Here is a 230,686-nt window from a genome sequence, read left to right as displayed (position 1 = left end):
ACTGGCCGACGATCTCTGCGGCGGTATTTGCAGCGCAGGCCCGGAAAGGCTCACTGCCGCCGCAGAGATGGGTATTCCACAAGTGGTAGTTCCAGGCTGTATGGATATGGTGAATTTCGCGCACCCCGACACCATCCCGCACGCATTCGCGGGCAGGCACCTGTACAGCTGGGCGCCCGACGTAACGCTCATGCGTACGGACGAGCGTGAGAATGCGATCCTGGGCGAACGCCTCGCGCGCAAGGTAAGCCGTTCTCCGGTTCCCGCGGCAGTGGTGTTACCGTTGAAGGGAATTTCGCAGGTCGCTTCGGAAGGCGGCATATTCCATAACCCGGCGGCCGACGAGGCATTGTTTGCGGCAATCCGCGCCCATGTATCCGGCAACGTATCTGTAACCGAGGCCGATACGCATATCAACGATCCGGCATTCGCACATTTGCTGGTGAAAACATTGCTCGGGTTAATGCAGAAGAAACAGCAGTAAAAAAATAATCAATCCAATCACTTAACAACCGAAACAAGAACATGCCTAATCCATGGACAGGTAAGGGAAATCCTTATACGAAACAGGAAGTAAGAGACCGCCTGCAAGCGACGATAGATCAGGGCAAAGCCATTATCGCAGCCGGTGCCGGCACCGGTATCAGTGCCAAATTCATCGAAAAAGGCGGCGCCGACCTGATTATCATCTACAACTCGGGGCGCTTCCGGATGGCCGGGCACGGCTCTACGGCCGGTTTGATGGCCTATGGCGATGCCAACGCAGTGGCAATGGAAATCGGTGAGTTCGAGGTGTTGCCCGTGGTGGAAGAAATACCGGTGATCTGCGGCGTACACGGCTCCGATCCCCGCCGCAGAATGTGGCACCATTTGCTGAAAGTGAAGGAAATGGGCTTTTCCGGCGTCAATAATTTCCCTACCCACAGCATTGTGGACGGGCATTTCAGGCAGGTGCTGGAAGAAACCGGGATGGGTTTTGCCAAAGAAGTGGAAATGGTCAGACTGGCGACAATGATGGATCTGTTCTCGATCGTGTACGTGGCTACGCCGGAAGAGGCGCGTCAGATGGCCGAGGTAGGTGCGGATGCCATTATTGCACATGTTGGCACCACCGTGGGAGGTTCTATCGGCGTGGTAGATGCCACTTGCAGCATGGACGAAGCCATTGAACGCACGCAGCGCATCGGTGACGCCGCACGGGAAGTGAATCCCAATGTATTTGTACTCGCACACGGCGGCCCCGTGAATACCCCCGCCGACGTCCGCGAAGTACTCTCGAAAAGCGACATTCACGGCTTCGTAGGCGCCTCATCGCTCGAACGCATGGGCGTAGAGCAGTCGCTTACCGAGCTCACGCGGGACTTTAAACGGTTGACGTTGGGATAGCGGCTGGCGGTATTGAACGGTATTGCAATAGACCATAGACGATAGACCATGGACCATGGTTTGTTACTTGATTGTAACACACCTTCATGGTCTATGGCCCATGGTCTATGGTCTATGGTCTATCGTCAATGGCCCATTGTCTACGTCCCCAGATCATCTGAACGATGACCCTTCTGACGCGATCAATACAACATAACCTTCTTCACCACCGTGCCGCCGCTGGTGCTCACCCGGACAAGCACTATCCCACTCGCTGCCTCAGAGAGATTTAGGATTGATGCTTTTGAAGTCTTCATAATACGCCCCGAAAGATCATAAACCGTCACCCGTTCAACCGCTTCACTCGATCGGATGTGCAGCTGATGGGAGGCGTCGGCCCAAACGGTGACCGAATGCTCCGGACCGCCAAAGCGTATTGCTGCCACGCGCGAGCGTTCGTTGGTACCATCGAAATCGGTTTGTCGCAGGCGGTAGTAGCTCCGGCCGGCGAGCGGCTTTTCGTCGCGGAATGTGTAGTCCTTCACGACCGAAGTGGTAGCATTGCCATCCACGAAACCAATATCGCTCCAATGGAATGCATCCGCGCTACGCTCGACGTAGAAACCGGCGTTGTCGGTCTCCGAGGTGGTGCGCCATTCGAGTTTTACGATCGTGTTTTCAATGCGGGCATTGAAAGACACAAGTGTTACGGGCATCGGATCGTCGAAATGCAGCTTCACTACATTCGATTCGTAAAGGACCTTCCAGCCGGGCCCCAGCCCCGTCACCGAGCTGAATGTACCCAATACGGACGTGGCACCGACGATCGTGATTTCATCCCCGATGACCGGCGTGTAGTTAATTGTTACCGCCAGCGTGCCACCCAGTGTAGCCACACCCGTCACGGCAACCTGATCATAATCGGTACCTGCCGCGCTCACGCCATTCACTTCGATAGCCATAATACTGTTGGTGAAATTGTGGCTGTTACTGAATGTGAGCTTGCCGGGCGAATATCCTGGCGATAATGTACCACCATTACTGGTGAGTGATGACGGATTAATGGTGCCGGTCCCCCTGAAAACGCCGCCGGTGTTGTTGTTGAACGAGCCGCCCTGGCGCGTCAGCAGAAGCGTTATTTTGCCTGGTCCTCCGATCTTCACGGTACCCCCATTTTCAAAAACGCCCTCGGAGCGGATGCCGTCGTGCGACCATTCGAGATTGACGGTACCACCTGTATTATTCAGGAACGTCGCCTGGTTGCGGATACCGAAGTCGCCGGTATAACTGATAGCTCCCGTAGTGATATTTCCGGCATTGGTGAATGTGTTCTGAAAATTCCTGATGGCCGCGATCGTCGATCCGTCAATGCGGATATCGCCGTTGTCTTCATTGTTAAAGGCCGCTTCGTTGAAAATACCATTGATCCCGGGTGAAGTATTGGCTCCGATCGTCAGTTTCGCGTCGTTAATGAACGTGCCTGCCGAATGATAAAGCCCGGTATCTTTCGAACGATCGATACGGATGTGGCCGGCGCCGTGGTTAGTAAAGGTGGAGCGGTTTACCATGCCGTAAGTCGCCAAAATTTCAGGGCCGACGAGTGTAACAGCACCGCCGATTGTGATTTCCGCCTCGTTCGTAAATATACCGGATGGCGTTTTCAACAAGATACCGGTAGCGCGGTCGATCGTGATTTTCCCGGTGTTTGTAAATGAACCCTGATTTTCGAGGCCATCGACACCCACCCCGGAAAGCGATCCTATTTTCAAATTTCCGGCATTGGTGAAATTCGCACCGGGCGCTGGTGCATCCGCATTCGTTTGTAACAAGCCTGCGACAGAGGATTTATCGATATAAATATTCGCCCCGGCATTGTTTTTAAATTCTCCGGTATTTCTCAAACCATATTGCCCGATGTCGTTGCTGTTGCCAAGGAGAATGTTGCTGTTGTTGGTGAAAGTACCGGCAATGTGGTACAAACCCACGTCGGTTGTGCGGGCGATCTCGATCTGGCCTCCCGGATTGTTGGTGAATGCCGCCCGGCTTTCGATACCGGTCGCTCCCCCGGAAAAACTGATGCCGATCCAGAGCTGCGAAGCATTATTAAACGTTCCGGCAGCATGGTATAATGAAGAGCCCGTAGCCCGGTCGATCCACAGACTCGCTCCTCCTTCCTGTTCGAACACGCCCTCGTTGACGACACCGTGCGTCCCGGGGCTGGTTTTTCCGCCGACTACGATGGCACCCGCATTGGTAAATATGCCCGCTGCGTTGTATAATCCGATATCGGTCGTCCGGTCGATCTTCACGCTCCCGCCCGCATTGTTATAAAAGGTAGCCAGGTTACGGATTCCCACGGTACCCGCATCAGCCGCAGCCCCTATATTGATGGCCGCGGCATTATTGAAGGTTGCGTGTATAGATTTGGATTCATCGGCATTGTTGACCAACGCCCTCAATGTGCTGTTACCGATCGCGATTTCGGCACCTGCATTGTTATTAAAAATAGCATCATTCCAAATGCCGTGCAGGCCTACGGATGCATTCTGTCCGATGATCAGCTTGTTCGCATTCGTCCATGTGCCGGCTGCATTGTACAATGCAGTATTGGCCGAACCGTCGATCCGCACGATGCCGGTCGCATTATTGTTGAATGTTTTTTGATTGATAATCCCGAAATCTCCCGCATTGGTAGTACCAGCAACGAGCGTACCATTATTATCAATTTTCCCATCATTATTAACACCTGCCGTAAAAGCGAATGGCGTGGTGTAGGCCGCATTTGCGCTGATTGTCAGCACGGCTTCCGAACTGATCGTCAGCCAGGCATCGGACTCTACCTGCACCGAGCGAGCGGCCGCATTCACTCCGCTCCCAATAATAGGGCTTATCCCGCCAGCCGGAATCCGCACATCGTCATTCGCATCCGGTACCCCGGCCGACCAATTCGCCGGATTAGTCCAATCGGAGTCCGTGCTGCCGTTCCATTGCGTTTGCGCGAATGCATTCGCCGCATGCAGGATCAGTAATAGGTTTAGTATAGTTGATTTCATTCTTGTTGATTTAAATAAATGACGGCCGACAGCTGACCACCGACAGCCGATTGGCAAGAAGCATTGGCGGTCGGCCGTCGGTCGTCGGCGGTCCAAAAACTCACTTCCCAGGCTGCGCTACGTACCTCAAATATGGCTTCACAGTCTTCCAGCCGTCGGGGTATTTCTCTTTTGCCTCGGCGTCGGACACCGTGGGAACGATAATCACCTCGTCGCCGTCCTGCCAGTTCACCGGCGTGGCCACTTTATGCCGGGCGGTAAGTTGCATGGAGTCGAGGACGCGGAGGATTTCGTCGAAATTGCGCCCGGTTGTCATCGGGTACGTAAGGTTCAGCTTGATCTTCTTATCGGGACCGACAATGAACACCGAGCGAACGGTCTGGTTTGTTGCAGCGGTGCGGCCTTCGGAAGTACCCGATTCTTCGGCCGGAAGCATATCGTATAGCTTCGCGATAGCCAGATTCGGGTCGCCGATCATCGGATAGTTCACAGGATACCCTTGCGTTTCTTCAATATCCTTTTCCCATTTCAAATGGCTATCTACCGGGTCTACACTCAGGCCGATCACCTTACAGTTGCGCTGCGCGAATTCGGGCGCGAGCCTGGCCATGTACCCGAGCTCGGTCGTACACACGGGCGTAAAGTCTTTCGGGTGTGAAAAAAGGATAGCCCAGCCGTCGCCTATCCAATCGTGAAACTGGATGGAACCCTGGGTAGTGTCGGCCTGGAAATCCGGAGCGATGTCGTTGATTCTCAAACTCATGGTATGGAGCGATTAAAAGGTTAATAGATGATTGCGGTTGTTCAGGAGAATGCGGGCGGCCCGTCAGAAAAGCGTGTAGCGTTTACGACAGGTCTCGCATTCGTAGCATTCGGGTTTGAGCCTTCCGAGCGACACGATCTTCGCCAGGCGACCGGCCAGGCTCAGTTTCGGAGAAACGACCAGATTCCCGCCGCAAATCAGGCAGCGGATTCCCAGCACGGTTCGTTTAATAATAATTTTGTCGAGATCGAGCAAGCCCATAACACCGCCAAAAATGCCCCTCAGCAGGCATAGAGGCAAAAAAAAGGGACGAACGTCCATGTGGTGGGATGAATGTGGGGAGGTTTGGGAAGAGGGGCCGGTGATTTTGGCCGTTGACAACCGACCGCTGAGGATATTCTATTCGTTCACTGGCGGAATGCGTTAATTGCCTCCACCTTTCACTTAAAAGAAACTACATTTCAATCCACGATTTTACCCTGTTATATAGCCGTTCGGAGGAATTATTCGCAAAAATGAACAAGTTCCGCTCCAAACTGGGAACAGTCTAAGAAACGGCCGTCAGTGGTCGGTCGGCGGCGGTCCATCGTCGGCGGTCAAACAACCTCTACCCCTCCCCCACAATTCCCAACGCCCTCAAAACCTCCCCCCGGTACGACTTCCCGATCGGGAGCTTTTCGCCTTGGAGGGAGAGTTCGTTCGGAAAAACGTCCTCGATAAAATGCGAATTCACGACAAAGCGCCGGTGGATACGGATGAACCGCCCTGGTTCGAGCTGGTCCATGAAGTCGCTGATGGTGGAGCGGACCATTATTTTCTTTTGGGATGAAAGGTGGAGGAGGACGTAGTTGGCTTCGCTTTCCAGGTAATGGAGTTCGTCGAAGAATACCTTTCGGAATACGTAGCCATCCTTTACAAAAAGGAAGTTTCTCGGGACGGAAGCGATTCGCTTTTCGGCTTTGGCAGCGGTTTGTGTCCCTGTGAAATTATGAAATGCGATTTCGATCGCGGCGTAGAGCTCTTCTTTGGTAAACGGTTTTACAATATACGCATGGGGTTTCACCTTCTTGGCGCGATCGATGGTTTCAAAATCACTATTGGCGGTCAGGAAAATAAACGGCAGCTTGTAGGTTTCATTCAGCCGCTCGGCCACATCGAACCCATCCTTCCGGCCGGCAAGTTGGATGTCGAGTAAAAGTAGGTCCGGCTTCTCGGTTTCGAGCATTTCGAGGGCCTCGGTGTAGCTTAGCGCCGGACCACAATGGTTGTAGCCCAGCTCTTCGAGCGTGCCTACGATCGTACGCGCGATCACCAGCTCGTCTTCCACAATACCTATTTTCAGTTCTGCCATCAGGGTTTAGTCTTGATTTTTACGCACTTCGCGATTGGTGAAATCGACGGTAAACACGGCTCCATGGAGTGTCTGATAATGCACGCGCCCTCCTATTTGCCTGCCGAGATCGCTGACGAGCTGTAAACCGAGCGTCGTGGCACGTTTCAGATCGAAGCTTGCCGGGAGGCCGGGGCCGTTGTCGGAATACACCAGGCGGAACCGCCCTTCCGAAACAACACGCACCGTAACCCTTATTTCACCTTCGGATACATCTTTGAATGCATATTTAAACGAATTTGACAGCAATTCGTTCAAAATTAACCCCAACGGCACCGCAGAATCGATATCCAGGTGCACATCCGGCACATCCACGGCCAGCGAAACCTTTTTTTCCCTTTGAAATACACTCTGCACCTGCCTGCACAAATCCTCTATGAAGCGTTTCAGGTCAATGCTGCTGAGGTTTTCGAACTGGTATAGGTTCTGATGGATCAATGCAATGCTCCGTACCCGGTTCCGGCCTTCCTGCAATGCTTCGCGCGCCGCATCGTCGGTAAGGCTCTTGCCCTGCAATTCCAGCAGCCCCGAAATCACCTGCAAGTTGTTCTTCACGCGGTGATGGATTTCCTTCATCAACACATCCTTTTCCAAAAGCAATGCCGTTTGCTCCGACAGCGATTGTTTCAATTGAATAGTCCGCTCATTCACAGTCGCTTCCAACCTATCCTTCTCCCGCGCGAGTTGCCTGATCCTGAGCCGAACAAACAGGTAAATCAACAGCACTACCAACAGCGCGACGATCAACACAAAATACCATTGGAGGTAGACGGGCTTTAAAACTTCCAACGGAATGCTCAGCTCCGCCTTGTTCCAGGCCCCTTCGCGGTTCTGCGCCTTGATCCGCAGCACAAAATCACCGTAGGGTAGCCCGCTGATCCGTACTGAATTTTCATTAATGAAAACCCAGTTGCGGTCAAACCCCTCGATCTGATACGCATATCGATGGCCGGTGTACCGATGGCCCTCGTCTTTGGTAAAATCCAGCAACTGGAAATCCAGGGTAAAGAATTTATCGTCGGGTTCGAGTACGATCCGGGCGTTACGAAGCAAATCGGCGGTTTTGTTGACCAGCCCGTTAGCTGAACCCACAAACTGGTTGAATGCGATAATCCGCAACGGCACACTCAGCTGTGAAGTATCGGTTCTAAACTCGCGCGGGTCAAAACCGACTACCCCGTTGAGTCCGCCGAAATACAACTTGCCATCGGCCGCTTTGAATGACGACGTCCGGTTGAACTCGTTGTGCGAAATGCCGTCGGTGGTGGTGTACGTATTAATGGCGAAATCCTTGCGATTGAAACGAAGTAACCCGTAATCGGAACTGATCCAGAGGTTACCGAACCCATCCGGCTCGATGCGGTAGAGCACATCCGACGGAAACCCCGCCGTAATATTGAACTGCCTCGAACGGTTAGTCGCGGGATCCCAGCGGTAAAGTCCCTCCCCGTTCGTCGCAAGCCACCACGCGCCATCGGCATCCTGCCAGGCGTCGAGCAGGCTCAATGCATTCAGGAACGGCGATTTCAGCCTGACCATTTGCCATGCCCGGCCCCGCGCGGGATCGCCCGTGAGCTGGTACAACCCGTTTTCGGCCACAGCCCACACTCTACCGTGGCGACCTTTCAAAAACCGGTACACAAACCTCGCCTCCGGGTCGCCTGTCGACGGCAGAGACTCCAACCGGTTCGCCGCGGCATTGAAAATCGAAAACCCATTGATACACCCCAGCAGCAGAAGGCTGTCGTTCAGCGAGTAGAGCGACCATATCTCCGAAGGCGGCGGCATTGGGAAACCGACGAACCTTTTTAGTGTTTCGTTGAATCGCGACAATGCGAAGCCGCCGGTATAGAGCGCGCCGCCATGCCAGGCGAGGCCGTAGTTGATAAAATTATGACTGAACCCCTGCACGCGCTGGCCCTCCTGTATGAATGTATGACCCCACACGTTCGCGATCACACCGCCGCGCCCGTCCGCGAGGATGCCGCGCGCCTGACCATTCCGTTCCATTGTCTGCTGGCTGGTCGAGAAATAGGGTGTGAAACGGTTCTTTTTAATGGTCAGCTGCATCACTCCGGATGATGTGCAAAGCCATAGATTACCGAGTTTGTCGGGAAAAAGCTGGTAGATGAACAGGTTTTCAAACCCCTTCAACTCCGATTTACCGGTAATTTTCAGAAATGCGTGCTTATTCCAGAGATACAGCGCGTCGGTGGCAATGTAAAATGCCGTAGCCTGCCCGTCGGTAGCCGGCCGCACCTGGTACCAATACCGGCCCTTTACTCCATCCAGACCATATTGTTCCAGATTTTGAGCCGGCACAAGTTGCCCCTCGCTAGTGAGTTTATCCACGAAGAAGTGATTGACGTCCGTCGCGGTATTGTAGGTGATCAGCAGCTCGTCCTGGCTCGTCAAGGCGATGGGCAGTGAACGCAGGACATCATGCTGCATGAATGAGCTCACCTTATTGGCTTTCACCACATATTGCAACTGCTGGTTGTTCAGCTTCAAATGCGCGGTTCCTTTCATGAAAGTATTCACCGGCCCGGTGGTGCGGTAGTCGAGCAAGGAGTCCTGCCTCACCCACCCTTTCATTTCCAGCATCAGCCTGAAACCTCTTTTGGAAGAATACCGCCAGTACCGGAACGGCGAGGCGGTCAGGAAGCTGATTTCGCCAGTACCGTCATTCGCGATCCAGTAGACGTCCTTTTCCTTAAAAGGCAGATTGGGAAATGCGGCGGTGAGTGTCTTTACCTTCTGCGTCGTGGCATCCATCACGTCTATTTTCCCGACGGTGGTCAGCTGAAACCCGGCGCTGCCGTATTGGATAAAAAGGCGGTCGGCATCATCGACGGCCAGCTGCACCACTTTGTTTTCCTGAAGTCCATTCCGCTGCCGGTTAAAAAGCAGGCACTTACTTCCGTCGAAACGGTTGAGCCCATTGCGGGTCCCGAACCACAGGAAGCCCGACGAATCCTGCACCCCGCAGAACACCTCATGTGAGGCAAACCCGTTTTCAACGGAAAGCAATCGTTTGGTAATGGTGTATTCCAAACTGGTACGAATGGAATCGGTTTTCCCGAATACTGTCAGCGCATTCGGGAAAAGCAACAAAAACCATATGATGCGGAAACGGCACGGAGCAGGTTTCCATACCCGACGATCTGCCAATGACAACTACTTTGACGTGAATGCGGCAAGATAGCCGATTTTTCACAAATTACCGGTTCGGGGCAGCTGCACTCTTTGTTGACGTCGGTGGCAGCTATTCTCTGGATATCGAGCGGGCGGCGATGTAAACCGGCTAATGCGCATTCAGTTTCGGCAGCGATTGCCACCAGGCAACCAGCTTCCCGCTCAGTTCTTTCGTGATCTTCGCTTCCGTTGCTTCAAGATTGATCGTTTCGGCAGGATCCTTCACAATGTTGTATAGTTCGGTCTTGCTACCGTCGGCATCCATCAGCAGCTTCCATTCGCCCGAGCGCACGGCGAGACGCGGACTCCGGTCGTTGCCTTTCGGGTAGTTGTAGGCAATATCGTTTCGTCCGTATTCCCAAAACATTTCCCTTTTCCTGAGCGACGGCTTGCCCAGCAGGATCCCCGACCGGTCGACGCCGTCACCGTGATAGTTTTCAGGAATTTTCACCCCTGCGAGTTTGGATAATGTAGGCAAAAGGTCGGTAGCGTGCAGTTCCGAGCGGTCGTCGGTTTTATTGGCCGGAATATGTCCGGGCCAGCTAACGATGAAAGGCATCCGAATGCCGCCTTCGTACAGCGAAAGCTTCGATCCCCGGAGGCCTCCGCTTCGGGTGCCTCCGAAAGTAGGCAGCGCACCGTTGTCGCTGGTGAAAATAATGATCGTATTCTCAGCCAGGCCCAGCGCTTTCAGGCCGTCGAGCAGGCGGCCGATTTGTACGTCATATTCTTGGAGTACCCTTTTAAACGCCGCTTCTTCCTGCGGGTTCATCGGGAATTTGCCGGTATATTCGGTTTCCACTTTCGGTACCCAGGGCGTATGCACATCGTCGGGCCAGAGGTTTATGAAGCACGGCTGGCCTTTGTGCCGTTTCATGAAATCCAGTGTTTTGTCGACAAAGTATTTTGTACGGTCCCATCTTTTAATGCTGTCCTTTTCCGACCAGATCCAGTTCGTGGCGGTAATGGCCGGGTCCGGCTCGGGGCTTTCGTAGGTACTCGCATGCTCATCGAAGCCATATTGCGCAAATCCGGGCGCATTGGTCACGTCTCTCCCGCCGCCCATATGCCACTTGCCGAAATGCCCGGTGGCATAGCCCGCGTTCTTGAAAAAACGTGCCATCGAAGGCGCTTCGGGTGTCAGGTAGTCGATCTGCTCCGCATCTTTATTATGCTTTTGGGTATCCAGAAACGTGGTAAAGTTCCATTTCCCGGGTTGCATACCCGTGAGAATGCTTGCCCGCGAAGGCGAACAGATGGGCGCACCGCTATAATACTGCGTGAGTTTAAGACCACCGGCCGCGAGCCGGTCGATTTGCGGCGTAGGAACAAAGCGTCCGCCGTATGCGCCGATATCGCCGTAACCCATGTCGTCGGTCAGGATCACGATAATGTTCGGCTGGGATGGTGCCGCCTTCCGCTGTGCAATCGCCGGCAGCAAGCTGAATAGCAGTGTAATACAAACTAATGAACTGACTAATCCTATTTGTCTCATGAGATGGCATATGGCTGTAAACACCCCGGAGACAGCCGGTAAACGCGTTCCGGAGTGCTGATCAAAGTTTGCTAATACACCAAATCCATAGAATAGAACGGATTAATTAAAGATATTACTCGCTTTTCAAACTCCTGACCGGGTTCATCAGCGCGGCACGAATGCTCTGGAAGCTGACAGTGAACAATGCAATGGCGATGGACAATGCGCCCGCCAGCAGGAATACCCACCACCGGATGTCGGTATGATAGGCGAAATCCTGCAACCAGTTTTTCATGCCATACCAGGCAATGGGCGAGGCAATGAGAATGGCCACCAGCACGGGTTTGAGAAAATCCTTCGAAAGCAGCCCCACAATGCTCGGTACCGAGGCGCCCAGCACCTTTCTGACACCGATTTCCTTCGTCCGAAGCTCGGCCATGAACATCGAAAGCCCGAGCAAGCCCATGCAGGAAATGAGTATCGCAATGCCCGCGAAAACGCCGAACAGCAACTGCTGGGTTTGTTCACGCGCATATAGCTTGCCGAAGCGCTGGTCGAGGAATTCATATTGAAACGGCACATCCGGAAAACGGTTGCTCCATACCGAGCCGAGGTGCGCAAGCGCGCCCTGGATATCCTTGCCCGCTACCTGCACGGATACGCGCCCGAGGTGGCCCGGCTGGTAGAACATCACGATAGGCGCTACTTTCTGATGCAATGATTCGAAATGGTAATCGGTTGTGACGCCGATGATCTGCCCCCGCATTTCGCCATAGCCAAATCGGTTACCAATGGCATCCTCCGGGTTTTTCCAGCCCAGCAAGCGGGCGGCGGTGGCATTGAGGATAAACCCGTTGGTCCGGTCGGTCGGATACTGACGGGAGAAATTCCTCCCTGCCGCCATTTGGATCTGGTAAGCCGGAATGAAGTCCTCATCCACGGAAAGCGACTTGATACTGATTTGCGTAGGTGCCATCGAGTCGCCTTTCATCACATACGCATCCCACGAATCGAGCAGCCGGCCCGATGGAATGCGCGACGAACGCCCCACCTCCCGCACGCCCGCATGCTCCTTGAACCGCTGGCGGATCGCCTCGACATCAATCGTCGAATCATCGGGCATGCTGAATGTGACCACCTGGTCTTTGGCATATCCCAGCTTGTAATTCTGTATAAAATGCATCTGGTTGTAAACGACCGTCGTACTGATGATCAGTGTGACGGCGATCGCAAATTGGGCCACCACGAGGGTCTGCCTCAGTTTTCCATTTTTCAGGGCCGACGCAATCTTACCTTTCAATACCGCGATAGGCTGGAAACCCGTCATGAAAAATGCCGGATAACTACCCGCTACCAACCCCGTAAAAATCGTAATACCCAGCAGGATCGCCAGGAAAGCCGGGTCGAGCAACGCCGAAACGGAAAGCTGTTTCTGTGTAAAATTATTAAACAATGGCAGGCATAATACCGTGGCCACAAGGGCTATCACCACCGAAATCACGACGAGTACCACCGATTCGCTCAGGAACTGGTTCACCAGCTGCGTCCGTACCGCGCCTATGACCTTACGCATACCCACTTCCTTCGCGCGTGTGGCCGATTTGGCCGTAGCGAGGTTCATATAATTGATACAGGCGATCAGCAAAATGAAAATCGCAATCGCCGAAAACAGGTACACATACTGAATATCCCCATTCGCCTCGATTTCGGAATCCAGGTGAGAGCGCAGGTGAATGTCGGTGAGCTTCGTAAGGGTGAGCACAGAATACTTCGAAGCCTTGGGGTCGATGTGCTTGTTCTGGAATGCGGGAAATGCCGCCGCCAGTTTCCGGGCATCGTAATGCTTCGGCAAAAGCAGGAATGTCGAGAAAGAATTGTTGGCCCAGTTGGTACGAAGCCCCTCAGCGCCGTACACACGATTGTCGTTCAGGGTCGAGAATGAAACCAGGAAATTGGGATGAAAATGCGATTGCGAAGGTAGCGGCTCGAAAACGCCGGTAACCGTGTAGTCGAACTGGTTGTCCAGTCGCACCACCTTCCCGACGGGATCTTCATTCCCAAAATACTTCTCGGCCATTGGCTTGGAAAACATGATCGAAAAAGGGTTTTCGAGTGCTTTATCGGGGTTGCCCTGGTTTATTTTAAATGTAAAAACCTTGAAAATATTCGCCTCGGCGGCAAACATCTGGTCTTCCGAAAACCGCTTCTCGCCATATTTCACCAATGCCCCTGTTTCCAGCAGGCGAACGACCTCTTCTACCTGCGGAAAATCCTGCTTCACAAGCGGACCGAAAGGCGGTGCCGCGTGCCCGAGCCGCAGCGATTCCGTGCCGTCGTTGGCGAGGAAAGTGCGGTTCAGCCGGTAAATGCGATCGGCATGTTCATGAAAACGGTCGTATGCCAGCTCATCTTTCACATACAAGGCGAGCAGCAAAAAACAGGTCAGCCCCAGTGAAACGCCGGAAATGTTAATGAAACTGAAAGCCTTGTGCTTCGTCAGGTTCCGGAAGGCGATTTTCAGATAATTCTTGAACATGTTGTCGGTATTTAGGCCCGGCTAGGGCAGCGGAATGAATATCAGTTTGGTTAAATAGCAATAAATGCATGCCATTTCAATAGCACACTGAATATCAAAACTTTAACCAAAAACCCCTGTCCGAAAACGGACGCAGCCGTTCGTGGCTGCACGGCATTTGCGCCTTGAAAACGGACAATCCCGTTCGGTTCCGAACATTGCATTTCCTACAAAATATACTGTATTCCAAAAGGTTACAAACTGGCATGATACTTGAATCAGCGCTTTCATCTAATCAGCCATTATTTTATGAAAAACAAATTCCTCACGTTCATCCTGTTCTCCAACTTACTCACCCCCAGCTTATTCGCTCAGACCGACCCGCTTTCCCGGCGCATCGACTCCCTGGTGCAGGCCGCGCACCGCATTGGCGTTTTCAATGGAAATGTGATGGTGATCAGCAAAGGCCAAACCATTTACAAAGCCGCGGTAGGCTTCGCCGATGGCAGCCGGCAATACCCGCTGACGATGCAAAAACGGTTCGATATCGGCTCCATTGCCAAGGAGTTCAATGGTGTATCGATCATGCTTCTCGCCGAAAAAAAGAAACTGTCGGTAACCGACCCCTTACGCAAATACTTTCCCGAGCTCCCTGCCTGGGCCGACAGCATTCACATCTCGCATTTGCTCAGTTACACCAGCGGACTGCCCTCTACTGCCGCAAATACCGATCAGGGCGTCCTGAATGAGCTTCTTGCACTGAAAAACCTCGCGAACGCGCCTGGCAAGGCATACATATACAGTTACGCCAACGTGTACCTGCAACAGCGGATCGTCGAGAAGGTTTCCGGTTTGAAATACCAGGTATTTGTAGAGAAAAATATCCTGAAACCGCTCGATATGAAGCGTACGGTGATGGACCTGCCCCTAAACGACACCACGATGGCAATCGCTTTTAACAACAAGTTCATCAACGAAAAGCCCCGCGAAACTACCTCCGGCTGGCCCCGGCTGACGGCCGAAGACCTTTATCGGTTCGTTTCGGCGGTTGATAGTTACAAACTCGTCGGAAAAGCGTCGGTGCAACAGCTTTCCGAGCATTTCGGAGAAGGTGAAAGCAGCCTGGGTGAGGCAAAGTTCGAAAATGGCGAGTTGGTCTGGCACCAGCACCACGGCTCCAATTATAACTACGAAGCGTTGGTCACACACGATCTGAAAAACGACCGGTTCGTGATACTGACGACCAGCAACCAGAATTTCAAAGTGCGGCAGCTCACTACGGCCATCCTCTCGATCCTCGACCATAAGCCCTACACCGTTCCCAAACGCTCGCTGTACCTCGAACTCCGCGATGAAATGCTCGCCGATTTCGACGCCGGCGTGGCTTTTTACCGGACGGCCACCGAACAGAAAAAAGACGTGTACGATCTGGCTTTCCCGATCGGCGACCTCGTCAATACCGGCAAGTTCCTCATGCGCCGCAACCGCATCGACGACGCGATCAGGGTATTCACGCTCGGGCTCCTGCTGGATTTGCAGGATAAAGACTATGGCATCGCCTGCCAGTTCATTGCAGAGGCATATAAACAGCAGGGCAAGAACGACATGGCGGTTTTATATGCACAGCGGGCCATCCGCAAAGATCCCGACAATAAGATTGCCCGCTCTATCCTGGATCAGACAGGTATTGCCGGCAAAAACTAATAACAGAAAGCCGCGGGTTGCTTGTACCCGCGCAAACCTTTGAACCAGATGTAAAGTAACTGGAAGAACTTGGGGGTGGTACGGACTGGCCGGTGCTTCCGGCCTGTGGTTTGCAAACTTGCCGAATTCCCGGCACCGGGGCCTTGTGCGGCCGATGCTGCTACCAGAACGTCCAATGCCCCATTAGTAAGCGTGTAAATGTCCTCGTGAAGTTCGTCGAGCAGGTTGGCCGCCCGGCCGCGGAGATGCTGCCTGTCGGCGATTTGAAGGGTAGTGTTGACGGCGAAGTCGTAAATTTCCTGCGAAAGCTGGTCACAAAGCTCGCACATATCCACGGTGCGTTCGGGAAGAATAATGTTTCTGGCCTTCATTTCCTGGATTTTGCGTTCGGTTTTCGCGACCAGTTCGGCCCGGATTTCATTCAAATTCATGTTATGGGTGCTGTTAGAGGAGTATGTAAGAGCGCATAAACGCTCTCAGAAATATTAGCAATATTTTAATAAAATCAAAGGTTTTAATTTTTTTCTAATCGGTATCGGTCGGCTCTGACCCGGGTATGCCCTACTTTTAGCGCCTCATCATTGGATTAGGAATGTTTATAGGCTACTTGCCATACGGGGCGGAAGATACTTTTTCAGAAAAACTTCAGATGGCGGGATGCCATCAAATCATCAGGGAAATGGAAGCCGGCAACAGGTCCGGCCTGTCGGGAGTAATCAACGGATTGAACGAAGGCGATGTGCTGATCCTGTGCCATAGCAGCCACGCGGGAACGGAAACGGACTTCCTGCGTGTACTCGTGCAGGTCGGCAGCAAATGCGCCCATTTTGTTTCCATCGACGAGGATTTCGATACCCTGCGCGACACGACATTACACTTCGCCGAAGCTTCAAGCTAAGCCCCTACAAGCCGTTTTCCGGCGGCGGTATAGTCAGGCAAAAAAGCATAAAAGTCATTTCATACGCTTCATATGACGGTTCACATGCATGGGCATAGGCGGCCGGGTGGTCCCGCGCTACTTTTGCGACATTCGAACCAAGTAATATTAGCCATGAAATTGAAACGTATACTTTTTGCGACCGTTCCGCTCGACGGACATTTCAGTCCCCTTACCGGCCTGGCCGTTCACCTCAAAACACTCGGGCACGACGTGCGCTGGTACGTGGGAGGGCACTATGGTGCACGCGTCACGAAGCTCGGGCTCGTCCATTATCCGAATGTGAAGGCGCCGGTGATCAACCAGGAGAATATGGACGAGCTGTTCCCCGAGCGTAAAAAGATCAAAAATCCCATTGCCCGCGCCAGGTTCGACGTAAAACATACGTTCCTGAGCCCTATTCCGGGGTATGTCGATGATCTGATGAAAGTCCATGAAGAGTGGCCGTTCGACCTGATCGTCTACGACCTGGCTTGCCTGGGTGCATTGTTTGTGCAGGAACTACTGGCTATCAAAGGGGTGGCCGTAGGCGTGCTGCCTTTGTTTGAAAGCGAGTCAAACCTGCCCTCGGACGATCCCGGGCAGAACGCGCTGACGAGGTCGGTGATCCGCTGGGCCAAGCGTGCCAAAATCCATTTTCAGTTTAACATGATCATGAAACCGTGCAGCGTGCTGTTCAACGAACTCCGTGCGCGGTACGGCCTGCCGCAGGAGCCTGGATTCATGTTTGATGCGGTATTCCGGAATGCCAGCCTGTACCTGCAAAGCGGTGTACCCGGCTTCGACTATCCCCACAGAAAGCTGAGCCCGAATGTGCGGTTTGTCGGGCCGTTGCTGCCCAATAAAGTGAGCGGCAAGGCATCGTTTGCACAAGCCGACACAACTTTAAAATACAAGCGGGTTATCCTGGTCACGCAAGGCACGTTCGAGCGTAATGTCGAAAAAATCATCGTCCCTGCATTGGAAGCTTACAAAAACGATCCGGAAACAATGGTGATCGTGACCACCGGCGGCTCCGGCACGGAGGCATTGCGCCAGCGTTATCCGCAACCGCATTTCCTGATTGAAAACTTCATCGACTACGATGCCGTCATGCCTTATGCAAGCGTGTATGTCACGAACGGAGGTTACGGAGGCGTGATGCTCGCCCTGCAACACCAGCTACCGATTGTGGTAGCCGGTGTTTACGAAGGCAAAGATGATATTGCGGCACGTGTCGGGTTCAACGGCGTCGGCATCGACCTGAAAACTGAAACGCCGAAAGCCGGCCAGATCCGCCGGGCTGTGGCGACAATCCTGTCGGACAACAAATACCGGCGGCAGGTACAACAGCTCAGCGAGGAGTTCCGAAGCTACCCGGCCAACGAAATGGCTACCGGCTACATCGGCGAGTTGGTTTGAGCGTTCTGAATTACCGGGAGGCCGATACTTCCTCCTTTCGGGCTGTGCCCAGGATCAGCTTTTCGATGGAAGCCATTTTGGCATCCATGGCTTCCAGTTTGGCTTTCAGCTCATCATTTTCTTCCTGCAATTGTCGGGTACGTTTTTCAAGTGCCTGGATGGCAGCCATATTCACGCCGTCAATGTCGGAAGAGTTGATCGTCGTATCGTTCCCGATACCGTCCAGACCGAATGCGGCATAGAAATCCTGCGCCATCGGGCCCATGTGCCGGGTGGTTGCAGGCTGACTTTTGTAGTTCCAGCTGGTAAGCGGCAGCCGGGCTACCTTTTGAAGTATGTTTTCAGTATTCAATGTTTCGAAATTCTCCTTCTTCCGACGATCGCTGACGGCGCTCCACGATCCTCCGCCGGCAGAAATCTCGACTCCGCTCGTCATACCCTGATTGGTAAACACACGTGCCCCGCCTGCAAAACGCATTGTCAATTGGTTATTGGCCGTGCTGTAAGCACTGTCGGAGGAAAACCCTGCGCTTGCATCGCTGATCACGACAGCCCCCTGATTTTTCGCTCGCGCGTTTTTACCCAGCGCCATTGCAAAGTTAGCGCTGGCACTGTTCTGCAACCCGATCGCGACCCCGAACGCACCTCTGGCAATAGACGGCCCGATTACAATCGAAGCCAGCCCGCCGGCGATCGACGAAGGTCCCATAGCCAGGGCGTCGTCAGCAGTTGCCTGCGCACCGCTTCCTATCGCGACGGCCCCAACACCGGTTGTTGTACCGTTGAATGCCAGTGACCTGTCTGCCGCAGCCGTACCGTTGTTCCCTAGCGCAACCGACTCGTCGCCGGATGCGGTAGTCGCCAGACCTACGGAGAAAGAATGATCACCGGAAGCACGGGTATTCTGGCCGGCCGCAAACGAGTAATTCCCAATGTTGGTCCTGTTCCAATAGGTACTCCCGAAAGAGCCTACGTGACCTACGCGAAACGCAGCCTTATCAACATACCACATCATCCGGCGCCCTTCGCCCTCAACGGGTGTGGGTTTGGCTCCTGAAACATCGCCGGAAGCGGCGAAAACAACGCTGCTATCGGCCACGTCCAATCCGGCCCGGGGCGTTGTGGTACCAATACCCACCTGGGCATTGGCGTAAAGAGAAGCTGCAATAAAAAGAGAAGTTATAAGAACACGTTTCATATCTGATGGATAATAAGGGAGGAAAAAGTTATTCAACAACCAGTTTATGATTTACAACACCCTGGCTGGTAGTCAGTTTAAGAAGGTACATTCCCGAAGCAACGCCATTCAGGTTAACTTGTACGGAGCCGTCGGACAATGAGGAAGTACGTACAGGCACTTCCCGACCCAGCATATCCCAAAGGCTGACCGCATTCGCCGGAATGCCCGACGAAACGGTCACCAAGCTCGCTTTGCGTGCCGGATTAGGGTATACGCCCGCGTATTGGCCCGCGCCGCGAGGTTGCAGGGCAACTGCTCTCGACAAGCTGAAAGTACCGTCAAGGTCAACCGACCGGAGCCGGTAATAAACAGTTTGCAGCTGGCTGCCGAACGAACGGTCCGTAAAATTGTAACGTTGCAAAGCGTTGCTGTTGCCGACCGCTGCCACTGTCCCGATTTTCTGAAAGCTCCTCGCATCGAGGCTTCGCTCTATTTCAAAATGGGAGGCATTCTCTTCGCTGGTGGTCTGCCATTCAACAAATGCATTCTTTTCAACCACCTTGGCATTAAAGCTGATCAGCGTCACGGGTAACCCGGCTTCCGGTATGGCACCGAGCGTGAACGGGCTCCACGACGAAATCACTTCGCTGGTCACATAGCCGGCCGTAAGGGTACCGGTTACATTATGCCCTTCATTAAGCCAGTTACCGCCCGTGAGGTGGGCTACGCTGAAAACATTCGGGTTTTCGGAAACAGTGATCGAAGGATTTTTATAATCATCATAAGTAACAATCACCTTGCCGGTTGCGGTACCTTTCGGCGCAAGGTCCCAATACTCCTGGTTGTTATACGCTTCCAGCGCGATGGAAGAAGCACCCGTAGTCGTGAATGTACCGGTCCCCGCGTCTCCTTCGAAATAGCGGACGCTCATACCGGCGCTATTGTCGGTCAAGTCCAGGGTAATGGGCTGATACCTCACGCCGTCGCCGACCGGGTATACAAAACTACCCGTCCCGTTCTTGACCACGTAACCTTTCACATGCCTCGCATCGGACACGCCTGCAACGGTCGCGGTGTCCCCGATGATCAAAGCAGCCAGGTCGTTGGTGGCATCCACCAAGCCATTTGTGAAAGTAACCCTCCCGCCTACCTTGATACTGTTATCCAGCACAATACCCGCCGGGTTATCAATGTTCAACAGGCGGGTAAAGTAAGGTTGTGTACCGCTCACGGTTTGCGGAGCGGCGCCATCCAGCGTCAATGCCCCGGTATCTGCTTCCGTCATAGCCTGGTTATTGACCAGGTTGCCGGAAACAAAAACGTTGCCATTGTTGGTGAAAGAGCCTCCACCCAATTCCAGGTTACCCTTCACCTGTAAAATGCCGCCTTTGACCGTTACAGTCCCGCCGGCACTGGACAACCCTTGCGCAGCGGCACTCCCGCCGAGCCCGGCAAGGACCGCCAGAATATATATAGCTTTCATCTAGATGTATTTGATTGAAAAAGAAATAGGACCGAATGTGCAGGACTTAAACAATACGGTTTCCGCCCGCCAACATACGTTGCCGTGCCATTACCAACACCCCTCCCACAGCAAGTGCGAGCAGCCCGATACCGGCAAAGCCCATCCAGGAATTGCCATTGTTATCCTTCATTTGCTGACGAAGCGCCGCATTATCCGCTTTAAGGTTTTCCAGCTCAGCGGCGAGGTTGCGGGTACGCTCTTCCAATGCTTTGATACCGGCCAATGCTACGCCGTCGGCGTCTACGGTACCGATGCTGCGATTGTCATTACCCAGTCCGAAAGCCGCGTAAAAATCCTGCGCCATCGGGCCTATGTGTTTGGTGTTTGCCGCATCTGCTTTGTAGCTCCATCTAGTTATGGGAAGCTTCCGTAGTTTTTCCAAAACGTCGTCGTACGAAATCTCTTCGAAGCGATGTTTTTTGTTTACGTCCGACACATTCGTCCATACGCCGGAGGTTGACAAATAGGCACCCGTCGATGTAGAAATGACTGCGTTGGATTGTCCCCAGTTACTCACCGAAGCTCCGCTTTGGAACGTCATACCTGTGGTGAGGTTGGACGAGGTAAATATCCGGAAGCCGCCACTCACCCGCCAGCTGGCAGAGTGATTCACCCCGGCCCGGATCGTATCTGGTGAAGATCTGTCCCCGAAAACAAAACTCCCCTGCCTTGCATTGGTATGTGCGTGATAACCCATCGCAACAGAAGCAGCTCCGCTCGCAACATTGTTCTCGCCTACCGCAAAAGATGATACTTGTGCGGCTGTCGTTCCGATGCCAAAAGCAGTTGCATTGCTCGCTGACGCCCGTACATTGCTGCCGATTGCGACGGAAAAGTCTCCGATATTGGCGGCATCCCACTGTGTGCCGGACACCGATCCTGCGCGGAAAGCGCCCTTGGCCGGATACCACATCATGCGCGTACCGGCCCCTTCGGCAGGTATTGCAGTGCCCGACGCGTCCCCGTCATAGATACCACCCAACAGAAACGTCCCGTCCTGAAAGACGACCATGTTTTTGTTTTGCGCAGCATCCCGCCCCACCAGGAGTGTGTCCGTCTTTTGCGCATACACGCCCACCGGTGCAAGTACTGAGCAGAGCAATGCATTCAGGAACGGCCGCCGCAAGGACGACCACATCGATGTTTTTTCGAATGACTTTGAGGTAAATTTTGCATTCATAATTAAGAGATGGATTAGGTGTTGTTATAAAAAGTACAACTAATTCCAAAAATACAACTATGAATATGAAATACTTCTCAATAATATCGCAATCTACTTGTAGAATACATCTACAACCCGACAGCATCATCTGACGGCTCGGATCAGCTGTTTGCCGAAGAAATACTTAGAATATGTAACTCATTGATTTTCCGGCCGAAACGACGCCGACAGGATATTAGCTGACCGTTTAATAATTATTTACACAAAAAAGCGCCGCGGAAGATTGTTCCGCGGCGCTTCGGCATAAGCTATCCTGTTGAATCACTGCGCAAACTTGCGCTGCTTCGTTTCTGTCTCGGTCGGAAAATCGGACGGAATGGGGATGTCCACTTTACCGGTTGCCGCCCATTGGCTGCCGCGTTGCAGGCAGGTAATGAAGCCAACGCATTCCACAGAGTAATCGGCGTGGCCTAATGCCATGTGAAAGATTCGGCCCTTGCCGTAACGGAGAGCAATCAGCATCGGTTCGTTGCGGTCGGTACCGTTGTTGGTTTTGGGCGAAAATGCGGTAGCGAGGATCTGCATGTTCTCGGCCGGGCCACGCAGGCGGTCGTATAGCTCGTCGCGGCTGTGCAGCCAGTTTGCAGGCATACCCTTCGTAATGGGGTGGTTGGGCTCGCGGACGGTGATTTTGAATTCCATCTGCGCACCATGCGATCCGGCTTTGCCCGGCTGCATATCACGCACCTCTTTGCCGTTCTGATCATAATACACGTACGGGCCGTCTTTTTCCGTCCGGTCGCCCCAGCCGCCTAGGCCGATCATCTGGTTATAGGCAGGCCATTGGGGGAACGAGTTGTTAGCCGCGTGAATGACTACGAGTCCGCCGCCGTTTTTCATGAATTTTTCAAAATCCTTCTGCGCCTCGGCCGACCAGGGCGCCGCATTCCAACCGAAGTTGCAAATCACTACATCATAATTGGAAAATTTGGGATGAAACGCAGAATCCATCTTAGGCTGCTTCAATGCCTCGGTCTGCGGGCCGTTTTTAACCGGATACTCCTGCACGAGCTTGTCGCCCTGCCAGGTGTAGCGCGTACGCTGGATATCCACCGCGAATTTTTTACTGTCTTCCAGATAATACTTCATCATGGCCGTGATCTTCGGCCATTGCTCGTGGTTGTTCTGCCCATCCACGATGAGCACTTTCAGGGGTGATTTCTGCGCAAATGACGAAACCGATGCGAAGCCGGCGCCTAGTAATGCGAGCACAAAAATCAGGAATTTGTTATTGAATGTCATAAACAGACGGGTTATGGGATAATGCGACCAGCCAAGTTAAATGAATACGCGCTTCAAACCAAGCAGCCTACCGGCCCATTACCGGCAAACCGCTTGGAACGCTTTCGGGAATGGATTTATCGAAAGAATCGTCGTTGAGGGTATTCAAAAACTCGACGATTCGGGAAATGTCTTTGAAATTGACGTCCATATGCGTGGCCAGCGGGTCCACCTGCCCTTCCTTGACGTTCGGATTCAGCAGCTTGCCGCCGGCGATATCTTCATAAAGCATCAATACCTGATCGAGGGTAGCGAACTTCCCGCTGTGCATATAAGGCCCGGTAAAGCGAAGGTTCCGCAGCGTCGGAGTCCTGAAAGCATATTTCTTATCCGCACCGGAGTCGCTTTCCTTCCTGTTTTCGGTATCGGGCACCCCCAGGGTATGTAATTTAAAATCGGAGAACATCGGTCCGGAATGACATTTTGCGCACCCCGTCACCAGAAAAGCATTCATCCCCTCCTTTTCACCGGTGGACAATGCATTGCTATCACCCCGCATGTACTGATCAAAACGGGTGTTCGTGGCCACGAGTGTACGCTCATAGGCGGCGATGGCGCGGGCGAGGTTCAACTGACTGACGGGCGATTGCTCTTTCGGAAATGCCACCGAAAACAGCCTCCGGTATTCAGGAATGCGGGAAAGCCGGGCTACTACTTCGTCGAGGATACCGTTTTCGTGGAAGCCGTTACCACGCATTTCCTCCAACGTTTTGATAGGCTCCAATGCCTGCTGTTCCAGCCCTTTGGCCCGCATATCCCAAAACATCGGCGCGGATGCCGGATCATACGCTTCGTTATTTTTAATGCCGTTGAATGCCGTGTTCAGCACACTTTGGGAGTTTCTTTTGGCGAACGGAATGTCGTTCGGGTCCGCGAACCGGCGGCTCTGTCCGCGGCCGACGCCGTTCACGCCGATAGAGGTTTCGAGAAACTCCGCATAATTGAATTCAGGCTGATGGCAAGTGGCGCAAGCTACATCCTTATTTCCCGAAAGTACCGGATCGAAGAAGAGCAACCTGCCCAGTGCTACCTTTTCGGGCGTCGAGGGATTATCGGCAGGGTCGGCGACCGTCTGCGGCAATGCTCCGAGGTCCGCGATCGTTTCTGCCCGCTCCTCCTCCTCCTTCCCCGATGCTGCATTCCGCTCGTCGCCACACGAAAAAAGCATTGTGGCGGCAACCACGGTCAAAACACAACTCCTTAATACTTCAATTGATATTCCTGCCATTCCAAATCTCAATATTCAATCTCAAACTCCCTTATATAAGACGAGTGGGAGCTGAAATTTACCATTCACCGGGCATGGATAACAATGATAAAGGTCATGGTTGCATCATTTAGTCGGCCCGCAGGTTTTTGACGGGATTCAGCAAAGCCGTTTTGATCGCCTGAAAACTAATCGTGGCGACGGCCAGCAACAATGCAGCCAGCGCGGCCATTACCGGCACTTCCCAGCCAATGGCAATGCGGTAGGCAAATGCATCCAGCCATCGCTCCATCGCCCACCACGCCAGCGGCAATGATACCGCAATGGCCACGAGCACGAGCAGCAGGAAGTCGCGCGACAGCAGGAATGCGACGTTACCCACCGAGGCGCCCAGCACTTTGCGAACGCCGACTTCTTTCACGCGGAGCTTCGCCGAATAGGCCGATAATCCGAAGAGGCCGAGGCAGGAAATGAAAATCGACAAGGCCGCAAAACCGCTGAATACCTTGCTCATGCGGTTCTCGGTCACATAAAGTTTATCCAGGTTTTCGTCCAGGAAAGCGTAGGTAAATTTGCTCGACGGCGCCACGGCGCGTATGCGGCTTTCGAGAAAACCGATCGTCGCAGGCAGCGAACCTCCCCTGACTTTCACCAGCAGATAATTGATGCGATAAGGATTGTACTGGATCACCAGCGGCTCCACGCTTGCATGCAGGGAGGCAAAATTGAAGTCTTTCACCACGCCTACCACCGTACCTGTGTCGCCCTCGGCAACGAATGCTTCCCCCACCGGATTTCCGAGCCGGTATGCTTTAACTGCGGCTTCGTTAAGGATGAATTCGTAGTTTTTAATCTCTGGAAACTGCCTGCGGAAAGTCCTGCCTTCTTTCAGCTGAATGCCGAGCGTGGACAATAGCTTATCGTCCGACCATAGCATCCGTGAATTTTCCGGCAATGATTCCTGCTCTGTGCGGTGCAGCGGGAAGGCCGAATAGTTTCCAAAACGCTCGCCCGGCAGTGTGGAAGTGATCGAAAAACTGGCGATGTTGCTGTTTTTCGACATTTCGTCGGTAAGCACGCTGTATTTTTCGCGCATCTGATCGTACATCGTCACTGCTATCACCTGGTCTTTGTCAAAACCAAGGTCCTGCTGATGAAACAATTGCATTTGCCGGTAGACGATCATCGTACCGAATATCATAAACACGGACACCGTGAACTGGAAGACGATCAGCCCCTTCCGAACCAGATTAGCCGGCGAAGCGGACAACCGTTTGCCTTTCAGCGACACCACCGGGTTGAAACGCGCCACAAACCAGGCCGGATAAAGGCCCGCCAGCAATGCGATCCCAAGCACGAGCAATGCTACGATGGCCAGGTTCGGGACGGTCAGCATGCTATCGAACACGAAACCGCCGGCAGCCACATTGGTATAATAGGGAATAATCAGCCTGAACAACAGCACCGCTACCGCCGTCGAAAGCAGCGTAACCATCAGCGATTCGCCCAGGAACTGTCGCAGCAACTGGCCTCGTGTGCCTCCTACCACTTTCCGCAGGCCGATCTCCTTCATGCGGTTGAACGCGAGCGCGGTAGAAATATTAATGAAGTTGACGGTCGCCACCAGCAATATGAAAATCGCGGCCACGGCAAATATGTAAATGTAGGTAATGTCGCTGTTGGGGTACATTTCCTTTTCGAGTTTCGAATGCAGGTGAATGTCGCGGATAGGCTGTAAATGCAAGTGGCGATTTGCACGGATTTCCTGCTCGGAATCACCGGAAGGCGCATAGAATTTAAGGGCAAATGCCGGAAATGCAGCCTCCACCTGCGCCCGCGAGGCATCTTTTCTTAGCAAAACATAGTTATAAAATCCCGACCAGCCGATATTCTCCATCGATTGCTTGTCGACATAACGCTCGATGGTGGGCATAGAAACCAGGTAATCGAACTGGAAATGGCTGGGAAAACCAAATTCTTTCACGACGCCCGTCACCAGCAGCGGCAGTCTCGCCCGATCGTCGTTGATCGTTTTGCCTATCGGGTCCGCATTTCCGAAGTATTTCTTCGCCATCGCCTCACTGAGGATGATGGTATTCGCACCTTTCAGTGCCGACGCCGGGTCGCCCGCAACAAAGGGCAGCTCGAACGTGCTGATCACTTCTTCGTTGGCAAAAAAGCCACCTTTTTCTTCAAAGCGCTTCACATCGCCCGCGGGATTTGTGTAGCTGAAAAGTTGGTACGGGAATAACCGGTGCAACCTGACGCCTGCCTCGATCTGCGGTAATGCCTGCTGCAATGCCGGAACCAGCGGCGGCGGCGTGGCGGCCCAATGCCGGCTATCTTCCCCGGTGGTTTCATAGGTCACGCGGTAAATGCGGTCGGCCTTTTCAAAACCCTCCTCGTAGCTCAACTCGTGCCGGATATGAAACGTGATGAGCAGCACACCGGCGATACCCACGGCCAGTCCTGTGATGTTGACAATGGAAAAAGTCTTGCTTTTCCAGAGGTTGCGCCAGGCGATTTTGATGTAGTTTCTGAACATGATTGGACGGACGTTTTACCGAAACGACGAATGCACTGAAAACAAGCTGCTAAAAACGAATGCCAAAAATACAAGTGACTCATTTTAAATAGGTTACACAACATAAGATGTTCCTAAATGTCCATTTTCGCACAGATGTGACCGGCAGGGGACGGTTTTAAGACCTGTTCCCGCACGATTCCCGGTGGCACAGCATTGTTTACCGCGGGTCATTCGATTATCTTTGCATTTGATTTGTATAATACTTGAATTCCCATGCATACCGAAACGCTCCAGCAGTTTTACGAACGCACGAAACAGCCTATGCCCGCTGAACTGGCCTCGCAGACGAACGTGAGCCATTTCAATGTAAAACAGCGTACCTGCCTGAACCGGATGACGCCCTATAACCGGCGCGACTACTATAAAATATGCATGATCATCGGGGACGGCATGCACTTGGCAGGCGAGAAGGAAACACCGATCGAAAGTGCCGGTATTATCTTTTCAAATCCGGGCGTACCCTCGTCCTACCACGCGATTTCCGAATCGCAGACCGGGTTTTATTGCCTTTTCAACGACACATTTTTGTTGAACAGCATCCGGCAGGAGATCCGTTACCGGAGCGCACTATTCAATCCCGCTATCCCGGCGGTAATCCAGTTGGATATCGCCGGCCAGGAGCGGTTCCGATACCTTTTCAGCGAGATGGAGAGCTTATTATCAACTACATACGCGTACCGGTTCGACATGATCCGGAGCCTGCTGCAAATGCTCATCCTGGAAGGTATCCGGTTACAGGGCCCGGTAACGAGCGAAAACACCAACGATCGCCTGATCTCCCGCTTCTTCGGATTACTCAACCAGCAATTCCCGGTCGATTCTCCCGAAAACCCGTTGAGACTGCTCACCCCGGCCGCCTACGCCGACCAGTTGAGCATTCATGTCAACTATTTAAATAATGTACTCAAAAAGTCGACCGGGAAAACTACGCGGGAGATTATCCACGAGCGCATTGTGGAAGAGGCTAAAACGCTGCTGCTGAACACCGACTGGGACGCCGCCCAGATCGCCTACACCCTCGGTTTCGAGTACCCCTCCCATTTTAACAAGTATTTCAAACAAAACACGCAAACCACTCCCCTGCTTTTCCGAGAGCAGCTCCGGCAAAGCCACTGACCTTTGATTTGTATAAGCATTGCTTTGATTCATATTACCCGCAGATTTGCTTGCAGCCCTACCTTTGGGACATTAATAGCAAGCATATGAAAACACTTAAAGAATCCAATAAAGCAATCAGCACGATCCTGGCCCTCGCCCTGATCCCGATTACGGGCTTCGCGCTCGACGTGTTTATCCCCTCGCTCCCGGCCATGAGCGCCCGGTTGCACGCTACGCCTGAGGCAGTTCAGTTATGTATCTCCATTTTTCTGGCGACCTATGGTGTCAGTCAACTGCTGGTTGGCGGACTGCTCGACAGCTACGGCCGTTTCTGGCCCAACATTTTCGCGCTGGCGGGTTTCAGCGTCGCCAGTTTTGTCATTGCGAATACTGAAAGTCTGCAAATGATCTATGCGATGCGGGCCGTTCAAGGCGTGATGTCCGCGGTGATCGTGGTGAGCAAGCGGTCCTTTTTCTTCGACCTTTTTGAAGGCGAGAAACTGAAACATTATACCAGCCTTTTTTCGGTGATCTGGTCAGCAGCACCGATTATCGCCCCGTTCCTGGGCGGTTACCTGCAAACTCATTTCGGCTGGCAGTCCAACTTTTACTTTCTGGGCTTCTTCGGGCTGGCGTTCCTCGTGCTGGAACTCGTGTTCAGCGGTGAAACCATCGCCTCCAAAGCGCCATTGCGCCTGACGACCATTGGCAATGCCTACCGCTCTATGCTCGGAACGCGGGATTTCACATCCGGCCTGCTCATTCTGGGCCTATCGTATGCGGTTCTGATGATCTACAATATGTCGAGCCCGTTCCTGATCGAGGAACTAATGCATTATCCCGCGACTGTCACGGGAAACTGCTCCATGATTTCAGGATTGGCCATGCTGGGCGGAAGCCTGCTCTCCAAGGCACTCATTTCCAAGCCATTCTACAAAAGGCTATTCACAGCAGCCGTCGTGCAGCTGACTGTATCGGGCGCACTCATTCTGCTCACATTACAATTCCATAACCTGTACACGCTGATGGTATATGTGATTTTGCTCCATTCGGCTTCGGGCTTCATATTTAATGGCATGCTCGCCTATTGTCTTACCCGCTTTTCGCAATTCGGCGGCTTGGCGAGCGGCCTCACCGGCGGCGGCTACATTCTGTCCACCTCGGCATTCAGTTACATCGTCGTCAAAACCATCCGGATCGACAGCCAGGTTTGGCTCGGCGCGGGTTATGCGATACTCATTTTAGCCGTGCTAACCCTCATCATCCGCACGAAATGGTTTGAACGCGGAGCTAAAAGCGAGGTCTTGGAGGAAAGGGATGTCACATTGATTATGGAGTAATGCCGGGACAGGGAAACTTGCATCGGGAATGCTGTCAGTTGCCAGCTTCCCCGTCCCCATTTTCTTTGAGGAAGTCGATCGCAATACGGCAAAGCATGCCGCCTTTCAGCTCCGGCATTCCGTGGCCCATATTGGGGTAAATACACAACTGCCCCTTTTTAAGCAGCCGATACATTTCAATACTATGTTCTAACCGGATCATATCCCGGTCGCCACGGATCACGAGTACCGGAATTGCGATGCTGGAAAGTTTTTCGTCCGGCACTTTAATTTCTCTCGCCCACATTTTTTGGTTATCCTCCCAAAATTTGATCCACTTATCGGGCTGGGGATTGAGTTTCTGGTAATTGGCCAACCAGTCCTTATCTTCCTTAACCGCTTCCACTGTATACTCTTTCAATAAATCGCGCCCTTCCTGCGTCAATCCGGTTGACTTCGAATTGGAGGCGCCACTTATCGCCTTTTTCACCTTGTCGGGCCTGTTTGCGGCGAGCAAGAGCGCCGTATTACCGCCCATGCTCCAACCCATTACATACACGCTATCCAGTTTCAGCTGATCAATAAGCGCGGAGCCATAATCTGCCAATAATGCACCGCTAAGGCTATCGGCTTGTTCCGAACGTCCGTGCCCGGGCGCGTCGTACGCTATAACCCGAAAATGCCCGGACAACTCCGGAATAATACCACCAAGGCTTTCAATGGCACCCAAACCCTGATGCAGCAGCAACAGTGGAACTCCCTTTCCGTATTCCTCATAATAAATCTTTGTGTTCCTGATCGTCAGATACTTGCCATTATTCGAGCCGTACCTGACCGGAGTCTCTGCGTTTTTCGGCCGTTTGCAACAAGAGAGTGCCATACAAATGATCAGCGGGCAAAAAAGATGTTTCATAGCTACCGGATTTTAAGTAACCTATACGCACACCGATACCAATTTGAGGCAGCCGCCAAACGGGGCAACTCCGGCAGGTTCCATTGGCAGTTGAAGAATATTAGCATCACAGCCGGAGTCGCATGTGGCGCACGCGAGGGCAGCGCGCACGCGCACACGTATACGCATGAAGCGTCATTTCAAGGCGTTAACGGTTATGAACTTGTCGGTAATAAAGCCAAATGGCATCAGAATAAGTTGGCTAAGGCTGCCTTTTCGAAGCCGTTACTATTATACGATTTTTGCAAGTTTTGCCATGACAGAACAATTCCGCTCGGAGCTTGGCAGGGCGGACAATGGAACAGTACGCCCATCAACTTGCACAACTGTCGCCCCTTAGAACACCGGGAAACACTATGTAGAACTAAGGCAAATGCGAATGTTGGAACATACGTCACCAGACGTGTACCTCTCGCACGAAAGCGAGTGCATAAATAGCCCTCTGCACTTCACAATCGCGAGATAAACGCAGCGGAGCGCCATTTGCTCACCCACATATTACCATCGAAAAAGTACTACGTTGCAAGCGAGTCGACCTGCCCGATTGCACCGACCGTTTCCGTATCCGCACCTTACCACCATCGCTGAAAAAGATTAAAAATAAATTAGAAAAATAGCAAAGCACCTTGCTGTAATTCTTATATTTTTTTGATCTTTATGACGTCTCAATAAATGAAGACGGCTCAATCCCTAACAAACGTAAAGCATGTCCCCTATCAACAATTTACTTCCTAGCCTGTTACCGCCATTCCGGCCAAAATACGGGCATTCGTATAGCAACGTAAGTAACTGGCGGTTTCCAGAGTAATCTTCAAACTCCCGGCCAGGACTGCCTATTTTCCCTTTATTGGAATAGCAACTATTTTTTGACCGATAACACGCGATCGGTTACAACCATGGTTAATCCATGTGTGTCTCGTATTTGCTATATCCTGTCGGAAGGGAGAACCATAGTCGGTAAGCAGGCCGTGTACGAAATATCCGACACCAGGTGTATCAGGGAATAATAACTCAGATTATTGATGGATTCCGCTCCGGCAACATCGCTCATTATCGCAACTTATAACTGGGCGGAAGCGCTGCATTGCAGCCTTTTGAGTGTTATCAGGCAAAAAACTTTACCTACGGAGGTGGTCATCGCCGATGACGGCTCCGACGACCGGACGAAAGAGGTGATCCGCAAAATGCAGGATGTGTTTCCTGTGCCGATCATCCACGCATGGCACGAAGACGACGGCTTCCGCAAAAGTCAGATCCTCAACAAGGCGATCGGACAGTGCTCGGGCTCTTACGTGATTCAGGTAGATGGCGATGTGCTGCTGCATTCCTCATTCATTCAAGACCATTTGGCCGCGGCCGAGCACGGGGCTTTCATACGCGGTACCCGCGCACGCCTCACTCCCGCGAAGACCGATGAGTTGCTTCGAAGTGCCGGCACGAACGTCAGCTTTTTTTCAAAAGGCGTATACAACCGGTTCAATGCCCTGCGGTTGCCTGTGCTGCAAGCGTTGGGGCAGCGCAAGGAAATGAGTTGCCGGAGTGTCCGCGGCAGCAACCTTGCCTATTGGAAAGACGATTTCCTGCGCGTGAACGGATACAACAATGAGCTCAGCGGGTGGGGCCACGAAGACGAAGAACTGGCCGCACGCTTCATCAACAACAACATTATCAAGAAAATCGTGAAACTGGGTGCGGTACAGTATCACCTGCATCACGACGAATTGCCCCGGTCGAACGAGCCTTTTCACCGCCAGATCATCCAACATACCCTGCTAACAAAAGTCAAAAGATGTCTTAATGGATATGAAAACCTTCTCTAAAAGCTCGCTGATTATTTCCACCTACAATTGGCCGGAAGCACTGCGGCTTTGTTTGCTCAGTGTATTGGGGCAATCGGTATTGCCCGATGAGGTGATTATCGCCGACGACGGATCCACCGGGCAAACCGCGGACGTAGTCGAAGCCATGAGGCCTTTATTCCCGGTGAAACTCATCCACGTCTGGCAGGAAGACAACGGTTTTCAGCTATCCAAAATCCGGAACAAAGCCATTGCCATGAGTTCGTGCGACTACATTATTCAGATCGACGGCGACCTGATACTGCACAGGCATTTTATCAAAGACCACCTCGCATTAAGCAAACGGGGCTCGTTTGTGGCAGGAAGCAGGGTATTAATGACCAAAGAGCTATCCGAAAAAATGCTGAACCGACGGCAGGCACGGGTAACGCCGTTCCAGTCGGGACTCGGCAATTTTACCAACCGGTTCAGCGTCGCCTGGCTGAGCAGATACATGGCCGATCGCTATAAAACGCACGATATCTTTGCGTTGCGCGGCTGCAATATGGCATTCTGGCGCGAAGACTTGCTCCGAGTGAATGGCTACAACGAAGTTTTTCGGGGCTGGGGCCGTGAAGACAATGAAATTGCCGTAAGGCTGCTCAACTCGGGCATCAAGAAACGGGCCGCCAAATTCGCCGGGGTTGTGTTCCATATTTACCACCCCGAGGTGGACCGTGCCCGCTGCCCCAAAAATGAAGCTTACCTCACCGAAGCATTGTTGAACAAAACCGTGTATTGCTGCCAGGGGATACACCAATACCTTGCCCACGCCGAGCCGGTTGGACTGGCCGAGGGAGAATTTGCGCTTTAATGCATGAGTAACAACCCATTGATCTCCGTCATCCTGGTGACTTACAATGCAGAAAAGTTTTTGCAGCGATGCCTCGACAGCATTTACGACCAGCGTTATCCCCATATAGAGGTCATCGTCATGGACGGCGGCAGTACCGACCGCACACCTGCTGTACTTCACAAAAATGACAGCAAACTTGCGTTCTGGAAAAGTGAAAAAGACGGCGGCATTTACGAAGCCATGAACAAGGCCCTCGACCATGCAAAGGGGCAGTGGATCTATTTCATCGGTGCCGACGACATACTTACCCCCGATTTCTCGCGAATGGCGGAAGAGCTCACCGACGCTCACGCGATCTACTACGGCAGTGTGCTCAAAGCCGGCCGAAAGTACCTCGGCGAAATGCCGCCCTACAAGCAGGCGAAAACGGGCATTAACCACCAGGCAATCATGTACCCCGCAGGCGTGTTCGCTGTGCGCAGGTACGACACGCGTTACCGCATTTCAGCCGACCATGTGTTCAACATGCAATGCCACAGCGACAAGCGATACCACTTCATTTTCAAGGATTTCAACATTGCCATTTTCAATGATACGGGCATATCATCGCTGCAAAAAGACAGCGTCTTTGAAAATGAAAAGGCCGGCCTGATCTTGAAGCATTTCGGCCCGGCTATTTACCTGAGATTTTTATTCAAAAGGCTGAAAGAAAGGCTTTTCGCCCGTTAGAAACTTTCCTGCATTACCATTCCCGCATTCCGGTCGGCTACAATTTTGGGCGGCAAGCCGAGCTGTTTTGCTGCCAACCGGTTGCGCCATTTTCGTTTTGGAATAACCTTAATGATGGTGAGCACGAAACGACAGAACGCCAACTCCCACGCACTACGTTTTTCCTTTGCGAGTAGCTGTTTCATTTCAGTCAGATATTGCCCGCGCTGGTTATAGCTCTTCTGGTTTTCGCTCCGAAAGCGGAAACCGCCAAGCATGAACGATGTCGTGTATAGGCGTTCATACCTGAAAAAACGGAGCCAAAGCTCGAAATCCGCTGCTAATGCATGGTTTTGATCAATAAAACCGCCCGCCTGGTTCCACAGGGTACGTCGCCAGAAAACGGATTCCTGCTGTATAAACCCGCCGTCGGATAATTGCAATCGTAACCGCGACCAGCACTGGCCATACGGGAAGTCGTCATATAGGAAAGGCCGCCCGGCTTCATCGAAAAACGTATTGGTACCCATGAGCCATTTCACATCGGCAAACCGGTTGAATATCTCGGCGACCGTAAAAAGAGATTGGGAATGGTACATATCATCGGCATTGAGCCAGGCCATGATGTCGCCCGATGAGCGTCCGAAACCCTTTTGCAGGGCGTCGTACAAACCTTTGTCGGGTTCGCTCACCCACCAGGCCAGCTGCCCCTCAAACTTCCGGATGATGTCCACCGAGCCGTCCGTGCTGCCGCCGTCGACGATAATGTATTCCAGATTGGGATACCCTTGCCCGAGCACCGAGAGAATGGTACTTTCCAGGTATTTCGCCTGGTTGAACGAAGGAGTCACAATGGTAATCTTCGGCAGCATATTCCATGCAGCGGGCGCGCTAGCAACCCATTAAGTAAGCGAAAATTCATACTGCCGGGGCTCCTGCACGCATTCCTCGTGCTCAAACGGCTCGGAAGCGAGCACCATCAGAATGGACTCATCCGTGATTTCCAGCATTTCGTGCCGGTCTTCGGGCGCCAGCAGCAGGCACTGATCCGCGGTATTGAGGATAAAATGCTGCTCTTCGGTGCCGGTATGGTTCGAGATGAGGCAACTTCCTTTCAAACAAATCACCGCCTGTTTCATATGCTGGCGCTTTCCGCCGGTTTTGAAATGATCGCGGCCATTCACGTAAAAAATACGTTTGATCTCGAACGGGATTACACGCTCGATCACCGTCAGGCTTCCGCGGGTGTCCGTAAAGGTTTTCAGATTAATTAAACGAGCCAAGGGGTGTCTACGATTTAGATTAGGTTAGTGCATTCTTTTTGGTGTAATTCTTATAGCGCCCCCGCAGCCCGAACTGTATCCGTCGCGACAAGCTGACCTTGATCCATTTCAGGACCATCGGTGGCTCATGGACAACAGCCGCTGGATCAACCGACGCGAGCTGGGCTTCGGCGGAAGAGAGTGCTTTGATATAAATACTGTACACAAGCCGGATCATACTTTCCGGGAGCCGGTATTGTTCGGCGGTGAGCCGGAAGCTCTTGTCGGTGCAGTACCGAAAGTCGTGGAAATGGTAGAACACGAGCGGGACTTTTTCCGCATTTGCTTTCCGCACAACCAGCTGTCCATCCGCATTTTCACAGGCGTAATCAACCGCATTCCAGGGCGCTATACCCCCGCCCGGATGTTCAAGCACGTGCACACCCGTGAAGCGCTCCGTCCAGTCATCCAAGTATTTCTGATCCCCGAACTTGCCGTCCTCGAAGCGCGCATAGCACCATTCCAGGCAGGCGTTCATCCACCAGGCCAGCACGGCAAGCCCTTGCTTCCTGTTCATGAAAGTGACAAACTGCACACAATAGATGCCGCTGTCTTCCGACTGGTCATATTGGGCAGCGTACCGGTGCGCGGTAATCAGTACCGATTTTTCGCCCATTTCGTCCGTCAGGACTTTCGGATCCGCAAAAAACAGGAGGTCGGCGTCGAGATAAGTGCAATGATCGAGCGAAAACGTGTGAATGCAGTGCCAGATGGTAAAAGAAGTACAAGTCCAGCAGTACTCCCCGGCGGTACGGCTGCTTTTCACAGCAAGCAGTTCGGGCGTTTCAAGTTCGTGCAGGGAAACAATCGTCGCATTCGTTAAATTGAGCCGGCGCAATAAGGCGTCGCAGGCGTCGTCGAACGCGAAAATGTACAAATGAAAATCCCCCCCTTGCCGGAGCAGCGAATTGTACATCGCCAATCCCCGCGAGAGGTAGCCCGAATTGAAAAGGGTACAAAAATTCTGCATTAAAGTATGTTAGGGGTAGAAGAGGGTAACTTCTTCTACAAATATCAATGATAAATTGCGAATCTAGCTATCCTTCCGGTTGATAAAATAATATACAACTGACCATTTCCCCTAAAACAAGGTTGGAAATTGTGTACAGAATTAATTGACTATCAGTTATATAATTCACAACCATGCTCATTATCATCGAGTTGGCTATGCTAAGATCGTATTATGATGGAGTTAATGATTAAACCCCTAAATTGCGGGCGATCCTAAAAGAATAATATGGGCTTCTTTAAACCGAAGAAAAAAAATCCGTACGGCTGGTTTGGCGACTATAAAAAATGGGAAGCGCTCACCGCGCTGTCGGGAGGCTACGAAGCTGAGCCGATTTTGGACAAAACGAAGAACGCTCTCCTGAAAGTAAAAAATGGCCAGGCAGTTTACGAGCGCGATTCGGTGCTGTTTGATAAAAAGGTTTACCCCTACTCAGTCATTTCAGCCCTTCTCTACACGGCCGTTGAATGCGGTAACCATTTGACAGTCCTCGACTTCGGAGGGTCACTGGGCAGCACCTATTATCAGGTGAGGGACGTGATCCCGCAGGCGGTGCAGCTGCATTGGAGCGTTGTGGAGCAAGAGAATTATGTCCGGTGCGGAAAGGAGTTCTTCGAAGATAACATCCTGAAATTCCATTTTACGATCGAAGAAAGTATGCAGGCCCGGAAAGCCGACGTGCTGCTGCTTTCGAGCGTGGTGCAATACCTCGAAAAGCCGCATGAGTTCCTCGAAGAGATTAAAAAATATCATTTTAAATACATCCTCATCGACCGGACGGCGTTCATCAAAGCCGATCGGCCCGACCGGCTAACGCTGCAAGTGGTGCCGCCGGAGATTTACGAGGCGCATTACCCAGCCTGGTTTTTCAATGAGAAGCGCTTCCTCGAACATTTTGAAGACTACGAAATCAAAATGGAGTTCGAATCGTTCGTCGCGGGCGAGCAGGAAATGGAGATCGACCACGTAAAGGCCGGTTATGACAAAGGATTCTTTCTGATCAGGCGCTAGGCAGCCGTTATTTGTTCTGCCTGCTGACCATTTCATTGATCCAGATCGGTGCAAAGGGCGATGTACAGCCTTTTGAAACCGGATAATCGTGGTAAATGCCCAGCCTTTCGCCAATCGCCAGCGCACGCGCACGAAGCTCCGGAAAATTTATTCCGATCTGCGCCAGGGTGGTATTCATGGTCCATTGTACCGGCGCCGGGGCTGTGGGCATTTCGGCCTCGATGCGGTCGAGCAGGCCCGGGACGTCGATCCCCTCGGGGTTGCGCGTCACACGCCCGGCCGTGAGGCTCCATCCCGCGCGGGCCGCCCACGGATATTCCGATTCCATCCATACCTCGCGAAGCTCTTCCTTTTGCGGATGTTCCTTTACAATATAGGACGAAAACCAGTCGGCCACCCAGCCGTAGTTGACACCATGCACCAGCCTGTCGAGCTCGCCGACAGACAGTAGTTTGGGCTTCATGATCAGCATTGCCAAAAGCTGCGCCTCGATATTGCCGGTATCCCACAAAGCCAGGCCCAGTTCATGGTCGGACTTGATTTTATTTGCGATAGCCCTGATATCGCCCATTTTCACCCCGAACTGATTTTCGTGCGCGCCATTTTTCGTATTCATGGCGCGCACTTTTTCAGATCCGAGCGATTCAAGCTGTGTTAATACTTGTTCGACGGTCATTTACCTTGCATTTTTTCCGGATCATCATAATTGACCATCCAGTTGATCCCAAATTTATCGGTCAGCATTCCAAAATACGCACCCCAAAACGTGTCGGCCAGCGGCATCGTCACCTGCCCGCCCGCCGAAAGTCCTGCAAAAAGGGTGTCGGCTTCACTGCGGTTTTCGGCGTTGACCGAGATCGAAAAGTTATTCCCCGGCTGGTAGCCCGCCGCCCATTCACCGCCTGTATCACTACCCATCAGGATCGTTTCCTTGCTGATCGGCAAGCTGATGTGCATGATCTTGTTCGAATCCTCTTCGCTCATGGTCTTGCCATCTTCCCCCGGCGGCATCTCCCCGAACCGGCCTACATACGGAAACGCTCCGCCAAAAACGGATTTGTAAAAATTAAAGGCCTCTTCGCAGTTGCCGTTAAAAGTGAGGTAAATGTTTACGGTAGCCATGGTGGTGCTTATTTTGGATTAATACACTCAATAATAAGGTTTTTCCAACAAAAAAACACTTACGGCTCTACTTCGACGATCATTTCGATCTCCACGGCAATACCCGAAGGGAGCGACGCCACACCGATCGCTGAACGTGCATGCTTGCCGCTTTCGCCGAAAACTTCCACCATAAAATCAGTAAAGCCATTGATGACCTGCGGTTGCTGGGTCAGCGTCGGCGTGGAGTTCACAAGGCCCAGTACCTTGATCACCCTTTTTACTTTTTTCAGATCACCAATCTCGTATTTCAAGGAAGCCAGTAATGCGATACCACACAGTTTGGCGGCTTCTTTTCCTTGCTCGACGGTGAGGTCATCCCCTACTTTGCCGAGGATCTGGCCGCCGCCCGGTTTGTCGGGGCCGTGGCCCGAAAGATAGATCAGGTTGCCCACGCGTACCGCACGCAGGAGGTTTCCTTTTCCGGGATTCAGCTTCGGCAGGGTAATGCCCAGCTCGGCTAGTTTTTTCTCGGGATCGGGACGGCCGGTTTGCGCCAGGGCCTGGAAAGTAACAGTCAGTAACAGGAGCAGCGCGGCTGCCAGCGAAGTTGATTTCAATTGCATAAGGTTTAGTTTTTAAATTAAATGCGGCTAAAATTAACAATCATTCGTAGAGAACCCGCACTTGCGGACCGCCAATCGTAACCGCTACCTCTCGGCAAGCGCCCTTCCCTATGTTGCTCATCGGCACTCCAACAGCACCTCTCTATTTTATTTTTAATATTTTTTCATCATATAGTTAAACAAATACAGTATTTGTTCAGTCATTCTTGACTTTTTAAGACGTAAATCCCCCCTAACTCGTCTGGATGCCCAGATTATGATATTGTTAAATAGCGACGCACAGCTGCCTTAAATAAGGTGGATTACCCAATTTTGTCGCCTCAAAACCGGAACTAACTCAATTCATTCACCATACCAAAAATCTACACCCATATGTATCGATGTAACGAAAGGTGGCCGCTTGGCGCGGGAACCTTACAAAAATCGATTGCCCATGCGGCGCTGCTTGCGATGATCGGCGGCACGAGCTGGGCAAGCCCGACCCCTAAAACCGGCATTCTGCCCGGTAACGTACACAAGAGCATTGTGAAGGCCGACCGCCAGATTAAAGGGCTCGTAACCGATGGTGATACCCCCGACGGTATCCCTGGTGTGAACGTCGTTATCAAAGGAAGCCAGGCTGGGACGGTCACAGATGCAAGCGGTAACTATACCCTCGAAATCCCCGAAGGTGGCGCCGTGCTGGTATTCTCTTATGTTGGCTACACAAGCCAGGAAGTCGCGACCGGCACACGGTCCACCATCGATGTCGCATTGAAGGCCGACACCAAATCGCTTAACGAGGTAGTGGTTGTCGGATATGGCACCCAAAAGAAGGTAAACCTGACCGGCGCCGTAGATCAGGTAGGACAGGAAGTGCTTCAAAACCGTCCCATCCCTAACCTCGCGCAAGGCCTGGTGGGTACGGTACCCAACCTGAACATCAGGATGTTCGACGGCAAGCCTACGCAATCGCCTTCATTCAACGTCCGCGGTACCACTTCCATCGGCCAGAACGGCAGTGCATTGGTACTGATCGACGGTGTGGAAGGTGACCCGCGCATGCTGAACCCACAGGATATCGAGAGCATTTCGGTATTGAAAGATGCCGCTTCGGCCTCCATTTACGGTGCCCGTGCCGTGTTCGGGGTGGTATTGATTACCACAAAACCAGCGCCCGAAGGCAAAATGCGGGTTTCTTATACTGCCAACTACTCGATCAAAGCACCGACCGAAGTACCCGACAATATCGTGGATTCCTACCCGTGGGCGCAGGGTTTCAGCGATGCCTGGTCGCGCTGGAACGACAACGGCAGCACGCCGACTGCAATCAACAAAACGATCGCATTCTCGCCTGCCTACCTGGCCGAAATCAAGAGGAGATATGAGGACCAGTCGCTCCCACGTGTGGAAGTTGACCCGACAACCGGCGCATATCAATACTATTACAGCACCGATTGGTATAAAGAGTTGTATAAAAAACGCCTCAGCGCCCAGGACCACGCGCTTTCGATCGCCGGAGGTACCGATAAGGCTACCTACCTGCTAAGCGGCCGTTTCAATAACCAGGATGGTCTGTTCCGCTACAACACCGACAAATACAGCATGTACAACTTCCGCGGTAAAGGCGGTGTGCAGCTGACCCCGTGGTTGCGTGTCGACAACAACACCGAGTTCTCCTCGATGAAATACCACCAGCCGCTGAACGTCGGGGAAGGGAGCGGTATTTACCGCAACATCGCCGACGAGGGCCACCCGCTGGCGCCGTTGACCAACCCGGACGGAACGCTTTCATTCTCTGCCGCTTACACCGTGGGCGATTACTATTACGGCCGCAATGCACAGGATCAGACCCGCCGTTTCCTGAAAAACCAGACGGCATTCAAAGCCCAGTTCTTCGAAAAAGCGCTGACTCTCCGGGCGAATATGACGTTCCAGAACACCGACCTCGCTACACACCAGGTGCGCGTTCCCGTACCATACAGCCGCGCCAAAGGGGTGATCGGCTACACCGGTACCAACACCAATGATATTGCGGAAGGCAGAAACACGATCAACTACCTGGCTACCAACTTCTATGCGGATTATGTAAAGTCGTTCAACAACGTGCATAACTTCACATTGCTGGGTGGTTTCAACTACGAGCGGTCACGTGCCGACAGTATTTTTGCCCAACGTAACGGTATCGTTTACAGCAATGCCGACAATATCAACCTTGCGCTCGGACAGAGCATTACTACGGCGGGACGTTACCGCAGATGGGCCATTGCCGGCGGATTCTTCCGTTTGAACTACAACTTCCGCGAGCGCTACCTGCTCGAAGTGAACGGCCGCTACGACGGTTCGTCGAAATTCCCGACAGACCAGCAGTGGGCATTCTTCCCGTCGGTATCAGCCGGATGGCGGGTGTCCGAGGAGTCATTCTGGAAAGTGAGTCCTAAAATCCTTTCCAATGTGAAACTCCGAGCTTCTTATGGTTCATTGGGTAATGGTAATATCGACCCCTATTCATTCTACGAGAAATTCGGGATCTCGCAATCGGGACGCGTGATCAACGGTATTCGTCCGCAAGCGACCAGCATGCCGGGGGTCGTTCCCGACGGATTGACCTGGGAAACATCTACGACCGCCAACTTTGGTCTTGATTTCCATGCATTGAGCAGCCGGCTGCAATTCTCAGGGGACATTTATCAGCGCAAAACGACTGATATGTTCACGGTGGGACCAACCGCTCCCGCAGTTTTCGGAACGACTGTTCCAAAAGGCAACTACGCCGATTTGAAAACCAACGGATGGGAGCTTTCCATCAACTGGGACGATCAGTTCAATGTAGCTTCGAAGCCTTTCCACTACAATGTGCGTTTCACATTGGCCGACTACAAAGCGACTATCACCAAATACAACAACCCCGACAAAAACCTGACCGACTACTACGAAGGCCAGCGTGTGGGTGAAATCTGGGGATACAAGGTGGCGGGGCTGTTCCGGTCGGATGCCGAGATCGCCGAATCGCCTTCACAAGCCAATATCCCGAACACCAACACCCGCAAAAACTACGTAGGTGACCTCAAATTCCAAAACCTGGACGGCGACAACGTGATTTACCAGGGATTGAACCGCGTAGGTAACTCGGGCGACAAGTCCATTATCGGTAACTCCGAGCCACGTTACACTTACGGCGTAAACCTGTCGGGAGACTGGAACGGCCTCTTCCTCGGTGCTTTCTTCCAGGGGGTGATGAAGCAAAACTGGTACCCATCGTCGGAAGCGCGTTTCTGGGGACAATACAACCGTCCTTACAACTCGTACCCACGCTGGCAGCAGGATAATATGTACCGCGAGGAACTGGGCAACTTCGATGCTTACCTGCCGCGCCTGGTAGGTTATATCGCACAAGGCTCGGGCCGTGCGTTGCAGGTGGCCAACGACCGCTATATGCAGAATGTAGGCTACATCCGCCTGAGAAACCTGCAAATAGGTTACACCATTCCGGAGCGCATTACGTCTAAAATCCACGCCCGCGACCTGAAAATCTACGTATCCGGCGAAAACCTCTGGACATGGTCGCCGCTGTACAAATGGACGCGCGACACCGACGTTACGAGCATTTACGGATCCGACCGCGACCTCGGCGGCGGCGGCTCTGGCGATGGATATAATTACCCGATGTTGAAATCCGTATCGGTCGGATTGTCACTCAATTTCTAATGGAATTTATGAAGACGAAAAAAATACTTAGCTATACCCTTGCCGTCATGCTCCTCGCTACGGCAAGTTCCTGCGACCTCAACGAGGTGCCGGTAGATACCGCTACCAACGAAGCAGTTTTCAGTTCGGAAGCTGGCCTGGAATTGTATGCCGCCTCCTTTTACGACCTGCTCCCCAACACAGATGTAGGGGTTTTTCAAATCGACGACAACTCCGACCTCGTGGCGCGCAATGGCGTGGACGATTACCTGGCGGTGAATGCATTGAGCCCGATCACCAGCAGCGGATGGAGCTGGACACAGCTTCGTAACATCAACTATTTTATAGAAAACACCGAAAAAAGTACTGTCGCTACCAAAAACCACTACCTTGGCCTGGCGCGCTTTTTCCGGGCTTTGTTTTATTTCGATAAGGTAAAAAGGTTCGGTGACGTACCGTGGATCGATAAGACGATCGACGTAAAGGACGATGCAACATTGTACGGCCCGCGCATGAGCCGTTACGAAGTCATGGAGAAAGTACTCGCGGACCTCAACTTCGCGATCGAGAACATTACGCTGACTTCCGACCCGTCGGTGACGCGCATTACCAAAAACGTGGCCCGCGCCTACAAAACGCGGATTGCATTGTTCGAAGCATCGTGGCGGAAATACCATACCGAGGACAACAAGCAGGCAACCGCCAATACCTGGTATGAAGAAGTAGTGAAAGAGGCCAACGCAATCACCGGCTTTACGCTGCATGCGACCTCACCGGACAGGTCTTATCGTGAAATGTTCATCGCCAAAAGTGCATTCGCTGACGAAACCATTCTTTCGGTAGCGTTGAGCGCCAGCTTGCAGGTATATAGCTCGGCCAACCGCCGGTTCATCAGTCCAACTTACGGCAACCGTCCCAGCCTGACGCGCCGGTTTGTAAATACCTATCTGAACCTGGACGGAACCCCTTTCACCAGCAAAAAGGATTATGAAACAACGCCTTTCGTGGAAGAGGTTAAGAACCGCGATTTGCGTTTGAAACAAACCATCCGCACCGGCGACTACACCCGCACTGAAAACGGCGTACCTGTGATTGCCCCGCCGAATTTCAGCCAGACCTACACCGGCTATCAGCCGATCAAATGGTGCTATGACGAGCGTTTTCCTTTCGATGACGAAAGCCGCAACGATAATGCGCATATCGTCATGCGCTGGGCGGAAGTACTGCTGAACAAAGCGGAAGCGCTGGCCGAGCTCGACAAAATGACCGATGCGGAATGGACCAGCACCATCGGCGCATTGCGCAAACGCGCGGGTATCACCGGCGCCACATTGACGAGCCTTCCTAACACAGCCGATCCTTACATGGTATCTTTCTTTGGCGGCAAGTTTACCAGTCCGGTGCTCCTCGAAGTATTGCGCGAAAGAGGCACGGAGATGGTATTCGAAGGCCTCCGCCCCGACGACCTGAGAAGATGGAAATTGGGTAATCTGTTCCAGAGCAGCCCGATGAACGGCATGTACGTACCGGCGCTCGGCGAATACGACCTGAATGGCGACGGGAAGAACGACGTGTATTTCTACCAGGGTACCAAACCTACTTCCACCACGCCCGGTATCGCATTTGTGGATGTGAGCCCCTCGACTGCCGTAGGCCGCATTCAGCTATCAAAAGGCACTTCCGGCGAAGTCATATGGAACCCCGGTGCACGCGAATGGGCGGATAAGAAATACCTCTACCCCATTCCGGAGCCCGATCGCATCAGAAACCCTGCATTGGGCCAGAATCCGGGTTGGTAGGGTGCGGTGTTGTTAGGAATGGTCAGGAATGGTCATGAATAGTGACTTTGACAGCGAGGTTGCCGGCAACGGCAACCTCTTTTTTGTCCCCTCGCCAGTCCCATTGCCCCGGTCTTAAGACCGGGGATAAAAATAGAGATTGTTGATTTTAAAAATATTTTACATACAAAACATGATATTATATTTCGATAATACATACATTTAATGACTAAATATACTAACATACTGTCGGCCAGATGAAAGGGACCAACCTTGGGGAATTTGAAGAACTGGTATTGCTCACCATAGCCGCGCTCGCTGCCGAGGCATACAGCGTGGCGATTTGTGACGAACTGGAAAGGTACACAGGCCGCTCGGCCAAGCTGGGCGTGGTGCATGCCGTGCTCAACAGGCTTGAAGAAAAAGGACTGGCCAAAAGCCACCTGGGCGATGCCAGCGCTACACGGGGAGGCAAACGGAAACGCTTTTATGAAGTAACCCACGCAGGCAAGGTAGCGCTCATGCGTGCGAAGGAGCTGCGCGAGGCTATCTGGCGGAATATTCCCGGTTTTAACCTGGAAGGATCCATATGAACAAGAACCCGCAACCTCCGCAATGGGCCACGGCTTTCCTGAGATGGTATTGCCGGCCCCGGCTGCTCGAAGACCTGGAAGGCGATCTCTACGAATATTTTATCCGGAATGTGCGCCGGAAAGGTCTACCTTATGCACGCCTGGTCTACTGGCTCGATGTAATCAAGTTCCTCAGGCCCTATACCATCCGCAAAATAGAACCTCTCACTTTTCTAACCCAATTCATGATGATTGGCAGCTATTTTAAAACTTCGAGACGTAACCTCGTCCGCAACAAACTCTTTTCGTTTATCAACGTTGTCGGGCTGGCCGTGAGCATGTCGGTCGGATTGCTGGTGATTGCCATTGTGAATGACCTGCTTTCCTATGACGATTTTCATGAAAAGAAGGACCGCATTTACCGGGTGATCACACATCATCAAAATGACGGCCAGACGCCGATGGACCTGGCTTCGACATCCGTAAGAACCGCCCAAAGACTGGCTGGCGACGTTCCGGGCGTAGAGAACTTTACCATGCTTCGGAATGGTTTTTCGGGAGATGCCAAGGTGGGGCAAAATACTTTCCCTCTCGAAGCTACCTGGGCCGATCAGTCATTTTTTAAGGTATTTACCTTTCCATTGGTAGCAGGCGATCCGGCAACGGCCCTTCAAGAACCCTATTCCCTGGTTTTGACAGAAAAAACGGCAAGGCGGCTGTTCGGCAGCACGCAGGTTTTGGGCAAGACAGTGCGTTTTGATACGCTCGACTACCAGATTACCGGCGTCGCCAAGGATATCCGGCACCTTTCCCACATCCATTTTGATGCCCTTCTGTCGTTCGCCAGCTGGGACGCAACGATAGGCAAAAAGCAGAATGAATTGTATAACTGGGATAATGTATGGTCCAACTATACCTACATAACCCTCGCCAAAAACGGCAGCACGGCAGGCGTACAGCGGGCGCTTAGTCGAATCAGTGCAGAAGAAAACAAGGCACTGATACACAAAAAAGTGACTTTATCGCTCCAACCGTTGAAGGACATTGCACTGGGACGCAAACTTTCAAACAATATGGGGCCGCGGATGGAGCCAACTACCCTCTGGATAGTAGCCGGGCTGGCCTTTGTGATCATTTTGTCGGCTTGCTTCAACTATACCAACCTGTCGGTCGCGCGGTCGCTCAGGCGCTCGCGTGAGGTGGGCGTGCGTAAGATCATAGGTGCACGCAGGAGCCATGTTTTGGGCCAATTTATGACCGAGGCAGTGCTGATCGCCTTTCTGGCCCTGGTCTTTTCTTTCGGATTGTTCCTGGTCCTGCGGCGTGAATTCCTGGCCCTCGACCCGCATATTCCCGAAATATTCAAACTCAACCTTTCGGTTCGGTCGGTGCTTTCGTTTATCGCGCTGGCAATCATTACCGGCCTGGTCGCAGGATTTCTTCCCGCCGTTTTCTTTTCGAAGATCAATGCATTGTCTGCCATGAAGGATGCTTCCGGGCTACGGATTTTCAGGCACATCGGATTACGCCGGGTGCTGATTGTAGCGCAATATACCTTGTCGCTGGTATTCATCGCCACCACGCTGGCAGGGTACAGCCAGTACAAGGGCTTTCTGAATTTCGACCTCGGCTTCACGACCGAAAACATCCTGAATATCAAGCTTAATGGTGCCGACGCAGCAGCATTAAAAAAAGAGCTCTCGGAAATTCCCGAAGTATCGAAGGTCTCCCAATCCAGCATGGTTACAAGCCTGGGAAGTATGTATGGTTTTGATGTAAAATATCGTCCCAATGCGTCAACGCCCGGAGATTCGGCATTGGTTTGGGTGAATACGGTGGATGAAAACTACCTGCCTATTCACCAACACAAACTGATTAGCGGCAGCAACTTCACACTACGGCCGGAAAAAGGCAAAGAAAGCGAGCTGATCGTCAACCAGCAGGTTTTGAAGCGGTTCAACATCGCAGGACGCGACCCTCAGAAGGCATTAGGACATGTTTTGAAGGTCGACGGGCAAGACCTGACGATTATCGGCGTCATGAAAGACTTTCATTACGGAACCGTCGAAAACAAGATAGAACCGGTGATGTTCCGCTATTCCAAAAGCGAGCCATGGGGCTATCTGAACCTCAAAATAGCTTCCACCGACCTCGCAGGCACGATGACGAAAATTGAATCGGCCTGGAAACGGTTCGACAAGATACACCCGCTGAAAGCGAATTTTTATGACGATCAGATTGAAGACGCATACAGCCGGTTTTCCATGATGATCAAAGTGATAGGCTTTCTGGCTTTCCTGGCTATTTGCATTGCTTCGCTAGGCCTTTTTGGCATGGTCGTATTCACAACCGAAACGAAGTTGAAGGAAATCAGTATCCGCAAAGTACTGGGTGCCAGCGAGCCCGGATTGGTATACCTTCTCTGCCGCGGCTTTATCACCCTGCTGGCCGTTGCAGCACTGATAGCCCTGCCGGCCACTTACCTGCTATTCGATAAAGTATTGCTTACCGGCTTTGCCTATCACCAGCCCATTAGTATCCCCGAAATGCTGGGTGGGGCATTGATTGTGATGCTGCTGGCCTTGATCATGATCGGCTCTCAAACCGCACGTGCCGCCCGAAGCAACCCGGCGAAAGTCCTGAAAAGCGAGTAACGAAACGCCGCCGGATTTACCGGCGGCGTTTTAGCTTATTTAACATTCACAAACACGTTGATCTTCCCGACCCCATCCCCCGAGTAATTCTGCAATGCTTTACCGATTACCTGCCCCGGTTTAACCTGACCGGGATCGGCTTTCATGGCCACACCGGGCCGCGAGGACGTTACCAGCAAGTCGCCCCGGTGAATGGCCCCGCCGTCGGTACACACCTTTGTCGGGATTACGCCTACCACACCCATCGGTACCCTGTCGATCATTTCCACGTTTACCGGCTGATCGGTGAGCAGCACGCCCGGCTTGGTGGCATACACCCCCAGTACCAGCGTAGAATAGGCACCGGCGCTTTTTTCCACGGTCCGGTCCTTTTCGGTGGCAATCGCCAGCACGTCGCCCGGCTCGTACGATGCAATGTTATCGGTCACCTCAAAAGCTTCTGCGAGGTCGGCACCGGAATTTTGGGTACCATCATTGAAATACCCCTTTCCTGCCCTGTCGATGCGGGCGACGCTGGTCCCGGCGGTTTGAAACACCGCAATATTACCGGCCGTTCCTCTGTGGTTGGCAAGGAAAGCGTTTCCCTTGCCTTGCGTGTTGATCTCGACAATGTTATTGGTATTGTTAGTGGCCGTATTCCCGAAGAAAGCAACCTTTCCCGACGCTGCGCCCGAGATGGTAGCATTAATGGCATTGCCCGCATTCGTATGCGCGGCATAAATGGCATGACCTGTTTGCTTCGCCTGAGCTATAACAGCGTCGCCGGTACCTTCAACGATTGAGACAACTCCGTTTCCGTCACCAGCCGGATTACTGGCATGGAACGCCCCCGCCTGCCCAACGCTTCCAGAAGCAATGCCATAAATACCGGCCGCGCCAAAATTAGCAAACTGGGAATTCACCTCGCCTCTCACGGCGGCACTGGTGCTCACCGCCTGGTCCACCTTGAAACTTGCGGCATAGCCATTGGCCTGGTTCGTTATCGTCATTAAGCCCGGGGTGCTGCTTTGCGTGGCTGAATAAGGCAATGTAAATGGCTCATTATCCAGCTTGCCCCAGCCGCTTCCGCCCGCATAGAACCAGAAGTGCTTGCTATCGGTATCGTATACCAGCAAACCATCGGCGGGATTCGCTACGGCTGTCCGTTGAGCGGTGGTCATACGGGGTACGAGGAGCCCCTTCGTGGTGGACACAATGTCGAGTTGCGCGCTGGCGTCAGGCATCTGCGTGCCTATGCCCACCTGTGCGTACGTAGTACTGAAAATCCCTGATCCGAACGCGATTACCAGCGCGGTTTGTAAAAAGATCTTTTGCATATGACGGTTGATTAGAAATATCTGCGACCCGCTAATCTAGATTATTGTAACCGTCGGTGATGTAACTGATAATATTATTTTACTGTCGAAAATTCGCCACAAACCACATGCGCCATGTTATCTTTCTGAAATCAAAAAAGATTTTCAATTTAACTTTGCATTTCAAAGTACTTTTTAAATATTTGAAGAAAAATTCAGACCGCTATGGATCTTCTCAACCGACTGGCTGCTTTTTACCTGGAAGCCAAAGGGAACAAATGGTTCCGTTACTTCGCCATCTTTTGCCGCATTGGCGTGGCTATGGCGTTTATCCCGTCGGGCATGGTGAAGGTCACGGGAGAAAGGTTTACAGCATTGCCCTCAAACCATCCGCTCGGCCATTATTTCGACGCGCTGCATTTGACCGGCTACTACTACACATTTATAGGTGCGGGCCAGCTAATCACTGCAGCCCTGCTGCTCATTCCGCGCACTGCCGTAATGGGCGCGCTCATGGCTTTCCCTATTATGCTCAATATCTCCGTGCTGGTGTATGCCACGCGTTTCGAAGGCACACGCATTGTCACGCTGATATTGCTTGCGAACATTTACCTGCTTTGCTGGTACTTCGACAGGATCCGGTACATTATGCCGTTCAAAACGGCCGACCTGAACCTGCCGGCATACCCAACAGGCCGTGAGAAATTCCCGTTCGCTTTCTTCGGGCTGGTGATCGCCATCATTGCGGCGGTAATCATCGGCAACGCCTACCTGTACGACATTCGTCCCGGCAACTCCGCCGAGGAATGTACCAATGGCTGCCCGGGCAACAGCGATCCCGAGGCTTGCCGGCAGTTTTGTGACTGCATTTACACCCAGGGCAAGCCATTGGCTGTTTGTTTAAAGGAATATGAAAATGCGGCTGGGAAAGGAAAATGAAAATTGCCCCGGCTAATCGAACATCTTGAAATACTTAGCCAATCCAAAGTGGCGGTTTAAAAACCCAATGCAAAAATAGCAAACTTAATTTGTTTTTATATAAAATTAAATTATATATTTGATCAGTAAGGTTAACCACTATTTTCAACCATTAACCAACCTGACCAATGGCAGCGATAGAAGTAGCCGGCAACGCCCACGGCACGGGCTCCGGCAGAATGAGAACCAGAATCTCCACACGTATCGACATGACGCCCATGGTCGACCTCGGCTTTTTGCTGATCACGTTCTTTATGCTCGCAACCACGATGAGCAAGCCGACATCGATGTCGGTGTTCTTCCCGGAGAAAACCAAGATCAACGATACCGACCCTATCCGCGCTTCCGGCGTTTTGACAATTTTTCTCGGCAACCACGATGAAGTCTATTATCTCGACGGCATTGCCGCAAACGATGAGCATGCCGCTTCATCACTCAAAACCGCCCGCCCCGGATTCGAACTGAGGAACGTGATTTTCGCAGCCCAAAAACGTGTAGCAGCCTTACCCCATGAGGGTAGCGCCGACCGCTCGCTGGTGGTGGTGATCAAGCCGACTGCTGTTTCGAGCTATAAAAATATGGTGGACGCGATGGATGAAATGGCTATTACAAAAACAAACAGGTATGCGCTGGTCGACCAGCTTACCGAAGCGGAAACAAAGCTGCTCGGAGACAGGATTCTCGAAAAATAAGACCTGCTAATCAGTCACCTGCGATTTTCGTGCGGTAATGGCATACCATTGCAGGGTCGCAAAAGCGGCGATCAGCAACGGAGCGGCGATCAGATTTACTACATTCCATCCCCAATGGTCGAGCGCTGCGCCCGCCGTGAAAGACGATAATGTGGCAACGGCATACACCATGAAATCGTGAAAAGCTTGACTTTGGGCCCTGTCGCCCGTCGCGTAGGATTTTGTAAGCAATGCGGTGCCGCCGATGAACATGAAGTTCCAGCCTACTCCCAGGAAGATGAGCCCGGTGGTGAAATGGAAGAGTTCCGTGCCCGAAAGCGCCAGGGACAAATGCAGGAGGAATATCAGAATCCCGCAGGAAACGACCCGCACCGCGCCGAAACGCTGAATGAGATTACCTGTAAAAAAGGAAGGTACAAACATGCCCAGCACATGCCACTGAATGACGATCGAGGAGTCGTCCGCATTGTAGCCGCAGAGCTTCATGGTGATCGGCGTGGCGGTCATGACCATCACCATCACCGCTGATCCGACAGCCGAAGAAGTAATGGCGGCAATGAATGCGGGCCGTTTCAGAATCTCCGAAAGCCGGCGACCTCCGTGCGCGGGCTCCTCAACAGCAGCCTGATGCGTGTCGTAACGGATGCGCGAGACCGCCGCAACCGCCAGCAGCGACAGCCCCATGATCGACAAATAGGAATACAGGAAAGGAATTTCACCGATGTCTTTCGTAAGTCGCGCAATGGAAGGCCCGGCAACGGCCGCAAAAACACCTCCCGAAACGACCCACGAAATGGCCTTGCTCCTGTCGGCCTCCGGCACCGACTCCGCGGCTGCGAACCGGTAATACTGTGCAAAACCCTGGTATGCCCCGACAAACATATTACCAACGACGAAAAGCCAGAAGTTGACGAGATAAATCCCGAGCGACGTCAATGCCCCGGCCAGAAATCCCAGCCCGATACCAATGATAAAGCCTCTTTTCCGTCCGTATTTCTTCATCAACATCGAAGCGGGAATCAGCGCCGATGCCGTACCGATGCTGACTACCGCGACGGGCAGCGTCGCCAGGGCTTTATCGGCGGCCAGGTTATACCCGACCAGTCCCGACAATGCCGCGACCAATATTCCCACCGTCTGAAAAAAGGCCTGGCCGGCCACCAGCGGGAAGACATTTGCCAGAAAACGGCCTTTCGGATCATTCATATCGGAATTTTATCATTTAGCTCGGCGAAACTCCGCAATATGATCGGAATGTCGGAAACGTCCGCACCTTTCAGTAGGTTATTTCGCTTCGCCTCTCTCGTTTTGCTATTTTTAGTCCATCAAGGAAAACAATCCGTTATGCATATACCTTCCCCGGACGAAGTGCGGGCCATTGCGGCGATCTCCGACCCGACAATCCGCAATTTGCGCATTACCCAATGCTATTGCGAACTTTCAACGGCATTTATCAACCGTACAGACCCGGTTGCCAACTGGTGTACGTTTGCTACCTGGGCCTCGAAGCAGGCTGGTCAGAGTATCCGACGTGAAGACCTGTTCCGAAGCGTGGAAGCCCGATTGAACCTCGCTCAGCTGGAAGAGTTGAGGCTGCTTTGGCGTGTGGCCGATGAATTAGGGATCGAGAATCGTATGCAAGAAAAACTGCACGGCATTATCCGCAACACCTGGCTCACGGGCATTATCGACGGCATCAGCGAAGCCGTGGCGCGGGGTAACCGCAAGGTTTTTGAAGAGATCGGGTGGGAATTTGCCCGGTTCTTTGCTGCCGGCTTCGGTAAAGAGGCATTTGCCCAATCCCAGTTAGATGCCTTTTGCGCGGCCTTGCGAACAGGTAACCCGCCCGACGGCCAGCAATATCTCAAACAGGCTTTTACGCATTACTTTGAGGCGTTTTCCGAACAGGACGCACAGTTGCGGACGGAATTGCAGCTACTGGCCAATCTCGAAATCGGCTTTCACGAGCAGACGCGCCTGCAACCGGAAATTGCGGCATCGCTGAATGCGGCGTTTGCCCCAGACCAGGAGATTGTCCGTAAGAAAATAACCGACGCGTTTTTCCCTCCGGATAGCTGGCTGGCCCGTGCGCGGCTTGCCTACCTGACAATCACGGGCAGGAAATCGCGGCTGGACGCGGCGATCGGTCAACTGATGGGCCGCTTGCAGGGCATCGTCCGCGAGCAGCTCACAGCACATCTCATGACATTGACCATCCCGCCCGATCTCCGGCTGTCGCTGGGCACGGATTTGAACAAGTCCTACCCGGCCGCATTGCTGCATTTGTCGTGCACAGGCCTCACTGCATTACTTTCCAAAATAGATCCTACGCTCGACAGTCTGGCACAAAGCGGTGCCATCGACTGGGCAGATTTGCCCGACCGGATGCATTTTATCGCGGAGCTTTTCCGCTGTTACCACCTCGACCCGGTACTTTATATAGATGCATTTACACCTCAGCAGATTATATTCATGAAGGAAGGCAAATTACCTGCCGGGAAGCTTTAAGCGGTTATATGGAAATTCATTTCCATATCTAAGGGAATTGCAAAGGAAATTAAATATTAAAAACTCCTCTGAACTATTTTTTAATTGGTATCAAAATCCCCAGGTGTATCGAAATGCCTCTATTATACAATTCGGAACTAGCTGTCATTCCTCTCAATCCATAATGATATCTCCCTTCTGTAAATATCCGGCCAAACTGCAATGGATAAGAGACGCCAACACCGCCTACCAAACCAAAATCAAATGTGCGGTAACCGTTAGGTTGTCTCATATCATATTCAGTATAAGTATCTTCAATTAATACCCCATCCTTGTAAGTACGGGAAGTCGATTTTATTTCCTGTGGCCCCAGACCGAATCGAAATTCAGGCCCCAGAGAAACAATACCTTCGAATTTGCCAAACCGTGGTTTATATTGAAACAGTAAGGGAACCTCCACATAGCCCAGTAAGATTTTTCCAAAAATATGGGTCCTTTGCCGGGTACTATCCAGGTTCCATTGCCAATCAATATCAAATTTTGAGCCGCGTTGTGAAAATCCTGGTTCTATTTGCAGGCTAAACTTTGGGCTGAAAGGAATATTGATTAGCAATGCTGCATTCAACCCGGTTTTCGAATCAAACTTAACCGGACGCGGCGCTTTGAAATTCGAAAGATTAATGCCGCCGCGAAGACCTACACTAATTTGGGAAAATGCATTGTGGGAAATAAATAAAAACAAGGCCGCGGAAAAAATGGAAAAGCGTATCATTTTTTTCATGAGCTAATAGAGATTTGTGAGTTCGTTTATCCCAAAACGGAAAGAAATAGGTATTCGATATTTAGGCAAGTGCAAACTTTACAGTTTTTAGGTTTTCAAAAATATAACTACCTTAAATCGGACTATCTCATCTTTCATCATATGGCATTCAACGAAATATTAAGCGATCGCATCCGCGAGGCATTGTCGGAGCAGGAAAACGTAATTGAGAAGCGGATGTTCGGGGGTATTTGTTACATGGTCAACGACAAAATGTGCGTGGGGGTGATCGGCGAAGATATGATGTGCCGCGTGGGCGAAGAGGCCTTCAAGTCGGCCATCGAACGTCCGGGCTGCCGCGAAATGGATTTTGCCAGCAGACCCATGAAGGGTTACGTGTACGTGAGCGACGAGGGCATGCGCACGCGGGAGGATTTCCAATATTGGATCAATCTTTGTCTGGCCCACAATCCGCAGGCCAATGCCTCGAAAAAGAAAACCGCAAACAAAAAGTAAGAGTATAAGGCCAAATCGCAAAAGCAGGCCCTTTTTGAGCAAATTTTACCATCCAAAAACTTGCTTGAACAGCCAAAACCCCGATATATTCGCCCGATTATTAAATAGTATTTTTTCGGGTATGCGCACAAGGACGGTAATTCCGGTTGTAGTTTTTCTCCTTATTTTCTCATTATCAGCAGCATTTGCACAAAACAAAGCCGACTTCGCCAATGCCATTAATGCAGGCCGGCTGAAAACAGCCAAAGACACGGCCTGGCATAAGATCGAATTCGGGGCAAATCTCAACCAGGGGTCGTTTAGCCCCAACTGGACAGGCGGTGGTGTCAACTCCGTAGCGCTCGGTGTGTTTTTCAATGCTTTGAACGAAAGCAAGAAAGGGAAGAACTCGTGGCGCAACGATTTTCAGTCACAATATGGTATTGTGCGCAACAAAGGCCAGGAAAGCCGCAAGAACGTCGACCGGATTTTCTTCGATACCAAATACAACCGCGAACTCTCCCCGAAATGGAGCTTTTTCGCCAATATCAACTTCCTGTCGCAGTTCGCGGCAGGTTATGAATACAGCGCCGCCACGGATACGGTCGCTTTCAAGAAAAAGGTTTCCGGCCTGTTTTCGCCTGCTTACCTCACCGAAGCAATCGGTATCGAGTACCGCCCTGCCCCCTATTTCTTCGTAGACCTCGCGCCGGGCGCATTGCGGCAGACGATCGTCGTCGACCGCGACCTGTACGTCAACACGCCCGACCAGAAGAACTACGGCGTTCCCATAGGCAAGCGTGTGCGTACGGAGGCCGCGCTCATTCAGCTCGTGGCCAACTTCGATAAAGACGTGGCCAAGGATGTCAACCTGAAATTCCGGTACCTGATGTTTTCGACCTTTCAGGACCCATTGGAGATCGACAACCGCCTGGACGCACAGCTGACAGCGAAAATCAACAAATATGTGAATGTAAACCTGGGCGCTATTGTGGTCTACGATAAAGACCAGAGCACCAAAATCCAGTTTGCACAAGCATTGAGCATCGGCTTTCTTTTCGCGCTCTGATCAGGAAACCGGAGCCTTCCAGAGGGTACCGTTCGGTGTGGCATAGGTTTGCAAAAGGCCATCCTTGGCGAGCGTACGGAGCTGATTCTCCGCGCTGTCGAAATGCTGACCTGCCAGCACGGCAAATTCCTGGGTGGTGAGGGTGGGATATTTGCCGAACAAATCCTGCCCGTTTTTACTGTACCAGGCCTTTGGCGCGCCCGGATGCATCTTAGTAATCGCTGTTTCGAACACCTCATAGGGTTTAAATCCATACACTTTCTCGTGCTGCCCTGCCTGGTTAAAAACCAGAAGCGTAGGAAAACCCCGGACGGCCCATTGAGCGGCCAGTTGCAGGTCCTCCTGGAAGAGCGTGACAGCACGGGTTTCGTAATCCTGCTCAAACAATGCGACGTCCAGTCCGGCATAAGCTGCCGCTTCGGACAAATACTCCCACCGGGTGATATTCTTCTTTTCCAGGAACACCATTTCCCTGATCCTCCGTAAAAAAGCGATAGCCTTGTCTTCATCCTGTATTTGCGCTGCTTTGAAAGCTACGGAAGGCGGATAAGACGAATGCAGTGGGTCTTCGAGCCACACATCGCCAACGATGGGCATCTTATAGTAATGGCTCACCTCGTCCCAATGCGGCGCCACGTCCGACGGTTTGCTGATTCCCCCGCTGTTGTAGGACCAGTCGGGCAACAGGCCACCCATCCGGTATTCGACGTCTACCAGCTGGCCGTATTCCAGTTTCAGTTTCCGTAACTGCGGCTCGATCCCCCAGCATGTGGAGCAGATCGGGTCCGTGAAGTAAATGATTTTGACCGGCTTGATTCCCGGCTCGACGGTGGCTTCGATGTTTTCAACAGGCGCCGAGGGCAGTTCACAAATGCCGCTTTCGGTGTCACAGAGCAATGGATTGTTTTTCATACCCAAAAGTACCGTCCATATAGTTTCCAATTGTTATGCATTTCCCTTTGGAAACCGGTTACCTCTTGGAAACTACCAGGCCGGGCTTTACCTTTATGCACGACCTTATCAGGCAAGAAAGAATGAAGAAACAAGCTTCGTGCAACACCTCGCCGCAATGCAGGAAAAAGATCCTCGCTATCAAGGATGCGATGGAGATCCTTTCGGGAAAATGGAAGTTCCATATTTTGGGCACGCTCCTGCTTAACGACAAAATGCGCTTCATGGACCTGCTGCGCGAAGTGGACGGTATTGCCGCCAAAATGCTTTCGAAGGAATTACACGACATGGAAATGAACCAGCTCATCACCCGCCGGGTGATCGACACGAAACCCGTAACGGTCGAATACGAGCTAACTGAATACGGCCGGTCCGTGGAGCCGATCATCAACGAAATCGCCGGATGGGGGATGCTTTACCGCAAAGGCGTAGTGGCATAATAAACCGGAATAGACCTACGGTTACTTAAAGTTTTTTTGTTAATTGCCGTACATCTATTTTACCAAATTACTTAGCCATGCGATCATTCCGACCAATCTTCAAAGCAGCATTGTCCGCAGCTGCCTGCTATTTGATCAGCCACACGGCCCAGGCCCAGCTAAGCCTGGGATTGAAGGGCGGCGTCAATTTCAGCACTATGAATGCCCAAAACAGCAACATCAGCAATTTCGACGACCGGATCGCGCCCAATTTCGCCGTAGTTTTCAACTACCAGCTGGGGCCGGCATTCAGCATTCAGGCCGAACCGGGATTTTCTTCCCGCGGCGCTACTGTCCGCCCGAACCAACCGGGGACGGGCATTATCATAACGCCTGGCCCGCCGTATCAAAGGACTGTGAAGGGCGTGATCCAGATCAACTATTTCGAATTACCGATTGTAGCACAATACCGGCCTCACCTGACCGAGAAACTGGAAGCCATCATCTCCGCCGGCCCCGAAATTCGCTTCCGAACCGGACCACAGAAGTTGGCAACCACCACAGCGACTTACGTAAGCGGGGAGAAAAAGTCAGAGGTTACAACGACCCAATCCTATTCGGGCAACGATGCGGTGAGCACATTCGATGCGGGCCTGACGGCCGGTGCGGGTGTGGCGTATCCGATTGGCCGTATCAAAGTGTTTCTGGAAGGGCGCTATCACCTGGGCTTATATAATCTCGCATCCAATACCAATGATGGCCGTGATGATGCCGTCAAAATTCATAATCGTGGCGCCTCGGTGTTCGTGGGCGTGACGGTACCAATCCTCAAATAATTCATTATGCTGCCTGAAAACCTGCCATTTGCACCGATAACCGTCGCTGTTCTTCCATTCGCCAACGTGAGCAACGATCCCGAAGAAGAGTATTTCAGCGATGGTGTTACAGAGGAGATCATCAATGTACTGAGCCGCGTACCCGGCTTGCAGGTCGCCGGCCGGACCTCGTCGTTTACATTCAAAGGCAAAATATACGATCCGCAGTGGATCGGTGGGCAACTGCAAGTGGGGCATATCCTGGAAGGCAGCCTGCAAACCTCGGCCAGCCAGCTGCACATTACCGCACGACTGGTGAATACCGGAGACGGGACTGCCGTCTGGTCAGAAAAATACGACCGGGATTTGGAGGACATATTCGATGTGCAGGAAGAGATTGCACAGGCCATTCTGGGTGCGGTGAAAGTCGAACTGCTGGGTGAAAAGCCTGTTTTGGCATTCAAACGCTATACCAACAATAAGGAGGCTTACCAGCTGTACCTCCGGGCACGGTTTTACCACAACAAGTTTGGCGGAAGCGACGATTACCAGAAGGCGATCGGGTATTTCCGCGCGGCACTGGAAATCGATCCCACTTATGCGATTGCCTACTCGGGCATTGCTTCCTGCTATCTGAACATGTGGTTTTACCGGCATATGCCCGCCGCGAAAGCTTTGCCGCTCATGAAGGAAGCCACCGGGCAGGCCCTCGCCCTGGACGACGCCATCGCGGAAAGCTACCTCGCCCTGGCACGCATGCAAATGCTGTACGAGTGGGATTTTGCCGCCGCTTCCGCGTCGTTCAACAAGGCGTTGGAACTCAACTGGAACACGGCCGACCTGCACGGGCAGTATGCATTGTACCTCGCCCTCACCGATCACCCTGCCGAAGCCGAGGAAGAGGCAGCCCTGGCGCTGACACTTGAACCTTTCTCGCTGATCAATAATTTTTACGCCGCATATGTGTACTGGATTTCGGCCCGGTTCGATCTCGCGGTGGAGCAGGGACGTAAACTCGTGGCGCTGGATCCTTCGTTCTGGGGCGGACACATGATTACCGGCCTCAACCTGATCACTCTCAAACAGTATCCGGCAGCCCAGGACGCGCTTGAAGCCGCCTTGGAAATCAATTACAACGGCATTACGCTCAGCGCATGCGGTGTCCTTTTCGGATTGTCGGGCGAAGTTGAAAGTGCGAGGGATATTCTCACGCAAATGAACGCGCTGCATCAAACCGGCGTCGTGGCGCACTACGATATGGGCATTGTCAACGCGTCGATCGGCGAAACGGAGACGGCTCTCGCGCATTTTCAGGCGGCTACCGACAAACACGAGCCGCCGATGCTTTTCTTTAAGTACATTATAAGGGACTGGCTTTCAGGAAATTTATTTGACGAACGCTACCGAAAGCTGGCTGATGTCCGCCGTTAGTCCTACAAATAATATATTTCCGTTACAACGTCGGAATTTTATCCTACCTTTGAAGCTTAACAAAAAAGTAAAAGTATGAACAAGGGAAGGGTTAAGTTTTTTAATGAAACGAAAGGTTTCGGTTTCATTACTCCGGAAGATGGAGGAAATGACATTTTTGTACACACATCAGGCCTGAAAGACAATGTTCGTGAAAACGACCTTGTAACTTACGAAGTAGAGAACGGCCGGAAAGGACTGAATGCTGTCAACGTTACGTTAGCCTGAGCAATCGCTTGATTCGGCACACAAAAAATCCTCCATCCCGGAGGATTTTTTGTTTTTAGGGGGTACACTACACACGAGCGACTACCGCGCATTTCATTCATCGAAATACGTAGAATAATTTCTATATTGTCGATCATTCAGTACGCATTAGCCTTACCAGTGAATAAAAGCACCCGTCCTTTTTATCTTTTGTTGTTTTTACAGTTTTGCAATCCGCTCTGTACCTGGTCTCAACACGCCCGTTTGCCAGTAGCAGAATCGTTTCGTATTGAACATTACACGGACGAAGACGGCCTGCCTCAAAACAGTGTTTATGCCATCGCGCAGGATGAATTGGGTTATATGTGGCTCTCCACCCAACGTGGGCTCGCGCGGTTCGATGGCAAAAATTTCAAGATTTTCGACGATTTTGGCAAAACCTATTCCGCGGCAATCGTCGGCTCTTTTCACATTGACCCGCGTCCGGCGCCAAGCGGTTTTTTCGCACTGAACGACGACTGGGAATTTATTCATGTACATCAGGGCAAGGCCGTACTCGACTCCGGCTTGCATGCCTATATCAAACAGCAGCCATTCCTTTTCCCCCGGAAACACGAAGGACAAATTGTGGAGCGCCACCCGAGGTTGTATTATGGAAACCCATATCCAAACTACTCGGTGATTCCCGTCGGTAACGACCGCTTTTTCGTTTTCAACGGTACTACGCTGTCCTACTACAAGCAGAAAAAACGTGCAGGGAGCATTGGATGGATCGAAGAGGTCCCCTGGCATTTCTTTCGGATCGGGGACAATCTGTATCACCTCAAGAACGGCAGACTCAACCGGTTCCCGATTGAGTCTGCCCCATTCGGGCCGAAACCGGCCGTTGTAAAGGGGGCACTCACCTACGAGGCTTTGTACCGGCAAGGTAAATACGTATTGTATTGGAGCAATGCAACTCAGCAGACGTTTGTACAGGTAGGTACGTCGGTTTACCGGCTGGTGCCTGAACGGAACGGGGATTTGAATTCCGAGTTGATCCTGACAGGCTATGATCTCGGGAAGGAGCAGGTGAATGCCATCTATTACGATGCCAAAACCCAGCGTATTTTTATCGGCAGCCAACTCAGCGGCCTTTTTGTACTTACCCGGAAAAAATTCAGCACACTGGCCTCCCCCTATCCCAACACCGACCAGGTTTATTACGGCCAAACACTGATTGATAAAAACACGGTGCTGTCTAACCAGGGCATTGCTTACACCACCGACGGTTCCGGGAATATCACGAGCAGGCAGCTTCCGTTGGTGACCAGCAGCGTGTTTTGGGATAAATCCAGTATTCTGAAAGACCATAACGGCTTCATCTGGTGCAAGCGCGCAACCAGGCTGATGATGCTCTCACCCGACGGATCGACGATTAAACTCACGTGGACATTACCTTCGGAAATCACCCAACTCTACCAGGGCCCCGACAAAACGATCTGGATCGCGACGCGTACAGAAGGCCTGTTTTCCATCGGCGCGCCTTTTAACCCGGCCAGCCAGCCTTCCCCGTTCCTCAAAGGGCCGCTCACCAATGTATCCTGGGTGGTAGAACAACCGGCCGGGACGCTCTGGGTAGGTACCGGCCAGGGCCTGTTCAGGGTTATACGCAAAACGAAGCAAGTTTCCGAAATCAAGGGATTGGAAGGAATCTATATCCGGAGCCTGTACATTTCTCCAAACAACGCCGAGCTCTGGATAACGACTTACAAAGACGGCTTTTTTCTACTGAGAGACGGGAAACTCACACACTTCCCGCTTGACCGCAAAGGGTATCTGGCCAATGCACATTGCATTGTGGAAGATAGAAATGGCTTTTTCTGGATCCCCACCAACCGGGGATTGTTCCAGGTGCTAAAGAAAGATCTCTGGGACTACGCCGATAAACCGGCGGAACTCTACTATCACCACTATTCGAAAACCGAAGGGTTCAATAGCAATGAATTTAATGGGGGATGCGAACCCTGCGCAGTCCGGCTACCTTCCGGGATCGTGTCTTTGCCATCTATTAATGGCCTGGTGTGGTTTAAACCGGAACAAATACCTACCGAAATGCCCGACAGGAAAATTGTCATCGACCGGATCGAGATCGACCAGAAAACCCTGACTACCCCTCAGAAGCACATCTCTTTCCTGCAAAATCAAAAGCAGCTGAAATTGGAAGTCAATACGCCGTTTTTCGGGAATGATTACAATGTCGAGTTCTCTTACGCCCTCGCGGAACGCGGCAGCACGCCTACCGCCGCCGATTGGCTCACCATCGATGCGCCCGTTGCCAACAAAGCGACGATCAACATTTCTACCCTCGGCAAAGGGCATTACACCTTGCATGTACGGAAAAAGAATGGTTTCGGCATTAGTAATTACGGTTACGAAACCCTCGATATCGATGTGCCCCCATTCTGGTACCAGACCTGGTGGTTTTACCTGTCGATCCTGCTGGCGGCTTTTCTGGCTGCATTCCTCTACCTGAAATACAGGATCCGGTCGGTACAGCGACGGAGCCGGCTGCTGGAACTTCAGATCAGCGAGCGCACCAGTCAGTTGCAGGGCACGTTACGCGATCTGGAAAGTTCACAAAACGAACTCCTCGACCAAATGCACCTGCAATCGCGCCTGATGGCATCCATTGCGCACGACGTCCGCTCCCCGCTCGGGGCGGCGATTATCGTAGCGGGTGAAATGCAGAAGATGATCGAGCGGCAACAGTTCGACATGGTGTCGCTTTTTGGCAAAAACATCGAAGATGCATTGCGCATGGTAAAGGGCTCGTTGGAAGATCTGCTGGCTTATGTGAAAATACAGGTGTACAAGCACGAACCGAAGAGTGAAACCGTATCGCTGCACGAACTGCTCGAAGAGAATATGCAGCTCTACGGCAAGAACACGAAAATCAATTCCAATACATTCCAGAACCTGATACCGGCCGACACGTTCATCGAAACCCACCAGCAGCTGCTCAAAATCGTGATCCATAACATCATCGATAATGCCAACAAGTACACCGACAATGGCGAGATCAGGGCTTACATTGCCCATCGCGACAGCCGGTTGCAGCTGATCATCGAAGATAACGGGCGGGGCATATCGAAAGAACTACTTGCCTGGTTTATGGAAGACAAACCATTGCCGGCTTCATGGCCACAAACCGGGATCGGACTGGCGATGATCAAGGAACTGGCGCCGTCCGTAACCGACCGCATTGAAATGGAACGGCTCGATCCGGGGACGAGGGTCACGCTCACCTTCCGCTCATTTTCACGGGGTGCCTGACTAAGGGTGCCTGACCAAGGGTGCCTGATAAAATGCGCCTGACGATAGACCGTCAGGGCCGCTCGGGAACCTCGGGCTGCCTGATCTTGGTGGCGAGGTCGATGACATTATCGACACCCAGTTTTTCAAATATTCTTGCTTTATAAGTGCTCACGGTGTTGGATTGAATATCGAGATGGGCGGCAATTTCCTTTACCCATTTCCCGGCAATCAGCAATTCCGTGATTTCTCTTTCGCGCCCTGAAAGGCTTTTGATCCCAAAAGGCCGCGTCCGTTTCTGTTTGCCGTAGGTCGCCACGTCGAGCAATCTCTCCTGCACTGCCTGGCTCACATACCGGCTCTTTTTCACCACTGTCATAATGGCTTTGATCGTCTCGCTCTTCTCGGCGGTTTTGGAAAGGAAACCGTTTGCGCCGGCAGCGATGAATGCGAGCGCATTCTGCTGTTCGTCGGCAGCGGAACAGATGAGGATCGGCGTGTCGGGCTGAAATTGGCGGATTCGGCCCACCATCGCAGTGCCTTGCCCGCCAGGGAGCTCGATATCGAGCAGAATAAGGTCGTACGTATTGCCCCGCATGCGAGCGACGGCATGGTCGAAGCTATCAGATTCGTCGATGCTGGCCTGGCTGTAAAGCTCTTGCAGCACAATCTTCATACTCATCCGAACCAGAAAGTGATCTTCAACGACAAGGATGTTCATGAGTTAAGCGCATTGTAGAGGTGTTTCTATAAAATAATATACAATTGTAGTAATAATTCACAAATCATCTTTTCTTTATTTTCCTTAAATCAATATTTAGCCTTTCCGACGGTTTGCAGGGCCGGCCGCAATGTCCGAAAGCAGTATTTGCTGAATATCGAAACTGATGAACCGTAGCCGTTTCGAGGCGCGATGCAATGCTTCCGCGACCTCCACCGCGTCGGACTTCCGGGAAATCAGCGCAGTGATACCCGCCCTGGCAAACGCATAAATATACTCAAATTCGTCACCCAGGTACACAATCACCGCTGTCTGGGGATTAGCCTTTTTAAATGTATCGAGTAAAGCGATATTCTTTCCATCGGCAACACCGGCGTCGAGGACCACGATGTTAACGGGCTGGCCGAAGGTTAATACGAGCGTTTTTTGAAGCGTTTCCGCTTCGAAGATGGTAATATCAGGAAATTCACCGATGATAATGGTGCGCAAACCGATGTTCAGAGTGGGGTTATCCGTAACGATTAAAATCGCCATGTCGTAGAGCGAGGTTATTCTTTTTAATGGGTGCAGGTTATTCTCCCGGGCTCTGTCAGTAAGCCCGGGAGAAGCCGGATTGTGATTGCGCTACCTGGTAACGGCTACTTTGTGTGTGCTGATAGTGCCGTCAAACAGGGTCAGGGTTACGATATAGACGCCAGGCGTTAGTTTGCTGACATCGATGCCGTCGTCAGACACCTTTTGAACCGTCATGAGACTCTGCCCGGCCGTGTTTTTAACCGATACTTGCTTCACTTTCGTGAAACTGCCGATCAATAGCTTGTCCGACACCGGGTTAGGATAAGGCCGGATCGCCTCGCCCTTCACCTGCACGTTACGGATCGCGCTATACGCGTACGTTTCGTCCTTGTCGACCATTTTCAGGCGGTAAAGATTCTCGCCCGACAACGGGGCACCATCCGTAAACTTGTAATTCACAAGTACCTTACTTTCGCCCGTAGACGCCACAGAGCCGATCATGGCCCACTTTTTACCATCGGCGCTACGCTCTATTTCGAAGCGGTCGCTATTGGTTTCTTCGGTCGTTGCCCAGGCCAGCAGCGCCGTTTTTCCTTCTGCGACAGCCGTAAAGCGAGTGAGCGTCACAGGCAATGGCAGCGTCAGCGACCCGAATGTGTAGGCGGTATACGTGTTCGGCGCAAGCGGTGAAACGGTGGTGATAGAACCGGCCGTCAGGTCGCTGGCACCGCCCAATATGGAGGTAACATCCACTTTGGAAGGAATCGCCACCCATTGCGTACCGTCCCATCCCACAATCGAGAGCTTGTTGAGCTGGTTGGTCGTTAATGTGCCGATCGCGCTTCCGGCGTCCCATGTCAATGTCAGTGGTGTGGCATTCGATCCGTCGATATCCCAGTATTCGACGGTGCTCACCACGTCCACATTCGTTCCCATGTTGCTGGTCGGGAAGGGGCCGCCGGTCGGTAGCGGCGCATAATTAGAGCCTGTGAACAAGTTGCTCGTGACGGCTGTGTTGGCATCGGCGTGGAAATACGCACCCATTACCCCATCGGCCGCAGCTGCGAACTGCCCTACAAAACCGTTATCACCGACGGGAAAGATGAATGCGCCTGCCCCGTACTTGCGCACATACCCATCCACATAGCCCGCGTCGGAGGCGCCGGTGGAAGTCAGGTTGTCACCCGAGAAGTTGAGCACGCCGAAGTTGCCGGCAGCTCGCTCGGTCAGGATTACGCCCGGCTGGGCGCCTCCGCCCCCTGTTACGAAGTTGTGGTTACTGAAAAACGTCATCTCGGCCCCGCCGAAAATCGTGGTATTGCCCTGGCTGCCTTCCTGCGCCTGCGCCAGGTGCCCGACTAAAAGCAGTGCGGCCGAAACCGCCATGCTTGCCCATCTCTTTCCAGGTGGATTGGTATATTGTTGTTTCACTGGTCCGTCTGTTTAATGGCATTAGGAGCGCCTAATGACCTGTTGCGTATCAATGGAAATTGCAATAGTTCCTATTGATCAAATTCTAATTTTTATTACAATCGACGCGAGTGCCCGAGAAAAAAATAGAACGCACATCTACCGAATCGGGCTTCACCCCGCTAACATGACCGGAATCAATTTGAAACGTGACGATATCGCCCGCAGTAAAATAATTGGCAGATGTTACTTCCTGCCAAGCGCCAACTCCGTAACTCAATTCCGAAGAAACGCTATAACTTAAAAGTCCCTTGGAAGTTGAAACCAATTGCAGGGTGGTATTTCTGTCACCCGTAGTGCCGGCAGCAACATTATAAGTTCCAGCCGATCCGTGAAAAATGTAGAACCCATTCTCAGGGATGGTGTACTCACCGGTTGCATTGTTGTAAGCACCTGATGCAGAATAAGCAACATTGCCGGCAATCAGCTTGGTAGGCGAAAATACACCAATATTATTGACAGGCGTGGTTGTATTAGCCCCACTCGCATCGAAGCTCGCGCAGCCCACCGAGCTTGTTTGCCAGCTGGCACCACCATTGGCATCGGAAGTAAGAACCTTCCCTGCCCCTTGAGTGCCATCCGTAATGGTTATCTGTCCTGTCGTTTTGTTGATGGCGGTTTTTCTTCCGGGTGTGGAAGCTTCTACTTCCAGGTTGTTATTGGGGTCGATTGTCGTAGGATTGCTTCCAATTTTAACCTGTGCGAAGGAAACAGATGACGCAGTAAGACCCAAAGCGAATATGAACGCTGAAAATAACTTAGTTCTTTTCATAATAGATTTTGTTTTTGATACAAGTAGTTTAACCGGAATGATGGAAGCAGAGGCCTGGGACACAAGCTGTAACCCAGGCAAACTTTACCTTACCTGGTAACGGCTACTTTGTGTGTGCTGATAGTGCCGTCAAACAGGGTCAGGGTTACGATATAGACGCCAGGCGTTAGTTTGCTGACATCGATGCCGTCGTCAGACACCTTTTGAACCGTCATGAGACTCTGCCCGGCCGTGTTTTTAACCGATACTTGCTTCACTTTCGTGAAACTGCCGATCAATAACTTGTCCGACACCGGGTTAGGATAAGGCCGGATCGCCTCGCCCTTCACCTGCACGTTACGGATCGCGCTATACGCGTACGTTTCGTCCTTGTCGACCATTTTCAGGCGGTAAAGATTCTCGCCCCACAACGGGGCGCCATCCGTAAACTTGTAATTCACAAGTACCTTACTTTCACCCGTAGACGCCACAGAGCCGATCATGGCCCACTTTTTACCATCGGCGCTACGCTCTATTTCGAAGCGGTCGCTATTGGTTTCTTCGGTCGTTGCCCAGGCCAGCAGCGCCGTTTTTCCTTCTGCAACAGCCGTAAAGCGGGTGAGCGTCACAGGCAATGGCAGCGTCAGCGACGCGAATGTATAGGCGGTATACGTGTTCGGCGCAAGCGGTGAAACGGTGGTGATAGAACCGGCCGTCAGGTCGCTGGCACCGCCCAATATGGAGGTAACATCCACTTTGGAAGGAATCGCCACCCATTGCGTACCGTCCCATCCCACAATCGAGAGCTTGTTGAGCTGGTTGGTCGTCAATGTGCCGATCGCGCTTCCGGCGTCCCATGTCAATGTCAGCGGTGTGGCATTAGATCCGTCGATATCCCAGTATTCGACGGTGCTCACCACGTCCACATTCGTTCCCATGTTGCTGGTCGGGAAGGGACCGCCGGTCGGCAGCGGCGCATAATTGGAACCGGTGAAAAGGTTGCTCGTGACGGCTGTGTTGGCATCGGCGTGGAAATACGCACCCATTACCCCATCGGCCGCAGCTGCGAACTGCCCTACAAAACCGTTATCACCGACGGGAAAGATAAATGCGCCTGCCCCGTACTTGCGCACATACCCATCCACATAGCCCGCGTCGGACGCACCGGTGGAAGTCAGGTTGTCGCCCGAGAAGTTGAGCACGCCGAAGTTCCCGGCAGCTCGCTCGGTCAGGATAACGCCCGGCTGGGCGCCTCCGCCCCCTGTTACGAAGTTGTGGTTACTGAAAAACGTCATCTCGGCCCCGCCGAAAATCGTGGTATTACCCTGGCTGCCTTCCTGCGCCTGCGCCAGGTGCCCGACTAAAAGCAGTGCGGCCGAAACCGCCATGCTGCGCCACCCGTTACCGGATGAACTGGTATAAAGTTCTTTCATTGTTTCGCGTTGGTTAAATGACAGGCATAATGGCAAAGCGCACAGCGTTGCGATATGCCCGAAAATGAATGATGTGCCTATCTGCTCACGGATTTCGTGCCTTCGGCACCTGCGCTGAGCATTTTTTCCACCTGGGTTACCCGGCTGTCGAGTTCTGAGTAAGCTGCTTCTTTCAGTTTCAACTCCGCGCTCAACTGGGCTTTTTCTTTTCTTAGCAATTCTACTTCGTCGCTGAGCTCCTGCACCGATTTAACCAGCACGGGGATCAACTTGCTGTAATCCACTACCCAGGGTGACACCTTGGCGTCGGCTCCGCCTACGTGCACGGCTTGTGGGTATATCTTATGAAGCTCCTGAGCGAGCACCCCTGTGGAAAGCGTCTTTTGAGTGTCCGCCTTAAAATTATAGTCATATACTTTGACAGATTTCAGGGTCTCCAAGCCGAATTTCGAGATGCGGATATTTTCTTTCAGACGTGCATCGGAAGTAGTATTGTATTGAATTCCCGCTGCGGAGTGCGTGATATTACCCATACCGATACCACCGACAGCAAAATTGATCATCTCTCCCGTAGTAGTGCCGGCCGGCTTCGAAACGTGCAATGGAGAAACCGATCCTGCACGCTGGATTCCCACCCAAACGTCGCCAGCAGGGGTACTGCGCACTTCAAAACCGTTGACATTGGAAGTGCCATTCCAGATGTTACCGGTTTGAGTACCTGGGTTTGCTATAACTTTAATGTCGCCTCTCACATCCAGACGTGATTGCGGCGCCTCGGTATTAAGACCAATGTAACCCGTGCGACTGCCCGAACTTTGCATGAAGAATGCATTCTCCTGAAGAACCAAGCCGTCGTCTATTACCTGCAACCGAAGATCGGTAGCCGAATTGGATCGTAAAAAGGCATACTTGCTCTGCTCCGGGTCGATGTCAAACCCTACCACAGCTCGTCCCGCGTTGATTGCAATAGAGGCTGCGGAATCGATATTCGAACCACCCAGCGGATCAAACCGCGCCACTACGTTGGCTGCCGATGGAAGATCCAGGTTCGAAACTGCCTGAACATGCAATGTGGTCGGCGGGTTCGAATGATTAATGCCCACATGACCCGATTGCAGTACTACTGTGTGCGTGCTGTTTTGGCCTTCCACATCCAGGTTAGCTCCCGGCGTAATGGTGGTTGGATTCGAACCAATTTTTACCTGAGCCATAGCCGTCGTCGTCAAAGCTGTAACGGCAGCAAAAGAAATGGCGGATAGTAGTTGTTTTGTTTTCATAACGTGTTTGTTTTTGAAATGGCAATCACAGGAACGACTGCGCGTAAACAGGGTAAGGTATGCTGTTGTGTAAGCTCTTAATCGATCTTCGTAACGGTCATGTATGCACGCCCGCAGGTACCGGTCCAGATCGGGTTCACCGGCGGGTTACCGTCGGTTTGCATGGTGTAGCCTTCCAGCGAAATACCGTCTCCGGCATTCAATTTTCCGGTGTAAACCACCGACTGCCAGTCACCGGCGGTGAGACCCATTGGGCTCGTGCCTTTGAATATCGGGCCGCCGTTCTCTGAAACGACCCAGATCCTCGTCCAAAGTGTCACGCCGGCACCTGTTGTACTGATACAAGACAAACCGACCTGCACTGAGTAAGTACCGGCCACCGGAACTATAAACCGTTTGGTACCCGCATCCCAATCAGCAGCACCCAAAGTAGGCACCAGCGGAAGACGCTGGTCGATCTGGTCGTGGGTGGTGAAAGTAGGAATCGTAGCCAGGCCGGTAATTGCGCCGCTGAATGCGGTGACCGGAATCGCAAGTTCCGATTGGCTTTGCCAGGTCGCTACGCCGTTCGCATCGGAGGTCAGCACCTTTTTATCGCCTTGTGAGCCGTCGGCGATGGTCAGTTTACCAGTAGTTTTGTGAATACTGATTTTCTTGGCAGGGTCCGCGCTCTCAACTTCGAGGTTGTTGTTCGGATCGATCGTCGTCGGATTGGAGCCGATCTTTACCTGACCAAAAGTGGCAGCACTTGTTGCCAGGGTCATGGTGATCGCCAAGGCTGAAAAGAGTCGAATTGCTTTCATGTAGTGATTTGTTTGTGGAACTTTGGTTGAGTTTGAAACAGAACAAACCTACTACCCCCGGATTTTATCAGCCTGTCGACATAAGAAATAGTTATCGTAGACTAAGCCCTACAAAGTAGAATTTATATTACGTTTCAATAAGAATAATTCGCGCAGCCAAGCATTGGTTATCCACAAAATACCGATTGAATGCAAAGCAAAAAGGTCTGCACCACAGCAGGATGCAGACCTTTCACGATCTTTAAAATATGCTATTTCTCAACCCGCCCCGACATAGCTGCGGATATCCAACACATTAAATCCTAATACCACAGGATTTCCGGGTGCGGATTTGAACTGGATAGTCATGGATCCGGGGCCGGTACTAATGGTGTTGGAAATGGCCGGTGATGTGATGGGGCAATAAACCGGCCAGTCGCCCGCTGCTACGAGGCCTTTGATGAGCGTTTGTTCCGACTGAGTGAAGTCGGCATCCGAGGTGAGGGTAAGGGTAATGCCATCGGCGGCTAACAGGGAACCCACCGCGTGGGTAAGGCTGCCGCTGGCTCCAAAATAGGTCTGCCAGTCGGAACTATCGATCCACGGCGGGGTCGACTGCGACGCCCAGGCCTGGTGCAGCAACGCGGAATTGTACCATTGCCCCGGCGTGACGGATACCGTCGCAAAATGGTCGAATTGCATGGAAACGGTGATCTTGCTCGATGCGAACTTCCGGCTGATGTGAAACACAGCCGAACTGCCCGTCCACATCCCGAAATAGTTAGGATCGTCGCCCGGTACCCAGGAGTTGGAAACGTCCGGGTCGTCGTTGATGGAATCGAACGAAAAGCTCGTTCCGGTTGAAGCGCTTAGGGTATTTTGGAGGTCAGAAAAAGAAGGGGAAAAATCGGCAGGTATGGCATCAGGACCTTCATAGGGTTCCAGCACAGCCTGCGCACCGCTGATCAATAGCTGTGTAGCGAGATCGGAACGGCCGATGTTGGCTACCGAGGGTGCATTCACCACCGCCCATTGGAACCACACGGTAGGCAAGGTATTGGCCGGTGGCGGAGGTGAAATGGATTTCAGGTAAGCCTGCCATTGCACATACGTATCAGCCCCGATGTCCTTTACGAACGCACTTTCCGGGAACGAAAGCCTGTTTACCACCGCAGCATACTGACTGAAAAACGTCGGCTGCTGGTAGTACCAGCGATTGTATTTGAGCGTGGCGGGCGGCACAACGTTGAAACAATCCCAAAGGGCCTGATCGCTTGCAGGTACGCCGGGCGGTTGCAGCAACTGGAAATGTTGGACGGATAAGTTGAGACTGGCGGCCAACCGGTTGTACCATCCGTCGGTAATGGCCGTCATCGTTTCGGTAGGCGTATCGTAGGTAGTTATCATCTTGCTTCCTGAATGATGGTTTCCGGGCACACGGTAAAATCAAAAGAAGAAGGCTGGTGTCACCCAGCCTTCCAAAGCAAACATTATGCAGCAGCCAGGCTGTCGGCAGCAAATGCCTTGGCCGATTCGAAGAGCGAGATGCCCAGGTTCGAAGAGTGGCCCACAAACTCGCCAGCGGACAATACATTCACACCCAGCACCACAGGTACACCCGGAATGCTGCTGGTAGTGATGGTCATATTACCCTCCTGGTTGAACGACACGCGGTTGGTAGACGTGCTGCCGCTATCGCCCGAATAGAACGGCCAGAAACCCGACGAGCCGCTGGAAGTGATCGTCTGCTGATCCACAGAAGAATACTTGGCATTGGATGTAACAGTAATAGACATACCCGACGCAACGATCACGTTCGCGGAGAAGTACTGCATGTTACCGTTCGGTCCGAATGTATTGTTCCAGTTGATCGACGATTTGTCGCTCCATGGGTTACCGGTTTGGTTGGCATATGCCAGGCCCATTGCCGAAGAATAGTACCATGCACCCGGCGTGTTGGAAAACACCAGGATGTGTTCAAAACTGGCATCTACCGTAACCGTGCTGGAAGCGAACTGCTCACTGAGCGTCGAGGTAGAGCTGCTCCCGCCCCAAAGGCCGAAGAAACCCGACGTGGAGCCGCCCGCCCAGGAGGTGCTGACGTTTTTGTTCATTGTACCGCTATTGAAATTGAAAGAGCGGGAAGGCGCACTAGCCAGTTGGTTCACCATATCGGCGTAGTTCAGCTGCCAATCGAAGTTGACAGGCAAGCCCTTTTCATTGGTATACACTAATGTGAGCTCATTCTGGGCCGTTGCGATCGGGTCGAGCAGAATGGCCGCGTAATCGGATGAACCGATATTGGCCACTTCCGGCGCGTTGAACATCGCCCAGTTTCTGAACATGGTCGGGATCTGATTCATGCTCGGCGCAGGCTGTGTTTGCACGTAAGCATGCCACGCGGCAAAGTTTTCCGCGCCGATGTCTGCTTTCACGTCGATCTGCCGCGAAGGAACGAGTGCTGAAAGCAAGCCTCTGTAATTGTTATAAAACTGGTTACCACCGCTGGCAACAAACTGGGCTGTCAAGGTTTTAGGAGGGATATTATTGTAGTAGGCCCAGAAAGTCGGGTTTGCGGCGGTGCCGCTTGCGATCGGAGGTGCTGGCTGAATGATCTGAAAAGAGTCCTGGCTCTGGCCTAATCCCTGGATCAAACCATTGTACCAGCCGTTTTGTAAATCAAGAAAATTGCTCATTGTGACGTATGAATAATCCCCTGTTGTAAGACGGCAGGATCCGTCCCTGTAACCAATCCCCTTACAGGTAGGCCCGTTTTTTCAAGTGGTTGCTGAGCTCCACCGTACAAAAGCTTTTGTTTGACAAAGATTCGTAGAAATAATTCTTCAAAAACGACTACAAACACGTGTTTTAAAAAACACGTGTTTACACCTGTTGGGGGAAGGAAGGAAGGGGGAAAGGGAAAAGGGAGGAAAGGGAAAATGGAGGAAAGGGAAAATGGAGGAAAGGGAGGAAGGGAAAAATGGAGGAAAGGGGCAAAGGAAAACTCCCCTTCCTCCCCTTCTTCCCTTTCCTCCTTCCTCCCCTCCCTAATATTTCACCTCCCGGGACTCCGTCGCGAAGTCAGTAGGTGTTTTCCCGAACTGCTTCTTGAATTCCCGGCTGAAATACTTGCGGTCGTCGTACCCTACGGCGTAGGCGACTTCGTAGATGGTCATTTTCTGCTGCTGCAAAAGTTGCGCAGCCCTTTTCAGGCGGATCGATTTCAGGAAATCATTCACCGAAAGGTCCGTCACGGCTTTGAGCTTCTTGTAAAGCACCGACTGGCTCATCCCGATCTTTTCGGCCAGCATGGCCACGCCGAAATCCGGATTATCCATCAGTTCCTCCGTGATAGCGACGATCCGGGCCAGGAACTGCTCGTCCACGGATTCAATCACCACATTCTGCGGCTGCAGGGTAATCTGGCGGCTGTACTTTTGCTGCATGAGTTTCCTGGAAGCCAGCAGGTTCCTGACATTCAGTTCCAGCAGCTGAATGCTGAACGGCTTCGGAATGTAGGCATCCGCGCCGGTTTCCAGGCCGCTAAGCTGGTGGTTCAGCGAGGCTTTGGCCGTGAGCAGGATCACCGGAATATGGCTCGTCCGCTCATCGGATTTCAATTTCGTACACAACGCAAGCCCGTCCATTTCCGCCATCATGACGTCGCTGATGATCAGTTCGGGAATGCATTCGGTCGCGGTCGCCCAGCCTTGTTCGCCGTTTTCAGCCTGAACAATGCGATAACGCTCACCCAGCGCCCCGGCGACAAACGCCCGCACTTCGGCATTGTCTTCTACCAGCAGTACCATGGGCTTATCGCCGTCGGGTTCCGGCATAGGCAATGCTGCGGTTTCGGCCAGAAAATTCCCGTCGTCGGTGGGTACGGCTACTTGTGTTTCCAGTTGCTCCGGTGCAAAATGTGCATGACCTTTTCGCAGGGCGATCGTAAAGCAGGTCCTCCCCTTCCGGTGTTGCTGCTCCACGGTACTTTCGACGGTCAGCTCGCCTTTGTGCAGCTCCACAATGCTTTTGGACAGCGCCAGCCCGATTCCGTAACCGGTGTTCTGCTTACCGTGGTCGTAAATCTGGAAAAAGTTGGCAAACAGTTTGCCCAGGTATTGCGGCGCAATGCCAATGCCGTCGTCTTCAATCCGGATCTTCACTTCATGGTCGTGCCCGGAAACTTTCAGCGACACCTTCCCGCCGTCGTGCGTAAACTTGTAGGCATTGCTGAGCAGGTTGAAAATCACCTTCTCCATTTGCCCGGCGTCGAAGTACAGCGGAATGTCCTCGGCATCATATTCAAACACGGATTCGATGTTACGATGCTGCGAAATGAAGCTGAAATCGCGGAAAACACCGCGCAGGAACGGTACGAGGTCGTTGCGCGTCACGTGCAATGCCAGATGGTTGGTCTCCGCTTTCCGGAAATCCATCAGCTCACTGACGAGCCTGAGCAGCCGGCTGGCATTTTTCCGCACCAGCGAGAGGTTCGCCTGCACCTCTTCGTCGTGTTGGCGGGCCAGCATAAGCCCTTCCACCGGCCCTTGTATGAGCGTGAGGTGCGTGCGGATCTCGTGTGAGACATTGGTAAAAAAATTCAGTTTGACCTGGTGCAGCTCATGTTCCCGCTTGAAAAGCGCGGTCATGTAAAAGTACCGGGTGATAAAAAGCACAGCCGCAAGCGCCGCAATCACATACAGGCAATATGCCCACCAGGTTTTCCAGACCGGCGGCAGCACGTGAATCGTGATCTTGCTGGGCGTTTTGCTCCATATCCCGTCATTATTCGCCCCTTTTACCCAAAAAGTGTAGGTCCCCGGCGGCAGATTGGTGTAAGTAGCCGACGAGGTCTTCACATAGTTCCAGTCCTTTTCAAAACCGTCGAGCCGGTAGGCATATGCATTCTTCTCGGGCTTGATGTAGTTCAGCAACGCAAAATCGATGGTAAAAATGTTCTGCGCATGCGTGAATGTAATTTCACGCGCCAGGCCGATATCCTTTTGCAGCAGTTCGTCAGGCCCGCCGATGCGCACGGGTGTGTTGAACAGCTTCAAACCCGTGAATACCACCGGCGCGGCAAAATCATTCGTTTCAATGGCACCGGGCATAAAACTCACGAGCCCGTTGAGCCCGCCGAAGAACATTTCACCGGATTCATCCTTATAATGGGTATTGGAAATAAATTCATTGCCGGGAAGTCCGTCGGCGACGGTGTAATTCTTGAAAACGCGCTTACCCGTATCGAACCGCGACAAACCGTTGGAAGTACTGATCCAAAGGTTCCCCCGCTCGTCGTCGAGGATACCGAGTACATTGTCGTTCGGCAGGCCGTCTTTCCGGGCAAAATTGATAAATGTATTGCTCTCGCGATCGTAGCGCGTGAGCCCGCCGTAATAGGAGCCGATCCAGATGATTCCGCGCCGGTCTTCCAGCACGCAGTTGATAATTTTGGGGAACCGCTTTTCGGCGGATTCGCCGCGCGGCCTGATCCATTCGATACCGCCCGAATCGCTCCGGAGCACATTCACGCCCTCGTTCGTACCGATCCAGAGGTTATGCTTCGAATCTTCGTAAAAATTCCGGGTAAAATTTCCGCTCAGCTTAAACGGAGCCTGCGTACCGGTATTGAAATGTTTGAAAGTGCGCGTCTGCTTGTCCAGCAAATCCACGCCCTTCTGATCGGTCCCGACCCAGAGCCGTCCGCGACTGTCTTCAAACACCGCACTCACATTATCCGAGCTAAGCGATCCCGTATCCACCGGATTGTTCCGGAATATCCTGAACACGCCGGCATTGTAATAACTCAAACCGCCCAGGTGCGTACCGACCCACAAACCGCCGTTTTTGTCCTGCACAATCGCCTTCACCAGGTTCGAAGTCATGCCCGGCGCATCCTGGCCACTCCTGAAATTACGGACGGCTCCCGTGCGGAGGTCCACATGGTCGAAACCGCCGCCTTCCGTACCGATCCACAGGTTGCCGGTCCGGTCTTTCACCACCGCGCTCACGACATTGTGGTTAATGCTGTACTTCGATTTTCCGGCCTGATAGACCTTGAATGGCGTTTCGTGCGAATACACAATGTTCACGCCATTGTAATAGGTCCCCAACCACATCGAGCCGTTGGCATCCCTAAAAATATCGTACAGGGAGTTCTGGCTCAGGCTCGTCGAATTTTCGGGCTCGTGCTGGTATGTAGTGAATGCGCGTGTCGCCGGATCCAGAATGCTAAGCCCTTCCAGCGTCGCGATCCAGAGCTTGCCGGATTTGTCGGTGAATATCTTGCGGATATTGTTGTGAACCACCCCATTAGTCCCCTCCCCTTTCTGGTAATGAATAAATGTCTCCGTAGATGGGTCCAGCATATTCAGTCCCCCATGCTTCGTCCCGATCCAGATGTTATGCTGCTTGTCTTCGGCGATCGTCGTTACAAAATTGTCGCTCAGGCCCTTTCCGTCCGCCGACATGGTAAACACTTTAAAGCGGATACCATTCCGGCCAAACTCCATGCACGTCAGCCCCGACGTGGTAGCCACCCAAAGCCGCCGCTGCGAATCTTCGAAAATGGAACGTATATCATTCCCCGACAGGGAGGGTGCAAAATATTGCCTGAATTTCAGATGCTGCCGGTCGATCAGCTCATTCAGCCCGCGACCGGTGCCTACCCACACTATCCCGCGGCTGTCTTCGAAAATACAGTTAACGGTATTGCTGCTGAGCTTGCTATCCTCCCCCGGTTTTCCCGCCAGCACAGACTCGAACGAATCGCTTTCAGGCAAATAACGGTTCAGGCCATGGCTCGTACCGACCCATAGTGTACGTTTCGAATCACTGAGCGCGGAAAGGATATAGTTTCCGCTCAAACTACCTTTTACAGACGGCTCATGCTGGTATATTTTGAAGTTGCGCCCATCGAACCGGTTGAGCCCGTAACTGGTACCGAGCCACATGTATCCCACATGGTCCTGCACGATAGCCAGCACCGAGTTTTGCGACAATCCGTTCTCGGTATTCAGTTTATTAAAAACCAATCGCCGGAACTCCGGCGGACGTTCCGCGTTTGCTCCCGCCCCGGAACTCCGGCTGCCTAAACACAAAGCCATTACCATCAGGAGCAACGTCCCTAACCTCATCATTTGTCGCCTTCCAGGCACAATTCTGCCCACTGTTTTTTTGGTACTAAAATACGATAAAATTATCCCGCCGCTGAAAAACACCCCTATTCGAAATGGATTTTCACCCGGTCGGACGGCCCGGTTAGCAGAATTTTGTTTAAACGTTTTTTTATCAAACAAAATAATCCACCTTCAAACCCCGGGAAATACGATGAAGTATTCTACCAAAACAAAAAATACCCCTCCTGCCCCGCTTCCGCCCGTACGGCACCTCCGCGGTCGCGCGGGTGCGGCGCTCGTCGCGCTATCCCTGCTATCGGCCCCGGGCATTACGTCGATGGCCGTCGGCACTCCTGCCCACATCCGTTCCGCATTCGCTCAGAAAGCGCTCGCCGACCTCACCGGTAAAGTTACAGACGAAAAAGGCGAGGGTCTTCCCGGAGTGAGCGTTATCCTGAAAGGCTCCCAGCAAGGTACCGTTACCGACGCCGAAGGCCGGTTCAAGCTGACGATCAGCGACGTCGCGGGCAAATCGCTCGTATTCAGTTTTGTCGGCTATGAATCCAGAGAACAGGAAATAGGCAGCCAGACGGAGTTCAGCATCAGTCTCGCCCCCTTGGCCAGCAACCTCAACGAGCTCGTGGTAGTGGGTTACGGCGAGCAGAAAAAAGTGAACCTGACCGGCTCCGTGGCGACGATCGACTCCAAGAGCATTGAAAGCCGCCCTGTCACCAACCTTTCCTCCTCGCTTGCGGGCCTTGGGCAGGGCGTGTACGTGCGCCAGAGCTCGGGTAAACCGGGCGACGACGGCGCTACGATCCGCATCCGGGGCACCGGAACCCTCAACGACAATAGCCCGTTGGTACTTATCGACGGCATTATCGGTGTGATGGACGCCGTGAACCCCAACGACGTGGAGAGCATTTCGATCCTGAAAGATGCCGCCTCTTCGGCCATTTACGGTTCCCAGGCTGCGAACGGGGTAATTCTCATTACTACCAAAAAAGGCTCTAAAAACAAGACTACCGTTTCTTACAGCGGGCTGTTTTCGACGGCCAGCCCCAGTAACCTCCCCCAGTTCGTATCCGATTATCCGCGCCATATGCGCCTTTTCAACGAAGGTGCCGCCAACATCGGCCGCGCGGTGCCTATTTACTCCGACCAAACCATTCAAACCTGGGAATATGCCAAACAGCATCCCGACGAGTTGAACGTGAACGGCGTCCCCAACTGGCTCGCCTACCCCAATACCGACTGGGGAAAAGTGATTTTTGAAAACAATGTGGTCCAGAACCACAACGTATCCGTGAACGGCGGAAGCGAAAAGTCGCTTTTCAATATCTCGCTGGGCTATCTGAACAACCCCGGCGTGATGCAGAACACCGGCCTGAAACGCTACCAGCTGCGCGCCAACGTCCAGACCAAGATCGGCAATGCGGTAACAGTGGGTACGCAGACATTTGCCCAGACCCAATCCAAAGACATGGGCAATACCGCCAATGCATTCAACTTCCTCCGCCAGACCGTGCCGGGTATCGTGCCCTATTATGACGGTCGCTATGGCCTCCCTGCCGCGGCCGACGAAATCCAGACCGCCAACGGCATCCTGGCCTACCTGAACACCACCGGCGGGAAAGATTCGGAATCACGGTTCAATTCCACGCTTTTTGCGAATGTCGACATTCTCAAAGGTTTGAAGTTTGAAACCAAAATGAACTACCAGATCCGGTTTGCAGAATACAACTCGCATGCTATTCCGGTATTGCGCTGGAATTTCGCAAACAACGTGGCCGACGACGTGAACCAAACCAATGATCCGACCACAATGAGTACCCGGTATACCTACAATAAGAACTACCAGATCACCTTCGACAACGTGCTTCGGTACAATACCACCATCGGGCGCGACCACGAAATCGGTGCGCTGGCCGGGTACAACCAGTACTACTACAACTACTACGATATCGACGCCACCAAAACCGGCCTGATCGACTGGACCATTACGACCCTCGGCTCGGCCACCGACATGACCAACACCACCGGTACCGAATATGACCGTGCTATGCGCTCCTGGTTCGGAAGGCTCAACTATTCGTTCCGCTCGAAATACCTGTTTGAAGCAAACATCCGCTATGACGGCTCTTCGCGGTTCTCGCCCGATACGCGCTGGGGAACATTCCCGTCGTTCTCGGCCGGCTGGCGTATTTCGGAGGAGGATTTCTTCCGCGGGCTTAGCAACCACATTTCAAACCTGAAACTACGTGCTTCCTGGGGTAAACTGGGCAACAATGCATCCGGCGATTACGACTACCAGGCCAATTACGGCAAGGTCAACTACTCGTTCAACGGCACCATCGCTTCCGGCCTCGCGCAGGGCAAGATCGCCAATCCGTTCCTGAGATGGGAATCGACCACAGTGACCAACATCGGTCTCGACGGAAACGCCTGGAACAACCGCGCCAGCTTCGAACTCGAATGGTACGACAAATACACCGACGGCATCCTAACCACTCCACCCATTCCGCTTACCGCAGGAACCGTTTCCGCACCTACGCAGAACACCGCCGCCGTGCGCAACCGCGGGATCGAATTTTCACTCGGATGGCGCGACAAGGTTGGCGGTGTAAACTACTCGATCAACGGAAACTTCGCCTACAATATCAACCGCGTGACCACCTACAAGGGTAAACTCAGCGAGCAGTGGATCACCAATACGGACGGCACACGGAGCTACACCAGCAACCTGGGCGATGTTTCGACCGGCGGCGATAACCGCATCCTGGAAGGCCGCGCGATCAACGAGTTCTACCTCCGCGAACGCTACCGCGGGAACGGCACCTACAAAGCCGGCGGGGAAGTGGATATCAATGCAGGCCCCAAAGACGGTATGATCCGTACACAGGACGACCTCGCCTGGGTAAATGCGATGAAAGCGGCCGGATACTCCTTCTCACCCGTCAACAGCGTGGGCAAGGCGCAGCTTTATTACGGTGACTTCATCTTCGCCGACCTCAACGGCGACGGCAACTACGGCAATAGCTACGACCGGAAATTTACCGGCACCACCTCGAACCCGAAATATGTATTTGGGTTGAATATGGATGCCAGCTGGAAAGGTTTCGACCTCTCGATGATCTGGGCCGGTTCGGCGGGAATGCAGTATTATTATAATTTCGAAGGGTATAATAACTCCATCGTCCGCGACGGAAACGGCATTGCCTCGCGCGTGGCCGACGACCATTACTACTACAACGACGCCAACCCGAACGACCCGAACAACAACATTACCGGCTCGTTCCCAAGGCTGAAATACAATGGCGACGCCATTAACACGACTTCCAGCACCAACTGGCTGTACGACGCCTCGTACATCAAGCTGAAAAACCTGCAACTAGGCTATTCGATCCCCGATGTTTGGAGCAAAAAGCTGAAAATAAGCCGTGCAAGGCTGTTCCTTTCGGGCGAGAACCTGCTGATTATCACCAAATACCCGGGCCTCGACCCCGAGATCGGTGCCGGCGTAGGTTATCCGACCATGAAGCAGTACTCGCTTGGAGTGAATGTAACCCTTTAATTTTCAACTAGTATCATGAGATTTCCTGTTCATATATTCAAAAGAAAAGTCTGCCAATTCGGCATTCCGGCGCTTTCACTGCTCGCATTGAGCGCCTGCGAGCCCGACCTGCTCGACACCAGCCCCTACGGCTCCATTTCGTCGAACAACATGTGGACTACCGACAACCTTACCGACCTGGGCATGACCGGCGTTTACAACGGCTTGCGGCTCGGTATCAGCACCAGTTCGGCCTCCGGCCGGGAGCTATACCATTTCGACCGCATGGGCATGAGCGGCCAGCAACGGGATGGTGACGCATTCATGAACGGCACCGCCACCGCGGGCAACGGCAATGTAAGCAGCGTATGGTCGGAATTATACGAAGGCGTGCACCGCGCAAACGACGCCATCAGGAACCTCACCGAGAAATCGCCGTCCTCGCCTGAAAAGAAGGCCAGGTACATGGCGGAGGCCAAATTTCTCCGCGCCTATTATTATTTCAGGCTTAACCAGCTTTTCAAAGGCGTACCTATTTACCTCGAACCCGTGCAGCTGGAAGAAATCACCAAAGGCCGAGAAACCGAAGCGAAGGTATGGGAGCAGATCGTGAAGGACCTTACCGACGCTATCAATGAGCCCGCATTGCCCAACAAATATGCCAAAGGCAACGCGGCGTTCGGGCATGTGACCAAAGGCGCGGCCTATGCATTGCGCGGCAAGGCTTATATGTATACCAAACAATGGGACCTCGCCATTGCCGATTTCGAAAAAGTGAAAGCGGCCGGGTACGCCTTGTTCTCCGGCGCCGGTGCCGACAGCTACCGGTTGCTGTTCAAGCAGGCCAACGAGCAGAGCGACGAGATGATTTTCTCGATCCAGCACATGGGCGTGAGCGGCTACGGCTCTACCACGCAGTTCTTCTGCGGAACCCGTTCTTCCACCGGTTCTTGCTGGAACACCTACCTGATATCACCTAATGTCGTCGATTTGTATGAAAACAAAGACGGCAGCAAGTTCAACTGGGACGCGATCATCCCCGGCTATAATGCGATGCCCGTGGCCAAAAGAGAAGTTTACTTTCTGAGAAACAACCTTACCACAACGGAAATCGCGGCCATGACCGCCAAAGGTCTCGATATGAGCCTTTACCTGCCCACCGGAAACGAAGAAAGGATTATGAAGGCATACGAAAATCGCGATCCGCGCTTGCAGGCCAACGTAATCACCCCGTATGCTTCCTACAACGGCACCACGCCGACGGTTTCGCGCTGGCCTTACCGCGTCGCGAACGGGCTGCCCATCGCCGACCTTCGCACCGACACCGGTAACCTCTTCTACTACCTGCACCGCAAATTCGTTTACGAGGGCGCGCCGGGTGTGGAAATCGAGAACCGGACCTACGGCGCCACCGACTTCCCGCTGATCCGCTACGCCGATGTGCTGCTGATGTGGGCCGAAGCATTGAACGAAAAAGGCAATACCGCCGACGCCGTTGCGCTCGTGAATGAAGTGCGGGCGCGTGCCGGCGTAGGATTGCTCAATTCCAATGCGGCTACTACCGTGGCAGGCCAGGCCGACCTCCGCGAGCGCATCCGCAGCGAGCGCCGCGCCGAGTTCGTCAATGAGGGTGTCGATTATTTCGACGAGCTTCGCTGGGGTACTTTAAAAGAAACCGTTTTCTACACCGGAAATGGCGTGAAGCAGATTTGGGGAACGGTGGTCGTACCTTACGTTTGGTCGGGCGACTTCCTGAATACCTGGCCTATCCCGCAATCGGAAATCGAGCGGAATGGCAATTTGCAGCAGAATCCAGGCTGGATGAATTAAAGTATATTTCAAAGCGGAGTGCGGGTTTGTCCGGCTCCGCTTTCCTATTTGTCAAAAACAGGCTTATCCATTTTATTTCAAATCATGATGAAACAAAATAAGTCCTTTCCCCAAATGCTTTTTCTCGCGGCAGTGATCGCTTTCCTGCTCGGTTCCAAAGCGCACGGTCAGAACGATTTCACCACCATTTCCGACCGCATTTTTGACAATTTCCAGGCTACCAGCGCTTCCACCGTGGATACGCAGACGGCCTCCCTCCTCAGCACATTACAAGCCGATTTCTCCTGGCCCGATATCAATTACGCATCCACCGCCCAGACCGACTGGGCACCCGGCAACCATTTGGCCAGAATGGGCACCCTCGCCAAAGCCTATTCCAAACCTACCAGCATTTACTACGGCGACGCCAGCCTGAAAACGAAAATCGAAGGCGTGATGAACTATTGGCTCGCATTGAGCCCGGCACCCACCAGCACCAACTGGTTCTACCTGTCGATCAGCGTACCCAAAGACATTGGCAACACCCTGATTTGCCTTCGAAAATCCCCGGCAGGCATTTCTCAAACACTGGAAAACCAAATGCTGGCCTGGATGAGCAAAGGCGTTTCGATCACGGTTTCGCCTGCGAAAGATGGCTCCAACCTCACCGACGTCGCCCAGCATTACATCATGCGCGCCTGCCTCACCGAAAATCAGACACTGCTTAACCAGGCCATTACGGCAGTGACCGGCTCCATAGTCGTAACAACGGGCGAAGGCATCCAGATCGACAACTCGTACACCGCACATGGCCCGCAGCTGTATGTATACGGGTACGGGCGCGAGTACATTTCGGGGATCAGCAACATTGCGGTTTACGTCGCCGGTACTTCCTATGCATTTTCGAGCGACAAGCTGGCGATATTCTCGGATTTTGTGAGAAAAGGCTTCGTGAAACCTTCCCGCGGCGCTTATGCCGACTATAACCTCTACGGACGCGGTGTGAGCCGCGCCAATGCGGGCAAGGCCGACGTGGCACTGATCGAAAAAGTGAAGGCATTCGACCTCCCCGCCTACGCCACCGAATACGACAATGCGATCCAGCGGATGCGCGGCTTGCAGCTTCCTTCCTACAACGTATCGCCCGAGCACGTGCATTACTGGCGCACCGATTATACCGTGCATCACCGGCCGGGTTATATGTTCGGGCAGCGCAGCATTTCCAACCGGAATGCGAAATCGGAAATGGGTAATGGGGAGAATATCAAAGGCTACTACCTCACCGAAGGTGCGAATTACATTGCCGTGAATGGCGATGAGTACTACAACATTTTCCCGGTTTGGGAATGGAACAAAATCCCTGGCACGACCGTACCCGAAATTACTACCTACCCTGTGCGGGCTTCCTGGGGCGTGAATTTCGGCACCGTGCCATTTGTGGGCGGCGTGTCCGACGGCGTTTACGGAGCCAGCGCATTCGCAATGAGCGATTACAGCACGACGGCTAAAAAAGCATGGTTTTATTTTGATAATGAAATCGTTTGCCTCGGCGCAGGTATCACCTCTTCGGCTGCCCAGGCTATTAACACCACCGTGAACCAATGCCTTCTGCAAACGGACGTGACCGTGTCCGACGCTTCGAATAATGTGAGCACGCTCGCCAACGGCTCCCGCGATTATGCGGGTAACCTGAAATGGGCTTTGCAGGGCAATGTGGGCTATTATTTCCCGCAAGCAGGCCTTGTATCACTCAGCAACCAAACGCAGACCGGAAGCTGGTCGTCCATTAATACCACCGGCTCTACGGCTTCGGTGTCGGCCGATGTTTTCAAATTGTGGTTCAAACACGGCATAGCGCCCAGCAATGCTTCCTATGCCTATTTCGTGCTCCCGGGCAGAACCTCGGCTGCCGAAATGCAGGCTTACAATGCATCGGATATCAGCATATTAACCAATACCCCGGCGGTACAAGCCGTGCGGCACAATGGGCTGGGGATCTGGCAGATCGTATTTTACCAGGCCGGCGAATTCACCGCTGACCAGGTGACTGTGAAAGTGGACAAAGCATGCGCGGTGATGCTGAAAAACGTAACCAGCAGCGACGTGACGGTACACATCGCCGACCCGGCGCAGAGCGCGCAGCAGGTGTATGTGGGCATTAAAAACAACCAGTTCACCACCATGAAAGCGGCGACGATCACCCTGCCCGCAGGCGCCAGTGCGGGCAGCTCGGTGGAAGCCCACGTCACTACCAGCAGCCCGGATTACCAGCAACCGGTTGAGCCACTAGCCACCCTCACCGCTGTGGCCGACGCCTTTGTGCGCAGCGGCGGCAGTGGCAGCACCGCGGCTTACGTAACCACCAACTACGGCACCGACGCCGTCCTGACCGTCAAGAAAGAAAGCGCCGGATATGATCGCGAAACATTCATAAAGTTTGACCTGAGCACCGTTACCGCCACCCCGGACAGCGCTGTACTGCAATTGCGGGTAAATAATGCGAATACCTCCATTTCCAGCACCAAATGGGCATTCTACCTGGTTGAAAACAACAGCTGGACCGAAACCGGCATCACCTGGGCGAACAAACCGGCGCATACCACCCGCCTCGGCGATATGACCGGCACCGTAACCGGCTCTACCATCCGGTTCAATGTATCTTCTGCGGTGATCGGGCGCCTTGCGGCCGACAAAATCCTGTCGTTGCACATCGTTTCGGAACCCGCTACCACCGACGCAGCGGTGATCAGCAAAACTGACGCGAGTTTTAATGCACGGGAAAATACCAATGCGCTCTACCGGCCGCAAGTCCTGATTTACGGCAGCAACACCCCGAGCCCGCAGACATTAAAGGATTCTCTGCTTACCACCGCCGATTCCTACGTGCGCAGCAATGGCAATGCGGCCAACAACTACGGCACACAGGGGTACCTCGTAGCGCGCAACAAATCCGACGATACCCAGGAAGTATACCTGGCTTTCGATCTGCACGGCATGCACCGCAATGTTTCCAATGCCAAAATCCGCCTCTGGGGTATTGAAAGCGGCCTTAGCACCGGCTGGAACCTCTCGGTTGCGTCCAACAACTATTCTACCAGCGCCACACCGTGGACCGAAACCGGCGTGAACTGGAACAACAAACCGCAGGCGGGGAGCACTGTTGCCAGCGCCACGGCACCCGCAACGGCCGGGTATGTCTATTTCGATATTACTTCCGCATTGGGCAGCATCTCCTCCGACAGCATTCTGACCGTCAGGATCGCCGCCACTACCGATGTTTACAGCTCGTTCCGGTCCAGAAATTTTGCTACGGATGCGCTGCGCCCGAAACTCATTTACGAGTACAGCAGCGGCCAGTCGCCGACGCTTCCCGTCGAACTGGTGTATTTCAGGGGCAATGCTGTGAACAATGCCGTGAGGTTGTCGTGGGAAACGGCCGCAGAAGAGAACAACAGCCATTTTGAAGTGGAGCGCAGCGCCGATGCCCGCAGTTTCCGTGCGGTCGCTCGCGTAGCGGGTTCAGGAACGACGCAGCTTGCCAGAAAATACACGTGGGTGGATAACGAGGCTGTGAACGGGCCTGTTTACTACCGCCTACGGCAAGTCGATCGCGACGGAACCGCGACGGTTTCTTCCATTATTTCCGTGTTGCTGCAACCGGCCGAAAAGGTGTTCGCTATTGGCCCTAACCCCGCTTCCGGGCATCTGGACGTGTTCCTGGGCGACGACAATACCGACGCATCGCTGGCCATTATCAGTACCAACGGCCTCACTTTGGCAGCGAAAAAGGTTTCCAAAACGCCGAAAGCCACTTTCGACCTCACCGGATATTTGCCCGGCTCCTACCTGATTCGCATCAGCAAAGGCCAAACCGTGCAGACTTACAGGTTTGTGATTTCAAAATAGGTTAATCGCTCCCGCCGGCTGGTACGCATTCGCGCCGGCTGGCGGGAGTTATTAACTAAGTAGTTTCGATCGTCGCGGCGATCCATGCCTGCACAATGGCCGACAATGCCTCCCGGCCGGCCTCCACAGCCTCTTTATCTTTAAAAGACGCGATCGCCCGGTCGTTTTCCCGCCACACCAGCAAGCCGGAAGTATCCTGCACGAGCCTTTCCTTCGGTTGCTCCTTCACTTTTACCCCGCGGTGAAAAACCAGCTGGATCTGCTTCGGAGGCTGAATTTTCATGGTAATCCTGTCTTCCGCTCCCACCGAATAATTCGGACCGTTCCATTTGATGTTTTCTTCCAGCAATGCACTGGCTTCCAAAATAACCAGGCGCAGCGCCTCGATCTCCTCCCGAAGCGGATGGTGGAGTTCGTCCAGAAATCGGGTAACTTCTTTGTTAAGTGGCATTTGACAAGTAATTATTGATGATAAACCTATTCTATAAGCTTGCAAAACCGAATCGTATTTCCATCCGCATCCGTGACGTAAAACTCCCGTCTGCCCCAGGTCTGATCCACCGGCCCCTGATGCACCGGCGACCCGGCCCTAAGCGAAATGTCAAGCCCTCGCGCCAGGTATTTTGCGAACAATGCATCTACATCTTCCACCCAGAAATAAATAACAGACCCGAACAGCCTCTCGCTTTCCGAGGTGGTTATCTGCATGTTCCAGCCGTCGCGGCCCAGATCCACCACCGGCGAATCGGCATTATCGTTCGGATCCGTCATGACGAAGTCCAGCACCTCCGTATAATATCGGATAGCCTCGGTCATGTTTGTCACTTTGAATAATGGGATGATCATAGTATTCAGGGATTTTTCAGTTCAGCAACATTTAAATTTGGAGTGAGTTATATTTTATTATATATTTAACTAAATTATATAATAATATGAAACACTTTTGCTTCTCTACAACATTCCTCGTGCTAACGGCATGCACCGTCACATGCGCTAGCGCGCAGGTTCGCAAGGCAGCACTGCCGGCCGACACCGGCGTTTTGAGCGCCGGGCAACCAATCGTACCGCATGAGACGCCGCCTAAAACGGACCTGCCGTCATCGGAAAAAGTATTTGGAGGTGTCGAGCAACAGCCCGAATATCCCGGAGGCACCAAAGCAATGTACAAATTTATTAATGCCAACCTTCACATTCCAGCAGAGGCAAAAGAGGCTGGTATCTCGGGAAAGGTTTTTACAAGCTTTTACATAGAGGTGACGGGAGAAATCACCAAGGTAACCGTTTTGAAAGGACTGGGATTTGGATGCGACGAAGAAGCCGTGCGGATGATAGAATCCATGCCAAAATGGAAACCCGGCAAAGTGTATAGTAAGCCCGTCCGGGTGAAGTACAATCTGCCGGTTTCCTTTGATACTAGATAAAGCCTCCTAGTAAGCCACCGTCTTCGTAGAAATCCCGATCCGGTTCAGGAAATTGATATGGCTAATGCAAATCATCATATCACCAATTTCGCTGGTTGTGAAATGCGTTTTGACATTTTCATAGGTAGCATCGGCGACGCCGTCGATGGAGATATGGGTGATTTCCTCTGTCAGTTGAAGGGCCGCTCTTTCACTTTCCGTAAACAGCGGACTTTCCTTCCAGGCCGGGAGCGCGAATATCCGCCGGGTCGATTCGCCGATTTGCAGCGCTTCCGTGGTGTGGTAATCGATACAATAGGCGCATTTGTTGATCTGCGAAGCGCGGATCTTGATCAGTTCGATCAGGCTGCGGGGAATAGAGGACGCATAGATTCTTTTTTCAATGGCCGCCATGTGGGTCCAATAGGCAGGTTCCTCTTTCCAGACATCCAGCCGGTGTTTAACAACTTTTGACATGATTGACATAATTTTGTTTGAATAGGACAAAATTCGCCAGTCGTGCAGAGGATCTTCTTAAACTGGTTTAAGAAACGAATTTCTTACGAATCTCACTCAGGTATTCAGGTGTGAAGCCCAGAAATGAGGCCAGCAGGTACTGTGGCACCCGCTGCATAAAAGCAGGATAATTCCTGCTGAAATCCTGGTACAGATCTTCTTTCGAGAGTTCGTAGGTCTTACGTATCCGCATTTGCGACGCCGCGTAGGCGCGCTGGAACATCACGTGGAAGTACTCATGCAATTCAGGAAATGCCGACAGCATGTCGTGCTGGCGGGCAGCGGAAATGACGAATGCCTCCGTTGCCTCTACGGCGCGGATGGAAAATTGCGCAATGCCGCCCTGCTGAAAGGCCATAAAATCGCTCGTCCACCAATTTTCCAATGCGAAATCGATGGTTTGCTCCACGCCATTCTGCCGCAGGTAAAACAAATGGACACATCCTTTCGCGACGAAAAACTTCTCATGGCACCGCTGGCCTTCTTGCAGCAGCAATTCCCGCTTTTTGAAAGTCCGCACTTCAAAAAAATCACCTATCCGGTCCAGGTTATCAGGCGTTGCCGAACTGTATGCGGTTATATGGGTAATCAGTTGCTGCATGGGATGCGTCGGTTTGGTGGGCATAAAATTACGTCATAACACGCCCCATTCACTCACTTTTAACAAAGCCGGAAACGTTTTATTCCGGCTTTGGCGTTCGTTCTGGAACGAAAATAGTAAATTCGCAACCGTCCGCCCTGACAAATCCCGGGCTTTAAGACTAAACTTCCTTAAAAATGAAATTTGCAATCCACGCGTTCGTCGCCGGCGCATCCCTGGCCCTTGCGCCATCCATTTCGATCGCCCAGCCGGCAGCAGGTGCCCCCGCTGCCGGCAGCCCCGTCGAAACCAAGAAACCCAATTCGGAATACAAGTCTGCATTTGCAGGCCAAACCCGCATCGGTTCGGTCGTGACCAAAACCCCGTATGAAGGCAAGGTACTAACTTCCTCCCTGGAAAGACCGTGGGGAATCGCAGTATTACCCGACGGTAAGTTTCTGGTGACAGAAAAAGGCGGGAACATGCGCATCGTGTCTGCTACCGGAGAAGTCGGAAAGCCTATCGACGGCGTTCCCAAGGTGAACAGCGACGGCCAGGGCGGCTTGCTGGGGGTTACCCTCGACCCTGCGTTCGCACAAAACAGAATGGTGTACTGGGCGTTTTCAGAACCGCTTGCCGACGGCAACCTGACGGCCGTAGCCAAGGGTAAGCTGTCTGCGGATGGTACGAAACTCGAAAATGTAAAAGTTATTTACCAGGCAACACCCGCCTATAAAGGCACGCTGCACTACGGCGGCCGTGTGAAATTCGCGAAAGACGGAAACCTGTTCGTGTCCACCGGCGAGCGTTCCGACCTCGTTACCCGCCCGCAAGCGCAGGATCTCAACTCCGGCCTGGGTAAGGTAATCCGCATTACCACCGACGGAAAACCGGCCAAAGGCAACCCGTTCATCGGCAAGGAAGGTGCACGCCCTGAACTGTATTCGTACGGTCACCGCAACGTCCAGGGATTGGCAATCAACCCGGTCACGGGCGATTTGTGGGAAACGGAGTTCGGCCCGAGAGGTGGTGACGAGATCAACCGCATATTGCCCGGCAAAAACTACGGCTGGCCTACAATCACTTACGGAATCGAATACAGCGGCAAGCAAATCGGCGACGTGATCCAGCAAAAAGAGGGAATGGAACAACCGGTGTATTACTATGACCCTGTCATTTCTCCAAGCGGCATCACTTTCTACGATGGTAAGCAAATCCCGGAATGGAAAAACAACCTGTTCATTTCATCGCTCAGCGGCATGCACGTTTGCCGTATCGTGATCAAAGACAACAAGGTAGTAGGTGAAGAAAGACTTCTTTCCGGCGAAAACCAACGTTTCCGCGACATCACCGAAGGCCATGACGGAGCATTGTACGCCGTGACCGACCAGGGAAGGTTGTATAAAATAGGCAAGAAATAGATTCGCGGAGCATTCATCCGAAAACTACGAACCCCGTAAACTGTCTGAACGATAGTTTACGGGGTTTTCTTTGTTTCTATGGATACGATAGCCTGCCCCTGCGCACCGAGGTAGTACCCGAGCAGATCCGGATAAATTTTAATACCATTGTCCGAATTGGTGAAAATAACCAGGGCTCTTTGGGATTTCGGTAGCATGACAGCGAGGGTATGAACACCGGGATCATGCCCGCCATGCGACAATGCGTACTCGTCCCCTCCTACCGGGTCATACATCACCCAGCCGATTCCCATGTATGAGTCGGCTTTCCGCATGGCCTGGTGGCTAGCCATTTCCCGGAACAACCCTTTGTCTAAACCGGCCCCGTTTAAAACCCAGGTAATGAACTTACAGTAGTCGGCAATAGTGGTTTTAAGCAAATCTGCTGCATTGGGCACTGTGTTTCTTACTACTTCCAGTTGTTTTTCATCCGGATCGAACGGATATGCGAAACGACGCTCATCGGCGGCATTCCAGGTAAACCGCGTGTCGGCCATACCGAGTGGTTCAAAAATGATCGAATCCGCCAGTTGATCCAGCGAACGGTAAAATTTACTTTCCATAGCGTGCCTCAGGTATTCGAAACCTTCGCCGGAATACTGATACCGGGTGCCGGGGTCAAACTGGAATGCAAGCTTCCGATCCGGCAACTCCGACCGCCAATTCGGAAATCCGGTGCGGTGGGTGAGGATATCCCGCGTGGTGAGCCGCCCGCTTCTGGGATCATCTTTTACGTCAGGATCAGTAAAATAGTGCGCCACGGCTTCATCCAATTTCCACTTCCCGGCATTCACCAGGCTGAGCGCCACCATCGCAGTGATCGTTTTCGTGACCGAAGCTACATTGAAAACCGCATCGGCCGGCGCAGGAATGCCTGCCCTTAACTGCCCGAATACACGCATGCGTTTGATTTCTCCATTTTCGAGATAACCGACAGCCAACGCCGGTATTCGCTTTTCTTTCAGCCATTGGAGAACCGCCGGCGAGTCATTCATATCCGGCATGCGATTGGGTTGCTGTGCATTTGCGATAGAAACAGTCAGGATAAACAAGAAAGTCATGCATGTAACAGGCTTCGACACAAAACCTGTTACTGCCGGGAAATGAAGTTTTGTTAAAATCTGCATCAAGGTAATTTTTAGCTCCACCCATAAGAGCATAATTTCACCAATCCGGTTACATTTTTCAAAAAAGAATGGTTTGAAAGCCCCTGTACCATATATTCACAGCGTACAAGCAGAATCTATTCCATGAAAACCGTATCGCGCATTTGCATTGCACTCATCCTTTGCCAAACGGCGGTCGGCCATTTGTGGGCGCAAAAGGGCAACCCCGGCAACGAGGAAGATCCCCGCACTATTCTTTGGAAAATAACCGGTGCCAATTGTCCCAGGCCCTCGTATTTGCTGGGGACATTCCATCTCTCAGACGCCGATTGGCTTTTGAAAACACCTCAGTTCGGCAAGGTCGTTGATAGTACGGAATATATTCTCAACGAGCAATTTACAACCCGGTCCTTACCAGCGACATCGAAAAAGGGCATATTAAAGGCGTTACCACTGCTTGACAAAAAACAGTTCGAGACGCTGGATTCATTCTTTGTCGCACGGGTAGGCGAAGGTATCCGTAACAATCCGGACGCCGCGGCCATGACGGTGGCGGAAATGGAATCAGCAATTATGTTAACGTTGATATCAGGAAATAACAAAGCCAACGCCGTTACGAAATTCATGGATAAGGATTTGTTTGAATTATATGTGAAACTCGGAAGGCAGGGGGATTGCCTGGACCGGGTAAAAGTTACCGATTTTGACTCGTCGGAAATCGGGCATGCAAGGCAATACCTAACCCGCGCGGTCAATTATACAATTGGCAGCGACAAACCGGATTGGAACCTCTACGGCATGCCTGCAGTAGAGGACACACTTGCACGCTACAAGACGATGAGATTTGAATATCGCCTTGATGAATATTCCGCCCAGACCGCCAGTTCCCCCTATTTTGACTTTATTCCTCTCGCGCAGCGAAACAAAGACTGGATGCCAAAAATCACATCCGCCATTTCAAGCCGCCCCACGCTGATCGCCGTCGGCCTCGCTCATTTATATTACAAAACCGGCGTGATCATGCTGTTACGGGCGGAGGGCTACCAAGTCGAACCGGTGCTATTTGACTGAATATTTATAAAATCGAACTTCTGTATCCAGATGCATCAGGGTCATACCGGCATTTCCATTGAGCACCTGACAGAGGCCGGGGCGAGTCCCACGACCAGAGCACAGGATAGCTTCCTCTTCAAAAAGAATTCCAAATTGTTGCATTAAATTGCCCAAATGAAGATCCTGATCATTGAAGACGAACCCGGCCTGGCCGAGAGCATTGGCGCCTACCTCACCGCGCAGGACTACCTGTGCGAGTACGCGGGTACGTGGGCGCAGGCGCGTGAGAAAGTGGAATTGTACCGGTACGACTGCATTTTGCTGGATCTCATGCTGCCCGGCGGCGACGGGATGGACATCCTGGAAACACTCAAAAAGCAGGGCCAGCAAGACGGCGTGATCATTATCTCGGCCAAGGGAGATTACGAGACCAAGATCAGGGGCCTGCATGCGGGTGCCGACGATTACCTCGCCAAACCTTTCCATTTGCCCGAACTGGCCGCCCGCATTTACTCGGTGATCCGCAGGCGGAGCTTTGCCAACCATAACCATGTTGTGCAGAATGAATTGAAGGTCGATTTGCTCAGCAAAACCATTACCGTCCACGGTGAAGTGGTGATACTCACGAAAAAAGAGCTTGACCTTTTGCTGTTTTTTATCGGGAATAAAAACCGGGTGATCGCCAAAAGTGCATTGGCCGAGCATTTGTCGGGCGACATTGCCGATATGTTCGATAACCACGACTTCGTGTACGCGCATGTGAAGAACCTGAAAAAGAAGCTCAGCGAGGCCGGTTACGGTAATTATCTCAAAACGATTTACGGAACCGGCTACAAATGGGAAGGATGAAAAAGCTGCTCGATCAAAGCCTGCGCCCATTGGTGATCTACGCATTCACGGTGCTGGTGATCAGCATTCCGGTCTACTTCCTGATCATCGACGTCATTTGGGAGAATGAGCTGGACAAGCATCATTACGCCATCCGCGAAAAGCTGGAAAAGCGCCTCACCCGCCTCAGCCTGCCCGATACCGCGGTGGACAATATGATCGCCGTCCTCGACAAAGTGCAGCCCGGATTCTCATTCAACGAAACAGCCGCCCCCCGGCCCGACAGCCTTTATACCATCATCCGGTTCGACGACTTCATGCACGACCGCGAGCAGTTCCGGTGCCTGACGACTGACATCCGCGTCAATCATAAACTATATCGTGTGCTGATCGAAACCAACATGGAGGAGGTCGACGAGACCATCCTGGCCATTGGCGGGGTAACGGTCTTTTTCATTATGCTCCTGCTGGCGGGATTTATTTATCTCAACCGCAAAACCGCCCTGCGCATCTGGCAGCCATTTTACGATACGCTGGCCGGCCTGCGCACCTTTCGCCTGGAAACCGGTAAGGCCGTGCCGCTGCCGGTATCGGACGTGACCGAATTTGCCGACCTGAATGTCAGCCTGGATACCCTGATGCAGGGCAGCCTGGCCTCCTACCGCCAGCAAAAGGAATTTACAGAAAACGCCTCGCACGAATTGCAGACGCCGTTGGCGATCGTCAAATCGCGCCTGGATATGCTGTTGCAGAGTCAGTCGCTGGACGCCGGGCAAATGCGAATCGTGGAGCAAGTTTATCAGGCAATCAACCGCGTGTCCCGCATCAACAAGAACCTGCTCCTGCTGGCGCGCATCGAACATGCGCAATTCGAGGAAAAGGAACCGATAGCGCTCGGTAAGACGCTGGCAGGCGTTGCAGAGCAGTTTGCCGACCGTTTTGAAAACAATGCCCTGCATTACACCGAAAATATCGAACCCTTCACCGTAGAAGCCAACCCGGTGCTTACTGAAATCCTGCTTACCAACCTACTTGTGAATGCCGTGCGCTACACACCTGAGGGCGGGCAGGTGCAGGTGCATTTGGGCGGCGGCATTCTCACCATTGCCAATACCGGCACGGGTGCATTGCAAACGGAAAACCTGTTCAGACGGTTCGCGCAAGCATCGGACGCGCATGCGGGCAGCGGGCTCGGGCTCGCGATCACCCGCGAGATATGCGACCGTTACGGCTGGCAGATCGGCTATGATTTCACGCAGGGTATGCATCGCTTTTCGGTCCGCTTCTGAATTCGAAATTTCTTCCAAATCGATGCTCATTTTTGCCATCAGATCATCAAAAACAATGTCTGAATGGCCTTCAAAAGAATTTTCATCTGCCTTTGCCTTGTTCTTACCATCCCGCAACTCAAAGCGCAGGTAAGCAAAGTAACGCTCTCCGGGCAGGTTATTTCCCAGGCAAGCGGGCAAGCACTCCCATTTGTCAATATTGTTCTCAAAACTGAAAAAGACAGCGCATTTGTAACGGGTACCATCACCAACGAGCTCGGGCGGTTCAGCCTGCCCGACGTCAGGAGCGGCAACTACCGCATCGAGTGCGTGTCGCTCGGATACAAGGCACTGCAAAAGCCCATCACCGTGGGTACCCTGAGCCCCTTCCTCGACCTCGGCGAGTTCCGGATGGCCGACGATTCCCAGAATTTGCAGGAAGTGACCATCACCGGCCAGCAGGCCGAGGGTGTCGATGACAAGCTCGACCGGAAGACTTTCAACATCGGCCGTAATGTGAGCCAGAGCGGCGGGTCGGTATTACAGGCGTTGAAAAACCTGCCGGGGGTCACTGCCGGTGAGGACGGGAAGGTACTTTTGCGCGGCAGCGACAAGGTAGCGATCCTGGTGGACGGCCGCCAGACGGCACTCACGGGTTTCGGCAGCCAGACGAGCCTCGATAATATCCCGGCCTCAGCCATCGAGCGGATCGAGATTATCAATAACCCATCGGCCCGCTACGACGCCAATGGCAATGCGGGGATTATCAACATTATTTATAAAAAAGAAAAACAGGAAGGCTTCAACGGGAAAATAGGCATGGCAGCCGGCCTGGGCGCGTTGTGGGTACGGAAGGAAAACTTGCCCGACATCCGCCCGCAATACCGGAACACCCTCAAACTGAACCCCTCGCTGGCCCTGAACTATAAAAAGAAGAAAGTCAATGTGTTTTTCCAGGGTGACTACCTCCACACGCCGACCCTCAACAAGAACGAGTTTGTGGACCGCTACTACGACAGCGGCGATACCATACGGCAGCAAACCAAGCGGAACCGCAGCACCAACGTGGTTACCGCCAAAACCGGGGTAGACTGGACATTTGATGACAGTAATGCGTTGTCGGTTTCGGCATTGTTCAGCAGCGAGAAAATCCTCGACCGCGGCGACGAACCGTTTTTTGATGCAAAGCTGACCCAGCGAAACCGGCTCTGGCAATTCCTCGAAGACGAATTGAAAACCACCGTAACCGCCAGCGCGTCCTACCAGCACAAATACGCGCAACCCGGGCATTTGCTCAATATCGGCCTCAATTACACTTTCCACCGTGAAAACGAGCAGTATTTTTTCACCAACATCATGCCCGATTTCACCGGTAAGGATGCTTTCAAGCTGCTTTCGGATGAAAATGTGTTCGATTTCAATGCTGATTATATCCGGCCGCTGCGGTATGGAAGGCTGGAAGGCGGTTTGAAGCTGCGCAGGCGCTTCATCCCGACGAACATGCAGTTTTTCCCGGGCGTCGCCACGCCCGGCGTAAATTCCCCTATCGACAGCCTGGCCGGCGGCTGGGCCGATTACAAGGAGACAATCCCGGCGGTCTATGGCAACTATGTTTTTGAAAACAGGAATTTCGAGGTGGAAGCGGGCTTACGGGTAGAGTATATCAATCTCCGTTACGACGTTAACCCGACCCACCCTACCTACCACTCCGACGGTTACACGTATGCGAAGCCTTTCCCCAATGTGCGTTTCGCCTACAAAATCGACGACCACAACAAGGTATCGATCTTTTACAACCGCCGTGTCGACAGGCCCAATGAGGTCGATATCCGCATTTTCCCGAAATACGACGATGCGGAGATCATTAAAATCGGTAATCCTGCCCTCAAACCGCAGTTTACCAGCTCTTGGGAGGCCGGCTACAAAACCAGCTGGAATAATGGCTCGCTTTACGCCGCATTGTACCGTAAGCAAATCAACGGCACCATTACCCGTATCGGCACCATCGTACCAGGCAGCACGCTGATCTACAACATTTTCCAGAATGCCGGCAAAAGTTACAACGCGGGCGGCGAGCTGGTTTTACAGCAGGATCTCGCCCCGTGGTTTTCAGTAAATGTAAATGGTAATATTTATAAAAATACGGTGAATGCATTCTCCGTCGAGAACCTGTACCCCGTAAAATCCATTTACAGCGCTGCCAAACAAACGCTCACCTCCGGCAGTGCCAAAGTGAGCGCCGTACTGAAAGGCAAGAAAACCGAGGTACAAGTGGTGACCATCTACCAGGCGCCCGACATCGTACCGCAAGGCCGCACGGGTTACCGCTTCTCGGTAGATGCCGGCGCCAAACGGCAATTGCCCAAAGGCGAGATTTTCGTCAATGCCACCGACCTTTTCGGTACGCTGGTGATCCGTAAAACCGTGTATGGCGACGGCTTCCATTACAACAGCCGTGATTACTATGAGACCCAGCTAGTGCGGGCCGGTTACAGTTTCAAATTCTAAAATTGCTTACCCATGCGCCTCCTCATCATTTTCCTCCTCATTTCGACATCATCCTTTGCACAGCCATTCTCGCCAGCCGACAGCCTGTCTGTCCGCAAGCCGCTGACTTTGCAGCAATTTTACGCACCTGCCTCGCTGATCATCGGCGGCCTCATCGCCAACGGGCATTCGGAAGAATCCATCAAGAACGAGGTCGCCGAAAGCAGGAATCGCCACATTCCGCGTTTCCACACCCATATTGACAATTACATGCAGTTTTCGCCGCTGGTTGTCGCGTATGGCCTCGATGCATTCGGTATCAAATCCAAAACCGATGTGCTTAACCGCACCGTGATCCTCGTCAAAGGCGAAGCAATGGCCCTCACCACGGCGACTATCCTGAAATCGGCCACGCACACCCTACGCCCGGACGGGAGCAGTTACAACTCCTTCCCGTCCGGCCACACCACCCAGGCATTCGCCGCCGCCACGTTCCTGAATGAGGAATACAAAGACCGCTACCCGTGGATGCCTTACGCGTCGTACACCGTGGCGTCGTCCGTGGGCTTGCTGCGCGTGGCCAACAACCGGCATTACATTAGCGACGTCCTGGTGGGCGCGGGAATCGGGTATTTGTCGATGAAAGTGGCCTACTGGACGCACCAGTACAAATGGGGCAAGGCGCACGCAAAATCACAGCCGGTGTATTAACAGGCTGCGGTCACAACGGCAGGAACCATTCGGGCCGGGCCTTTTCTTCCGTCCAGAAAAGCGCGGCCTGGCCCCATAATGTACCGTCGGCATGTCGCAGCTGCCACACCACCCCGTCGTAAATCGTGAACGTCTCGCCGTGTTTATCGACCCGGGGGCCGGAGTAGTTGTAAACAATGCCGTCGCGCGACACGATTTCCAGCATCCTCTGCCGCTCCGGCCTATCCTGCTCCGAAGCGCTCAACCGGGACGGCACCAAAAGTATTTCAGCAGGAGTGTATTTGAATGAGGTCAATGCGTGGTTATTGGCATATATAAAATGCGGGTCGGCGGCTGTATTGTGCGCCAATATGCCGTAAGGAGCTTCCTCGTGAAGCCATTCGTGCACGTCGGTTGCTCCGGGAGCAGCGGCTCCCGGAGCAGCGGCTCGCGGAGCGGCGGCTCCCGGAGCGTATAACGGTTTACCGGCCAACTGGTGGAAACAATCGTTTATCTGGCGGATTAATGTTTTGCTGGATGCTGAGATCATGCTGCTACAAATTTTTCAAACGTGGATTCTTGCCTAGTACCTGGTTAGGGTCAACGGGAACTTCGATAAGCAGCGAACGGCTCAATCCCTGGTCTATTTTACTTAATATATCGTCGAGATTGCCGAGATCCGGCGCAAGGCGTACCGCATTCCAGTTGTTTGCGCGCGCAATCGCACAGTAATCGACGGCACCGAGCCTGGAATGGTAGTAAGCCGGTCCTACATCAGGTAAAACCTTTCTCAGTCCCTGCTCCACGATGCCGAATGTTTCATTATTGAGCAGGAATACCACCAATCCCAGGTTACTCACTTCGCCAAGCGAGCCGGAAAACAACCGGAAACAGCCATCCCCGGTAAACAGAAACACCTGCCTGCCCGGATCGGCCAGTTTCGCGCCGATGGCCACGCCAAATGCCCCGCCCATGGCCGAGCCGCGATAGAGTGAGTAAAAACGGATATTGTTGTTCGGCCGCTGGGTTACGTGCTGTCGGTCCTTGTAAGCAAGGCACGTGTCGTCGATACCGATGGAACGTTCCGGCCACCATCGATCGAGTCGCTGGTAAAGCGCGGCCATGTCGGCAAAGTGAGCCCGCGCATGGTCGAAAGCCAGGTCGTTCAGGTAATGCGGAGCCGGCTCTGCCGGAATATTAGTAAACGGCTGCTCCGTAGCCGCGTCGCTGAATGTTTGCAGCGACGCATCCAATGGGGCATTAATCTGATAATACCTACCCTCCACAACGTGCTGCAAGCTGTTGTTTACCAGCCCGTAAGCCTGCGGAATGTTGCTGAAATGAAAGGTAGCCGCTGCCGAAATCTTCTTGAAATTGACCGTATACTCGTCAGGACATGCACCGAGCACCAGCAGTACATCGTTCTCTCCGAGCGAATTATACAACGACATCGCCCTGTCATTTCCCCCGAAAGAAATGTAGCCATAGCCGTAGGGATTTTCCCGGTCAATGGCATTGGCTCCGTTAATGCTCCACATCGTGGCCGCATGAAGTGTCTTGCTGAGCTGCGTGGTCAGTTCCCTGGCCCCGGGGTAACGCGCCATTTCCTCACCTACGAACATTACGACACGTTTTCCTTCCGTCTCCTTCCGGAATTCGGCCAGAAACGCACCAGGTGCAGGCTCTTCCGGCTCGGAATACTCTGGCACGACCGTGGGGAAGTCCGGCGCTGTTTGAGAAATACTCAGCCCTTCATTGTCCAGAACGAGCACGACGGGTTTCGAACGTTGCAGCTGCCGCCGGGCCAGCGAGAGCTGTTCGTTCAATGTCATAGGGTTATCCAGCAGAAAAACGGAATCGGGCAGCTCGGCGCGCAGCTGGTTCACGATATTACTGCCATACTCGGTCGTATCTTGCAAAGGCGAGAAGCCGATGGTACTGCCGTTAGATACCGGTACTATATATACGACCGGGATATCATGCAGCTTCGCGTCGCTTAACCCGCAGGAGATAAGCTTCGTAGCCGCTCCTGTCGTCGCAACGGACGCCGCTACACCGCCGCCGCCCAGATGATAACCCAACGGAATGAAACCGGCAGTATATTCGCCAATAGTCAGGAACGAAGGCGTTTCGGGCACGTCCTGGCCGAGCGGATCGAGGTATTTAAGCAGGTGGATCACCCCTCCGCCGTTTACACCTGCATACAACCGGATCCCCCAGTTGTTCAATGTGGTAATAATGGTCTGATAGCTGTCCAGGCCGAACGGTTCTTCCAATTCGCTGATAAAGGACACGGATTCGCTCACTTCGAGGCTCATGACGATGTGTTTGTTGCGTAAATGTTGAGACAGTGACTGCCGGGTCCGGATCGACATTTGCAAATGTCGAAATAGTTTGAATATTATTTTGTCAAACTATTCCATATTGTTAAATAGAACAAAATCTACAATGTAATAAAATCACTAAGTAATGGACAAGACCGCTGAACCCGTTAAATAGGATATTCTTACCCGAGGCTCCGGCTTTTGATAATATTGCATTTCCCTTCCTCGCCATATTCTTGCTGGCATCAACAAACCAGTATTCACCAAAGGCCCCGCCGGTCGATACCTGACCAGCGGGGCCTTTCTTTTCTCAACTGTGTATTTATTCAGGCATGGTTTTAATGGGGTGCTATTTGTAGCGATCTCTTTCGAGCGTGTTGCAAAAAAACATTTCACAATAGACTATTTAAGATTTGACAATGAGTTTGGAACCCTCAGAATCAAGAAAAATGCCCAGCAAACTTCCTAAATCGAACACCGGCATCCGCGGTCTCGACGAAATAACCGCGGGCGGGTTACCCTCCGGCCGGCCAACACTGGTTTGCGGCTCCGCCGGATCCGGCAAAACACTGTTCTCAATGGAGTTCCTTGTACACGGGGCTATGCGATATAACGAACCCGGCGTGTTTGTAGCTTTTGAAGAAAAGGCCGAAGAGCTCGCCGTGAATGTGGCTTCGCTCGGGTTTGACCTGAACCAGTTACAACACGACGGGCAGATCCGGGTCGATCACGTGCGTATCGAACGAAGCGAGATCGAAGAAACAGGGGAATACAACCTCGACGGCCTTTTTATACGCCTCGCCTACGCGATCGACAGCATCGGTGCCAAGCGCGTCGTACTGGATACGATCGAAAGCCTTTTCTCCGGGCTTACGAACCAGGCTGTGCTTCGGGCGGAGCTTCGCAGGCTGTTTGAATGGCTCAAAGAAAAGAAAGTGACGACCATTATCACCGGCGAAAAAGGGGAAGCATCGCTGACGCGCCAGGGACTCGAAGAATATGTGTCAGACTGTGTGATCCTGCTCGATCACCGCGTCGAGAACAAAATATCTACCCGCATCCTGCGGATCGTTAAATACCGAGGCTCGGTACACGGCACCAATGAATACCCCTTTCTGATCGACGAGGAGGGTATCTCGGTTTTGCCCGTAACATCGCTTCAACTGAACCATCCCGTCTCGTCCGGAAGAATATCTTCGGGCATTCCGGCGCTCGACAAAATGCTGGGCGGCGATGGCTTCTTCAAGGCCAGCAGCGTATTGGTTTCCGGCACGGCGGGAACGGGGAAAACCTCCATAGCGGGGAGTTTTATCGACAAAACGTGTGCCGATGGTATGCGTGCCATCTATTTTGCCTTTGAGGAATCGCCCCAACAGATCATCCGCAACATGCGGTCGATCAACATCGACCTGCAAGCGCATGTAGACAGTGGTTTGTTGCTGTTCAGTGCCTCCCGGCCCACGCTCAATGGATTGGAAATGCATTTGCTGAACATTGTGAAACTGGTCGAGAAGTTCAAACCCAGCGTAATCGTGCTCGATCCGATCAGCAACCTCGTCACTGTCGGATCGGACAGCGAGGTTAGAAGCCTGCTCACACGCCTGATCGATTTCATGCAAAGCCAACAGATTACGGTCATGTTTACCGCGCTGGCGCTCAACGACAAAAACAGCGAGCAAACCGACGAAGGCGTATCGTCTCTCGTGGATGTGTGGATACTCGTGCGCGACATTGAGTCTAATGGAGAGCGCAACCGCGGGTTGTATGTGATGAAATCGCGCGGGATGAAGCATTCCAACCAGGTGAGGGAGTTTGTGATCACCGACGACGGGCTTAAACTGGTGGAAGTATTCCTCGGCCCCGTGGGCGTGCTCACGGGCTCCGCGCGGGAGACACAGCAGTTATTGGAAAAAACTTCCGAAGCTATCCGCGACCATGCCGTTTCGAGAAAAGATCGCGAAATCGAACGCAAAAGACTGGTCCTCGAATCGAAAATCGCGTCGTTGAAAGAAGAATTCGAATCATTTCAGGAAGAGCTCAACAAAAGCTACATCGAGGACGAGCTTAAAAAGAGCATTATGGAAGAAAACCGCAAGGAGCTCACCCGTAAGCGTGATGACTTACTTTAATACCCCGTTATGGAAGATCTGAAAGAAGATGTATGGGAGCTGAGGCTTTACGTCGCCGGGAAAACTGCCCGGTCGGTAGCTGCGCTGGCCAACTTGAAAAAGTATTGCGAAGAGCACTTGAAGGACAAATATGTGATAGAAGTGATCGACCTGCTCGTTCATCCGCAACTCGCGGAGGGAGATCAGATACTGGCAATTCCCACGCTGGTCAAAAAGGTACCTGAGCCCATTCGCAAGATCATTGGAGACCTGTCCAACGAGGAGAAGGTACTGGTAGGACTCAACATTCGCCCGGCAAAATAAATCAGATGATCGAAGAAACACACGATACGCAGGGTTGGGACGATGGCGGCGAAATGGACCACCACTTCGTCCTGAACCTGTTTATAGCCGGTGCTTCCTCCAATTCGATCCGGGCGGTTGCTAATCTCAGGGAGATCTGTGAAAAATACATTAAGGAAAGATATACCCTTCGGGTGATCGACGTCTACCAGGAAAAGTCGCTCGCTTCGCAGGAACAGCTTGTTGCACTGCCGCTTTTGATCAAGTCACGACCTTATCCCGAGCGGAGGCTGATCGGCGACATGTCGGACACACAAAAGGTTTTGAAAGGTCTTGGTATACCCGGTGAATGATATGAACAATGCGAAAACTTATGAGCAACTTCTCCGGGAAAACGCCGAGCTGAACCTGCGCCTGGAAGAAGCTACCGACACGATCGATGCCATTCGCACCGGCCAGATCGACGCGCTCGTAGTGAATGACGCCGACGCCGGGCATCAGCTTTACACACTTAAAACAGCCGATCATTCCTACCGGGTATTCATCGAAAAAATGAATGAAGGGGCCGTCACCTTAAATGCGGATGGCATTATCCTTTACGCCAATTCCCGGTTTGCATCGATGCTTGGCGCAACGTTGCCGGGCGTTGTCGGGAAGCTTTTCGAATCGTTTGTTTCCGCCGACTGCCAGCCGATGTTCCGGGAGGTATTCGCAATGGCATGGCACAAGGACGTGCAAATTGAAGTGAAGATTTGCAAAAACAAAGGCACGGTGGCCTGCCAGCTCTCCCTGACCGTCCTCCAATTGGACGAAGGCCCATCGCTGAGCGTGATCATCACTGACCTCACTTTTCAAAAAAACATCCAGCGCCTGCTGAAAGAAAACAACCAGCGGCTCACTATCGCCAATACCGAACTGGAAGCGAGCAATCACGATTTGCAGCAGTTCGCCTCGATCGCCTCGCACGATCTTCAGGAGCCTCTGAGGAAGATATTGATTTTCGCGAATATGATCAGGGACAGGCACGCAAAGGACCTTCCTGCGGAAAGCCAGAGGTATCTCGATAAAATCATTTCGTCCTCGCAGCGAATGCGCTCGATGGCGTCGGATATTTTGAATTATTCCGGACTAACGACGAACCCGGAAACTTTCGATGAGGTAGACCTGGAAGCGGTGATCGCCGAAATCCTGGACGACTATGACTTGCTTTTGCAGGAGCGAAATGTGGAAGTGATTGTGAACGAGCTGACGATGGTAGAAGGCAACCGCGGGCAAATCAAACAGGTTTTCCAGAACCTGATCAGCAATTCCATCAAGTTTTCAAGACAAGACAGGCCACCGGTTATCCGGATCTTTTGCAACCCTGCGAACGCGGGGGCCGGGGAAGCGGATGAAGGCGCATTTTGCCACATCGTCGTAGCCGACAATGGCATCGGCTTTGAAAAGGAATATCAGGAAAGGATATTCTCACTTTTCGAACGGCTCAACAATAAGGACCAGTATGAAGGCTCGGGAATCGGGCTCTCTATCACCAGGAAAATCATCGAACGGCATCACGGGACAATTTCCGCAGAAAGCACCCCGGGAGAAGGTGCCCGCTTCACGATCACACTGCCTGTGAAGCAGCCAAAGAATGTGGCCTGACATTGCTCGCCGCGGCAAGTGGCGGAGCATGGTATTATCCTTCCGGAAAACCCTTCACGATCCGTTAATTAATTGAGATCGACCGAATATTTTTAAACGGTTAAATATCCCATAACCTTCTGCAATTGGCTCGAAAAGAATTATAAATTGCAACATTTGGTAGCTAACGACGTCGTCAGGCACCTGGCTACCAGGTTCATAATACTTGCAAACACTATTCCTCACTTTTCAGCATGACAGAAAGAGAACCAGGAGTTCAGCGCCTGTATCCGTCGATTTTCGGAAAACTGGCCACCCGTTACTATTGTCTTCGCCAACTTCGCCAGGCCATTGAAGACGTTATTAAGGAATTTGTAGCGCGCGATTCAAAAAAGTTGACTGTGGCCGACTACGGCTGCGGAGGCCGGCCCTACGAATCACTGATAGCACCGTTCGTTCACAAGTACATCGGCATTGACCTGGCCGGGAACAAGCTCGCCGACATCCTGATTTCTCCTGAAGGGCAAATCGAGCTGCCCGATGAAAGTCTCGACGTGGTAATATCGACCCAGGTGCTGGAACACGTGGTAAATCCGAATGAATATCTGAAAGAAGCCCTGAGAGTGCTGAAACCTGACGGGCAGCTGATCCTGACCACACACGGGTACTGGATGTTCCACCCCGACCCCACCGATTACTGGCGCTGGACCTCGGCCGGATTAAGAAAATTAGTGACTGATACCGGTTTTGAAGTGATCCATTTCAGAGGTATCGTCGGCCGGGCGGCCGCAGGTATGCAGCTCTGCCAGGACGGCTTCACATTTGCGCTTCCGCCATCCCTCCGGCCGGCTCTCGCATTGGTATTCCAGCCCCTCATTTACCTGCTGGACAAAATCCCCTCGCAAGCTGGTAAGGACAAGGATTCCGCTACGTATATTCTTGTAGCGAAGAAACGGGTTCCAACAGTTTAGTTAAATCATCGAGCGGCTCAACCCGGAAATCTCGTAGGTCGGAGAATGGTCTGTGCATTCTCCGATTTCCGCACACCCCTATCTTTCAGCATCTGGCTGATCTGGCGTGCCATGTAAATCGATGCTTCGATTTCCGCTTTGCGGATAGCCACGCTTTCGATGTTGAAGCCAAATGGGATAGAGCGTTCCATACAGAATGTCGTGAGTTCGGAGGCGATATCAAGGCAAATATTGACCGATCGTTCCAGAATATCTTCGGAAGCCCTTAGGTCCTCCTTTAATTCCTCCGGCACATTAATGCCCAGCCAATCCATAAACTGCAGCGTTTTTTCAGAGCCGCAGGCCGTGATCGTGAAAATAATCGTCGGAGGGGTTATCTGCTCGCGATCGCAGCGACGCGCGAGGTCGTCGATCACCTGCCGGGCGTATTCGAGGTTGAATACACATTGTGAAATGAAGTACGATACGCCGCATTCCATCTTGTCGAGGATCCGCGTATCCTCGTCTTGCAGGATCTTATGGCGCTCCGGAATCGTCACGGCACCGATAACGGATGTTTCTTCATTTTTGCGCCAGATTTTGTAAGCTTCGGGCAAGCTCGTCTTCACTGGAAAATCCGGGGCGGGCACGCCCACAAACACGGGATAGAAATGCTGTTTGTTCAATGCTTCCAGCCATTCCGAGAGCTCTTCCGCGGAAAACTTGCCGGCGGGCCGGTAGATGATCTTCGGAACGTCCAAACTACCGAGGTACTCCGAAGCGAAATGCAGCGGATCGAGCGAATTCAGGAACGGAAAAGGCCTTTCCTCTTTCGTACGCGCAGATTCGTCCTGCACGTCATATACTACCAATGCATCAATATCCAGGGTGGCGAGTCGCTCCATGGTCTTTTGGGCGATTTCGGCAACGCGTTCAATAGTGGTGTCGGCTTTGGGTGGCGTGATACCGTAAAGCACCACTCCTGATTCTTGGGATTTGATCTTGTTTAGAAACATGACATTACTTAATGGCTTCCTGCCGCTTCTCTTAAAAGAATATCTGCTATATGGACGTCCTCCTACGGTTACGTATAGCTCTTTCGTCCATTCTTCAAACTAAACATCATTTTCTGGATTTATTACTACCGGATTTTCCTCCCGCGTATTTTTTTTATCAATCAGCATCCCGGTCGCCGCTATCGTGCGCATAGCCACCTGGCCGTTTAATCGGTCACTCCCAGCCGTAAATTACACTTGGGCTACCTTTCAGTATACCGTTTTTTACTCAGGTCCAAGGTAAAAAATTTGCCCGCAACAGAAAGGTATATCCCGGTGCCGCACTGCTTAGTAAATCGAATCAATACATTACAAGTCATGGCTAACAGACGCGAATTTTTAAAAACTACCGCAGCAGGCTCGCTGGGGATCGCCATCGGCGGTACGGCTATGGGTTTCAGCGCAAAAAGCTACAACCGCATTATCGGCGCGAACGACCTCATCCGGGTAGCGACGATCGGGGTCAACAGCCGGGGTAAAAGCATGAGCGGAACCTTTGCAGGCCAGAAAAATACAGAAGTAGGCACTGTTTGCGACGTCGACGAGCGCGCTATCCCGAAAGCCATCGAGGTCGTGATGGAGGCCAAGCAAACCGCCAAACCCAAATCCGAAAAAGATTGCCGTAAGGTACTGGAAGACAAATCCATTGACGCCATATATATCGCCACGCCGGACCACTGGCACGCGCCGCTCACGATCATGGGCTGCCAGGCGGGCAAACATGTGTATGTAGAGAAGCCATTGAGCCACAACCCACGCGAGGGCGAGCTCGCGGTCGAGGCCGCGCGCAAGTACAAGCGGGTAGTGCAAATGGGCGCGCAGCGCAGGTCCGCACCCGTGCTCACGGAAGGCATCAGGCAGCTGCACCAGGGCATTATCGGGCGTGTGTATCTGGCCAAAACATGGTATACCAATAAAAGGAAGGCCACTTACCTGAAACCCGGCACGGTACCCTCCTGGCTCGACTACGAGCTCTGGCAAGGCCCCGCACCACGCACGCCTTACAAGGAAGGCCTGATCCATTACGACTGGCACTGGTTCTGGCATTGGGGTACCGGCGAAGCGCTGAACAACGGTACGCACGAGGTGGATGTGGCACGCTGGGGCCTGGGCGTGGACTTCCCGACCCGCGTCAGCTCGGTAGGCGGGCGGTACGAGTTCAAAGACGACTGGGAAACGCCCGACACGCAGATCGTCGCGATGGATTACCCGGGCCGCGTTTCGCTGGTCTGGGAATCGAGAAGTTCCAATGGGCGCAAAATCGAAGGTCAGGACCGGGGGATCATTTTTTACGGTGAAAACGGCAGCCTCGACACCGGCGGCGACTCCTACAAGGTGTACGATCTCGACGGCAAGCTCATTAAAGAAGTAAACTCCCCTACCGAGGAAGCCGGCATGCAGGGCCGGAACCTGGCCAGCCCGAGCCTGGGCATGGACAACCTCCACGTGGCCGATTTCCTCGACGCGATCCGCAATAACCGTAAGCCGAATTGCGACGTCGAGCTAGGTTACAAGAGCGTTGTAGCGATGCAGCTCGGCAATATCGCCTGGCGGGTAGGCCGCGACCTGAAAATCGATCCGAAGAACGGACACATTATCGGAGATAAGGAAGCCGAGAAACTCTGGTCACGCGAGTACGCCAAGGGCTGGGACCCGATTGTGTAAATGCATAGCCCCTGCAAAAGTTTATTTGCAGGGGCAAATTCCTCACGCCACCACCTATTTACCCCGCAGGCGACAACTGCCTGTCGACCGAAAACCGCCCGCTACCCTGCACGATAACCGCCAGTGCCAGCCCGATTACCAGCAAGTGGTATTCATATCCTTCGCCCTGCTGGTTGCCGAACCAGTTCATAAAGAAGCCGTTCTGCGCGTGTTGGCCTACGAAAATAATCCCGGTAAACAGCCCGATAATCGCCGCTGACCAAAGCCGTGACGCGAACCCGGCGATCAGGGCGATCGCTCCCGCAAACTCGATCAGGATCACCAGGAGGCCGATCAGCCAGGGTATTTGAAGGGTTTCGGTAAAAAACTGCATTTCACCATCGAAACCCGGGCCACCGAACCAGCCCAATACTTTTTGCGCGCCATGCGGGAAGAGGATCAAACCTATGGTAAGCCGGAGAATAAGGCCGGTCCAGTCGTTGTTCGTTTTAAAAATGATTGCTTTCATTACGCTGTCAATTGTTGTTTGAGGCAGCAAAGGACCGGAAAGCGGCGGTCGAAAAAATTAAAGTAGTTGAAGAAATCAGCCCTCCATCAATTTTTTACGGAGCATACTGAGAAACACGGGCGTGATGCCGAGGTACGCGGCGATTTGCTTTTGCGGAATACGCTGCCCGAATGCCGGGTATTTACGGATAAATTCCCCGTACCGCCCCGCGGCATCCAACGAAAGCGACTGGTTGATTCGCTCCATGTGGGCAATGAATGCATTTTGCAGGAGTATTCTAAAAAAACGCTCCATTTTGGGCACCCGCTCGTAAAGCAGGTCGAGGTCCGGCTTTGTGATTTGCAGCAACTCGGTATCCTCCAATGCTTCGATATGATAACGGCTTTCCCGGCCCGTCAGAAAGCTGAGCAAATCGCCTACCCACCAACCTTCAATCCCAAACATTAGGATATGCTCAAATCCATTTTCATCAAGCGAATACACTTTCACACACCCTTTCACAATGAAATTCTCCGACCTGCACACCTCGCCCTGCCGCAAAAGAAACGCTTTCCGCTTCAACACTTTCGGTTGAAAAAGCGAAAGTAAAAACTCCGCCTCGCCCGCATCGAGCTGAACATGGTTTCCGATATTTTGAAGTAACAAGCTGGTATTCATTCCACGGCGTTTGTTGGCTGCCTAAAACTAGTTCTTTTGAAGCGTCCCGTCAAATTCCCAGGTCCTGCAATCAAGCCCACCAATAAGTTAAAGAAGTATAGATCTGACGTTCAGTACTTTTATCGGGTAATTCATCAACTACCATCCCATGAAACCGATCGTCTCCATTTTCATACTCGCAGCGCTGGCCAGTGCGCCGCTGTTCGCGCAAACTTCCGACAATGCGGAAATTGAGCGAATGTACGATGAAGACCAGTCTGCCCGGAAAGTCGCCAATATCAATTGGACCCAACTCAACAAAGCAGACTCGCTGAGACGCCGGAGAGTAGACGAACTCCTGGATTCCAACAAAGTCCGGACCGGACAAGACTTTTACCGAAGTGCGATGATCTTTCAGCATGGCACCGATACCCTGGCTTCGGCCAAGGCCATCAAATTAATGAGGCAAGCCCTCGAATTGGACAGTACTGTAAACAAATGGCTGCTCGCCGCAGCGATCGACAGGCACTTAATGCGAAAAGGAATGCCGCAGATTTATGGTACGCAATATGTTATGATGGGGCAGAATGGAAAGTGGCAGCGCTATCAGATCGACACGACGAAAGTTACCGACCAGGAACGCCGCGACTATCATGTCGAAACGCTGGCAGAGCAGCTCGTAAAGGAGCGCCGGATGAACCTGCGTCCGATTCTCGAATACCACCAGGCCGGCAAATCAGTCGATGAAACGGTAGCATTTATACGAGCGGAAGTCCAAAAAGGTGCAAACTCATTGTACGATGTAAGTGAGGCGGCTGTCAATTCATTCGGATATAAAATAATGAGTAACCCTTCGGAAGCCGTCAAAATATTCAAGCTCAATACGGAGCTTTACCCTACGGGCTTCAACACATTCGACAGTTATGGCGAATGCCTCATGAAATTAAACCGGAAAAAAGAGGCGATCGCGGCTTATCAGAAATCTCTTTCCCTGAACCCCCAAAATACCAACGCCAGTACTGCCCTCGCAACCCTTCAGGCCAAGTAACCTATACTTTTCGGGCCCACACCCTGCTACCCAGCATTTTGCCTTTCCCGCTCCTCTGTCCAGGGTGCATTTTAATCTTAATTTAAGGCCATTTTAACGGCGTTTAAATCTGCACGGGCCTTTTTTGGACTATATTTTTCAAAAATATTAATATCCCCCTCCCCCTGACATCAAAACCGAATTACGCCTGCTGAGCGGCATAAGGCGATGGCATAGCCATGTTCGGAAATTACTAAAACCTGAAATTATTACTAAACCTGTTTGAAAATCATGACACATATCCGCTCCCCGTCACGCCCGTACGGACGCCCCTCCACGTATTTTTTACACAAAACGCTTAATAAACACTAACTAATTTCTACATGAAAAGTTATGTACAACCGCCCGTCCTGCGGTCGGGATGGATTATGAAAATAGTCCTGCTAAACCTATTGCTCCTGATCTCGCTGTGCTCGTATGCCCGCGCAGCTACCGACAAGAAAATCACCGGTAAAGTTGTGGATTCCAAAGATTCCTCCCCGCTTCCCGGCGTGAATGTGCTCATCAAAGGGACCGGCATCGGTACTTCGACGGATGCTTCCGGAAATTACGAAATCAATGTCCCCAACGAATCCAGCGTACTGGTATTCAGCTTTGTAGGATTTACCAGCCAGGAAATCACCGTCGGCAACCAGTCGTTGATTGACGTGAACCTGGCTACCGATGCGAAGGCTTTAACAGAAGTGGTCGTGATCGGGTACGGTACCGTTCGCAAATCGGACCTTACCGGCGCGGTAGCTACCATTAAAGGCGAGCAGTTGGTAGACAAGCCCGTACCGAACGTTTCCCAGGCGCTGCAGGGCAAAATTGCGGGCGTCGAGGTGAGCGTCAACAGCAATGCGCCCGGCGCTGCGGCCAAGGTGCGCGTGCGGGGTATCGGCTCCATCAACTCCAACATCGACCCGCTCTACGTCGTGGACGGGGTAATCGGTGTGGACGGCAACTCGATCAACCCGAATGACATTGCGTCGCTTGAAGTACTCAAAGACGCCTCTTCCACAGCCATTTATGGTGCGAGGGGCGCCAACGGGGTGATTATGATCACCACCAAACGCGGCCGCGCGGGTACCATGAAAGTTTCTTATGACGGAAATGTGAATGTCAGCGATCTCTACCGACACGTCAAAACGCTGAATTCCGACGAATTTGTGAAGGTTTACAATGAAGCCTACGCCAACGGCACCAAATTCGACCCGGCAGGCGGCACCTGGGCGCCTCCGGCGGCCCTCAACCACGCCAACTTCCCGCTCCTGTTCGATGCCAACGACAAGCCGTTGTACAATACCAACTGGGAGAAGGAGGTGTACAAACCTGCCATCTCGACGAACCATTCGCTTAACTTCCAGGGCGGTAACGACAAGACGTTGTTCAGCCTCTCGCTTGGCTATCTGAACCAGAATGGCCTCATGGCGACTTCGGCCTTCAAACGGTACAATCTGCGGTTTACGGTGGATACGGATGTCAACAAATGGTTGAAAGTGGGTGGAAGCCTGTCGCTGATCAACAGCCGCCAGCGCATGGTCTCCGACGGTAACGGCGGGTTGAATGTGCCCCGCATGGTGTCCGAAGAAGTGCCGATCCTTCCTGTGAAATATCCTGACGGCACCTGGGCGGGTAACAACGACATCGCCGGACTGGAAGGCGGGCCGAACCCTGTGAATATCGCCCATAACCGCTACACGATCAATAATACGCTCCAATCACTCGGCAATACCTATTTGCTTTTCCACATTGCCAAGGACCTGGATTTCAAAACCGATCTTGGATTTAACCTCCAATCTCAGAAAAACAACTTCTTCTCCTCCCAGAACCTTGCGCACATGTCGGCCGACCAGGGCGGTGTGGCCAACATCCGCGGCTACCTCAACACCTACTGGCAGTCGGAGAACTACCTGACCTGGAATAAGACGATCAACCAGCGCCACCGCATTACCGCATTGCTCGGGGCATCGTGGCAGCAGTACAACCAGGAAACCGATTTCGTTGAAACCCAGAACTTTATCGACGACATTTTCCAATGGCATACGCTCGGCTCCGGTTCTGTAAGAAGCTCCTCTACCTCAGCAGATTACAAATGGGCCATGAATTCGTACTTCGCCCGCGCGACCTATAACCTGGATGAGAAATACCTCTTCACGGCGACGGGCCGCTACGATGGTTCGTCGAAATTCGGGGCGAACAACAAATATGCATTCTTCCCGTCGGTAGGTGCCGCATGGCGTGTGTCGGAAGAAGGTTTCCTGAAAGGCAACAAGACGATCACCAATTTGAAAGTACGCGCGAGCTACGGGCTTTCGGGCAACCAGGAAATCGGTCAGTACCAATCCATCGCACAAATTCAGCCCGGCACCACCAATGCTACCAGCACGGTGCTTAATGGCGCATTGCAATCGACCTTGCTGCCGAGCTATCTGGGTAACCCTAACCTGAAATGGGAAAGGTCTTTGCAGTTTGATGCCGGCGTCGAGTTGGGCATCCGCGAGAATATCGACCTGACGGTGGATTACTACAACCGCGTCACGAAAGACCTGCTGCTGCAAGCCCCTATTCCATGGTCGGCCGGTGAAGTGAATGCGAATGTGTACCAAAATGTGGGTTCGGTGAGAAACTCGGGTTTTGAAGTGAGTTTGAATACGACCAACATCGAAACGCGCAACTTTTCATGGACTACCAACTTCATATTTGCGACCAATGTCAATAAGATCCTGAAACTGAACAAGGGTAACGCCGACATTTTCCCCGGCCCTAACTTCCTCGGCCAGACGAACATCCTGCGCGTAGGCGAGCCGATCGGATCGCTGTACGGCATGACGAGGATCGGGACTTACAGCACCGACGAAGCAGCCCTCGCCGCCGAGCATAACCTGAAACCAGGCGACAGAAAGTACATTTACAATGCCGACGGAAGCAATTATTACAGCATTATCGGCCGTACCACGCCCAAATGGACCGGCAGCTTCAACAGTACCATGAAGTACAAAGGCTGGGATTTCTCTTTCAATATCCGTTTTGTGGAGGGCCTCAATACCGCCGCGACGTTCAAGCACTCGGTGGAAGACAGGCAGACCATCGCGAACAGCCTCGCTACGGTGCTGAATGCCTGGACGCCTACCAACCAGAACACGATGATTTCGCAGGTACGTAACTACAAATTCGCCCAGGATTCGCATTTCGATACCTGGTGGGTAGAAAACGGCTCGTTCATCCGCGGCCAGAACTTCATGCTCGGCTACTCATTCAACGACCCCGTTCTTGAAAAACTGAGAATCGACCGCCTGCGCCTGTATGCAAGTGTTCAAAACCTGTTTGTGATCACGAAATACACCGGCTATGACCCCGAGGTGGATACATTCAACTCCGGCTACGGGGCTAACACCGCCTTTTCGCAAAACCTGGACTTCTTCTCCAATCCCCGTCCAAGGGTTTGGAACCTGGGCCTGACACTTACTTTTTAAACCGCAACGACAAAAAATATGAAAGTGCTGAAAAATATATTGATGGCTGCTTCACTGCTGACCATGGGCTCCTGCTCGGATTTCCTCGAAGAAACCCCGACAGGCTTCCTGACGCCCGAATCGGAGGCTTCCAGCAGCAAAGTGGCCCGGGCTTATGCGAACTCCGCTTATGTCAATTTGCAGGGGCTTCTGGCCGGCCAGCCGGCTTCTTACGGCGGTAATACCTACAACCTGCTCGAATTCATGACCGGCAAAGCAAACAGCGATCTCGGCCAGACCGGATTCGTGAACTACCAGAACCTGGGGTACACCAATACCTCTTTTTACTTCGACACCTGGTGGCAGCAAATGTACCTCGGTGTAGGCGCCTGTAACCTCGCGCTGCAAAGCATTCCGGGTATCAATGCCGCCGGACTGACCGACGAGGCGAAGAACAATATGCTGGCGGAAGTTCACACGCTGCGGGCGCTGTACTACTTCTACCTGGTGCGCATGTACGGCGCGGTGCCTGCCGTGACCACCACACCAACCAACCTCGACCTGAATGTCGCAAGAACGCCCGCAAAGGACATTTACGACAAGATCATCATCCCCGACCTGCTTGCAGCCGAAGCCTCGACGCTTCCGTGGTCGAACACGACGGGAAATGTGTCCATGTCGGCGGTGGAATCGATCCTTGCGGATGTGTACCTCACCTACGCCGGTGCGGCGATCAACGGCGGCCAGCAATACTATGCCGAGTCGGCGAAGCGGTCGCTGAATGTGATCCAGAAGGGCGGCTTTTCGCTTTTCAAAAATTACACGGATATGATCAACCCGGCGAACAAGAACCTGGGCGAATTCATTTTCCAGGTGCAATATGCCGCAAGCGTGCCATTGACCAACCCGCTCACGCCGCTTACGATCCCCAACTATTCGGGTATTTCGAAATATGCGGATGAATATGGCTCGGTATACCCGACGCCCGAGTTTATCAAGTCGTTTCCCAAGGGCGATAAGCGCGTGGAGGAAAAGCAGTTCTTCTACACCACGGCACCGAGCATCAAAACCGGCCAGCCTGTGAAGTTCAAGAACACGTACATCTACAAGTGGTTCGATGCGAATGCGATCACGAGTACGATCAAATCCGATTTGAACTACACATTGTACCGCCTCGCGGATGTGTACCTCATGTACGCGGAGGCGTCCAACCGTGCGGAAGGCGCACCCAACGCCAAGGCAGTCGAATATGTGAATGCGATCCGCGCACGGGCGAACCTGGCGCCTGTTTCAGGTTTAAGCCAAACCGCATTCGAGCAGGAAGTATGGTCGCAGCGCTATTTTGAACTATGTTTTGAAAACAAAATGTGGTTCGATATGCTCCGGACCCGGAAAGTCCGCAACGACATCACGGGCAAATGGGACGATTTCGTGGGGCACAAAACCGTCTTCGGCGCCACTTTCAGCGAAAAGCAGCTGCTGTTCCCTGTGCCGAGACAAGAATCGGACGTGAACCCGAACTTGCTGCCCAACAACCCTGGGTTTTAATATAGTATAAGGTTAGAATGACGACAGCCGGCTCACTGAGTCGGCTGTTTTTGTTAGGACAGCAGCGCAGCGCGCGGTAATCAACGGATGTCTGGTTATTACAGGTACCTCCCGCACAAATCGTTTTCGCAACCGCCTTACGGAGAATAATTATATTCATTTAAAATATAATTATATTTAATATAGAATTCGTACCAGGTGAACCCTAAGCATCCGTTACCATGAAAATCATTACCAGGCTTTTACCCGTCGGGGTTTGCTGCTTTGTAATTGTGGCAGCATTATGGTTTCCGGTCGCCGTTCTGCACGCGCAACCGCTGACCAGTCCCATCTGCTCTTCTACGTCACAACATCAGAAACTGATTCTTTCGAAACCCCAGAAACAGATTTTTGACGATGCACAGAAACGGTTGAAGGCCTACATGGCCTCTGCCAAAACGCAACGCACCAATGCCGACCAGGTGTACACCATTCCGGTGGTCGTACATGTCCTGGAACCTATCGGGCGTTCGCTGATCACCGATTTGCAAATTCATGAGGGGATCGCCGAACTGAACAAAGCATTCCGAAACCAGCTCGCCGAATCCGACGGGGTCGATACCCAGATTCAATTTCAACTGGCGGTACGATCCCCGCAATGCACACCGACTACGGGAATCGACAGGATTTACACCAACAATGCGGCCTACACCTCGTTTGGCGTCACCGGGCCCGGTGGCTCCGGATTACCGTATGACCAGGTTTATGCAATGGGTTACTGGAACAATCTCGAATACTACAATGTATGGCTTGTCAACTACATGGACCAGGCTGCCGGCCTGGCGGGATACCCTACCGGCGCTTCTTCGACGACTGACGGCGTACTGCTCGTAGCCAACTATTTCGGCACGAAATTGCTCGCCCATGAGTTCGGGCACGGGATGTTTCTTGGGCATACATTCTCGCGGGGAATCGGCGAAGGCGACCTTGGGACGATAGAATGCCCGCTCAACGACAACTGTGCAGCACAGGGTGACAACATCTGCGACACAGAGCCGGTCAATCAAAGTTCCAACTATCTGTGTCCCGGAAACCCCAACCCGCTTAATCCATGCAATAACAACAGCCCCTACGGCAACGTCCTCAAAAATTATATGGGCTACAACAGTTTCAGCTGCCAGACGCAGTTTACCAATGATCAACGCACGAGAATGCGAAGTGCCATTGAAACGTTGCGTTCCGGGCTGATCACCAGCAAGGGCCTCGACCCCATCGTGCCCGGACTGAACATTCCGAAAGGTACCGCCGCGACACTCACAGCCACAGGGTGCAACGGGCTGATACAATGGTACGACGCCCTTACCAATGGCAACCACCTTGGGGCCGGTAACAGCTACACTACGCCCATTCTCGAAGAATCCCGAACCTACTATGCTTCCTGCCTCCGCGCCGACTGCCCCAGCGACGTGCGCGTACCGGCTGTGGTCACCGTCGGGGCGCTGCCCGTGACGCTCGTGAGGTTTGGGGCTGAACTTTTGGAACAAAACCAGGTAATGCTCAGCTGGGCCACCTCATTCGAAACCATGCACGACTATTTCGATGTAGAATCGGCACGCGACGCCAGAACATTCCGAAAGGCAGGACGAATAACCGCACCGCTCGGGATAGCGGCCGGTATCTCGGAATACCGGTTTACCGATACGCCGGAGCCGCCGGCAGGCATGTTGTTTTACCGGCTAAAACAGGTTGATACAGATGGCAGCTACGCCTATTCGAGAATCGTAAATGTAAGAATGCCGGACACGCAATTGACGATCAGCCCCAACCCTGCCGAGAACGGCATTACGATCAGCGGGGCATCGCAAAGTTGGGACATCGAGGTGATCAATGCTGCCGGCGAAGTGGTGCAACGGGCCAGGAACCAGCACCATATCGATTCAAAACAGCTCCCGGCCGGACTTTACGTGATACGCGTGACGACGCAAAGCGGGTACACCGTTTCCAAAAAGATTATCAAAAAATAAAGCCAAACGCCGGCAGAGCAGTTTAAACCAAACCCTCCGCCGGCGTTAAAGCCCTTCCTCCATCCTCCCTTTCCTCCCTACTCCCCATTCACCTCATCAATCAATGCTATAAAAGAAACTTCTCAATTCAGTCGCGAAGCTATCCGGTACTTCCAGTGCCGCAAAGTGCCCTCCTTCGCTCATTTTGCGGAAGCTGACGACATTCACGAAACGCTCCGCCCATTCTTTCGGGAACTGGGCTTCCCTCGGGTACAGGGCCACGCCGGCAGGTACTTTCGATTTTTGCAATGGCTGCGCCCCGCCCCATTGTGCAATCGCATCCGCTTTGTACATCCGCATCGACGTCGCGATGGTCTGCGTGGTCCAGTAGATCATGATATTGGTGAGCAATGCATCGCGCCCGCCAAATGCCGCTTCCAGGATTTCCGGCGACGCTCCCGCGCTGCCAAAACTCAATATCCAGGCCGCCAGGCCGGTCGGTGAATCGTTCAGTCCGTAGGCGAGCGACTGCGGCTTGGTAGCATGCACCATGGCATAGGCGCCTTCGCTGTACCACCATTGCTGTACAAACTGCGCGAACTGCTTCTCAGCTTCGCTCATCGTGGCGGGATCTTCCTGGCCCATCGGATAGCCAACATCGGTGAAATGCACGCCGGACACCACATCCGGATATTTCGAAGCCAATGCCTTGGTGACGCCCATGCCCACATCGCCGCCGGCTGCGTAGAATTTATCGTAACCCAGGTTCTCCGTCATCAGTTCTTTCCAAAGGTCCGCAACGGCTTCACTCGTCATAGCCACTTTACCCGAAAACCCGAAACCGGGAATGGAAGGGATCACGAGGTCAAAACCCTGCTCGCCTTCGGTCAGTAGCGGAATGATCTTGTGAAAGCGGTAATAGCTATCCGGCCAGCCGTGCGTCAGGATAAGCGGTTTAGCGTTTTTACCCTTTCCCTTGATATATTGAAAATGAACTTTCACTCCGTTTACATCGGCGATATACTGCGGGTACTTATTGAGTTCGGCTTCCTGTTTGCGCCAGTCGTAGCTGGTAAGCCAGTATTGCACCAGTTCTTTCAAATAGGCTTCGCTGGTGCCGAAATGCCAGCCGGAGCCTTCCGCTTCGCCCGGCCAGCGGGTGTTTTGCAAACGGCTTTTCAAATCGTCCAGTACTTGCTGCGAAACCGATACTTTAAATACCTCCATGTTTTTCATTGTTGCGTTTTTTTTAGTTTGTGAAAAAGTAATCATCGGACTCAGAATGAGCGATGTAAGCATCAAAAAGCGAAGTTTTTTCATGGGCGTCCTGTTGTTTGATTGAAACAAAGGTATCGCCGGAAAGCCGCGCGCCGTTAGGAAGGATTTCGGGAAAGATAGTAAAAAACTCCGCTGGACAAATCAGCTCTTCCGGTATTCGGTGGGCGTCATATTTGTCAGTTTTTTGAACGACTTGTTGAAATGCGAAGCATCTTCAAAGCCCAGCCAGTAGCAGATTTCCTGGATCGACAGGGCCGTTTGTTTCAGCAGACTTTTGGCCTCCATCACCACATATTCATCGATAAAAGCCTTGGCCGGCTTGCCCAGTTCCGCCTGCAAAACCTCGCTGAGGTATTTCGGGGTGATATGCAGTGCCGTCGCGTAAAAAGCGACTTCCTTATGCTCCGGAAAGTGCTCCGCAACGAGTTTTCGGAACGACTGAGCTATTTTTTCCTTGTTGGAAATTCCATTTGAAACGCCATTGCGGTTACTCCCGTCCGGCATCTGGCTTCCCGGGCCGGTATGAAACGACTCCGCCAGCATCAGCAGCGCATGTACCATGCCGGGAACGGCGCTTTTATCGTCCTTCAACTCTTTCAACAAAGCGAATAGGGAAGCCATTTTCCGGGTCTGGTCGTCCGACAGGCGTATCACGTGCCTGCCCCCGTGGAAGAAAAAGGGAAGCGAATGCAGGAAAGCATTGTTTTTCATGCCCTCAAACAATTCTTCGGTGAAATAGACGGTGTCGTGCTCGGCCGTGTAGTTTCCCGTCCATTGGCAAACCATCCCGGGCCCCACCGTGGTAAGGCATCCGGCCGTCACCAGGTAATCGGTGCTGCCGATCTTGAAAACGTCGCCTTCGCCCGTGTAAGTAATGCCCAGCCCGAAAGAGAACGTCCTGAACGGGAAGTTGACATGAGCGTTTTTGTAGGTATGCCTGTCGGCCAGAAAGAAGGGGACATTGAAACTGTGGGCATTCTGATGTTTGAGAAACTCGTAGAGATTAAAGGACGTCAAGTTGAATTTTTTCTGCATAACATGCTGGTTTCGATGTTCCTGTTCGTGGCCGTATGAATGATTTCCTCGCATCCAAAATAGCGAAAATTTTATTTTACCACTAAAAATTCACCCTCCCGGCGACGCATTGAGCGAAGCATCCAATCAGCGGCTTTCCCATGCATTCCAAAGTATTTGCATTCAGAAAAAAAGGGATGCAGCCGGTGTGGCTGGGTGTTTCTGAACACTTTCAACAACGGAAAGCACAATTGGCGCGATTGGCGCGATATGAATGCATGCGGCGTCCGCGAAAAATTGCTCGGATATTATTACAGGATAAGAAAAGAGAAGAGGTTATTGTGAAGTTTTTGCATATTGAATAAGTGAATTTGCCTGAACAGCTGGCTCGCCAGGCCGCAGAGCGGCTTCCTGTTTATAGAGGACGGCGAGCATTTTCCTTGTTGGCCCCGCAGGGCCTCCTGACGCATCCACAATATTTTATTACACACTATAATTGAATTGAACATGGCTAACACCTATTCCCAAATCTATCTCCAATTTGTATTTAGCGTTAAACATCGGCAATGCCTGATCCCTAAACATCACAAGGATGAGTTACATCGCTACATAACCGGGCTGGTGCAAAACAGAAATGCTAAAATGCTCGCGGTGCATTGCATGCCGGACCACGCGCACTTATTCATCGGATTTAAGCCAGCAATGTCGATTTCGGAATTTATAAAGGAAATCAAGGTTGAAAGCAACCAGTTTATCAATCAAAAGCGATGGACAAGCCATAAATTTGAATGGCAGGAAGGCTACGGTGTTTTTTCATATTCTCAGTCGCACATAGATCACGTTGTCCGGTATATTCACGCTCAGGAAGAACATCATCGCAAACGGACATTTGGAGAAGAATACCGGGATCTGCTGCAGAAATTTCAGGTATCGTTTGAAGAGAAACATTTATTTGATTTTTTTGACGCGTGCTAATCCGGGGCGACGTGCATAAGGAGGCCCCTCCGGGGCCGAAACAAGCAACGTTCAACTTTTTGCTATAAACAGGATGGCCCTCCGGGCCAGTTGCTATGGTACGGTAACCTGGCACGCCCGGGATGTCTTCACCGCGATCGGGCGCGCCGGTCCGGTCCTCATTTTTTGATCACCTTGTAATGTTGCACGCGGCCTTTATGCTGGCTCGAAAGGATAAAGACACCTGCCGGAAGCCCCGTAAGATCCAGCTCTTTCAAAGCACCCGGTGTAGCCATATACCGCCGCACCACTCCTTTCGAATCGGTAATCCGCAAAGTTTCATATTCAAGCGGCTGGTCGAACACGATCCGGTCCTGGTCTACTGGATTGGGATAGATCACCCGTTCCGGTTCCTGATCGCGGAGTTCCGCCATCGGAGCCACGCGCGCCGGCACAGTCAGGATGTCCGGGCTTAATGTAATATCCATATCAAAATACAAATCCGAGCTCGTTGCGCTGGTCTGGTGCACCTCCACGGCAATGGTGTTTTCCCCCAATCTGAAATAGCTTCCGTCGTTCGGCACCACAATCGTCTGCCAGGTGTATTCCGGAGAAGCATTGGTGGCAAAAGTCGAAAAAGTAACCGTAGCCGGGTTGATATTCGGGTCACCGGGGGTCAGCGCTTTGCCATTGATGTAAATCACCACCCCGTCATCTCTCTTATAGTTGATAATAATCGACTTTTGGTAGGCCATATTTTGCGAGCTCATCCGAAAGGAATTCCGGAAATAGGAAGTAGTCCAGCGGGTGGCACACGGTGCCGCAAGACAGCCTTCACGGAAATAGGAAGCACGTCCGCGGGCCTCGTAGCAATCCAGCTCGGCCTGACAGGCCGGAATGAGCGTTTTCTCGCCGTCTTCCCGGTTAGGGGAATAGCCGAATGGCGCCGGGCCCGTAGGCCAGTTTGCCGCATTATCATAGTTAGGCGGATCTTCGGCATTGAGCTCATCAGGATCCTGTCCGCCTTTCCAGTTAAATATGCCGTTGTCGGGTGGTACCATTCCCCTCGCGAAATAGCGCCAGCTGCTGCCTGCGTGCAACACCACCGTAGTACCGCGGGGATTCTGGTTGTACACCTGGCCTCCTATGCCGCCACCGCCATTCAACCGCCCTACCACAAATTCGCCGGAATAGAAAGGATAGGATTTCGTAGGGTAAAAAAATACCTCCGGCTGATTGAACCCAAACCGCCATTTGTATTCGAGCGGCGTAGGTTGCTGATCGGTAATATTCGACTGCTTTACGTCATACAGCCAGATGCCATCCTTGTTGAAATCCGACGCCGCCTTGATGGTGTTGTGCACGCCCGTCGTAGGGTCCAGGCCATAGGTGGTTGTCAAACTGTTTATTTTAAAGAAACGCAGGCTGAAATGCCCTATCTGCTCATAGGCACCGTCGTTGTAACGCAGTGAGATAAGGTCGGAATCCTTATAATAGTGCCGCACGGTCACCTGCTGCTTTCCGGTGAGCTCCGGGTTAGGCTTGATGGACCAATACCGGTTCATTACCCGCCAGTTGGAGCTGAACGACCGCGGCCTGTCCGACCGTACGTAGTTGGTACCCGGCCCCAGCGCGCCTACTTCCGTCCTTCCGGGTTTGCCGCCCAGTTTCACTTCAAATGGCGCTACTCCGGCCTTCCCGATGGTGAGGTCGTGCTTGTTGATCGACAGCAGCAGATTGCCTTTGCTATCGACATAATGCGTGAAATTGTCGGCCCCTGGCTGTGCGTCGGTGCATTCGCAGATCGCCGCGCGTGTGGTATCGTCGGTTTCCGGTACAGTGAAGCCATCCAGGTCTTTAAAGATCGTAAACTGGTCGACCAACTGCTTATTTGCCCCGATGTATTTGGCTGTCAACCGCTTGTTCTCGACCTCGATGTACATTGAACCGCCCGACGACAATGCCGAGGCGGTCATGAGCCGGCTGACCAGACCGGGGTTTTTGACGTTGCTGCTAAAATTCGGTTCTCCCTTTCGTCCCCCGGCGCCATTCACAACATACACAATACCCTCGTTTTTTACGGCCGCGCTGTTTTTGTAATAAAAGCAGGAATTGGCAGTGCCGTCGAAGCGCCCGCTGCCCTGCGCATTGCTGCCCACCGCCGGGTTGTGGGTTGCCATTACGAAATCTGTGGAAATCGTAGTAAGATCACGCATGAGGCGCGAACGCTCGTAGCCGTGACTATGCCCTGCGAGCACCAGATCCACCTTGTACGCATCCAGAATGGGCACCAGGTTCGTTCGGATCTGGATGAGGTCACGCTCGGTGTCCGAGTCGTGCGAGCCGCCGCTGAATGGCGGGATATGCGTGAATACGATCACCCAATTGATGTCCGGATCGGCATTGGCTTTGGCGAGATCCTTTTTCAGCCATTGTGACTGCAAGCCGGAGGGCGCGAGGATTTTCGTATGATCATCGCCCAGTTTTTCAAATCCGTAGGTGTCGAGACTGATGAAATGGATATTGCCATAGTCAAAAGAATAATAGGCCTCTGTCATCGACGGTTCTCCCCCGCCTTCCCCGTTGGTGAAATTATTGACGACGCTATAATAATGGATGTTTTTCTCGGCCCTCACCCGGTAAAGCGAGGCGCTGTCGACGGTTCCGTCGAAATAATCGTGATTACCCGGCGTAGCATAGAACGGCGTCTGCCGGAGCATAAAATCGTACCGCTTCCTGCCCCGGTCAAAAACGTGGTCCTGGTATTGTTCCTTCCTGCCCTGCTCATAAGCATTATCGCCCAGCCAGAGCCAAAGGTCCATCGGGCCCGTTTTGTTCGCTGTCATATAGTCCTTCCATGAATCGATTACGCTATCCTGGCGGCTGGCCGTTACGGGTTGGGCGGCGGTATAGCCGAAATCGCCCAGCACCCACATTTTCACTTTCTTTTTTACGCCCGGCAACGGCGGCGTCCGGAAAAAGTTATCGGGCGTCTTTTCGAGAATTACGGGAAATGCGGGAGGCACCCAGCCGCCAACGTAGTACCGGTACTGCTGGTCGGGTTTCAGCCCCGTGAGCGTGACGATGTGATCAGTGGTCGCCGCAGGTTCCTCCACCATTGGCGACCCGTTCCCGAGCAATTCGTACTCCGGTTCCGATGAATAAACGACCCGCCCGACGTTCGCGATATCGGTCTGCCAGCGGATGGTTATGGAAGCAGTGGTAGCAAACTCATTTAACTTTTTTGAATACGCCATTTGCAGATACGGGCCGCGTGTTATGACGGGTGTCTGAGCGAAACACACTGAAAATAACAGGAGGCAAAATGAGAGCACAGATAGAGTCGGTCTCATAAGCATCAGGATTTAAAGATGGAAGAAGAGGGACTTGTATGCACAAATAATTGTATAGAAAAATTGCTATTTTTTCTTTATATATCCAAATCAAATTCAATATATTTACCTATATGAAACCCTAATTATCAAACAGTTACATCTGTTTGCAGTATAGCCTCTATCTGTACTCACCTCCCGTTTTCGCGCGGGAGTGTGAGGTGGTAAACGCTGGTGTTTACCAACGCGTTTCGAAACGTTTGCCCGTCCCCTTCCTATCTCGGAATCATGATGAAAACAATACCTCTCTCCGGCAGAACCTGCCTTTGGATACTCTTTTTAATAGCATCAATAATGGCTTGTAAAGGCCCCGACGGCGACACCGGCCCGGCTGGGCCCCAGGGACCGCAGGGAACGCCCGGTCAAAATGGCGCAACAGGCCCCGCCGGACCGGCCGGAGCAGCCAATCTCATTGTCTCGCCGTGGGTTAAAGTGCCTAATACGGCCTGGCAGCGCGAGGATTCGACGTATTTCCTGGTGACGCACGCCGACAACAACATTACCCAGGCTGTCCTCGACAGCGCCCTGGTTATGGCCTATTACCGTAATGAAGGCCGGCCAAGTGTCGTGTTTTCCCTACCTTCTGCCAATGAAGAACTGACACTGGGCTTTTTTATGCAGGTACAAAACCAGGCTGGGGCAATCAACTTCGATGTAACCTATTTCAAGCCCAGGCTCACTCCTATCGATTTCGACCTCGACTTCCGCTGGATCATTATACCGGCCAACAAACGGGGCCGCCTCCACACCGCCGACCTCAAAGATTACGCGCTCGCCAAACAGCAACTGGGCCTGACTGACTAGCCAGGCCCGGTTACGTGCGGATATCATTATACGTGGCAGAAGCTACTATGCCCCCTCCCCCGGCAGCGCCCCTGCCGGGCGGTAGGTATTGATAATCATCCCGGTTGAGGTAACTTTCGTATCGACCAGCGACAGGCTGCCCGCCGGAATGCCGTTTTCGAACAAACGTTTTCCGCCGCCAAGTACAACGGGGGCGATCCATAGCCGGTGTTCATCGATAAGCCCGGCTGAAATCAGCGTTTGCAGAAGGTTACTGCTGCCCCATATATGGATTTCCGGGCCTTCCGATGCCCGCAAGCGCCCTACTTCCTCCACCACATCCCGTAGGATCTGCGCATTGTTCCAGTCGAGGTGGTCGAGGGTGCGTGTGGCAATATATTTCTTTGCCTTGTTGAATGCCTTGCCGATCGGGTCATCGTCGTGCAGGGGCCAGTAGGAGGCAAAAATATCGTAGGTACGGCGGCCCAGGAGCATTTCGAATTCCCCGGAGATGATTTCGCTGATGGTTTCATGCAGCATATCGTCCCCATAATGCATGAACCAGCCACCGTGTTTGAAATCGCTGCTGGGGTCTTCTTCGGGACCGCCGGGTGCCTGCATCACACCGTCGATTGAAAGTTGGGTAATGGCGATGATCTTTCCCATGTCGTTTTTGTGTTTTCAGTTGAATTGTGATACAACAAAGGTACATGGTCATTCCCTGTGAATGCGGGTGCAAACCTGCCAAAAGAAGGGGTTAATCACGCCTGGCCCGCATGAATATCCTACGCCGACCATTCGGTAGGCGCCTTTCCAAATTTTTTCTTGAATGAATGAGAGAAATGCGAAAGGCTTTCAAACCCCAGGTCGAGGTAGATAGCCGAGGGCTTCTTACCCTTGGTTTCGATCAGGTACCGGGCCTCCGCGAGCCGCCTTTCTTGCAGCCAATGCCGCGGCGCCATACCGAATATCCGCTGGAAATCACGCTTAAAGCCCGCCAGGCTCCTTCCGGTAAGCCGGGCAAACTTCTCCACCGGAACATTGTAGTGAAAATTACTGAGCATGAATTTTTCCAGGTCCATTTTGTAAGGCTCCGAAAAATCGAACAGCAGCTCTTCCAGCTCCGGCATGGCGTGCATCAGCAAATGCACCGCCTCTTTCACTTTAAGCATACCCAGCTTCTCCGTTACCGCTTCATGCGGGTTGCGGATATACGGCATCACCGATTCAAAGAACGCACGCAGAAATTCATTCACCGGAACGAGCACATTGGGCGGCCCCGAATATTTGTGCCCGGTCTCTACCTGCTCTTCCAGTGCGATCGTCCGCAGCAGATCCTCGTGGAGGCATATCACCACCGTTTGATAATCCTCGCCTTCGAGGGGCGTTTTGGTAATCTCCCCGAGCTGGTTCTTCTGTACCAGCAGCATTTCACCGGCACCCATCGAGATTTTCTGCGTGGCCGTTTCCAGGGAGAAACGGCCCGAGACCTGTAATATCAGCGTATTATGTTCCATAAAAGCGACTTTATCCTTTCTCTGCTTGGAGAAATAGGAATAGAAGATCACTCCGGGGATTATTTCAGTTGGATTCGTCACAGGGTAAAGATATAAAAAGCGGGGCCTGAAAGTACCGGCTAGCGTTGCAAATAAGTCCCGCCTGCAATTGCTCCCGGAGCAAAATGCGTGTTGAGCACCTCCATTTCTGCGGGTGTAAATGTAATGCCCATCGCCTCCATATTTTCGGGAAGTCGTGCGCGCCGGCTCATGCTCACCAGCGGCATGATATGCTCGCCCTGCGCATTCACCCATGCGATAGCAAGCTGCGCGGGCGTGTACCCTTTTTCCGTTGCCATTTGTTTCAACACCTCCACGGTAGCCAGGTTTTTGGTCAGGTTCTCTCCCTGGAAACGTGAAAAATGATTTTGGTAACTGCCTGCCGGAAGCGGTGCTTTCAGCTCGCCCGTCAGCAGCCCCTCCGCGGTATTGGCAAAAGTTACCACGCCAATGCCCAGTTCCCTGGCTGTCGGCAGCAAATCGTTTTCTATCTGCCGGTCGGCGAGCGAATAGCCTATTTCCAATGCGGTTACCGGATGGATACTGTGTGCCTCGCGCAATTGGGCCGCGGTAATTTCGGAAACGCCCAGGTGCCTTACTTTGCCTTCGGCAATCAGGTCGGCGACGGTACCGATCACATCTTCCACCGGCACACTGCCATCGAGGCGGCATGGTTGGTACAGATCGATGGTATCTATTCCCAAACGTACCAGCGAATAGTTGACGAAGTTCTTGATGGCTATCGGACGCAGGTCCAGTCCCAGCCATTGATTATTGTAAAAAACAGCCCCGAACTTGACACTGATGAAAGCATCGTCACGGCGGCCCCGGATCGCCTTTCCTACCAGTAATTCGTTGTGTCCGGCGCCGTAAAAATCCCCCGTATTGAGGAAGTTAATACCATTGTCCAGCGCCGCCTGAATGGTAGCAATGCTTTCGGATTCGTCGTTGGCCTGGCTTCCCCAGACGGGCGACATGCGCATACAGCCTAATCCGAGTTTGGAAACAAGCGGGCCGTTCTGGCCCAGGTTCATTTTGGTTATCGTGGTCATCTTTTTTGTTGATTTTAACAATACAAAGATGACCGATTGCCGCGCCCGGCCGATTTCCTCCACGGCTCAAATTACTTGCTTGTACGGATCAGCCGGTGTGCCGCCTATCCGGGAAATATCTTGCCGATCATCCGCCCGATCTGCACAAAATCGTCATGGTTGCTCACCGACCGTTTTTCGGTTTCGTCCGCATTCTGTTGCGAGAATGGGTAAATCAGCAGGAAGTTATTTTCCAGCGCGTGTTGATTCAGGAAATCAGGCATCTGGCCCATTCGCGGGAAAAAGGACGCCATACCGCGCTTGGCCATGAACAAGATCAGCCCTTCATCGGCTTCCAACGAGGCGGCGGCCTGCTCGGCCTCTCCCCAGTAATCGATCGTATGCAATGACAGCTCAATAGCCGATTTCCCCGCTACCCGCTCGATAATGCCGATGATCGGCGCACTGGCATAAAAAGCCATTTCCGAACCCGACGACTTTCCGATGTTCCATACGCGCAGCAACGCATGAAAAAAGCCAGGTTCCTTGTCCGCTTTGGGTGGGATCAGGACAATGTATTTTTTAATGGTTGAAATCGGCTGAGCCGCGTGGTAGATCAGCGTATTCACATTTTCATTCTGTAAATAGCCATTGGTGAGATTGTAAACGAACGACGGCGTGAGGCCTTTCCCGGGCTGCAACGCGACGATCAGGTCGGTTATCTTCTGCTCCTTGATCACGTTACTAATGCCGGTAGCCACATCGCTGTCATACCGGGTAAGCGGCCGGATCTGGACGTCCGCAGCCGCCGCCAGGGTTACGGCAGTATGAAGCGTTTTTTCGGCATTTCGGACAGACGACTCGTTTTTCTCATCGTTGATCACATTCAATGCGAACAGCCGGTCCTTGTTATGCCCGGCCTTAATGAGCAAGCCCAGGTTGACCGACTTTTCCACGGCATCTTCATAGTTGACGGCGATCAGGATATTCTCTGTCTCGGGATTAGCCCCCGACGCCGTAGCTTCATTATCGGCCTCCGCAATCTTGGCCGCACTCGACATCGACACGAACGAAGAAATGGTACAGGAAATGAGAATCAACAAAATACTGCCATTGAGCACGTGTTCGCTCAGCAAACGGACCGGTTCGCCACTCTCGGTTTCGGAAAGGATGATATTATAACCGACCATTACCGCTGCCAGCGTGGCCGCTGCGGAGGCCGAACTCAACCCGAAAATGATCATACCTTCATCCTTCGTCAGCCGGAACGTCTTTTGCGTAAACACCGCCGCCAGATACTTTCCGCCAATGGACGCCACGAGCATCACGGCGGCAACAACCAGCGTTTCCAGGCTTTTGAAAAACACCGTAAAATCAATCAGCATCCCTACGCTGATCAGGAAGAAGGGGATAAAAATAGCATTACCAACAAACTCCACGCGGTTCATCAGCGCGGACGTGTGCGGGATGAGCCGGTTGAGCGCCAGCCCCGCAAAAAAAGCCCCGATAATGGCCTCGATACCCGCCAGTTCCGCCAGCACAGCCGCCAGGTAAATCATCACCAGCACGAATATGTACTGGGATATCTTGTCATCGACCTTCTTGAAAAACCACCTTCCGATGATTGGAAATACAAACAATACCGTGAGACTGAACGCCGCCACCGATAGGCCCAGCCGGAGCCAGAATGCGCTGTTCACCTCTCCCTGGGTCATGCCCACTACTACCGCCAGAACCAGCAGCGAAAGTACGTCCGTAAGCATGGTTCCGCCGACGGTGATATTGACCGACAGGTTTTTGGCCACACCCATCTTGCTCACGATCGGGTAGGCAATGAGCGTGTGTGACGAAAAAAGACTAGCGAACAGTACTGAGGTGAGCATCGAAAAATGCAGCACATAGTAGCCTCCTATCAACCCCAATATAAATGGAACAGCAAATGTAAAAACGGTGAATGTGATGCTTTTGCCCATGTTCTTCTTGAAATCGCCCATATCGATTTCAAGCCCCGCCAGGAACATGATGTAGAGCAGACCGGTAGTGCCGGTTACCACCACGCTGCTGTCGCGGGAAAGGAGGTTAAGGCCGTTGGGCCCTACCACAGCACCGGCGATCAGCAGGCCCAGCAAATGCGGGACTTTGATCTTGTTGAGCAGCAGCGGTGCGCTCAAAATGATGATCAGTTCGAGCAGAAACTTCAATACCGGGTCCTCGATCGGTAAACTGCCGATGTGGAGGTTGAGCAACGTCATCATCTAGCGGTTGGTTAGGCGGTTTAGCTCAATGGAAAATTTCGCGGTGCAGGATTTGTCGATGCCCGTCGTCTGCATTCCCTTGATCAGGTTCTTGTTGTCGCGGGTCAGTTCCACATTCAATTCCATATTCCTGGCGGCCGATGAGTCGCTCGTATAATGTAGCTGGATGCTGGTACTATCGTATTTCGCCGAAAACACCCTGACGACTTTATTGTTATTGATCACACGCGTATAAAGCCCGGTGGAGTCACTCACAAACTCCCAGGTGTTGGAACGCAAATCCCCGATCACATATTCGCTGCAATTGGACTCCCGACAGACCGACTTGCTTGCCCAAAGCCCTGCAATATCATCGGGCCAGCGTTGGAGCACGACAGCCGTGTCCCTGCGGGTAAGCAGGCTGTCGCGCATGCGCAGAAGCGACTGGTAATCAGCCTCTTTAATCGCAAACTCTTTCTCCCTGGCAAGTAGGCTCTGCTCACGCGCATCGAGCTCGTGTGCTCTTTCCTTGTCCTGGCAGCCCATTAACAGGCTGGCGGCGATAAGCGTAGCAAGAAGGTATCTGTTGAATGCCATAGCAGGTGGTTCAGGTGGGAAATGCAGGCCGGCAAGTTAAAAAAGTATTCTTTTAAACAAAGGCAAAATCAACCTGAATGCGCTTGAAGCAGGCTGCGGTAGCGGTCGAGCAGCCTGGATTTTGCGATAAAACCGATGTAATGGCCCTGAGCATCAACGACGGGCAAATGCCAGGAACCTGTTTGGTCCAACCGGCTTACGATCCGGGCAACCGGCTCCGTTTCCGCTACGGTTGCCGGCGGCTGGCGCACCAACGATGCGACCGACAAGTCAGCCTCCTCTCCTGCTGTAAACAGGTAAGGATAAAGCTCTTTCACGAGGATCATACCGCGAAAAATCCCTTCGCGATCCACCACAGCCAGGTGGTCATGCCGGTTTTCGTGCAACCTGTCGACGAAATTTTCGAATGGCAGATCGATGTCCACGACGGGTACGTCTTTATCGATAAAATCCAGCGTATTCAGCTGCGATAGTAAGTTCCGGTCGTGTTCGCGCGTAAATATTTTGCCTTCGTCGGCCAGCCTTTGCAAATCGGGGGAAATGGTGGAGAACCATTTGGAGATCAGGAACGACATCACGCCTACAACCATCAGGGGAATAAACAGATCATACCCGGAACTGGATTCCGCAATCAGAAATATGGCCGTCAGCGGGGCATAAAGCACGCCGCTCATGACACCGGCCATTCCTACCAGCACCAGGTTGGCTACCGGCACATCGGAAATGCCGATGAAGTTACACGACAATGCAAATACAAACCCTAGGGTACCGCCTGCAAAAAGCGAGGGTGCAAAGTTCCCGCCGTTACCGCCGCTGAAAATGGTAATGGAGCTGGCAAATGCTTTCAGGAGGCAAACAATCGTAAGAAACACGACAACCGCCCACCGCTGCCCGCCGACGATGCCGAAAAAGCTGTTCTCCATTAACTCTCCCACCTGCCCGTTGACCAGCGCCTTGACGGTTTCGTAACCTTCCCCGAACAATGGCGGGTACAGCACACAAAGCAGCGACAACATTCCTCCTCCGATCATCGCTTTTCTCAACCTACCACCTTTCAGCCTCGCAAAAAATCGCTCGACTTGGTGTCCGATCACCACAAAATACCGGGCATAAAGTCCACACAATGCACCGAGCACAAGATAAAAGGGCAGGTTATGGTAGTTGAACGGATGCCGACTACTGAAATGGAAGAGGGTTTCCTCGTTGAGCAACATCCTGGAAAGCACATTGCCGCAAACAGCCGCCAGTACGAGCGGAATAAAATCGGTAAACACAACACCGGTAAGCAGTATTTCAACCGCGAACATCATCCCGGCAATAGGTGCATTGAACGCCGAAGCGATCCCCGCCGTGGCGCCCGCCGCCAGCAACAATGTCCGTTCGCGGTAATCGAGCTTGTAGGCTTGGGCGAAATTCGACCCGATTGCCGAACCCGTTACCGCAATAGGGCTTTCCAGCCCGGCAGAGCCGCCAAGCCCAACAGTAATGGCGCTTTGCACCACCTGCGAATACATTTTTACGGGAGCTACTATGCTGGAATTCTGGGCGATCTCGTGCAGGATGGCAGGTATACCCTTGCGATCGTTACCGCCAAAGAACAGGATTACGACAAGGGACGTGAGCACGATCCCCAGGAAAGGAAATACCGCGTAGAAGAAAATCTGTGTTTCAAAATGGACCTTGTGGGTGATCAGGTTATGGATCGCATGTACCAGTGATTTAAGCACCACACCGGCCAGCCCCGCGCTGCACCCCACCAATATCCCCGATAGTATCAGAAACTGCGACCGCGTAAGAATACTTTTGAGCCAAAAGATAATGACTTCATAGAGTTTGAACTTTCTTAAACTATACGCAGTCAGTCCCCTTTTGAATTTCAGGAATGAACGGAATTTCTTAATGGTCGCCTGTTTCACAATAATCAGCTTAGTCTCCTTTACAATACGCTCCGGTTGGCCGGTTAAAGTAAATGTAAAAATCTAAGCCGGGCAACGATTGCCGGGCAACGTTTGCCACGCAACGTTTGCCACGCAACGACACTTACGATTATGCCCGTTGCATTACAAATTCAAAAGCTGCGCCTTTTCCGCTGTCGCTGGCCACCTCGATCGTGGTTTGATGCAGTTCGAGTATCCTCCGCACGATCGCCAGGCCGAGGCCCGCGCCCTTCTGCCCCGACGGGTACATTTCCGCTTGTTTGTAGCGTTCGAAAATCTGCTCCTGATAGGCCTTCGCGATACCCACGCCGGTGTCGGTAACCCGGATTTTCACTCCGTGACCGAATGCTTCAAGCCGTACGGCAATCTGCCCGCCGTCGGGCGTGAATTTAAATGCGTTGTCGAGCAGGTTCTGGAACACCCGCTCCGTCAATGCAATATCGGCCAACACCGGCGGCAGGGCGGGAACGGTTTCCAACAACAACCGGATGTTCCGCTCGTCCGCTTTCAATTGGTAGGAGCCGAGGATATCTGAAACCAGTTCGTCCAACGGAAACACTTCTTTTTGTACCGACACCACATTCGCTTCCAGCTTCGAGTATTGAAACAGCTGATCCACCAGCCCGGAAAGCCTGCGGGTCCCCTCCTGAACGATCGACAGATACCGCTCTTTCTCCGGCTCCGAAAGCGTATCCTTTTTGATCATCATCGTCTCTACATATCCCTGCATAATCGAAAGCGGCGTCCGCAAATCGTGCGAAACATTGGCGATCAGCTCCTGCCGGAGCCGGTCGGTAGCCGTGATCTTTTCGATATTGTCGACGATCACATCGGCCATGTCGTTGAATGTAGAGGTCAACACACCAAGATTACCCGTCGCGTACCCGTGTACGCGCGCAGCGTGGTCGCCATCGCGGAACCGCTTCACGACCCCGGCGATGCTGCAAATACTGTCGGTGATCAGAAAAAACGTCACAATTCCGACCACAAATGCCCCAAGCAGCGCGGCAAAAAAGATGTAGGCGGCCAACCGGAAATTCAGGTCGTCGGTCAGCGAGGCGAGAATCTGCTTCTGGGTTTCGCTCGCAAGCACGGCGTACACATACCCGACCCTCACGCCGTTTTCCAGCACCGGCGCCACCGAGAAAATGCTGGCTTCACCGGGGTGCTTCGGATTGTCGCCCATAGGCTTGCCGGCGTCGGAGGCCAGCCATTCCCGCACTTTCGCCATGTCGACCTTTTTCATCTGCACCGAGGCCTGAGGTACCACGTAATCGGTAATGTTCCCCAGCGTATCGAGCAGGTATACTTCCACACTCGGGTTGGCTACCATGGTGGAATGGATGATATCGTGGGTGACGGTCGTGTCGGGCTTGCCGTTTTTAATGGGCTGCGTGAACGTCGCCAGGTGCTGCGCGATTCCGCCGAACAGCTGCTGGTGGGCCGTCATATAATACGACTTCGAAAACCGGGAGGCGATCATGACGAAAATGATGCCCAGGATGATCAGCAGGCTCGTAAAAACGCCGCTTATTTTCCAGAAGAGAAGGTTCCCTCCGATAGTTCTGACTGACATTTCACAGATCTTCGTTAAACCGGTAGCCTATGCCCCAGGTAGTTAATACAAATATGGGATTGGAAGCATCTGCTTCGATTTTTCCTCTCAACCGGTTGATATGCGTATTCACCGTATGTTCATACCCTTCGAAATCATAGCCCCATACAAGGCTGAGCAACTGCTTGCGGCTGTAACTTTTGCCCGGGTTCGACGCCAGCAAAACGATCAGCTCAAACTCCCGGGGCGACAAATCGAGCCGCTCGCCGCGGAGCATTACCTTGCGCTTGTCGATGTCGATTTCGAGCCCCGCGATGCTGATGAGTTGCGGCGTAGGCGCTGCGTAACGTGCCTTCTCTTCACTTCGCCTGAATATCACCCGCACCCTCGCAATGAATTCACGAACACTGAAAGGCTTGGTGAGGTAATCGTCGGCACCGGTTTCGAGGCCCATTACCTTGTCTATCTCCTCCGAACGCGCGGTGAGCATCATAATGGGCGTCTGCCGGTCGCCCTGTCTGATTTTCCGGCAAATTTCCATGCCGTTCAAGCCCGGCAGCATCACGTCGAGTATAATGAGGTCAAAACTTTCGTCCTGGGCCCGCGCGAGGCCATTCTGCCCGTTCTTTTCCGAAACCACTTTGCAGCCCAGGTCCGAAAGGTGGATCGAAAGCAACTCGGTAATGTTGGTATCGTCTTCGACGATCAGCACATTTTTGGTATCCATATCCGCTGATTTTCTGCAAAGTTTACAAATAAAACAGCGCGGAATGCCGCTGTGATACTTTTGTTATAATTCCGTGACGCCGCCGGGATACCGTGTTGGTTGCTTTGCATCATCCAACGATTCAAAACGGAAACAGACATGATCAAATCATTGCTCGGGCTGTCGCTGACCGCCCTTATTTTCGGAGCCTGCACCAAAGACCATGACCCGCAGCCGACCGCCAAAACCCTTACCGTTGAAAACGTCCTCGACGCCAAACCGCTCGTGCAATCGGGCACATTCAAAGGCACCGGTACGCCGCCCGTCATATTGCCGGGGCAATCGGTTTCTTTCTCGTTTTCAGCGGCCAAAAACCAGCGCCTGACCTTCGCCACCATGTACGGCTGGAGTAACGACCTGTTTTTTGCTCCCGCCAATCCGGGGATCAGGTTGTACGACGACAGCGGCACACCCATTACGGGCGACGTTTCAGCACAAATCAAACTCTGGGACAATGGCTCCCGCGTGAACCAGGCGCCCGGTATGAGCGTAACGCACCCGGGCACTGTCGAAGCTACGCCCCGCAATATCAAGGAAGTGGCGGCAATGGACGACTACGGACATGCATTTCTGCCTGCCTCTCAGCTCATGAATGTGACGCTGGCTTATGACGGCAATTCGATGTTTACCATTACCATTAAAAACCAATCGGGCGGTACCGCGAACGAGACGCCTTTCAGTCCCGGCGTCTGGGCGATTTCTTATGTAGCAGGTGGTAATTTGTTACTCCCCGAGCCTCTTTATTCCGAAGGCAAGGCAACAACCGAGGCATTGACCCGCATTGCCGAAGCTGGCGACAACAGTCCTATGAGTACCTGGCTAGCCTCGCAAACCGGTATTTTCACGCCGCTTTCTCCGGTACTGGTAGTGGTTTACAATGGTACTGAAAACCCTTTTTTCAAATCCGGTGAAAACGACCGTGGCGAAGGCTTGAAAGAACTCGCTCAGAAAGGCAATGCCGATGTCCTTGCCGCCGCACTGAAAATGAAAGCGGGTATCAAGAACGTCTACGTCCTCAAAGAACCGGCCAGTACCGTGTTGTTACCTAAAATTGGCGGAAATGCCGGTGGTAAGGTCTCGCAGCCGCTCACGCTCGCGTCCGGCGACCGCATTGCCATTGCCACCATGTATGGTTTCTCCAACGACTGGTTCTTTGCCACAAGCGGTAACGACATTGACGGCAACGCCAGCGGCGATGTCTCGGGAGCTGTCGGGCTATACGACAACGGCACGGCCATCGACCAGTTCCCCGGCGCGGGCATTACGCAATTCAACCTCGCGGGCACACCACTCAATGAAAGCAAGCCCATAGCACCCGTACCCAATCCGAACAAGTTCACAACCTTGCCGGCAATCAGTAACATCATCAAAGTCACATTGCAGTGAAAAGACACATCAATCTCATTTTCTTTTTCATGCTGCTCGGGGGCATCGCCCTCGCGCAGCATGAAGAGGCTCGCAAAAAGCAATACAATCTCGAATCGTCGGGCCTTGCCATTCAGGGCCGTGATCCGGTGGCCTATTTTACCCTGAACAAGGCTTTGGAGGGCAAAAAGGACTTTTCGACCAGCTACAACGGTGTCATTTATCGCTTTGCTTCAAAGCAAAACAAAGACGAGTTTGCGCGTAACCCGACACGTTACGAGCCGCAATACGGCGGCTGGTGCGCATATGCCATGGGTAAGAAAGGCGAAAAAGTAGAAATCGACCCGGAGACGTTCAAGATCGTGGACGGGAAGCTCTATCTGTTTTACAACAAATTCTTTAATAATACCCTCAAAAGCTGGAACCAGGACGAGACACGCCTGAAAACACAGGCCGATCGCAACTGGATGAAGTTTGTACCTTAAAACTTGCAATACCTATGAACAAAGTACTATTCGCCGCGGCATTCATGCTCGCCGCCCACATAACATTTGCACAGAAATCCGAAATTTTCGCGCCGAAAGGAAAGGCTATCAAAGGATATGACGTCGTCGCTTTTTTCAAAGAATCGAGGCCGGTTGAAGGCGCCGACAGCCTTATGTATCACTACAAGGGTGCCGATTGGCTTTTCGCCAGTCGCGCCAATCTAGAAACCTTCAAAGCTGCCCCCGATATGTATGTACCGCAATATGGCGGTTACTGTGCCTACGGAACTTCCCAAGGCCACAAAGCACCCACCGAAGCCGAAACGTGGACGATCGCAAACAACAAATTGTATTTCAATTACAATATGAAAGTCAAGAACAACTGGTCGGAAAAACGGGAAGAACTCATCGAAAAAGCAGATGTACAATGGCCACTCATCAAAGACAAGCAGTGATGAAAACGCAAACACATCCGGGATGGTCGTGGTTGCTGCGGCTGATAGCGGCAGTGATTATGTTGCAGACGCTCTATTTCAAGTTTTCGGCCGCCCCCGAATCCGTATACATCTTTTCGACCGTCGGCATGGAGCCGTGGGGACGTATATTCGTAGGCGTATTGGAGCTGATTGCCTCCATTCTGATCCTCATTCCCCGCACCACCGCCTACGGTGCACTGATCGGCATCGGCGTAATGACAGGCGCCGTTTTCATGCACCTTACCCGGCTGGGGATCGTGGTGCAAAACGACTCGGGCAAGCTTTTTGTTATGGCAGTAATTGTACTCATTACCTGTCTGGTGCTCGTTTACTGGCACCGAAGTAGCATTTCCGGCGTAAAAGCGCGCGACTAACACGTAAACCCAATCTCTAAAACGGGCATTGTTTTTGTCCCTTATTCCAAAACGAACGACATGAACAGGCAACTGACAAAATCAATCAAAGCCGCTTTGGCACAGATCAGCGCAATGCTGGATGCATTGTCCGACGAGCAATACGGGCGTAGCTTGCCCATCCTCTCGGGTGCCTCCCTGGGCGGGCACGTACGCCACGTGATCGAGTTCTTTATCGAGCTCGACCGCGGCTACCGGTCTGGCGATGTGAACTACGACGCCAGGCACCGGGACAGGGCCATTGAACAGCAGCGGGAACTGGCACTGGCCAGGTTGCAAAGGATTGCGATTAGCCTGGACAAAGAAAATAAGGCCCTACTTTTAACAACCGCGACCGACCAAACCTGCTTTCAGGTTGCTACCAACTATGAACGGGAGTTGGTTTACAATCTCGAACATGCAGTGCATCATATGGCATTGATGAAAATCGGCATCGGAACGCTCACCGCGTTGCAACTGCCGGAAAGTTTCGGCGTAGCCAGTTCCACCGTCCGATACCGCCAGGCGCAATGTGCACCGTAACCTACATTCCGACCGGGAAAGGCGCATTCCTGACTTCCAACCGGGATGAACGCACCGATCGCGCTCCCGCGGAGCCGCCCGTAACGCGCTACGCGGCGGCGCCCCTCACCTACCCGAAAGACTCTCAGGCCGGTGGCACCTGGATCGCATTGAAAGGCCAGCGCGACGCTGCTGTGCTGCTGAACGGAGGGTTTCAAAATCATGCGCGCAGGCCTTCGTACAGCAGAAGCCGGGGCCTGGTCATGCTTGAAATCGTTGAAGCAACTGCTCCGGCAGAACGTTTTGAAACAATGGCTTTGAAAGGAATCGAACCCTTTACATTGATCCTGTTCACAGGTGGCCGGTTAATGCGCTGTACCTGGGATGGCAACCGCAAGCATCTGAAAGAACTCGACGCGCATCGGCCGCACATCTGGGCATCGGCGACGCTCTACAATGATGATGCACAACAAATGCGGGCCGCAAAGCTGCAACAGTGGTACGGCAAAACCGCCATCAACATGGAGAGCATTCTGGATTTTCATATCCAAGACGACATCAGGTTCGATGCCGGCCAAAGCTTCAACGAACATCGGGACGCCATGGCTACCGTGAGCGTCACGTCCATCGACCTGACCGGCCCGGAGCCCGCCATGCATTACCACGACCTTCGCACCGGAACAACGTTTGTGACCCGACAGCGCCCGGCGGCCTCTGATGAGCAAACGGCATTTAATAGCTTTCATTGGAAGATGAAGCGCTTCCTGATCCGCCTCCGAAACTGGGAATACTGGCCGCTGGAATGCGTTTACCTGCCCATGGTACCCGCGTGGCTATGGCTGAGCATGAAGGCCCGATCGGTTTGTTTTTTTGGCGCAGCCAATCCTTCCATGCGCTATGCCGGCTTCGCAGGAGAACGCAAGAGCAGGATTTACGCGCTTATGCCCAAAAATACTTATCCTGAAACGCTGTTATGCGCAGCAGGCATCCCGCTGGAAAAAGTACTGGCATTACTGCATAGGTCTTCGTTCAAATTCCCAATAATCGCCAAACCCGATGTCGGCGAACGCGGTGTACAGGTGCAACTCCTGACAACCGAAGCCGATCTTGACCACTATCGCCAAAGCAGCCGGGTCGACTTCCTTTTGCAGCCCTACATCGACTACCCCAACGAAGTGGGCATATTCTATTACCGAATGCCGGGAGAACAAAGCGGGCGCATTTCGGGAATCGTCGGGAAAGAGCTTTTGAGCGTCACCGGGGATGGGATATCTGACATCCTTACCCTGATCATGCAAGACGACCGGGCGATTTTACAGTTACCTGCCCTGCGTGAGTCTCTGGGCGAGCGGTTAAGGTCAGTTCCTGCCATCGGCGAAAAGGTCGGTCTGGTTCCTTATGGCAACCACAGCCGCGGCTCGAAATTCACGGACCTCAGCCATCGCATTACACCGTTACTCACCCGGGTGATCGACCAGATATGCGCCGGAACACCAGGCTTCTATTTTGGTCGGCTTGATATCCGTTTCAAAAGCTGGGCAGCCCTCGAAGCCGGACAGCATTTTTCCATCATCGAACTCAACGGCGCCGCCAGCGAACCGACGCACATTTACGACCCGAAGCATACGTTGTTCTTCGCCTGGAAAGAGATTTACCGGCATTGGAAAATACTCTTTGAAATCAGCATCGCGAATGCGCGTAACGGCACACCGATGATGACGTTCAGGGATGGGCGGGAGATGGTGCGGGAGCATAGGAAGTATTTGAAGTTGATGCAGAAGATGTAATTTAACATTAATAGGTATTTTAAAGAAGGAAGCGGCGCATGCCTTACAACGCATTAGATACCAAATGCATCTATGTAATAAATCAGTTACATCATGCAACGACTAGCACTTCTCCTTCTTCTCTTATGGGCATTTTCCAATTGTAAACGCGATAAAAGCGCAGAGCCACAGCCCCTGCCCGAAGTTGCGGGCATCGTCGGGAAATGGCATCTGGTAGAAACCCGATACACAGCGGGCGACTCTACCGTAGTGAAAAACATGACCAATGAACCACAAAAGGCATTTTCAATACGTTTCGACGGCGTAATGCTGTACGACGGATATGGGTCTTGCTGCGCTACATATGAATATGAAATAAACGGAAATGTATTTAAAGTAAAACCGCAGAAAGATGTGCCCTACGACATAAATTGCGGCCTCGTCGATTGCTTTGCCTGCCCTAAGCTGATTATTACGCAAGCAGGCGATGAAATGACGATTGAGTCATGCTTCGGCGGAATCGATAGATATGTCAGGAAAAAATAGAGGCGTATACCATTCAGAGTTATACACCGAACTTCTTAACAGGCGTTCTACAAACACCGCGCCAACCGTTCGCTAAGAACCTACTCAACACACTCATTTCCAGTCTGATATTTTCTTAATTTGTGCACACCGCACCTCGCGGGTTACTTTCCTTCTGCATGATCTGTGACTCAAACTTCTACGCTCATGAAGCACGGCCATTGTTACCTCGCATTGATTGTCCTCCTTTCATCCTGTTTCAAAAAGAAGGAACAATCTGAAAAACCGGCGTCCGACAACGCGGCGCGGATTACGGTTTGTTACAATCCCAAAACCACCGATGCCGAGTGGTACAGTTCGGGCAAAAAGGCGCCTATGCTCGATGGATTGAAGGGCATTGATTTTAAGATTACCACTTCCAGCCCGGAGGCGCAGGCCTACTTTAACCAGGGGCTAATGCTCTCCTACGGTTTCAATCACGCCGAGGCGGCCCGGTCGTTTTACCAGGCCACCCGGCTCGACTCGACCTGCGCGATGGCCTATTGGGGTTATGCCTACGTGCTCGGCCCTAACTACAATGCGGGGATGGAATCGGACAATTTCCAGCGGGCCTGGGCAGCCACCCAAAAAGCGCAGCAGCTGGCAGCCTCGTGCACACCCAAAGAAAAAGCGTTGATCGGCGCGTTAGCCACGCGGTACACGGAAACTCCCCCCACCAACCGGGCGCCGCTCGATATCGCATTCGCGGACGCGATGAAAAAGGTGTATAATCAGTTCCCTTCCGATCCCGATGTTGGCGCGTTATATGCCGAAGCGCAAATGGACCTGCACCCGTGGGATTTGTACGATAAGAAAACGAAAGCAGCCAAATCCTGGACGCCGGCGCTACTGGCCGTCCTGGAAAGCCTGCTGAAAAAGAACCCGCGGCATCCGGGCGCGCATCACCTGTACATACACGCTGTGGAGGCCTCCGCCACGCCCGAAAAAGCGTTAGTGTCGGCGGCATTACTCGACTCGCTGGTTCCTGGGGCGGGCCACCTGCTTCACATGCCGTCGCATATTTACATCCTCACCGGCGACTATCATTTGGGCTCGCTTTCCAATGTAAGTTCAGTCGAGGCGGATAGCAATTACATCACCGCGTGCCATGCGCAAGGCGCCTACCCGCTCGCCTATTTTCCGCACAATTACCACTTCCTGGTGGCTACCGCTGCCCTCGAAGGTAACTCCAATCTGGCCTGGCTCGCCGCACGGAAAGTACAGCATTACACCGCTAAGGAGGTAATGCGCCAGCCCGGCTGGGGCACGCTCCAGCATTATTATACCATCCCTTATTATGTAGCCGCAAAATTTTCGATGTGGGATACGCTGCTGGCCGAACCCAGCCCGGGCAAGGGCCTGGTTTATCCGCGGGCAATCTGGCATTATGCAAGGGGAATGGCGTTTTTGGGCAAACATGACCTGCCTCATGCGCAGGAAGAAATGAAGTCGCTCACGGCATTGGCCGCCGACACGACCCTGAAAGATATCACGGTCTGGAACATCAACACTTCTGTGGATCTCGTGCAAATCGCCTCCAAGGTATTGTCGGCCGGGATTGCCGCACAACAAAACCAGCTCGACAAATCGGCCGCCTTGCTCCGCGAGGCCATTGCCCTGGAAGATAACCTCAACTACAACGAGCCGCCCGACTGGTTTTTCTCCGTCCGGCACCACCTCGGAGCTGTGCTTCTAAAAGCCGGGAAAAATGCCGAGGCGGAGCGCACCTATCGCGAGGATTTGCAGACCTGGAAGAAAAACGGCTGGGCTCTGATTGGCCTGTACAATGCTTTGTTAAAACAAAAAAACAACAGCGAAGCGCAGGCGGTCAAATCCGCGTTTGATAAGGCCTGGGCGCATGCCGACATTAAACTTGCGGCATCATCCGGCATTGCAGATTAGAAATTTGAAGCAGGGATGGGTTTTTAGAGTGCAAAGCCGATCCCTGCTTTGGCTTGTAGTTCTGCATAATTGACCTTGAAAACACGTTTCTGCATACTACCGCCGGAATAGCTGACCGTCGCGTCGAAGTAAAGTTTGTTGAACAGGCGCTGCTGATAACCGGCCAAAACCCCAGCCGACGTGTTCCAGAAACTGTAGACATACCGGCCACCCGTCACATAATCCCGGTAAACGCTCCGATCATAATTATATGCGAACCGCGAGCCTGCATATAGTCCCGACAAATTATCTGAAGCTTTCCCTTTTCTCACCTGGCGTTTTTGCAGATAGTACCAACGCAACTGTGCTTCTCCAACCGTCGGTAGTGAATAACCTCCATATGAAGAGTGGCTGGTTTCATTCCCGATGCTCAAATTGACCGACAGCGGACTCTTCCCCAATTTCCGTTCATAACCAACCTCCATCCGAAGCAACTGATTGTTAAGCCCGATATTCACTTCGGGTAACCTGATTTTGAAATGCTGTTTTACGAAATAGTCGCAATGCAGTACGTCACATAAAGGGCCTGAGCCATTTCGCTTCCAGTCGCCGAATGCAAGCCCCAGCACAGAGCGGGATGCAATCACCGCATTCCTGGTAGTAAAGCCTGGCGGTTCGATGTAGCCCACGCCCCAAAGTGACAAATACGGAGTTACGTAATAGATACCCAGCGAGAAATCGAGAAAACCATTGGCCAGAAAACGACTTTGAAAGCCATATGTAATACTGAAATGCTGCCTGGGACGGTCACTCTGTATGGCGGCAAGTGATCTTTCATACGCGATCCCCAGATAACTTCCACTGAAATTATTCGCACTTTGCTGGCGTTCAATCCGCTTGTTCATTTCAAAATACCACCTGCTCCCAATACTCGCAAACATATTTCTTCCACTCAATTGCCGTTCAAAACGATCAATGGTGATGACGCTCCCCAGCCGGTTGGTCCGCGAAGTAAGTGTAGCTTCCAACGATAGCGCAGGTAATACCTTGTATTCAAATGCCGCACTAAACCCAATACCATTGTAAGCCATTGAAGAATACCCCAGCTTGAACATCTTCCGCGTCGGAACTTTGGTCATGAAAACATTCTCATAGCGGTCGATAAACCGCTGCTCCACCACAGGGCTATTCTCTTCCGTAAATGTGACGGAAGTAGTGTCCTGAGCGAACGACCGGATGGCGCATGCCACCAACAGCATTAATAGACGTAAAAGTTGACGCATTGATTAGCTGAAATACAAACCCGCCGCGCATGACCCAGGGGTTAGCATAAAGAGGCTATCGGTAACATCAATCGTTGTATGAAGTTAAAATAAATGTTCGACGCAAGGTCAGGTATATATATAAATAAATTATATACATTTGAGCACTTTAGCAACAACCCGCATGATCCGCCGCTTAATCGCCCCCACGCTGATACTCATACTGCTTTGTAACAGGATTTCCATTGCCCAGCCCCAAAAGCTGAAAGGGATCTGGATTTCATCGCAGCTGGAAATGATTGAGATCCTGCACACCGGCAAAGACTCCGTCAATTACATGTGCAGCAGGGAATTGAAAGAAAATTTCTTCCATTTGTTTATTCACGGCGATACATTGAGTTATCAATCGAGATACACGGCTTCTTCTACAAAGAATCAGGTAGAATACGTAGATCGTTACGATCTGAAAATTATCACCAGCAACGATTCCATATTAATCGTGGAGCCTATATCCGATTTTTCGAAAGCCTTTTTTTGGGACAAACCTTCCATCACCCTGCGAAAGAAAGAGTACCTCACAGATCGGACAATTTCTTTTGAAAAACTGGTTTATCACTCATTCTTTGGAGGAAGCGCCCCGCATATATCGCTGCAAGTCGATAGTGCCAGGAATCTTTACGTGCATTTTCGAAATGAATATGGGGACAAAACGATGCGAAAAGGTACCTATTCGGCTGTGCTGGACGACGATACTTACAACAAACTCATTTACCAACTCCGGAACGCCCAACTCCAGGCACTCCGGTTCGGTAATTTCAAAGGCGCCGATTCGGCCATCACCACGCTGATCGTCTATTTCAACGGCAAGCGCAAGCACCTGAAAAGCATTGCCCCACCCCGCGTCTCCCGTGATCTTCTTAACTTCATCGGCCAACAACTGGCCGGCTATCCCGGCCTGAAACCCACCACCGGCACCCAGGAACTCGAATGGCCGTGATACATTGCTGGAAATAAGGAGGAAAGGGAAGAAGGAGGAAAGGGAAGAAGGAGGAAAGGGAGGAAGGAAGAAAGGGAGGAAGGAATGTCCCGTCCTCCTTTCTCCCTCTCCTCCCTCTCCTCCCTCTCCTCCCTTTCCTCCCCTTCCTCCCCTTCCTCCCCCTTCTTCCCTTCTTCCCTTCTTCCCTCTAACGACTAAACGTCAATAGCGTCGTACACGATTACCTTGTCCCACAGGTGGCTGCAATCCTTGATGAACTTCTGGTGGATCGGGTGATCCTGGTAGGTTGCCTGGCCCGCAAGGTCTTCGAAAAACATGAGCTCCGACACCGCCCAGCTATTGTCTACAACGTCCCTTTTCTCCGTGCTCGCCACCACCCCGATGCGAAGCTCCTTGATCGCCTCGATCTTCCGCAGGGTTTTCAACCCTTCGATGATCCGGTCACGATCGGCCACCGAACCAGGATTTTTAAGCCAGAAAAATACATGATGAACCAACGGAGTTTTGCTCTTCGCCGGGGAAACTGGTGCCGCTACCGAAGCCGCAGCACCTGCTGCAATGGCGGCAGAGCTTGCAATGAATTTACGACGGGAATTTGTCATAGTAAGTGTTGAGATATAATGAAGAATAAAAAATGGCGTATTCGACGCAAATAACGGGGTTTTAAAATTTAAACCGTTTATCAGTTATATGAATTTATGCGCGTTTCTTGCTTTTACATTCTACAAAACACGAGAGATAAAAAGGTCAGGATCACGCGATAGAAGAAATCTTGTCTATACTTAGTTACTTACTAACTTTGTAAAAACAAACACTTTACACATGAGCTTCTTTTCCTTGCTTCGTTTAGCCTCAATGGCAGCTATTGTTCTTACCTCTACGGCATTGTCGTGTCAGGATCATCATATTCCAGACCCTGATCCTGTCTCAAATTGTACCCGCATTAACGGTACTCCGCGAGCAGTGGATTGTGAATTTGAAATTACCGAAGTCGCATTTTACAGGGGCTCAGTTTCAGATGCGAACCTGTATGGAAAGGTTACACCAAATGATTCCAATCTCGTAATAAAGGAGCAATTCAAGTACGAATTTGTTGCCGGCTCTGCCAGTTCGCTCTTTTCGATTGGACTTATTGCAAAGATTACGGTCAAGCGTATAGCACCCGCCCCAGCAGGATCCAATAAATATATATTTCGGTCGACGATTCAATCTTTCAAGGACCCCCGTTTTCCGGAAAGGGAGGTAGACAGCCGATTCGGCTTCCTTCTTGATGAAGATAATTATGATCTAGTTGCAATAGACGTGCCCGTCGGAGGGACATTTACGTATAACGATATGATGGCAGGTTTCCAAGGCCAATACACCACCGACAGAACTACCGGCTTATTTGTCTACCCAGTAAATCCTACCTGGGTTACTGTTCAGAACGTTGAAACATCCAAGAAGCTCAGAAACGCACCATACAGTTATACGCTTTTCCGGGATCAAGCAGAAGCAAGGCTAAAATTCGTGCCCAAAGTTATTGCATCTCGGGTTTAGTAACACCAGGAGTGGGCTTTCGTCCGCTTCTGCATTAATTCTCCTACCCGGGTCGCTGCCTGGCTCGATTTTTGCAAGGAATGATCGCATTAAAGCGCGACTATATGAACAAGGATGGCACAATCATAATCATAGAAGATGATACGGACGATCAATTCATACTGGAACAGGTCTTTGACGAGCTAGGGTACCCCAACGAGATCATTTACTTCCCCGATGGGCAATCTGCCTTGGACTACCTACTTGGCGACATACCTCCACCATTCATCATCCTTTCCGATATTAACTTGCCGAAGCTGGACGGGTTGTCATTGCGGAAAAAACTGCAGACTGATGCAGCGATCAATCTGAGATGCATTCCCTACCTGTACTTCACTACCGCCCTTAACCAACAGGCGGTTATTGACGCTTACAGTTCGTCCGCACAGGGATTCTTCGTAAAACCTGCCAAATTCGAAGATATAAAGGACACTATAAGCTTGATTGTGGACTATTGGAAGAAGTGCGCTGCTCCAAATAATTTTTGATCAGGCACTGAAATAGCAACATCCCTTCTGTGAAAAAGTGACTCTTCACATCAATCCGACAGATATAGACTGGATTTAAATAATGAAAAAAAAACCACTTTGATATTTGACTGATTTATCATTAGCTTACTGAGAATTACAACCTCACCTCTCAATGGCCCGATATTTACTTTTCCTTATTCTCTTCTTTATCCTCTCCTGTAAAAAAGACAAGGACCCCGCCCCTGATCTAACCCGCGATCTTGTTGGAGTTTATCAGACTAAAAACTCTCAGGAGCTGTTTGATAAAATCAACGCGACTATTACAGTTCGTTGGACAATTGACAAGCTCTCAGAAAAAAAGATTCGGCTGACACATGATGAGGAAACGATTTTCGAAGGCGACGGATGGCAGGAATATTTCGATTCAATACCTCCCAGAAAGGTAATTTTTGACAATATTGAATTGACCGATCCAAGCAAATTCCAAATAAAACAGAAGGTAGAATCAACAGTCGACGGCGTGGTTCAATCATCGGATATCGAAATCACAGCCGAGCTCGCAGGCAAGCACCTGGCGGCTAACATTAAAGAGACCTTCGAAGGAGGTAGTTATCAGGGTGATGTTTTGTTGAAAAGACAATAGGATTTCGATTTATATTATTGTTTTACCCCAATGAACCGAAAGCTTCGTTTCGAACGATCAAGAAAATGATAGCTTCCGGTCATTTCTAATGTATCTTTCCGGTATTCTCCTGTCGCGCTTACACGTAAGTCGCTTCCATCCCGAACATCATAAATACTAAATACCAAAGGGTCGTTCTTATCGATAACCAACTTGGTGGCAACGCTGTCGAAACCAATTACAAAACCGTCCTCTTCACCTAACACCACTTCAAAAGTCGCCGGATCGCTAAATGGTACCTGCCCGGAAACTGGAAAATTTGTAGGATAAAAGCTACCTGCCATCGTACCGCTGTATTTACCAGAAATATCTTGTTTCTCGGGGTCTGTTGATTCCTTTTTACAAGAAATTATTACTGTCAACATCGAAAAGAAAAGGAGTCGCTTCATTTCAGTCTAATTTTAGTGAAAGATCAGGCTAAAAACCGAATTTAATAAGTAACCGTTAAATTATTTATCAATTACCTATTCCACAATACGCTTTAATCGGTTTTTTTGTTGAGCAATCTTTCGAATAGCTTCCCTCATTTCCCCCACTCCACATTCTTAAATACAATCGCCTTGTACCCATCCCTTTCGTAGAGCACGCCGATCGTATTTTTCCCCGTACTGACAATATCCGAATAGGCCGTAAAATCCTTTTCGCCTGCGGTGCTTTTGTCTACTACATAACTTTTCTTCCAGCTTTTGCCATCGTCGAAACTGATGCGTAAGGTCAGGTTATCTCTCATTTTAGTGTCGGCCGCGTTGCAGAATGCCAGAATGTTTTTGCCCTTGCTTCGGCCGAGGGTCAGGATGCTGCCTTCGCACACCGGGTCGGGCAGGTTGTGGTCAAAAAAGGTGGTGTCCCATTTGGCGCCGCCGTCGGAACTGGTTGCGACGATCCTCGCGCGTACGTCACCCTTCTGATTGCGCGCGTTGAACATCAGGCGCCCGCCCGAGAGCTCGGCGGCTGTCGCCTCGTTACCACCCTCGACGGGAATGGTCTCACTGAGTTTGAAAGTCTTGCCGTGGTCGTCGGAGTAAAATCCGTGGGCCTGGTAGTCGGCAAAATTGCTCTTGGGAGCGCCTGCGCTGTGGTTGGCGGCAATGTAAATGCGGCCTTTGTATGGGCCTTCGGCCAGCTGCATGCCGTGGCCGGGCGTATTGGCATAGCTCCGCCAGTCGTCGGGGAAATTGTAGGCAGCATTTACGGCCGGTTGTTTGGGCCGGTGTACCTGCGTGGTAATGTTCACGGGGGCGTCCCAGGTGGTGCCGCCGTCGGTCGAGGTTTTGTACCATACTTCGCGCAGGCCCTTCCCTTTTCGTACTTCGCCTTCATGGTTATTGCCCGTATTGAAAAACAGGAACAACCGTCCTTTTGGGAAAACGGGGTCGCTCAGGTCCATGACGGGCGCCGGGTTACCAGCCTGCAAATCGTCATAGCTGGCAACTACCTGGATTTCCGACCAGGATTTGCCGCCGTCTCGGCTGCGTTTCATCACAATGTCGATATCCCCGAAATCGCCGCTGCCGCCTACCCTGCCTTCCGCAAATGCAAGCAGCTCGCCCCCGGGCATACGCACGATGGCAGGTATACGAAACGACTTATAGCCGTCATTTCCCGACACAAAAACCGGGGTTTGGGCCACGGCAAAATAACTTACGGCTATCAGCTTAGCCAGCAGAACATATTTCAATAATTTCATAATCAACACTTTATTTTTTTTAAATCCAAAACCTCCCCTACCTGTTCTTTCCCCGTCAATGACGCCAGCAGCTGCATGCAATACCATTCCTGCCGCGGCAAATGGAACGGTCCTTTGAACAAATTGCCCTTCGCACCCTGCGCTACCGAGCCGTCGCGATGCAGGTAGCCGAACCATTCGCCATGTTCCTGATCGTGGAAATGGCGGTATGCGTAGTTATGCACCAGCCGGTGCCATTCCGCATATTTGGCATCGCCTGTCAGCGTATAAGCAAGCAAGGTAGCGATGATGGTCTCATTGTGCGGCCACCAAAATTTCATATCCTGCCAATATTCCTGCACGGGCCTGTCGTAAACATCCCTGAAATAGAGAATGCCGCCGTACTCGGTATCCCACCCGCGTTCCCACATGTAATCGAGCATTTTGCAGCCGAGCGCAATCAGCCGGGGATCATTATTGCGATGTTTCGCCTCGTGCAGGATAAACCACGCACCTTCAATGGCGTGGCCGGGATTGAGCGTGCGGCCATCGATATGGTCGATAATGCTGCCGTCCGGCGCCACCTGTTCCATCACGCAACGAATATCGTCTTTCACAAAATCCCGTTCGATTTCAGCGATAAAACCATCGATCAACGCATCGCAGCGTGGGTCGCCGATGGTCTCGCGGAGTTGCTGGGCGGTATTCATGAGGATCATCGGCACGCCTATACCCTTGGCCGGGCGCGTACCGGTGAATTTTGGTTCAAGCATGCCCGGCACCGTCGCATATTCGATGCATTTCCCGAACAGCTCCCGGGCCCTGTCGGCCGCTTCCGCGCTCCCGCTCGCTTTCGCATAAGCCGCATTCGCGATGACGGCGAATGTTTCCGAGAAAAAATAGCGTCGTTTCCGGATCGGTTCGCCCGCGCGGGTCATATGAAAAAACATGCGGCCGTCGGTATCGAAACAGTATTTGTTCATAAAATCAATGCCCGATTTCGCACCTTCCAGCCACTCCTGCCGCGGCTCCACGGTATTATACAACGTGGCAAGCAGCCATGCCGCCCGGCCATGGAACCATACCGACTTATCGTCATCGAGCAAAGCCCCGTCGCGGTCGCGCATGAAAAGGTAGCCGCCATGTTCCGCATCGAGCGACCTCGGAAACCAGAATGGCAGCGTGTTACCGAGCAATTGATTCTTATAAAATGCGTGCAGACTTTCGAGTTCTGCCGGGTTATAGTTCATGGTTTTAAGTTAATGTACTGAAATAGAAAAAGTCGCTGCCGGCAATCCGGCCTCGTTGTACAAATTGGCCCTTGTAAATGGCCGGTAGGCATACAGCACCGTTTGGACGGCCTCGCCCGCAGGCAAAAGGATCCGCACGCGATTGTTCGAAAGCACTGCCTGTGCCGGCATGCGTTTGCCGCTTTTCGTAAGCAATTCGAAGCCCATCAGCGGTTCGTTATTCGGCGTTCGCAGCTTTTGAGCCGATGTAAAATCCAGAAAAACACCGTCTATTCCCAGCGTAGCTTTCGAGATCACCGGGCCGTTGGCTATGACGGGCTTGCCATAATGCCCCCGCAACGCGAGCAGCGCCAGCCGCTCCCCTATCTCCTTTTTCCGAACCGGATGCACGTCCAGGGAGTCTCCCAAATCGTAGCTCACCGCCATGCCCGAATGGGAGATTTTGTCCAGCATTTGCCGTTGTGAATCCCGGAATTCGGGCCAGTTGGGCCGCTCGATGCCCGAAAGCTGCACATAGTAAAATGGCAATGCATTGCCCAGGCTTTGCCGCCAGCTTTTCACGAGCATTTCAAAAAGTGCCTCATGCAGTGTTACATTGTGCACATTACTTTCGCCCTGGTACCAGATGATCCCCGCAACCGGGAAGTCGGTCAACGGCGCGATACCCGCCTGGTAATTATAGCCCGGTTTAAATGGGTGCCGCTGATCCGCCGACTGCGCCTGTCTCGTATTCACGCCGGCGCGCTCGCGGCACCATTCCATGATCTGCCCCGAATGCTGCCAATCGGAGAGCATTCCGGCAAAGCGGCTGTCGCGGGCGAGCACTTTTTCATCGATCCACGATTCCGTAGGCGAGCCGCCCACAGCCACCTGAATGAGGCCAATGGGCACATTTTCTGACGCCGCGATTTGCTGACCAAAATAGTAAGCCACCGCCGAAAACGCCGCCGCGGAATTCACGTCCGGCGTTTTCCATTCCCCTTTGAAAAAATCGTAGCGGTTAACCCTCGCCAGCGTTGCCGAGTCCCACGCAATATCTCCCCACGGCACCGAGCCGCGGAATTTCAACAGCCTGATATGCGGGTTAAATTTTCCCTTTTTCAACTCCTCCGGCCCGGTCGCGGCGTTTTTCAACTGGAAATCCATATTCGACTGGCCCGAGCAAAGCCACACATCGCCGACGAGAATGTCGTTCAAAACCACTTCCCTATGCGCGCCGGAGACCGTCAATGCGTAGGGGCCGCCGGCCTTTTGCGCGGGAAACACCACTTTCCACTTCCCTTCCGTGTCCGCGGCAGTTTCCCGGCTCATTCCCTGGAAACCTACACGCACCTTCTCGCCTGCGCGCGCACGGCCGTAAATATGCACCGGTTTATTCCTTTGCAGCACCATATGGTCGGTAAAAACGGCCGCCAGCGCGAGGCTGTCACTCGCCGGGCTTTGTGCACGGGTAATGCCGGCACCAGCTATCAAAATCAGTAAACCAAACAGGGTCCGGAAGCTCATTTATAAATCGTTAGGCCCGACAAATCACGTTCAACGGGCATCAGCAAACTTAAAAAGTAACCAAATACCACACAGCTCACCAACCCGGTGCATGCGTACATCAGCAAATGGATGTTGGTATATTGCTGAATCAGCAGCTGGGTAATGCAGCTGAGCGCCATTCCGGCCATCACGCCATTGCCGCTGGCTTTGGTAGTAAAAATCCCCAACACAAATGCCCCGCCAATGCATCCTGTGAACAACCCGAGAATGGTATTGAACCGATCCCAAAGCGAGGAAACGCCTTTATGCGCCATGTACAAGGCAATGCAAGTCACAAAAATGCCGAGCAGCAAGGTAGCGGCCCGCGCGAAAAACAGCGTTTGCTTAGGGGTAACGGCCGGGTTCAGTTTTTGGTAAAAATCGGTGGTGAGCAGCGTGGCGGTGGAGTTCATACTGGCTTCGGTGCTGCTCATGGCGGCGGCGAAAATACCGGCGATCAGCAAGCCCGACAGCCCCGCAGGCAACTGGCTCACAATGTACCACGGGAAAATATTATCGACATTATCCAACGCCATATTCACTTTCTCCGGCTGCTCGCGAAAGAAAAGGAACAGCAGCGTACCAATCGAAAAGAATAACAGCGTAGAAGGCAAGGTGAGCCACGCGCCCAGTTTCAGGCTCCGTACCGACTCGGTTTCGGATTTGGTGGTCAGGTAACGCTGCACGGTGGTTTGGTCGGTGCCGTAAGTGAGCAGGTTAATGGCCAGCCCGCCGATCACCACCACCCAGAAAGTAGGCTCGGTAAAATCGAAGCGGAAGTCGAATACTTTCAGCTTTTCGGATTGGACCAGTACCTGCTTCGCAGCGCCCCAGTCATCCATCTGGAACGGCAGATAAAAAAGGCAGAACAATGCACCGGCGGCCAAAATCAGCACCTGGATCACCTCTACCCAAATCACCGCTTCGATCCCGCCTTTGACGGTGAAGAAAATGCTGATCGCCCCGATCATGATAATGCATACATTAATATCGATGCCCGTCACCAGCGTGAGGGCGATGCTCGGCAGCAACACCACAATACCCATCCGCCCGAGTTGTAGCAGCACGTACAGTGCCGACGCCAGCATGCGCGAGCCGGTATTGAACCGCTTGCCCAGGTATTCGTAAGCGGAGGTGACGTTCAGCCGGCGGTAAAAAGGAATGAAATACCCCGCTACCAGCGGCATCACCATGATGATCGTCATCAAAAGGAAAAAATACGTCCAATCGGTGGCGTAGGTTTTGGCGGGAATACCCATAAAGGTAATTGCACTAAGCTTCGCCCCGAAAATACTGATCCCGGCAGCCCATTGCGGAATGCGCTCGCCGCCCTTGAAATAATCGTCGGTATTGCTGGTTTTTCCCGTAAAAAGAAACCTCCCGGCCGTCATGAGCAGGAAACAGACCAGCAGCACCACCGAATCGACCCAGGAAAACGACGACTGGCTCCGCACGCTCCCGCGTGTGACCACGGGCGTACGAACGCCGGGTTTCACCTCTCCGCTCGGAATGAGAATCTCTTCTCCGGCTTTCACGGCAGTGGTAGTTACCTGTGCGGCCCCGGGCAGCTCGCCGATCTTCGCCCAGGCATCGGTAATGGTGTTGTAGAGGTAAATGTCCTTACTGAAACCGGGGTGTGCCTGCAACAGAGCCACTTTTTCCGCTTGAAGGCGCTGTTTCTCGCCGTCGGTTTGCGCCGCGGCAATGCGGGCATTATAGGTTTCGATCCGGTTGAATGTGTCCCCTTTATCGCCTCCCAGCAAAACAATATAGGAAGCCCCGTTGGCTACGCCCGTTCCCGCCGAGAGGTTGGTGGGCGTTGTACCGTCACTGATCCCCGCCCGCTGCGCCCATTCGCGTTTGGCCGGGTCGTAGCAAAAATTGGTACCGTGCAAATCGCTGATGCCTCGCGCGGTGGCGCTGCGCCCGCCCAGTACATACACGCACGAAGCCTTTCCATTGCTTTGCACCACCGCCACCGAATGCGACATTGCCACAGGTAATGCCGGCAATGTTTGCCATTTCGGCTTCGCTTCCGACAAATCCAGCGCAAAGAAGCCGTTGGAAGGCTTCCCGGCATGCTCGCCGCCAGCCACGTAAACCACATTCCCCAGGCTGGCAGCGGCCGCATTGGCGAGCGGGACCGGCAGGGCCGGAAGCGGCTTGAAATCCACCTGCTTCCGGCCCTCATTCCATTGCATCAGGAACACCTCCTTGCTCGTACCCGCCTCGTTTTCACCGCCTATGCACACAATACCCTGCGCAACCGAAACGCTCGCGCCATAGGCTGTCTTTTGTTTCAAAAGCGGGTTCACCGCCTGGATCCACACATAAGACGAGCCGCTTTTTTTCAACACATAAATGCCGTCGTGGTAGGCCTTCCGCCCACCTTCCCACGGCATACCGGCGGGAAAATCGGCGCCGCCGGCGATCAGTAACGCGCCATTGTGCCAGCCGGTAAAAGCACCGGCCACGCCCAGGCTGGCGGCCTCCGGAGCCGTGCCGGGTGCGGGAAGGCTGGCAGCCACCGACCAGTCGATCCGGTTCGAGAGCGTATCGCCGGCCAAAGCGTTATCGGGCCACATCAGATGTAAGCAGATTAGGATACAGAAAAGGTTGATCTTGCAAAACATTAAAATGTGTTTTTGGCCAAAATCCGGCCCGATTTATACGAATCAAAATCCAGCGCAGCCACATCGGCGGTGAACTCCTCGAACTGCCCGTCGGTCATGTTCCGCACCGGCAACCTGAACTGCCCGCAATCCATTCCAACGAGCTTCATATAGCTCTTACCCACCGAAATACCTCCATATTTACCTAAAAGCCGGATCATATCGATCGATTGCTGCTGTAAAGTGGCGGCGGTATCCATCCGGCCCTTCTCGAATGCCTCCATCAACCGGTGGTAGAGCGGCGCAGCGTAGTTGAAAGTGCTGCCTACCGCGCCTTTCGCACCGATCGCCAGCGCCGAAAGCATATTCTCGTCGCGGCCCCAAAGCATATCGTACCGGCCATTGCGGAAGTTAAGGCAAGATTGAAAATCCATAAAATCCTCGTGGGTATACTTGATCCCCGCAAAATTGGGAACCCGCCCGTCGATAGCTTGCAGCAGATCGTACATTGCAAATCCGACGCCCGTCAGCACGGGAATGTGGTAATAATAAAACGGCATTTCGGGCACGCTCGCGGCGATGGCAATAATACACTCGGCCAGCATTTCCACATTAGCCGGCTTGAAATACGACGGGCTCGTAAACGACACCGCGTCCATGCCCACACCCGCGGCGTGCCGGGCGAGGTCGATGCAATCCGCAATGCAGGTACCGCCCAGCAGGGGCATCACGGTGAATGCCGGATCACCCGCCGCACAGGCCGCCCAGGCTTCGGTCACGAGTTTTTTCTCGCGGAGGGTCAGCGATACGCCCTCGCCGGTGGAGCCGCAGATGAATGCGCCGCTGACGCCATTATGTTTCAAAAACTCGTAGTAAGCCGGGATAAGATCGGTATTGAGGCTGCCGTCGGCCTTCATAGGGGTGAATGGAGCCGCAATAAGGCCCTCCAAATGTAAATTCATGAATGTATCGGTTAAAAAAAAGAAACTCAGTTAGGTCGTGCGGTGCTGTAACCCGGCGTCTGCGTCACGAGGGGGTCGTTGGTCCATACGGCAGCCTCGATAGGCCAGAGAACCCGGTAACCCTGCGTGGCCTTATCCAGCACGCCATAGGGATGCGCCGCACTCTTGAATACCAGCGGCTCGCTGCCGGATTTCATACGCCGCAGATCATACCAGCGCTTGCCCTCGTGTACAAACTCCCACGTGCGCTCGTTGAAAATCGCCAGTTCGTTCGCATCTTTTCCGGCATTCACGAACGGCATCGGGTCCTTGCCCCCAAAAGCACGGTCGCGCACGGCCTGGATGTAGGCCGAAGGATCGCCGCCCTGCGCATTGATGATCTCCGCCAGCATCAGAAGCCGGTCGGCCTCGCGGTATACCGGCCAGTCGTCGGAGAAATAGCGTTTGTTGGCGTCGATGGTGCCGAGGAACTTCACCAGCGCAGTATTCCTGATGGTCGGTACGAAGGGCGTCACGTCGGTATTGACCTTGTAATAGTCATAGAAAGTGGCATTCCGGCGCGTATCGGCAAGGTTGTATGATTGGAATAATTCAAAAGTATAGGCATACCGCTGAATAACCTGCTGCGAGTTCGTTGCAGCCAGCACGAGCGGGTCCACCAGGAAATTACCCACACCGGCACTCGCGGTCGAGTCTTTGTAATGCAGCCCGTTCATATTAAATGTAGAATAGGTATAGGCCGCCACGCCACTCATTTCAGCCTCTCCCACTTTGTACCGCACGGCAAAAATCACCTCGTTGTTGTTCTTTTGGTTGTAGGCAAATACATTGGCAAAAACGGGCAGCAGGCTGCTTCCGGTCACCGCTTCCAATGCCGTTTTGGCCTCGGCAAGATCGGCGGTTTTCCCGTACACCTTCGCCGTCCAGAGCAGCACCTCGCCTTTCAGCATCCGGGCCGCATTGGGCGACCATTGACTTTTGTCGCCGGCTGCCGCCTGCGTGCCGAAAAGGCTCACGGCCTTGTTCACATCGGCCTTCACGGCGTTCGCCACATCCTCTTCCGTAGCCCGGGCCTTGCGGAGTAAAACTGCGTCGGTCGTACCATTCAGTACGTCGGCTTCGAGCACGAGCGGAACGCCGCCGTAAGTGCGCAGCAAATGGAAGTAATAATAGGCACGCATGGCATAAGCCTGCCCCAGCAGGTAACTTTTGCGGGTTTCGGACAGGAACCCGATGCTCTCTACCTTTTGGATAAATAAATTGATCTGCAAAATCGGGCCGTAAAAACCGGCCCAGCTGCTCACGCCCGACGAGGTTTCCTCCAACCGCTGCTCGATAACCGGCAGTTCATTGAGCGACGTCGCCTGCCTGTCGACATTGCTGTACGTGCCGCCGCGCATTTCGCCCAGGCGCAGGAACTGGAACTGGTTATCGCGGAACTGTTTGTGCAGGCCCACCATGAAATTGCTCACCTGGGCTTCGTTCTGCCAGAAATTACTGTTTCCGAAATAGTCCTCGGGCGCGAGTTCGAGCGCATCCTGGCAGGAGGTTGCCAGTACCGACAATACGGCCCAGCAGATATGGAACATGATCTTTTTCATGCGGTTAGAATGTGAGGTTAACACCAAGGATAAGGGATGTAGGAATAGTATAGGCGCTGTTCTGGCTGCCGGTTCGCTCGGGTAATGCCAGCATTTTGTTGGTCAGGTAACCGAGGTTCTGCCCGGTGGCGGTAATATTCAATCCAGCCAGTTTCAGTTTTTGAAGCAAAGCAGAAGGAACGGTGTATGTCAACGACACTTCACGGAATGCCAGGTACGACGAGTTCACCCAGAACATGCTGCTCGGCCGGTCGAAATTCTTGGAATTGAGCTGATCGGCCCACGTGTAGCGGGGATACTTCGCATTCGGGTTTTCGGGCGTCCAGGTATCCTTCACCAGGTCCGTTGCATTGAACTCGCCCTGCGCACTGGCAAGCGACCAAAGGTGCTGGAAATCCATCTGGATATGGCCCAATGCAAAATCCATTCGGGCAAAGAGCGACAGATTCTTCCAGCGTACCTGCATATTGACGCCTCCCGTCCACCTCGGAATCGAGCGCCCAAGCGACACCATGTCGCGGGTGTCGATCGTATCGTTGTTATCGAGGTCTTTCCACATCATATCGCCCAGCTGAGTGGCGATGTAGGTGGTACGGCTAAGGCCTTTGGAGGAGATCATTGCCTCGCTCGCTACGCGCTTACCGGCCGCGCCGTTGTATTGCACCTCGCCGGCGGCGATATCAATCTTGTTGTATTTCGACAGATCTTCCGCATTACGAATAATGCCGTCGCTCACATATCCGAAAACTTCGCCATACTCCTGCCCTTCCTGCAAACCACCCGCCCAGATGGTTTTACCCGATTTCGGGTCGTAAATGCGCTGGCCACCCTGACGGTTGTTCTCATTGCCGTTGAAAGGCAGTTTCAGCACCATATTCTTGTTCCAGGCCGCATTCGCGCCGATCTGCACGGTGAAGTCCTTTTTCTGAACCGCCTTGAAAACACCTTCCAGCTCCACACCCCGGTTGCGCATGCTGCCGTTGTTGGTACGGATGCTCGAAATACCCGCCGAAGTAGGCAGGATCACGCTCGCGATCTTGTCGGTGGTCACGCGGTTGTACACAGCGATGTTGGTCGTGATACGGTTGTTGAAAAAGCCCATTTCCACGCCGCCTTCCACGGTATTGCTTTTTTCCCACTTCAAATTAGGGTTCGCGACACCCGTTTGCAGGAAGCCGATAGACCCGTTGTAAGCCGTTTGCGAGCCATAGGAACCCTGCAATTCATACACACCGATGCCGTTGTTGGTACCAATGCCGATGTTCCCGTTTTTGCCATAACTCGCACGTAGTTTCAGGAAAGACAGCCACTTTTGTGTCGCCGCCATGAAATCCTCGCGGTGCATGAGCCAGCCGGCCGAGAAAGCCGGGAAAGTACCAAACTGGTTGTCGCCGATCAGCCTCGAATAGCCATCACGTCGTACTGCAAACGAAGCGAGGTATTTGCCGTCATAATCGTAATTCAGGCGACCGAATGCCGAGATAATGCGTTCGCGGGTATGGTAGGAATCGATCGTGCGGGTATTGGCATCGTTGATGGTCAGGCCCAGATCCTGGAAATCATCCGTGGGTGCTAGGCGGCCGGCGGCGCTGAAACCGTTCGTCGCTTCCTGGTAATATTCGGAGCCGATCATGGCGTCGATGAAGCTCTTGCCGAGGAATGCCTTTTTGTAGTTCAACACAGCATTGTAGGTCTGGCGAACGACGCGGTCGAAGCCCGCCGATGATGTGCGGTCGCGGTTCCAGCCGGTGTTAGGGTTGGTCGTGCTCATGATCCCGATGCGGTAATCCCTGTTAAAAGACTCTGCCACGGCTTCGTCGTACATCAGTATACCACCTGCTTTGACAAACAGGTCTTCGTTAATATCCGCCCGGAACGACTGCCCAAGCGTGAATTTATCCGACTGGTTCTTTCTTTTGTATTTATCGAAATTGAGGACCGGGTTACCGTCGCTGGCATCGCGGCCGAGAATCAGCTCGCCGTTGGCATTGGTACCACGCATGGTAGGCGGCGCAGAAAGCATCCTGCCCCAGTAGTTGGCCTCACCGTTTTGCAGCGATTGGTCGCGCCAGTTGGCCCGCGCGAAGTTGAGGCTGCTTTCGGATTTCAGCCAGCTTTTGATCTTGTAATCCCCATTCAATGTGAAGGTAAGCCGGCGGTAAAATGTACCGAGCGACAATCCATCTTCATTGTAATAACCCAAATTGGCATAGTAGCCGCCTTTCGCATTACCGCCATTCATTCCGATATTATAATCCTGCGAAATAGCCGGTGATTTGAATGCATAATCGCCGTAGTTGAAATCCTTGTAAATCAGGTCGGCATTGGTCCCGTTGGGATCATAGGCTCCGGCTGCATTGGTTTTAACGGGGTCTTTCATCGTTTTCCAGCCGTCGTTCGCATTCAGCAATTCGCGGTTGCTGTCGTTCAGGCGCATGGTGCTCCAAATCGCGCGCGAATCGTAGTTACCGTCCAGGATCACGCCGTTGGCGTCTTTGTACAGGTTGCCCGTCCCGCGTGGGCCCACGCCCGAGAGCAGCGACGACGTAGCGGTCCCGTTCTTGATCGCCTCCACAACACCCGTCCGCGTCCATTTGATGTAGTCCTCCGCATTGAGGTAGTTATAGGGGATGTTCAGAAAGTTAAAACCGGTTTTGGCCTTGAAGGTGATTGATGAAACACCGTCCTTCCCTCTTTTCGAAGTGATCAGTACCACCCCGTTGCTGGCACGCGCGCCGTAAATGGCGGTGGCGGAAGCATCTTTCAATACTTCCATACTTTCAATGTCATCGGGGTTAATGTCGCTCAGCGAGCCTCTCACCTGCCCGTCGACCACGATAAGCGGGCTGCCCGAGCCGTCGAAGTTGGTACCGCCGCGCAGGATAATGGTAGGGATCGAGCCCGGCCGGCCGGTGGCGGTGGATACGCGCACACCTGCAATGGTACCCGCGAGCGCCTGCGCGGGGTTGGCGCGCATCCCGGTTTCGAGCACTTTGGAATCCAGCTTGGCAATGGAAGAGGTGATTTTCGTGCGGCTGGCCGATCCATAGCCGGTTACCACCACCTCGTTCAAGGCCGAAACGTCCGGTTTGAGCGAAATATCAAGAGTAGCCGCCACGCCCACAGGCATTTCCTGCATCACATAGCCCATCATCCTGAACTGGATCACGTCGCCTCCGCCTACCTGAATGGTATAGGTGCCTTCCATCGAGGTTTCGGTGGCGACGTTTTTGCCTTTCAGCAACACGGTCACGTTGGGCAGCGGCTGCTTGTCGTCGTCGGACAGCACTTTCCCGGTTAGTTGGCGCGTGGTTTGCGCATGCACGCATGTGGCCAGCAACAGCCCGACGAGGCTGAGCAGGATGCTGCGGTGGGTAGTTTTCAATTTCATAGAAAAGGTTAAGAGTTATTTTGTCTTATGTATGACATAATAAAGGTAGAGTTTTCACCGTCTTGATAGCAAGCATCTTGCGAAAAAAATTTTTCGCGGGCGGCATCTCTTAATCACAAAATGGCTTGCGCTTTAACCGAAAACAGCCAAATTTGTCATACATAATGCGCTATAAACACTCATGGGAGACATTTTTCCGAATATCAAAAGCGTCGATACCAGCTCGCTGGTCGACAAGGTCGAGAGCAACCTCGTCCAGTTTTTCATCGATCACAATTTTAAAGTAGGCGACTCGATTCCGAAGGAGCTGGAACTGGCCCAGTCGCTGGGCGTGAGCAGGACCGTCGTGCGCGAGGCGATGCTGCGGCTCCGGCTGATGGGTTTGGTAGAATCCAAGAAGCACCGCGGGGCGGTTATTACCAGTCCCGACCTCGTGTCCATCCTCGAAAAGAGCATGAACCCGAAAATCCTGGACGAAAACACGTTGAAGGAAATTTTTGAAATGCGGCTGTCGCTCGAAATCGGAATGGCCGATTTCATTATGGAACGCGTAACGCCCGAAGATATCGCCGTTCTGAGGGTACTCGTGGAAAACGAGCCCGCCGCATCCGACCGGACGATATTCCAGATCGAGCACGAGATCGCCTTCCACGGCAAGCTGTATGAGATCACACGCAACGAAACCATGAAGAAGTTCCAGCGCATGCTGCTGCCGGTGTTCGACTACGTGCACAAGAGCGGGTTGCTGCGTAAACTCCCGGTGAACACCAACTTTATTTCGCATAAGGAAATAGTCGATATCATCGAGCACGGCACGGCCGAAAAGCTCCGCAACGGCATGCGGAGCCACCTCGAAAATCATTTTGCGCGGCTGTTGGAGTAGCCGATGTCAGAAATCGACGATTTTGTTGAAAAACGGCTTCGGTTGCAGCTGCCCGTCGAACAGCAGCGGGTAATCCTTGCGGCCGCGGACGGGGAAATTGTCCAGCCAGGTCGTTTTATCCGACACATTCCAGAAAGTAATGCCTGTTAGCACGCCGCGGTTTTTACGGAATGTGTTGAAAAGCATTTCATACTGCGCCGCCTGCCTGGTAAATGCTTCCGGCGCCACAGGGGCATTGTCTGCCTCTGTGCGTTCGCGCCGGCCATGTTCTTTTACATGCACCGACACGTCCAGCTCCGTAACCTGCACCGCCAGCCCCAGGCTCGCAAACCGGCTGATCGACTCCTGCAACTCGCCTTCCGAAGGCTCATATGCAGACCAATGCCCCTGCAAACCCACACCGTGAATGGGCACGTTTTTTTCTTTCAGTTTTTTGATTAACTGAAAAATCTTGTCCCGCTTCGCACGGCTCTCGGTGTTGTAGTCATTGTAAAAAAGCTGTGCGGCGGGGTCGGCGGCATGGGCATATTCGAATGCTTTTTCGATGTAATCCTCCCCGATGATCTCATAAAACTTCGACGCGCGGTAAATGCTCGTCCCAGTGTCCGGTACGGCTTCATTCACGACATCCCAGGCATAAATCCGCCCCTTGTACCGACCCACGACGTCGGTAATGTGCTGTTTCAGGCGTTGGAGCAGCACTTCGCGCGTGACCTGCCCACCCGCGTCGTCGGTGAAAAACCACGAGGGCGTCTGGTTATGCCAACACAATGTATGCCCGCGCACCTTCATGCCGTTCTTCTGCGCAAATGCGACAATCGCATCGGGCGCTTCCCAGGCATAGCGGCCGGGCTCGGGGTGGATGGGGCCCATTTTCATCGCGTTTTCGGGCGTAATGCTGTTGAACTGCTTCACGATGAACTCCGCCTCCGGCCCCGAGAGGTTCCTCGGAGCCACGGCCACGCCTACCGGAAAGTAGTCTTTGTAGGCATCTTTCAAAGTCTTTTGCTGCGCCAATGCGGCGGTCGACGCCAGTAGCGCGGCCAGAAACAGGGGAGTTTTTCGCATACCTATATTTTTACGCTTTTGCCGGTCGCTACTGATTTGTAGATGGCTTCCACCACGCGGATATCGCGCAGGCCTTCCTCGCCCGGGGCGATCAGGTCGGTGTTATTCATAATAGCCAGACAGTCTTCGTCCATTTGCTTTGCCTGCTGGCTTTTGATCGGAAAATTAATGAGGGTACCGTCGGACATACTGCCTTTGTTCCCGTTGTAACCCGACTGCGGCTCCAATTTCAGCCAGCCCTTTTCGTAGTTCACTTGCAGGTAGTTCATATTGATCCCAAAACTGGTCTGGCAGGTAGCCTTCGCCCCGCTTGGGAAATCGAGCATGAACATCATCGTTTCTTCTACCTCCTTATAAATGTCGGGGCGGGTTGTCGATGCCTGCGCGATCACGCTCACAGGCTCCTCGCCCGTAGCCAGGCGCGCGCCTTGCAATGCATACACGCCCATATCGCCCATGCAGCCGCCTCCCAATGCCTTTTTCTGCTTCCAGTGATCGGTGCGGGCGTCGAAATACCCCGCGGCGCTGTTGACCATCTTCACCTTTCCAAACTTCTGCTCTTTTGCCACTTTCATGTAAGCCTGAATATTCGGGTCGTGCTGGCAACGGTAGCCGATCGCCAGCTTCACCTTGTTGCTTTTGCAGGCCGCGATCATCGCCTCGCAGTCGGCCACGGACGGTGCCATCGGTTTTTCGCAAAACACGTGCTTCCCGGCTTTCGCGGCCCGTACCACGTACTCGCGGTGCATGGACGGCGGCAGTACGACGTACACGATGTCGATGTCTGGGTTTTTAGCGATTTGGTCGAAGTTCTGGTAATTGTAAATGTTCTTGTCGGGAATATTGTATTTGGCTTTCCATGCCTCGGCCTTCGACGGTGTGCCGGTGACGATGCCTGCGAGATAGCATTTTTCCGTCAGTTGCAGCGCGGGGGCGAGCAGGTCCGTGCTGTAATAGCCCAGGCCCACAAGCGCGATGCCGAGTTTATCCTTTTTCGGCGAAGTAGCGGCGATCAGCGGGTTTCCGGAGAACAAAGTAGCGGCTCCGGCCAGTGTTAATGTCGATAAAAAATCGCGTCTTTCGATTTGCATAGCTTGGATGATTGAATGCTTTTTGGATGAGATCATCGGCACGGATGCGCCGGTACAGCTTTAAAAGCCGGTACCGGCGCCCGTTTCACTAAAATATTGGCATTATTTCCGTTTGTCGAAGCACGATCGTCCCGATCGTGCCGGCATCAAGGCACAATCGGGACGATCGCTCCGGCCGCGTCGCGCACGAGCTCGCGTACCTTCACGTTACGCAAGTGGGTTTTTCCTGATAATTCCGAATCGTGGTAAAAAATATACCATTTGCCTTTGAACTCGACAATGGAATGGTGGGTCGTCCAGCCCTCTACCGGTTTCATAATCACTCCTTTGTAGGTAAATGGCCCGTAGGGTGAGTTGCTTTCGGCATAGCAAAGCAAATGCGTGTCGCCGGTGGAATACGAGAAATAGTATTTGCCATTGAACTTGTGCATCCATGCGCCTTCAAAAAACCGGCGGTCGTGGTCTCCTCCAAGAAGCGGCTTGCCATGCTCGTCCAGGATCTGTACATCACGGGGAGTTTCGGCAAATGTGCGCATATCGCCGCTCATTTTAGCCACTTTGGCGCTCAATGCGGGTTCCTGATCGTGGCCTTTCCCCAGATCGGTAGAGAGCGTTTTGTCATATTTCCCCGAATGCCAGCGCTGCAATTGCCCGCCCCAGATACCGCCGAAGTACATGTAACTCTGCCCGTCGGTATCGGTAAAGACAGCCGGATCAATGCTGTAACTACCCGGAATCGGTTCAGGCTCTGCTTTGAAAGGCCCCGCGGGCGATTTGGAAGTAGCCACGCCAATGCGGAAAACATCCTGCTTGTCCTTCACCGGAAAGTACAAATAGTAGGTGCCGTTTTTGAATGCAGCGTCCGGCGCCCACAGCTGGCGCCCTGCCCAGGGAATGTCTTTCAGATCCAGCACCACACCATGGTCGGTTACCTTGCCGCCAATAGCGTCCATCGAATACACGTGGTAATCCCGCATATTGAAATGGCCGCCCTCATCATCCTGCGGCACGTTGGCCTCGATGTCGTGGGAAGGATAAATGTAAATTTTGCCGTCAAAAACATGCGCGGACGGGTCGGCGGTGAACAGGTCACTGACCAACGGTTTCACTTTGGCTTGCTGGCAAAGGCCCGTTTCCAGGCCAATGCTGCCAATTGCCGCCAGGGCCATGAAACCGGTGGATATAAAGCTGCGGGTCATATGAATAGACTGATTAATAAGGTTTAATATCCGGAATTTTGTGGAAAAGCAGGACCGTCCACTACTCTATCGATTTGCGACTGAGGAATTGGCCTTAACATATTGAAATCCTTCACGTAAGGTGCCGCTTCCTGGTTCCACTCCTGCACACGACGCACGAGCGAGCGCGTACGTACGAGGTCGTGCCAGCGCTGCCATTCTCCGAAAAACTCGCGGCTGCGCTCGTCGAGGATAAAATCAAGGGTCACGTCATCGGCAGTGATGGTCATGGCGGCAGCGGCAGCGGCGTTCTGAGCAGTAGTATTGCTCTTGCGGAATGCCGCCCGTTGGCGCACGACGTTGATCAGACTGGCGGCTTTTGCAGCGTCACCGGCTTTGAAATGCGCCTCCGCACCTGTCATGTACACATCCGAAAAGCGGTACAAAACGCACGGACGCGTCGAAGGGTCATTGAAATTAGCCCCGCGGCTGGGGTCCATGAATTTTTTCAATGCCGGGAAAATGCCGTTGTTCCACAGGCTCGGCGGCACCACAATGCCTTTGAACGGCCGGGTACCGACAAACTGAGGCGCACCGGGCACCTCGTAGTCCGGCAGCCACACGGCGGTGTCCTGCCCTACGACCGTAGTGTAACCGATCCCGCGGCTGTTATTTGCTGCATTGGCCGCATTGGTAATGGAAGTGTTAGAAATATAAACGGTGTAAAAGGAGCTGGCGAAACGCGAATCCACATCCCGGTGGGTAAATGCCTGGTCGAGGAAGTAGTTCTTGCCTGCGTGCGGACCGGTAGGCCATTTGTCGGTATTGGGACGCATGCGGACGTACGGACGACCATAGTAAGAATCACGGATCATGCCCGACGTACCGCTGTTCACAAATCCGCCCGCGGCGTTCTTGAAGGAATTGATACCGCTGTTATTGGGGTAATTCCAGTTCGTAAACCAGGGCGAGAGGTTTTGTGCCGCACCGCCGCCGGCCGCGCCGCCGACATTGTAATAGCCATATTTAGGATCAAGCACGTGGTCGCTGACGAACATCGTTTCCTTACCATAGTCATTCGCAGGCACGAACGCATCACCGTAATCCTGCCACAGATCGAGCCCGTAAGCCGATTTGCTGGCGATGATCTCGTCGCATAATGCGGCTGCTTTGGTAAAATCGGCCGCGGTATTATTCAACCAACCCCGGGTGAGGTAAGCTTTGGCGAGCAGGAACTGTGCCACAGGCTTGGTAGCCGCCTTGCCGAGAAACGGCGCAGCGGGCTGGTTGGGCAGATCGGCAGCCGCTTCCGTTAGATCTTTAATGATCAACTCATACACCTGTGCGGCGGGCTGGCGGGATGCCGCTTGCGAAGGCACGGTAATAAACTCGGTATGAAGCGGCACGTCGCCCCAGGTTTGCACGAGGTAGAAATACCAGAATGCCCTTAGGAACTTGGCCTGTGCGAGGTATTGCTTCCGGGTCGCCTCGGGAAGGTCGATAGTCTGCCCATATTGCAGCACGCCGTTCAGGGTGTTGATATCCTGGAACGCAATGCCCCAGGCCGAACCGAAGTTACTGCCGTTCAGCCCATTGTAAGTGTAAGGAATGGGTGTACCTGCGCTGAGGCCCTGGATAAACTCGTCGGTGCCTGCCTGCATTTCGACGGTAAAACCTTCGGTTCCCCACTGGCTGCGGATGTCGTTGTACACCCCGGCGATGCCGCCGAGCACACCCGACGGGCTGTTGAAATACGAAGGGACGATCTGGGATTGCGGATGTTCTTCGAGTACTTTTTCACAACCGGAGCTCAGCAGTGCCACCATGCCGGCGGTGAGGAATATTTTGATGGATTTCATGATCGGATCAGAATTTAAGGTTTACGCCCACGGTGAATTGCCTTACCGGCGGGTTATTGAGGTTTACGGCGATTTGTCGCTCAGGCGCGCCACGCTCGCTGGCGCCCTGCGGGTTGAGCGTCGACTGCCCGCTGGCATAGCTGTTGCCTTCCGGGTCAACGGCGAGGTTATCCTTCACGAGCGGCGAATAGATGATGAACGGGTTTGTGAGGTTTACGTAAACGCGGGCCGACGAAGCACCAATCTTTTTGATCACATCGCTCGCGAATGTGTACCCGAAGTTAATGCTCCGGCATTTGATGAACGAGCCGTCGTAATACCCGAGCGTCGAACCGAAGTTGGCGACTGCGCTGCTCGCGTCCGGCGCGGGGAATGCGTTGGTCGGGTTGGTATCGGTCCAGTAATCCGTTTTCACCTGGTTAACCCGGCTCTGGTTGAAGAATGCAAACCCGCCCGAACCTGTGGAATTACCGGTAAGGTAAGGAACAAGCACTTTCATACCCATCCGCGCATAAGTGACGATCGACGCATCGAAGTTTTTGAAGCTGAAACGGTTCGTAAGCCCCCCCTCCCATTTGGGCTGGAAATTACCCAGGATCTGGCGGTCGCTCGCGTCGATTTTGCCGTCGGCATTCAAATCCTCGACCCGGATTTGCCCCGGATATTGCACAGGCGACACCTGCTTGGCCAAAGTCCCGTTCTCCGCGTCGGAGAGCTGCCAGATGCCTAGTTTTTTGTAATCATAAATCACTGAAAGTGGCTGTCCTACGAACCAACCCGCGCCGAGATTGGCTTTTTCCTGCGGCGTGGTCAGCTGCGTGATTTTCTCGCGGTTGAAGAAATAGGTCGCGTCCACACTCCAATTAAACCCTTTCGGCTTTCTGGCAATCTCGAAAGTAACGGCAACTTCCAGTCCCTTACCCTCGGTTTTACCCAGGTTTTTCAGGGTAGAACCGGCGCCATTGCTCGGCGGAAGCGGTACCGAGAGCAGGATATTTTTGGTTTTCTGGTGGTACCAGTCCACGGAACCGGTAATGCGGTTATTCAGGAAGCCGAAATCAACACCAATATCGACCTGCGATGTCGATTGCCAGCTCAGGTTGCTCGCCGGAAGGCTCGTCACGGTGTAGGCCAGCTGCTGTCCGGCGGTACCCGTTCCAAAGTTGTAATATCCGGCCGACAACGCGCCCAGCGTCGAGTAGGCGCCCACGTTGCGGTTACCGGACACGCCCCAGCCACCGCGCAGTTTCAGGTTCGAAACAAAGGCCACGCTTTTCATAAACCTTTCCTCGATCACATTCCAGCCCAGGCCGACGGCCGGATAGTTGAAATACTGGTTACCCGGCGACAAAGTGGAAGAACCGTCCCTGCGTAAGGTCAGAGTCAGCAAATAGCGATCGTCGTAGCTGTAATTGAGCCTTCCCATGTACGAAAGCAGGCCGGTTTCCGAAAACGAGTTACCGAAATCCGAATTAGCAACCGGCTGACCGGATGCCAGGGAGAAGTTCGATGTCTTGATGTAATCCGCCGGTACGCCCGTTACGGTGAAACGGCTGCCCAACGAGTGATTTTTGGTGTATTCGTATAATGCCGTGAAGCCCAGTTTGTGCTTGTCGGCGAATGTTTTGTCGTAATACAGCAAATGTTGCAGGTTCACGTCCCAGTACTCGGTGTTGCTGATCTCCGCTGTGGACGAGGACTGCACCGTCGCCGAATTGAAATACGTCAGCGGGCCATTATAACCATTGTAATTCGACTGACTGAAATTCAAACCTGCATTAAACCGGTATTTCAAACCCGGCAAAATGGTCACTTCCGCGTACAGGCTGTTGAACGTCCGCACGGAACGCGTACGGCCGAGGTACGAATCCTTTTTGGTCATGATGGTGAGCGGGCTTACGCCGGCCGCATCGATAGAGCCTTCGGACGGGAACATATTCACACTTCCATCCGCATTGTAGGGCGACGCCAGCGGCGTCAGGCGCACGAGCCCGCCCGGCACACCGCCTCCGCCTGGGGTGTTCTGGTAAGTAAGGGTGTTCAGCGTGTTCAGCCCTATTTTAATGTTCTTCCCGATCCGCTGATCGATGGTAGCGCGGAGGTTGAAGCGCTGGAAATTCTGGTTAGGAATGATTCCCGTTTCATTGAAATACCCCAAACCGAGCGAGTACTGTGTGTTTTCAACGCCGCCCTGCATGCCGAGCTGGTGGTTGGACATGAAACCCGGCTTGTAAATCAGGTCCTGCCAGTCGGTGGACACACCCTTGTCCAGGGCCTCCTGTTCTTTCGGAGTGAGCAAATAGCCCGACGTGCCGGGGCTGGTACGGTTATACTTGGCTGCATCCGCTTTGAACTGTGCATACTCGGGGCCGTTCATCACGTTGAATTTGCCCATAATGCGCGTCTCACCGTGGTAGCCATCGTAGCTGAACACCGGCTTACCCACCTTTCCTCTTTTAGTGGTTACGAGAATCACCCCGCCCGCTCCGCGCGATCCGTAGATCGCCGTGGCGGAAGCATCTTTTAATACTTCCAGGCTCAGGATATCGTCCGGGTTAATGTCGTTCAAGCCGCCGAACGGAATGCCGTCGACCACCACAAGCGGGCCGTCGAGGCCATCGCTTGATCCCGAACTGGTCGTCAGCGTGCGGTTACCGCGGATGCGGATCTGGCCCTGCGAGCCGGGCGTGCTGCCATTGCTGATGATGGATACGCCCGCGGCGCGGCCTTTGAGCTGGCTGACCAGGTTCGGCGCAGGCACCTCTTTGAGCGTCGACTCGCTCACCGAAACCACCGAGCCGGTCACATCCCGCTTGCGCTGCGTTCCGTAGCCGACCACTACTACTTCTTCGAGTACTTTGTGATCGGGCGCTAGCGACAAGTTGATGATCTTCTGGTTCCCTACCACCACCTCTTTGGAGGCATAACCTACCAGCGAAAACACGAGCACCGTTTGCTCATTGTCCGGGATGGTAATCCTGAAATTCCCGTTCTCGTCGGCGATCGTTCCGCGCGTGGTGCCTTTAATAAGGATACTCACTCCCGGCAATGCATCGCTGGCTTCCCCCGTAACCTTTCCGGTCACTTCCACATCGGCAACGACCTGGCGGACGAGCCTGTTCAAATCATTTTCCGATGCATGGGCGCCGCCGGCGGGGCCCAGCGTCATCGCCAACATCAGCGGCCATCCCATGGTCGCTAATGTGCAGAGCCGGTTTCTCTTGTTCAGTAAAAAGTAGCGCATAGGCTTGCAGGGTTTTTGTTGAAAATTTTTATTTGTCATTTTGACAATATATTTTTAGAACATAATGATTCCAATAATTTATGGTAACCTGACAATGGACAAAAGTAGTATGGCCGCGATACCGGCCGTGAGCACATTTGTTCAAACTATGGGAACAAATGTTCAAAAAGGGCCTAAAACTGGCGGATTCAGAGACAAAGTTGCATTTAACCCATTCCCGGCGATGGAGAAATACGCATTTCCGTCGTCTTTATAGTAAATCACCTTTCATTGTTCAAAACTTGATGATAACCCGGCCGTTTCTACGCATTGTGATGAGTCTGCTGCTGCTTTTCGCCGGCACTGGACGAGTGGCCGTTGCCCAAGGCGAACCGCCCCGTTTTACCGCTATTACCGCTATGGACGGGCTCTCTTCCAATACCGTAACCGCGATCCTGAAAGACCGCTACGGGCTGCTTTGGTTCGCCACGGATGACGGCCTCAACAAGTTCGACGGCACGGGCTTCACCGTTTACCGCCACCGGAAAACCGACTCCACATCCCTGAAATCGAACGACGTTTCGGCACTTTACGAAGACCGCGCCGGCCGCATTTGGGTAGGAACGATCATCGGCTCGCTGCATTTATATGATCGCCGGAAGGATTCATTCGTCCGCATCAAGACCAATCACAGCATTAACTCGATATGCGAGGACGCGCAGGGTAAAATATGGGCCGGTACCACACAGGGGCTCATTCTTATCGACCCGCACACTTGGAAAATCCAAACATTCGCCTCCATTCCCGGTACGCCGCCACAAATAGCGGGCAAGCACATACACCGGGTTTTCCGCGACCGGGTCCGGCAAATGTGGGTCGGTACGAGCAATGGACTTTTCAGGTTTTTAAGTAAAGAAAACCGGTTTGTACCTATCGATTACCGTGGCGCGGAGACAGCCGGGGACGGCGCAGACTTTGTGACGGCCATCAGCCAGGACAGCTCTGGCGGCATGTGGATCGGCACGCAGCACGGCCTGTTTACCCTTTCCGCGGACGGGAAACCGGCACGGCGGTTCAGTTACCAGCCCGGGAACAGCCACTCGATCAGCAACAATATGATATTCACGATCTCCCCGCAAAACAGGGACGAGATCTGGATCGGTACCGACGGCGGACTGAATATCATCGATGCGCACACGGGACACCTGACGCACCACACGCCCGACCCGCGCACGCCGTTCAGCATCACGAATAAGTCTATACGCGCCATCCTCACCGACCCCGCCGGCATTACCTGGATGGGCACCTACAAAGGCGGCGTCAACAAATACGACCGCAACCTGACGCTATTTGGGCTGAAACGCTGCGATCCTTACGACCCGTACGGCCTCAGCGCTCCCTTTGTGACGTCGTTCGCCGAAAATACCGACGGCCGCATTTTTGTAGGCACCGACGACGGCGGCGTGAATCTCTACGACCGCAAAACCAACCTTTTCCGCAAATATCCGATTCAGGCACGGAATAAGGCGGCTTCGGCAGGGCTGGCCGTGCTGTCGCTGAAACTGACAGCCCGGGATGCACTCTGGATCGGTACTTTTCAGGACGGGCTCTTCCGGCTAAACCCGGCCACGGGCGCGTACGAACAGTTCCTGCAAGGTCCGGAAGCCACTTCATTGAGCAACAACAACATTTTTTCCCTGACCCGGGACAAAAAAGGGAAGTTGTGGATCGGTACCAATGGCGGGGGCGTCAACGTGTACCATCCTGAAACAAAGCAGTTCGAAAGGCTTTTTACCCCCAACATCTCCCTGCTGAAACGCATGATCCCACTGAATGCCTACATCCGCGACATTTTGGAGGATCGGCACGGAAAAATGTGGATCGCCTCCCACGGCACGGGCATCGCCGTTTTTGATCCGGAAAAAAGGGTTTCCATCCTGCTCGACCGCGAAACAGCCGCACTTCCCAGCAACAATGTCCTCTCGCTTCTGGAAGACAGCCGCGGCAATATCTGGGCCGGCATCGGAGGCGAGGGACTCGCGCTATTCGACCCGAAAACACACAAATTCGTGACATTCGGCGTCGACAATGGACTGCCGAGCGGCATGGTCAACAAGGTATTGGAAGACGCGCAGGGGCGGATCTGGGTAAGCACCAATGAGGGAATCAGCCTGTTGGATCTGCATACAAAAAAATTCACCAACTATACTGCACATAATGGCCTGCAAAACAACACTTTCGCATTGGGTGCAGGTATGCGAACATCCGATAACCTGCTGTTTTTCGGCGGTATTGCGGGTTTTAATTACATAGATACCCGCGGCCTGAAAAAACACCAGGGGCAGACGCCGGTCATACTCAGAGAGCTGAAAGTCGGGAACCGGGCCATCACATCCGCCGATTCGGGCATGATCGATGCGGATATTTCCGTCGCGCAATCCATCCGGCTCGATTATAAGCAGAATTTTTCGATCGGTTACGGGGCGCTCAACTACACCAATCCCGAACAGACCGCCTACCGGTACCGCCTCGTGGGGCTGCAAAATGAATGGCAGCAGGCCAGCCAGGCTACCACGGCCAGTTACACCAACCTCAGCCCCGGCGAGTACCGGTTCGAGGTGCAGGCCAGCAGCGACGGCAGCGATTGGAGCTCGCCCCCGGCCACCGTCGCGGTGATCGTGAAGCCGCCTTTCTACCTTACCATTTATGCTTACATTTTCTACGTGCTGGCGCCCATTGCCGCCGTGTTCCTCATGCGACGGCGCGGCATCCGCAGGTTGCACCGGAAGTTCAGGGAAGAGCAGGCCCGCCGCGAGACCGAACGCAAGCAGGAGCTCGACAGGCTGAAAATCAAGTTTCTGACTAATCTCAGCCACGAATTCCGCACCCCTATTTCGCTCATTCTTGCTCCGGTAGAAAACCTGCTCGCACAGGAATCGCCCCACCAGCCGCAAATTTTGGCGATCCGCCGCAATGCGAAACGGCTGCTGAACCTCGTGGATCAGCTGCTGGATTTCAAGAACTTGCAGGAGCAGGAATTAAAGGCCGACCTCCGCCGCGCCGACATCGTGCCTTTCATACGCGACGCCTGCGATTCGTTCAGCGACCTTTCGCAGCGGAAACGCGTCCGTTTTACATTCGATAGCTCCGTGGCGCATTTACTGATCGACTTCGACGCCGACAAGATGGAGCGCATTCTTTTCAACCTGCTTTCCAATGCATTCAAATTCACGCCGGAAGGCGGCGAAGTGGCATTGCAGCTAACCTGCGGCACCGACGATTCGCAGCAAAACTGGCTGTATATCAAGGTATCCGATACGGGAATGGGCATTTCGCCGGAGCATTACGAGAGAATCTTCGACCGGTTTTTCCAGGACGATGCCGATGCTTCGGTACTTAACCAGGGTAGCGGGATCGGCCTGTCGATCGTGCGGGAGTTTGTGCAAATGCATGGCGGGTTCATCACCGTCGGCAGCAATGGCCACAAAGGCAGCATTTTCACCGTAGGCCTTCCCTGCGAAACCTGGGTGTTCAACCCCGTCGAAATTGCGCCTGCGGCCCCTTTCGCCGAGTCGGCTTCCCCCAAGACGACCGCTAACCCGGCAAGTACAAGCCCGCAAACCGATTTCGACGAAATACCCCGGATATTGATCGTGGAGGACAATGCGGAGTTCAGGCATTATCTCAAAGAAAACCTGGAAAACCATTACCGCGTGCTGGAAGCCGCCGATGGTAAAGAAGGCTGGCAAAAGGCATTGAGCTGCCATCCCGAACTGATCGTGAGCGACATCGCCATGCCGGAAATGGACGGGCTCGCGATGAGCGAAAAGATCCGGGCCGACAAACGGACGAGCCACATCCCGATTATCCTCCTCACGGCATCGAGCGGGGAAGAGCAGCAGTTGAAAGGGCTAAGCTCCGGCGCGAACGATTATCTGACCAAACCTTTCAATTTTGAAATACTGAATGTAAAAATCAACAACCTGCTGCTGCTCAACAGGCTCCTCAAAGATGTGTATTCGAGGCAGATACAAATGACAGGCCGCGATATGGCGATCGAATCCGGTGATGTGAAACTGTTGCGCGATATCCTTTCCTATATCGACGACAACCTCAATTCGACCCAACTCAGCGTCGAAAATCTCGCGCGGCACGTGGGTATGAGCCGGGGTACGCTGTATACGCGTGTGCTGGAAATCAGCGGACAAAGCCCGATTGAATTTATACGGTCGATCAAACTGGAAAAGGCAGCCCTGTTGCTCGAAAAGAGCGACATGAACGTTTCGCAGATCTCGTACACGGCCGGATTTGCCACTCCCAATTATTTCACGAAGTCGTTCAAGGCCAAGTTCAACATGCTGCCTTCTGAATACAAGGCGATGAAACGGAAGCCCTTTTTACATGTATCCAATTGAATTATAATACCTTAAATACCACCGGATTGATCCGCATGAAGATTTCAAAGCTACTAACCTCACTCCTCCTGTGCGCGGCCATGCCCTCATACGCACAGATCCGCCTGCCTAAACTGATTTCCGACCACATGGTTTTGCAGCGCGACCAGCCGCTAAAAATCTGGGGTTGGGCTTCGCCGAAAGAGCAGGTTACCCTTCAATTTGATAAAAAAACCTATAAAACCCTGGCAAACGCAGCCGGCAAATGGGAAATAGCGCTTCCTGCACACAAAGCAGGCACCGGTTATGCGATGGCGTTGAAAGGCAGAAATGAAATCCGCATTACGGACATCGCATTCGGGGATGTGTGGCTGTGCAGCGGACAGAGTAACATGGTGATCAACATGGAGCGGGTAAAGGAGCGGTTTCCGAAAGACATAACCTCCGCCCATTATCCCGAAATCCGCAATTTTTTCGTGCCGACGCTCACTAACCTGAATGGCCCCGCGGAAGATTTCCCGAAAGGCGAATGGAAAACGGCCAACCCCGAAAACGTGCTCAGCTTCGGCGCCGTCGCCTACTTTTTTGCCCGCGAAATTTATGAAAAACACCAGGTACCGATCGGCATTATCAACAGTTCCGTCGGTGGAACGCCCATTGAGGCGTGGATCAGCGAAGGCGGTTTCAAAGATTTTGAAAACATCCGGAAAACCATCTCCCAAAACAAGGATACCAGCTACGTAAATGCATTCGCCCGCATCGCGAATGCAGTCCCGCAGGAACGTATGGTGGCTGACGGGGGCCGGGAAGGACATTGGGAAAGCAATGCTTACCAGCCCAAAGGATGGCGGAACTATAATATTCCCGGTTACTGGGAAGACCAGGGATTGAAGGCGCTGGACGGTGTGGTATGGTTTCGAAAGACAATCGATATTCCGCAGCATTGGGCCGGGAAAGCGGCTAAGCTGTACATGGGCCGCATTGTGGATGCCGACGAAATGTATGTGAATGGTGAGAAAATAGGCCAGATCACTTACCAATATCCGCCGCGGCGGTACGAAATCCCCGGAGGTTTGCTCAAAGCCGGGCAGAATACCTTTGTGATCCGGGTTACCAATTCGTCGGGCAAAGGCGGTTTTGTGCCCGATAAGCCCTATTTCATGACGACGGGCAACGATACCATCGATTTGAAAGGCACCTGGCAGTACAAAGTCGGGGCGGTTTTCCCGCCCGGGCAGGGCGCACCGCCCGCGCGGCTCGTGCACCAGAACCAGCCGACGGCGTTGTACAATGCGATGGTCGCGCCGGCTGTGCCGCTGAAAGTCAAAGGATTTGTATGGTACCAGGGCGAATCCAACACCGCTAACCCGGAACCTTACAATGCCTTGCTCCCGGCGCTGATCAAAGACTGGCGGGAGCTTTGGCACGACGAGCATTTGCCCTTCCTCGTAGCGCAGCTGCCTAATTTCCAGGATATCGACTACACCCCGGCGGAAAGCAACATTGCATTGCTGCGGGAAGCACAGAACAAGGCCCTCACATTACCCAGCACCGCTGTGGCCGTGACCATCGACCTCGGCGAATGGAACGACATTCACCCGCTTAACAAGAAAGATATCGGCAAACGCCTCGCGCTGGCAGCCAGGAACCTGGCCTATGGTGAAAAGGAGGTTACCTACTCCGGCCCCGTGCTAAAATCACAAAGCCTTGAAAATGAGCAGATCGTATTGACCTTCGATCACGTGGGCGACGGCATTGTTGCATCCGATGGTGAGCCGTTGCGCTGGTTTGCCCTCGCGGGCGATGACAAGAAGTTTTATTGGGCCGAGGCTGAAATACTCGGCAAAGACCGGATTGCATTGCGGAGCAAGCAGGTCAACGCGCCCAAGTATGTCCGATACGCCTGGCAGGACAACCCCGAGGGAGTTAATTTTTACAATTCCGCAGGCCTTCCTGCCTCGCCCTTTCGGACAGACGGCCAGGATATGGACCACGCGCTGCATCGCTAGCAGTCCCCGATCGAATGGCTTCCACACTCAACCTGATACATGATGTTGTTTTCAAAAACCCTTTTTCCCGAAAAAATTAAGAACCTGGCCCTGTTGCTGCTGATTTTTGCCGCCATTTCAAACCCTGCAACCGCGGATGACGGCTACCGGCTATGGCTCAAATACGAACGGATCCCAAATGCAACTGTGAGGGCGTCTTACAGCAAATCGTTCAGTTTCATTGCCACCTCCGGCAACAGCGATATTCTGAACAATGCCGCCAAGGAACTGCAAACCGGCCTGAATGCGATGCTCGGCAGGCAAATCCCGATCGTAAAAACGCCGGTAAGCAACCAGCACGGCATTATCCTGACCATGTCAGCCATCGCCGGTCCCGGCGATGGTTATGCCATTCAAATGCAAGGTGCGAACACCGTCATTACCGCCTCGAAGGATGCGGGCGTGCTATATGGCAGTTTTGCATTGCTCCGGCATTTGCAGCAGCATTTACCCCTTGAAAAAGCCGTGGGCCAAAGCAGCCCGAAGATCCAGCTGCGCATGCTCAACCATTGGGATAATCCCGAAGGGACGATCGAGCGCGGGTATGCGGGATCCTCGTTATGGAAGTGGTACGAGCTGCCCGAGACGGTCGATCCGCGCTACACCGATTATGCGCGGGCCAATGCGTCGATCGGCATTAACGGCACGGTGGTCAACAACGTAAATGCCAGCGCGCGCTTTCTGACGGCCGAATACCTGCCCAAAGTGGCCGCATTAGCGGGTGTTTTCAGGAAATATGGTATTAAGACCTATTTATCGATCCATTTTGCCGCCCCGAAAACGCTGGGAGGGCTGAAAACTTCCGACCCGCTCGATCCGGAAGTGCGGAAATGGTGGGCCGAAAAAACGAAGGAGATTTACCGCACAATCCCCGATTTCGGAGGGTTTCTGGTGAAGGCCAATTCCGAAGGCGAGCCCGGCCCGCAGGACTACGGCCGCACACACGCCGACGGCGCCAATATGCTCGCCGAGGCGCTCGCGCCGTTCAACGGGGTGGTGATCTGGCGGGCATTTGTGTACAAGGCAGATCCCGCCGCCGACCGCTTCAAAGCTGCCTATGAAGAATTTGCACCACTCGACGGGAAATTTGCCAAAAATGTGATTGTGCAGGTCAAAAACGGGCCCATCGATTTTCAGCCGCGCGAGCCGTTTTCGCCGCTGTTCGGGAATATGCCTGGCACGCCCCTGGGCATGGAATTTCAGCTTACGCAGGAATACATGGGTTTCGCGACGCACTGGGTTTACGAAGCGCCGCTGTTCAAGGAATGCCTCGATGCGGACACTTATGTGAATGGCAAAGGCTCTACTGTTGCCCGCATTATCGACGGCTCGCTGCACCAGTATCCATTAACCTGCATCGCGGGCGTGGCCAACACCGGCTCCGACCGCAACTGGACCGGCCACCCGATGGCCCAGGCCAACTGGTACGCATTCGGGCGGCTCGCCTGGGACCACACCCTGAGCCCGGAAGCCATCGCGCAAGAATGGACGCAACTCACGCTGACCACCGAAAGCAAGGACGTAGCGGCAATCAGTGATATCATGCTGCGTTCCAGGGAGATTTATGTAAACTACAACACGCCGCTGGGCCTCTCGCGCCCGTGGACCGGCAGCCATTACGCGCCCGAACCCTGGCAAAACCGCAGCTCCCGCCCCGACTGGACGGCCATTTATTACCACCGGGCCGATACCCTGGGCCTGGGATTCGACCGGACAGCCACCGGCAGCAATGCATTACAGCAGTACCGCCCGGAAGTGCGCCGCGCTTGGGAAAATGCCGAAACCTGCCCGCTGCCCTATTTGCTCTGGTTCCATCACATTCCGTGGGCACAAAAACTCAGCTCCGGCCGAAACCTCTGGGACGAACTTTGCCACCGGTTCTACACCGGGCCCGATTCGGTGCTTTGGATGCAAAAACAATGGGCCGGGGTTCGCGCCTCCGTCGACCCGGCGACCCACACCGACGTTTCGGGCCGGCTTGTAAAGCAATATAATGAGGCGTTGTGGTGGCGGGACGCCTGGGTGCTGTATTTGCAGACATTCTCACGCAAGCCCATTCCTGCCCCGTATCCGAAACCCGGCAGGACGCTCGATGAGGTGAAAAGGAGTGTTAATGTTTACTTAATGAGATAAGGTAGACGGGTGTTCGATCTTTCAGGAACGAGCACCCTCTGTATACCGCAGTAAACTCTTGTCGGGCGTGAGTGGGCCCATGAAGAACAGCATGATCAGCAGCCCGACGAGCGCTACGAGCCCGAAACCCAGGAACAGTATATTGTAGGCGTAGTGGTAGCCCATTTCCGCCGCATTGTTCTTGAGCACAATCCCCGATATGGATTGAAAAACAGCCCCGCCCAGCCCGGTACCGACACAGGCCATGCCCCAGACCGATGCCGCGGAGTTTTTCGGAACCACATCGGCGGGAAACGTAAGGGTATTTGCGGTGTAAGCTGTATAACCAAAGCCGGCAAGACCGAACACGATGAGTGCCGAAATGGGCGTCGTGATCACGAATGGCCCGGCCAGCAAGGGCAAAATCATAATGAGGCTCGCGATGGTTACAGCCACTTTCCTCGCACGGGGAATAGGCATTCCCCTTTTGATAATGTATTGTGTAAAATACCCGCCGGCGATGTTGCCCACGTCCGCGATAATGAACGGGATCATCGCCAGCCAGCCGATTTGTTTCATTTCCAGATGGTGCACATCCACCAGGTACCGGCCGATCCAGAAGGTTACGAAGTACCATACCGGGTCCATGAAAGTTTTGGATAAGGTAAACATCCGTACGAAACGCGTTTTGAGCAACGCCGTTACCGGTACTTTGAATGTTACCTTTTCCGCTTCCCTGTTTTCCTTGGGTGTGTAATAGATAAACCAGAATGCCGCCAGCCACAAATACCCGCAAAGCGCCAGAATGACGAACGTCGCCTGCCAGCCGTAGTTCACACCCAGCAATGCCACCAGCGGCGGCACGACCACCGCCCCCAATGCAGAGCCGCTGTTGAAAATACCCGAGGCCGTGGACCGTTCATGCGGTGGGAACCACTCGGTGGTGAGACGGATAGCCGCCGGCCAGTTACCTGCCTCGCCAATGCCGAGCATGAACCTGCAAATACCGAACTGCAAAGGCGTAGCCGCAAATGCATGAATGAGCCCTGCGGTGGTCCAGAATGCCATGCAGAGGGAATAACCTACCCGGGTACCGAGGCGGTCGATCACAAAACCGGAGAATGCGTTCGAGATCATGTAGGCCGCGAAAAAAGCCGTGCCGATGTAGCCGAATGCATCGTCCGGAATCAGCTTCCGCAGTTCACCCTCCGCGCTCAGGTAGTTGAACGACAGCCTGTGTACGTAGTTGAGCACCGTCGCCAGAAAGGCCATACCGACCATGACCCATCGCATCCCCGACAGTTTGATCGCCGGGGACACGGGTATTTGATTTTCTACCATTCAAATGCAGGTTAAAGAATGTAAATGGAATCTCAGAGCTGGGACAGAGGGTTGAGCGTCGGGCTATCGGGTGAAACCGACAGCCGGTTTTGCAGGGGCCTTCCCAATCCTTCCCAATACACGGTCATCAGGTCGTCGTTTTCAAGCAGCAGCTTGCTTCCGAAACTGAATGCATCGGCCCCGAAAAAATGCACGTGGGCCTGCAATGGCAGCCTGTGGCCGGGATATTTGAAATGGTGATATTCCAGGTTTTCCAGGCTGTGGGCCATGTTCTGCTCGCCTGTGCGGATATCCGCGCTCCATTTGACCTGCTCACCGGCCGAAACCCGCACATCGGAAACCCGCACGTTTCCTTTAATATCACAGAAATCTCCTCCTATGAGCAACTCCGGGCCGATCGCGCATTGCCGCAACTTGGACGGAGCGAGGTAGAGATAGTTCTTTTTCTCCATCACATGATCGGAAAACTCATTGCCGGTCGCGAAGCCGATCCGATGCGGAATACCTTGCCGGTCGACGATATAAATGCCGGCTACTTCCGGCTCCTCTCCCCCGTCGTCGCCGAAGTCGGGCACTTCGAGGGTTTCGCCGTGCGCCCTCAGTACCGAGCCGTTGCCTTTGTAAAACCACTCTGGCTGCACGCCGATCTCACCGGGAGCCGGAAAGCCGTTTTCTACACCCCATTCGTACATGATAATGCTGTCGGTAGGTTTGGTACCCTCGGTCGCGGCATGCATTGCCTGGCGGCTCAGGGCGCTGTTTTTATGCGTAAGCCCGGTGCCGGCGACCAGGCAGCGGAACGGGTCGCCCGGGCAGTCGAATGCCGGGAGCAGCTTCCACTCGCTGGTTCCCGCGTACACGTCGTCGTAATGCAGCTTGGTGTCCGAGCGCGCGGCCAGCAGCAATTCCGCGAGCGGCTTTTTAGTATCGATGGCCTCCAATGCCGCTTCGTAAACCGATTTCGCGCCATTTAACAATACCAGCGAAGGTTCTTCCACCCTGGCCAGGGCGCGCCCGTGTTGCGGGTGTGATATCTGTACGACTCTTGTCATGTTTTGCATTAATATCAATTAAAAAACCTACAAACTACTGCGTCACCCATCCGCCGTCGATTGAAAAGCAGCCGCCTGTGGAGTAGCTGGAAGCCTTGCTCGCCAGGTACAATGCAATGCCGCCTATCTCGTGCAATTCACCCCAGCGGCCCATCGGGATTTTGGAAATGAATGCCTTATATTTTTCGGGGTCGTTAATGAGGGGCAGGTTGAGGTCCGTCGCGAACGGGCCCGGCAGAATGGCGTTCACGGTAATGCCGTCGAGTGCTACTTCCATCGCCAGCGAGCGGGTGAGCTGCAAAATGGCGCCTTTGCTCGTCGCGTAAGGTGTGCGCTCGGGAATGGCCGTGAGTGCGAGCATGGAACCGATGTTGATGATGCGGCCGTAGCCATTTTCCTTCATCACCGGCACCACTTCCCGGCAGGCAAGCCAGGTACCCGTCACATTCACGCTCTGAACTTTGTTGAAATCATCCAGCGAAAGTGCCTCGATAGGCCCGCGGATATTGATACCCGCCGAATTGACCAGGATATCTATTTTCCCAAAAGTATCCACCGCCGTTTTGACGGCCGTTTTGATGTGCTGCTCGGAAGTAACGTCGCAGCTCACACTGATGCAGCTGATGTCGTAAGTTTCCTTGAGCAGCTGCTCCGATTCCCTGTTCACCGCCTCGTCGCGCGCCGCGATGACGATATTGGCACCGGCTTCGGCCAGGGCTTTGGCCATTGCCAGGCCCAGCCCGCGGTTGCCGCCCACGACGAGCGCGGTTTGCCCGTGCAGTTTAAACAGGTCGAGAATACTTTGTTGCATGCTTAGCGTTTCCATGGTGCTTATTCGGAAATGATGAAATGTTCGAGACCTTCGGTTTTCAGGGTTAAACCAACACCCGGCAATGTATCGCTGAGCTGCACCCTTCCGTTTTCGGCGATCGCCTCGCCATCGAAAATGTACCAGAACATCTCATTGCCCACCTCGATCTCCGTTTGCGGGAAATACTCGGCCATCGGGCTCGCGAAGGAGCTTAGTACCACGTGCAGGTTGTGCATTTGTCCGCCGTGCGGGATCACTTCAATACCGTGCGCGAGGGCCATATTACAGATCTTCTGCGCTTCGGTGAAACCGCCCACCCGGTTGGTATCGAACTGGAAAATGTCCAGCGCGCCGGTTTGCAGCAGGTCGTGGAAGCCGTAGCGGGTATATTCGTGCTCCCCGCCCGAGAGCGGAATGTCGGTATAATTGCGCAGTTTGGCAAAATTGTGGATCTCGTCGGGCAGCAGCAGCTCTTCGGCCCAGCGCAGGTTGTACGGTTCCAGCGCTTTCAGGAATTGCTTCGCATAGGCCAGGTTGAAACCCATATAACCTTCCAGCATCACATTAATATCGTCACCCACGGCCTCACGCACCACTTTCACCATCTCCACATTCTTGCGCATACCGGCAATGCCCTCGGTGAGCGGGTAGCCGCAGCGAAGTTTCATGCCCGAAAAGCCCTGCTCCTTGTAATGCACGGCCTCGGCCCGGAGGCTGTCGAGGTCGCGGGTGTAGAGGCGGCTGTAATAGGTTTCGATGTCGGGGGTCGTGCGCCCGCCCATAAGCATAAACACGGGCTGGTTCATCACTTTTCCTTTGATATCCCAAAGGGCAATGTCAATGGCGCTGATAGCCGCGATAACCGTGCCTTTCCGGCCGAATGCGACCGTGGAGCGGTACATTTTTTCAAAAAGGTACTCGGTATTCAAAGGATTTTCGCCCAGCAGGATCGGCGCCAGTTTGCTGTCGATCACGGCTTTGGTTACATCCGGGCTGAGTCCCGCATTGCCGTAGCCGATATGCCCTTCGGCGGTTTCTACCTCCACCACCAGCCAGCTGAAAAACCGGAATGCGGCCTGCGAATCGGTTTGGGAGTAAATAGGACTCAGCGGCGTTGCAAAAACCGTATTGGTCGTGAGCACCGGGCCTGTCCATTTATATAATTTTGCTGTTACTCTTTTGATTTTCATTGAAATGCATTTTAAAACAATATCATTTTTCAATACAGGCGATCGGCCTGCTTACCACTTGAAATGCAGGAATGAAACACCCTGGCGCGGCAGCTGCATTTCCACAGTAGTCTGGCCATTTTTAGGTTCGATCCATTGCGGCGAGGTAAGCAATGCGAGTTGCCCGGCCTTTTCGAGCAGCCTGATTTGCTCCGCGGTAGGCTGCTTGGGCGAGCCCATCGCTTTCCATACTTCATAGGAATTGCTGTTTTCCTTGTCGATGCGGTAGTGATAGAGCATCATTTTCTGCTGCGGAAGGCCTTGTACGGATACTTTCACGGTCGCGTCGGGCACGGGCACATTGTCGTCGTGATAGTTCCATACCATTACCGCCGCCGAATTGGCGCTTTTGGAAGCAATGCCATTGATATCCGCCTCTTTGCGCACGCTCTCGTCCCGCACCCTTTTGAAATCGTAAGCCAAATCCTGCTTCACTTCCACGCGGTTGCCTTCCATCATGCCAAACATCCGGAATACGTTCAGCACCGGCTTGTCGACGCCATTGGTAGCCAGGTCACGGAACCCGCGGAACCAGGCCTGGTCCTCAAACTCGAACGACCAGCTCACTGCACCCAGCAAATTCACGCCGCGCGCCTCGGCCAGCTCATATTTACGTGCAAATGAAGCCGCCGTGTAGCTCGAATACATGGTACCATTGCGGTAGGCATTCTGCGGGCTCACGTCCTCCGAGCAGGCCGCGCAACCTTCCGGATCGGACTCACCGATGATGATCGGCAGCTTTTTCAGCGCCGGGTAGGATGCCACGATTTCGAAACCCTTGTCCAAGTCGCGCAGCTGCGTGCCCATGTTCATCTGCACGTGCCCGTCGACGATTTTAGGAGCGCCCTTGGCATGGTAAGTAATGAAATCGATCGGCGTGCCGGTTTTGCCGGTCACGTAGTTCTTCCCGGCAGTGACGTGGTCGAGGAATTTTCGCATAAAAACTTCCGATTTGTCCCACGACGGCCCTGTTACCTCCGGGCCGCCTATTTTTGCGGTAGGCAAGGCCCGTTTCACTGCGTCGGCCGTGTAGTCGTACAACTTAATATATTCATCCACTGTACCTTTCCAATAACTGATGTTCGGTTCGTTCCAAAGCTCCCAATACCAGCTTTCCACTTCCTTCTTGCCATAGCGGGCCACCGAATGCTTCACCCATTGAAATACCAGTTCCGCCCATTTGTTGTAGTCGTTGGGAGGATAGGCCCAGCCGAGGAAAATATCGTTGTACTTATCGCCCGGCGTCCAGTTGTGACGGTACGGTTCGGGTTTCGACGACAATGCCTGCGGCATAAAACCGATCTGGGCAATGGGTTTCATACCCCTTTCAATATAGGTATCGAATATTTTATCGACAATCTTCCAGTCGTACACCGGCTTGCCCTGCGCATCTTCGGTGTAGGCATTGGTGGAGCCCCATTTGAGCGCCGCATCGCCATCGCCCGTCACGAGCAGGCTGTGCGCCCGTACATATACAGGAACTTTACTAAACTGCGAGATTTCCGTCAGCAGCTTTTTCCCGTCCTTCATATAGGTGTAGTTAGGCTCGTCGTAGCCAAAAAACGCCCAGATCTGCTGCATAGGGGCTTTTACTTTCGCCAGGTTTACGTCGATACTGATGGGTTGCTGCTGGCTAAAGGCAGGAGTGGACAATGCCGCGCCCAGGGTGGCTGCATGAAGCAGGGCAAGTTTGGTTTTTTTCAAAAACATGTGACTTTGGTTAAGCGTAAAAAATTAATATCCGGGATTCTGTTTGAGCTGACTGTTCCGGCTGATTTGCTGGGTGGGTATCGGAAAAAGATTATGCTTGTCGGCAGCGGCCGTTACGCCATTCGCCTGCGCGGTGGTGATCAGTCGGTTATGCCGGATCAGGTCCCAGCGGTAATGCCCCTCGCCCACGAATTCCTGTGCGCGCTCTTGCAGCACCGCATCGCGGAATTCTTCCTTCGACAGCCCTTTCAAATCGGGATAAACCTTCGCCGCCTGCTCGAAAGCAGTACCCGCTGCGCGGGCCCGCCGCCGCACCTGGTTGAGCGCCTCGAAAGCCTGGGGCGTCGGCCCGTCGGTTTCATTGGTCGCTTCGGCGTAGGTGAGCAGCATATCGGCGTAGCGTATGAGCGGATAGTTTACGCCTTCTTTAAGGTAGCCGGTGGCAAAATCTATCCGGTGAAACTTGGTCAAAAATGGTGCGTACATGGTAACAGTGTCTCTCACTAACTCCTTAGTGCCATTTTTGTAATAATAGGGCATCTTCTGGCGTACCGACTGCCACTTGCGGTAAGTGTCGGGGCTTTCGGTGAAAAAGGATTTCCGCGCCTGGAAAATGACCAGGTCTTTGAGAATGTGGAACTGCACATTCACGCCGTTGATCGTCTGCGCGGGCGGCCCGAAGAGGTAAATCATCCGCGTTTGGTACATCTGCGAGGTGCTATTGGCATTCCCCCCATGCTGAATGGAGAAAATATGCTCCTTCCCGTTCTGGAAATCGGGGTTATTGATGTTTTCATAATCCTCGAAAAGGCTGAAAACACCTGCGTCCATCACTTTTTTCGCCTCCGCGGCGGCTTCTTTCCATTTGCGCTGCTGCAAGTAGACTTTGGATAGCAATGCGGTGGCCGAAATGGCTGTGGCCCTGCCGGCGGTAATATCGGCCTTGTTCAGCGGGCTAAGCAAGGTTACCGAAGCGTTGAGGTCGCTCACAATCTGCGCATACACCTCTTCCTCCGAGCTTCTGGGCTTAGCCACTTCGCTTAGGTCGGTGGTCGCTTTCACGTGCAGGGGCACGCCGCCGAATATCCGCACGAGGTTGAAGTAGAAGAATGCACGCAGGAACTTCGCCTCGCCCAGCACCTTGTCTTTTCCCTGAAAATCTGCGACCTCCATCTTGTCGATGAGCGTATTAGCGCGGTTGATCACCTGATAGAAATAATCCCAGGCCGTTACGAGTTCCACCGCATCGGGCGTCCACGAGTAAGTATTCCATTCGTTCTGGATGCCCGAACGGTCGCCCGAGCCATTGGCGGAACCCCCGCCGATGAGCGTGAATGCAGTGACGTCGCCCAGGGTAACCCATTGTCCGTCGCGGTAGTTATCGTTCCAGAGGTAATTATAAACCCCGTTCAGTCCCAGTTGCGCCTGGTCGAGGGTTTTGTAAAAATCATCGGTAGGCACCTGGCTGTATACCTTCTCTTGCAAGGAATTTTCACAGCTGCTTCCACCAAGCAGGGCCAATGCGCCGAGGGCAATGGATAAGGCCCGGTGTTTTGTTTTAATAATAGATCGGATCATGTCAATTCAATGTTTTTGCATTAAAACCCAAGCTTGATTTCCACCCGGTAAGTCCGCGACGACGGGTACCCGAACCGATCCATTCCTTTGGTCGTGTTGCTGTTACCGTAAGAGTTCACTTCCGGGTCATAGCCCGAGTATTTCGTGATCAGGGCCAGGTTATCGACGCCGATGCCGATCCGCGCATTCTTGACAAAACTCACAAAACCGGGGATTTTGTAGCTCAGCGACACATTCTGAACGCGCAGGAACGAGCCGTCCTCTACCAGGAATGAGCTCACACGCTGCGGGTGCGAGGCGCTCGCGGCAGGGATGTTGGAATCGGGGTTCTCGGGCGTCCAGCGGTCGAGGCGCTTGGCCGAAACACCTATCCCGTCCTGCACATATTGCTGCGCCGCCAGGTTCAGCACCTTGTTGCCCTGCATCCCGTACACGAACACGTGCAGGCTCAGCGGACCAAACGACAGGTCATTGGTAAGTCCGTAACTGAACTTGGGAAGCGGGCTACCGAGGAACACATCATCTTTTTCGGTGTCGTAAATGCCGTCGCCATTCACATCCTTGTACCGGATATCGCCCGGCTTGGCGGCCGGCATCGTGCCCACCTCCTTGATTTGCTCCTTCGAACGCCAGGTACCGTCATACACCGACCCATAAAACTCACCGACCGAGTGCCCCGGTTGGAGCCGCACCGTGTTTTTGGCGTGCGGGTTCACATTCGCCCCGCCTACCCAGCCGGAGTACAGGTATTCAGCGCCCCCGAGCGACAGGATTTCGTTCTTGTTAAATGATATGTTGAAGTTCGTCGTCCAGTTGAGCTTGCCGTTGGTATTCACGGTGTTGATCCCAAACTCCCAGCCCTTGTTCAACATGGCGCCCGTGTTTTTGAGCACGCTTCCGTAGCCGGTCTGTGAAGGGATCGGCACGTCGAGAAGCAGATCGGTGGTCTTTTTGTGATAGTAATCCACTGTAAAACTAAGGCGGCCATTCAGTACCGCGGCATCCAGTCCGACATTGAATTCACCGGTCTTCTCCCAGCTCAGATCGGGGTTGGCGATATTGGAAGGGAATGCGATGGGCACACGGGCACCGCCGAAAATGTACGAGCTGCGCGTTCCGAACGAGGTCCCGAGCAGCGAAAGCGACCGGTAAACTCCAATGGATTCATTCCCCGTTTTGCCATAGCTCACCCGGAATTTCAGCTGATCGAACACATTCAAATCGCGGATGAATTTCTCCTCGCCCAGCTGCCACCCGAACGCGACCGCCGGAAACACGCCGTACTTGTTGTTCACCCCGAATTTGGAAGAACCATCAGCCCGTACCGAGGCAGTAAACAGGTATTTGTCCTTTAAAGTGTAGTTCAACCGGCCGAGGTACGAAATGAGCGTCCACTCATTCCTATTGCTGCCCGGCGCCTGCGGACTGCTTCCCAGGCCGAGGTTGTAGTACTCGAAAATATCACTCGGGAAGCCGAACGACGAGGCGTCGACGGTTTCGTTCGTTTCCTTTTGGTAAGTAAAACCGGCGAGGACTTTCAGATTGTGGACGTCCGCGAAGGTCTTGGAATAGGTCAATGTGTTCGCATTGGTAAAATTGAGATTGCGCACACCGATCTGCCGGGCCTTGCCATTCGCGCCCGCGGCTGCTTCGGAGCCGATCGGGAAATATTGGTGGAACTTCCAATCGCGGATGTCGGCGCCGAAGCGGATGTTGAGGTCGAGTCCGGGGATAATGCTGTAATCGGCGTAGATGTTGCCCAAAATCCGCATGGTATTGCTCAGCTGCCGGTATTTCTCGGTCATGGTGAGCGGGTTTTCCAGGCCACCGCCCATCGGGAAATTCCGCAAATTGGTAGCCTGGCCAAGCTCATCACGCGCCGGAATGGTGGGCGGGGCTTCATACACGGCGTCCACCACATTGGAAATGCCTTCGTAACCCTTGGTATCGGTCGGCACCACGTTTTCGTCGGTCAACGTAAAGAGCAGGCTCTGCCCAACGCGCAGCTTTTTGCTGATATCCGCATCAATATTAATGGAAGTCCCGTATCGCTTGAAATTCGAACCGGGAATGATCCCGTCCTGCAATGTCACGTTTTCGGCCAGCATGTACCGCACGCTCTGGCCCCCGCCTGAGAACGAGATCTTGAAATTCTGCCGCGGTGCGGAGTTGTAAATTTCGCTCTGCCAGTCAGTACCCTTCCCGAATGCTGCGATCTGCGCCGGTGTGTACACCTGCGACTGCCCGAGCAGCGTCGCGCGCTCGTTCACCTGCGTGGCCCACTGGGTGGCATTCATGAAGTCGAGCTTCTTGCGGATGGTCTGCAAGCCGAAAGCATATTCGAAATCGACGCGCTGCTGGCCTGCCTTGCCCCTTCTTGTAGTGATCAGTACCACGCCATTCGCCGCGCGGGAGCCGTAGATGGCTGATGCAGAAGCATCTTTCAGTATTTGAATGGATTCAATGTCCGACGGATCGATGGAATTCATCGGGTTGGCATTACCGCCAAACGAACCGGCATCGGTGCTGGCGCCCGTCTGGAAACCGCTGCTGATCGGCACGCCGTCGATCACATACAAGGGCGAGCCGCTGGCCGAAAGTGAAGCCGTACCCCTTACCTGCACGGAAATGCCTCCGCCGGGTGCGTGGGAGTTGGTATTCACCTGTACGCCGGCAATTTTGCCCTGCAATGCCTTGTCGGGCGTGTTGATAGAGCCCTGCTCAATGTCCTTGCCTGCAATGGTGGCGATGGCGCCGGTGAGATCTTTCTTGTTGGCGGTACCGTAGCCCACGACGACTACTTCGCTCAATTGCTCGGCGTTCGGCACCAGCCGGACGTCGATGACCGAACGGCTGCCTGCTACAACCTCCTGCTGAACATAGCCAATAAACGAAAACACAAGCGACTGATTTTCAGACACATTATTCAATTCATATTTACCGTCTCCATCGGAAGTAGTACCAACGGACGTGCCTTTCACCACGATATTCACACCGACGAGCGGCTGGTCTTTTTCATCGGTGATCCTGCCTTTCACCGCCTTGTCGACGGGCCTTGTGTGGCGCGTTCCGGGCCGGTACCCGGCCCTACCGATAGCCACTGTGCTGATCAGGAGGAAGACTGCGATCCAGCGGGATGCCGCCCAGCGGGATGCCGCCCAAAGGGGAAAGCGCAGCCATTTACCCCCGGAAGGGTATGATATAGCATTTCTCATGATTTTGTTAAAGCTAAGGTGCAGGCAGTATCATACCAGGTCCACCAACTACCGGAAAGTCGGGACAAAGTATGCTCCGCCAGTTTTAAACACTGTTCGGAATTAGATTTTGAAAAACAATACTTTCCTGATAACCCTATGGCATAGGGCAGGCAACGTTGCTGACGACGTCAGCGGACAAAAACGGGCAAATGGATTCTGCTACCGCTTTCTGGAAAAGCGGGCCAAGTGTGCGTATCAGGCAATCAAGATTAAACGATAATGGTTATACGAAAATATCCAGGTACTTTACTTCCTCGGAAACCGGCATGATACCGTGTTTTTGGAGGCAATTGAAATACATGCTATCACCCGCCTTCAAAAGGTACTCGGCATCCCCCAGCGTCATTTTCATTTCTCCTTCGATCACATAAATGAATTCTTCGCCCTCGTGGGAAAGTTCATGCTGCTTCACCTCCCCTTTTTTCGCTACGAAAAGCATCGGCTGCATTTTCTTCTGATGGTATTCGGTACCGAACGGATAGATGAAATACCCCTTGTCCGTTTTCGTCAGGTTCTGCTCCGCCGTGAGCCTTGCCGTGAAAATGGCGTTGAGCCACTCCTCGGTTTCCAGCAAACTGGAAATGTTGGTGCCCAGCACCTGTGCAATTTTCACCAGTGCGGCCACCGATGGCACCGTCTTATTGTTCTCGATTTTGGAGATCATGCTTTTGGATAAATCGCTTCCATCGGCTACCTCCTGCAATGTTCTTTTCTGGCTTGTTCTTAATATCCTGATCCGGTCTCCGATATTAAGCGTGTTCCCTTCGGCTATCAGCATAATTTCAACCCTGTTTACTTATTTGGCACTTTGTTTCATATCATTCAACAAGGTTGAATGCAAATATATGTGGAAAATACGATGAAGCAAGGAAAACTCTAAATATTTTATGCTTTTGTGCAATTCTTGCTGCATCGTCGCTTTCTTCCTTCGTAATGGGGCTAAAATAGGCTAGTCGGCGCGATTTTCAAATTGTGCGGATAAAGCCGGGAAGGCAATAGAAAGGGATATTTGTTTTACCTGAACCAATAATATAGCCCCGCCATCACCACCCCGATACACGCCCAGCCCAACCAAACCTTGCCGCGGTTGTAATGCGGCTGGGAAGCATAGGTTTCAGCCAGTGTGGGTAAGGATGAAGTAGTCTCCTTTTCGGGGAATAGCAGTGAAATCAAGGCCATAAAAACCATCAGAAAGGCGGTGAGCAGGAACGTCAGCAACATAAAATGCGGCCAGAATGCTTTGTGGGGAAAGTCGGTGAGCTGCATTATGCCCACGCAGAGGCAAAGCGGCGAGCCGAGGTATAATGTAAGGTTGGCGGCGCGGCTGGTGGCCTTTTTCCAGGTTACCCCCATTAAAAATACCGTCGTGAGCGGCGGAGCGAGGTAAGTTCCCACGGCCTGTGAGAGGTCGAAAAGCCCCTTGTCGACGGTCGACAGCAGGATCGACATCATCATGGCAATGGACGACGAACCGATGATCACCACCCTCCCGACAGTCCTGAGCTTTCGTTGCGAGGCATTGGGATCGATGATTTTGGAATAAACATTCAAAGAAAAAACCATGCTGAAAGCATTGATGCCAACGGCTACATCATATATCAATGCGGCGATCAATGCGGCGAGCGTAATGCCCACCAGGCCGACGGGCAGCAGGTTGGCCGTCATGACCAGATACGCGTGGTCGGGATTACTGAGGTTCGGAAACAGAATGTAGCAGTAAATGCCTGGGAGCAGAAAAACGAAGGGTACCAGCGCTTTGAGCGCGGCCATGAGCATGGTACCATACTGCCCATGCCGGATATCCTTAGCCGCAAGGGTTTGCTGGACGATCGTCTGATCGGTACACCAGTACCAAATCCCTACCACCGGATAGCCGAGCAGGACCGCATGCCATGGGTAAACGGGGTCATCGGATGGGCGGAAAATGGTCCAGAACTCCCTGGGCGACCGACTGACCACTTCACTTACCCCGCCGATGCGGTCAATGGCGATTATGCCGACAATGAGTGCCGCTGCCGTCACCACTACGGATTGCAGCACGCCCGTTCGGGCAATCGCGCCGAGGCCACCCGTAGCCGTAAAACTCGTGGCGAGTACCGTAGCACCCACCGCCGCTACCCAGAATGGCACATCGAGGAGCTGCGCGATCACGAGGCCGCCCGTGAGCAGCACAAAACTCACCGATACGATGAGCGTCGAAATCATGGAATAGTAAGTGAGGAAAGTAAAGGAGCGCTGGCCGTACCGCCGCAACAGGAACTCGGGCATCGTGCTCACTCTGGTAGCGAAATAATGCGGCACGAACACCATCGCCAGCAACAGCAGGAACCACCAGGCGAGCCAGTCGAAGTTGGCGGCGACCATGCCGGTGGTGTAGGCCATGCCGCCGTAACCCACGAGCATGACGGGGCTCACATTGCTGCTGAAAATAGACAGGCCTACATTGTACCATTTCAATGACCGACCACCCAGAAAAAGGTCGCTGGCCGTTTCGATCCGGCGCTTGCGGGAAAAGTAAAGTCCTACCCCAACCAGAATGGCCAGGTAAAGCACGATAATGCCGGCATCGATGCCGCTGAGGGCCACTTCTTCGCGCATGGGGCGGTCACAACGTTTTTCTGCGGATCAGTACATTGGGCAGGATCACCTGGATCTTCTGTTTCTGCATGATCGATTGCCCGGCGAGCTTGCCCATCAACGCGAAGTCGGTCGAGTATGTGGTAATGTCGACAAACTCCTTGGCGGGCTCGTCATTGACCGACAGCAGCCCTACGTCCACGCCCATCGTGAATTTCTTACTCTTGCATTCTTTCAGGATCGACCACATGGTGTAGTTATCGAGCGTGAAATAGGCCTTTCCTTTTTCGACTGACCCCGGTACAAATTCGCTGACGATCTGCCCCTGAATGGCATAGTCGTGCAGGAACCGTTTAAACGACGACACTATCTCCTTCGGATCGAGGGATTTGGGGGAATGATAAAAAATGATTTCGCCGAACTCGCGGATCTTGTCGGCAAGTGCTTCGAGCACCGCGTAGGTCGATCGCTCAAATTCCTGCGCGATGTAGCTCACCTCGCCGTCGAGCTGCTCAAACCGGTCGAATATCAGCAGGTTGCTGCGCGGAATGGTTTCCAGGATTTCCTTGGTCCGGCGGTGCGGGATCGGCGCTACCACGTACATGCCGTATTTCCCCTTGATCTGGAACAGGGTACTTTCCAGCACATCGACGCTGCCATGGTGGAAAAACACATCCAGATGCACCTTTGGGCCGAGTTCTTTCCGGAAATTCCGGTAAAAAAGTTCTTCGAATGTATCGAGGTTATACATGATCAGGGCCACTTTCATGAACTGGCTCGTCTGCGCGTTGGTCACGTAGTACCCGATCCTGTTTTTGGATTCAACCACTCCCCTGTCTACCAGTTCGCCGTATCCCTTGCGGATGGTTTCGCGGGAGAAGTTCAGTTCCTGGATCATCTGGTTCACCGACGGCAGCAGGTCGTTCGGTGAAACGATCTTCTGGTCAATCGCATTGATGATCCCTACGACGATCTGGTCGTGTTTGGAATAGGATGTCACTTCCCGCAATTCCTTTATTTTATCAAATATGCTCTCCATTCGGCGGTAATTACTTCGTAAAGCTAAAAACTTAAACCTGTCCCTGCAACGCGCGGCGGCAGGGACAGGGAAATGTACTATTCGGAAAAACGGCTACGGCACACGGGCAACAAGCTGCTGGTTGGCGGGCACCGTCACATCCAGGAACGACACCATCCGCGAACCCTTCACGACCATCTGGCTGGCTTTCCGTCTTGCTCCGTTCACCATAATAAATGGGTGCTTTCCGGCGAACATTACCCGCCATTGCAATGCAGGGCCGGCATTACGCAGCGAGGCGGTTTTCGCACCTTCGGTCACGGAGATTTTCCGTTGCAGCACGGGCAGGTTTTCAATGGTATGGGTATCCGCCGCACGGCCGTTGAACAACGTCGTGATCCGGTTCACGCGCGCATCCGCGTCGATCCCCATAATGCCCTGCACCACACCCTGTACCGCACCATACGAAACCTCGGGGTATTCGCGGCGCTTGGTGGCCGGATCGGTCAGGTGGAGTATCTGGCTACGGATTTGCTCGGGGTAGCCATACTGCCCCAGCACATAGGGGAAATACGACTGGTTTTCCATGTTCCAATCCCGTGCGAGGATCTGGTCGATCGTTTTGCGGGTCCTGGTCGTGTCCTTCAACACATCAAACCAGAGCAGGAACGTCTCGCCTTCGGCATAGCCGAACACGCCTTTGGAAGAGTAGTACGTGAAATACTTATCCTCCTTTTCGCTCCACCATTTGTTTTCGATGTGCCGGCGATACTGTTCGGCCTTCTGGTCGAATGCGGACGCCTCGGCGGTTTTACCCTCCACGCGCAGCATATCCGCATAGGTTTGCATCCCGCGGGAAAGCGAGGCGATCAGGTCGACGCCCATTTTCAAATCGTGTACGCCTTCGGAATAGGAAGCGAGCCCCCGGCAACGGTGAAAGGCATCTTTGTCGTTGTACGCCGCGTGCGCATTCGGGTGAAGCGGCCGCGAGAGCAGCGAATCCGGCTGCAATACCCAGCGCTCCACATATTCGCGGACCGACTTCCTGTGAAAATCGGCAAACTCGGGGCCATTGATGTACCGCTTGTCGCCGGTCCACAAATAGAGTTTCCAGGCAGCATTCATCACATCGAAATTTGCATTGAGATTGTACCAGAACTCATCGTCGTTCCGGTAGTCTGCCGGCGCAGGTTTTCCCTCCTTGTTGATTTCCCAATACGAGCACCAGTCTTTGCTATCGGAAATGTTTTTAGCAAAAAGGGAGAACATATTGCTGTTGGCCTTGCCGAGCCCGAGCATTTCCGCGGCCATACTCTGGTGCGCCACGTCGCGCATACAGAACGCAAACCGCGAAGGTAATGCGGCCTCGTACCAGTCGCCCACCGGGTCGGCGGGGTTGCCCCGGTGGCTCAGCGCCATTTCCGCGGCCCGGTCGAAAGCGGTTTGCAATGCGGCGTCCGTCGACCGGAACTTTAACGTTTCGCTTTGCGCCATGCAGCCGTGATGAAAAGCCGGCTGGAAAGTAAGCCATAGGGAAGCTGCTGCGATGAATCTGATCATTCCTTCTGTTTTTGAATTAAAATGCAATCTTCTGATAAATTCTCCTTTATAAAATATGCGGCGATCAATTATAATTGGGGTTCTGGGTCAATGCAGGGTTCCGCTGCAACTCCGTCCGCGGGATCGGGTAGAAATACAGGGCAGGAAGCCATGTCCGTTTCTGCACGGTAGCCGATTGATAGGTGAATGTGCCGTCGGCCTGTTTGGTAATGATCACGCCCAAAGCATCTTTTGATCCTACCTCGGCCATGCCCCACCGGCGAATGTCAAAATAGCGGTGGCCTTCAAAGCAAAGCTCGATGCGGCGCTCCTGCCTGATTTTGTCCATCAATGCTGCGCCCGATGCATTCACCGGCGGCATACCCGCTTTTTGCGACCGCAATTTGTTCAGGTAGGTAAGCGCTTCACCGTCCTCGCCCAATGCGGCACAGGCTTCCATGTAGTTCAGGTAAATTTCCGAAAGCCTGAAACCGACCCATTGCGAGGCTGCATAGTCCTGCTTCTGCCAATCCACCGACTCATCCACCATCTTGCGGATCACATAGCGCGTCTTGGATGCATTCCAGGGAGAATACGGGCTCTGCGGCGAATCGTCGCCCCCCTCAAAAAACTGCGTGGTGCGGCCTTTGAACAGTTGGTTATTGGCCAGAACCGTCGCGTAAAACCGTGGATCCCGATTCGCATACGGATTTTTCGCGTGCGCGGGATTCGTCCAGCTGAAAGCGGTCCCGTCGGCCATTTCGAATGCATCCACCATTTGCTGGATCACATTGTAGGCACTATACCCTTCATACCCGTTCGGGCTGAGATCGCGGCTTACGGTATTGTACCGGTCGGCTCTTGCCAGGCCGCTGTAAACACGGGCGAAGATCACTTCGGAATTGAAAAAATCGAGGTATGTCTTGTTATACGTTCCATTGGCTGCACTACCGTACAATGCATACGGCGCACCTTTGAAATCGATCACCGCCTTGGCGGCTTCCTTGGCCTGCTGCCAGAGTTTCCTATCCCCCGACGTGTTAAAATAAGGACTCGCCGCGTACAGCAGCAATCTCGATTTCAGAGCCAGCACGGCACCTGTTGTAGCCCGGCCTTTGTCGAGGTCGGCCGAATAGGCTGCGGGCAGCAACTTTCCTGCCTGTTCAATGTCTGCCAGAATGAAATCCTTCGTTTCCGTCCACGAGGCGCGCTTTTCATTGAAGCCCGTGTCGTTGACGTCGTACACTTTGGTAATCAGCGGCACACCGCCAAATCGCTTCAACAATTCGAAATAAGCCAGTGCCCGCAGAAAGTAAACCTCTCCGCGCATGGTGCGTATGGCCTGTGCATTGGAAACCGTATCCAGCTGGCTCACGTTTTTCAGGAACACATTGCAGTTGCGGATGGAGGAGTACAGATCGCCCCAGCGGTTCAGCGAGGATGCGGTCTGGTTGTCCGGCGTGGCTTCGCCCTGCACATAGCTGTTTTCGTTGGTCCAGTTGAAGTTACCGTACAGCTCGTCGGTTTGCGCGCCCCAGCCAAAGCCGCCGTCTTTGTAGGCCATCACCGTCTGGTTGTAAATGCCATTCACAAATACCTGAACGAGGTTCGGATCTGTCCATACGTCGGACTCCGAATACGCATTCTGCGGTTTCAGGTCCAGTACGTCCTTGCAGGAGTTCATGACCAGCATGCCCGTCAAGATGGAAATGCCCGCGAGCAGTTTTCCCGACCAGCCGACCGCGCTTTTCGCAGCCTGGATGCCGGATTGAATTGTATGGTTGGTTTGTGGTTTCATGGATTGAATGGTAAGGGTTAGAAGCTGATATTGGCGCCCAGGTTCACGACACGCTGCTGCGGATAGTAATAGCCCGTGTTGTTCGGCATTTCGGGATCAAAAGACGGCCCGAACTGATCGATCGAGAAGATGTTGCTTCCATTGATATAGATCCGCGCGCTGTGCATTTTGGCCTTTTTTAGCAAGCTGGATGGTACCGTGAAGCCCAGCTCGACGTTTTTGAGCCGTACAAATGCCGCATTGCGCAGCCAGAAATCGGAAGTGAGCGTGTTCACCCCTCTCGATGCGCCGGTAGGACCATTGAAATTACGTGGAAACTGGTTGTCGCCTTCTTTCTGCCAGCGGCCGTCAAAAAACTCTTTCGCCATATTCAAACCCGCCGGCGCGAGGTACGACTGCGCCATGGCCTGGCCCTGTACGAACACCGAGAGGTCCAGGTTCCGCCATGAAAGGCCCAGCGAAGTACCGTAGATCAGCTGGGGCGTCCTGACGGACGATTTCCGCACCTGATCCAGGCCGTTGATCGCCCCGTCGCCATTGATATCCTTGTAACGAATGTCACCGGGAGCAGTGTTGGCCGGGTGCGGGCTGGCGTCGATCTCCGCCTGGTTCTGGTAAAGGCCATCGGATTCATACACGAGCCAGGAATCGATCGGGATATCGGTCTTGCGCTGGTACGACGGCACGCTTGCGGCCTCATCCATAAAAATGACCTTATTGCAGGCAAAAGTGAGGTTCCCCCTGATATTATACCCGAAGCTGTTTCCGATGGTGCCATTATAATAGGCTTCGAGCTCGATCCCGCGGTTCAGCACTTTTCCGAGGTTCTGGTTGGGCAAGGTCAGGCCCGTGTACGCAGGCACCGACTCGCTGCGCGTGATGAGGATGCCCGTGCGCATGGAGCGGAAATAGTCGATGGTAACGCCCAGCCTGCCTTTGAGGAACTGCGCGTCGAGTGCTACGTCGGTGGTGGTAGCTACTTCCCAGGTAATGTTTTTGTTAGGGGTCGGGCCGGGCACCAGCGAGCTTACCTGCGAGGCGGTGGGCCCGAGTGAATAGCCATAACCGGTTCCGAGGAGGTAGGTCTGGATATAGTTGAATGCTGAAACGGCATCGTTACCCGTTTTACCCCACGAGCCGCGCAATTTCAGTTCTGTAATGCTTTTGGAATTGAAAAAATCCTCCTGCGAAATGCGCCATGCCGCCGAAACTGCTGGGAAAAAGCCGTAACGTTTTCCTTCGGGGAAATTCTGCGAGCCGTCGTAGCGCATGTTGTAGTCGAAAAGGTATTTGTTTTTGAAACCGTAAGAAGCCCTGGCAATGAAGTTGTTGCGACCCGTTTGCGCAGCAGTCGAATTGTTTTGCTGGCCTATCAGGCTGCCCGCCGAAAGCTGGTCGAGCGAGTTGCTGAGGAAATTCGAGCGAAACGCGCTGATCTCGTCGGCATTGCCTTCAAAGCGTTCGTAAGCGGCAAAACCTTCTACGGAATGATCGCCAAACCGGTTGTTGTAGCCGAGCCGGATATTCATCAGGTTTTGTTTCAATGTACCGCGTACTTCCGACAAGCTCGGTTTGATGGCCGAGTTGATCTGCACATAATTCCCGGTGGCCGCATCGTAACGGAATGCAGGCGGAGGTGTTTTGGTAAATGCCTTGTTCTTCGAAAAAGTGAGGTCATAGGCATAGTAGCCATCGACGAACACCCCGTCGATCAATTTGGACAGGTCCCATTTGAAATAGGTTTTGGTCTGCAAATAGTCGTTGGTATTCCGGTTATAGCCGGCTTCCCCGCTGGTGACGTACACCATGCTGTTGTTAGGCCCACCGCCGATACCCGGCCCCACGAGCCCATTCGGATACACCGGAACGAGGTACGGATAAGCGAGCCATAACTCCCGGAATATCGCCCCTGCATTGTAGTTGCCTACCGCCGAATTGCGGAATTCGTTGCGGTACAGCACATCCACCCCGATTTTCAGGTTATCGGTAACGGCAATGTCCACGTTGGCGCGGGCCTGCGCCTGCTTGTAGTAAGCCGCGTCTTTTTTGTAAATACCATCCTGCTTCTGGTACTGGCCGGAAAGGAAATAGGTAACCTTATCCGTACCGCCCCGCAACGAAATGACCTGATTGTGCTGCAATGCCTGTTTTTTCATGGTCGCATCCCACCAGTTCGTATTGGGGAATGAGAGCGGATCGGAGCCGTCGCGGAACTTCTGCAACGTTGCGTCCGGCCAGGTGGGATTCTGGCCGATCATCCGGTCGTACTCGTTGGTAGCCAATGCATATTCATACGAGCCCAGCATTTGCGGCACGCGCGTCGCCTGCGTGAGCGACCAGTTGGTACCAATGGACAATACCGGTTTGCCGGCCTGCCCGCGCTTGGTCGTGATCAGGATCACACCATTGGCCGATCGTGCCCCGTAAATCGCCGCCGTGGCATCTTTGATAACCGTAAACGATTCGATATCAGCCGGATTGAGCCGCGCAAAGCCTCCCGAGCGATCGGGAATGCCGTCGATCACGACGAGCGCGCCTGTACTGCCCAGCGTCGCTTTACCGCGGACGAATATTTCTGCATTGTCGTTCCCCGGCTCGCCGCTCCGTGTATTGGCGATCAGGCCCGGCACACGTCCGGCGATGGAGTTGGTGAGGTTGCTCGCAGGCGATTTTTCCAGCTCGGTACCTTTGATCGTCGACACCGAACCGGTGAGGTCCGCGCGGGTTTTGGTCCCGTATCCTACCACCACCACTTCGTCGAGCGCTTTGGTGTCGGCTTCGAGCAGCACATCGAGCTTGCTTTGCTTACCCACCTGAATTTCACGGGGAATATAACCGATGTAAGAAAAGACGAGAACCGCATCGGCGGAAGGCACATTGATCGAAAAATGTCCTTCTGCATTGGTGGACGTGCCGCCATTGGCACCCTTGATGATCACACTCACGCCGACGAGCGGGCCGGACGCATCCGTTACCCGGCCCGAAACCGGAACCTGGGCCCTGACCGCGAGCGCACTGAAAAACAGTGCCACAGCCAGCAGCAGTGGAGAAAAGCGGGTAGAAAAAATCATGTTAAAAAGGGTTATAAAGTGAAACACGAGCTGTTCAGGCCAGCCTCCGGATGCCGCCCGACACAACCACACTGTCTAATTTTTTATCAAAAGAACACAATTTTTAACTAACCTATACTATTCTATACTATTTTAAATAAAAATATTTTTGGAATAAGTCAAAACGCTACCTGAACAGCCATTTTACCATAAATAGCTATTAATAAGTATCATTTAGACACTTTTAGTAGGAAAATTCAATCAAAATAAAACCCTATACTATTCTATACTTTTAATAACCTACCCAATAGGAGTATATACCCAAAGCGAATAGCTGACATTGATATCTGAAAACGAAGATTAACCCAGCACCCCGATAATGGCATCGTAGATATAGTCAAGATCGGCGTCGCTCGTGCAGTAAGGGGGCACCAGGTACAGTACATTTCCCAGCGGACGCAGCAGAATGCCTTGATCGAGCAATGCCGCAAAAACAGGCTTGCATTGGTTGCGGAAATAGGAATCCTTGTCGTCGCTGCCGAGGTTCATGGCCAGAATAGTGCCGCATTGCCGCGCGGAACGGATCTTTGCATGTGTGGCTACGCGAGCGCGGAAGCCCTCGTGCCGACGCGAAATACGGGCAATGGACGCCTGCGTTTCTTCTCTTTTGAGCAGCTCCATACTCGCCAGTGCAGCCCGGCACGCGAGCGAGTTGGCCGTAAAGGAATGGCCGTGAAACAATGTTCCGTATACGTTGTCCGTGCAAAATGCCTCGTGGATGGCCTCGGTACAGGTGGTAACGCCCAATGGCATGGTGCCGCCGGTGAGTCCTTTGGAAAGGCACATGATGTCGGGTTGCCCGGTTAAATGGTTGGCCGCGAACATACGCCCCGTCCGTCCGAAACCGACGAAAATCTCGTCTTGTACCAACAGAATGCCCTTTGAACGGCAATAGCGCATCAACGCATCCAGGTGTTCGGCCTCGTACATGATCATTCCGCCGGCGCCCAATACCAGCGGCTCGTACACAAAACAGGCGATCTGATCGGCATGCTGGTCGATGAATGCATGTATTTCCGGCAGGTTCTCCGCCGTGGGGAGATCGATATGGATCACATCAAAGAGCAATTCGGCAAACGGCTCCGTCCAGCCGCTGCGGCCGCTCACGGCCATCGCCCCGAATGTGTCGCCATGGTAGCCTTGCCGGAATGCCAGGATTTTGGTTTTCTTTTCGCCCCGGTTGTAAGCGTATTGCAATGCCATTTTCAAGGCCACCTCCACCGCCGTGGAGCCGTTGTCGGAAAAGAACACCTTCTGCTGGTTCTCCGGCAGGACGGCCAGCAGTGCCTCCGAAAGCGCAACGGCCGACGGATGCGTAAAACCTGCAAAAATGACGTGTTCGAGCGTACGCAGCTGCTCGTACACCTGCTCGGCAATGTACGGATGGGCATGCCCGTGCAAATTCACCCACCACGACGAGATGGCATCGATATAGCGCTTGCCTTTTTCATCATATAAATAGGCCCCTTCTCCGCGAACGATCGCGACGGCCTCGCCAGCCGTTTTAATGGGCGTGAAAGGGTGCCAGTTCACGGCGCCATCACGCTGCGCCCAGGATAGATTTGGTGTGCTCATGATTTAACAGGATTACCATGTTCCCTGCGCAGCCGGTGGGCCGCACGGGCAATGCTTTGCGGGCTTAATGTTTTGAAGTCGGGGATATCGAGTACCGTTGCCTGGATGTCCGGGTAAGAAAGGATAACCCGCCGGGTGTCCTCGTCGAACGGCCCGTTGAAGATCAGGTATTTCAATGGAATGGACCGGTGTTGGAGGGCCCGAACGGACAGCAGGGTGTGGTTAATGCAGCCGAGATAATTCCGCACCACCAATGCCACATCCACGCCAAGGCTCTCTATCCAGTCGATCACACAAAGGCGGTCATTAATAGGCACATACAAGCCACCGGCACCTTCTATGATCAGGTGGTTCGAGGTTTCGGGAAGGACGAGGTCTTCGGCGGCAATGGACTTCCGCTCTTTCCGCGCCGCCTTGTGGGGTGACGCGGCCAGTCGCAACCGGATGGCCTCTGCATGTGTCACAATATCGTCACTGGTAAGCCGCGAAACCGTCTTCCGGTCGGAGTGGCTAAGGGTACCCGCTTGCACGGGTTTCCAATAATCGGCTTTGAACCATTCCGCGAGAACGGCGGAGCAGACTGTTTTTCCCACATCCGTTCCGATTCCGGTAACGAACAAGGTAGTCCTATTCGGCGTCATAAAATTCTTTTAGCAAGTCGGTAAGTTGTTGGATTTCCGCATGGGTATTGAATGCGTGCAGGCTCACCCGCAGGCGCTCGGAGCCGCTTTTCACCGTAGGCGGCCGTACCGCGAACGTGTACAGCCCCTGCGCTTCGAGCGTTTCCTTCGCGGCGGCCAGCCTGGCAATACCCGGGCAAGGGATCGCCTGGATCGGGCTCCCGGCACCCGAGAGCGTTGGTAGTCCGGCTGCGGAAAAGTACCGGATCCGGTTTTGGAGGTCCTCGCGCAGGTGCGGGTTATTTTGCAGGAAAATGTAGTTGTTCCGGATAGTGGCCGCGAAAAGATCGGGTAGGCCCGTGGTATAAATGAATGGGGCCGCGAAATTGATCAGGTAGTCAATCACTGTTCCATGGGACAAGATGGCTGCCCCGTGTGCGCCCATTGCTTTTCCGTACGTAACCACGGTCGCGAATACGCGTTCCTGTAAATGCCCGTCGCACACGAGCCCATGCCCGAAAACGCCCATCGCATGCGCCTCGTCCACAATCAATGAGGCCCCGTAACGCTCAGCCAGCACCGCCAGGTCGTGGAGCGGCGCAAAATCACCTTCCATCGAATACAGGCTTTCCACGGCGATCCAGCATTTGCCCTTCGTTTTGGCAAGCCGGCTTTCCAAATGACCCAGGTCATTGTGCTGAAACCGTATTTTGCCGGCAAATGAAAGCCGGCACCCATCCAGCACCGAACGGTGCACAAACTCGTCAAGCAGGATCGTATCGTTCCTTTTCGGGAGGCAGGAAAACAATGCCAGGTTGGCCATATACCCCGACGGAAACAGCAGTGCCCGCTCCGTTTGGTGTTCTGCTGCAATAAAATCCTCGACCGACAAGGTCAATGCCGAGTTCCCACTCACCAGCCGCGAGCCGGTGCCGCCGCGGAGCCATTGCGGATTATCATGCAGGGAAGCCAGCAGCATTTCGTGGCAGGCATTGTTAGAAGCAAGTCCCAGGTAGTCATTGGAATAAAAATCGGCACCGGGCTGGCGCATCCGGAGCTTCCGCAGGATTCCCTGCTCCTCCCGGTCGGAAAGGGCCTGAGACAAATGTGCCTGCACATCGTCACGCATCGGCCAGCTCGCTTTCCAGGCAGCTTAGCCATTGCTTAAACAGCCCTTCCTCCATTTGCTGCAATACTTCCGCGTGTGCCTGCCAGTCATCCGAGAATTGGCTCAGCTGGGAAGTCATTTCTTCCAAATGCCCCTCCTCTTCCGCGATAATCGACTTTACAGTCACCGAGTGGGAAGCTGCCGATAGCGCACGCTGGTAAACAGGGTACAGTTCATCCGCTCTTACCTCAATGAGATAGGTCACAAACAGGTAGGCCGCATAGCGAAGCCGCGCACCCTCCAATCCGAATACGCTTTTGATATACCTGCTGCATTGAATATCCAGCATGGCGAGGTATTGCCGGGTGGATACCGCCGCAAACAGGTAGGCATCCGAATAGTCGGGGCAGGTTGCCGGAGCGAGTTTTGAGATTTGCTTCTTTAAAATATAGGCATGCCTGTGCTCCTCGGCCGCGTGTTTCAACTGAATGATTTCTACCTGTGTACGGTCTTCGCAAGCGGATATCTTTCTCGCGCCGGCGTTTTCCAGATATGAGAGCGTATTCAGCCAGCGGGCATGCAGATGGTCCTGCTGTACTATTCGTTGGATCAGGTTATACATAGCTTATTTTTTTGCCAAAAGTATATCCCCACCGGACGCTCCGGGTGTACCGGTTTTGATTTTAACGGTAGTCCGGAGCTATTCAAAACAAAAGGGGCAAGCCCGCCCCACCGGCGAACTTGCCCCTTCATTGCATATGCCATTGCCGGCAGGTATGCCCCTACTCGACCACCAGCCAGGTATATCCCTCGGCGGGAATCTCCACTTTGTAGTCAACCTCGTAATTCCGGCCTACCTTATAGGATTGCGCTGCGCCTTCCTTCACACGAATTTTCACCGATTGATCCTTACCCGTGTAATACACAGGCAGTTTCACATTCCGGGTTATCTTTTCGCCGGTCGGATTATACAGCATTACCAGCCCTTTCACGGGCAGTTCCGGGTTCACGTGCATGATACCGTCCCAATCGCGGCCATCGGCGCGGCGCAGATGGATAATGTCGGAATTGAGGATGTCGCGGTACTTTTTATACCAGCTCACCACATTGCTCACGGCCTTTTTCGTCTCATCGGTATCGTACAGGCGCGGGCCGCGGTAACAAGCCTGCACGCCGGCACCATAATATTGCATCATCAGTTGCTCGTAGGCATCCAGGTGTTCCGACAGCGGTTCCAGCACGGCCTCAGGTCCGCCGCCCTGGTATTTGGTCAGCGGCACAAAGCCCCATACCATCGAAGGCGTTTCGTTCCAGGTCGCATCGAAGATATTCTGGCGGTTGAGGATCTTCTGCTGCTCGCGCGGAAGCGAAAAGTTCACCTCGCGGTAACCGAGGCCTACTTTGTTGGTCCCGTCGAGGAAATACCAGTCGGGCGCATTTACATAAATACCGTTTGCGGCGCACCAGTGGTACAGGCCTTTTTGCAGCGCCATTTGCTTCCATTGCGAATCAGCCAGGCCTTCGTGGCCAGGGTGCGAGGTCGACGCGCACACATCGCCCGGGTAAGGCCCGTCATTTTCAAAAATATCAAAACCCGTGTGGCTCATGAATTTTTTGAGCTTGTCCAGGTAAGCCAGCCCCCATTTGCTGCCGAGGCAGGGCGCATTGCCGAAGAATGCACCGCCGGTTTTCCCGGTTTTAGGGTTAATCACATCATCTTCCTCGCTGATTTTCCGCGAGCTGAAAAGCGAATAGCTGCCGATCAGGACTTTCTTACTGTGGGCGTAGTCGGCCAGGTCCTTCCATTTTTTGAGGTTTTCGGCCGAAATGTCCTCCATATTGCAATGGCTCCCGAAGCTCAGGATCAACGCCTCATAACCGGTCGCGGCGCATTGGTCGATCGCCGTACGAACCTGCTCGTCGTTTTTGCTCACGAGGTGCATAAAAATCGGGTTAACCGTCGTCCAGGGCGCGATAGTCCGGTACATTTTACGCACGGCCATTCCCTTGCGCTCGCGGTCGTAGCTGTCCATCAGGAGCTCATACGTGCGGATCGATTCCAGCTTTTCACCGGCTTTGAGGCGCGTTCCCACCGGCACTTTCGGGTGTACTTCGAGCAGGCAGGGGGTCTGGTAGTCGTAGTTCACCTGGGAGGTGTAGCTTTTATCCACTTTCCAATGCGTCGCCTGGTCGCTGAGCCCGTAGCGCATGGAATTATTGAATGCAAAGTTATTTTCAATGTACAAACCATTCGGCTTGGCCATTTCTTCCGGCTTGCCCACTACGGCACTCTCCTCTTCCGTCACGGCCAGTATCTCGTTCACAACCTGGTCGATCATCACATCGCCCTTGCTTTTATTTTCGATCGTCACCCATTTGGATACCAGCGGGATGCCGTCGAAAATCGCGTAATGCACGTACACATCCATGCCCGCCAGCGCAGGCAGCGACGAGCCGAAACGAAATGCGACTTCGCTGCCGGTTGCGTTTTTCTTGCTTCCAGCCCACATCGTTGTCTTCCATTGCAGGTAAGGCGTGATGGGCGAGATTTTGAAATCGACGTAGTGAAAGGCACTGTCCGACACTTTCAGCTGGTCGATCCACTGCGGGAGCAGGTATGCATTCTCTTTTTGGCCGTACAAACCGCCCACATTGTAAGCGACGCCATTCAGGACCACTCGCGCCTCGGGTTTCACCGCGCGGAGCAGCTGCTGGCCGTTGGTCAGGTTCTTGTACTCAATGCAGGCCAGGTCGGGTTTCAGGCGGAACACTCTCCGCACCAGGCCATTGGACATTACAATGTCGCTGCCATTGGCCGACTGATCGATGCGTGCCTTGGCCGGGCCGGGTTGAACAAGCCAGTCGGACGCCACGGGGGCCGCAGTTTGCGCCCGGGCGGTAAAACTCAGCAAACCGAGGGCTAAAAAAAGGTATTTCATAAAAGAAAAGGTAATTGATTAAGGGGTTTTAAAGGGTTACTGATTATCGCATTCTCAGGGGATAGGTTTTTCAAAAGTAGTACTTCCCAACGTAAGCCGCACGGTTTCACGCCGGGTACTGTTGGTGATGGGCCATAGCAAATTCTTTCCGGCAGATTTGAATACAGGTGCTTTTACCTTCCGCTCGGCGAGCAGATGGCTTTCAAACTCTGCCTTTCCTTCATACGAAATGGTGATACGCCGGCCCTTGTAGGGTCGCAGGTCAAATGCCTGCATAGTCCACGGCCTGGCCTTTCCACTGATCATCCCCGCTTTGGCATAGCTGGCAAATTTGTTGATGACCGATTTGGAGCTTCTGACCGGTGAAACCGCCGCTCCGTTTATTTGAATCACCGGCACATCCGGGTAACCGATCAGCAGCAGATCGCAGCGGCCGCCCAGGTCGGCAGGCACCGTCAGGGTGGTTTCCGTTTCACCGGTGGGTTTATGTATATTATTCCAAACAATCTTACCCGCTGATTGGGCTGCCTGCCCCGGCTTTCCTTTTTGAAATGAAAATGCCATGGTAGCGTAGCCCGGCAGTTCGACAACGATCTTTCCGCCCGACTGAAATGCAACAGGATAGGCATCCTGGTAAGGGAATAGCACAGTAGCGGCGTAGCTTTCGCCCTTTTTTTGATAAAAACCCGCCTGCGCATCGAACGGGACCACAAGTTTTTGTGTGGTAGCGCCAGGGTTACGGGCTACCAGCATGCCCCTGGCGCCATGCCAGCCCATATAACCGTAGGTCTGGCCTTCATCGGGCCGCCCTCCAACGTACGCGGTATTATTGAGTATTTCCCTGCTTTCCTTCGCCCAGTTGTCGACGGTGCAAAGTGCCTTCCATTCGTCGGGTTTCAGGGCGGAGGGGGTAATGTACCATTCTTTCAGCAGGGTACCGCGGCCGTAATGCATCAGCACGTGTTCCAGCCAATCCTGCAAACCATCCTCCTTGCTTTCCATCCGGCCATCGGAGCTTTTGATGATCCCGTGGGTCATGAGGCGGGAAATGGGCACCAGCGGGCGGTCGGCAGCATTCCCCCACATGCGCCAAATGTACGTATCGCGGTCGGTGGTGGCCATGGCGCGTGTAGAGATCTCGGGCCAGTTGCCATTGGTGCCGTCGTCGCCGGCGAGCATCCACAGGTAATCGCCGTACATGAGCCACCAGGGCGAGAACCAAACCCAGTTTGTCAGGTTTTGCAGGATATCCGGCTTCACCTTTCGCGTGGCCAGCAGTACTCCGATGGCCGCATCCAGGTTGGCCTCGTGCCCGTGCCTGTCCGTAGCCGGGTGCCCGTTGCCTTCGCCGGTGTCGCTGAGCTCATTAAAATCGTGTTTGTAGTAAACCGCCCCCGTTTCTTTCACAATAAAAGGCACCTGTCGGAGCAGTTCCCGCTTGTAGGCGGGTGCCGACAAGCTGTAATACCGGTTGTATTGTTTAAAATATGCGTTGGGAATAGCCTCGCGGTAACCGTTGCCGATACCCCAGTCTATATGATTGTTATAGCCATTCAGCGAGAGCCAGAAACCAAAGTCGACGCCTGCCGCTTTGAGCTTGCTGCTGAGCGATTTAACATCCGTCCAGCCATTGGGAAAATACTTGGACGACGGCTGCCAGATCGATTTCCGATCCTGCCAGCCGTCGTCCACGACCATGGCATCCAGCTTCACACCGTAAGGCTCCGTAGCAGCGCGGAATTCTTTGTAAATATCCACCAGCGCATTGCCGCTCAGGTCTTTGGCCCGCGGCTCGAACCAGTTGTTGTAATGCAGGAATGACCGCGGCGCTTTCCACACCGTGGTCAGGTATTGCATGAATGCCTGTCGGACAGAAGTGCCCGCTTCCGCGAACCCGCACACGGCAGTCTTACTTTTAATACTGAAATGGACAGAATCGGTGGTAACGGCGTAGCCGGGGAAATGCATCAGCCTCACCAAACCCGTTTTCGCAGCGGGCTCAACATCCCTTCCTTCCAGGTCGATGAAACTGTAATTCCCGACTTTCTCGTAATGCCTTGCATAGTCGGCAGGCGTATTGCCATCGGTATGGCGGCTGTACCCGGCGGGATATTCGAGGCCGGTAAACCATTTATCCCCGATGAAAACCGGTTCTCCCCTGCCTCCTCCCGCCGCCGGGCTGGTCACTGTGAACCGCTCCACTTCCAGCCGGTCGACCGTGGCCGGCGCTCCGGCGGCAAATTCCATGGTCAGACTTTTGCGGATGTGCGGCTGCCCTTGAATGGCGAAATAGGTCACAAGGAGTTTTTCGGGAACGGCGGGTTTACCCTTGCCAGCCGGTTTGGGGCGGTAGGAAATTCTGACAAAACTTGTATCTGCCGAGCGCGAACTGACCGGCTGACCGTCGGCAACAAAATCGCTGATCGTAAAGCCTTTTTCCGCCTGCATCGGGAGGACGTGAAACTCATCGCTCTGCGTAGCCAAAGTGACTTTGCCGGATGCATCCGCGAAACGGATCGTACGCCATGCCTGCCCGTCATAGGTCAGCACGCGTTGTATTTTGTCATTTCGAATAACCAGCTCCTGCGCGAAGGACAATGTGGTCACGCTAAGAAATATGCCCGCGAGGATTCCTCTCATCATGCCTGGAAATATTGGTAAAAAAAATTAAAATCCCGGACATCGCGCATGAGCGCCGGTCCGGGATATTGGTTGATGGTTACATGCCTTCCAACGGGTCGAAAGTACCGTCGCCCCAGCCTTTGGTTTGTTTCAGATTGGCATTTCCCTGCATGGTAGCCGTGCTGAGCGGTAGGAAATACATGTTTTCATTATAAACCATCGGTGCATTGTCGCGGTCGTAGAGCGTGTAGGTAAACCCGCCCGGTTTCGAAGCGTCGGTGTTGAGGATCATCGCGTGGCGTTTGTCCTTACCCGTCATTTTGAGGTGCATTAACCGCCATCTCCGCAAATCCCAGAGCCGTTTCTGTTCGAATGCGAATTCGATATAACGCTCATCCTGGATTGCCTGGCGCATCTCAGACTGTGTCATCGAAGGATTGAGACCGTACAATTTCCCCGCAAGAGAAGCATCTCCGGGTGTGGTTTCGTCGATACCCGCGCGCTTACGAATCTGTTTGAGTACATCGAATGCCTCCGGCAGCTTGTTGAGCTCCATCGCAGCCTCGGCGTAGTTCATCAGCACTTCGGCGTAGCGCATATCGATGTAATCCGTTCCCGAGATCTGCGAATTGGTGATATCGAGCGACTCGTCGATTGCCTTTCTCGAATAGTAGCCGGTGAGCGTACCATTTGACTTCCCATAAGAATAACCGTTCCCCGAAGCATCCGCATTGAGTGCCATGGTTCTACCCAGGTAAGTCGCGCCATTGTAAACAATTGTGGCATAGAACCGATTATCACGGTTTTGCCAGCTTTTAGTTACGTCGCCCACGTATTGGGGATCGTTCCAGGCGGTCTTCTTGCCGCTTTTCAATGGGAATGCGTCCACCATTTCCTGCGTAGGATGGCAACCGCCTGTCGCATTGGCCGTAAAATCGATCGGTCTTACGGCCGCGTCGCGATTCTGCGTACGGCCGGAGGGGTTCAGGTAGCGGATCGCGAAGACGACCTCCTTATTCATTTCGGCCAGGAACAGGGCGGCATTGCTGTAAGTATCGACTAACCCGGCACCTTTGGACGAAAGGTAGGTTATGGCCTCTTTATTGGCATCGTAAGCTGCCTGCCAATGCGCCGGATTGTTCGTCGGGTTGAATTGCGGGCTGGCACGGAAAAGCAACACACGTCCCTTCATCGCCAGGGCCGCCCCTTTGGTAACACGGCCCAGATCGACCGCCGGATATGATTCCGGTAATTCCCCCGCCGCAGTATTCAGTTCCGACAGCACGAAATCGAAACATTCCTTCGTGGAATTGCGAGGCACACGCAGGTCGTCGTCGCGCTCCTGAGCCATGGTAACCAGCGGCACGCCGCCATACCGTTTGATTATTTCAAAGTACACGAATGCCCGTATAAACCGCACCTGGCCTTTCAGCGTCTTTTTCACGGCCTGGTCGATGGTACTCGACGGCTTATCGATCTCCTGCAAAAACAGGTTCATCTTGCGTATGTCGGCATATGGCCAATATGCAGGCCCACCATTGTCGATGGTAGTCGTCCCCGAAATCCAGCTGCTGCTGCGCGAAGCTTCGTCCGTTGCATCGGCCAGCGTCACATCCCAGGAGGGTACGGACAAGTAAATGTTGTTCACAAATGCCGTAGCCAACACAGGGTCCGTCCAGACGTCTCCCTCGGTAACGGCCGACAGGTTCTTTTTATCCAGCACATCCTCACAGGACATCAGCCCCAGCGAACCGGCCAGCATTATAGCACACAGATATTGATATGTTTTCTTTCTCATTTTGTCTAATTCTTGATCAACTGAAACATTGTTGTCTATCACCTGCGCCGGGATCAGAACCTGAGGGACAATCCTGCATTGTAACTTTTCATGATCGGGTACTGGTACACGCCGAACGGACCTTCGATCGCCTCGGGGTCCGAGACATTAATTTTATCCAACGTGAGTAAGTTAGCACCGGACACATATATACGTAACGAGCCTATACCCAGCTTGTTGGTCAAAACCTTCGGCAGCGAGTAGCCGATTTCGATGTTTTTCAGACGAACGTAGTTGCCATTCATAACCCAGAATGACGAAGCGGCCCTGCTGGCGCCGTAGCTGCTCGCGCCTATGCCTCCCACGCGCGGGTATTTGGCATTGGGGTTCTCGGGCGACCAGGAATCGTTCCACATTTTCAATATCGCAGCGTTCTCCCAGAGGTCACTGCGGTTAGGAAACATCAATTTGCGGTTAGCAACGCCCTGCAACAACACATTCAGGTCAAAACCTTTCCATCGCCCGCCGGTGGTGATCCCGTATGTGATCTGCGGCGTCAGCCCCTGGTTCGACAACACCACCATATCTTTCGAATCGACCGTACCGTCGCCGTTTTTGTCTTTCAGGATCACGTCACCCAGCGACCATTCGTAGGTTCCCCATTTGGGCAAATTTTCGAGATCGGCCTGTGTGCGGGCGATGCCGACAGCCTCGTAGCCGGACAGGTAGCCCATCGAACGTCCCGTCGGGATCTGGTAATCGAATGCGCCTGCCGCATAGTCCTGCTGCTTCACTTTATTGCGGGCAAAACTGAAATTACCGCCCAGGAAATATTGTAAGCCGTTTTTCAGGGTATGGTCATGGCGCGCCACGATTTCGATACCCTGGTTGCTCACGATGCCGTAGTTTTCCTTGGGCAGCGTAGCTCCGAAGGTATTGGGGATGGAAATCACCCTTGCCCCGAGGATATCATAGGTATACTTTTTGAAATAATCCAGTTCGAAACTCAGCAACCCTCTCCATAGCGAGCCTTCGAGACCGATATCGGTGATCCGCGTTTTTTCCCAGGTAATGTTGTAGTTGGGAAGCGCGCCCGGAGCGATACCCGAGGTGGCCGAACCGAACACAGCACCACTTGCAACAGAGAAAATGCTCTGGTACCCATATTCAGCCACGTTTGCACCGCCGTCATTTCCCAGTAAACCATACGAGGCGCGCAGTTTCAGGTTATCGATATTCTTGAAATTATTCTTCACAAACGACTCCTCCGACAAGCGCCACCCCGCCGATACCGACGGGAAGAATCCCCAGCGCCCTTCCGGTGCGAATTTCAGCGACGCATCCGAGCGGAAGTTGGCCTCGAACAAGTACTTTTCGTTGTACGAATAGGTCACACGGCCAATGTAGCCCAGCCTGCCGGTTTCCGAGGCGCTACCCGTTGCACTCTGGTTCTCGCTGGCAGCGTTACCGATAAACAGCTGTTCAATCGTGGGCGTAAGGAGCTTGTTCCGCATGCCGTAAAGGTAATTTCCCGTCCCTTCCGACTGTTCGTACATCCCCATGATCGTCAGGAAATGCTTTTCGTTAAACGTCTTCTCGTATTGCAAGCCCGCATTGAGCTGGTAGGAATTCGCTTCGTTGAAAGACGCGAACGCGCTGTTTTCCCAGTCGCCCAGCATCAGGCTGTTGGTCACTTCCTCGGTGAGCAAGTGATTGTGCCCACCAGTGGTTTTGAATTCGGAAACCGGGTATTTCTTGCGGACCGTTTTGTCGTAATCATAGTATTTGCGGAAGTTGAAAGACACATTCGCTTTCAGTCCGTGCACACGGGGAATAGCGTAATCCAGTTTCAGTATCCCGTTGAATGTGTTCCGTTTAATGCTTCTGAAACCGGCGTTATCGATCAGGCCGATGGGGTTCCACACCTGGAATGCGCGCACGTACTTGTCTCCTATTTTCCAGGGCATGAACGAAGGCTTGTTCAGCAGCCCCCGGTAGAGATCGTACATCCGGTCGTCGTCACCGCCGTCGTAGGGCCAGTAGGGCCTGTCGCGTTTTTGGAGACTGGCATCGATCATCAGCGCCATATTCAGCCCCTTCGCAATTTTGGCATCCACATTGGAGCGAAGGTTAAAGCGGTCGTATTTCAGATTTTTGAGCCCGCCGTTCTGAAAATTGTATCCCAGGCTGGAAAAGTACTTCACCTTTTCGCTCCCTCCCGAAACACTCAGGTTGTGCTGAGTGAAAACAGGATTTTTCCAGGCCGCTTTGAACCAGTCGTAGTTGATGTTGTTATCCCTGAAATAATCTATTTCGTCCTGGGTATAATACGAGGGATCGGTGAGCGGCAGATTGTTGAACATGGCCACATTGTTGCGGTACAATGCATTTTCATAGGCATTCATCCGTTCGGGCACTTTGCTGGGCGTTTCTTTTCCCACATACGCGCTGTACGTGAAGGTGGGCGCGTCCGCGGTCCCGCGTTTCGTGGTCACGAGGATTACGCCATTGGCAGACCGCGCCCCATAAACCGCCGCCGAAGTGGCGTCTTTCAATACCGAAATATTGTCGATTTCAGTCGTACTAAGCGCTTCGAAATCCCCCGCCGTACGCACGATCCCGTCAATCACATAGATAGGGTCTGTTGAATTAAAAGTACTTTTACCCCTGATGATCAGCGAGCTTCCCGAGCCGGGCGCACCGCTTTTCTGGGTTGCGAACAAACCGGCTACCCGTCCCGCCAATGCATTGGTAATGTTCGCGGTAGGCACATTCTTGATCGCGTCGGCCGACACTGTGCTAACCGCGCCGGTCATGGTGATCTTCTTCTGGGCACCATAACCTACCACCACCACCTCGTTCAGCGCGCTTGCCAGTGGTTCCAGTTTGATATCCAGGAACGTCCGGCCCCCGATGGGCACTTCTTTGGATACAAATCCCACAAAACTGAACACCAGGGTACCATCCCCGCCCGGCACATCGAAGGAGAATTCCCCGTCGCCATTAGTGAGCGTGCCATTGGTGGTACCTTTGAGCAAAATGCTCACGCCCGCGAGCGGCACGCCGATCTCATCCACCACCTTTCCCCTGACCGGCGCGAGGTTGATCATCTGCGATTCGTTCACCTCCACCTTCACGGGAGCCGCCGGCGCCGGTGTGCGCGAAAGAATAATATGTTTCCCGCTCAGCTCATACCGGATATTCATCGGTTGAAAAAGCTTATCCAGCAGATATCCCAGCGGCGCATTGGTTACTTTCAGGGTAACCAGGTGCTGCGACTGGCCGATTTGCGGCGTATAGGAGAACCGCACGTCGGCCACCCTTTCCAGTTCCTTGAGTGCGGGCCTGAGTTTCACCTCCGTCAGGTTCAAGCTCACCCGACGACTCAATAGTTCCTGTGCCGACAGGTCGTTAGCCCAGGAAACCCCCATAAACACAAACGCCAGTAACGCCTGAACCAACGATATTTTCATACATTGGAATAGTAAATGTCTTCCTTGTTTCATACTTTTGAATGAGTTGTTCGTTTGGAAAATTCGGACAATAGCGATCCTTACAACCTCTCCGGGATGCTAAGGATTATCACAGGCCAATGATGGAGCAAGCATCATTGGCCATGTTGCTTAAGAAGTATGGGGATGTAGCTATGTTATCATATCGACGAGGGGGGCTGGGTGAAAAGATTAAAGGATTAGGTCAAGTCAAATATATATAGCGTTATGGTTTACATCCGGTGGTGGTGATCACTACCTGGGCGTCGATGATCTCGTACGATGCTCCGATGGTCTTGCAAACGACGTCCAGCTTCTCCGGCAGGCTTTCATCCGAAAATGAAGCTGAAAACTGGCAATGGGCCAGCAGTTCGGCGTTGTAGACAACATTTACCCCGTATGCTTTCCTGATATCTTCGAAGAACCGGATGGCATAGCTGTCCTCGTACTCGAATTTGGGCAGCGATTTTACATCGGGGAGCGAAACGGGATGTTCTACCAGCCGCTTGTCGAAGAGCTCGGCCTTCCGGTCGAACACCACCAGCTGGTTCGGGAGCAACAGAATGGCCGATTGCTTCGGTGCTCTTTCTGCCCCATTATTCCTCACATTGTTCTGATATACAGTCACCTTACCATTCAAAACCTTCACCGTCACGTCAGAGCCGTCGTCGAATGCCACCACCTCGAATTTGGTACCCAGCACCTTGGTCACAACCTCGTTCGCATAGACGAAAAAAGGCTTGCCGGCATTCGGGACCACGTCCAGGGTAGCTTTTCCGGATAGGTATACGCTGCGGTTTTCATGGTTATAGGCGGTCGTAAAGCTCACTTCGCTCTGCGGTGCAAGCATGACGGAAGAGCTGTCGGGAAGGTAATACAGCTCCGGCCCGGCCGACTTGTTTGTATGCCGTGTTACGCGCGAAGTGCTTTCTAATGCGGAAATCGTATCAGCATAATGCGCTTTGCGGGAGGTTTTGGGCCGCCAGGCCAGGTATCCCGTCGCAACAATCGCCAGCGCGACGGCCGCAGCGGCGGCCATCCGGTACCAGCCTGTCTGCCGGAGCGGTTTCACCGGCGCCTCCTGTGTGCGGGTATCGTGCGTGCCGGCGTCGCACGCCTCCGTGGTACGCATGATCCTGTCGAGCAGCCGCGCTTCCTCTTCCTCGGACAGATACGTTCTCGAATAGCTCGTCAATCCCAGCAGTACTGCATTGAGCAGTTCTGCGGCCTGCTGCCATTCCGTGTTTTTGTGGGGGTAAGCCCGGAGATATTCTTCCCAGAACGCCGTTGAGTCCGCCGAGGGAGCCAATTGGTGTCTCAGGAAACGATCGTCCGCGACGAAGTCTACCGTTCCAAAATGTTCGTATGTGCTGTCCACTGTGAGATTGTTTTACAGTTAGATAACACATCCTTCATTTTCATACTCGGCAGGAAGGATAAATTTTTAAAAAATTTTTAAAACTACCGGTAGTTACAAAATATTATTTCTAAAACCAGCTGTATTGAAAAAGGAAAAGTGCCGCCAGAAGCCAGCCGCGTAGTTTTTCCATCGCCCTGAATACCAGGTTATGGGCCGATTGGGTATTCACTTCGAGCACCTGCCCGATCTCCTGGTAATCCATGTTTTCGACAAAACGAAGCCTGATCGCTTCCTGCTGGCGGGGCGGAAGCTGGCCGATAAGGCGGGTAAGCAGTTCTTCGCGGCTCGCCGATTCTTCCTTTTGCGTCAGAATATCTTCCACCGAGGATTCGAACCAGAGGTCTTCGAAATGCTCCTGCGTGACGAACATATGGGGGCGTTCCTGCCGTTTCAGCAAATGCAGTATCCTGTTTTTCAGTGCCACGAAGAGGTATGAACGGATATTGTCGGGGACGCTCAGCCGCTCGCGCCTGATCCAGATCTCGGCGAAAACGTCGTGAATGCAATCGAGGACAAATTCCTCCGAAATGGACACCAGGCTCATCCCATAACGGAACATCGCCTTCACGTGCAATCCGTAGATCGCCGCATAGGCTTCCTTGCTGCCGGAAAGGAGCTCTTTCCAATGTGTTGCTTCATCTGTGGGCTCGCCGGCCATTACCTGGATATTTTTCACAGGTAAAGTGAAAGAGAAAAAACTTTAAATACAAAAAAATTTCGCGATTTGGGGAAATCCCTCTCCTTCCCTCCCACGGCACGGTTTTTGTATAAAAAATGATCGCACCATTCCCCGACCGGTCATTTAACCACTTTTAGATCAGACACTTATGAAAGCCCTATCCGTTTTGCTCGTGAGTATCAATTTTCTCCTGCCGGCCACCGGCATGTGCCAAATCGCGCAGGGCCTTTTGGTCTCCGCCGCCGAAGAAAGTCCCGTCAAGGGAGATGCAGGATATTTCTTCGCTTTAAGGCAGGTACCGCTGTCGGAGAAACATTACATTTTCCTCGCCGACCCGCTTAAAAGGGCTGTTTATGTAGACGGCGGTAAAAACATCGTACTGGGCCATACGATGACCGTCCGCAGCGCCAAAGGTTTCGATATGTACTTTTCCGCAGGCGACTATAACCTCATTCTCGCGGTGAAGGAAGCGAAGGAAATAGTGGAAGGGACCACCGGGTACAAAGGTACGTTATCGATCCGGCACGGTTCTGAAAAGCACAAACTGGCCGTTCATGGTTTTCAGAACCGCTGATGTAACGTGGCTTAGTCGACCAGCTCGACCTTCCCTCCCGCCGGTGCACTGAACGTGACCACCTTTCCGTCGTCTTTTACTTTCCGCACGCCTTTGGTCATGGTTATTTTAAGGCCTGAGGCGGGCAATTTCAATGAAAATTCTCCGGCGTTTTCGGCCAAAAGGCTAATTTGGACAATCCGTCCCGCCTTTCTTTGGGCGCTTACCAGCACGGCTCCCTCCGCACGGAGGTTACTGAATGCGGCGTCTTTCCAGTCCGCAGGCAATGCAGGCATGATCTCAATCGCATCGGCATAGCTTTGCAGCATCATTTCCTGCAAGCCCGAGGCAAATGCGAAGTTACCTTCGAGCGTGAACGGGCGATAGGTGAATTTCGAAAGCCCGGATTTCGTCTGATCGCCATTCGCGTGGAAGCTGTTCGGAAGGCAGAATGCCCTCGCAAAAGTAGCGAGTGCGTCCCTGGCCCCTGCTCCGTCTTTGGCGCGCGCTTTCAGGTTGGCGAGCCAGGAATAAGAATACCCGCACCACCAGTCGGGCCCCACTTTATCGAGCAGGGCAATCGTGTTCGTGATCGTTTTCCGGGCCTGTTCGCCGTCCTCCCATTGGATCAACCCCAGCGGATGAATGGCCATCAAATGCGAAAAGTGACGGTGCGATTCGTTGTAGGGCAAAGTACGGGCAAACATCAGTTCGCTGTTGTCCGTTTGCGCAAAATCCGGGAACTCTCCCAGCAGCTTGCGCCATTTTCCGGCCTGCTCCTTATCGCCCATTACCTCCGCCAGCTCGGCACCGGTCTTAAATGTGAACTTGATGATCGCCAGGTCGTAATTCGTCGTTTCGGGAAACCATGCTTCCAGGCGGTTGTCCCTGATCTCCGGGCTCGAACTGATCGGCAGTTGCCGCTCGCCTTTTTCGTTTTTGATCGTAATGTTTTCAAACAAAGTGCACGCCTGCTTGAACCAGGGATAGGCGCGGGCTTTCAGGAATTCCTTGTCCTTACCGTACCGCCATTGCAGGTAATAATGATGCGCCAGCCAGCCCGAAACCGTGGGCGAAAGCGAATACTGGATCCAGCCGCCCATTTCGGTGCCGTCCAGGGTAGTGACGCCGGGCACGGCCAGTCCATCGACGCCGAAATACAGCTTCGAGTAACGCAGGTAATTCTCCTTATTTTCGTCCAGATGGTCGAGGTAGCCCAGGGCTTCTTCCAAATGGTTACCGCTGTATGCCGGCCAGTAACTGAGCTGGGTGTTCAGGTCGTGGTGGTAATCTCCTTTCCAGGGCGGAATGCGGCCGTTATCGGCGGTCCAGACGGCCTGCAACGAGATCGGGGGGGCACCACGGCGGGCTGCCGATCCAAACTTGTATTGTTCCAGGTACCACTGCTTCTCGATGAGCGGATCCGGCACGGCAATCGACGACATCCCCCAAAAACGCTTCCACCATGCCTCATGCGACGTTATAGCCGCTGTATAGGACTGTTTCAACGCATTTTGAGTCAGCGCGGCAGCATTCGGCTTTGCGGCGGCTTTCGGATAATGCGAAGAAACGCTCCACGCGCCTTCCAGTACCCCATTTTGCAATGGCTTCCAGCGCACCGCCACTTCATAACTGAACCCGCCCCAGCCTTCCTGCCGGTAGGTAATGGTGCCCGGCCCGGGAGTAATGGTACCCTGCTTGTAGCCCAGGCGCGCGAGGTCGTCGCCCACAAGGGAGTTCACCGTACCGCCTTCTTTCACCGCTCCGGTATATTTCGGTGCCACGATCTGCGGCAGCATTTCCTGCGGCACGTTTTCAAACCGGAACCAGCCGACCGGCTCGGTAGCGTGTACAAAGGTTTTCAACACAACGCCGTTCGACCACTCCACCTCGGCGGAAGCCGACGCGAGCAATACGTCGGCCCGTTTCACCTGCCATCCGGCGGGCAAATCGAATTCCAGAGCGCCAGCCGGAATCTTGGACGGAGCCGGCTCCCGGTCGTAAGGTGCATCGAAATACTGCTGGACCGGCTTATAATCCTTTTTACGGACCTGTTCCTGAACCCATTTGTAACTGAACTCCTCCCGGTGCAGACCGGCCATCGGGCGCATATCCCACACATCGGCGCGATCGAGTGAGAAGCGTAGCCTGCCTTCCCGCTCCCAGATCAGCGCCCCGATGGTACCATTGCCCAGCGGAAGCGCCTCGTCCCATACTTTGGCCAGTTTTTCAAAATGAAGATTATGCTGCTTCGCCGGTTGCGCGTGGACCGTCGAAAACGGCCACACGCACGCCAGCAGGATCGGAAAACAAATACGGCGCTTAATATCCCTCATTTTGTTTCAATGCTGTGTTAATGTCTATTTCACTTTGCGAGAATGGCCAAATATAGAACTTATCGTCCCATTTCAACCGGATGTTGCTATGGATGAGTTTGTCGTTGAGATCCTTCCCGATGCGCCAGCGCACGACGTCGAAAAGCCGCAGGCCTTCGAATGCGAGCTCCCGCCTGCGCTCCTTACGTACGAGCGCACGGGTGAGCGTGGTGAATGCAGGCACGCCCGCGCGGCTGCGGATCGCATTCACATACGAGAGCGCCTTGGCGTCGGCAGTTGTGCCACCGGCCTTTTCCATTTGCGCCTCGGCGTTCATCAGGTAAATATCCGAGAGCCGGAAAAGCACAATGTCGTGGCCGGTAAGAATATCGCGCTCGCTGGGTATAAAACGCCCGGGATCCCAAATCGCCGCGAATTTGATCAGCCCATAATTGGTGGCGGTGAACTCGGTCTGGAATTTAAAACCGTCCTCGCGCTCGAAAGTGGTTTTGTTGGGTGAATAATAATACCACTTTTTCAGGCGAAGGTCCCCTGTTTCATATTCGTCGATCAGGTCCTTGGTCGGTGCGAGGCCGCCCCAGCGGAAAAATTCCACCTCCTGACCACCGTCGCCCGATTGACGTCCATCCCTCGTTTCGATGTATTTAATGGAGAAAATGATCTCCGGGCAGGAGGCCTGTCCTTTCCCTTTAATGAACTGGGATTCCAGGTCGGTCGCCAGCGAATACTTGTTCGATGCGATAATGGAGGAAGTGAGTGAAATCACATCGTCCCACTTACTCTGAAACAATGCAATACGCGCCTGTAACGCTTTGGCGCTGGTTTTCACGGCATGCCCCGATTTGTAGGCATCGTCGGGAAGGTTGGCCACCGCGAAATTCAGGTCCTCCTCGATGAATTTATACACCTCTTCCTTGGTCGATTTGGCGATTTTCAGTTGCTCGATATCGGAAGGGACCTCTTTGTAAATCACCACCCCGCCCCAATGCTGCACCAGTTCGAAATAGAACATCGCCCGCAGGAACCGCGCCTCGGCTTCGTAGGCTTTGGCCGCCGCGTCGGGCAACGACACCTTCGTGAAATTTTTGAGAAAAGTATTGCAGCTGGCAATGCCTGTATAGCACGACGTGTACAGCGCCCGCGGCGCACCCGAGTTGGCGGGATCCAGCGTCCCCGACTGCATGAGGCGGATATCGCCATAATGCTGTGCCCAGCCGTTGTCGGCTGCTGCATCGAAATAGCTGCGGTGCCAGGTCAGGTAAGTGCCTTTCAAACGGGCATAGCATCCTGCCAGGCCCATTTGCACATCGCCCTCCGAAGTCCAGAACTGCCCCGCGGCAATTTCCTGCGGCGGGTTTTTGTCCAGAAAATCATCGCTGCAACCCGTCAGCGTGGCTACGAACAAAGCCGGCAAGAGAATATGGTTCAGAAAAGTTTTCATATGGTGTATATCTTTTAAATCAAATGACATCTTTTTATACCAATCAGAATCTCAGGTTCAGGCCCACGGAATACACTTTCAGCTGCGGGTACTGCGCATGCCAGCCGTCTCCCGCCCGTTCGGGGTCGAGGTCGGGGTATTTGGTGAATGTGAGGATGTTGTCGCCTGTGACGAACACTTTCAGGTGATTGATACCCACCTTTTTCGTAACCGAAGTAGGGATGGTGTAGCCGATCTGCAAGTTTTTCAGGCGCAGGTATGACGCGTCTTTGAGAAAATACGTCGAGTTCTGGGCCGTTCCGCCCGTCATAGGCGCATATCCCCAGCCGTAAATGGCCGGCACGTCGGAATTCGGGTTGGTGACAGGATCGTAGGCATTGAGGAACTTGGGATGCGGGGACGAGCCCTGCGAGAATGGGTCCTCGCCAAAGAAATAAGTCCTGACTTTCTGGCCTTGAACCCCCTGGAAGAAAACCACGAGATCAAAATTTTTCCATCTCACATTTCCTCCGAAAGAATAAATAAAGCCGGGGTAAGCGCCTTTCACACGAATGCGGTCATCGCCGTCGATTTTACCGTCGTTGTTCTGGTCTTTGAACTTAATATCACCCAATTGCGGGTTACCCGGCGTAACCACCGCTTTGAGTTCTTCCTCGGATTTGAACAGACCGATATATTCGTACAAATAGTAGTCGCGGTAAGGCAAACCTTCCTTGATAATGCGATCACTGTATGCCGGTGCGGGGTACTTCACCACTTTATTGCGGTTGGCCGATACCTGCGCATTAATACCATATTCCACCGCACCTACCTTACCTTTGTGTCCCAGTTCTACCTCCACCCCGTAATTCCGGAGTGCACCGTAGTTGATCGTCGGGGCCGACATTCCGGCGCTGGCGGGGATAATGGCACCGGCCAGGATCCCGGTCGTCGATTTGTTGTACCAATCGATTGTACCGTAGATCAGGTCATTTTTGAGGTTAAAATCGAGCCCGATGTCGGCAGTCTTGGTTTCTTCCCATTTCAGTTCGCGGTTGCGGTAGGCATTCTGCTGAACGCCCTGGTTCAATGCCTCATTGAATGCATAAGTGGTTGTGGCATAAGTTTCCTGCCACGGGTATTCACCGATATTGGCATTCCCCAGCAACCCGTATGATGCCCTGAGTTTCAGGTTGTCGATCCAGTTGGCACCGTCACGGATAAACGCCTCTTCGCTGATCCGCCAGGCGGCCGAAGCCGAAGGAAAAAAGCCCCAGCGGCTGTCTTTGTAGATACGCGAAGTACCGTCATACCTGAAATTGGCTTCGAGCAAATATTTCTGTGCGAATGCGTAAGTAGCACGCCCGAAAAGCGACTGGAAAGCCCATTCGGTCAAGCCGCCGGTGGTAGTTTGGTTCAAAGGGCCCATACCGTCGAGCTCGTACATATTCTTTACGGGAAATACGCTGCGGGTACCGCCCAGCCAGCGGTATTTCTGTTCTTCCTGACTATACCCCACCATGAGTGAAATATCCTGCCGGTCGGGGTTCCAGTTCCAGTTCACCGACGAGTAGAAGGTGTTCAGCAGCGTACGGTAGTTGCCATTGGTCACGCCCAATGCTTCCGGACCAAACGGGGTGCCCTTCTGGTATACATTGGCACCGCCGGTCGCGTATTCGCTTTCGGGCAGATAATAGTAGGCATCGGCGCCGTAGTGGTAAATATTGCGGAACTGCTCGGCAAACCGGGAGGCATATTTGGAACTCCATTTCAAACCCATTTTCTCGGTTTGCAGGAAGTTCACGTCCAGCCAGCCCTGTACGTTGGCTTGCCAGTCTTCATAATCCCGGTAAGTTTCGTTAGCGATCCAGAAAGGGTTACGGTTGTTCTGCGTACCGCCCACGCCGGTCGGCACCGCTTTGTCGGTGTAGCGACCGCTGCCGTCGGGCAGGTAGGGCTTCACGAGCGGCGACTGGGTCATGGTCATGAGTACGAAATTCTGGTTTTCGTAGTACGGAGAAACCGAATTGCCTTTCATGTAGCTCACGTTGGTACCCACTGTAATGTACTTGTTGATCGTCGTCGAGAGGTTGGCCAGCCCGTTGAAACGCTTGTAGTTATGGCCCATCAGTACCCCTTTCTGGTCGATGATCCCGGCCGACATATTGTATTTAAATGCATCGGAACCGCCATTCACGCCGACATTGTGCTCCTGCATCGGGGCCGATTTCCAAACGGCATCCGCCCAGTTGTAATCGGGGAACATGTCCTTGTTGCGGTTGGGATCCTTATACTTGTCGATCAGCGATTGCGGAAAAGGAACCGCGCTGACGGCATTGCGGGCTACGGCTTTGTTGAAAAGCTCCATGTACTGCCCCGAATTCCATATCTGGTTGGGCACTCCCGTGGGCGACTGCGTGCGAAGCGACATATTGTAGGTCAGCGCCGGCTTGCCTTTCTTTCCCTGTTTGGTCGTTACGAGTATCACGCCATTTGCCGCCCGCGCTCCGTAAATCGACGCCGAAGCGGCATCTTTCAGCACCGAAATGCTTTCAATATCCGACATCGGCAGCACGTCCAATGAACCTACCACGCCATCTACCAGCACCAGCGGGCTTGTGTTGGTCCCCCAGGAACTCGCCCCGCGGAGTTGCAGGGAAACGCTCTCGCGGCCGGGCATACCCGTGCCCTGGCTGATGCGCAAGCCGGTCACCTGCCCCTGCAATGCAGCGAGGCTGTTGCTCACCTGGCGGCTTTGCATATTATCGACATTCACCGTCGATACGGCCCCGGTGAGGTTTACCTTCTTTTGCGTTCCGTAACCCACTACCACCACTTCTTCGAGGGCTTTCTCGTCCACTTTCAGGGAAACGTCCAGGGCTGTACGTTCCGCGGAAACCACTATTTCCTGCGAAATATAGCCCACCGAGGAGAACACGACCGTCTGGGCGCCATCGGGTACCAGGAGACTGTAACTGCCGTCCGCATTCGTCACGGCGCCGCGCTGGCTGCCTTTGATCACGATGTTGATCCCCGGCAGGCCTTCGCCCTTTTCTCCGGACACCTTGCCTACCAGCGACCTGTCTTCCACCACTGTGGCGTACTTCGGCGCATCCGGTGCCAGGCCCGGCTCCACGGCATTGATTACCTCCGGTTGATTCCGCAATACAATGCGGTTGCTCACCTGCTTATAGCTGATCTTGTTGGGTAACAACAGCTTGTCGAGCACGGCGGCGAGCGGTTCGTTCTGCGCATTCAGGCTCACCGTGAATTTCAGCGGGAGCATGCGCGAGTTGTAGGAAAATTTGATTTCAGCTGTTTTTTCCAGCTGCTGTAATGCGCTGCCCAGGGTAGCGCGGTTGAGATTCAGCGTAACTCTTTTTTCCAGGAGGTTCTGACCGGCCAGCGGTCCGGCCATTGCCAGCTGGGCTACGACAATCAAAAGGACGATTTGTTGTAACGACTTCATTAAGAGTTGACACAATAAGCGTTTGGCAGTCAAAGTTTTCTTCATAGATTTGACGGTTTATTGTTTCGATTCGACAGAAAAATTGGGCAATAACACCCCACTCCCAGGGCGTAATGCAATCGGAGTTGTGGATTTCAGGAGCCGGCCTGCTGCAACCAGTCCGGCTCTTTTTTGTATACAGGTTGGTTAATTCATAGGCGGGTCATTAATTACAGCCGGTAGATTCTACAATCACGTGGTTTCCTTCCATACGGAACTGCGTACCGGAGCTGATACTTTCGCAGACGATTTTCAGTTTCGACAAAAGTGGTTCATCGGACAACGAGGTGGAAAGGTAACAGTCGCGTAAGACATCGTGGGGATAGTCGATCGTGACGCCGTAAGCACTTTCCAGGGTCGAGAAAATCGTCCCGACGGGCGCATCGGAGAAGTCAAAATTCAGGTATTCGATAGCCCGTTTCGGGATATCCTTGTTTTCGGGTTTTTCAAAAAGGCTGAGGGACTTTACGTAGCTGACCGACTGGTTGGGAAGCAATACCACATTCTCGGCGGCCTTGCTGCCTTTCGATTGGATCTGCCGGACGTGCACTTCGCCGGTTTTGACAAAAACCTCCACCTCAGGCTGGTCGTCCGCCGCCTTAATGCGGAAGCTCGTGCCTACCACTTCCGTCACGATGTCGTTGGTGTAGACCAGGAACGGGCGCTGCCGGTTTTTACTGATTTCAAAAAACGCCTCACCCGACAGATGCACCTCGCGTTTTTGAGCCGCAAACTTCCGTGGATAGCTGAGCTTTCCGCCCGGTTGAAGGATGATCGTGCTGCCGTCTTCCAGGTTCACCAGGCGAGGTACTTTGGAGTCGTTGAATATCCCGATGTCCCTGCTGCCCGGTAATGCAGCCGGCTGACTTACTGCTATGTGCGTCCCGGGAGAATGCAGGCGTGACACATACCAACCCAAGCCGAGCGCAAACAGCAGTACAGCGGCCGCCACGCGCCACCATCTCGCGAGCGCAAGTGGCCGTACGCGGTGCTCCTGCTCGTGGATCCGCCACCAGGTCTCTTCGAGCGCCTGATCGGTTTCACCGGCCGTAGCACCGGGAGCCTCGCTACCGATCGCCAGGATCAGGTAACGCGCTTCCTGCACCAGCCGTTGTTTATCGGCATTTGCTTCGATCCATTGCGCCCAGCCCGCATGATCACGCCCGGTGATCACCCAGTCCCGGAACAATGGATCGTCACAAAATTGCGTAACGGTAGTATAGCTTTCTCGCTGCATGAAGTAGTGGTTTTTCAGGCAGGAGAGGACAGTACCGCCGGGCGATACTCACCAATTTCTATTTTTTTAATAAAAAATTTAAAAATACACACAAAGGAGCAGCGCAAGCGTGTGCATCTCTCCCACCCAAACTTCCCGGATGTGCTTGATTCCCCGGTGAAGCAGGTTGGAAGCCGATTGCGGATTGATCTGCATCAGCCGGGCGATCTCGTCGATGTCAAGCTGCTGATGGTAACGCAGATACAGCGCCTCGCGCTGGCGTGCGGGCAGCTGGTTGAGCAGGGTATTGAGCTGTTGTACCTGCCGGCGTGTCTCCTCGTCGGAGATCATTTCATCGAGCGGGGTAAACTGGAAGGAAAACTCGCCTTCGCCGATGTCGCGCGAGTGTCTGAAAATGCGGTCGCGTTCGAGACGGCGTGCAATCCGCCGCCGTACGCCTGCGAGCAGGTAAGCGCGCACTGAATCGGGCACGGCGAGGTTTCGGCGGTACAGCCAGATTTCCATGAATGTTTCCTGCACGCAGTCACCCGCCAGCCCGTGGTGGTCGGTCAGTGACTTGCCGTAACCGAGCAATGCAGGGTAATATTTCCGGAAAAGGGTCGTGTAGGCAGCCTGGTCGTCGTCTTTGATCAGGCACCAAAGTTGTGAATCCGGAAGCGTAGAGTCTGACATTTACCAGGCCGTGGGTTAGGATAATTATAGAATAATTGTGCATTTTACTCATTTTGCGAGGAATTCAAAAATGCCCTGAAATTTTATTGTCCCAATGTGCTTTGGCCATTTTCATATAACTTGCGGGCACACCTATCCTTTCTTTCAACAGCCATGAAAAAACAATTGAACCTCTTCCTGTTTTGTTTAATCCTGATTATCCCGGCTTTTGCTCAGCAACCGCTTCTGTGGAAATTTTCGACCGCCGGAGGCATTCACGGGGCACCCGCCGCAACCGATAAAGTCGTTTATGTCGGTAGTAATGATATGAATTTATATGCCCTCGATAAGTCTACGGGCAGGCAGCTCTGGAAGTACACCACTGCCGGGGCAGTCAGGTCCACGCCCGCGGTAGCGGCCGGTAAAGTACTGTTCAACAGCGCAGATGGCAACATTTATGCCGTAGACAAGAAAAAGGGCACGCTGCTGTGGACCTTTAAAACAGGCGGCGAGCAGCACTACGACACTTGGGATTACTACCTTTCCTCCCCCGTCGCTGCCGGCAGTGCATTATACGCCGGCAGCGGCGACAGCTCGGTGTATGCGATCGATATCGACTCGGGCAAATTACGCTGGCGATTCAAAACCGGGGGCGTCGTACATGCTTCACCGGTAGTACGGAACGGCAAGGTTTTCATCGGCAGTTACGACGGGCATTTCTATGTGCTCGATGCGCAGAACGGCAACCTGATCTGGAAGTTCAAAACGTTGGGCGATCCTGCATTCCCCAAAGGTGAAGTTCAGCGGGCCGCCTACGTCGACGACGACCAGGTGATTTTCGGCAGCCGCGATTTTTACATTTATAGCCTGAATACCCAGACCGGCAAGCAGAAATGGAATATGAAAGAAAAGGGCAGCTGGGTAATTGCCACGCCCACCCTCCACAAGGGAAACCTGTTCGTAGGCACCTCGGATACGCACCAGTTTTACTCGCTGGATGCCGCTACGGGGAAAGTGAACTGGGTTATGCCGCTCAATATGCGGGTATACGCAACGGCATTGATCATAGAGGACAAGCTGGTGTTCGGTTGCTTCAACGGCAGGGTCTATTTCGCCGACCCCGCCACCGGGAAGGTGATCAAAACTTTCCAGACAGACGAAAGCAAGAAAAACCACGCCCTCGTGTACGACGACACCGACCACATCCGCAAAGATTTCGATATGTACGGCGACAACTACCTGCAAGCCGAAAAGCATATTCTCTCGCTGGGATCGATCCTTTCAGGCCCCGTCGCGGCGGATGGTGTGCTGTATTTCGGGGATGCTAACGGGTATTTTTATGCGCTGGATATGCAGAAAGTGGCTGGCAAGTAAAATGGAACCGATTTGCAATACTACTGAACAATCTCTGTGCTCCAAAGGAATCCCAGTACCTTTTTGACATCATGGTAAGGAACAAGGCGGCACCAGGTTTCGATCGCCGTGCCATACGTATCACCCTCACTCAATGCGTTCAGGAGCGGGGGGATTTCGATCTGGTTCAGGTAAATCAGCGGCCCGGAAAGATTGGGGTGCTGCAATGCGCGCCGGATTTCTACACGATCGCCGGTGACGGCGAATTCGGAGCTGAATGCGAGCTGGCCCGACAGGCGAACGGGTTTGTCCCAAAGGAACCGGATGAGCGGGTCGATCGGCACGGCAGCGGGTTCTGTTGCATGCGTAGTCGGCGATTCCTGGGTTAGCCTCCGTTTGATCAATGCAGTAAAGTCATTGATAACCGGCAGTGCTTCCGCGCAGAAGTCTCTTCGTTTTTCCCAAAAAGGAAAAGGAGAATCCGATGTGGCTGCCTGCCGGTAATAGTCGGATGTCCAGCGGGAATGGCTGGCGACGGCGTCGGCCAGTTTGTTTTCATAGAATGCCCTTGCGACGCCGGGGTTTCCATCGGTCAGCATGGTGTGCACGGCAATAGCGGTTTGCAATGAAAAGCGCATCGCTGCTTCCACCCCGGTCGAGGACAGGGGATCGAGGGTAAATGCGGCCTCGCCGATTTTGATAAACTGCCGGTCCCATGGGCGCGTGTGTACATAGGCGCTCACGAGGCAGGTTTGTATTTCAAAGCGCCAATCATCGATCACCACCGACCGAAACAATTGCGATCGGGAAAGCATTTGCTGCATGGAGCGCGTCAGCTTTTGTCCCTTGATCGAATCCGGGTCCGTAAAAGCCATGATCCGATATTGGCCTCCCGGCACCGGGGCACCCCATATCCAACCCTCTTCGACCGTTTCTATTCGAGCCTGACCAGGCCGCGCCTCGCCAGGCGATGCCGCCGCAGGCACGTGCGTCCACAGCGCCACCGACGCAGGTGCCAGCGCCATATGCTCGCGGGTGTGCCCGCCTTTACGCCCGCGGGCGTCCAAAACCACGCGGCTTGTGACCCGGAAATCACCAGCCGCAGATTGTAATTTCAATTGGTACCGGTCGTTTTGAAATGTCGATTCGACCATCCGGGCCGGTTGGAATACTTGGAGTCCCCTACCGACGGCCAGAGTCAGCAGCTGCGCATCCAGGTGTGCCCTGTCGACCATTAGCCCGCCTCCCCGCTGCACCGGTTCCACATGCAAAGGCTCTCCCCTGCCCCATGCCACCCTGGCCGGAATATCGGGCAAGTAACTGGGATCTTCCAACAGCGCTCCGGCTCCGAGGTAGGCGAAAATAGGGCGCACCCCGGGCGAAAGCGACTCCCCGATCTGCGGACGCGGAAATGCTTCCTGCTCGACCAGCGCCACCGAATGGCCCATTTCCAGTAAGCGGATGGCTGCCGTGAGTCCCGCAGGCCCCGCACCGATCACTACAATTTCAAAACTTTGACCCATTACCTGTTCCATCCCGGTTTCAGGCGAGCCAGCCGCTCATGTGCCTGTATCGTATAATGCAGCCACGAGCGGATGTAGTCGCAGGCGGTGCGCCCTTTGGCAATTACCTCGTGGTGGCAACCGCCCCCGCATAAGTAACGGGCCCAGCATTGCGTACATGGGCTCTGATTGCTCACATGCCTTGACGATAGCCAGCCATTTTGCAAGCTGGGGTCGACACCCGTACTAAGGTTACCCATTTTGCCCTCGTCTTCATTCACAAACCGGTGACAGGCGAATAGCTCCTCGTCGGCCGATACGCCCATGTAACCCGCCCCTGCCCCGCAGGGATACGGCCGGTGCGTGCCTTTGTCGATTTCCTTTAATGCATTTACCATGTTCAAAAACGGGTAACGCTTGCCTGCCAGCACATTCTTTTCAAAATTGAGGCCGCACGCGATCATGTTTTCCAGGAGTACCGAAAGCTCCTCCTGCCCCATTTCGTCGCGGCCGTTCATCGACCGCAGCAAGGGCGAAAAACCGACGCTATGAAAGCCCATTTGGATAAACTCATCCAGCATAGCCGGCAGGTCGAGGTTGCGCGGGGTGACCGTAACACGTACTGAAACCTGCATTTTGCCCTGCATGGCCAGCAACGGCCCCAGGTTTCGCATGATCAGCTCGAAGCTGCCTTTGCCGCCCTTCATGGGCCTCAGCGCGTCGTGACTTTTGCCAATGCCGTCCAGGCTGATCGTAACGGCAAAGCCATATTCCTCGAAAAAGCGGGCATCGGCTTCGGTGACCATCGTACCGTTGGTCGTGATCGAAAAACCCACTTTGATTCCCTTTTTTTCGGCTTTGGCCACCGCATATGCCGTCGCTTCCCTTAGCGCTTTCCGATTAGCCAGTGGCTCTCCGCCCAGGAATGTCAGCTGTACCTTTTCGCCCTCGGGGCACTGATCCACCAGGAGGTCTATTGCCCGCAGCGCGGTGTCGAGCGACATGCTTTTTGCCTGCCCGCCAAAACTGCCCTGATCGGCGTAGCAATAGGTGCAGCCCATATTGCATTTCTGTGCGATGGCGAGCGAAAGCGCGTAGAGCCTGGGGCTTTCCAGTGGCGTATTATCGACATAATCGGGCGCGGACAAGCCGCATCTGACCAGCAAATCCTGCAATTCCGCTTCGTCGCCTGCGTCGAGGGCACGCGCGATCCGCTGTTCCACGTCGCCCGCTACCGCATACAACCTGCTGCCGTTCGGAATGAAAAGCTGCGACTGCCTGCCTCTGATCAGGTGGGCCGATGGCGATTTCGGCCGGGATTGCGCGGCAATTGTCCCGGCCAGTCGCGCAACCGCCACGGCCGGTTCCATTTCAGCTGTTAAGTGCATCTTTTCCTTCCACGATAAAGTTGAGTTCGCCCTGCCAGTTGATAAACAGGTCGTCATAGGATAGTAATCGGGTATTGACGCGATCGTCCGGTATGTATTTACCGGTACGTTTCTTGGCCATCCAGCTATCGCCGGTGCTGAGTCCCTTCTCGTCGGGCACGACATTTACGTAATCGGGGCGGCTGGCGGCCCAGTAGTAGCAGGCGCATTCGCGGTAGTCGTTCTGCCACGGGGCACAAAGTCCCTGGGTGAGTTCGCCGGGCTTGATAATCTGTTCCGAAAGCGTGGCACTATCGCCCTCAAAAACCTTATTGACAGTGAGCAACACCTTCGTATACAAGGCCGGATCTTCCAATTTATCCAGATCTACGACCACCTCGTGGGTACTTTGTTCCGCCGTAAAATAGCACGCAACCTGCTGCCCTTGCTTTTGCAGCACATTCACCATCGAATTGGACCATTCCATGAACGACACCCCGTTCGGGTTGGCTTCCGTGCGAAGGGGCACGCTATCGCCGTCGGGAAAGACGGGCCCCGAAGTGGCCACCATGGTAGGTTTGCCGTCAATGGCTACCAGGCGGTGATGTACCAAATAAGCGAGGGACTCGTCGGCGTCGATCACATAGTTGTTGTTCTCGATCAGCACAATTCCCTGGAATGCACGGCGCCACAGGTTTCTAAAATCGAATTCGAGGCCCGGGAAGCAGTTGGAGATGGCGGTACGGGGCAACACGCTCACAGGGTTTCCCTTGCCGCGGTAATGCAGCTGCGCAGTGAGGTTCGAAGGTACCAGCGGATCATCACCGGAAACTTCCGCGGCAGCCACATCCGGCATCAGCGATCTCGCGGCCGCTTTTATAACCATATTGATCTGCCGTTTGGTAAACGTGAGCGACCGGCCATCGGCGCCGCGCATCAATGCGGGCATTTTGCGAAGGGCTTTGGCCGACAGATCTCCGATTTCCTCGGGTTTCCGCAGCAGGTCTTCAAACCAGGGCGAAGCACCGGTACTCAGCCCGGCAAAAACGCGTTCGTGCAGCACCTGCAACGCCATATTATCTACCAGCGAAGTGGCCATAATCGGCTCGTAGAGACGCCCGAAGTCGTTGGTATTCTGCCGTACCATCGTGCTCGCCACATTCAGCTTGCCTTCATAGGCATTGCCGTTCATAATGGCCGTGTTCATCAGCCGGATCGTTTCAAATGCGCGGCGCACGATTTCCTCGGCTTCGTCGATCGTCACTTCCCCATCGACGTCGGTGCCTTTCAGGATTTGTTCCAATTCGTCGGACACCACGCGGATAGGCAACGTGTCGGGCGCATATGCAGGAGGGCCTGCGCTGATATGCGCCTTTGCAAACTGCGATTTGCCGTCCCGACCGGTGAGTTTTACGGTAACAAACCCGTCGCATTCGTCGTCCAGATACCCCCAGCTCACCTGGTTGCCATTTGCATCCGAATAGCCGGCAAATATCTGCGCAGGGTTGGTATAGAGCGGATTAGGCGTGCTGGTTTCCGAATAGCCGCGCCATTTACCTTTTTTAATATCATATAAAATCGGATCGTCGCGCCGCCCGGCAAACACCGGATCCACCTGCTCCTTTCCGTTATTGAACCTGATCAGGCTCGAACCGTAAACTTTTCCTGCGGCCGGCGTAAACCGGAACCTGATTTCCGGAAAATCGGGCGTAGGCTTTATGAACTGCACAAACCCCAGCGGCAGCGTTTTACCCTCGATAAAGTTCGCGCATTGGGCCAGCAAAGGTTTCAGTTCGTGCGACCGGATGTCGTCGATCTTCGCGTACATCTTGTCGTTTTCATCATTGGTCCTTCTAAATATCTTGATATTGCCCACCTGCACATCCCAGGTGACATCTTCCAGCTCGTAGCCGGCTTTTTTCAGTAAATCGACCGTGAGTGGTAACAACCGGCCCGGCTGCTCGTCGGTGATGGCGAACACTTCAAGGAACGGGGCCACCGGGTGGGCTTTCCCGGTTTTGTCTTCCAGGTTTTCGGCATCCTTAAATGCGACGCGTTCGGGCTGAAAAGCCGTTATTTCCCCGGTCGAGGGATGAACCTGGAAGGACTGCTCCGGCACGATTTTCCGAAAATCCAGCGGCTTATCTTTGGATAATGTAAGGTCATATGCGGCCATCGGCTTGTCTGATTCGCCCAGACGCCCAAGTGCAATGGGAGGAAGTATTCTTAATGCTAGAATTTTCATATCCGGCAATGGTTTTTGGCTTTAATATGTTGAGAAACTCAGGCCAGCTCGGCCTGCATCAATTGAGCGATCGCTTCCAGCAGCTTGCGGTCAATCTCCTGCAAAGCATTCAAATACTGACTGTGCGGCTGCGTCTTCAATGCTTTCAGGCTTTCGATCAGGTTGCCCGACGCAACGAGCAGATCGCGGTGCAGGCGCCAGCGGTTATGCTCCCCGAAAGGCAGGTCGAAGCTGTAAGGCGATGTGAACGGCGGGCCGGCCATCAGCCTGCTTTTCTTAGAAAGCGGTGTTTGCACCAGGATGGTGGCGAGGCTTCGTAAATTGTACATTTCCCCGAAAGTGGAGTTGATGATCAGGCCGCGCGGTGTGAATGACCCGACATTGTTATTGCCATTATCGAGTAGAAAACTATGGGCAAGAAAGTTGAGCAGCAGCCTGTACCGGGTGTCGAACAGATTGGCCCACAAAATACCGTCCTCGCTGGTGATCTCGTTCTGCTCCATTTCATCGGCGGGTTCGTTCGAGGCCGTGCCCGCATGATCGGGGTCACCCGCGAACGGATTGGTCGCAACGTTGTAAGCGGGATCGAATTTGCCGTCCGTCTCTTTCAGAATGGCTTTGAAATCATTGTAGATGAATAAAAAGCGCTCGAAATGCGAAGGAGTGTCGGAGTCGAGCTCATCCCCCTCGCCTTGCTCGGCGATCTGTTCGAGGGCATTGTAGGCGTCAT

169 protein-coding genes (2 of these 169 only partly in view) are annotated in these 230,686 nt (G+C 53.2%); 67 read left to right on the top strand and 102 right to left on the bottom strand.

The window, feature by feature from the left end:
* A protein-coding gene (locus tag J2Y43_RS11650; protein WP_309982601.1) for a Tm-1-like ATP-binding domain-containing protein crosses the window boundary here: on the top strand, window positions 1–484 show its 3' portion. 749 nt of this gene lie to the left of the window's left edge; the window shows 484 of its 1,233 coding nt (coding positions 750–1,233); its start codon lies off the left edge, out of view; its stop codon occupies window positions 482–484.
* Between the two features lie 41 nt (window positions 485–525).
* Window positions 526–1,386 (top strand): phosphoenolpyruvate hydrolase family protein, encoded by an 861-nt coding sequence (locus tag J2Y43_RS11645; protein ID WP_309982599.1) that lies wholly within the window; start codon window positions 526–528, stop codon window positions 1,384–1,386.
* A 182-nt stretch (window positions 1,387–1,568) separates the two neighbouring features.
* Here the strand turns inward: J2Y43_RS11645 and J2Y43_RS11640 are convergent, their stop codons facing one another.
* Window positions 1,569–4,418, bottom strand: a complete 2,850-nt coding sequence (locus J2Y43_RS11640) for a T9SS type A sorting domain-containing protein (protein ID WP_309982597.1) — start codon at window positions 4,416–4,418, stop codon at window positions 1,569–1,571.
* A gap of 100 nt (window positions 4,419–4,518) precedes the next feature.
* Entirely contained in the window at window positions 4,519–5,181 is a 663-nt protein-coding gene (locus J2Y43_RS11635) for a peroxiredoxin (protein ID WP_309982595.1), read from the bottom strand.
* A gap of 27 nt (window positions 5,182–5,208) precedes the next feature.
* Here J2Y43_RS11635 and J2Y43_RS11630 point away from each other — a divergent pair, with 27 nt between their 5' ends.
* The gene (locus tag J2Y43_RS11630) at window positions 5,209–5,475 is read left to right on the top strand and encodes a hypothetical protein (RefSeq protein ID WP_309982593.1); all 267 of its coding nucleotides are present in this window, start codon (window positions 5,209–5,211) and stop codon (window positions 5,473–5,475) included.
* A gap of 313 nt (window positions 5,476–5,788) precedes the next feature.
* Here the strand turns inward: J2Y43_RS11630 and J2Y43_RS11625 are convergent, their stop codons facing one another.
* The 4 genes from J2Y43_RS11625 to J2Y43_RS11610 form a co-directional block, all read right to left on the bottom strand.
* Window positions 5,789–6,532, bottom strand: a complete 744-nt coding sequence (locus J2Y43_RS11625; protein WP_309982591.1) for a response regulator — start codon at window positions 6,530–6,532, stop codon at window positions 5,789–5,791.
* 6 nt (window positions 6,533–6,538) lie between these two features.
* Window positions 6,539–9,742 carry a histidine kinase dimerization/phosphoacceptor domain -containing protein gene (locus J2Y43_RS11620; RefSeq protein WP_309982589.1) on the bottom strand — a complete coding sequence of 1,068 codons (3,204 nt, stop codon included), beginning with the start codon at window positions 9,740–9,742 and terminating at the stop codon, window positions 6,539–6,541.
* Between the two features lie 133 nt (window positions 9,743–9,875).
* Window positions 9,876–11,261, bottom strand: a complete 1,386-nt coding sequence (locus J2Y43_RS11615; protein ID WP_309982587.1) for a sulfatase-like hydrolase/transferase — start codon at window positions 11,259–11,261, stop codon at window positions 9,876–9,878.
* Between the two features lie 115 nt (window positions 11,262–11,376).
* The gene (locus tag J2Y43_RS11610; RefSeq protein WP_309982585.1) at window positions 11,377–13,779 is read right to left on the bottom strand and encodes an ABC transporter permease; all 2,403 of its coding nucleotides are present in this window, start codon (window positions 13,777–13,779) and stop codon (window positions 11,377–11,379) included.
* A gap of 288 nt (window positions 13,780–14,067) precedes the next feature.
* On the opposite strand from J2Y43_RS11610, the gene J2Y43_RS11605 reads away from it, so the two are divergent.
* Window positions 14,068–15,462, top strand: a complete 1,395-nt coding sequence (locus tag J2Y43_RS11605) for a serine hydrolase (RefSeq protein ID WP_309982583.1) — start codon at window positions 14,068–14,070, stop codon at window positions 15,460–15,462.
* On the opposite strand, the gene J2Y43_RS11600 is transcribed toward J2Y43_RS11605, so the two are convergent.
* Complete coding sequence (locus tag J2Y43_RS11600) at window positions 15,459–15,893, bottom strand: hypothetical protein (RefSeq protein ID WP_309982581.1); 435 nt, start codon at window positions 15,891–15,893, stop codon at window positions 15,459–15,461. The two genes, J2Y43_RS11605 and J2Y43_RS11600, sit on opposite strands and share 4 nt — an antisense overlap.
* A 248-nt stretch (window positions 15,894–16,141) precedes the next feature.
* Between J2Y43_RS11600 and J2Y43_RS11595 the strand changes: the two genes are divergently transcribed.
* Together J2Y43_RS11595 and J2Y43_RS11590 are read left to right on the top strand one after the other, a co-directional pair.
* Window positions 16,142–16,360, top strand: a complete 219-nt coding sequence (locus J2Y43_RS11595) for a hypothetical protein (RefSeq protein ID WP_309982579.1) — start codon at window positions 16,142–16,144, stop codon at window positions 16,358–16,360.
* 153 nt (window positions 16,361–16,513) lie between these two features.
* Window positions 16,514–17,800 (top strand): nucleotide disphospho-sugar-binding domain-containing protein, encoded by a 1,287-nt coding sequence (locus J2Y43_RS11590; RefSeq protein ID WP_309982577.1) that lies wholly within the window; start codon window positions 16,514–16,516, stop codon window positions 17,798–17,800.
* A gap of 10 nt (window positions 17,801–17,810) precedes the next feature.
* On the opposite strand, the gene J2Y43_RS11585 is transcribed toward J2Y43_RS11590, so the two are convergent.
* The 6 genes from J2Y43_RS11585 to J2Y43_RS11560 all read right to left on the bottom strand — a co-directional run bounded on the left by J2Y43_RS11585 (window position 17,811) and on the right by J2Y43_RS11560 (window position 26,760).
* Window positions 17,811–18,998 (bottom strand): tail fiber domain-containing protein, encoded by a 1,188-nt coding sequence (locus J2Y43_RS11585; RefSeq protein ID WP_309982574.1) that lies wholly within the window; start codon window positions 18,996–18,998, stop codon window positions 17,811–17,813.
* Between the two features lie 28 nt (window positions 18,999–19,026).
* A complete protein-coding gene (locus J2Y43_RS11580) occupies window positions 19,027–20,463 on the bottom strand; it encodes a T9SS type A sorting domain-containing protein (protein WP_309982572.1) in 1,437 nt (478 codons plus the stop codon).
* A 46-nt stretch (window positions 20,464–20,509) separates the two neighbouring features.
* A complete protein-coding gene (locus tag J2Y43_RS11575) occupies window positions 20,510–21,685 on the bottom strand; it encodes a tail fiber domain-containing protein (protein WP_309982569.1) in 1,176 nt (391 codons plus the stop codon).
* 303 nt (window positions 21,686–21,988) lie between these two features.
* Window positions 21,989–22,969 carry a ThuA domain-containing protein gene (locus tag J2Y43_RS11570; RefSeq protein WP_309982567.1) on the bottom strand — a complete coding sequence of 327 codons (981 nt, stop codon included), beginning with the start codon at window positions 22,967–22,969 and terminating at the stop codon, window positions 21,989–21,991.
* Window positions 22,970–23,036: 67 nt separating this feature from the next.
* Complete coding sequence (locus tag J2Y43_RS11565; protein ID WP_309982565.1) at window positions 23,037–24,236, bottom strand: cytochrome-c peroxidase; 1,200 nt, start codon at window positions 24,234–24,236, stop codon at window positions 23,037–23,039.
* A 109-nt stretch (window positions 24,237–24,345) separates the two neighbouring features.
* The gene (locus J2Y43_RS11560; RefSeq protein WP_309982563.1) at window positions 24,346–26,760 is read right to left on the bottom strand and encodes an ABC transporter permease; all 2,415 of its coding nucleotides are present in this window, start codon (window positions 26,758–26,760) and stop codon (window positions 24,346–24,348) included.
* A 255-nt stretch (window positions 26,761–27,015) separates the two neighbouring features.
* On the opposite strand from J2Y43_RS11560, the gene J2Y43_RS11555 reads away from it, so the two are divergent.
* Both J2Y43_RS11555 and J2Y43_RS11550 read left to right on the top strand, forming a co-directional pair.
* Entirely contained in the window at window positions 27,016–27,918 is a 903-nt protein-coding gene (locus J2Y43_RS11555; protein ID WP_309982561.1) for a helix-turn-helix domain-containing protein, read from the top strand.
* Between the two features lie 86 nt (window positions 27,919–28,004).
* A complete protein-coding gene (locus tag J2Y43_RS11550) occupies window positions 28,005–29,240 on the top strand; it encodes an MFS transporter (RefSeq protein ID WP_309982559.1) in 1,236 nt (411 codons plus the stop codon).
* A 34-nt stretch (window positions 29,241–29,274) separates the two neighbouring features.
* Here J2Y43_RS11550 and J2Y43_RS11545 read toward each other — a convergent pair whose 3' ends face one another.
* Window positions 29,275–30,132: an alpha/beta hydrolase gene (locus J2Y43_RS11545; RefSeq protein WP_309982557.1), complete on the bottom strand. Its 858-nt coding sequence runs from the start codon at window positions 30,130–30,132 to the stop codon at window positions 29,275–29,277.
* A 1,061-nt stretch (window positions 30,133–31,193) separates the two neighbouring features.
* Here J2Y43_RS11545 and J2Y43_RS11540 point away from each other — a divergent pair.
* From J2Y43_RS11540 to J2Y43_RS11530, 3 genes are read left to right on the top strand one after another with little or no spacing between them, the layout of a single operon-like run.
* Window positions 31,194–31,991, top strand: a complete 798-nt coding sequence (locus J2Y43_RS11540) for a glycosyltransferase family 2 protein (RefSeq protein ID WP_309982555.1) — start codon at window positions 31,194–31,196, stop codon at window positions 31,989–31,991.
* On the top strand, window positions 31,975–32,823 hold the full coding sequence (locus J2Y43_RS11535) for a glycosyltransferase family 2 protein (protein WP_309982552.1): 849 nt from the start codon (window positions 31,975–31,977) through the stop codon (window positions 32,821–32,823). The genes J2Y43_RS11540 and J2Y43_RS11535 overlap by 17 nt, the downstream gene beginning before the upstream one ends.
* A 3-nt stretch (window positions 32,824–32,826) precedes the next feature.
* Window positions 32,827–33,534: a glycosyltransferase family 2 protein gene (locus J2Y43_RS11530; protein WP_309982550.1), complete on the top strand. Its 708-nt coding sequence runs from the start codon at window positions 32,827–32,829 to the stop codon at window positions 33,532–33,534.
* On the opposite strand, the gene J2Y43_RS11525 is transcribed toward J2Y43_RS11530, so the two are convergent.
* From J2Y43_RS11525 to J2Y43_RS11515, 3 genes are read right to left on the bottom strand one after another with little or no spacing between them, the layout of a single operon-like run.
* Entirely contained in the window at window positions 33,531–34,385 is an 855-nt protein-coding gene (locus J2Y43_RS11525) for a glycosyltransferase family 2 protein (RefSeq protein ID WP_309982548.1), read from the bottom strand. The genes J2Y43_RS11530 and J2Y43_RS11525 overlap by 4 nt on opposite strands.
* A gap of 30 nt (window positions 34,386–34,415) precedes the next feature.
* Window positions 34,416–34,796: an FdtA/QdtA family cupin domain-containing protein gene (locus tag J2Y43_RS11520; RefSeq protein ID WP_309982546.1), complete on the bottom strand. Its 381-nt coding sequence runs from the start codon at window positions 34,794–34,796 to the stop codon at window positions 34,416–34,418.
* Window positions 34,797–34,815: 19 nt separating this feature from the next.
* Window positions 34,816–35,805, bottom strand: a complete 990-nt coding sequence (locus tag J2Y43_RS11515; RefSeq protein WP_309982544.1) for a glycosyl transferase — start codon at window positions 35,803–35,805, stop codon at window positions 34,816–34,818.
* 267 nt (window positions 35,806–36,072) lie between these two features.
* Between J2Y43_RS11515 and J2Y43_RS11510 the strand changes: the two genes are divergently transcribed.
* Complete coding sequence (locus tag J2Y43_RS11510) at window positions 36,073–36,855, top strand: methyltransferase, TIGR04325 family (RefSeq protein ID WP_309982542.1); 783 nt, start codon at window positions 36,073–36,075, stop codon at window positions 36,853–36,855.
* 7 nt (window positions 36,856–36,862) lie between these two features.
* On the opposite strand, the gene J2Y43_RS11505 is transcribed toward J2Y43_RS11510, so the two are convergent.
* Genes J2Y43_RS11505 through J2Y43_RS11495 form a run of 3 tightly spaced genes read right to left on the bottom strand, consistent with a single transcriptional unit; the run spans window position 36,863 to window position 38,582 of the window.
* Entirely contained in the window at window positions 36,863–37,531 is a 669-nt protein-coding gene (locus tag J2Y43_RS11505; protein WP_309982540.1) for a DNA alkylation repair protein, read from the bottom strand.
* The gene (locus J2Y43_RS11500) at window positions 37,528–37,977 is read right to left on the bottom strand and encodes a VOC family protein (RefSeq protein WP_309982538.1); all 450 of its coding nucleotides are present in this window, start codon (window positions 37,975–37,977) and stop codon (window positions 37,528–37,530) included. The genes J2Y43_RS11505 and J2Y43_RS11500 overlap by 4 nt, the downstream gene beginning before the upstream one ends.
* A gap of 59 nt (window positions 37,978–38,036) precedes the next feature.
* Window positions 38,037–38,582, bottom strand: a complete 546-nt coding sequence (locus J2Y43_RS11495) for a RidA family protein (protein ID WP_309982536.1) — start codon at window positions 38,580–38,582, stop codon at window positions 38,037–38,039.
* Window positions 38,583–38,954: 372 nt separating this feature from the next.
* Between J2Y43_RS11495 and J2Y43_RS11490 the strand changes: the two genes are divergently transcribed.
* From J2Y43_RS11490 to J2Y43_RS11475, 4 genes are all read left to right on the top strand, one after another.
* Window positions 38,955–42,269 carry a TonB-dependent receptor gene (locus J2Y43_RS11490; protein WP_309982534.1) on the top strand — a complete coding sequence of 1,105 codons (3,315 nt, stop codon included), beginning with the start codon at window positions 38,955–38,957 and terminating at the stop codon, window positions 42,267–42,269.
* An 8-nt stretch (window positions 42,270–42,277) separates the two neighbouring features.
* Window positions 42,278–44,047, top strand: coding sequence for a RagB/SusD family nutrient uptake outer membrane protein (locus J2Y43_RS11485; RefSeq protein ID WP_309982532.1), 1,770 nt, complete (start codon window positions 42,278–42,280; stop codon window positions 44,045–44,047).
* A gap of 236 nt (window positions 44,048–44,283) precedes the next feature.
* Window positions 44,284–44,619 carry a PadR family transcriptional regulator gene (locus J2Y43_RS11480; RefSeq protein ID WP_106593727.1) on the top strand — a complete coding sequence of 112 codons (336 nt, stop codon included), beginning with the start codon at window positions 44,284–44,286 and terminating at the stop codon, window positions 44,617–44,619.
* Entirely contained in the window at window positions 44,616–47,252 is a 2,637-nt protein-coding gene (locus tag J2Y43_RS11475) for an ABC transporter permease (RefSeq protein WP_309982529.1), read from the top strand. Before J2Y43_RS11480 ends, J2Y43_RS11475 begins: the two co-directional genes overlap by 4 nt.
* A 35-nt stretch (window positions 47,253–47,287) precedes the next feature.
* On the opposite strand, the gene J2Y43_RS11470 is transcribed toward J2Y43_RS11475, so the two are convergent.
* Complete coding sequence (locus tag J2Y43_RS11470) at window positions 47,288–48,568, bottom strand: hypothetical protein (protein WP_309982527.1); 1,281 nt, start codon at window positions 48,566–48,568, stop codon at window positions 47,288–47,290.
* A gap of 204 nt (window positions 48,569–48,772) precedes the next feature.
* Between J2Y43_RS11470 and J2Y43_RS11465 the strand changes: the two genes are divergently transcribed.
* A complete protein-coding gene (locus J2Y43_RS11465; RefSeq protein ID WP_309982525.1) occupies window positions 48,773–49,486 on the top strand; it encodes a DoxX family protein in 714 nt (237 codons plus the stop codon).
* Between the two features lie 167 nt (window positions 49,487–49,653).
* Window positions 49,654–50,217: a biopolymer transporter ExbD gene (locus J2Y43_RS11460; protein WP_309982523.1), complete on the top strand. Its 564-nt coding sequence runs from the start codon at window positions 49,654–49,656 to the stop codon at window positions 50,215–50,217.
* Between the two features lie 6 nt (window positions 50,218–50,223).
* Here J2Y43_RS11460 and J2Y43_RS11455 read toward each other — a convergent pair whose 3' ends face one another.
* Window positions 50,224–51,423, bottom strand: coding sequence for an MFS transporter (locus J2Y43_RS11455; protein WP_309982521.1), 1,200 nt, complete (start codon window positions 51,421–51,423; stop codon window positions 50,224–50,226).
* A gap of 138 nt (window positions 51,424–51,561) precedes the next feature.
* Here J2Y43_RS11455 and J2Y43_RS11450 point away from each other — a divergent pair, with 138 nt between their 5' ends.
* A complete protein-coding gene (locus tag J2Y43_RS11450) occupies window positions 51,562–52,725 on the top strand; it encodes a hypothetical protein (RefSeq protein WP_309982519.1) in 1,164 nt (387 codons plus the stop codon).
* Window positions 52,726–52,798: 73 nt separating this feature from the next.
* On the opposite strand, the gene J2Y43_RS11445 is transcribed toward J2Y43_RS11450, so the two are convergent.
* Complete coding sequence (locus J2Y43_RS11445; RefSeq protein WP_309982517.1) at window positions 52,799–53,485, bottom strand: porin family protein; 687 nt, start codon at window positions 53,483–53,485, stop codon at window positions 52,799–52,801.
* A 141-nt stretch (window positions 53,486–53,626) separates the two neighbouring features.
* Between J2Y43_RS11445 and J2Y43_RS11440 the strand changes: the two genes are divergently transcribed.
* The gene (locus J2Y43_RS11440) at window positions 53,627–53,980 is read left to right on the top strand and encodes a TfoX/Sxy family protein (RefSeq protein ID WP_309982515.1); all 354 of its coding nucleotides are present in this window, start codon (window positions 53,627–53,629) and stop codon (window positions 53,978–53,980) included.
* A 121-nt stretch (window positions 53,981–54,101) separates the two neighbouring features.
* A complete protein-coding gene (locus tag J2Y43_RS11435) occupies window positions 54,102–55,028 on the top strand; it encodes a DUF3078 domain-containing protein (RefSeq protein ID WP_309982513.1) in 927 nt (308 codons plus the stop codon).
* Here the strand turns inward: J2Y43_RS11435 and J2Y43_RS11430 are convergent, their stop codons facing one another.
* Window positions 55,029–55,940, bottom strand: a complete 912-nt coding sequence (locus J2Y43_RS11430; RefSeq protein ID WP_310226497.1) for a ClpXP adapter SpxH family protein — start codon at window positions 55,938–55,940, stop codon at window positions 55,029–55,031.
* Window positions 55,941–56,062: 122 nt separating this feature from the next.
* Here J2Y43_RS11430 and J2Y43_RS11425 point away from each other — a divergent pair, with 122 nt between their 5' ends.
* The 5 genes from J2Y43_RS11425 (at window position 56,063) to J2Y43_RS11405 (ending at window position 62,205) form a co-directional block, all read left to right on the top strand.
* The gene (locus J2Y43_RS11425; protein ID WP_309982509.1) at window positions 56,063–56,419 is read left to right on the top strand and encodes a helix-turn-helix domain-containing protein; all 357 of its coding nucleotides are present in this window, start codon (window positions 56,063–56,065) and stop codon (window positions 56,417–56,419) included.
* A 77-nt stretch (window positions 56,420–56,496) separates the two neighbouring features.
* Window positions 56,497–57,234, top strand: coding sequence for a porin family protein (locus J2Y43_RS11420; RefSeq protein ID WP_309982506.1), 738 nt, complete (start codon window positions 56,497–56,499; stop codon window positions 57,232–57,234).
* A 6-nt stretch (window positions 57,235–57,240) separates the two neighbouring features.
* Window positions 57,241–58,644, top strand: a complete 1,404-nt coding sequence (locus J2Y43_RS11415; protein WP_309982504.1) for an AraC family transcriptional regulator — start codon at window positions 57,241–57,243, stop codon at window positions 58,642–58,644.
* Window positions 58,645–58,719: 75 nt separating this feature from the next.
* The gene (locus J2Y43_RS11410) at window positions 58,720–58,911 is read left to right on the top strand and encodes a cold-shock protein (RefSeq protein ID WP_106593716.1); all 192 of its coding nucleotides are present in this window, start codon (window positions 58,720–58,722) and stop codon (window positions 58,909–58,911) included.
* A gap of 243 nt (window positions 58,912–59,154) precedes the next feature.
* Window positions 59,155–62,205 carry a two-component regulator propeller domain-containing protein gene (locus J2Y43_RS11405; protein ID WP_309982500.1) on the top strand — a complete coding sequence of 1,017 codons (3,051 nt, stop codon included), beginning with the start codon at window positions 59,155–59,157 and terminating at the stop codon, window positions 62,203–62,205.
* 52 nt (window positions 62,206–62,257) lie between these two features.
* On the opposite strand, the gene J2Y43_RS11400 is transcribed toward J2Y43_RS11405, so the two are convergent.
* The 10 genes from J2Y43_RS11400 to J2Y43_RS11355 form a co-directional block, all read right to left on the bottom strand.
* A complete protein-coding gene (locus tag J2Y43_RS11400) occupies window positions 62,258–62,905 on the bottom strand; it encodes a response regulator transcription factor (RefSeq protein ID WP_309982498.1) in 648 nt (215 codons plus the stop codon).
* Between the two features lie 96 nt (window positions 62,906–63,001).
* Complete coding sequence (locus J2Y43_RS11395; RefSeq protein ID WP_309982495.1) at window positions 63,002–63,439, bottom strand: hypothetical protein; 438 nt, start codon at window positions 63,437–63,439, stop codon at window positions 63,002–63,004.
* A 90-nt stretch (window positions 63,440–63,529) separates the two neighbouring features.
* Window positions 63,530–64,852, bottom strand: a complete 1,323-nt coding sequence (locus J2Y43_RS11390; protein WP_309982493.1) for a T9SS type A sorting domain-containing protein — start codon at window positions 64,850–64,852, stop codon at window positions 63,530–63,532.
* A gap of 85 nt (window positions 64,853–64,937) precedes the next feature.
* Window positions 64,938–65,663, bottom strand: a complete 726-nt coding sequence (locus tag J2Y43_RS11385; RefSeq protein ID WP_309982490.1) for a hypothetical protein — start codon at window positions 65,661–65,663, stop codon at window positions 64,938–64,940.
* A gap of 89 nt (window positions 65,664–65,752) precedes the next feature.
* On the bottom strand, window positions 65,753–67,075 hold the full coding sequence (locus tag J2Y43_RS11380; protein WP_309982488.1) for a T9SS type A sorting domain-containing protein: 1,323 nt from the start codon (window positions 67,073–67,075) through the stop codon (window positions 65,753–65,755).
* 77 nt (window positions 67,076–67,152) lie between these two features.
* A complete protein-coding gene (locus J2Y43_RS11375; RefSeq protein ID WP_309982486.1) occupies window positions 67,153–68,352 on the bottom strand; it encodes a tail fiber domain-containing protein in 1,200 nt (399 codons plus the stop codon).
* 77 nt (window positions 68,353–68,429) lie between these two features.
* Window positions 68,430–69,155 carry a hypothetical protein gene (locus J2Y43_RS11370; RefSeq protein WP_309982484.1) on the bottom strand — a complete coding sequence of 242 codons (726 nt, stop codon included), beginning with the start codon at window positions 69,153–69,155 and terminating at the stop codon, window positions 68,430–68,432.
* A 258-nt stretch (window positions 69,156–69,413) separates the two neighbouring features.
* Complete coding sequence (locus J2Y43_RS11365; RefSeq protein WP_309982481.1) at window positions 69,414–70,541, bottom strand: hypothetical protein; 1,128 nt, start codon at window positions 70,539–70,541, stop codon at window positions 69,414–69,416.
* 83 nt (window positions 70,542–70,624) lie between these two features.
* Window positions 70,625–71,830, bottom strand: coding sequence for a hypothetical protein (locus J2Y43_RS11360; protein WP_309982479.1), 1,206 nt, complete (start codon window positions 71,828–71,830; stop codon window positions 70,625–70,627).
* 351 nt (window positions 71,831–72,181) lie between these two features.
* Window positions 72,182–76,240 (bottom strand): two-component regulator propeller domain-containing protein, encoded by a 4,059-nt coding sequence (locus J2Y43_RS11355; protein WP_309982477.1) that lies wholly within the window; start codon window positions 76,238–76,240, stop codon window positions 72,182–72,184.
* Between the two features lie 223 nt (window positions 76,241–76,463).
* On the opposite strand from J2Y43_RS11355, the gene J2Y43_RS11350 reads away from it, so the two are divergent.
* From J2Y43_RS11350 to J2Y43_RS11340, 3 genes are all read left to right on the top strand, one after another.
* Window positions 76,464–79,826 (top strand): TonB-dependent receptor, encoded by a 3,363-nt coding sequence (locus tag J2Y43_RS11350; protein ID WP_309982475.1) that lies wholly within the window; start codon window positions 76,464–76,466, stop codon window positions 79,824–79,826.
* Window positions 79,827–79,841: 15 nt separating this feature from the next.
* A complete protein-coding gene (locus tag J2Y43_RS11345) occupies window positions 79,842–81,635 on the top strand; it encodes a RagB/SusD family nutrient uptake outer membrane protein (RefSeq protein ID WP_309982473.1) in 1,794 nt (597 codons plus the stop codon).
* Between the two features lie 84 nt (window positions 81,636–81,719).
* Window positions 81,720–85,520, top strand: coding sequence for a polysaccharide lyase family 8 super-sandwich domain-containing protein (locus J2Y43_RS11340; protein WP_309982471.1), 3,801 nt, complete (start codon window positions 81,720–81,722; stop codon window positions 85,518–85,520).
* A gap of 55 nt (window positions 85,521–85,575) precedes the next feature.
* On the opposite strand, the gene J2Y43_RS11335 is transcribed toward J2Y43_RS11340, so the two are convergent.
* On the bottom strand, window positions 85,576–85,971 hold the full coding sequence (locus tag J2Y43_RS11335; RefSeq protein WP_309982469.1) for a DUF1801 domain-containing protein: 396 nt from the start codon (window positions 85,969–85,971) through the stop codon (window positions 85,576–85,578).
* 26 nt (window positions 85,972–85,997) lie between these two features.
* Window positions 85,998–86,366: a VOC family protein gene (locus tag J2Y43_RS11330; RefSeq protein ID WP_309982467.1), complete on the bottom strand. Its 369-nt coding sequence runs from the start codon at window positions 86,364–86,366 to the stop codon at window positions 85,998–86,000.
* An 86-nt stretch (window positions 86,367–86,452) separates the two neighbouring features.
* Between J2Y43_RS11330 and J2Y43_RS11325 the strand changes: the two genes are divergently transcribed.
* Entirely contained in the window at window positions 86,453–86,941 is a 489-nt protein-coding gene (locus J2Y43_RS11325; protein WP_309982465.1) for an energy transducer TonB, read from the top strand.
* 6 nt (window positions 86,942–86,947) lie between these two features.
* Here the strand turns inward: J2Y43_RS11325 and J2Y43_RS11320 are convergent, their stop codons facing one another.
* A complete protein-coding gene (locus J2Y43_RS11320) occupies window positions 86,948–87,397 on the bottom strand; it encodes a carboxymuconolactone decarboxylase family protein (protein WP_309982463.1) in 450 nt (149 codons plus the stop codon).
* A gap of 67 nt (window positions 87,398–87,464) precedes the next feature.
* Window positions 87,465–88,037: a Crp/Fnr family transcriptional regulator gene (locus J2Y43_RS11315; RefSeq protein WP_309982461.1), complete on the bottom strand. Its 573-nt coding sequence runs from the start codon at window positions 88,035–88,037 to the stop codon at window positions 87,465–87,467.
* A gap of 176 nt (window positions 88,038–88,213) precedes the next feature.
* On the opposite strand from J2Y43_RS11315, the gene J2Y43_RS11310 reads away from it, so the two are divergent.
* The gene (locus tag J2Y43_RS11310) at window positions 88,214–89,437 is read left to right on the top strand and encodes a PQQ-dependent sugar dehydrogenase (protein ID WP_309982459.1); all 1,224 of its coding nucleotides are present in this window, start codon (window positions 88,214–88,216) and stop codon (window positions 89,435–89,437) included.
* Window positions 89,438–89,493: 56 nt separating this feature from the next.
* Here J2Y43_RS11310 and J2Y43_RS11305 read toward each other — a convergent pair whose 3' ends face one another.
* Window positions 89,494–90,537: a serine hydrolase domain-containing protein gene (locus J2Y43_RS11305; protein WP_309982457.1), complete on the bottom strand. Its 1,044-nt coding sequence runs from the start codon at window positions 90,535–90,537 to the stop codon at window positions 89,494–89,496.
* A 189-nt stretch (window positions 90,538–90,726) separates the two neighbouring features.
* On the opposite strand from J2Y43_RS11305, the gene J2Y43_RS11300 reads away from it, so the two are divergent.
* The 5 genes from J2Y43_RS11300 (at window position 90,727) to J2Y43_RS11280 (ending at window position 96,929) form a co-directional block, all read left to right on the top strand.
* The gene (locus J2Y43_RS11300) at window positions 90,727–91,653 is read left to right on the top strand and encodes a TraB/GumN family protein (RefSeq protein ID WP_309982455.1); all 927 of its coding nucleotides are present in this window, start codon (window positions 90,727–90,729) and stop codon (window positions 91,651–91,653) included.
* A gap of 156 nt (window positions 91,654–91,809) precedes the next feature.
* Window positions 91,810–92,484 carry a response regulator transcription factor gene (locus tag J2Y43_RS11295; protein ID WP_309982453.1) on the top strand — a complete coding sequence of 225 codons (675 nt, stop codon included), beginning with the start codon at window positions 91,810–91,812 and terminating at the stop codon, window positions 92,482–92,484.
* Window positions 92,481–93,752, top strand: coding sequence for a HAMP domain-containing sensor histidine kinase (locus J2Y43_RS11290; RefSeq protein ID WP_310226494.1), 1,272 nt, complete (start codon window positions 92,481–92,483; stop codon window positions 93,750–93,752). Before J2Y43_RS11295 ends, J2Y43_RS11290 begins: the two co-directional genes overlap by 4 nt.
* Window positions 93,753–93,815: 63 nt before the next feature.
* Window positions 93,816–96,239, top strand: a complete 2,424-nt coding sequence (locus J2Y43_RS11285) for an outer membrane beta-barrel family protein (protein ID WP_309982449.1) — start codon at window positions 93,816–93,818, stop codon at window positions 96,237–96,239.
* 12 nt (window positions 96,240–96,251) lie between these two features.
* Window positions 96,252–96,929, top strand: coding sequence for a phosphatase PAP2 family protein (locus J2Y43_RS11280; RefSeq protein WP_309982446.1), 678 nt, complete (start codon window positions 96,252–96,254; stop codon window positions 96,927–96,929).
* 10 nt (window positions 96,930–96,939) lie between these two features.
* Here J2Y43_RS11280 and J2Y43_RS11275 read toward each other — a convergent pair whose 3' ends face one another.
* Complete coding sequence (locus tag J2Y43_RS11275) at window positions 96,940–97,458, bottom strand: MEKHLA domain-containing protein (RefSeq protein WP_309982444.1); 519 nt, start codon at window positions 97,456–97,458, stop codon at window positions 96,940–96,942.
* A 4-nt stretch (window positions 97,459–97,462) separates the two neighbouring features.
* Window positions 97,463–99,226, bottom strand: coding sequence for a thiamine pyrophosphate-dependent enzyme (locus J2Y43_RS11270; RefSeq protein WP_309982442.1), 1,764 nt, complete (start codon window positions 99,224–99,226; stop codon window positions 97,463–97,465).
* Between the two features lie 455 nt (window positions 99,227–99,681).
* On the opposite strand from J2Y43_RS11270, the gene kaiC reads away from it, so the two are divergent.
* The 5 genes from kaiC to J2Y43_RS11245 all read left to right on the top strand — a co-directional run bounded on the left by kaiC (window position 99,682) and on the right by J2Y43_RS11245 (window position 104,237).
* Window positions 99,682–101,361, top strand: coding sequence for a circadian clock protein KaiC (gene kaiC / locus J2Y43_RS11265; RefSeq protein WP_309982439.1), 1,680 nt, complete (start codon window positions 99,682–99,684; stop codon window positions 101,359–101,361).
* Between the two features lie 9 nt (window positions 101,362–101,370).
* Window positions 101,371–101,664 carry a circadian clock KaiB family protein gene (locus J2Y43_RS11260; protein ID WP_309982437.1) on the top strand — a complete coding sequence of 98 codons (294 nt, stop codon included), beginning with the start codon at window positions 101,371–101,373 and terminating at the stop codon, window positions 101,662–101,664.
* A gap of 5 nt (window positions 101,665–101,669) precedes the next feature.
* A complete protein-coding gene (locus tag J2Y43_RS11255) occupies window positions 101,670–101,996 on the top strand; it encodes a circadian clock KaiB family protein (protein ID WP_309982435.1) in 327 nt (108 codons plus the stop codon).
* Window position 101,997: 1 nt separating this feature from the next.
* Window positions 101,998–103,287 (top strand): ATP-binding protein, encoded by a 1,290-nt coding sequence (locus tag J2Y43_RS11250; protein WP_309982433.1) that lies wholly within the window; start codon window positions 101,998–102,000, stop codon window positions 103,285–103,287.
* Window positions 103,288–103,520: 233 nt separating this feature from the next.
* Window positions 103,521–104,237 (top strand): class I SAM-dependent methyltransferase, encoded by a 717-nt coding sequence (locus J2Y43_RS11245; protein WP_309982431.1) that lies wholly within the window; start codon window positions 103,521–103,523, stop codon window positions 104,235–104,237.
* Window positions 104,238–104,254: 17 nt separating this feature from the next.
* Here the strand turns inward: J2Y43_RS11245 and J2Y43_RS11240 are convergent, their stop codons facing one another.
* A complete protein-coding gene (locus tag J2Y43_RS11240; RefSeq protein ID WP_309982428.1) occupies window positions 104,255–105,232 on the bottom strand; it encodes a hypothetical protein in 978 nt (325 codons plus the stop codon).
* Between the two features lie 357 nt (window positions 105,233–105,589).
* Here J2Y43_RS11240 and J2Y43_RS11235 point away from each other — a divergent pair, with 357 nt between their 5' ends.
* Window positions 105,590–106,936 (top strand): Gfo/Idh/MocA family oxidoreductase, encoded by a 1,347-nt coding sequence (locus J2Y43_RS11235; RefSeq protein WP_309982426.1) that lies wholly within the window; start codon window positions 105,590–105,592, stop codon window positions 106,934–106,936.
* Between the two features lie 58 nt (window positions 106,937–106,994).
* Here the strand turns inward: J2Y43_RS11235 and J2Y43_RS11230 are convergent, their stop codons facing one another.
* Both J2Y43_RS11230 and J2Y43_RS11225 read right to left on the bottom strand, forming a co-directional pair.
* A complete protein-coding gene (locus J2Y43_RS11230) occupies window positions 106,995–107,444 on the bottom strand; it encodes a DoxX family protein (RefSeq protein ID WP_309982424.1) in 450 nt (149 codons plus the stop codon).
* 75 nt (window positions 107,445–107,519) lie between these two features.
* Window positions 107,520–108,101: a Crp/Fnr family transcriptional regulator gene (locus tag J2Y43_RS11225; RefSeq protein ID WP_309982422.1), complete on the bottom strand. Its 582-nt coding sequence runs from the start codon at window positions 108,099–108,101 to the stop codon at window positions 107,520–107,522.
* Window positions 108,102–108,249: 148 nt separating this feature from the next.
* Here J2Y43_RS11225 and J2Y43_RS11220 point away from each other — a divergent pair, with 148 nt between their 5' ends.
* The 4 genes from J2Y43_RS11220 (at window position 108,250) to J2Y43_RS11205 (ending at window position 116,152) form a co-directional block, all read left to right on the top strand.
* Window positions 108,250–109,128: a tetratricopeptide repeat protein gene (locus J2Y43_RS11220; RefSeq protein WP_309982420.1), complete on the top strand. Its 879-nt coding sequence runs from the start codon at window positions 108,250–108,252 to the stop codon at window positions 109,126–109,128.
* 362 nt (window positions 109,129–109,490) lie between these two features.
* On the top strand, window positions 109,491–112,622 hold the full coding sequence (locus J2Y43_RS11215; protein WP_309982418.1) for a TonB-dependent receptor: 3,132 nt from the start codon (window positions 109,491–109,493) through the stop codon (window positions 112,620–112,622).
* 18 nt (window positions 112,623–112,640) lie between these two features.
* Window positions 112,641–114,149: a RagB/SusD family nutrient uptake outer membrane protein gene (locus J2Y43_RS11210; protein WP_309982416.1), complete on the top strand. Its 1,509-nt coding sequence runs from the start codon at window positions 112,641–112,643 to the stop codon at window positions 114,147–114,149.
* 221 nt (window positions 114,150–114,370) lie between these two features.
* Entirely contained in the window at window positions 114,371–116,152 is a 1,782-nt protein-coding gene (locus tag J2Y43_RS11205) for a M43 family zinc metalloprotease (RefSeq protein ID WP_309982414.1), read from the top strand.
* A gap of 96 nt (window positions 116,153–116,248) precedes the next feature.
* Here the strand turns inward: J2Y43_RS11205 and J2Y43_RS11200 are convergent, their stop codons facing one another.
* Together J2Y43_RS11200 and J2Y43_RS11195 are read right to left on the bottom strand one after the other, a co-directional pair.
* Window positions 116,249–117,367 carry an epoxide hydrolase gene (locus J2Y43_RS11200; RefSeq protein ID WP_309982412.1) on the bottom strand — a complete coding sequence of 373 codons (1,119 nt, stop codon included), beginning with the start codon at window positions 117,365–117,367 and terminating at the stop codon, window positions 116,249–116,251.
* A gap of 183 nt (window positions 117,368–117,550) precedes the next feature.
* Window positions 117,551–118,444, bottom strand: coding sequence for a helix-turn-helix domain-containing protein (locus J2Y43_RS11195; RefSeq protein WP_309982410.1), 894 nt, complete (start codon window positions 118,442–118,444; stop codon window positions 117,551–117,553).
* A 140-nt stretch (window positions 118,445–118,584) separates the two neighbouring features.
* Between J2Y43_RS11195 and J2Y43_RS11190 the strand changes: the two genes are divergently transcribed.
* Together J2Y43_RS11190 and tnpA are read left to right on the top strand one after the other, a co-directional pair.
* Complete coding sequence (locus tag J2Y43_RS11190; RefSeq protein ID WP_309982408.1) at window positions 118,585–118,788, top strand: hypothetical protein; 204 nt, start codon at window positions 118,585–118,587, stop codon at window positions 118,786–118,788.
* 142 nt (window positions 118,789–118,930) lie between these two features.
* A complete protein-coding gene (gene tnpA / locus J2Y43_RS11185; protein ID WP_309982404.1) occupies window positions 118,931–119,398 on the top strand; it encodes an IS200/IS605 family transposase in 468 nt (155 codons plus the stop codon).
* 158 nt (window positions 119,399–119,556) lie between these two features.
* On the opposite strand, the gene J2Y43_RS11180 is transcribed toward tnpA, so the two are convergent.
* A complete protein-coding gene (locus tag J2Y43_RS11180; protein ID WP_310226490.1) occupies window positions 119,557–122,730 on the bottom strand; it encodes a metallophosphoesterase in 3,174 nt (1,057 codons plus the stop codon).
* A 333-nt stretch (window positions 122,731–123,063) separates the two neighbouring features.
* Here J2Y43_RS11180 and J2Y43_RS11175 point away from each other — a divergent pair, with 333 nt between their 5' ends.
* Window positions 123,064–123,573, top strand: a complete 510-nt coding sequence (locus J2Y43_RS11175; RefSeq protein ID WP_309982400.1) for a collagen-like protein — start codon at window positions 123,064–123,066, stop codon at window positions 123,571–123,573.
* Between the two features lie 45 nt (window positions 123,574–123,618).
* Here the strand turns inward: J2Y43_RS11175 and J2Y43_RS11170 are convergent, their stop codons facing one another.
* From J2Y43_RS11170 to J2Y43_RS11135, 8 genes are all read right to left on the bottom strand, one after another.
* Complete coding sequence (locus J2Y43_RS11170) at window positions 123,619–124,218, bottom strand: dihydrofolate reductase family protein (protein WP_309982397.1); 600 nt, start codon at window positions 124,216–124,218, stop codon at window positions 123,619–123,621.
* Between the two features lie 119 nt (window positions 124,219–124,337).
* Complete coding sequence (locus J2Y43_RS11165; RefSeq protein ID WP_309982395.1) at window positions 124,338–125,150, bottom strand: AraC family transcriptional regulator; 813 nt, start codon at window positions 125,148–125,150, stop codon at window positions 124,338–124,340.
* Window positions 125,151–125,188: 38 nt separating this feature from the next.
* Complete coding sequence (locus J2Y43_RS11160) at window positions 125,189–126,160, bottom strand: aldo/keto reductase (RefSeq protein WP_309982394.1); 972 nt, start codon at window positions 126,158–126,160, stop codon at window positions 125,189–125,191.
* A gap of 104 nt (window positions 126,161–126,264) precedes the next feature.
* Window positions 126,265–128,394 (bottom strand): cation:proton antiporter, encoded by a 2,130-nt coding sequence (locus J2Y43_RS11155; RefSeq protein WP_309982391.1) that lies wholly within the window; start codon window positions 128,392–128,394, stop codon window positions 126,265–126,267.
* Window positions 128,395–128,970 carry a hypothetical protein gene (locus J2Y43_RS11150; protein WP_309982389.1) on the bottom strand — a complete coding sequence of 192 codons (576 nt, stop codon included), beginning with the start codon at window positions 128,968–128,970 and terminating at the stop codon, window positions 128,395–128,397.
* Window positions 128,971–129,038: 68 nt separating this feature from the next.
* Window positions 129,039–130,886, bottom strand: a complete 1,848-nt coding sequence (locus J2Y43_RS11145; protein WP_309982388.1) for a chloride channel protein — start codon at window positions 130,884–130,886, stop codon at window positions 129,039–129,041.
* A gap of 130 nt (window positions 130,887–131,016) precedes the next feature.
* A complete protein-coding gene (locus tag J2Y43_RS11140) occupies window positions 131,017–132,483 on the bottom strand; it encodes a HAMP domain-containing sensor histidine kinase (RefSeq protein WP_309982386.1) in 1,467 nt (488 codons plus the stop codon).
* 1 nt (window position 132,484) lies between these two features.
* A complete protein-coding gene (locus J2Y43_RS11135; protein WP_309982384.1) occupies window positions 132,485–133,189 on the bottom strand; it encodes a response regulator transcription factor in 705 nt (234 codons plus the stop codon).
* A gap of 138 nt (window positions 133,190–133,327) precedes the next feature.
* On the opposite strand from J2Y43_RS11135, the gene J2Y43_RS11130 reads away from it, so the two are divergent.
* The 8 genes from J2Y43_RS11130 (at window position 133,328) to J2Y43_RS11095 (ending at window position 140,700) form a co-directional block, all read left to right on the top strand.
* Window positions 133,328–134,614: a spondin domain-containing protein gene (locus J2Y43_RS11130; protein ID WP_309982382.1), complete on the top strand. Its 1,287-nt coding sequence runs from the start codon at window positions 133,328–133,330 to the stop codon at window positions 134,612–134,614.
* On the top strand, window positions 134,611–135,078 hold the full coding sequence (locus tag J2Y43_RS11125; RefSeq protein WP_309982380.1) for a YHS domain-containing (seleno)protein: 468 nt from the start codon (window positions 134,611–134,613) through the stop codon (window positions 135,076–135,078). Before J2Y43_RS11130 ends, J2Y43_RS11125 begins: the two co-directional genes overlap by 4 nt.
* Before the next feature lie 14 nt (window positions 135,079–135,092).
* On the top strand, window positions 135,093–135,533 hold the full coding sequence (locus J2Y43_RS11120) for a YHS domain-containing (seleno)protein (protein WP_309982377.1): 441 nt from the start codon (window positions 135,093–135,095) through the stop codon (window positions 135,531–135,533).
* The gene (locus tag J2Y43_RS11115; protein ID WP_309982375.1) at window positions 135,533–135,928 is read left to right on the top strand and encodes a DoxX family protein; all 396 of its coding nucleotides are present in this window, start codon (window positions 135,533–135,535) and stop codon (window positions 135,926–135,928) included. Before J2Y43_RS11120 ends, J2Y43_RS11115 begins: the two co-directional genes overlap by 1 nt.
* A 60-nt stretch (window positions 135,929–135,988) precedes the next feature.
* Window positions 135,989–136,489, top strand: a complete 501-nt coding sequence (locus J2Y43_RS11110) for a hypothetical protein (RefSeq protein WP_309982373.1) — start codon at window positions 135,989–135,991, stop codon at window positions 136,487–136,489.
* Complete coding sequence (locus J2Y43_RS11105; protein WP_309982371.1) at window positions 136,477–138,255, top strand: NRDE family protein; 1,779 nt, start codon at window positions 136,477–136,479, stop codon at window positions 138,253–138,255. Before J2Y43_RS11110 ends, J2Y43_RS11105 begins: the two co-directional genes overlap by 13 nt.
* Before the next feature lie 93 nt (window positions 138,256–138,348).
* Complete coding sequence (locus tag J2Y43_RS11100; RefSeq protein ID WP_309982369.1) at window positions 138,349–138,780, top strand: hypothetical protein; 432 nt, start codon at window positions 138,349–138,351, stop codon at window positions 138,778–138,780.
* A 186-nt stretch (window positions 138,781–138,966) separates the two neighbouring features.
* Window positions 138,967–140,700: a hypothetical protein gene (locus J2Y43_RS11095; protein WP_309982367.1), complete on the top strand. Its 1,734-nt coding sequence runs from the start codon at window positions 138,967–138,969 to the stop codon at window positions 140,698–140,700.
* 23 nt (window positions 140,701–140,723) lie between these two features.
* Here the strand turns inward: J2Y43_RS11095 and J2Y43_RS11090 are convergent, their stop codons facing one another.
* Window positions 140,724–141,962, bottom strand: a complete 1,239-nt coding sequence (locus tag J2Y43_RS11090; protein ID WP_309982366.1) for a hypothetical protein — start codon at window positions 141,960–141,962, stop codon at window positions 140,724–140,726.
* 163 nt (window positions 141,963–142,125) lie between these two features.
* Here J2Y43_RS11090 and J2Y43_RS11085 point away from each other — a divergent pair, with 163 nt between their 5' ends.
* Window positions 142,126–142,938 carry a hypothetical protein gene (locus J2Y43_RS11085; protein WP_309982364.1) on the top strand — a complete coding sequence of 271 codons (813 nt, stop codon included), beginning with the start codon at window positions 142,126–142,128 and terminating at the stop codon, window positions 142,936–142,938.
* Between the two features lie 194 nt (window positions 142,939–143,132).
* Here the strand turns inward: J2Y43_RS11085 and J2Y43_RS11080 are convergent, their stop codons facing one another.
* The gene (locus J2Y43_RS11080) at window positions 143,133–143,540 is read right to left on the bottom strand and encodes a Dabb family protein (protein WP_223409386.1); all 408 of its coding nucleotides are present in this window, start codon (window positions 143,538–143,540) and stop codon (window positions 143,133–143,135) included.
* Window positions 143,541–143,760: 220 nt separating this feature from the next.
* On the opposite strand from J2Y43_RS11080, the gene J2Y43_RS11075 reads away from it, so the two are divergent.
* From J2Y43_RS11075 to J2Y43_RS11065, 3 genes are all read left to right on the top strand, one after another.
* On the top strand, window positions 143,761–144,477 hold the full coding sequence (locus tag J2Y43_RS11075; protein WP_309982360.1) for a hypothetical protein: 717 nt from the start codon (window positions 143,761–143,763) through the stop codon (window positions 144,475–144,477).
* 104 nt (window positions 144,478–144,581) lie between these two features.
* Complete coding sequence (locus tag J2Y43_RS11070; protein WP_309982358.1) at window positions 144,582–145,004, top strand: response regulator; 423 nt, start codon at window positions 144,582–144,584, stop codon at window positions 145,002–145,004.
* 154 nt (window positions 145,005–145,158) lie between these two features.
* A complete protein-coding gene (locus J2Y43_RS11065; RefSeq protein ID WP_309982357.1) occupies window positions 145,159–145,629 on the top strand; it encodes a hypothetical protein in 471 nt (156 codons plus the stop codon).
* Window positions 145,630–145,643: 14 nt separating this feature from the next.
* On the opposite strand, the gene J2Y43_RS11060 is transcribed toward J2Y43_RS11065, so the two are convergent.
* The 8 genes from J2Y43_RS11060 to J2Y43_RS11025 form a co-directional block, all read right to left on the bottom strand.
* Entirely contained in the window at window positions 145,644–146,057 is a 414-nt protein-coding gene (locus J2Y43_RS11060; protein ID WP_309982355.1) for a hypothetical protein, read from the bottom strand.
* A gap of 134 nt (window positions 146,058–146,191) precedes the next feature.
* A complete protein-coding gene (locus J2Y43_RS11055) occupies window positions 146,192–147,355 on the bottom strand; it encodes a sialidase family protein (RefSeq protein WP_309982353.1) in 1,164 nt (387 codons plus the stop codon).
* Between the two features lie 2 nt (window positions 147,356–147,357).
* Entirely contained in the window at window positions 147,358–148,584 is a 1,227-nt protein-coding gene (locus J2Y43_RS11050) for an AGE family epimerase/isomerase (RefSeq protein WP_309982351.1), read from the bottom strand.
* Between the two features lie 9 nt (window positions 148,585–148,593).
* Window positions 148,594–150,090, bottom strand: a complete 1,497-nt coding sequence (locus tag J2Y43_RS11045; RefSeq protein ID WP_309982348.1) for a sialate O-acetylesterase — start codon at window positions 150,088–150,090, stop codon at window positions 148,594–148,596.
* Window positions 150,087–152,696 (bottom strand): sodium:solute symporter family transporter, encoded by a 2,610-nt coding sequence (locus tag J2Y43_RS11040; protein ID WP_309982346.1) that lies wholly within the window; start codon window positions 152,694–152,696, stop codon window positions 150,087–150,089. The genes J2Y43_RS11045 and J2Y43_RS11040 overlap by 4 nt, the downstream gene beginning before the upstream one ends.
* Window positions 152,697–152,743: 47 nt before the next feature.
* Complete coding sequence (locus tag J2Y43_RS11035; RefSeq protein WP_309982344.1) at window positions 152,744–153,685, bottom strand: dihydrodipicolinate synthase family protein; 942 nt, start codon at window positions 153,683–153,685, stop codon at window positions 152,744–152,746.
* A 26-nt stretch (window positions 153,686–153,711) separates the two neighbouring features.
* A complete protein-coding gene (locus tag J2Y43_RS11030; RefSeq protein WP_309982342.1) occupies window positions 153,712–155,286 on the bottom strand; it encodes a RagB/SusD family nutrient uptake outer membrane protein in 1,575 nt (524 codons plus the stop codon).
* Window positions 155,287–155,290: 4 nt separating this feature from the next.
* On the bottom strand, window positions 155,291–158,677 hold the full coding sequence (locus tag J2Y43_RS11025; protein WP_309982340.1) for a SusC/RagA family TonB-linked outer membrane protein: 3,387 nt from the start codon (window positions 158,675–158,677) through the stop codon (window positions 155,291–155,293).
* 181 nt (window positions 158,678–158,858) lie between these two features.
* Here J2Y43_RS11025 and J2Y43_RS11020 point away from each other — a divergent pair, with 181 nt between their 5' ends.
* Window positions 158,859–159,560: a FadR/GntR family transcriptional regulator gene (locus tag J2Y43_RS11020; RefSeq protein WP_309982338.1), complete on the top strand. Its 702-nt coding sequence runs from the start codon at window positions 158,859–158,861 to the stop codon at window positions 159,558–159,560.
* Between the two features lie 6 nt (window positions 159,561–159,566).
* Here J2Y43_RS11020 and J2Y43_RS11015 read toward each other — a convergent pair whose 3' ends face one another.
* The 5 genes from J2Y43_RS11015 to J2Y43_RS10995 form a co-directional block, all read right to left on the bottom strand.
* Window positions 159,567–160,628 carry an endo-1,4-beta-xylanase gene (locus J2Y43_RS11015; RefSeq protein WP_309982336.1) on the bottom strand — a complete coding sequence of 354 codons (1,062 nt, stop codon included), beginning with the start codon at window positions 160,626–160,628 and terminating at the stop codon, window positions 159,567–159,569.
* Window positions 160,629–160,630: 2 nt separating this feature from the next.
* Window positions 160,631–161,719, bottom strand: coding sequence for a Gfo/Idh/MocA family oxidoreductase (locus tag J2Y43_RS11010; protein ID WP_309982334.1), 1,089 nt, complete (start codon window positions 161,717–161,719; stop codon window positions 160,631–160,633).
* 146 nt (window positions 161,720–161,865) lie between these two features.
* Window positions 161,866–162,918 carry a glycoside hydrolase family 43 protein gene (locus tag J2Y43_RS11005; RefSeq protein WP_309982331.1) on the bottom strand — a complete coding sequence of 351 codons (1,053 nt, stop codon included), beginning with the start codon at window positions 162,916–162,918 and terminating at the stop codon, window positions 161,866–161,868.
* A 23-nt stretch (window positions 162,919–162,941) separates the two neighbouring features.
* Window positions 162,942–164,756 carry a RagB/SusD family nutrient uptake outer membrane protein gene (locus J2Y43_RS11000; protein WP_309982329.1) on the bottom strand — a complete coding sequence of 605 codons (1,815 nt, stop codon included), beginning with the start codon at window positions 164,754–164,756 and terminating at the stop codon, window positions 162,942–162,944.
* A gap of 7 nt (window positions 164,757–164,763) precedes the next feature.
* The gene (locus J2Y43_RS10995) at window positions 164,764–168,000 is read right to left on the bottom strand and encodes a TonB-dependent receptor (RefSeq protein ID WP_309982327.1); all 3,237 of its coding nucleotides are present in this window, start codon (window positions 167,998–168,000) and stop codon (window positions 164,764–164,766) included.
* A 284-nt stretch (window positions 168,001–168,284) separates the two neighbouring features.
* Between J2Y43_RS10995 and J2Y43_RS10990 the strand changes: the two genes are divergently transcribed.
* From J2Y43_RS10990 to J2Y43_RS10980, 3 genes are read left to right on the top strand one after another with little or no spacing between them, the layout of a single operon-like run.
* Complete coding sequence (locus J2Y43_RS10990) at window positions 168,285–172,394, top strand: two-component regulator propeller domain-containing protein (protein ID WP_309984266.1); 4,110 nt, start codon at window positions 168,285–168,287, stop codon at window positions 172,392–172,394.
* 35 nt (window positions 172,395–172,429) lie between these two features.
* On the top strand, window positions 172,430–174,382 hold the full coding sequence (locus J2Y43_RS10985; RefSeq protein WP_309982325.1) for a sialate O-acetylesterase: 1,953 nt from the start codon (window positions 172,430–172,432) through the stop codon (window positions 174,380–174,382).
* Window positions 174,383–174,421: 39 nt separating this feature from the next.
* Window positions 174,422–176,554: an alpha-glucuronidase family glycosyl hydrolase gene (locus J2Y43_RS10980; RefSeq protein ID WP_309982322.1), complete on the top strand. Its 2,133-nt coding sequence runs from the start codon at window positions 174,422–174,424 to the stop codon at window positions 176,552–176,554.
* Between the two features lie 21 nt (window positions 176,555–176,575).
* Here J2Y43_RS10980 and J2Y43_RS10975 read toward each other — a convergent pair whose 3' ends face one another.
* From J2Y43_RS10975 to J2Y43_RS10865, 23 genes are all read right to left on the bottom strand, one after another.
* On the bottom strand, window positions 176,576–177,874 hold the full coding sequence (locus J2Y43_RS10975) for an MFS transporter (RefSeq protein WP_309982320.1): 1,299 nt from the start codon (window positions 177,872–177,874) through the stop codon (window positions 176,576–176,578).
* 32 nt (window positions 177,875–177,906) lie between these two features.
* The gene (gene araD1 / locus J2Y43_RS10970) at window positions 177,907–178,926 is read right to left on the bottom strand and encodes an AraD1 family protein (protein WP_309982318.1); all 1,020 of its coding nucleotides are present in this window, start codon (window positions 178,924–178,926) and stop codon (window positions 177,907–177,909) included.
* Between the two features lie 34 nt (window positions 178,927–178,960).
* Window positions 178,961–179,752 (bottom strand): SDR family oxidoreductase, encoded by a 792-nt coding sequence (locus tag J2Y43_RS10965; RefSeq protein ID WP_309982316.1) that lies wholly within the window; start codon window positions 179,750–179,752, stop codon window positions 178,961–178,963.
* 5 nt (window positions 179,753–179,757) lie between these two features.
* A complete protein-coding gene (locus tag J2Y43_RS10960) occupies window positions 179,758–180,927 on the bottom strand; it encodes an enolase C-terminal domain-like protein (protein WP_309982314.1) in 1,170 nt (389 codons plus the stop codon).
* 51 nt (window positions 180,928–180,978) lie between these two features.
* Window positions 180,979–182,676, bottom strand: coding sequence for a GH39 family glycosyl hydrolase (locus J2Y43_RS10955; protein ID WP_309982312.1), 1,698 nt, complete (start codon window positions 182,674–182,676; stop codon window positions 180,979–180,981).
* Between the two features lie 24 nt (window positions 182,677–182,700).
* Window positions 182,701–184,254, bottom strand: coding sequence for a RagB/SusD family nutrient uptake outer membrane protein (locus tag J2Y43_RS10950; RefSeq protein ID WP_309982309.1), 1,554 nt, complete (start codon window positions 184,252–184,254; stop codon window positions 182,701–182,703).
* A 20-nt stretch (window positions 184,255–184,274) separates the two neighbouring features.
* On the bottom strand, window positions 184,275–187,469 hold the full coding sequence (locus tag J2Y43_RS10945; protein ID WP_309982307.1) for a TonB-dependent receptor: 3,195 nt from the start codon (window positions 187,467–187,469) through the stop codon (window positions 184,275–184,277).
* 265 nt (window positions 187,470–187,734) lie between these two features.
* On the bottom strand, window positions 187,735–188,289 hold the full coding sequence (locus J2Y43_RS10940) for an XRE family transcriptional regulator (RefSeq protein ID WP_309982305.1): 555 nt from the start codon (window positions 188,287–188,289) through the stop codon (window positions 187,735–187,737).
* 236 nt (window positions 188,290–188,525) lie between these two features.
* Complete coding sequence (locus tag J2Y43_RS10935) at window positions 188,526–190,109, bottom strand: sodium:solute symporter family transporter (protein WP_309982303.1); 1,584 nt, start codon at window positions 190,107–190,109, stop codon at window positions 188,526–188,528.
* A gap of 7 nt (window positions 190,110–190,116) precedes the next feature.
* Window positions 190,117–191,127, bottom strand: a complete 1,011-nt coding sequence (locus tag J2Y43_RS10930; RefSeq protein WP_309982301.1) for a GntR family transcriptional regulator — start codon at window positions 191,125–191,127, stop codon at window positions 190,117–190,119.
* Between the two features lie 93 nt (window positions 191,128–191,220).
* Window positions 191,221–192,666 carry a hypothetical protein gene (locus tag J2Y43_RS10925; RefSeq protein WP_309982299.1) on the bottom strand — a complete coding sequence of 482 codons (1,446 nt, stop codon included), beginning with the start codon at window positions 192,664–192,666 and terminating at the stop codon, window positions 191,221–191,223.
* Window positions 192,667–192,730: 64 nt separating this feature from the next.
* Window positions 192,731–194,443 carry a RagB/SusD family nutrient uptake outer membrane protein gene (locus J2Y43_RS10920; RefSeq protein ID WP_309982297.1) on the bottom strand — a complete coding sequence of 571 codons (1,713 nt, stop codon included), beginning with the start codon at window positions 194,441–194,443 and terminating at the stop codon, window positions 192,731–192,733.
* Between the two features lie 17 nt (window positions 194,444–194,460).
* Window positions 194,461–197,514 (bottom strand): TonB-dependent receptor, encoded by a 3,054-nt coding sequence (locus J2Y43_RS10915; protein WP_309982295.1) that lies wholly within the window; start codon window positions 197,512–197,514, stop codon window positions 194,461–194,463.
* 339 nt (window positions 197,515–197,853) lie between these two features.
* Window positions 197,854–199,128, bottom strand: coding sequence for an adenosylmethionine--8-amino-7-oxononanoate transaminase (gene bioA / locus J2Y43_RS10910; RefSeq protein ID WP_309982293.1), 1,275 nt, complete (start codon window positions 199,126–199,128; stop codon window positions 197,854–197,856).
* Window positions 199,125–199,769 (bottom strand): dethiobiotin synthase, encoded by a 645-nt coding sequence (bioD, locus tag J2Y43_RS10905; protein WP_309982291.1) that lies wholly within the window; start codon window positions 199,767–199,769, stop codon window positions 199,125–199,127. Before bioD ends, bioA begins: the two co-directional genes overlap by 4 nt.
* A complete protein-coding gene (locus tag J2Y43_RS10900; protein ID WP_309982289.1) occupies window positions 199,756–200,877 on the bottom strand; it encodes an aminotransferase class I/II-fold pyridoxal phosphate-dependent enzyme in 1,122 nt (373 codons plus the stop codon). The genes bioD and J2Y43_RS10900 overlap by 14 nt, the downstream gene beginning before the upstream one ends.
* A complete protein-coding gene (locus tag J2Y43_RS10895; protein WP_309982287.1) occupies window positions 200,870–201,478 on the bottom strand; it encodes a hypothetical protein in 609 nt (202 codons plus the stop codon). Before J2Y43_RS10895 ends, J2Y43_RS10900 begins: the two co-directional genes overlap by 8 nt.
* Window positions 201,479–201,638: 160 nt before the next feature.
* Window positions 201,639–203,795, bottom strand: coding sequence for an alpha-galactosidase (locus J2Y43_RS10890; protein ID WP_309982284.1), 2,157 nt, complete (start codon window positions 203,793–203,795; stop codon window positions 201,639–201,641).
* A gap of 54 nt (window positions 203,796–203,849) precedes the next feature.
* Window positions 203,850–206,438: a hypothetical protein gene (locus tag J2Y43_RS10885; RefSeq protein ID WP_309982282.1), complete on the bottom strand. Its 2,589-nt coding sequence runs from the start codon at window positions 206,436–206,438 to the stop codon at window positions 203,850–203,852.
* A gap of 76 nt (window positions 206,439–206,514) precedes the next feature.
* Window positions 206,515–208,215, bottom strand: a complete 1,701-nt coding sequence (locus J2Y43_RS10880) for a RagB/SusD family nutrient uptake outer membrane protein (RefSeq protein WP_309982280.1) — start codon at window positions 208,213–208,215, stop codon at window positions 206,515–206,517.
* A gap of 53 nt (window positions 208,216–208,268) precedes the next feature.
* Entirely contained in the window at window positions 208,269–211,667 is a 3,399-nt protein-coding gene (locus tag J2Y43_RS10875; RefSeq protein ID WP_309982278.1) for a TonB-dependent receptor, read from the bottom strand.
* Window positions 211,668–211,911: 244 nt separating this feature from the next.
* Complete coding sequence (locus tag J2Y43_RS10870; protein ID WP_309982276.1) at window positions 211,912–213,063, bottom strand: FecR family protein; 1,152 nt, start codon at window positions 213,061–213,063, stop codon at window positions 211,912–211,914.
* A gap of 109 nt (window positions 213,064–213,172) precedes the next feature.
* A complete protein-coding gene (locus tag J2Y43_RS10865) occupies window positions 213,173–213,781 on the bottom strand; it encodes a sigma-70 family RNA polymerase sigma factor (RefSeq protein WP_309982274.1) in 609 nt (202 codons plus the stop codon).
* Between the two features lie 151 nt (window positions 213,782–213,932).
* Here J2Y43_RS10865 and J2Y43_RS10860 point away from each other — a divergent pair, with 151 nt between their 5' ends.
* The gene (locus tag J2Y43_RS10860; RefSeq protein ID WP_309982272.1) at window positions 213,933–214,358 is read left to right on the top strand and encodes a hypothetical protein; all 426 of its coding nucleotides are present in this window, start codon (window positions 213,933–213,935) and stop codon (window positions 214,356–214,358) included.
* An 11-nt stretch (window positions 214,359–214,369) separates the two neighbouring features.
* On the opposite strand, the gene J2Y43_RS10855 is transcribed toward J2Y43_RS10860, so the two are convergent.
* The 5 genes from J2Y43_RS10855 to J2Y43_RS10835 form a co-directional block, all read right to left on the bottom strand.
* Complete coding sequence (locus tag J2Y43_RS10855; protein ID WP_309982271.1) at window positions 214,370–216,673, bottom strand: glycosyl hydrolase family 95 catalytic domain-containing protein; 2,304 nt, start codon at window positions 216,671–216,673, stop codon at window positions 214,370–214,372.
* Window positions 216,660–218,114: a RagB/SusD family nutrient uptake outer membrane protein gene (locus J2Y43_RS10850; protein ID WP_309982268.1), complete on the bottom strand. Its 1,455-nt coding sequence runs from the start codon at window positions 218,112–218,114 to the stop codon at window positions 216,660–216,662. Before J2Y43_RS10850 ends, J2Y43_RS10855 begins: the two co-directional genes overlap by 14 nt.
* Before the next feature lie 43 nt (window positions 218,115–218,157).
* On the bottom strand, window positions 218,158–221,607 hold the full coding sequence (locus tag J2Y43_RS10845) for a TonB-dependent receptor (protein ID WP_309982265.1): 3,450 nt from the start codon (window positions 221,605–221,607) through the stop codon (window positions 218,158–218,160).
* A gap of 160 nt (window positions 221,608–221,767) precedes the next feature.
* Entirely contained in the window at window positions 221,768–222,838 is a 1,071-nt protein-coding gene (locus J2Y43_RS10840) for a FecR domain-containing protein (protein WP_309982262.1), read from the bottom strand.
* Window positions 222,839–222,916: 78 nt separating this feature from the next.
* The gene (locus tag J2Y43_RS10835; RefSeq protein ID WP_223409540.1) at window positions 222,917–223,510 is read right to left on the bottom strand and encodes an RNA polymerase sigma factor; all 594 of its coding nucleotides are present in this window, start codon (window positions 223,508–223,510) and stop codon (window positions 222,917–222,919) included.
* A 153-nt stretch (window positions 223,511–223,663) separates the two neighbouring features.
* On the opposite strand from J2Y43_RS10835, the gene J2Y43_RS10830 reads away from it, so the two are divergent.
* Complete coding sequence (locus J2Y43_RS10830; protein WP_309982260.1) at window positions 223,664–224,863, top strand: PQQ-binding-like beta-propeller repeat protein; 1,200 nt, start codon at window positions 223,664–223,666, stop codon at window positions 224,861–224,863.
* A gap of 20 nt (window positions 224,864–224,883) precedes the next feature.
* On the opposite strand, the gene J2Y43_RS10825 is transcribed toward J2Y43_RS10830, so the two are convergent.
* The 4 genes in view from J2Y43_RS10825 to J2Y43_RS10810 are tightly spaced (at most 38 nt apart) and all read right to left on the bottom strand, a layout consistent with a single transcriptional unit that may run on beyond the window.
* Entirely contained in the window at window positions 224,884–226,377 is a 1,494-nt protein-coding gene (locus J2Y43_RS10825) for a tryptophan 7-halogenase (protein WP_309982258.1), read from the bottom strand.
* Entirely contained in the window at window positions 226,365–227,732 is a 1,368-nt protein-coding gene (locus tag J2Y43_RS10820) for a radical SAM/SPASM domain-containing protein (RefSeq protein ID WP_309982256.1), read from the bottom strand. Before J2Y43_RS10820 ends, J2Y43_RS10825 begins: the two co-directional genes overlap by 13 nt.
* On the bottom strand, window positions 227,716–229,956 hold the full coding sequence (locus J2Y43_RS10815; RefSeq protein ID WP_309982254.1) for a hypothetical protein: 2,241 nt from the start codon (window positions 229,954–229,956) through the stop codon (window positions 227,716–227,718). Before J2Y43_RS10815 ends, J2Y43_RS10820 begins: the two co-directional genes overlap by 17 nt.
* A gap of 38 nt (window positions 229,957–229,994) precedes the next feature.
* Window positions 229,995–230,686 carry the 3' portion of a ferritin-like protein gene (locus J2Y43_RS10810; protein WP_309982252.1) on the bottom strand. It continues 787 nt past the right edge of the window, so the window shows 692 of its 1,479 coding nt (coding positions 788–1,479); the start codon falls outside the window, past its right edge — the gene reads right to left on this strand; the stop codon is at window positions 229,995–229,997.

Origin of the sequence: Dyadobacter sp. BE31 (assembly GCF_031457695.1) — a bacterium.
GTDB lineage: Bacteria > Bacteroidota > Bacteroidia > Cytophagales > Spirosomataceae > Dyadobacter.
Note: the sequence above shows the minus strand (reverse complement) of the source record. Positions and strands in the feature narration are given on the sequence as shown.

Excerpts from the sequence above, each read along its gene's own strand:
- J2Y43_RS11005 (WP_309982331.1), bottom strand. The coding sequence starts at position 162,918 with ATGACCCGCAGCTTTATATCCACCGGTTTCATGGCCCTGGCGGCAATT.
- J2Y43_RS11025 (WP_309982340.1), bottom strand. The coding sequence starts at position 158,677 with ATGAAATTGAAAACTACCCACCGCAGCATCCTGCTCAGCCTCGTCGGG.
- J2Y43_RS11285 (WP_309982449.1), top strand. The coding sequence starts at position 93,816 with ATGGCCTTCAAAAGAATTTTCATCTGCCTTTGCCTTGTTCTTACCATC.
- J2Y43_RS11045 (WP_309982348.1), bottom strand. The coding sequence starts at position 150,090 with ATGAGCTTCCGGACCCTGTTTGGTTTACTGATTTTGATAGCTGGTGCC.
- J2Y43_RS10875 (WP_309982278.1), bottom strand. The coding sequence starts at position 211,667 with ATGAAAATATCGTTGGTTCAGGCGTTACTGGCGTTTGTGTTTATGGGG.
- J2Y43_RS11645 (WP_309982599.1), top strand. The coding sequence starts at position 526 with ATGCCTAATCCATGGACAGGTAAGGGAAATCCTTATACGAAACAGGAA.
- J2Y43_RS11485 (WP_309982532.1), top strand. The coding sequence starts at position 42,278 with ATGAAGACGAAAAAAATACTTAGCTATACCCTTGCCGTCATGCTCCTC.
- J2Y43_RS11440 (WP_309982515.1), top strand. The coding sequence starts at position 53,627 with ATGGCATTCAACGAAATATTAAGCGATCGCATCCGCGAGGCATTGTCG.
- J2Y43_RS10815 (WP_309982254.1), bottom strand. The coding sequence starts at position 229,956 with ATGAAAATTCTAGCATTAAGAATACTTCCTCCCATTGCACTTGGGCGT.
- J2Y43_RS11115 (WP_309982375.1), top strand. The coding sequence starts at position 135,533 with ATGAAAACGCAAACACATCCGGGATGGTCGTGGTTGCTGCGGCTGATA.
- J2Y43_RS11150 (WP_309982389.1), bottom strand. The coding sequence starts at position 128,970 with ATGGCATTCAACAGATACCTTCTTGCTACGCTTATCGCCGCCAGCCTG.
- J2Y43_RS11090 (WP_309982366.1), bottom strand. The coding sequence starts at position 141,962 with ATGCGTCAACTTTTACGTCTATTAATGCTGTTGGTGGCATGCGCCATC.
- J2Y43_RS11215 (WP_309982418.1), top strand. The coding sequence starts at position 109,491 with ATGAAAAGTTATGTACAACCGCCCGTCCTGCGGTCGGGATGGATTATG.
- J2Y43_RS10985 (WP_309982325.1), top strand. The coding sequence starts at position 172,430 with ATGAAGATTTCAAAGCTACTAACCTCACTCCTCCTGTGCGCGGCCATG.
- J2Y43_RS10915 (WP_309982295.1), bottom strand. The coding sequence starts at position 197,514 with ATGATTTTTTCTACCCGCTTTTCTCCACTGCTGCTGGCTGTGGCACTG.
- J2Y43_RS11530 (WP_309982550.1), top strand. The coding sequence starts at position 32,827 with ATGAGTAACAACCCATTGATCTCCGTCATCCTGGTGACTTACAATGCA.
- J2Y43_RS11275 (WP_309982444.1), bottom strand. The coding sequence starts at position 97,458 with ATGATCTCAGCATCCAGCAAAACATTAATCCGCCAGATAAACGATTGT.
- J2Y43_RS11345 (WP_309982473.1), top strand. The coding sequence starts at position 79,842 with ATGAGATTTCCTGTTCATATATTCAAAAGAAAAGTCTGCCAATTCGGC.
- J2Y43_RS11525 (WP_309982548.1), bottom strand. The coding sequence starts at position 34,385 with ATGCTGCCGAAGATTACCATTGTGACTCCTTCGTTCAACCAGGCGAAA.
- J2Y43_RS11190 (WP_309982408.1), top strand. The coding sequence starts at position 118,585 with ATGCATTCCAAAGTATTTGCATTCAGAAAAAAAGGGATGCAGCCGGTG.
- J2Y43_RS11295 (WP_309982453.1), top strand. The coding sequence starts at position 91,810 with ATGAAGATCCTGATCATTGAAGACGAACCCGGCCTGGCCGAGAGCATT.
- J2Y43_RS11035 (WP_309982344.1), bottom strand. The coding sequence starts at position 153,685 with ATGAATTTACATTTGGAGGGCCTTATTGCGGCTCCATTCACCCCTATG.
- J2Y43_RS11480 (WP_106593727.1), top strand. The coding sequence starts at position 44,284 with ATGAAAGGGACCAACCTTGGGGAATTTGAAGAACTGGTATTGCTCACC.
- J2Y43_RS11140 (WP_309982386.1), bottom strand. The coding sequence starts at position 132,483 with ATGTCAGTCAGAACTATCGGAGGGAACCTTCTCTTCTGGAAAATAAGC.
- J2Y43_RS11205 (WP_309982414.1), top strand. The coding sequence starts at position 114,371 with ATGAAAATCATTACCAGGCTTTTACCCGTCGGGGTTTGCTGCTTTGTA.
- J2Y43_RS11370 (WP_309982484.1), bottom strand. The coding sequence starts at position 69,155 with ATGAAAGCAATTCGACTCTTTTCAGCCTTGGCGATCACCATGACCCTG.
- J2Y43_RS11510 (WP_309982542.1), top strand. The coding sequence starts at position 36,073 with ATGGGCTTCTTTAAACCGAAGAAAAAAAATCCGTACGGCTGGTTTGGC.
- J2Y43_RS10830 (WP_309982260.1), top strand. The coding sequence starts at position 223,664 with ATGAAAAAACAATTGAACCTCTTCCTGTTTTGTTTAATCCTGATTATC.
- J2Y43_RS11175 (WP_309982400.1), top strand. The coding sequence starts at position 123,064 with ATGGCTTGTAAAGGCCCCGACGGCGACACCGGCCCGGCTGGGCCCCAG.
- J2Y43_RS10960 (WP_309982314.1), bottom strand. The coding sequence starts at position 180,927 with ATGAAAATCAAAAGAGTAACAGCAAAATTATATAAATGGACAGGCCCG.
- J2Y43_RS11070 (WP_309982358.1), top strand. The coding sequence starts at position 144,582 with ATGAACAAGGATGGCACAATCATAATCATAGAAGATGATACGGACGAT.
- J2Y43_RS10955 (WP_309982312.1), bottom strand. The coding sequence starts at position 182,676 with ATGTTTTTGAAAAAAACCAAACTTGCCCTGCTTCATGCAGCCACCCTG.
- J2Y43_RS11230 (WP_309982424.1), bottom strand. The coding sequence starts at position 107,444 with ATGAAAGCAATCATTTTTAAAACGAACAACGACTGGACCGGCCTTATT.
- J2Y43_RS10965 (WP_309982316.1), bottom strand. The coding sequence starts at position 179,752 with ATGGAAACGCTAAGCATGCAACAAAGTATTCTCGACCTGTTTAAACTG.
- J2Y43_RS11260 (WP_309982437.1), top strand. The coding sequence starts at position 101,371 with ATGGAAGATCTGAAAGAAGATGTATGGGAGCTGAGGCTTTACGTCGCC.
- J2Y43_RS11195 (WP_309982410.1), bottom strand. The coding sequence starts at position 118,444 with ATGCAGAAAAAATTCAACTTGACGTCCTTTAATCTCTACGAGTTTCTC.
- J2Y43_RS11455 (WP_309982521.1), bottom strand. The coding sequence starts at position 51,423 with ATGAATGATCCGAAAGGCCGTTTTCTGGCAAATGTCTTCCCGCTGGTG.
- kaiC (WP_309982439.1), top strand. The coding sequence starts at position 99,682 with ATGCCCAGCAAACTTCCTAAATCGAACACCGGCATCCGCGGTCTCGAC.
- J2Y43_RS11625 (WP_309982591.1), bottom strand. The coding sequence starts at position 6,532 with ATGGCAGAACTGAAAATAGGTATTGTGGAAGACGAGCTGGTGATCGCG.
- J2Y43_RS11280 (WP_309982446.1), top strand. The coding sequence starts at position 96,252 with ATGCGCCTCCTCATCATTTTCCTCCTCATTTCGACATCATCCTTTGCA.
- J2Y43_RS10840 (WP_309982262.1), bottom strand. The coding sequence starts at position 222,838 with ATGCAGCGAGAAAGCTATACTACCGTTACGCAATTTTGTGACGATCCA.
- J2Y43_RS11385 (WP_309982490.1), bottom strand. The coding sequence starts at position 65,663 with ATGAAAAGAACTAAGTTATTTTCAGCGTTCATATTCGCTTTGGGTCTT.
- J2Y43_RS10880 (WP_309982280.1), bottom strand. The coding sequence starts at position 208,215 with ATGAGAAAGAAAACATATCAATATCTGTGTGCTATAATGCTGGCCGGT.
- J2Y43_RS11020 (WP_309982338.1), top strand. The coding sequence starts at position 158,859 with ATGGGAGACATTTTTCCGAATATCAAAAGCGTCGATACCAGCTCGCTG.
- J2Y43_RS11095 (WP_309982367.1), top strand. The coding sequence starts at position 138,967 with ATGAAGCACGGCCATTGTTACCTCGCATTGATTGTCCTCCTTTCATCC.
- J2Y43_RS10835 (WP_223409540.1), bottom strand. The coding sequence starts at position 223,510 with ATGTCAGACTCTACGCTTCCGGATTCACAACTTTGGTGCCTGATCAAA.
- J2Y43_RS10940 (WP_309982305.1), bottom strand. The coding sequence starts at position 188,289 with ATGCTGATAGCCGAAGGGAACACGCTTAATATCGGAGACCGGATCAGG.
- J2Y43_RS11565 (WP_309982565.1), bottom strand. The coding sequence starts at position 24,236 with ATGGCAGGAATATCAATTGAAGTATTAAGGAGTTGTGTTTTGACCGTG.
- tnpA (WP_309982404.1), top strand. The coding sequence starts at position 118,931 with ATGGCTAACACCTATTCCCAAATCTATCTCCAATTTGTATTTAGCGTT.
- J2Y43_RS11315 (WP_309982461.1), bottom strand. The coding sequence starts at position 88,037 with ATGCAGCAACTGATTACCCATATAACCGCATACAGTTCGGCAACGCCT.
- J2Y43_RS11325 (WP_309982465.1), top strand. The coding sequence starts at position 86,453 with ATGAAACACTTTTGCTTCTCTACAACATTCCTCGTGCTAACGGCATGC.
- J2Y43_RS10885 (WP_309982282.1), bottom strand. The coding sequence starts at position 206,438 with ATGATGAGAGGAATCCTCGCGGGCATATTTCTTAGCGTGACCACATTG.
- J2Y43_RS11245 (WP_309982431.1), top strand. The coding sequence starts at position 103,521 with ATGACAGAAAGAGAACCAGGAGTTCAGCGCCTGTATCCGTCGATTTTC.
- J2Y43_RS10980 (WP_309982322.1), top strand. The coding sequence starts at position 174,422 with ATGATGTTGTTTTCAAAAACCCTTTTTCCCGAAAAAATTAAGAACCTG.
- J2Y43_RS11120 (WP_309982377.1), top strand. The coding sequence starts at position 135,093 with ATGAACAAAGTACTATTCGCCGCGGCATTCATGCTCGCCGCCCACATA.
- J2Y43_RS11430 (WP_310226497.1), bottom strand. The coding sequence starts at position 55,940 with ATGAAAAACAATCCATTGCTCTGTGACACCGAAAGCGGCATTTGTGAA.
- bioA (WP_309982293.1), bottom strand. The coding sequence starts at position 199,128 with ATGAGCACACCAAATCTATCCTGGGCGCAGCGTGATGGCGCCGTGAAC.
- J2Y43_RS11055 (WP_309982353.1), bottom strand. The coding sequence starts at position 147,355 with ATGAAATTATTGAAATATGTTCTGCTGGCTAAGCTGATAGCCGTAAGT.
- J2Y43_RS11320 (WP_309982463.1), bottom strand. The coding sequence starts at position 87,397 with ATGTCAAAAGTTGTTAAACACCGGCTGGATGTCTGGAAAGAGGAACCT.
- J2Y43_RS10990 (WP_309984266.1), top strand. The coding sequence starts at position 168,285 with ATGATAACCCGGCCGTTTCTACGCATTGTGATGAGTCTGCTGCTGCTT.
- J2Y43_RS11560 (WP_309982563.1), bottom strand. The coding sequence starts at position 26,760 with ATGTTCAGAAACTACATCAAAATCGCCTGGCGCAACCTCTGGAAAAGC.
- J2Y43_RS11060 (WP_309982355.1), bottom strand. The coding sequence starts at position 146,057 with ATGAAGCGACTCCTTTTCTTTTCGATGTTGACAGTAATAATTTCTTGT.
- J2Y43_RS11640 (WP_309982597.1), bottom strand. The coding sequence starts at position 4,418 with ATGAAATCAACTATACTAAACCTATTACTGATCCTGCATGCGGCGAAT.
- J2Y43_RS10895 (WP_309982287.1), bottom strand. The coding sequence starts at position 201,478 with ATGTATAACCTGATCCAACGAATAGTACAGCAGGACCATCTGCATGCC.
- J2Y43_RS11220 (WP_309982420.1), top strand. The coding sequence starts at position 108,250 with ATGAAACCGATCGTCTCCATTTTCATACTCGCAGCGCTGGCCAGTGCG.
- J2Y43_RS11365 (WP_309982481.1), bottom strand. The coding sequence starts at position 70,541 with ATGATAACTACCTACGATACGCCTACCGAAACGATGACGGCCATTACC.
- J2Y43_RS11570 (WP_309982567.1), bottom strand. The coding sequence starts at position 22,969 with ATGACATTCAATAACAAATTCCTGATTTTTGTGCTCGCATTACTAGGC.
- J2Y43_RS11340 (WP_309982471.1), top strand. The coding sequence starts at position 81,720 with ATGATGAAACAAAATAAGTCCTTTCCCCAAATGCTTTTTCTCGCGGCA.
- J2Y43_RS11050 (WP_309982351.1), bottom strand. The coding sequence starts at position 148,584 with ATGAACTATAACCCGGCAGAACTCGAAAGTCTGCACGCATTTTATAAG.
- J2Y43_RS11380 (WP_309982488.1), bottom strand. The coding sequence starts at position 67,075 with ATGAAAGAACTTTATACCAGTTCATCCGGTAACGGGTGGCGCAGCATG.
- J2Y43_RS11000 (WP_309982329.1), bottom strand. The coding sequence starts at position 164,756 with ATGAAATCCATCAAAATATTCCTCACCGCCGGCATGGTGGCACTGCTG.
- J2Y43_RS11135 (WP_309982384.1), bottom strand. The coding sequence starts at position 133,189 with ATGGATACCAAAAATGTGCTGATCGTCGAAGACGATACCAACATTACC.
- bioD (WP_309982291.1), bottom strand. The coding sequence starts at position 199,769 with ATGACGCCGAATAGGACTACCTTGTTCGTTACCGGAATCGGAACGGAT.
- J2Y43_RS11155 (WP_309982391.1), bottom strand. The coding sequence starts at position 128,394 with ATGATGACGTTGCTCAACCTCCACATCGGCAGTTTACCGATCGAGGAC.
- J2Y43_RS11505 (WP_309982540.1), bottom strand. The coding sequence starts at position 37,531 with ATGACCGTCGAACAAGTATTAACACAGCTTGAATCGCTCGGATCTGAA.
- J2Y43_RS10930 (WP_309982301.1), bottom strand. The coding sequence starts at position 191,127 with ATGGAGAGCATATTTGATAAAATAAAGGAATTGCGGGAAGTGACATCC.
- J2Y43_RS11540 (WP_309982555.1), top strand. The coding sequence starts at position 31,194 with ATGGATTCCGCTCCGGCAACATCGCTCATTATCGCAACTTATAACTGG.
- J2Y43_RS11330 (WP_309982467.1), bottom strand. The coding sequence starts at position 86,366 with ATGATCATCCCATTATTCAAAGTGACAAACATGACCGAGGCTATCCGA.
- J2Y43_RS11630 (WP_309982593.1), top strand. The coding sequence starts at position 5,209 with ATGATTGCGGTTGTTCAGGAGAATGCGGGCGGCCCGTCAGAAAAGCGT.
- J2Y43_RS11400 (WP_309982498.1), bottom strand. The coding sequence starts at position 62,905 with ATGAACATCCTTGTCGTTGAAGATCACTTTCTGGTTCGGATGAGTATG.
- J2Y43_RS10825 (WP_309982258.1), bottom strand. The coding sequence starts at position 226,377 with ATGGAACAGGTAATGGGTCAAAGTTTTGAAATTGTAGTGATCGGTGCG.
- J2Y43_RS11580 (WP_309982572.1), bottom strand. The coding sequence starts at position 20,463 with ATGAAAGCTATATATATTCTGGCGGTCCTTGCCGGGCTCGGCGGGAGT.
- J2Y43_RS11235 (WP_309982426.1), top strand. The coding sequence starts at position 105,590 with ATGGCTAACAGACGCGAATTTTTAAAAACTACCGCAGCAGGCTCGCTG.
- J2Y43_RS11585 (WP_309982574.1), bottom strand. The coding sequence starts at position 18,998 with ATGAAACGTGTTCTTATAACTTCTCTTTTTATTGCAGCTTCTCTTTAC.
- J2Y43_RS11010 (WP_309982334.1), bottom strand. The coding sequence starts at position 161,719 with ATGCAAATCGAAAGACGCGATTTTTTATCGACATTAACACTGGCCGGA.
- J2Y43_RS11425 (WP_309982509.1), top strand. The coding sequence starts at position 56,063 with ATGAAGAAACAAGCTTCGTGCAACACCTCGCCGCAATGCAGGAAAAAG.
- J2Y43_RS11595 (WP_309982579.1), top strand. The coding sequence starts at position 16,142 with ATGGAAGCCGGCAACAGGTCCGGCCTGTCGGGAGTAATCAACGGATTG.
- J2Y43_RS11015 (WP_309982336.1), bottom strand. The coding sequence starts at position 160,628 with ATGCGAAAAACTCCCCTGTTTCTGGCCGCGCTACTGGCGTCGACCGCC.
- J2Y43_RS10995 (WP_309982327.1), bottom strand. The coding sequence starts at position 168,000 with ATGCGCTACTTTTTACTGAACAAGAGAAACCGGCTCTGCACATTAGCG.
- J2Y43_RS11305 (WP_309982457.1), bottom strand. The coding sequence starts at position 90,537 with ATGACTTTCTTGTTTATCCTGACTGTTTCTATCGCAAATGCACAGCAA.
- J2Y43_RS11415 (WP_309982504.1), top strand. The coding sequence starts at position 57,241 with ATGCTGCCTGAAAACCTGCCATTTGCACCGATAACCGTCGCTGTTCTT.
- J2Y43_RS10900 (WP_309982289.1), bottom strand. The coding sequence starts at position 200,877 with ATGCGTGACGATGTGCAGGCACATTTGTCTCAGGCCCTTTCCGACCGG.
- J2Y43_RS11030 (WP_309982342.1), bottom strand. The coding sequence starts at position 155,286 with ATGAAAAAGATCATGTTCCATATCTGCTGGGCCGTATTGTCGGTACTG.
- J2Y43_RS11450 (WP_309982519.1), top strand. The coding sequence starts at position 51,562 with ATGCATATACCTTCCCCGGACGAAGTGCGGGCCATTGCGGCGATCTCC.
- J2Y43_RS10855 (WP_309982271.1), bottom strand. The coding sequence starts at position 216,673 with ATGAGGGATATTAAGCGCCGTATTTGTTTTCCGATCCTGCTGGCGTGC.
- J2Y43_RS11465 (WP_309982525.1), top strand. The coding sequence starts at position 48,773 with ATGGATCTTCTCAACCGACTGGCTGCTTTTTACCTGGAAGCCAAAGGG.
- J2Y43_RS10890 (WP_309982284.1), bottom strand. The coding sequence starts at position 203,795 with ATGAAATACCTTTTTTTAGCCCTCGGTTTGCTGAGTTTTACCGCCCGG.
- J2Y43_RS11240 (WP_309982428.1), bottom strand. The coding sequence starts at position 105,232 with ATGTTTCTAAACAAGATCAAATCCCAAGAATCAGGAGTGGTGCTTTAC.
- J2Y43_RS10935 (WP_309982303.1), bottom strand. The coding sequence starts at position 190,109 with ATGCGCGAAGAAGTGGCCCTCAGCGGCATCGATGCCGGCATTATCGTG.
- J2Y43_RS11290 (WP_310226494.1), top strand. The coding sequence starts at position 92,481 with ATGAAAAAGCTGCTCGATCAAAGCCTGCGCCCATTGGTGATCTACGCA.
- J2Y43_RS11445 (WP_309982517.1), bottom strand. The coding sequence starts at position 53,485 with ATGAAAAAAATGATACGCTTTTCCATTTTTTCCGCGGCCTTGTTTTTA.
- J2Y43_RS11075 (WP_309982360.1), top strand. The coding sequence starts at position 143,761 with ATGAGCTTCTTTTCCTTGCTTCGTTTAGCCTCAATGGCAGCTATTGTT.
- J2Y43_RS10845 (WP_309982265.1), bottom strand. The coding sequence starts at position 221,607 with ATGAAGAAAACTTTGACTGCCAAACGCTTATTGTGTCAACTCTTAATG.
- J2Y43_RS11335 (WP_309982469.1), bottom strand. The coding sequence starts at position 85,971 with ATGCCACTTAACAAAGAAGTTACCCGATTTCTGGACGAACTCCACCAT.
- J2Y43_RS11615 (WP_309982587.1), bottom strand. The coding sequence starts at position 11,261 with ATGAGACAAATAGGATTAGTCAGTTCATTAGTTTGTATTACACTGCTA.
- J2Y43_RS11545 (WP_309982557.1), bottom strand. The coding sequence starts at position 30,132 with ATGAAACATCTTTTTTGCCCGCTGATCATTTGTATGGCACTCTCTTGT.
- J2Y43_RS11310 (WP_309982459.1), top strand. The coding sequence starts at position 88,214 with ATGAAATTTGCAATCCACGCGTTCGTCGCCGGCGCATCCCTGGCCCTT.
- J2Y43_RS11225 (WP_309982422.1), bottom strand. The coding sequence starts at position 108,101 with ATGAATACCAGCTTGTTACTTCAAAATATCGGAAACCATGTTCAGCTC.
- J2Y43_RS11460 (WP_309982523.1), top strand. The coding sequence starts at position 49,654 with ATGGCAGCGATAGAAGTAGCCGGCAACGCCCACGGCACGGGCTCCGGC.
- J2Y43_RS11065 (WP_309982357.1), top strand. The coding sequence starts at position 145,159 with ATGGCCCGATATTTACTTTTCCTTATTCTCTTCTTTATCCTCTCCTGT.
- J2Y43_RS11420 (WP_309982506.1), top strand. The coding sequence starts at position 56,497 with ATGCGATCATTCCGACCAATCTTCAAAGCAGCATTGTCCGCAGCTGCC.
- J2Y43_RS11110 (WP_309982373.1), top strand. The coding sequence starts at position 135,989 with ATGAACAGGCAACTGACAAAATCAATCAAAGCCGCTTTGGCACAGATC.
- J2Y43_RS11495 (WP_309982536.1), bottom strand. The coding sequence starts at position 38,582 with ATGCAATTGAAATCAACTTCGCTGGCAGCCGCGCTGCTCCTGTTACTG.
- J2Y43_RS11250 (WP_309982433.1), top strand. The coding sequence starts at position 101,998 with ATGAACAATGCGAAAACTTATGAGCAACTTCTCCGGGAAAACGCCGAG.
- J2Y43_RS11255 (WP_309982435.1), top strand. The coding sequence starts at position 101,670 with ATGATCGAAGAAACACACGATACGCAGGGTTGGGACGATGGCGGCGAA.
- J2Y43_RS11270 (WP_309982442.1), bottom strand. The coding sequence starts at position 99,226 with ATGAGCCTCGAAGTGAGCGAATCCGTGTCCTTTATCAGCGAATTGGAA.
- J2Y43_RS11040 (WP_309982346.1), bottom strand. The coding sequence starts at position 152,696 with ATGTGGCCCGATAACGCTTTGGCCGGCGATACGCTCTCGAACCGGATC.
- J2Y43_RS11550 (WP_309982559.1), top strand. The coding sequence starts at position 28,005 with ATGAAAACACTTAAAGAATCCAATAAAGCAATCAGCACGATCCTGGCC.
- J2Y43_RS11210 (WP_309982416.1), top strand. The coding sequence starts at position 112,641 with ATGAAAGTGCTGAAAAATATATTGATGGCTGCTTCACTGCTGACCATG.
- J2Y43_RS10945 (WP_309982307.1), bottom strand. The coding sequence starts at position 187,469 with ATGAGAAATGCTATATCATACCCTTCCGGGGGTAAATGGCTGCGCTTT.
- J2Y43_RS11355 (WP_309982477.1), bottom strand. The coding sequence starts at position 76,240 with ATGGCTTTGTGTTTAGGCAGCCGGAGTTCCGGGGCGGGAGCAAACGCG.
- J2Y43_RS11085 (WP_309982364.1), top strand. The coding sequence starts at position 142,126 with ATGATCCGCCGCTTAATCGCCCCCACGCTGATACTCATACTGCTTTGT.
- araD1 (WP_309982318.1), bottom strand. The coding sequence starts at position 178,926 with ATGACAAGAGTCGTACAGATATCACACCCGCAACACGGGCGCGCCCTG.
- J2Y43_RS11105 (WP_309982371.1), top strand. The coding sequence starts at position 136,477 with ATGTGCACCGTAACCTACATTCCGACCGGGAAAGGCGCATTCCTGACT.
- J2Y43_RS10820 (WP_309982256.1), bottom strand. The coding sequence starts at position 227,732 with ATGCACTTAACAGCTGAAATGGAACCGGCCGTGGCGGTTGCGCGACTG.
- J2Y43_RS11475 (WP_309982529.1), top strand. The coding sequence starts at position 44,616 with ATGAACAAGAACCCGCAACCTCCGCAATGGGCCACGGCTTTCCTGAGA.
- J2Y43_RS11500 (WP_309982538.1), bottom strand. The coding sequence starts at position 37,977 with ATGGCTACCGTAAACATTTACCTCACTTTTAACGGCAACTGCGAAGAG.
- J2Y43_RS11575 (WP_309982569.1), bottom strand. The coding sequence starts at position 21,685 with ATGAATGCAAAATTTACCTCAAAGTCATTCGAAAAAACATCGATGTGG.
- J2Y43_RS11470 (WP_309982527.1), bottom strand. The coding sequence starts at position 48,568 with ATGCAAAAGATCTTTTTACAAACCGCGCTGGTAATCGCGTTCGGATCA.
- J2Y43_RS11410 (WP_106593716.1), top strand. The coding sequence starts at position 58,720 with ATGAACAAGGGAAGGGTTAAGTTTTTTAATGAAACGAAAGGTTTCGGT.
- J2Y43_RS11200 (WP_309982412.1), bottom strand. The coding sequence starts at position 117,367 with ATGAAAAACATGGAGGTATTTAAAGTATCGGTTTCGCAGCAAGTACTG.
- J2Y43_RS10920 (WP_309982297.1), bottom strand. The coding sequence starts at position 194,443 with ATGAAACCACAAACCAACCATACAATTCAATCCGGCATCCAGGCTGCG.
- J2Y43_RS11600 (WP_309982581.1), bottom strand. The coding sequence starts at position 15,893 with ATGAATTTGAATGAAATCCGGGCCGAACTGGTCGCGAAAACCGAACGC.
- J2Y43_RS10925 (WP_309982299.1), bottom strand. The coding sequence starts at position 192,666 with ATGATCAGATTCATCGCAGCAGCTTCCCTATGGCTTACTTTCCAGCCG.
- J2Y43_RS10950 (WP_309982309.1), bottom strand. The coding sequence starts at position 184,254 with ATGATCCGATCTATTATTAAAACAAAACACCGGGCCTTATCCATTGCC.
- J2Y43_RS11490 (WP_309982534.1), top strand. The coding sequence starts at position 38,955 with ATGTATCGATGTAACGAAAGGTGGCCGCTTGGCGCGGGAACCTTACAA.
- J2Y43_RS11100 (WP_309982369.1), top strand. The coding sequence starts at position 138,349 with ATGCAACGACTAGCACTTCTCCTTCTTCTCTTATGGGCATTTTCCAAT.
- J2Y43_RS11130 (WP_309982382.1), top strand. The coding sequence starts at position 133,328 with ATGATCAAATCATTGCTCGGGCTGTCGCTGACCGCCCTTATTTTCGGA.
- J2Y43_RS11080 (WP_223409386.1), bottom strand. The coding sequence starts at position 143,540 with ATGACAAATTCCCGTCGTAAATTCATTGCAAGCTCTGCCGCCATTGCA.
- J2Y43_RS11610 (WP_309982585.1), bottom strand. The coding sequence starts at position 13,779 with ATGTTCAAGAATTATCTGAAAATCGCCTTCCGGAACCTGACGAAGCAC.
- J2Y43_RS11375 (WP_309982486.1), bottom strand. The coding sequence starts at position 68,352 with ATGAAAACAAAACAACTACTATCCGCCATTTCTTTTGCTGCCGTTACA.
- J2Y43_RS10860 (WP_309982272.1), top strand. The coding sequence starts at position 213,933 with ATGAAAGCCCTATCCGTTTTGCTCGTGAGTATCAATTTTCTCCTGCCG.
- J2Y43_RS11590 (WP_309982577.1), top strand. The coding sequence starts at position 16,514 with ATGAAATTGAAACGTATACTTTTTGCGACCGTTCCGCTCGACGGACAT.
- J2Y43_RS11535 (WP_309982552.1), top strand. The coding sequence starts at position 31,975 with ATGAAAACCTTCTCTAAAAGCTCGCTGATTATTTCCACCTACAATTGG.
- J2Y43_RS10850 (WP_309982268.1), bottom strand. The coding sequence starts at position 218,114 with ATGAAAACTTTTCTGAACCATATTCTCTTGCCGGCTTTGTTCGTAGCC.
- J2Y43_RS11300 (WP_309982455.1), top strand. The coding sequence starts at position 90,727 with ATGAAAACCGTATCGCGCATTTGCATTGCACTCATCCTTTGCCAAACG.
- J2Y43_RS11555 (WP_309982561.1), top strand. The coding sequence starts at position 27,016 with ATGCATACCGAAACGCTCCAGCAGTTTTACGAACGCACGAAACAGCCT.
- J2Y43_RS11605 (WP_309982583.1), top strand. The coding sequence starts at position 14,068 with ATGAAAAACAAATTCCTCACGTTCATCCTGTTCTCCAACTTACTCACC.
- J2Y43_RS11170 (WP_309982397.1), bottom strand. The coding sequence starts at position 124,218 with ATGGGAAAGATCATCGCCATTACCCAACTTTCAATCGACGGTGTGATG.
- J2Y43_RS11350 (WP_309982475.1), top strand. The coding sequence starts at position 76,464 with ATGAAGTATTCTACCAAAACAAAAAATACCCCTCCTGCCCCGCTTCCG.
- J2Y43_RS11360 (WP_309982479.1), bottom strand. The coding sequence starts at position 71,830 with ATGAGCAATTTTCTTGATTTACAAAACGGCTGGTACAATGGTTTGATC.
- J2Y43_RS11435 (WP_309982513.1), top strand. The coding sequence starts at position 54,102 with ATGCGCACAAGGACGGTAATTCCGGTTGTAGTTTTTCTCCTTATTTTC.
- J2Y43_RS11635 (WP_309982595.1), bottom strand. The coding sequence starts at position 5,181 with ATGAGTTTGAGAATCAACGACATCGCTCCGGATTTCCAGGCCGACACT.
- J2Y43_RS11160 (WP_309982394.1), bottom strand. The coding sequence starts at position 126,160 with ATGACCACGATAACCAAAATGAACCTGGGCCAGAACGGCCCGCTTGTT.
- J2Y43_RS11515 (WP_309982544.1), bottom strand. The coding sequence starts at position 35,805 with ATGCAGAATTTTTGTACCCTTTTCAATTCGGGCTACCTCTCGCGGGGA.
- J2Y43_RS10975 (WP_309982320.1), bottom strand. The coding sequence starts at position 177,874 with ATGGTAGAAAATCAAATACCCGTGTCCCCGGCGATCAAACTGTCGGGG.
- J2Y43_RS11395 (WP_309982495.1), bottom strand. The coding sequence starts at position 63,439 with ATGGCGATTTTAATCGTTACGGATAACCCCACTCTGAACATCGGTTTG.
- J2Y43_RS11180 (WP_310226490.1), bottom strand. The coding sequence starts at position 122,730 with ATGAGACCGACTCTATCTGTGCTCTCATTTTGCCTCCTGTTATTTTCA.